Below are 161839 nucleotides of genomic sequence, written 5' to 3'. Positions count from 1 at the left end.
CTTTTGATCTTGTTTTAAACGCAAAGTCAAAAGATCGCAGCCTGCGGCAGCTCCTACAGGGGATGGTTATAGGCCCTGCAAGGTGTCGAGCAACACCTTCACCTTGGTAATCGATTCCTGATACTCGGCCTGCCACTCGGAGTCCGCGACGATTCCGCCGCCACCCCAGCAGCACACCTGCCCATCCTTTACCAGCAAACTGCGGATGGCGATGGAGCTGTCCATCTCCCCGCGCACGTCCAGGTACAGCAATGAACCGCAGTACAACCCACGACGGGTCGGTTCCAGCTCATCAATGATCTGCATCGCGCGAATCTTCGGTGCGCCGGTAATCGAGCCACCGGGGAAGCTGCCGGCGATCAGATCCAGTGCATCCTTGTCATCCGCCAGCTCACCGGTGACGCTGCTCACCAGGTGATGCACGTTCGGATAGCTTTCCAGGCTGAACAGCTCCGGCACCCGCACCGAGCCGATGCGGCAGGTGCGGCCGAGGTCATTGCGCAGCAGGTCGACGATCATCAGGTTCTCTGCGCGATCCTTGGGGCTGGCCAGCAGTTCGGCGGCGTTCGCGGCATCTTCGGCAGCGGTCAGGCCGCGGGGGCGAGTGCCTTTGATCGGGCGGGTTTCGACGTGTCGCTCGCTGACTTTGACGAAACGCTCCGGGGAAAGGCTCAACACGGCACCGCCGTCGGGCAGGCTCTGGAAGCCGGAAAACGGTGTCGGGCACGCCGCCCGCAGCGCGCAATACGCGGCCCATGGGTCGCCCTGGCATTGCGCGCGAAAGCGCTGGGCGAAGTTGACCTGATAGCAGTCGCCGGCCTGGATGTACTGCTGAATGCGTTCGAAAGCCTGCCGATACTCGTCGCAGCTCAAGTCGGCTCCCATCGGGCCGTCCAGTTTGAAAGGCTCGATTGTCTGAGGTGCAGGTTGCGTGAACAGTTCGATCAGCCGCTGTCGTTCGCTGTCGATCAGCGTCGGGTGAAACACCAATTGACTGGTATTCAACTGGTGGTCGGTGATCAGCGCCCAGCCATACAGCCCGAAACGTGCATCGGGCAATTGCAGATCGTCCCGCGCCTGGCTCGGCAGGTTTTCCAGATGCCGGCCGAAGTCATAGCTCAGATAACCGATCAGGCCACCGGCGAAAGGCAGGTCGACAGGAACAGTGGCTTCTCCGAGTCGCGTCAGGTTGTCGCGAAGACGTTGCAGGAAGTGGCTGCCGCTTTCATCCGGTAATACGGCCAATTGTTCAAGCGGCCAGGCGCTGAGCAGGTCATAACGCCCACGCCCGGCGCTCGGCCGGCCGCTGTCGAGCAGCACGGCGCCGGGGGCATGACGAATCGCCGCGAAGTATTCGGCGGGGTTGGCGCGATAGGGCAGCGGGTGTACGGAACAGGTCAACATGGGCGGGGCAGATCAGCCATCGAGGCGGGGGAGCGATTGTAGTCCTCTGCAGGATTTGCTCCTAGAGGGGATGTCGGGGATTGAACCGTTGGTGCCAGGGTTGAAAGCTTTTGTGACTGTGAGTCAGCCTTCGCGGGCAAGCCTCGGTCCCGGATCAACCCTCAACCGTTGGAATATGCCCAAACATTTCCTGAACGAACTCCACGCGTTCCTGCGCCGTTTCGGTCATCCCGCGTGCCTTCAATTCTTCCAGGCGCGCTTCGACCGCGTGGGTGCGCAAGGTCAATCCGCAATCGTTGGCAATCTGAATGTTCAACCCGGGCCGGGCGTTAAGCTCAAGAATCAGCGGCCCTTTTTCCTGGTCGAGCACCATGTCGACACCGATATAACCCAGCCCGCACAGCTCATAACAGCCGGCCGCGAGTTTCATGAAACCGTCCCAGTAGGGCAGTTGCACGCCGTCCACCGCGTTGGTGGTGTCAGGGTGTTTGTTGATGATGTTGTTCAGCCAGGTGCCTCGCAACGTCAGGCCGGTCGCCAGGTCTACGCCGACGCCGATGGCGCCCTGGTGCAGGTTGGCCTTGCCGCCGGACTGGCGGGTCGGCAGGCGCAACATGGCCATCACCGGATAGCCCATCAGCACGATGATGCGAATGTCCGGCACGCCTTCATAGCTGATGCTTTTGAAAATCTGGTCCGGGGTCACGCGGTATTCGATCAGTGCGCGGTCACGGTGACCGCCCAGGGAATACAGGCCGGTGAGGATGCTGGAAATATGGTGCTCGATTTCCTCATGGCTGATGATCTTGCCCGACACCGTGCGATAGCGGCCCTCGAAGCGGTCGGCAATCACAATGATGCCGTCACCGCCGGCGCCCTGGGCCGGCTTGATCACGAAGTCGGTACGCCCGCCGATGATCTCGCTGAGGTTGTCGATTTCCTTCTCGGTGGAGATCACGCCGTACAGCTCCGGCACGTGAATGCCGGCGGCGATGGCGCGTTCCTTGGTGATGATCTTGTCATCGACAATCGGGTACAGGCTGCGCTTGTTGTACTTGAGCACGTAGTCCGCGTTGCGCCGATTGATCCCCATGATGCCCCGGGCCTCCAGGGCTTTCCAGGTCTTCCAGAAACCGAACATCAGGCGTCAACCTTTTTCAGGAACGCCTTGAAACGCATCAGTTCGGTCAGGCGGTAACCGCGATAGCGACCCATGGCCAGCATGAAACCCACCAGGATCAGCAGGACCGCCGGGAAGGTGAACACGAAGTACACCAGCTCCGGCACGCTCATGATCAGGTGTGCCAGGGAGGCTGCGAACAGTGTGCCGATCGCGACTTTCATCGCGTGGCCGCCACCGCGCTCTTCCCAGGTGATCGACAGGCGTTCGATGGTCATGGTCAGAATCACCATCGGGAACAGCGCCACCGACAACCCGCGTTCCAGGCCGAGTTTGTGGCTGAACAGGCTGATAGCCGCGATCAGCACCACCACGAAGGTCAGCACCACCGAGAGCCTGGGCAACATTTGCAGCTTCAAATGTTCAAGGTAGGAGCGCAGCGACAGCCCCAGCGCCGTGATGATCGTAAACAGCACGATGCCGAAACCGAGTTGGGTTTCCCGGAAGGCGAGGGCGATCAGCACCGGGGTAAAGGTGCCGAGTGTCTGAATGCCGATCAGGTTGCGCAGGATCAGGATCACCAGCACGCCGATCGGGATCATCACCATGATCATGAAGGTTTGCTGGGTTTGCAGCGGCAGGCCGTACAACGAGTAGTCGAGGAAGTTGGCGTCGGAGTTTTCGTCGGTCAGCTTGGCCAGGCGAATGGCGTTCATTTCGCTGTTGTTCAGGCTGAAAGTGACGTTGGCTTTTTTGCCGCCATCGACGGTGATCAGGTTTTCGTCACCGGTCCACCACAACAAGCGGTCGGTGGGCAGGCCTTGTTCACCGGTTTCCGGGTTGAAGTACAGCCAGTCGGTGCCGTTGAAGCTGCGCAACCAGAGTTCAGGCATTTGCGGCTGATCGGCCACCAGACGAATGGTGTGGACCTTTTCCACCGGCACATGGGCGATGGACAGTACCAGTTCGACGATTCTGGCTTTGTTCGCGGTGGACGGATCGCCGCCCAGCAGCAGTTTGACGTTGTCGTCGTTGAGGTTGTTGACGCGCTTGATGGCTTCGCCGATGAACGTTTCGACGTCGGCAGAATGCTGGCGAATCGGCGCAAGCAGGGCTTCTGCGGCGATTTTTTCCGGGCCTTCGACGGCGATGCTGTCGCGGAAGGTCGGGCCTTTGACCTTGGATTTTTCGCCGCTGTAGCGCTTGGTCAGCACCAGACGGTAATAAAGGGTCTGGTTGCCCTTGGCCCGACGCGCCGACCAGGTGACTTTGCGGTTGCCGTCGACCCGGTTCACCGCCACGCCGTAATTGTTGGAAATGAAACTCTCGTTGAGGCTCACGTAATCGCGGCTCAGCGGTGGCACGAACATCTGGATCTTGATTGGGTCTTTGGCGTTGGCGACGAACTCGACCTTGGCGTCGATGTTCCACAAGTCGTCGGTGGCGTCTTCGGTCACCGGTATACCGAGTACGAAAATCTGATAGGCCGTAACTGAAATGCCCAGCACCACCAGGATGGCGATCAGCAATTTCAGATGGAGGGTAAGAGAGCGCATTGGAATTACTCTGCGGTATGTGCGTCGGTGGCGCAGGCGGGTTTGCCAGCAGCGTATTTAAGACTGGGGTCGACCAGCGCATCGAAACGTTTGAGTGCCTCGGAGCCGATCAAGAGCGGGTATTGGAAGGCACTGCGGTCGGTCAGGTTCACTTCGATGCCGCGTAACGCCGAACCCATGCAGATATCCAGCTCGATGACCGGACGGGCGGTGTACTTCTTGCCTTCTTCCGGGTCGTAGTCGCCGGCCCGGCGCTTGATCTTGCTGACGCGGGCCAGCGGTCGTTCGATCGGGTGCGAATGCGCGGCGTCGATGGCCAGATAGAAGCGCACCCAGGATTCGCCATTGCGTTTGAAACGTTTGATGTCGCGGGCACTCAGCGAAGCGGTTTTCGCCCCGGTGTCGAGTTTGGCGGCGACTTCCAGATTGATGCCATCCAGCGAAGCGTACTCATTGAGGCCGTACACAGTCTTTTCCCCTGCCGCGGCGAAACCTGGCAAACCAAAAAGACAGAGGAGCGTGGTGAAGGGCTTGAGTCTCATAAATCCTGATGCGCAGCGGTCCGTTCTTCAATTCAAGGCCCTGGCATTGCTGCACAAGCTCCCTCGGATGCCTATCTGCTTTGTATGACAGGCAATGCAGATGACAAGCAAATGCGGGCGGCATTCTAGCACGGTGGGTTGATGGCGCCAGCGCTGGCCGACGGCTATAACTTGAGGTGCTGCTTCCTAATGGTGCAGTCGGGTTATTAGACGATTGTCGACAATATCGATTTATCCTTTGACGTAACCGGCCTTATTCGCTAGTTTTTGCGGCATTGGTTTTCAAGGTGTCGACAATATGCTGGATCAACTCGATCCCCCGGTCACGGTTCAGGACGATTCGGAAACACTTTCCGAAAACGTCTTCCGACGTATTCAGGCGGCCATCGTCAAGGGCGAGATCGCCCCGGGCAGCAAGATCTCCGAGCCGGAGCTGGCGCGCACCTATGGCATCAGCCGCGGGCCGTTGCGTGAGGCAATTCACCGTCTGGAAGGCCAGCGCCTGCTGGTTCGCGTGCCGCACGTCGGGGCGCGAGTGGTGTCGCTGAGCCACGCCGAGCTGCTGGAACTCTACGAAATTCGCGAATCCCTGGAAGGCATGGCGTGCCGTCTGGCGGCCGAGCGCATGACGGTCGAAGAAATCGACGAACTGCGCCGCGTGCTCGAAACCCACGAGCGCGATGCGGCGTTTCAGGCAGGTAAAGGTTACTACCAGCAGGAAGGCGATTTCGACTTTCATTACCGGATCATCCAGGGCAGCGGCAACCGCACCCTGACCCAGATGCTCTGTGGCGAGCTCTATCAGCTGGTGCGCATGTACCGCATCCAGTTTTCCACCACGCCCAATCGGCCGCGCCAGGCGTTTGCCGAGCATCACCGGATTCTCGACGCCATCGCCGACCGTGACGGTGAATTGGCCGAGTTGTTGATGCGCCGTCACATCGGCGCCTCCAAACGCAATATCGCCCGTCACTACCAGGACGGCGCTAACCCGACAGCCACTGAACGAGGTGAGTCATGAGTTCCAACAAGAGCACTCCAGGCCAGCGTTTCCGCGATGCGGTCGCCAGCGAGCATCCGCTGCAAGTGGTCGGCGCGATCAACGCCAACCACGCACTGCTGGCCAAGCGCGCCGGTTTCAAGGCGATCTATCTGTCTGGTGGCGGGGTGGCTGCCGGCTCCCTTGGTGTACCGGACCTGGGGATTACCGGCCTGGATGACGTGCTGACCGACGTGCGCCGTATCACTGATGTCTGCGACCTGCCGCTGCTGGTGGACGTGGACACCGGTTTCGGCTCTTCGGCGTTCAACGTCGCCCGTACCGTCAAGTCGATGATCAAGTTCGGCGCGGCGGCGATTCACATTGAAGACCAGGTCGGCGCCAAGCGTTGCGGTCACCGTCCTAATAAGGAAATCGTTTCCCTGCAGGAAATGGTCGACCGCATCAAAGCGGCCGTCGATGCCCGCACCGACGACAGCTTTGTGATCATGGCCCGCACCGACGCCCTGGCGGTGGAAGGTCTGGAGTCTGCACTGGATCGCGCCGCCGCGTGCATCGAGGCTGGCGCCGACATGATCTTCCCGGAAGCCATCACCGAACTTGAGATGTACAAGCTGTTCGCCAGCCGCGTGAAAGCGCCGATCCTGGCCAACATCACCGAATTCGGCGCGACGCCGCTGTACACCACCGAGCAGCTCGCCGCCGCTGACGTGTCGCTGGTGCTGTACCCGCTGTCGGCCTTCCGCGCGATGAACAAGGCCGCGGAAAACGTCTACACCGCGATCCGTCGCGACGGCACGCAACAGAACGTTATCGACACCATGCAAACGCGCATGGAGCTTTACGATCGCATCGACTACCACACCTTCGAGCAGAAGCTCGATGCGTTGTTTGCGGCGAAGAAATAATGAAAGCCCTGTAGGAGCGAAGCTTGCTCGCGAAGACGGACTGACATTCAACATCAATGTCGTCTGAGACACCGCGTTCGCGAGCAAGCTTCGCTCCTACAAGTTTCCCTGACAAATTCAAGAAAACTGGAGACAGCAATGGCCGAAGCAAAAGTACTCAGTGGCGCCGGGCTCCGTGGCCAGGTTGCCGGGCAAACCGCACTGTCCACCGTGGGTCAGTCGGGCGCAGGCCTGACCTATCGCGGCTATGACGTTCGCGAACTGGCGGCTGACGCACAATTCGAAGAAGTGGCTTACCTGCTGCTGTACGGCGAGCTACCGACCAAGGCGCAACTGGCGGCCTACACCCAGAAACTGAGCAAGCTGCGCGACCTGCCGCAAGCGCTCAAAGAAGTGCTGGAGCGCATCCCCGCCGACGCCCATCCGATGGACGTGATGCGCACCGGTTGCTCGTTCCTGGGCAACATCGAGCCGGAGAAGGACTTCTCCGAGCAACACGACAAAACCGACCGCCTGCTGGCCGCGTTCCCGGCGATCATGTGCTACTGGTATCGCTTCAGCCACGACGGCAAACGCATCAATTGCGTGACCGACGAAGCCTGCATCGGCGGCCATTTCCTGCACCTGTTGCACGACAAGAAACCGAGCGAATTGCACGTCAAGGTGATGAACGTTTCGCTGATCCTCTATGCGGAACACGAGTTCAACGCGTCGACCTTCACCGCCCGGGTGTGTGCATCGACCTTGTCCGATCTGTTTTCCTGCATCACGGCGGCCATCGGCTCCTTGCGCGGCCCGCTGCACGGCGGCGCCAACGAAGCAGCGATGGAAATGATCGAGCGCTTTTCATCGCCGCAAGAGGCGGTCGAGGGCACCCTCGGCATGCTGGCGCGCAAGGACAAGATCATGGGCTTCGGCCACGCGATCTATAAAGACAACGATCCGCGCAACGAGGTGATCAAGGCCTGGTCGAAAAAACTCTCTGACGAGGTAGGTGACACCGTGCTGTTCCCGGTTTCCGAAGCCATCGACGCAACCATGTGGGAACAGAAGAAACTGTTCCCGAACGCCGACTTCTACCACGCGTCGACGTACCACTTCATGGGCATTCCGACCAAGTTGTTCACACCGATCTTCGTCTGCTCGCGCCTGACCGGCTGGGCGGCGCATGTGTTCGAACAACGCGCCAACAACCGCATCATCCGCCCGAGCGCCGAGTACGTCGGCGTCGAACAGCGCAAGTTCGTGCCAATCGAACAACGCTGACCGGGGAAGGGCACTGGCGCGAGGTACTGAAGGAACCGGAAACCCTGTGGGAGCGAGCCTGCTCGCGATGACGGACTGACATTCAACATCTATGTCGACTGATATATCGCTATCGCGAGCAAGCCCGCTCCCACATTTGTCCGTGTTCACTTCGGGAGCTGCGCCAGGCACCCACCCTTTGAAACCACCGTGACCGAGTCCTGACGATGAACACAGAATTCCGCAAACCGCTGCCCGGCAGCCACCTGGATTATTTCGACGTCCGTGCGGCGGTCGAGGCCATTGCGCCCGGCGCCTACGACACCCTACCGTACACCTCCCGCGTGCTGGCGGAAAACCTCGTGCGTCGCTGCGATCCGGCCACGCTCACCGAATCGCTCAAGCAATTCATCGAGCGCAAACGCGACCTCGACTTTCCATGGTTCCCGGCCCGCGTGGTGTGCCACGACATCCTCGGCCAGACCGCCCTGGTGGACCTCGCCGGCCTGCGCGATGCCATCGCCCTGCAAGGCGGTGACCCGGCGCAAGTGAACCCGGTGGTGCCGACGCAACTGATCGTCGACCACTCGCTGGCCGTTGAGCGCGGCGGCTTCGATCCCGAGGCGTTCGAGAAAAACCGCGCCATTGAAGACCGTCGCAACGAAGACCGTTTCCACTTCATCAACTGGACCAAAAAGGCGTTCAAGAACGTCGACGTGATTCCGCCGGGCAACGGGATCATGCACCAGATCAACCTGGAGAAAATGTCGCCGGTGATTCAGGTGCGCGACGGCGTGGCCTTCCCCGATACCTGCGTCGGTACCGACAGCCACACCCCGCACGTCGATGCGCTGGGTGTGATCGCCATTGGCGTCGGTGGCCTGGAAGCCGAGAGCGTGATGCTCGGCCGCGCCTCGTGGATGCGCCTGCCGGAAAGCGTCGGCGTCGAGCTCACTGGCAAGCTGCAACCGGGCATCACCGCCACCGACATGGTGTTGGCGCTGACCGAGTTCCTGCGCAAACAAAAAGTCGTCGGCGCATGGCTGGAATTTTTCGGTGAAGGGGCTTCCGCACTGACCCTGGGCGACCGTGCGACCATCTCCAACATGGCCCCGGAATACGGTGCCACGGCGGCGATGTTCTACATCGACCAACAAACCATCGACTACCTGAAACTCACCGGCCGTGAAGACGAGCAAGTGCAGCTTGTGGAGAATTACGCCAAGCAGACCGGCCTTTGGGCCGACAGTCTGAAAGGTGCGCAATACGAGCGTGGGCTGAGCTTCGACCTGTCTTCGGTGGTGCGCAACATGGCAGGGCCGAGCAACCCGCACGCCCGTGTCGCCACGTCCGATCTCGCGGCCCAAGGCATCTCTGGTCAGTGGGACGACGTGCCCGGCCAGATGCCGGACGGCGCGGTGATCATCGCCGCCATCACCAGTTGCACCAACACCAGCAACCCGCGCAACGTCATTGCCGCAGGCCTGCTGGCGCGCAACGCCAACAAGCTCGGGCTGACCCGCAAGCCGTGGGTCAAATCCTCGCTGGCGCCGGGTTCGAAAACCGTGGCGCTGTATCTGGATGAAGCCGGGCTGACCAAAGAGCTGGAGCAACTCGGCTTCGGCGTCGTGGCCTTCGCCTGCACCACGTGCAACGGCATGTCCGGCGCGCTGGACCCGGTGATCCAGCAGGAAATCATCGACCGCGATCTGTATGCCACTGCGGTGTTGTCCGGTAACCGTAACTTCGACGGGCGGATTCACCCGTACGCCAAAAACGCGTTCCTCGCTTCGCCGCCATTGGTGGTGGCTTACGCCATCGCCGGGACCATCCGTTTCGACATCGAAAAAGATGTGCTGGGCCTGGACGCGAACGGCAAGGAAATCCGCCTGAAAGACATCTGGCCGAGCGACGAAGAAATCGACGCAGTGGTGAAAGCGTCGGTCAAACCGGAGCAGTTCCGCCAGGTGTACATCCCGATGTTCGCCATTCACGAAGACACCGGCCCGAAGGTCACGCCGCTGTACGACTGGCGCGAGATGAGCACCTACATCCGCCGTCCGCCGTACTGGGAAGGCGCGCTGGCTGGCGCTCGTCCGCTCAAGGGCATGCGTCCGCTCGCGGTGCTGCCGGACAACATCACCACCGATCACCTGTCGCCTTCCAACGCGATCATGCTCGACAGCGCTGCTGGCGAATACCTGGCGAAAATGGGCCTGCCGGAAGAAGACTTCAACTCCTACGCGACTCATAGGGGTGACCATCTCACCGCGCAGCGCGCGACCTTCGCCAACCCGAAACTGTTCAACGAAATGGTTCAGGAAAACGGCAAGGTCAAGCAGGGCTCTCTGGCGCGGGTCGAGCCGGAAGGCCAGGTCATGCGCATGTGGGAAGCCATCGAAACCTATATGGACCGCAAGCAGCCGCTGATCATCATCGCCGGCGCCGACTACGGTCAGGGTTCCTCCCGCGACTGGGCAGCCAAAGGCGTGCGTCTGGCGGGTGTGGAAGCGATTGCCGCCGAAGGTTTCGAGCGCATCCACCGCACCAACCTGGTGGGCATGGGCGTGTTGCCGCTGGAATTCAAACCGGGCACCGATCGCCACACCCTGGCCATCGACGGTAGCGAAACCTACGACGTGATTGGCGACCGCACCCCGCGTGCGACGTTGACGCTGGTGATCAACCGCAAAAATGGCGAACGCGTCGAAGTGCCGGTGACCTGCCGCCTCGACACCGCTGAAGAAGTGTCGATCTACGAGGCCGGCGGCGTGTTGCAGCGTTTCGCTCAGGACTTCCTCGAAGAATCGGCGGTTGCCGTTTAACACGACGAGCCGCGCGGGATCTTGAGTCCCGCGCTGGCCGATAAGGATCAATATGGCTCACGCATCTCAAATTGCACCGCAGATCAAGATCCCCGCCACCTACATGCGTGGCGGCACCAGCAAAGGCGTGTTCTTCAGCCTGCAAGACTTGCCCGAAGCGGCACAAATTCCAGGGCCGGCTCGCGATGCGTTATTGCTGCGAGTGATCGGCAGCCCCGACCCGTACGAGAAGCAAATCGACGGCATGGGCGGTGCGACGTCCAGCACCAGCAAAACCGTGATTCTGTCAAAAAGCATCAAGGCCGATCACGATGTCGATTACCTGTTCGGTCAGGTCTCCATCGACAAGCCTTTCGTCGACTGGAGTGGCAACTGCGGCAACCTGTCGGCGGCGGTCGGCTCGTTTGCCATCAGCAATGGCCTGGTGGACGCCAGCCGCATTCCGCACAACGGCGTGGCGGTGGTACGCGTGTGGCAGGCCAACATCGGCAAGACCATCATCGCCCATGTGCCGATCACGAATGGTGAGGTGCAGGAAACCGGCGATTTCGAACTCGATGGCGTGACCTTCCCGGCGGCCGAAGTGCAGCTCGAATTCATGGACCCGGCGGCGGAAGAAGAGGGCGCCGGTGGTTCGATGTTCCCCACCGGCAATCTGGTAGATGACCTCGAAGTGCCGGGCGTCGGTACGCTCAAGGCAACCCTGATCAACGCCGGCATTCCGACCATTTTCATCAACGCCGAAGACATCGGCTACACCGGCACCGAGTTGCAGGGCGCGATCAACGGCGACCTGGAGGCCCTGGCGATGTTCGAAACCATTCGCGCATACGGCGCGCTGCGCATGGGGCTGATTGAGCATCTGGACGAGGCCGCCAAGCGTCAGCACACGCCGAAGGTGGCGTTCGTCGCCAAACCGGCGGATTACATTGCGTCCAGCGGCAAGGCGATTGCGGCGACCGACGTCGATTTGCTGGTGCGCGCGCTGTCCATGGGCAAGCTGCACCACGCGATGATGGGCACGGCAGCAGTGGCCATCGGCACGGCGGCGGCGATTTCCGGCACGTTGGTCAACCTGGCGGCGGGCGGCATCGAGCGCAACGCGGTACGCTTCGGTCATCCGTCCGGCACCTTGCGCGTGGGCGCAGAGGCCAGCCAGGTGAACGGTGAATGGACCGTGAAAAAAGCCATCATGAGCCGCAGTGCGCGGGTGTTGATGGAAGGTTACGTCCGTGTGCCGGGGGATTCTTTCTAACCCCAATCCAGACATATACACAAAACCCTGTGGGAGCGAGCCTGCTCGCGATGAGGCCATAACATTCAACATCTATGTTGCCAGTCACACCGCCATCGCGAGCAGGCTCTCTCCCACAGTTAATTGCATTTCAATAACAAGAATGGCGTCACCAACTAAGATTGATCCTGAACCGAGGTCCCATCAACGAACCACTGACCGAGTGAATCGAACATGAGCGCCAACGTCGACCTGAACAACCGCCCCGACTACGACACGGTCCTGCAGGACATCGCCGACTACGTCCTCAATTTCAAAATCGAATCTTCAGAAGCGCTGGATACCGCGCGCAACTGCCTGATGGACACCCTCGGCTGCGGTCTGCTGGCCCTGCGTTTTCCTGAATGCACCAAACACCTGGGGCCCATCGTCGAAGGCACGGTCGTTCCCTTCGGTGCCCGCGTGCCTGGAACCAGTTATCGTCTCGATCCGGTCAAGGCCGCATGGGACATCGGTTGCATCGTCCGCTGGCTCGATTACAACGACACCTGGCTCGCCGCTGAATGGGGTCATCCATCCGATAACCTCGGCGCCATTCTCGCGGTGGCCGACCACCGGTCGCAAAAACGCCTGGCCAATGGCGACGCACCGCTGACCATTCGCGCGGTGCTGGACGCCATGATCATGGCGCATGAGATTCAGGGCGTGATTGCGCTGGAAAATTCCTTCAATCGCGTCGGCCTCGATCACGTCATCCTGGTCAAAGTCGCCTCGACCGCCGTCACCGCCAAGCTGATGGGCGCCAATCGCGAGCAACTGCTGTCGGCGTTATCCCATGCCTTTGCCGACGGCCAGTCGTTGCGCACGTACCGGCATGCGCCGAATGCCGGGTCACGCAAATCCTGGGCGGCAGGGGATGCGTCCAGCCGAGGTGTGCGTCTGGCGGACATTGCGATGCGCGGTGAAATGGGCATCCCCGGCGTACTGACGGCCAAACAGTGGGGGTTCTACGACGTACTGTTCAGCCACACCAACAATGACCTGGCGCTCAAGCCTGAAGACAAACGCGCCTTCAGCTTCTCTCGCCCGTTCGGCAGCTACGTGATGGAAAACGTGCTGTTCAAGATCAGCTTTCCCGCCGAGTTTCACGCGCAAACGGCCTGCGAAGCGGCCGTTACCCTGCATCCATTGATCAGGAATCGTCTGCATGAGATCGACAGGATTGTCATCACCACCCACGAATCGGCGATCCGCATCATTTCCAAGGTCGGTCCATTGGCCAATGCCGCTGACCGCGATCACTGCATTCAGTACATGACGGCCGTACCACTGGCGTTCGGCAATCTGGTGGCGGAGCAATACGAAGACGACTTCCACGCCGCCCATCCGATTATCGATGTGCTGCGCGAAAAAATGGTCATCGTCGAAGAGCCGCGCTATACCCGTGAATACCTGGAAGCCGACAAGCGTTCCATCGCCAATGCGGTGCAAGTGTTCTTCAAGGACGGCTCCAGCACCGAGAACGTGGTGGTGGAGTACCCGATCGGCCACCGCCGTCGTCGCGCCGATGGCATTCCGTTGTTGGAGGACAAGTTCAAGGCGAACCTGGCGACACGCTTCACGGCTCAGCGCAGTGCCGAGATTATTGCGTTGTGCAAGGATCAGGCAGCGCTTGAAGCGACCGCAGTGAACCGGTTTGTGGATTTGTTTGTGATCTAGGAGACCGCGTCATCGTTCAATCGCGAGCAGGCTCGCTCCCACATTGGATCTCAGCGGACACATTATCTGTGTGCGACACCATTCAAAATGTGGGAGCGAGCCTGCTCGCGATGGCGGTGGAGCTGGCGCCGGAGATCTACTTGAACCGTCGCTCCACACCTTTCTCCACTAAAATCTTCGCAGAGATCTCTTCCACGGAGAAATGCGTGGAATTGATGTGGGCAATGTTCTCGCGGCGAAACAGATTCTCCACCTCGCGCACTTCGAATTCGCACTGCGCGTAGCTCGAATAGCGGCTGTTGGGCTTGCGTTCATTGCGGATCGCGGTGAGGCGGTCCGGGTCGATGGTCAGGCCGAACAGCTTGTGGTGATGGGCGCGCAGGGCGGTCGGCAGTTGCAGGCGTTCCATGTCGTCTTCGGTCAGCGGGTAATTGGCGGCGCGGATGCCGAATTGCATGGCCATGTACAGGCACGTCGGCGTCTTACCACAACGCGACACGCCCACTAGGATCAGGTCGGCCTTGTCGTAATAATGCGTGCGGGCGCCATCGTCGTTGTCGAGGGCGAAGTTCACCGCCTCGATGCGCTCCATGTAATTGGAGTTGCCACCGATGGAGTGGGATTTGCCGACGGTGTAGGAAGAATGCTCGGTCAGTTCCTGTTCCAGTGGGGCCAGGAAGGTCGAGAAAATGTCGATCATGAAACCATTTGACGTTGCGAGAATCTCACGAATGTCCTGATTGACAATGGTGTCGAAAATAATCGGACGAAAACCATCGTTTTCGGCGGCTTTGTTGATTTGTTGTACCATGGCCCGCGCTTTATCCGCGTTGTCGATGTACGGCCGCGTGAGTTTGCTGAAGGTAATGTTTTCGAACTGCGCCAGCAGGCTCTGACCGAGCGTTTCGGCGGTAATGCCGGTGCCATCGGAGATAAAGAAAGCAGATCGTTTCATTTGCACCTTGGGCCTTAAGCTAGTGACGATTCTTGGATATGATAGGCGCGATTTGCCGGCCGCCAGTGGCCCGCATTCTCACTTATTTTCCAGGTCCAGGCCATACAGCCGGCAAATGCTCCCCTGAGTCGCCGGCTTCTGAGCTTTTCCAACACAGTTAGTGGAGAGATCACCTTGGTAGAGTACGTAGTTTCCCTCGATAAGCTCGGCGTCCATGATGTAGAGCATGTGGGGGGCAAGAACGCATCCCTGGGCGAGATGATCAGTAACCTTGCAGGTGCCGGTGTATCGGTGCCCGGTGGCTTCGCCACGACGGCTCAGGCATATCGTGATTTCCTGGAACTGAGCGGTCTGAACGACCAGATCCACGCCGCGCTCGACGCGCTGGATGTCGATGATGTCAACGCCCTGGCCAAAACCGGTGCCCAGATCCGCCAATGGATCATGGAAGCCGAATTCCCCGAAAAACTTAACGCCGAGATCCGTACCGCGTTCGCCACACTGTCGGCCGGCAACCCTGACATGGCCGTGGCCGTGCGCTCTTCCGCCACCGCCGAAGACTTGCCGGACGCTTCCTTCGCCGGCCAGCAGGAAACCTTCCTGAACATCCGTGGTGTCGAAAACGTTATTCGCGCCGCCAAAGAGGTGTTCGCTTCCCTGTTCAACGACCGCGCCATTTCCTACCGCGTCCACCAGGGCTTCGACCACAAGCTGGTAGCCCTGTCGGCCGGCGTGCAGCGCATGGTTCGCTCCGAAACCGGCACTGCGGGGGTAATGTTCACCCTCGATACCGAATCGGGCTTCCGTGACGTGGTGTTCATCACCGGCGCCTATGGCCTGGGTGAAACCGTCGTACAAGGCGCGGTGAACCCGGATGAATTCTATGTCCACAAGGGCACACTGGAAGCCGGTCGTCCGGCCATCCTGCGTCGCAACCTGGGCAGCAAAGCCATCAAGATGATTTACGGCGAAGTGGCCACGGCCGGTAAATCGGTCAAAACCATCGACGTGGACAAGGCCGATCGTGCACGTTTCTGTCTGAGCGACGCCGAAGTCAGCGAGCTGGCCAAGCAAGCGATGATCATCGAGAAGCATTACAAGTGCCCGATGGACATCGAATGGGCCAAAGACGGCGACGACGGCAAGCTGTACATCGTGCAGGCCCGTCCGGAAACCGTGAAAAGCCGCACCCAGGCCAACGTGATGGAACGTTACCTGCTGAAGGAAACCGGCACCGTGCTGGTGGAAGGTCGTGCCATCGGCCAGCGCATCGGCGCGGGCAAGGTGCGGATCATCAAGGACGTGTCCGAGATGGACAAAGTCCAGCCGGGCGACGTTCTGGTTTCCGACATGACCGACCCGGATTGGGAACCGGTCATGAAGCGCGCGAGCGCCATCGTCACCAACCGTGGCGGGCGTACCTGCCACGCGGCGATCATCGCCCGCGAACTGGGTATTCCGGCCGTGGTCGGTTGCGGCAACGCCACTCAGCTGTTGCAAGACGGCCAGGGCGTGACCGTGTCCTGCGCTGAAGGCGACACCGGTTACATCTTCGAAGGCGAACTGGGCTTCGACATCAAGAAAAACTCCGTGGATGCCATGCCGGATCTGCCGTTCAAGATCATGATGAACGTTGGCAACCCGGACCGTGCCTTCGACTTCGCGCAATTGCCGAACGCCGGTGTGGGCCTGGCCCGTCTGGAATTCATCATCAACCGCATGATCGGTGTTCACCCTAAAGCGCTGTTGAACTACGACGGCCTGCCGCAAGAAATCAAGGACAGCGTCGACAAGCGTATTGCCGGTTACAACGACCCGGTCGGCTTCTATGTCGAGAAACTGGTCGAAGGCATCAGCACCCTGGCCGCAGCGTTCTGGCCGAAAAAGGTCATCGTGCGTCTGTCGGACTTCAAGTCCAACGAATACGCGAACCTGATCGGCGGCAAACTCTACGAGCCGGAAGAAGAAAACCCGATGCTGGGCTTCCGCGGCGCTTCGCGTTACATCAGCGAATCGTTCCGTGACTGCTTCGAACTCGAATGCCGCGCCCTCAAGCGCGTGCGCAACGAGATGGGCCTGACCAACGTTGAAATCATGGTGCCGTTCGTCCGTACCCTGGGCGAAGCGAGCCAGGTGGTCGATTTGCTGGCCGAAAACGGTCTGGCCCGTGGCGACAACGGTCTGCGCGTGATCATGATGTGCGAACTGCCGTCCAACGCGATCCTGGCTGAAGAATTCCTCGAGTTCTTCGACGGCTTCTCCATCGGCTCCAACGACCTGACCCAGCTCACCCTGGGCCTGGACCGTGACTCCGGGATCATCGCGCACCTGTTCGACGAGCGAAATCCTGCGGTCAAGAAGCTGCTGGCCAATGCTATTCAGGCGTGCAACAAAGCTGGCAAGTACATCGGCATCTGCGGTCAGGGCCCTTCGGACCACCCGGATCTGGCCAAGTGGCTGATGGAGCAGGGCATCGAAAGCGTTTCGCTGAACCCCGATTCCGTACTGGAAACCTGGTTCTTCCTGGCTGAAGGTCAGGCTTCGGCCTGATGTGTTGAGTGAAGAGGCCTGTCGGTGACCGGCCTCTTTAGGATTCTGTGTCCCATCTCGGTAATGCGTTCAAATTTGATGTGTGGATTTTGTTGGCAGGCAAGGCGCAGCGACGAGTCATAGCCAGCTATGGCGAGGAGCTGCAACGCAGCATGCCGGCAAAATTGAACAGTCATTGCCGAGATGGGACACTTGGGCGGGCTCCATCTGGATGCCGCCCTTTTTTGTGCAAGAGCATTATGCAAAGCAGCAGCAACCTATTTCCTGTCGCCCTGATCAGCGCCGAGCGGCGCGGTGATCTGAGCGAAGACGTCTATCGTTTAAAACCCGGCAACAGCCCCGACGGCACCGTCGAACTGGCTGTGACGCGTTTGGGCCTGGCCGATGAGCCGGCGGTGCGTGGCGTGCCGGTGATTCTGTTGCATGGCAGCTTTTCCAATCGGCGTTTCTGGTTCTCTCCCAAAGGTTTGGGCCTGGGCGCTTATCTGACGCGCCTGGGGTTCGATGTGTGGATTCCGGAAATGCGCGGTCACGGCCTGTCCCAACGCAACCAGGATTATCGCAAGAACCGCGTCGCCGACTATGCGCGCTACGATTTGCCAGCCATTGGTGCATTCGCGCGCGAGCAAAGCGGCCAGATTCCGCACTGGATCGGCCATTCGCTGGGCGGCATTACCCTGGCCGCGGCATTGGGCGGTCAGTACCTGGGTGAGCCCGCCGTGGCTTCTGCGGCGTTTTTCGGCACACAGGTCAGCCGCACCTACTGGCCGTTGAAGTTTCCACCGGTGGAGTGGAGCGGGCGCTTCATTCTCAAGCGTTTTGCCCAGCTGTCGGGTTCACGGCTCAAACGTGGCCCGGAGGACGAGCCGATTGGTCTGGCCCTGGAAAGCATGCGCTGGTATGGACTGTTCGGCCGTTTTGGCGATGCCGACAAGGACTGGTGGGCGGGTTTGGCCGAGGTTCAGTTGCCAGTGTTGGCGGTGAGTGCCGCGGGCGATCATCAGGACCCGACCTGGGCCTGCCGCAAGCTGTTCGATCAGGTCGGCTCCGAGCACAAACAATTCATTACCCTTGGCCGCGAGCAGGGCTTTGGCGATAATTTCGGTCATGTGGAAATGCTTGTCAGCAAGGCTGCACAGACGGAAGTCTGGCCGTTGGTGGCGCGTTGGCTGGCGGATCAACAGACGCCTTTGCTGGGTGGAAAGCCGGATTTGGCCGCGGCAGTTTGAGTCTGATGCTCTGACAAGGGCATTTCGCTCTGATTGGCTTGCGGCTAAGATATGACGCATTGAACTGTTCTGGTCACTTTTGGTGGCAGATTCGATCGGTGCGTTTGCAGTCGTTCAGTCTTGGCCCGCGTATGCTGCCAACTCGATTGTCTTCCTCTTCACAGGAGTTTCTCGATGAACCATTACCTCACGCCTGATCTGTGCGACGCCTACCCGGAGCTGGTGCAGGTGCTGGAACCGATGTTCAGTAATTTCGGTGGCCGTGATTCTTTCGGCGGCGAAATCGTGACCGTCAAATGTTTCGAAGACAACTCGCGGGTCAAGGAGCAAGTCGAGCTCAAGGGCAACGGTAAAGTGCTGGTGGTCGACGGTGGCGGTTCCCTGCGTCGCGCGCTGTTGGGCGACCTGCTGGCCGAAAAAGCCGCGAACAACGGTTGGGAAGGGCTGGTGATTTACGGTTGCATCCGCGACGTCGACGTCATTGCGCAAACCGATCTGGGGGTTCAAGCCCTGGCCAGTCATCCGATGAAAACCGACAGGCGCGGCCTCGGCGACCTCAACGTTGCCGTGACCTTTGCAGGCGTGACCTTCCACCCGGGTCACTACGTTTATGCGGACAACAATGGCGTGATCATCTCGCCTAGCCCGCTGAAGATGCCTGAATAAAGCGTGTTTCATTAAAGGGGTGAGGATGTTCGAGGAAGAAAACGCGCAGTGGGGGCTGGTGCATGCCCTGGTGCTGGACGGTAAAGGCGGCGCGCGTTCGATAGCCCGGACTGAACTCGATGATTTGCAGCTGCAGGCCCATGAAAGCCTGTGGCTGCATTGGGATCGCAGTCACCCGCAAACCCAGACATGGCTGCGCAAATCCAGCGGTTTGAGTGAATTCAGTTGCGACTTGTTGCTGGAAGAGAACACCCGACCGCGTCTTCTACCGCTGCCAGACTTCGAGCTGTTGCTGTTTCTGCGCGGGATCAACCTCAATCCAGGTGCCGAGCCGGAAGACATGGTCTCGGTGCGAATCTTCGGTTCGGCCCAGCGGGTGATTTCCTTGCGCCTGCGACCGTTGCGCGCCACCGATGAGTTGCTGGTGCAGCTGGCCGAAGGCAAAGGGCCGAGATCCGCTTCCGAACTGATCCTTTATATGGCGCAATACCTCACCCACAAGGTGCAGGATCTGGTCAGCTGCCTCTCGGAAATCGTTGATGAGGAAGAAGAAAGGCTGGATTCCGACGAACGGTACACACCGGAGCATGGAGCCGTTTTGCAGATCCGTCGCAGGGCGGCCGCACTCAAGCGTTTTCTGGCGCCGCAACGGGATATTTTTGGTCAGCTGACGCGGATAAAACTGCCATGGTTCGTGGAAGACGATGGCGACTATTGGAACGAATTGAACAACAGCCTGACCCGTTATCTCGAGGAACTGGAATTGACCCGGGAGCGCGTGGGGCTGGTCCTGGAGGCCGAAGACCGACGTCTGACCGTGCGCATGAACCGCACGATGTATCGCTTCGGGATCATCACCGGGATCTTTTTGCCGATGAGTTTTCTGACCGGTCTTTTGGGTATCAACGTCGGCGGCATTCCGTTCTCCACCAACCCTTATGGCTTCCTGATCGCCTGCTTGCTGGCAAGCTCGGTAGCGTTGGCGCAGTGGTGGCTATTCCGACGTTTGCGCTGGTTCTGATGATGAGTCATGTGACCCGACCAAATTTGATCGCGTCTTTCACAGATATCACGAGAGGTGCGTATGCACGATCCGTTTGAACAGTCTTTGCGTGACATGCTCAAAGCTTCGCCGTCCAGCCGTGACGACGATGCCTGCCTGGGTCGCGTGCTGAAAACCGCCAACCGCCAGGTGGGTGCCGGCGACCTGTTCAGCCTGCTGGGCCGTTGGCTGCCCGCGCTGATGATCGCTCTGAATAATGGATCGGCCCATGTCTCGCCGGTTTCCCGTCTGCGTAAACCTACCGCTCGCACTGCTGATAAGGCTGATTGAATATGGAACTTGATCTCTGGACTCAGAGCCTCGTCACTGCAATGACTGCGTTATGGACCAAGGTTGCGAACTTCATTCCGAACCTGTTCGGCGCACTGGTTGTGCTGCTGCTGGGGTTTGTCGTGGCCAAGCTGCTGGACACATTGCTCTCCAAGTTGCTCGCCAAACTGGGCCTCGATCGCTTGATGGGGGGGACCGGGCTGACCAAAATACTGTCCCGCGCCGGTCTTCAGGTGCCTATCTCGACGTTGATCGGCAAGATCGTCTATTGGTTCGTGCTGCTGATTTTCCTGGTTTCGGCGGCAGAATCACTTGGACTTGAACGAGTTTCAGCTACGCTGGACATGCTGGCGTTGTATTTGCCGAAAGTATTTGGCGCTGCGCTGGTGCTGCTGGTGGGTGTCTTGCTGGCGCAACTGGCCAATGGGCTGGTGCGTGGCGCGGCAGAAGGCGTAGGGCTTGACTACGCCGCCGGCCTGGGGCGAATTGCCCAAGGCCTGGTGATCATCATCAGTATTTCGGTTGCGATCAGCCAGTTGGAGGTCAAGACAGACCTGCTCAACCATGTGATCGTGATCGTGTTGATTACCGTTGGTCTGGCGGTAGCGCTGGCCATGGGGTTGGGAAGCCGGGAAATTGCCGGTCAGATTCTTGCGGGAATCTATGTGCGTGAGTTGTATCAGGTTGGGCAACAAGTACGAGTTGGCGAGGTCGAAGGTCAGATCGAAGAGATCGGCACGGTGAAAACCACCGTGCTGACCGACGAGGGTGAGCTAGTCTCTCTCTCGAATCGGATTCTCCTGGAGCAGCATGTGAGTAGCCGCTAACCCGGCAAATCCTGCTAATGTATGCCGCCGCAAAATGCCCTGAGGGGCTGCGGCGGACATTGACCTGACTGTCGGCCCGACTTGTTTTGAATAAAGCTCAATCGCTCTCCACGCGCTACGACCCCCGCGAGCTCTCTGATGAGGAGTTGGTCGCGCGCTCGCATACCGAGCTGTTTCACGTAACCCGCGCCTATGAAGAACTGATGCGGCGTTACCAGCGAACATTATTTAACGTTTGTGCGCGGTATCTTGGGAACGATCGCGATGCAGACGATGTCTGTCAGGAAGTGATGTTGAAGGTGCTGTACGGCCTGAAGAACTTCGAGGGGAAATCGAAGTTCAAGACGTGGCTGTACAGCATCACCTACAACGAATGCATCACGCAGTATCGGAAAGAACGGCGAAAGCGTCGCTTGATGGACGCTTTGAGTCTGGACCCCCTCGAGGAAGCGTCTGAAGAAAAGGCGCCTAAACCCGAGGAAAAGGGTGGACTTGATCGCTGGCTGGTGTATGTGAACCCGATCGACCGTGAAATTCTGGTGCTACGATTTGTCGCAGAGCTGGAATTTCAGGAGATCGCAGACATAATGCACATGGGTTTGAGTGCGACAAAAATGCGGTATAAACGCGCTCTAGACAAATTGCGTGAGAAATTTGCAGGCATTGCCGAAACTTAGTTCGGCGCAAATATCTCTTACGTGTAGGCAAGTTCTGATAGACTTGCCGCCGAGTTGTCCCCCGGTTTGCGGGACTGCTTCACAATCACCAGATGGGGATTTAACGGATGAAACTGAAAAACACCTTGGGCTTTGCCATTGGTTCTCTTATTGCCGCTACTTCGTTCGGCGCGCTGGCACAAGGCCAAGGCGCAGTTGAAATCGAAGGCTTCGCCAAGAAAGAACAGTACGACAGCGATCGTAACTTCAAGAACAACGGCAATCTGTTCGGCGGTTCGGTTGGTTACTTCCTGACCGACGACGTGGAACTGCGTCTGGCCTACGACGAAGTACACAACGTACGTGCAGATGATGGTCGTAACGTAAAGGGCGCTGATACCGCTCTGGACGCTCTGTACCACTTCAACAACCCAGGCGACATGATCCGTCCATACGTTTCTGCCGGTTTCTCGGACCAGAGCATTGGCCAGAACGGTTCGGGTCGTAACCGCTCCACTTTCGCCAACGTTGGCGGTGGTGCCAAGCTGTACTTCACTGAAAACTTCTACGCCCGTGCCGGCGTTGAAGCTCAGTACAACATCGACCAGGGTGACACCGAGTGGGCACCAAGCGTCGGTATCGGTGTGAACTTCGGTGGCGGCTCCAAGCCTGCTGCTGCTCCAGTTCCAGCACCAGCTGAAGTTTGCTCCGACAGCGACAACGATGGCGTTTGCGACAACGTTGACAAGTGCCCGGACACCGCAGCCAACGTAACTGTTGACGCTGATGGCTGCCCAGCAGTTGCTGAAGTTGTTCGTGTTGAGCTGGACGTGAAATTCGACTTCAACAAGTCGGTAGTCAAGCCTAACAGCTACGGCGACATCAAAAACCTGGCTGACTTCATGAAGCAGTACCCGTCCACTACTACTGTAGTTGAAGGTCACACTGACTCCGTCGGTCCTGACGCTTACAACCAGAAACTGTCCGAGCGTCGTGCAAACGCCGTTAAGCAAGTTCTGACCAACCAGTACGGTGTTCAGTCGTCCCGCGTTCAGTCTGTTGGCTACGGCGAATCCCGCCCAGTTGCTGACAACGCCACTGAAGCTGGTCGCGCTGTTAACCGTCGCGTAGAAGCGAAGGTTGAAACTCAAGCTAAGTAATTAGCTCGCAGCTCTGGAAAAGCCCGGCTTAGGCCGGGCTTTTCTTTGTCTGCGATTTGGGTTTCAGCGAGGGTTTGGCGGTGCTCCGAAAAGATCGCAGCCTGCGGCAGCTCCTACCGGAACGCGCCGATGCATCGATCTACTGTAGGCGCTGCCGAAGGCTGCGATCTTTTGACTTTTTCTTCACAAGCCGCCACCGCGCCAATCACCAGAATCGCCGGACTTTTGAGCTGGAAGTCGCAGGCATCTTCTTCCATTGCTGCCAAGTCACTCCGACATTCCCGTTGGTGCGGCAGGGAAGCATTTTCGATCATCGCCACAGGCGTATCGGCTGCCATTCCACCGGCCAGCAGTTGCTCGCGAATTTCACTCAGCTTTGCCACGCCCATGTAGATCACTAGCGTGGTGCCCCCTTGAGCCAAGGCCTGCCAGTTCAGGCTGCTGTCATCCTGAGTGTGCGCCGTAACCAGTGTCACGCCACGCGCGACGCCTCTGAGCGTCAGCGAAATATCGCATTGGGTCGCGCCGGCAAGGCCAGCGGTGATGCCGTTGACCAGCTCAACCTCGACGCCGCGCTCACGCAACCACTGCGCTTCTTCACCGCCGCGCCCGAAGATGCACGGATCGCCACCCTTGAGCCGCACCACGCATTTGCCTTGGCGGGTATAACGCAGCATAAGGCGATGAATGAACGCTTGAGGCGTGGAGCGACAGCCGCCGCGCTTACCCACAGGAATAATTCGTGCGCTCGGGCAATGCTCCAGCACCGCGTCATTGACCAGATCGTCGATCAGCACCACGTCCGCTTCGCGCAACGCTCGAACCGCCTTGAGGGTCATCAATTCAGGATCGCCAGGACCCGCACCCACCAGCCAGACTTTTGCGCTCATAGTGTTTTCCTCACGAGATGACGGCGACTGGCTGCGCAGTGGCGGCCAGCAAACGCTTGATTTCCGGGACGCAGGAGCCGCATTGCGTGCCGCAACCCAATTCTTGTTTCAAACCCTGCAAGTCCAGGCCACGGCCGATACCGGCACAGACCGCGTTCTGGCTGACGTTCATGCAGTTGCACAGGGTTTTGGTGCCGGATGCGGGAGTGCCAGCGCTGCCCGGTGGCGCACTCAACGGTGCCAGCAGCCAGCGGCGCAGTTGTTCATCGGCGCGGCCTTCGAGCCACAGGCTTTGCAGCCAGTGTTGGGCGAGGGTTTCACCGGCCAGGCGAATTGCGGTGATCCGGCCGTTCTCGATCCGTACCCGTTTGCCGATCGAACGCCGAGGATCGTCGTAGGCCAATACCGGGCCGTCGTTGAGCCCCAGGCATTGGTCGATATCACGCAATAGCTGCGGCTCTGGCGCGGTGGCGCTGGCAGCGCGTATCAGCAGCGCAGGACGCTCACGACCGGTAAGGCTGAGGCTTGCGTAGGAAAACGCCTCACAGAGTGGTCGCAGTGTCTCTAAATGCTGTTGAACATCACCCTCTATCAGCGCGAAAAGCTGCCAGGGCAATTGCACAGGCTCGAGTCGCACACCGCTGTGTTTGAGTTCCGGTTGTTTCGACAGCGGATCGAAGGCAGGAAGTGTGAGGGTATTCACGCCGCCCTTGAGAAAGCGGTCGCCCCAATGCATCGGCAGAAAGGCCTGGCCCGGACGTACGCTGTCGTCGCTGCTGACCGGCACGATCACCGAGCCCCGGCGACTTTTCAGATTGATCAGGTCGCCAGGTTGCAGGCGATGCCGGCGCAGTTCATCCGGGTGCAGGCTCAACACGGCTTCGCTGACATGGCCGAATAGCTGCGCGGCGGTGCCGGTGCGGCTCATGCCGTGCCATTGATCGCGCAGGCGGCCGGTGATCAGGGTCAGCGGGAAGCGCGCATCGCGTTGCTCCTTGGCAGCGCGATACGGGTCGGTCACGAACTGTGCACGCCCGCTGGCAGTAGGGAAAACTCCGTCGAGGTAGAGCCGCGCCGTGCCTTCGCGGGCGCCGGCGGGGAAGGGCCATTGCTGTGGGCCGAGCTGGTCGATCAACTCATGACTGATCCCGGACAGGTCGAGGTCGCGGCCGTGAGTCAGGTGTTTGTATTCGTCGAAGACCTGTGCCGGGGTTTCAAAGGCAAACAGGCTGGTTGCTCCGGGGCGCAGACGTTTCTCCAGGCGCTGTGCGAAATCCACCGTGATCGCCCAGTCGGACCGTGCTTCACCGGGTGCGCCAATGGCCCGACGGACGTGGGAAATGCGCCGTTCGGAGTTGGTGACCGTGCCGTCCTTTTCACCCCAACTGGCGGCGGGCAGCAGCAGGTCGGCGAACGCGGCGGTTTCGGTGGTGCGAAAGGCTTCCTGCAACACCACGAACGGGCAGGCTTGCAGTGCCGCGCGCACAGCGGTTTGATCCGGCAGCGACTGTGCAGGGTTGGTGCAGGCGATCCACAGGGCTTTGATCTTGCCGCTACTCATCTGCTCGAACAGTTCGATGGCGGTTAGCCCGGTGTTCGCGGGCAGTTGATCAACGCCCCAGTAGGCAGCCACTTGCGCGCGGTGTTCAGCATTGGCCGCTTCACGATGGCCTGGTAGCAGGTTTGACAAACTGCCGGTTTCCCGGCCGCCCATGGCATTCGGCTGACCGGTCAGCGAGAAAGGTCCTGCACCGGGCCGACCGATTTGCCCGGTGGCCAGGTGCAGGTTGATCAGTGCGCTGTTCTTCGCGCTGCCAGCGGTGGACTGATTCAGCCCCATGCACCACAGCGACAGAAAACTCGGTGAAGTGCCGACCCATTCGGCGCATTGATGCAGTTGCTCGACGCTGATGCCACAGAGCTGAGAAACCATTGACGGGGTGTAATCGCGCACCAGGTTTTTCAGCTCGGCCAGGCCTTCGGTGTGGGCCTTGATGAAGTCGCGGTCGACCCAGTCTTCCCACAGCAACAGGTGCAAAATTCCGTGGAACAAGGCGACGTCAGTGCCGGGCAGAATCGCCAGGTGCAAGTCGGCCAAATCGCAGGTGTCGGTGCGCCGTGGGTCGATGACGATGACTTTCATCTGCGGTCGGCGGGATTTGGCTTCTTCCAGGCGACGAAACAGTACCGGGTGGGCGTAGGCCATGTTGCTGCCGACGATCATCACGCAGTCGCTCAATTCCAGGTCTTCGTAATTGCAAGGGGGAGCATCGGCGCCGAGGCTGCGCTTGTAGCCGACTACCGCGGAAGACATGCACAGTCGCGAATTGCTGTCGATGTTGTTGGTGCCCACCAGAGCCCGCGCCAGTTTGTTGAAGGCGTAGTAATCCTCGGTCAGCAATTGCCCGGAGATGTAGAACGCGACGCTGTCCGGGCCGTGCTCGGCGATGGTCTCGGCAAAGACGCTGGCGGCATGATCAAGGGCAGTGTCCCAATCGGTGCGGCTGCGGGCCAGGCCTTTGCCCAGGCGCAGTTCCGGGTATAACGCCCGTGCCGTCAGGTCGCCGGTCAGGTGCAGGGTCGAACCTTTACTGCACAATTTGCCGAAGTTGGCCGGGTGTGCCGGATCGCCGCTGACGCCGAGGATGCGCTCGCCGTCGTGTTCGATCAGCACGCCGCAGCCGACCCCGCAGTAGCAGCAGGTGGAGGCGGTGATTTGACGGTCCATCAGCTTGCTTCCCGCAGGGCCAGCAGCACCCGGCCGTTCTCGACCCGTGCCGAGTGATGGTGGGCGCAGCCGACATCCGGGGCCTGGGCTTCGCCGGTTTCCAGATCGATCTGCCAGTTGTGCAGCGGGCAGGCCACCCGCTTGCCGTAGATCAAACCCTGAGACAGCGGCCCGCCCTTGTGCGGACAGCGGTCGTCGAGGGCGAAAACCTCATCGTCGCTTGTACGAAAAATCGCGATGTCGCCTTTCGGGCCGGCGATGATCCGCGAGCCAAGGGTGTTGATCTCTTCCAGTGCGCAGATATCCAGCCAGTTCATACCGACACCTCCAGGTTCTTCACGGGAATGACCTCAAATTCTTTTTTCAGCAGCGGCTGTTCGAGGCGTTCCTTCCAGGGGTCCTGTTCGAACGACAGGGAAAATTGCAGGCGATCGTTTAATGCCTTGCGCCGTTCCGGGTCTTCCAGCACGGCTTTCTTGATGTGTTCCATGCCGACCCGTTGCAGGTAGTGCACGGTGCGCTCAAGGTAGAAGGCTTCTTCGCGATACAGCTGCAGGAACGCGCCGTTGTATTCGCGTACTTCTTCGGCGGTTTTCAGTTTGACGAAGAACTCTGCGACTTCAGTTTTGATCCCGCCGTTGCCGCCGATGTACATCTCCCAGCCGGAATCCACGCCGATAATGCCGACATCCTTGATTCCCGCTTCCGAGCAGTTGCGTGGGCAACCGGAGACGGCCAGTTTCACTTTGTGCGGCGACCACATGTTGAACAGGTCGTGTTCGAGCTCGATGCCCAGTTGCGTGGAGTTCTGGGTGCCGAAGCGGCAGAACTCGCTGCCGACGCAGGTTTTCACCGTGCGGATGGATTTGCCGTAGGCGTGGCCGGATGGCATATCCAGATCCTTCCAGACGCCAGGCAGGTCCTGTTTTTTGATCCCCAGCAAGTCGATGCGCTGGCCGCCGGTGACCTTGACCATCGGCACGTTGTATTTGTCGGCCACGTCGGCGATGCGCCGCAGCTCCGAAGGATTGGTCACACCGCCCCACATCCGCGGGACTACAGAGTAAGTGCCGTCTTTCTGAATGTTGGCGTGGGCACGTTCGTTGATCAGGCGCGATTGCGGATCATCCTTGGCTTCGCCCGGCCAGGTGGAGATCAGGTAATAGTTGAGCGCCGGGCGGCAGGTGGCACAACCGTTCGGGGTGCGCCAGTTCAGGTAGCTCATGGTGCCGGCGATGGTCAGCAGGTGCTGGTCGCGGATGGCTTGGCGAATTTGCCCGTGGTTGAGGTCGCTGCAACCGCAGATGGCTTTTTCGCTCTTCGGTTTGACGTCCGCCGCGCCGCCCACAGTGTTGATCAGAATCTGCTCGACGAGGCCGGCGCAAGAGCCACAAGAACTGGCGGCCTTGGTGTGTTTCTTCACGTCATCGACGCTGAACAGACCGTGTTCCTGAATGGCTTTGACGATGGTGCCTTTGCACACGCCATTGCAGCCGCAGACTTCGGCGGTGTCGGCCATGCTCATGGCTTTGTCCTGACCTTGATGTCCTACGTCGCCGAGGGCGTTTTCGCCGAACATCAGGTGATCGCGGATCTCGCCGATGCCATGGTTCTCACGGATCTGCCGGAAATACCAACCACCATCTGCCGTATCGCCGTACAGACAGGCCCCGACCAGCACGTCATCCTTGATCACCAGTTTTTTGTAGACCCCACCGATCGGGTCGGAAAGGGTGATGGTTTCGGTGCCTTCGCCACCCATGAAGTCGCCGGCGGAAAACAGGTCGATACCGGTGACTTTCAATTTGGTCGACGTCACCGAGCCCTTGTAGGTGGCGAAGCCCAATTGAGCGAGGTGGTTGGCGCACACCTTGGCTTGTTCGAACAGTGGCGCGACCAGGCCGTAGGCAATGCCACGGTGGCTGGCGCATTCGCCGATGGCGTAGACCCGAGGGTCGTAGGTTTGCATCGTGTCGTTGACCAGAATCCCGCGGTTGCAAGGGATGCCGGATTTCTCCGCGAGTTCGGTGTTGGGGCGAATGCCAGCGGCCATCACCACCAGGTCGGCGGGGATGATGTCGCCGTTCTTGAACTGCACTGAGCCGACCCGGCCATTGCCGGCGTCGTGCAGGGCCTGGGTCTGTTCGCACAGGCGGAAATGCAGGCCGCGGGCTTCCAGGGCGGTTTGCAGGAGTTGGCCGCTGGTTTTATCCAGTTGCCGTTCCAGCAGCCATTCGCCGATGTGCACCACGGTGACGTGCATGCCGCGCAGCATCAGGCCGTTGGCGGCTTCAAGACCCAGCAGGCCGCCGCCGATGACCACGGCGTGCTTGTGGGTCTTGGCGGTGTCGATCATCGCCTGGGTGTCGGCAATGTCGCGGTAGCCGATCACGCCCTGCAGGGTATTGCCGGGGATCGGCAGGATGAACGGGGTCGAGCCGGTAGCGATCAGCAGGCGGTCGTATTCGGCCTCGGTGCCGTCTTCGGCGATGACCCGGCGTTTGACCCGGTCGATCTCCACCACTTTGCGGTTGAGCAGCAGCTTGATGTTGTTTTCCAGGTACCAGTCCAGATCGTTGAGCACGATCTCTTCGAACGTCTGTTCGCCGGCCAATACAGGCGACAGCAGGATGCGGTTGTAGTTGGTATGGGGTTCGGCGCCGAAGACCGTGATGTCGTACAGCTCATTACTCAGTTTGAGCAGTTCTTCCAGGGTGCGAACCCCGGCCATGCCGTTGCCGATCATCACCAGTTTTAGTTTTTTCATCAGGTTCTCCGGGGAGCTCGGGCTGGCCTCATCAGGGCATTCAGGCCTTGCTCGACAAAATTTTGCGCAAACAAAAAAAGGCGTCCCGCTAGCTAACTAGCGAGGACGCCTTTGTCCTTGTCCCGTTCTCTCGGGCAGCGCAGCCTTCTACGTTGAAGGCCGGGCTTTATGTATGTTGGGAAAGGTAATGCAGTGGTTGTGCCAAGTCGCACAAATGCCGGATTTATGGGCTCTCAGCGTGGGAGGAGGGTGTTTGCATGCACCGGTTCAATGCGCCATGCACGGTTTTGAAGCAGAAAAGTCAAAAGATCGCAGCCTGCGGCAGCTCCTGCGGGAGATCGTGGGCACCTGTAGGCGCTTTCGCAGGCTGCGATCTTTTGATCTTTTGGGGGCAGTGAAAAACTCAACCATGAAACAGCAAAAACAGCAGCACCAGATTCACCAGCAACGACACCAGCGCCAACGTCCGCCAGACTTTCAACGGTTCGCGCTCCAGCAACGGTCTGGGGCGCACGCTCAAACTGCGTCGTTCTCCCTGTTCCAGTAGCAGCAACCATTCTTCCGCCGTTTCAAAGCGCTGATCCGGAGCTGCCGCCACTGCGCGCTCCAGGCTTTGCGCGATCCACTCCGGCAAGTCGGGTCGGTAGCGACTGGCGCTGACAGGCACACCAAACCGTGGGCGCTGGAACGCTTCGATTTCGCCGTAGGGATAATGCCCGGTCAGCAGGTAATACAAGGTCACGCCGACCGCATACAAATCCTGTTGCGGTGTTGGCGGGTCACCTCGAAAGGCTTCCGGCGCGATATAGCTGGGCGTTCCGGGCAGGGCGAAAGCTTGATCTTCAGACAGGCCGGGGCAGTAGGCGAGGCCGAAATCCAGCAGGCGCAGCTCGCCGTCGTCCCCCAGCAGCAGGTTCTCCGGTTTGATATCGCGATGCAGAATCTGCCGTCGATGCAGTATGCCGACGGCCCGCAGCAGGCGTTCAGCCAGATCCTGCCATTGAGCCAAGGGCAGCGTTGCGACACGCTCATGCAGCTCCGCCAGGGTAGACCCGGAATATTCACGCATCACGTAGTACAAATGCTGACGCTGACTGGCGGCATGGACTTCGGGAAAATGCCGCCCGGCCACACGCTTGAGAAACCATTCCTCCGACAACAATGCCTGCCCGGCCAGGTGATCGTCATGGAGTGCAGCAGGTAAGGTTTTCAGCAGCCAGGGCTGTTGTTGGGCGTCGCGTACTCGATAAAGCAGCGATTGCTGGCTCTGGCCGAGGATCCCCTCGACCTGCCAGCCTTCGAAGGCCTGGCCCGGTTTCAACGCTGGCGGGAGTGGCCATTGCTGCAGATGAATCAGGGCATCGCCGATGCTGGTTTCACCGAGGGCATCGACCCGCACCAGCAGGGCGCTGGCGTTGTCCTGACTGCCGGCCAGGTGCGCGGCGCTGACCAAGGTCTGCGCGGCACTGTCCAGGTCAGGCTGATCACGCAAAATGCCCGCAATGGCCGTGTCGCCCAGCACGGCCCAGATGCCATCGCTGAGCAGCACGAAACTCTCATTCAGGCGCAGTTCGCCATCGAGAAAGTCCAGCACCAGATGTTGATCCAGCCCCAAGGCCCGCTTGAGCACATGCTGCATGCCCGGCTGGTCCCAGACGTGATCCTCGCTCACCCGTTGCAGCGTGTCGGCGTGCCAGCGGTAAACCCGGCAATCACCGACATGCGCCAGGGTGAAACGCCTGCCGCGCATCACCAAGGCACTGACGGTGGTCAGCAGCGGTTGCCCGCCACCGTTAGCCTGTAACCAACGATTTTGCGCCAGTAGCAGACGGTCCAATGCCTGGGCGACGCCCCAGGTTTCCGGGGTGGCGTAATAGTCCAGCGCCAAGGCCTGCAAGGTCGAACGGGCCGCAAGACCGCCATCGGCGCATTGGCTGACGCCGTCGGCGATGGCGAACAGGTAACCCTTGCTCGCCGCCAGCGCCGGGGCCGGAGTGACCAGGCGCAGAGCGTCCTGGTTCTCTTCGCGAGGCCCGATGGCGCTGTGTTCGGCAAAACTCAGTTGCAGGCTCATTCAGCCCTCACACTCGAGCAGCGGTGACGGCTGCCGAACCCCAAGTGGTTCTCCAGCGACGTTTCACACCGTGCAGACCGAACCAGGCGAGCACGCCGAGGCTGGCAAACAACCACAAGGCCATTTGATAGCTGCCAGTGCTTTGCTTGATCGCGCCCATGCCGGCCGCCAGTGCAAAGCCACCGATGCCACCGGCCATGCCGATCAACCCGGTCATCACACCGATCTCCCGACGAAAACGCTGCGGGACCAACTGGAATACGGCACCGTTGCCTGCACCCAAACCGAGCATGGAGCAGACGAAAAGCGCCAACGCTGCGTAGGAGTTAGGCAGATTGAAACCCACTACCGCAATGCAGGTCGCTGCCACGGTGTACATCGCCAGCAAGGTGCGAATCCCGCCGAAGCGATCCGCCAGCGCGCCGCCCAACGGACGCATCAGGCTGCCACCAAATACGCATGCTGCAGTGTAGTAGCCGGCGGTCACCGGGCTCAGGCCGTATTGGTCGTTGAAGTAGCCGGGCAGGGCGCTGGCCAGGCCGATGAAGCCACCGAAGGTCACGCTGTAGAAAAACATGAACCACCAGCTGTCGCGGTCACCCAGGGCCTTGAAGTAGTCAGTCATGGACTTGGCTTTCGGGCGTTCAGGTGCATTCTTGGCCAGCCAGGCGAAGACGATCAGGGTCAGGATCAGCGGGATCAGGGCGAAGCCGAACACGTTGCTCCAGCCAAACATGGCGGCCAGCACCGGGGCAATCAGCGCGGCGAGCACGGTGCCCGAGTTGCCGGCACCGGCGATGCCCATGGCTTTACCTTGGTGCTGAGGCGGATACCATTGCGAGGCCAGCGGCAGGGCGACGGCGAAGGACGCACCGGCCATGCCGAGGAACAGGCCCAGCAACAACGCCTGCTCGTAACTGTGGATGCCGACTTTCCAGGCGACGAACAGGGCGCAGATAACGATCACCTGGCCGATGATCCCGGCGGTTTTTGGCGACAGACGATCAGCCAGCATGCCCATCGCAAAGCGTAATACGGCCCCGGCCAGAATTGGCGTGGCCACCACCAGCCCGCGCTGTTGAGTGGTCAGGTGCAAGTCAGCGGCGATCTGCACCGCCAAAGGGCCGAGCAGGTACCAGACCATGAAGCTCAGATCGAAATAGAGGAAGGCTGCGAACAGTGTCGGGGTATGGCCGGATTTCCAGAAGCTTGAATTCATCGCGCACCTCAGCTGTCAGGCGTATCAAGAAGGAGTCATGAGCTTGCAGGTGGGGCGCCGCAACGGCCGCACCACCAGCCCCGGTCTCTGGGGCCAAAACGGAAAAACGCCGCTACCCGATCCGCCAGGAGGCGAATGAGGTGAGCGACGTCTTTGTCGTAGGTGGGGCAACCGCCGTTGGTTACCTTGTAGTGATTTACTTAGCGAGATTTGTGCCAACACGTGAGATCGCGGTGTGGCCATTCGCGGGCAAGCCTCGCTCCTACAGGTTTTGTGTCGTTTACAACATCTGAACTCGCCACCAAACCCGTAGGAGCGAGGCTTGCCCGCGAAGGCGTCTGCACAGGCTCCGCAAGGCTTCAGCCCAACAACTCACTCATGGCAATAATCTGCTCAGCCACCTGTATCAGCTTCTGCTGGCGGCTCATGGCTTGGCGGCGCATCAGGGTGTAGGCCTCTTCTTCGTTGCAGTCCTTCATCTTCATCAGCAGTCCCTTGGCCAGCTCGATGCGCTTGCGCTCGGCCAGTTGCTGGTCGCGGGCATGCAGTTGCGCGCGCAGCGCCTGGTCGCTTTCAAAGCGCGCCATGGCTACATCGAGAATCGGCTGCAAGCGTTGTGCGTGAATGCCTTCGACGATGTAGGCACTGACGCCGGACTTGATCGCCCGGCGCATCACATCGGGGTCATGCTCGTCGGTGAACATCACGATTGGCCGTGGTTGGTCACGGGTCACCAGCACCACTTGCTCCATCACATCGCGGCTCGGTGACTCGGTATCGATCAGGATTACATCCGGACGCACCGTTTCGACGCGCGCGGGCAGGTCGATGGTCAGGCCGGATTCATCGATAACCTCGAACCCGGCTTCGGTCAGGGCCGCCTTCAGACGCCCGACCTTTTTCGCGGTGTCATTGATCAGCAGGATACGCAACATATTCGTAGGCTCCTGTCAGCGGCTGGCGAGAAGGGGAGCGCTGTCGCTCAAGGCGTGCAGCGTGAAGCTGCGGGCATAGCCGGCCGGGTCCGAGCCGTCCCAGACTTTGCCGTCGATCAGTTGACTGCTGCGCATTTCCTGGCTCCGGGCGGGCACACCGGCAGCGGCTGCGGCCTCACGGTATAAGTCTAGTTGCTGGACCTGACGGGCCACGCCGAGGTAATCCGGGTCGTCGCGCAGTAAACCCCAGCGCCGGAACTGGGTCATGAACCACATGCCGTCGGACAAATACGGCAGATTGACCTCGCCATCGCCGTGGAAACGCATGGCGTGCGGGTCTTGCCAGCGATTGCCCAGGCCGTCGGCGTAGTCACCGAGCAAGCGCGGCTCGATGCAATCGAGCGGTGCATCCAGGTATTGAGGGGCGCTCAACAGTTGTGCGGTGCTGCGGCGATTTTCGCGGCTGGCTTCTATGAATCGGCTGGCTTCGAGGATCGCCATCACCAATGCCCGGGCGGTGTTGGGGTATTGCTCGACGAAGGCGCGGGTGCAGCCGAGGACTTTTTCCGGATGATCGGGCCAGATCGTCTGGGTGGTGGCCATCGTAAACCCGAGATTCTGCTGCACCGCACTTGCAGCCCACGGCTCGCCAACGCAGAAACCGTCAATGCGCCCGGCTTGCAGGTGCGCGACCATTTGTGGCGGCGGCACCACTACGCTGTCGACATCCTGCAACGGATGAATGCCCTGACTTGCTAGCCAGTAATACAGCCACATGGCGTGGGTGCCTGTGGGAAATGTCTGAGCAAAGGTCAGTTTTGGGCGACTTTGGTGCACATGCCGGTCCAATGCTTCAGGACTGGTCACGCCCAGGGCCTGCAAACCGTGGGAGAGGTTGATGCTCTGGCCGTTCTGGTTCAGGCCCATGAGCACGGCCATGTCGGTGGACGCTACGCCGCCGATGCCCAGGTGCACGGCGTAAATCAGGCCGTACAGGCTGTGGGCGGCGTCGAGTTCGCCGCTGACCAGTTTGTCGCGCAGGTTGGCCCACGACGACTGGCGCTTGAGATTCAGGGTCAGCCCGTAGGGTTGGGCGAAGCCCTGGGTGGCGGCGACCACCACTGAGGCGCAGTCACTCAGGGCCATGAAGCCGAGGTTGATTTCGGTTTTTTCCGGGGCATCGCTGCCATTGACCCAGGCCAGCGGGCCGGCTGATGGTTCGTTCATCGATTTCGCACCTTCCAAAAAAAAGCGTCGTCCCAAGGCCCTTGCGTGGGCAAAGCCGAGTGACGACGCCATTGTCCTTCCACTCATTCCGCCGTTGGCATGAGTGCTGATGCCTGTGATGGTGCAAGGCATATGCCATCGCGGGTTGATTTTGCCGCGCGCCTCGCCTGTGGGGCCGATGCGCGGCTATAATCGCCGCCTCTCATCGCCAACCGAGTCAAGCCTGCCCATGTACACCCTGGCCCGTCAGCTGTTGTTCAAACTTTCCCCGGAAACCTCCCACGATCTGTCTCTGGATCTGATCGGCGCGGGCGGGCGTTTGGGCCTCAACGGCTTGCTGTGCAAGGCGCCGGCAAAAATGCCGGTGACGGTCATGGGCCTGGAGTTCCCGAACCCGGTTGGCCTGGCGGCCGGTCTGGACAAGAATGGCGCGGCGATCGACGGTTTTGCCCAACTGGGTTTCGGTTTCGTCGAAATCGGCACCATTACCCCGCGTCCGCAACCGGGCAACCCGAAACCACGGATTTTCCGTTTGCCGGAAGCCGAGGCCATTATCAACCGCATGGGTTTCAACAACCTCGGCGTCGATCACTTGCTCGCTCGCGTCGCGGCGGCCAAGTACAAGGGCGTGCTGGGCATCAACATTGGCAAGAACTTCGACACCCCGGTTGAGCGTGCGGTCGACGATTACCTGATCTGCCTGGACAAGGTCTATGCCCACGCCAGCTATGTGACGGTCAACGTCAGCTCGCCGAACACCCCGGGCCTGCGCAGCCTGCAATTTGGCGACTCGCTCAAGCAATTGCTCGCCGACCTGGCCACCCGTCGGGCGGAACTGGCCCTGCGCCACGGCAAACATGTACCGCTGGCGATCAAGATCGCGCCGGACATGACCGACGAAGAAACCGTGCAAGTGGCCCAGGCCCTGATCGAAACCGGGATGGACGCGGTGATCGCCACCAACACTACCCTGAGCCGCGTCGGTGTCGAAGGCATGGAGCATGGTGACGAGGCGGGCGGGCTGTCCGGCGCGCCGGTTCGCGAAAAGAGCACCCATACCGTGAAGGTACTGGCGGCGGAGCTGGCTGGTCGTTTGCCGATCATCGCCGTGGGCGGCATCACTGAAGGCAAGCATGCGGCTGAGAAAATCGCCGCGGGTGCGAGCCTGGTGCAGCTCTACTCCGGCTTCATCTATAAAGGCCCGGCGCTGATTCGTGAATCGGTGGATGCCATTGCCGCGTTGCGCTAACTGACATCTGGGGTGCGGTGTACACGATCGGTGTAGGAGCTGCCGAAGGCTGCGATCTTTTGATCTTGCTTTTTACAATCAAGGGCAAGATCAAAAGATCGCAGCCTTCGGCAGCTCCTACAGGGAGATCGTGTTTAGTCTACAGGCGTGTTTAGCCAGAGATCAGACATAAAAAAGGGCTCCCCGAAGGAGCCCCTGGGCCGAAGCCCGCCGTCCGGATGGGACGTGCGTGGTTAAGTCGTTGCGTAATCAGATTGTCGTGTCGGAGTGTGTGCCCTGTATTAGCCGACGGCGTGAAGTTCGTTGAGTCTATGGATTCCCGCAGTGCCGGTCATACCGTCCCAGTTGTCGCCGCGTCCTTCGCGCCAGCCATTGATCCAGGCTTGGCGTACCGACGGTAGAGTAAATGGGCAAAGCTCACGGGATTTACCACCAACGCCATATTGATATCCGCGCAAAAATGCTCTTTCCAACGGATCACGCTTAAGTCTTCTCATAGGGTGTTGCCCTCACTTGTTGACTGTATTTATCGCGTCGACCTCAATCGAGGTCAGGCAGAAAAACTCTGCCGTTGGTGGCTCGCTGCCGGCGTCGCGAGCCAAGGTGTTGACGCCGTTGCGACGTCAACCTGAGTTGAGTTCTAACCAATGCGTCACATCGTGGGAATGATCGTTTTGTCATAAGAACGTAACCATAAAGATGCTATGGCCATAAGTAACACGATATTTGTCCCGTGTTTATTGGCCAAACCCCGGTATGATCGGCCCTGCGCTGGAGGATGAGCCGGGCCTTTAACGAAAATGACCCGCGTTGCACTGGGGGACTATTCGACGAAGGGTCGACTTATGACATTTTGTTGCATAACTTTTTTATCTGCCCTGGCATCTAAGCTCTTTTAACCCGAGCAGTCAGGGTGGGACGGCACACCTTCGTGCCACGCGGGCGCTCTTTTAGAAAAGCGCCTGATTGAAAACCGGATCGGCAATGCGTTGTCGGTTCACTTAGCTAAAGGCTCTGGAATTACCATGTCCGATCGTTTCGAACTCTTCCTCACTTGCCCAAAAGGCCTCGAAGGCCTGCTCATCGAGGAAGCCGTCGGGCTTGGCCTTGAGGAAGCGCGTGAGCACACCTCGGCTGTGCGCGGCATGGCCACCATGGAAACCGCCTATCGCCTGTGCTTGTGGTCGCGTCTGGCAAACCGCGTGCTGCTGGTGCTCAAGCGCTTCCCGATGAAGGACGCCGAAGACCTCTACCACGGCGTGCTGGATATCGAGTGGCAAGATCACATGCTCAACGATGGCACCCTGGCCGTCGAATTCAGCGGTCACGGTTCGGGCATTGATAACACCCATTTCGGCGCCTTGAAGGTCAAGGACGCCATCGTCGACAAACTGCGCACTCCACAAGGTGATCGTCCGTCCATCGACAAGCTCAACCCGGACCTGCGCATTCACCTGCGCCTGGACCGTGGCGAAGCGATTCTGTCCCTCGACCTTTCCGGCCACAGCCTGCACCAACGCGGTTATCGCTTGCAGCAGGGCGCGGCGCCGCTGAAGGAAAACCTCGCGGCGGCGATTCTGATCCGTTCCGGCTGGCCACGGATTGCCGCCGATGGCGGCGCGCTGGCCGACCCGATGTGCGGTGTCGGTACGTTCCTGGTGGAAGCCGCGATGATCGCCGCCGACATGGCGCCGAACCTGCGTCGCGAGCAATGGGGCTTTACCGCCTGGCTCGGCCACGTGCCGGCGCTGTGGAAAAAGCTCCACGAAGAAGCCACCGAACGCGCCGCGGCCGGTCTGGCCAAGCCGCCGCTGTGGATCCGCGGTTACGAAGCTGACCCGCGCCTGATTCAACCGGGCCGCAATAACGTCGAACGTGCCGGCCTGAGCGAATGGATCAAAATCTACCAGGGCGAAGTCGCGACGTTCGAGCCGCGCCCGGACCAGAACCAGAAAGGCCTGGTGATCTGCAACCCTCCGTACGGCGAGCGTCTGGGCGATGAGGCGAGCCTGCTCTATCTCTACCAGAACCTCGGCGAGCGTCTGCGTCAGGCGTGCCTGAACTGGGAAGCGGCGGTGTTCACCGGCGCCCCGGACCTGGGCAAGCGCATGGGCATCCGCAGCCACAAGCAGTACTCGTTCTGGAACGGCGCCTTGCCGTGCAAATTGCTGCTGATCAAGGTCACGCCGGACCAGTTCGTCACCGGTGAGCGTCGCACGCCGGAACAGCGTCAGGTCGAGCGCGAGCAAGCTGAAGTCGAAGTCGCCGACAACGATGTGGCACCGGGCAAGTACGAGAAGTACAACAAGAACGGCAACCCGATCAAACCGGCCCCGGTGGTGATCGAGCAACCGCGCTTGAGCGAAGGCGGGCAGATGTTTGCCAACCGCCTGCAAAAGAACCTCAAGGCCCTCGGCAAGTGGGTCAAGCGTGAAGGCATCGACTGCTACCGCGTTTACGATGCCGATATGCCGGAATACTCCATGGCCATCGACCTGTATCAGGATTGGGTCCACGTCCAGGAATACGCCGCGCCGAAATCCATCGATCCGGAAAAAGCCTCGGCGCGTATGTTCGATGCCCTGGCCGCCATTCCGCAGGCCCTGAACATCGACAAGAGCCGCGTGGTGGTCAAACGTCGCGAGCGTCAGAGCGGCACCAAGCAGTACGAACGCCAAGCGGCACAGGGCAAATTTGTCGAGGTCAACGAAGGTGGCGTGAAGCTGCTGGTGAACCTCACCGACTACCTCGACACCGGGTTGTTCCTCGACCACCGGCCGATGCGCATGCGGATCCAGAAAGAGGCGGCCGGCAAGCGCTTCCTCAACCTGTATTGCTACACCGCGACCGCCAGCGTTCATGCGGCCAAGGGCGGCGCGCGCAGCACCACCAGCGTGGACCTGTCGAAAACCTATCTGGATTGGGCGCGTCGCAACCTGTCGCTGAACGGTTTCTCCGACAAGAACCGTCTGGAGCAGGGTGATGTGATGGCTTGGCTCGATGCCTGCCGTGACGAATACGACCTGATTTTCATCGACCCGCCGACCTTCTCCAACTCCAAGCGCATGGAAGGGATCTTCGACGTGCAGCGTGATCAAGTGCAGTTGATCGACTTGGCCATGGCACGTCTGGCGCCGGGCGGGGTGTTGTACTTCTCCAACAACTTCCGCAAGTTCCAGCTCGAGGAAAACCTCACCGAGCGTTATGCCGTTGAAGAAATCACCGCCCAGACCATCGATCCGGATTTCGCCCGTAATGGCAAGATTCACCGTGCCTGGAAAATCACCGCTCGCTGACACCTGAGCACGATTGGATCCACAGGGTCTTGATTTTTAAAGGCTCTTGGGTCCTTTCAGTGCTGGTCAAATTGGTGGCTAATGGCTATAACTCAATGCATGGCCAATGGGCTTTTCCGGCACCTGGCGTTTTGAGTTGCCTCTATGTCGTTGCACGCCGTGCGCCCCAAGATCCTGGGTTTTATCAGCGAAGATGTTTCGGCCTGGCTGGTCGCGCTGCTGGTATTGCTCGTCGGCGGGATTCTCACGGGATTGCTGGCCTGGGCAACCCTCAATCAGTTTCAACAGCAATTGCGGCAACGTTTCCAACTGCTCGCCAGTGAACGTTACAGCCGTATCGAAGAACGTTTTGAAGATCAGGAGCAGCGCCTCGACGGCCTGCGCCGGTTCTTCGTCAATTCCGGATCGGTGTCCCGCGAGGAATTCGACGGTTACGCCAAACCTCTTTTGCGTCGTACCCAGGCCTACTCCTGGGCGCCACGGGTTTCCCGCGCCGAACGACCTCTGCTTGAACGCGCGGTGCGTGAAGAAGGCTTGAGCGATTTCACCTTTCGTGAACTCAACGCCGATGGCCAGTTGCAAGTGGCCGGCGAGCGGGACGAGTACGTACCGGTGCTCTATACCCAAACCCAGAGCCGATTGCCCACGCCGCTGGGCTACGACTTGTTGGCCCAACCCCTGCGTCGTGCAACCCTGGAACGTGCCAATCGCAATGGCCGCATGGTCGTGTCGCAACCGCTGCATTTGGTCGGCATCGAGCCCGCCTATTCGCGGGGCGTATTGCTGGTGGCCCCGGTCAGCCGTCAGCAAATCCCGAGCGCCGCGCCCGACGGTTATGTCATGGCGGTGATCAGCATGCGCCAACTGCTGGCGGATGGACTGCCGGAAGAGAATCACGACTCTCTCTCGGTGCGTATTCTCGACTTATCCACCGATGATCAGCATGAAGTGTTGTACGAGTCGAACAACACGGCGGGGGCCAGCGATCTTTCGGCCACGCGATTGCTGCGTCTGGCCGACCACGACTATCAAGTGGACATGCGCCCAAGCGCCGCGTTTCTGCAAGCCAACCATTCCTCGGTAGCCAGCCTGGTGGTGCTCGGCGGTTTGCTCAGCCTGCTGCTCAGTGTGCTGCTCTATGTGTTGGTCAATCAGCGCCAACGAGCGCTGAAACTGGTGGAACAGCGGACCCAGGAACTGCATGCCCGTGAGCAAGAGTTGCGGGGTACTCATGGCCAGTTGCGCGGTGTGCTGGATGCCGCGACTCAGGTGGCGATCATCGCCACCGACCTGCGCGGAATCATCAGCACCTTCAACGCCGGGGCAGAGCAGATGCTCGGTTACTCCAATGGGCAGGTCGTGGGTCACATGACCCTGGAAAACCTGCACCTGCCCCGGGAGCTCGAGGCGCGGTCGGCAGAGTTGAGCGCGCGCTACGGCAAACCGATCCCGACCTGTCAGGCGATGTTGGTCGAAGGCGGGGAAGAGGGCGGTCATGAAGCTCGGGAGTGGACGCTGATCCGCCGCGACAGCAGCCATTTGCTGGTAAACATGCTGGCGACCCCGGTACTCGACGAGCAGGGTTTGTGGGTCGGCCACCTGGCAATCTGTATCGATATCACCGAACGCAAGCGCGTCCATGAGGCTCTGGCGGCACGGGACCTGTTATTGAAGAAGCTCAGCGCCCATGTGCCCGGTGGCATTTACCAGTTCAAGATGGAGTTCGATGGCCGCTTCAGCGTGATCTACGCCAGTGACGGTATGCGCGAGATCTACGAGCTCGAGCCGGACGTGCTGTTGCTCAATGCCGAAGCGATATTCGCGCGGATTCATCCTCAGGATACGAGCCGGGTCCGCGCCTCGATCCGGGCCTCGGCAGACACCCTCAGCCCCTGGCGCGAGGAATACCGCGTGCAATTGCCCGCGCGTGGTCTGCGCTGGGTCCGCGGTGAAGCGACCCCGGAGGAACTGCCCGGTGGCGGCGTGCTGTGGCATGGTTACATCTCGGACATCTCCGACCTCAAGCGCGTGGAAGAAGAGTTGCGGGCACTGTCGGTGACCGACTCGTTGACCGGGATCCACAACCGCCGCTACTTCCAGGAGCGCCTGACCACCGAAATGGCCCGGGTCGAGCGCGGCGGTGGCGAATTGTCGGTGATCATGCTCGACATCGATCACTTCAAGCGCATCAATGACCAGCATGGTCATGCCGTGGGTGATCGGGTATTGCAGGCCGTGTGCGAGCGCATTGGCGGTCGCCTGCGGCGCACTGATGTGTTCTGTCGCCTGGGGGGCGAAGAGTTCATGGTGCTGTGTCCGGATATCGACGGTGTACAGGCCCAGGTGCTGGCCGTGGAATTGTGGCAAGGGTTGCGCAGTTCGCCGATCGACGAGGTCGGGACCATCACCGCGAGTTTCGGGATTGCCAGTTGGAAGGCCGGAGAGGGCGCGGATGCGCTGCTGTTGCGGGCTGACTCAGGGGTCTATGCGGCGAAGCAGGCGGGAAGGGATCGGGTTGAGGGGCAGATGAGCTAAGGCCGCGTGCCGGCCCCTGTGGGAGCGAGCCTGCTCGCGATGAGGTTCTAACATTCAACTTGGATGTCGACTGTTATACCGCTATCGCGAGCAGGCTCGCTCCCACATTGGACCTAAGGTGTTCTATAGATCCGGTTACAACACCGACGCCGTGGTTGGCAGTTTTGGCTGGCGGTACAGGTCCAGCAGCACCTGATCCAGCACCGAGGAGGCGCCAAACGGTGCCTTGTCGTTGAGGATCGCCACGACCGCCCAGGTATTGCCATTGATGTCGCGGCTGAAGCCGGAGATGGCGCGCACGGTGTTCAGGGTGCCAGTCTTGACGTGGGCCTCACCGGCCATGGCCGTCTGTTTCAGGCGCTTGCGCATGGTGCCGTCGGTGCCGGCAATCGGCATCGAACTGATGAACTCGGCGGCGTATGGGCTATGCCACGCCGCTTGCAGCATCGCCGCCATTTCCCGCGCACTTACCCGCTCGGCACGAGACAGACCGGAGCCGTTCTCCATCACCAGGTGCGGCGCGGTGATGCCTTTTCTTGCCAGCCACTGACGCACCACACGCTGGGCCGCCTTGGCGTCGTCACCGTCGGCGTCGGTGCGGAACTTCTGGCCCAGGCTCAGGAACAATTGCTGAGCCATGGTGTTGTTACTGTATTTGTTGATGTCGCGAATGATTTCCGCCAGGTCTGGCGAGTAGGCCCGGGCCAGCACCTTGGCGCTGCTCGGCGTCGGTGCCAGACGATCCTGGCCCTGGATGCTGCCGCCCAATTCCTTCCAGATCGCCCGCACGGCACCGGCGGTGTAGGTCGCGTGGTCGAGCAGCGACAGGTAGGTCTGGGAGCTGCAACCTTCGCCCAACTGGCCGCCGACGGTCACGGTGATGCTGCCATCAGTCTGGGTCACCGGGTTGTAACGCACGCCACCGGTGCATTGCTTGGAGTTGAGCGCCTTGACCTGATTGTCGATGCGGATGCTGGCAATCGGTGGCTCGACCGACACCAGGACCTTGCCCGAGTCGTTACGGGCCACGAAGCGCAGGGCCTTGAGATTGACCAGCAGCGCGTCGGGTTTGACCAGGAACGGTTTGTTCTCGTCATTGCCATCGTCGTTGAATTCGGGCAGTTGCGGTTGCACGAAGAAGCCACGGTCCAATACCAGATCGCCGGTGACCTGGGTGACGCCGTTGGCACGCAAATCGCGCATCAGCAGCCAGAGTTTTTCCATGTTCAGCTTCGGATCGCCGCCACCCTTGAGGTAGAGATTACCGTTGAGGATGCCACCACTAAGGGTGCCGTCGGTGTAGAACTCGGTTTTCCATTGATGGTTCGGGCCAAGCATTTCCAGCGCGGCATACGTGGTCACCAGCTTCATGGTCGAGGCCGGGTTGACCGAAACGTCAGCGTTATGAATGGTAGGGGTGCCCGGGCCGTTGAGCGGGATCATCACCAATGACAGGGCACTGTCCTGCAACTTGCTGGCCTTGAGGGCCTTTTCGACATTGGGCGACAGGGCGGTGTTGATCGGAGCGGCGGAAACCGGGAGGGCCAGAGGCAGAAGAAGGCTGGCCAGCAACAATGGACGCAAAGATTTGATCATCTGAAATAAAACCCTACAGCCGAGGGGGGAAAAAACGAGGGCATGGAAATAAATTCCCTCAGTGGTCATGAAAGTGTCGGCATTATGCCCCAAGGTGTAGCGGCTTGTGCCGTACCTTGGCCCTCTAATCCGCTATTTTTTACCGACGGTAGGCGTAGCGCCGTTCTGAGGCGGGCAATCGGCGCCTTAAACTGCTAAAGTGCCGCCCGTTATTACTTATGAGGATTGTTCCAATGGCGACTAACCGTTCCCAGCGTCTGCGCAAAAAACTGTGCGTCGATGAATTTCAAGAGCTGGGTTTCGAACTGAACCTGGATTTCAAAGAAGATTTGGCTGATGAAGCCATTGATGCTTTCCTCGACGCGTTCCTGAAAGAAGCCATGGAAGCCAACGGTCTGGGCTATGTGGGCGGCGACGACTTCGGTCTGGTGTGCCTGCAGAAGCGTGGCTCGGTTTCCGAAGAGCAGCGTGCCGCTGTTGAAGCTTGGCTCAAAGGCCGCAGCGAACTGACCGAAGCAACCGTCAGCCCGCTGATCGACGTCTGGTACCCGGAAAAGCCGATCAATCCGGTAGCTTGATGTTGAAAAAAACGGCGACCCAAGGGTCGCCGTTTTTTTATGCCTGCTTTTTGTAGGAGCGAGGCTTGCCCGCGAAGACGGAGTTTCATTCAACATTAGACATCGACTGACACGACGCCTTCGCGGGCAAGCCTCGCTCCTACACCTTGCGCCAGTTCAAGATAACCAGCGTCAACACCCCCGCCACAATCCCCCAGAACGCCGAGCCAATGGAAAACAGCGTCAGCCCCGATGCCGTCACCATAAAGGTAATCAGCGCCGCTTCCCGTTCCTGCACTTGCGCCATGGCAATGCTCAATCCATTGATGATCGAGCCGAATAGCGCCAGCGCGGCAATCGACAGCACCAGTTCTTTAGGCAATGCGGCAAACAGCGCTGCCAGCGTCGCGCCGAACACCCCGGCAATCCCGTAGAAAATCCCGCACCAGACGGCTGCCGTGTAGCGCTTGTTGCGATCTTCATGGGCATGCGGTCCGGTGCAGATCGCTGCGCTGATGGCCGCCAGGTTGATGCCGTGTGAACCGAACGGCGCCAACAGCAACGAGGCAATGCCGGTGGTGGTGATCAGCGGCGAGGCCGGCACGTTGTAGCCGTCGGCGCGCAATACGGCGATGCCCGGCATGTTCTGCGACGTCATCGCCACCACGAACAGCGGGATGCCGATGCTGATAGTCGCAGCCAGGGAAAAATGCGGTGTGGTCCAGACCGGTGTCGCGACTTCCAGGTGGAAGCCACTGAAATCCAGCAGCCCCATGAACCCCGACAGCGCGGTGCCGATCAACAGCGCGGCGAGCACGGCGTAGCGCGGTGACAGGCGCTTGACCAGCAGATACGTGAAGAACATCCCCAGGACCAGTGCGGTCCGGTGCTGGGTGGCGACGAAAATCTCGCTGCCGATCTTGAACAGAATCCCCGCCAGCAACGCCGCCGCCAATGAGGCCGGAATCTTTTTCACCAGCCGTTCGAAGCTGCCGGTCAAACCACAAATGGTCACCAGCACCGCGCAAGTAATATAGGCACCAATGGCCTCGCCGTAGCTGACACCGCCCAGGCTGGAGATCAGCAGTGCCGCGCCGGGGGTCGACCAGGCAATGGTGATCGGGGTGCGGTAGCGCAGGGACAGGCCGATCGAGCACACCGCCATGCCGATGGAGATCGCCCAGATCCACGACGAAATCTGCCCGCTGCTAAGGCCCGCTGCTTGCCCGGCCTGGAACATCAGCACCAGTGAACTGGTGTAGCCGGTCATCATGGCGATGAAGCCTGCGACGATGGCCGAGGGCGACGTGTCAGTCAGGGGGCGAAGCTGCGTGTGCGTGGCATCGGTCATGACAGCGGTGTTCCTTGTTCTGATAAAGATGTCCGTAGCCGCTGAACCCTGTAGGAGCGAGGCTTGCCCGCGAAGGCGTCGTGTCAGTCGATATCAATGTTGAATGACACGACGCCTTCGCGGGCAAGCCTCGCTCCTACAGGGATAGCGTTCAGGCAGCGGATTCTGCGTTCAAGCCTAAACTGAAAAGTAACCGGTCGTTGCAATACAGCGAGGGCGACAAACAGCCGTACAGTCGTGTTGCCACCTTCCATTGTGTACAATCGCGGTGTTTTTTACGCGATACTTGCCAGCGACCCACTGTGCCGTATTACAGTCACGGTCAATTCGCCGCAGTTCTCCCGACTCGAGTGCCCATGAACGAACAGTTGCAACCCCTCAAGAAACAACCGCGAGCAGGCAAAGCCGGCCGCACCGGTACCCAGGACGATATTGTCTATGCGCATATCTTCGAGGCCATCCTCGAACAGCGTCTGGCGCCCGGCACCAAGTTGAGCGAAGAAGCGCTGGGGGAAATTTTCGGGGTCAGCCGCACCATCATTCGCCGCGCGCTGTCGCGTCTGGCCCATGAAGGCGTGGTGTTACTGCGACCGAATCGCGGCGCTGTCGTTGCCAGCCCGAGTGTCGAAGAGGCCCGTCAGGTGTTTATGGCGCGGCGTCTGGTGGAGCGGGCGATCACTGAGCTGGCGGTTCAGCACGCCACTGCCGAGGAGATTGCCGACTTGCGGCAGATGGTCAACGACGAGCGCGACAGTTTCTCCCGTGGCGATCGTGGCGCCGGAATCCGTTTGTCGGGCGAGTTCCACTTGAAGCTGGCCGAAGCGGCGAAAAACGCGCCGCTGATCAGCTTCCAGCGCAGCCTGGTGTCCCAGACTTCGTTGATCATCGCCCAGTACGAGAGCGGCAACCGTTCCCACTGTTCTTACGATGAACACACCCAGTTGATCAACGCCATCGAAGCGCGGGACGCGACGCTGGCGGTGGACCTGATGATGCATCACATGGACCACATCGACAGCAAACTCAACCTCGACGAAGAAAGTGCGTCGGATGATTTGCATGCGGTGTTTTCGCATTTGTTGCAGACCAAGAAGCCGGGGCGGCCGGTCGCCAAACTCTGATAGACCGAGGCGAGCCCATCGCGAGCAGGCTCGCTCCCACAGGGGAATGCCATTCAAATGTGGGAGCGAGCCTGCTCGCGATAGCGATCTGACAGGCAATAAAAATCCCCCGGGCTGTTCGGCTACGGGGGATTTTTTATGCTTGGAGAAAACTAGCGCTGATGCACCAGATTCCCCGCCGCATACGTCTGCAACACCGTCCGGTCATCCCCCAGCGTCATCAATACAAACAACGTCTCGGCAATGTTATTGGCCTGCTTCAGGCGATAGCTGAGCAGTGGCGTGGCGTTGTAATCCAGCACCAGGAAGTCCGCGTCGGTGCCCGGTTGCAAGGTGCCGATCTTGTCTTCCAGGCGCAGGGCGCGGGCGCCGCCGAGGGTGGCCAGGTACAGCGACTTGAACGGGCTCAGCCGTGCGCCTTGCAGTTGCATGACTTTGTAGGCTTCGTTCAGGGTTTGCAGCAGCGAGAAACTGGTGCCGCCACCGACGTCGGTACCGAGGCCGACATTGAGTTTGTGCTTCTCGGCCATCGGCAGATTGAACAAGCCGCTGCCGAGGAAGAAGTTGGAGGTCGGGCAGAAGGCGATGGCCGAACCGGTTTGCGCCAGGCGCGCGCATTCGTCGTCGCACAGGTGTACGCCGTGGGCGAACACCGAACGCTCACCGAGCAATTGGTAGTGATCGTAGACGTCCAGGTAGCCCTTGCGCTCCGGGAACAGTTCCTTGACCCACGCGACTTCCTTGAGGTTCTCGCTGATGTGGGTCTGCATGTACAGATCCGGGTATTCGCTCAGCAACTGGCCAGCGAGGGTCAGTTGTTCCGGGGTGCTGGTCGGGGCAAAACGCGGTGTGACGGCGTAATGCAGGCGACCCTTGCCGTGCCAGCGTTCGATCAGCGCCTTGCTTTCGACGTAGCTCGATTCGGCGGTGTCGGTCAGGTAGTCCGGCGCGTTGCGGTCCATCATCACCTTGCCGGCGATCATCCGCAGGTCCAGCTGTTCGGCGGCCTCGAAGAACGAGTTCACCGATTGCGGATGCACACTGCCGAACACCAGCGCGGTGGTGGTGCCGTTGCGCAGCAGTTCCTTGATGAAAATACCCGCGACTTCGTCAGCGTGGCCCTTGTCGGCGAACTGGCTTTCACACGGAAAGGTGTAGGTGTTGAGCCAGTCCAGCAGCTGTTCGCCATAGGCGCCGACCATGCCGGTTTGTGGCAAGTGGATGTGGGTGTCGATGAGGCCGGGGGTGATCAGTGCGTCCTGATAATGGGTGATCTCGATGTCCGCGGGCAGGGTCGGCAGCAATTCGCTGGCGTGGCCGATGGCGCTGATCTGGCCGTTCTCGACCACCAGCAGGCCGTCTTCGAAATACTCATAAGAAGCTTCGATGCCCACTTCGGCGGGGTCGGCGATGCTGTGCAGGAGGGCGGCGCGGTAGGCTTTGCGAGTTGCAGGCATGGGAGTTCTCAATTCGTGGCTTCTTATTGTTCGAAGCTTTTTAGTTCAAAGCCTGGCTGCGGCGTGAAGCAGGCAGCAGTTTGGCGATCGATGATCCGGCGCTGGCGGTGTGCTGGCCGAAATTCGCGTTATAGGTGGCGATGATTTCGCCGGCGATGGAGATGGCGATTTCCACAGGCAACTTGCCTTTGACTTCGCCAATGCCCATCGGGCAGCGCATGCGTTGCAGCACGGAGTTGTCGAAACCACGATCACGCAGACGGTGTTCGAACTTCACCCGTTTGGTCTTCGAACCGATCAGGCCGAAGTAGGCGAAGTCGTTGCGTTTGAGGATCGCGGCGGTGAGTTCGAGATCGAGTTGATGGTTGTGGGTCATGACGATGCAGTAGCTGCCGGTGGGCAGGTCATCGACTTCATCCAGCGGTTCTTCGGTGACGATTTTGCGCACGCCGTGGGGGATCTGCTCGGGGAATTCCGCTTCCCGCGAGTCGATCCAGCGCACCCGGCACGGCAGGCTGGCGAGCAGTGGCACCAGGGCCCGACCGACGTGGCCGGCGCCGAATACCGCAATCTGCGCCTGGACCTGGCCCATCGGTTCGAACAGCAACACGGTCACGCCGCCGCAGCACTGGCCCAGGCTGGCGCCGAGGCTGAAGCGCTCCAGGTGGGTGTCCTGCCGGCCGCTGGCCAGCATCTCGCGGCCGATCTGCATGGCCTTGTATTCCAGATGCCCGCCACCGATGGTGTCGAACGTTTGCGTGGCGCTGATGACCATCTTCGAGCCAGCATTACGCGGCGTCGAGCCGAGCTCTTCGATGATGGTCACCAACACACAGGGTTCACCCCGGGTTTGCAGGTCGGCGAGGGCGTCGATCCAGTTGTACATGTTTCACCTCAACATCTCTGTTGTCTGTTCGGCCGTCTTCGCGAGCAAGCCCGCTCCCACATTTGGAATGCATTCCCCTGTGGGAGCGAGCCTGCTCGCGATGGCCGCGCCTCGGTCTAGAGCGAAGCCAGTTCGGTTTCAGCTTCCACGGCTTTCACCGCCGTCAACTGCCGCATCTGCTCACAACCCCACAACACCCGCTCCGGGGTCGCCGGTGCGTCGATTTTTGGTTGATGCTGGTAGTCGCCCAAACTGGCCACGGCGTCCTTGATCGCGCACCACGCGGCGATGCCGAGCATGAACGGCGGCTCGCCCACGGCCTTGGAATGGAACACCGTGTCTTCCGGGTTCTTGCGGTTTTCCACCAGCTTCACCCGCAGGTCCAGTGGCATGTCGGCCACCGCCGGGATCTTGTAGCTGGCCGGGCCATTGGTCATCAGTTTGCCTTTGTTGTTCCACACCAGTTCTTCCATGGTCAGCCAACCCATGCCCTGGATGAAACCACCCTCGACCTGACCGATATCGATCGCCGGGTTCAGCGAGTCGCCGACGTCGTGAAGGATGTCGGTGCGCAGCATCTTGTACTCGCCGGTCAGGGTGTCGACGATCACCTCGGCGCAGGCTGCACCAAAGGCGTAGTAGTAGAACGGCCGACCACGGGCCTGACTGCGGTCGTAGTAGATTTTCGGGGTCTTGTAGAAGCCGGTGCTCGACAGCGACACCTGAGCGAAATACGCCTGCTGGATCAGCGATTCAAACGTCAGGATGTGATCGCGAACCCGCACGTGACCGTTGTGGAACTCCACATCTTCTTCGCTGACCTTGTATTGCCGCGCGGCGAATTCCACCAGGCGTTTCTTGATGATTTCAGCTGCGTTTTGCGCCGCTTTACCATTGAGGTCGGCGCCACTCGACGCAGCGGTTGGCGAAGTGTTCGGAACCTTGTCGGTGTTGGTCGCGGTGATCTGCACGCGATCCATTTCTACCTGGAATACTTCAGCCACGACTTGCGCAACCTTGGTGTTCAGGCCCTGGCCCATCTCGGTGCCACCGTGGTTCAGGTGGATGCTGCCGTCGGTGTAGATGTGGATCAGTGCACCGGCCTGATTGAGGAAGCTGGCGGTGAAGGAAATACCAAATTTCACCGGGGTCAGCGCCAGGCCTTTTTTCAGGATCGGGCTGTTGGCGTTGTAGCGACGAATCGCTTCGCGACGTTCTGCGTACTGGCTGCTTTCTTCCAGTTCCGCGGTCATTTCCTCGAGCATGTTGTGCTCGACGGTCTGGTAATAATGCGTGACGTTGCGCTCGGTCTTGCCGTAGTAGTTGGCCTTGCGCACCGCCAGTGGATCGAGGCCCAGATGGCGGGCAATCGCATCCATCACTTCTTCGATGGCGACCATCCCTTGCGGGCCGCCGAAGCCACGGTAAGCGGTGTTCGACGCGGTGTTGGTCTTGCAGCGGTGACCGTTGATGGTCGCGTCGCCCAGGTAGTACGAGTTGTCGGCATGGAACATCGCGCGGTCGACAATCGATGCCGACAAATCCGGGGAGCAACCGCAGTTACCGGCCAGTTCCAGGGCGATGCCGTGCAGGCGGCCGGTGCTGTCGAAGCCCACGTCGTACTCGACGTAAAACGGGTGACGCTTGCCGGTCATCAGCATGTCTTCGACACGCGGCAGGCGCATTTTGGTCGGCTGACCGGTCAGGTGTGCGATCACCGCGCACAGGCACGCCGGGCTTGCCGCCTGGGTTTCCTTGCCGCCGAAACCACCGCCCATGCGGCGCATGTCGACGACGATTTTGTTCATCGACACGTCCAGCACTTCGGCCACCAGTTTCTGTACTTCGGTGGGGTTCTGGGTCGAGCAGTAAACGATCATCCCGCCGTCTTCCGTCGGCATCACCGATGAGATCTGGGTTTCGAGATAAAAGTGTTCCTGACCGCCGATGTGCAGCGTGCCCTGGATGCGATGTTCGGCAGTGGCCAACGCAGTCGCCGAATCACCACGGTGATGCGTATGGCTGTCGAGCACAAAATGGCGTTTGCGCAAGGCTTCGACCACGTCCAGAACCGGTTCGAGGTCTTCGTATTCGATGATCGCGGCCATGGCCGCCTTGCGCGCGGTTTCCAGGTCTTTCGCCGCGACGGCCAGTACCGGTTGACCGACAAACTGCACGTCATCGATGGCCAGCAACGGGTCGCCCGGCAACAGTGGACCGATGTCTTTCAGGCCCGGCACATCTTCGTGAGTGATGGCAATGCGCACACCTTCGAAGGCGTAACAAGGCTTGGTGTCGATGCTGATGATTTTCGCGTGGGCGCGGTCCGACAGCCGTGCGTAAACGTGCAGCTGATTGGGGAATTCCAATCGATCGTCGATGTACTGCGCTTCACCGGATACATGCTTGTCGGCGCTGTCGTGCTTGACGCTGCGACCGACACCGGTGGTCAGGTCCTTGGCGAACAATTCAGCCAGTTCGGCTTGGGTCTTCTCTACAGCGTGATGATTAGACATAAGCGGTCACCCGAGTCTCGATGTGCGGTGTTTGCAGTTCGATGAAGTATTTACGCAGCAGATTCTGCGCGCTGAGCAGGCGGTATTCCTTGCTGGCGCGGAAGTCCGAGAGCGGTGTGAAATCTTCGGCCAGCGCAGCGCAGGCGCGTTCGATAGTGGCGTTGTTGAACGGTGCACCCAGCAGGGCGGCTTCGCAGTTCTTGGCACGTTTTGGAATGGCCGCCATACCGCCGAAAGCAACGCGGGCGTCGGCGATCACACCGGTGTCGATGCGCAGGTTGAATGCGGCGCAGACCGCGGAAATGTCATCGTCCAGACGCTTGGATACCTTGTAGGCGCGGAACAGTTGTTCGGCGCTGGCGCGTGGCACGATGATCTTTTCGATGAACTCGCTTTCCTGACGCGCGGTGACCCGGTAATCGATGAAGTAATCTTCCAGGGCCATGGTGCGGCGGGTTTCGCCTTTGCACAGGACGATCTGCGCGCCGAGGGCGATCAGCAGCGGTGGCGAGTCGCCGATTGGCGAGGCGTTGCCGATGTTGCCACCCAGGGTGCCCTGGTTGCGGATCTGCAGAGAGGCAAAGCGTTGCAGCAATTCACCGAAGTCCGGGTACTCGGCCTTCAGGGCGTCGTAACAGTCGGAGAGGGCGGTGGCGGCACCGATTTCCAGGCGATCGTCGAAGCGTTCGATGCGTTTCATTTCGGCGACGTTGCCGACGTAGATCATCACCGGCAAGGTGCGGTGGAACTGGGTCACTTCCAGCGCCAGATCGGTGCCGCCAGCCAGCAGGCGGGCCTGTGGATAAGCGTCGTACAGGTCGGCCAGATCGGCCACGGTCAACGGCACCAGGCAGCGTTTGTCGCCACTGTTGAGTTCGCCGATGTCGGTGGGGGTGATGGCTTTCAGGCGAGCGATGGTGTCTGCTTCTCGCGCATCGAATTGGTCGGGTTGTTTGCCGCAGCAGGATTGTTCGGCAGCGGCGAGGATCGGCCGATAACCGGTGCAACGGCAGAGGTTGCCGGCCAGGGCTTCGTGGGCCTTGTGAGCATCCGGTTGATCACTGTTCTTTTGCAGGGCGAACAACGACATCACGAAGCCCGGGGTGCAGAAACCGCATTGCGAGCCATGGCACTCGACCATGGCTTTTTGCACGCTGTGCAGCTCGCCCTTGTGCTTGAGGTCTTCGACGCTGATCAGTTGCTTGCCATGCAGCGACGAAACAAAGGTCAGGCACGAGTTGAGGCTGCGATAGCGAATGTGTTCGCGGCCGTCGTCGTCCGTCTGCAGCTCGCCGACCACTACGGTGCAGGCGCCACAGTCACCGCTGGCGCAGCCTTCTTTGGTGCCGGGTTTGCCCACATGTTCGCGCAGGTAATTGAGCACGGTCAGGTTCGGGTCCAGGGCGTGCTCGCTACGGAGTTCCTGGTTGAGTAAAAACTGGATCACGGAAGGCCTCGCAAACTCATTATTGTTGTTAACCGACATGAGCCGAATTTATCAGGTCTGACTTTTCGGTCAATGATTTTCTGACTTAAAGGTCAGGAAATGGCATTTTGTCGATCAACGACTCGTTCCTTCATTATTGACCCTCACGGGATAGCTTGCCTTTTGCTTGAATCGTGCCAAAAACCGCTGGGTGGGCACTCCGCCATGACCCATCAATTGCGCTACACTGCGCCGCTTGTGCAGATCGAAGAGTTTGAAGGACAACCATGACGTTCAAGGCGCCGGACAGCCTCGCCGAGCAAATCGCTCACCACCTCGCCGAACGTATCATTCGCGGCGAAATGAAGCCGGGGGAGCGCATCCAGGAACAGAAGGTCACGCTGGCCCTCAATGTCAGCCGCGGTTCAGTCCGTGAGGCCTTGCTGATCCTCGAACGCCGCCACTTGATCGCGATTTTGCCGCGACGTGGCGCCCATGTGACCGAATTGACGGCGCACAAGGTGCAGAGCCTATGCACGCTGATGAGCGAGTTGTACATTCTGCTCGGCAACGCGGTGGCCAGCGGCTGGCAAGTCCAGGCCGACATGGCGCCGTTCGTGCAGATCCAGCAGCGCCTGACCGACAGCTACGAGCGCCAGGACATCCGCACGTTCGTCGACGACAGCTTCAGTGTGATGCGCGCCGCCTATCCGTTCGCCAACAATCCGTACTTGCAGGAAACCGTCGAGAATCTGCAGCCAGCCATGAGCCGCGCGTATTTCCTCGCCCTGGACCAGCGCAAGGCCTCGATGAGCGAGTTTCTGGAATTGTTCGAACGCTTGCTCGCTGCCGTGCTGGCCCGTGACGTCCCGCAGATCCGCGAGGTGCTGACGGCGTATGCCCAGCGCAGCTGCGATCTGGTGGTTTCTGCCCTGACGGTCGCTTAAGCGTGCGGCTCAAGTGCATCAAGCTGGCGGGGTTCAAATCCTTCGTCGACCCGACCACGGTAAATTTCCCCAGTAACATGGCGGCCGTGGTCGGGCCCAATGGCTGCGGCAAGTCGAACATCATCGACGCCGTGCGTTGGGTGATGGGCGAGAGCTCGGCCAAGAACTTGCGCGGCGAGTCGATGACCGACGTCATCTTCAACGGCTCGACCAGCCGTAAACCGGTGAGTCAGGCCAGCATTGAGCTGGTGTTCGATAACTCCGACGGGACGCTGCTCGGCGAATGGGCTGCCTATGCGGAGATTTCCATTCGCCGCAAAGTGACCCGCGACAGCCAGACCACCTACTACCTCAACGGCACCAAATGCCGCCGTCGCGATATCACCGACATCTTTCTGGGGACCGGCCTCGGCCCGCGCAGCTATTCGATTATCGAGCAGGGGATGATCTCCAAGCTGATCGAGTCCAAGCCCGAAGACCTGCGCAATTTCATCGAAGAAGCGGCCGGCATTTCCAAGTACAAGGAGCGTCGGCGCGAGACCGAAAACCGTATCCGCCGCACCCATGAAAACCTTGCCCGCCTGACCGACCTGCGCGAAGAGCTCGAGCGTCAGCTTGAACGCTTGCACCGCCAGGCCGAGGCCGCCAAGAAGTATCAGGAATACAAGGGCGAAGAACGTCAGCTCAAGGCCCAGTTGTCAGCCCTGCGCTGGCAGGCATTGAACGAACAGGTCGGCCAGCGCGAGTCGATCATCGGCACTCAGGAAGTCACCTTCGAAGCCCTGGTCGCCGAGCAACGCAATGCCGACGCGGCCATCGAACGCTTGCGTGACGGTCATCACGACCTCTCCGAACGCTTCAATCTGGTGCAGGGGCGTTTCTATTCGGTCGGCGGCGACATCGCCCGGGTCGAGCAGAGTATCCAGCACGGTCAGCAGCGCTTGCGTCAATTGCAGGACGACCTGAAAGAAGCCGAGCGCGCGCGGCTGGAAACCGAGTCTCACTTGGGTCACGACCGCACCTTGCTGCTGACCTTGGGCGAAGAGCTGGACATGCTCACACCGGAACAGGAAGTCACCAGCGCCGCCGCCGAAGAAGCGGCTGCCGCGCTCGAAGAATCCGAAACCACCATGCACGGCTGGCAGGAGCAGTGGGACACCTTCAACCTCACCGCCGCCGAGCCGCGCCGCCAGGCCGAAGTTCAGCAGTCGCGTATCCAGCAGCTGGAAACCAGCATGGAGCGTTTGGCCGATCGCCAGAAGCGCCTTGGCGAAGAGCGCGCGTTGCTCTCGGCGGATCCGGAAGACGCGGCGATCATGGAACTCAGCGAGCAGTTGGCCGCGTCCGAGGCCACGCTCGAAGACTTGCAGGCCAGTGAAGAAGCGCAAGTCGAGCGCCTTGAACAACTGCGTCAGGAATTGCAGCAAGCGCTGTCGGCGCAGCAGCAGGCGCAGGGTGATTTGCAGCGGCTCAACGGCCGCCTGGCGTCGTTGGAAGCCTTGCAGCAAGCCGCACTCGATCCTGGCACCGGTACTGCCGAATGGCTGCGTGAACAGCATTTGGCGGATCGTCCGCGTCTGGCCGAAGGCCTGAAGGTTGAAGCCGGTTGGGAGCTGGCGGTGGAAACCGTGCTCGGTGCCGACCTGCAAGCGGTGCTGGTGGACGACTTCGGTGATTTCGATCTGGCCGGGTTTGCCCAAGGCGATTTGCGCCTGCTCAGCCCGGCCAGCGATGGCGTACGCATACCCGGCAGTTTGCTCGACAAGGTTGAGGCGCAGATCGATCTGTCGCCCTGGCTGGGGCAGGTCAAGCCGGTCGACAGCCTTGAACAGGCCCTGGCCTTGCGCGGGCAATTGGCGGCCGGGCAAAGCCTGATCAGCCGTGACGGTTACTGGGTCGGCCGACACTTTTTGCGCGTGCGCCGGGCCAGCGAAGCGGAAAGCGGCGTGCTCGCCCGTGGCCAGGAAATTCAGCGGTTGGGCGAAGAGCGCGAAGAGCGCGAAGCCACGGTCGAAACCCTCGAAACCCAACTTCAGAATCTCAGGGCGCAACAGCGTCAGCAGGAAAACGGCCGCGAACATTTGCGTCGTCTGCTGCAAGACGAAGCCCGTCAGCAAGGCGAGTTGAAAGCCCAGTTGTCCGCCGGCAAAGCCAAGGTCGAACAGTTGACCCTGCGTCGCACCCGACTCGATGAAGAACTCATCGAGCTGAGCGAACAGCGTGACCTGGAACACGAAAACATCGGTGAAGCGCGCCTGCAATTGCAGGAAGCCCTCGACAGCATGGCGCTGGACACCGAGCAGCGCGAGCTGCTGCTGGCCCAGCGTGACAGCCTGCGCGAGCGACTGGATCGGGTGCGTCAGGAAGCCCGGCAGCACAAAGATCATGCGCATCAGTTGGCGGTGCGCCTTGGTTCGCTGAAAGCGCAACATGATTCCACTCGTCAGGCCCTTGAGCGGCTGGAAATGCAGTCCGAGCGCCTGACCGAGAAGCGCGAACAACTGAGCCTCAATCTGGAAGAGGGCGAGGCGCCGCTGGAAGAGTTGCGGCTGAAACTCGAAGAGTTGCTCGACAAGCGCATGACCGTCGACGAAGAGCTCAAGACCGCGCAAATCGCCATGGAAGACGCCGACCGCGAACTGCGTGACGCTGAAAAGCGCCGCACTCAGGCCGAGCAGCAATCCCAATTGATCCGCAGCCAGCTCGAGCACCAGCGCATGGAATGGCAAGCGCTGACGGTGCGCCGCAAGACCTTGCAGGATCAATTGCTCGAGGACGGCTACGATCTCAATGGGGTGCTCGCCACGCTGGTCGCCGGGGCCAACGAGAAAGACGCCGAGGAAGAAATCGAGCGCATTGCCGCGCGGATTCAGCGCCTCGGCGCGATCAACCTCGCGGCCATCGACGAATACCAACAGCAATCCGAGCGTAAACGTTATCTGGATGCTCAGAACGACGATTTGGTGGAAGCGCTGGACACGCTCGAGAACGTGATTCGCAAGATCGACAAGGAAACCCGAAACCGCTTCAAAGATACCTTTGATCAGATCAATGGCGGTTTACAGGCCCTTTTCCCAAAAGTTTTCGGTGGAGGACGCGCGTATTTGGAACTGACGGGCGAAGATCTACTCGATACAGGGGTAACGATCATGGCGCAGCCGCCAGGAAAGAAGAACAGCACCATCCATTTGCTCTCCGGTGGCGAAAAAGCCCTGACCGCATTGGCCCTGGTATTTGCCATCTTCAAATTGAATCCGGCGCCGTTCTGCATGCTCGATGAGGTTGACGCACCATTGGATGACGCTAACGTTGGACGCTACGCACGGCTGGTCAAAGAAATGTCGCAGACGGTGCAGTTCATCTACATCACCCACAACAAGATCGCCATGGAAATGGCCGATCAATTGATGGGGGTGACGATGCACGAACCGGGTTGCTCGCGTCTGGTGGCAGTGGATGTGGAGGAGGCGATGGCGATGGTGGACGCCTGAGTCATTGTATGTAGGGCAAGTAATTTTGAGCTGTAGGGCTTTTTGCCTGCCTTGACTTGCTGGCCAATCGACATAATTCGCGCAAGCCACTGTGACAGACGGTGTAAAGTTATCTTTGGTCGTGCTAGTTTAATGTCAATTTTTCGTATACGTGGGCAAAACGCCTGTCAGAACATAGAGTTGGCGCCACGTTTTAAAGCGGTTTACACAATGTAAACCCCTTATTTTTCAGCATTTTTTATAGAGGCACGGGATTACATGGAAATCGGTCTGCGCGAGTGGCTGATCGTCATCGGCATTATTGTCATTGCCGGTATTCTTTTCGATGGCTGGCGTCGCATGCGCGGCGGCAAGGGAAAACTGAAGTTTCGTCTTGACCGAAATCTGTCCAACCTGCCGGACGAGGACACCAGCGCCGAGCTGTTGGGCCCGCCCCGTGTGCTGGACACGCATAAGGAACCGCAACTGGACGAGCACGACCTGCCGTCGGTGAGCATGCCAGCGCGCGAGCCCCGCGAGTCCCGCGAATCGGGTTCCAAACGCGGCAAGCGTGGTCATGGCGAGCCATCGCAAGGTGACTTGAACCTCAACCTGGACCTGGACGGCGGCCCGAGCTTCAACAGCCGTGACGACTTCCCGGATGACACCAAACCCGCCAGCTCGGCCGATAAAGATCAGCCGCAAGCCGAAGAAGTGCTGGTGATCAGCGTGATTTGCCGCGACCCGGCCGGCTTCAAGGGCCCGGCGCTGTTGCAGAACATTCTGGAAAGCGGTCTGCGCTTCGGCGAGATGGATATTTTCCACCGTCACGAAAGCATGGCCGGTAACGGCGAAGTCCTGTTCTCCATGGCCAATGCGGTCAAGCCGGGTGTCTTCGATCTGGATGACATCGATCATTTCAGCACCCCGGCGGTGAGCTTCTTCCTCGGTCTGCCAGGCCCGCGTCATCCGAAGCAGGCCTTCGACGTGATGGTGGCTGCGGCGCGTAAATTGTCCCAGGAGCTGAACGGCGAACTGAAAGACGACCAGCGCAGCGTGCTGACCGCCCAAACGATTGAGCACTACCGTCAGCGCATCGTCGAATTCGAGCGTCGCGCCCTGACCCAGAAGCGTTAAAGGCAAAAGATCGCAGCCTCGTTTCACTCGACAGCTCCTACAGGGTTTGCGATTTTCTGTAGGAGCTGTCGAGTGAAACGAGGCTGCGATCTCTTGATCTTGATGAGATGAGATAGAGCAGCCTCGGCTGCTCTTTTGCTTTATGAGAGAACACCCATGACTGCCGCCAAAACCCGCATCCTAGAGCTGCGTGCCGAGCTCGATCAGCACAACTATCGCTACCACGTGTTGGACGAGCCGAGCATTCCGGACGCCGAATACGATCGCTTGTTTCACGAGCTCAAGGCCCTCGAAGCGGCCCATCCCGAACTGATCACCAGCGACTCGCCGACCCAGCGTGTCGGCAGCACGGCGTTGTCGGCGTTCACTCAGGTGCGTCATGAAGTGCCGATGCTCAGCCTGGGCAACGCCTTCGAAGAAACCGACATGCACGAATTCGATCGCCGGGTGACGGAAGGGCTGGACCTGCCGGTCGGTGACTTGTTTGGCGGTGGCGCGGCGGTGGAGTACAGCTGCGAACCCAAGCTCGATGGCCTGGCAGTCAGCTTGTTGTATCAGAATGGCCTGCTGGTGCGTGGCGCTACTCGCGGCGATGGCACCACCGGCGAAGACATCAGTGTCAATGTGCGTACCGTGCGCAATATTCCGCTCAAGCTACATGGCACCGGTTGGCCGGCGACCCTGGAAGTGCGTGGCGAAGTGTTCATGTCCAAGGCCGGTTTCGAGCGACTCAACGCCACGCAGCTGGAAGTGGGTGGCAAGACCTTCGCCAACCCGCGTAACGCGGCGGCGGGCAGCTTGCGCCAGCTGGATTCGAAAATCACTGCCAACCGTCCGCTGGAATTCTGCTGCTACGGCATCGGCCAGATTTCGGCCGACATCGCCGACACGCACATTGGCAATCTGACGCAGCTCAAAGCCTGGGGCCTGCCGATCAGTCATGAGCTGAAACTGGCGCACGGCATCGAAGAATGCCTGGATTACTACCGCGACATCGGCGAGCGTCGTAACGCATTGCCCTATGAAATTGATGGCGTGGTGTTCAAGGTCAACAGCATTGCGTCCCAGCGCGAGTTGGGCTTTCGTGCTCGCGAACCGCGCTGGGCGATTGCCCACAAATTCCCGGCCATGGAAGAACTCACCGAACTGCTCGATGTGGAATTCCAGGTAGGCCGCACCGGTGCCGTGACGCCGGTGGCACGCTTGAAACCGGTCAGGGTCGCGGGTGTCACCGTAGCCAATGCGACCTTGCACAACATGGATGAAGTCGCGCGGCTGGGTCTGATGATCGGCGATACGGTGATCATCCGCCGCGCCGGTGATGTGATTCCGCAAGTGGTGCAAGTGGTCGCCGAACGCCGCCCGGAGAATGCCCGGCCGGTGCAGATTCCAGAGCGGTGCCCGGTCTGCGGCTCTCATGTCGAACGTACGCAACTGGTCAAGCGCAGCAAGGGCCGTGAGACCATCAGCGAAGGCGCGGTGTATCGCTGTGTCGGTCGCCTGGCCTGCGGTGCACAACTCAAGCAAGCGATCATTCACTTCGTTTCGCGTCGCGCCATGGACATCGAAGGCCTGGGTGAGAAGAGCGTCGAGCAGCTGGTGGACGAAGGCCTGGTGAGTTCGCCGGCTGATCTTTATGCCCTGACGTTCGAGCAGATCGTCGACCTGGAAGGCTTTGCCGAACTGTCGAGCAAGAACCTGCTTGGCGCCATCGAAGACAGCAAACAGCCGAGTCTGGCGCGGTTCATCTACGCTTTGGGCATTCCCGATGTCGGTGAAGAGACAGCCAAGGTCCTTGCGCGCTCTCTCGGCTCGCTGGAGCGGGTTCAGCAGGCATTGCCACAGGTACTCACATATTTGCCGGATGTCGGGCTGGAAGTGGCTCACGAGATTCACAGCTTCTTTGAAGATGCGCATAACCGGCAGGTGATCAAGGATCTGCTCAAGCACGGTTTGCAGATCCAGGATCAGGGCGAGCTGGGCGCCGAGTTCGCCGCCAGTACCACGCTGGGCGGCTTCCTCGACAAGTTGCACATTCCTTCGGTCGGCCCCGGCGGCGCGCAGAAGCTAGCCGACAAGTTCGGCTCGCTCGATGCGGTGATGAGTGCTGATTGGCTGGACATGCGTCAGGCGCTGCCAGAGAAACAGGCCGCTTCGGTTCGGGAGTTCTTTGCGGGGACGGAAAATCGTCAGCTCGCCGAGGCCGCCGAAAAGCAGCTGCGCGATTTCGGCATGCATTGGCAAAGCGAGAAAAAAGTCGTCGAAGGGTTGCCGCTGGCCGGACAGACCTGGGTGCTGACCGGTTCGCTGGAGCTGATGAGTCGCGATGTCGCCAAGGACAAACTTGAAAGCCTCGGTGCCAAGGTGGCCGGCTCCGTATCGGCCAAGACCCATTGCGTGGTCGCCGGCCCGGGCGCGGGCTCCAAATTGGCCAAGGCCAATGAGTTGGGGTTGAAGGTGCTGGATGAAGAAGCGTTTGTCGAGTTTCTGAAGAAACACGGTATCGACATTTAAGATCGCCAAGATCGCAGTCTTCGGCAGCTCTAGGGATTGGCGCTCAGCGTATGTTGGGCGGAAACGACACCGATCCCATAGATGTAGGAGCTGCCGAAGGCTGCGATCTTTTGATCTTGCTTACACAGAACGCAGGAACGATCACGGTACAAGAATGATCTAGTCTTGGCAGGCCCCAGGGAGAGATCGCCATGTACCGCTTCTTCGAACAGCTCAGCTCACGCATCGCCGCGCCCTTCATGGGCGAGCGTTCGCGCAACAGCAAGGTCTGGCATTGTCGCTGCGGGCAGTCACTGTTCTTTCGCAACAGCCAGTGCCTGGCGTGTTCGGCGGCGCTGGGTTATCAGCCGCAGCAGAGTCGCTTGTCTTCGCTGCAGCCCGGCCCGCAAGCGGATACCTGGTTGCTCGACGCCGATCCCGGCGCCGGTGTGTTCCGCTGCTGCGCCAATCTCGATTCCCCGGCCGCGTGCAATTGGCTGCTGCCGGCCAATGATCACGATGGGTTGTGCATCGCCTGTAGCCTGAATCGCACCATTCCCGACCTGTCGATCCCCGAGAATCACGAGCGCTGGCGCAAAGTGGAAACCGCCAAGCGTCGTCTGGTGGCACAGCTGTTCAGCCTGGGTTTGCAGGTCATTCCGAAAACCGTGGACGAAGAGGTCGGTCTGGCCTTCGATTTCATCGGTATCGACCTCGAAGGCAAACCACCGACCACCGGGCACGCGAACGGTCTGATCACCCTCGATATCAAAGAGGCCGACGACGCCCATCGCGAACAGGTTCGCGTGCAGATGCACGAACCTTATCGCACGCTGCTCGGGCACTTTCGTCACGAGGCAGGGCATTACTATTGGGACCGCCTGGTCGCCAACCGTCATTGGCTGGAAGCGTTTCGCGGTCTGTTCGGCGACGAGCGTGAAAGCTACGCCGAAGCCCTTGAGCGGCATTATAAGCAAGGCGTGCCGCTCGACTGGCAGCAACATTACGTCAGCGCCTACGCCACCATGCACCCCTGGGAAGACTGGGCAGAAACCTGGGCTCACTACCTGCACATGATGGATGCGGTAGACACCGCGCTGGGTTTTGGCATGAGTGCGCAGGAAATGGATTTCGATTACCAGCCGTTTCCACCCAGCACGCTCTTCGATCCGCAGCACCCTGGCGGCCCGGCGTTCCTGTCGTTCGTCAATGCATGGATCGAACTGGCCGGTATGCTCAATGAACTGTCACGCAGCATGGGGCAGCCGGATTTCTATCCGTTCGTGCTGCCGCCTGCGGTGATTGCCAAGCTGCACTTCATTCACCTGGTGATCCAGCAGGAGGGTGGCAGGGCGGATGAGGTGTTGGCGCAGTAGGATCAAAAGATCGCAGCCTTCGGGTGTGCGCCAATCCATGTAGGAGCTGCCGAAGGCTGCGATCTTTTTGGGTCAGCGCATGTCCTTGAAGCGGCTCATATTTTTTAATCCGCCGGAACGGTTGTAACTTCGTCTCAGATAGGTACAATGGCGCGGCTCGCCGTCAGGTGAGCGTCGTTATGGTGACCCCATCGGTCCCCCCGCAACGATTACCCGTGAACCTGGTCAGATCCGGAAGGAAGCAGCCACAGCGGGAACATTGTGTGCCGGGGTGTGGCTGGTGGGGTTGCCTCCATAACGCAGCACGAACCCTCTTTCGTGTTTTCTATCTAAAAATACTGTTTTTGTTTTCGCTGCCATGGCGCTTATCCAGGGCGGTGTTTCGTCGTTTCCGAATTAAAGAGCGGGATATAAAAAAGGAGGCCGACTTGTCGATTCGACAGGTCGGCCTCCTTTTTTCATTTACTGGCACTAAGGCTTGGACAAGGCCTGGTCAACCGCTGCGATCAGCTTTCCCAGATCCTTCGGGGTGGCTTTGTGTATGACGCTAAACAGGTACGCCCGCTGTTCATCTTCGTCGCCCAGATCTGCGAAAAAGACTTTCAGCTTCACACCCAGCACATCGGCAAGCAGGAACAATGCTTCCACGCTGGGGGTATAGGTGCCGGTTTCGAAGCGGCTGATGGTTTTGGGGTCAAAACCGGTTTTTTCGCCGAGTTCAGCCTGAGTAAGCCCTGCGACCTTGCGGTAGCGTCGGATGGCCGGACCCAAACTTGAAATTTGCATCGCTCAATTCCCATTTAGAATCAAGAACTTAACGATAGATTTTTGCATTAGGCAACTGCATGATCCATCACCTTGCTTTGCAAAATGTGATGCATTTCGTAGAATCGCCGCATTGAAGGGTTTTTTGGTGAGCTGCTTTCTTTAGTTTAGGCGATATGAAAAAGCCAGCATTGCGTTGCCTGCCGGGTATGCGCAGAGGCCCTCAGCGGTCTGAAATCTCGCGACGAAATGTTACCAGAGTCGAAGTTACTGCCTTGCCCGTGGCCTTTGAGACTAGTTGATCTTCGGCTGTCCGGGGGCCGTCAAACGCTGTTCATGGAGTGATAACGTGTCTCTGCGCTGTACTTCTCAAAACATCTCTTCCGGGCATCCTGCGCTGGTCGAGCGGTGCCACCGCTAGCGACATCGAGCCTGACTCATGGATGAGAAATACCGCAGGGCCGTGGATGCCGCCGCCATTTTTTCCGAGACTGATCTGGACGGCCGGATTACGTACGTCAACGATCAATTCTGCGCCGTGTCCGGCTACAGTCGCGAGGAACTGCTAGGGCAGAACCATCGCCTGTTGAATTCCGGCCTGCATTCGGCCGATTTCTTCGCCGCCATGTGGCGCACCATCGCCCTGGGCAATATATGGAAGGGCGAGATTTGTAATCGCGCCAAGGATGGCAGCCTGTATTGGGTCGACAGCACCATGGTGCCGGTGCTCGATGACGCCACCGGGCGCATTCATCGATACTTGTCGATTCGTTTCGACATCAGCGAAAAACGTCAACTGCTGCAAACCCTGCAATGGCGAGTCGGGCATGACGTGCTGACCGGGCTGCCCAATCGTGCGTTCCTGTCGGATTTGCTGGATCAGGCGCTGGAGTTCTCCCGGCATGAGCACATTCCGCTGGCGGTGTGCATGCTTGATCTTGACGGATTCAAGGCGGTCAACGACGGCTATGGTCACGCCAGTGGCGATATGTTGCTGGTGGAAGTGGCCAAGCGTCTGCGCGACATTGTCCGCGGCGAAGACGTGGTGGCGCGACTGGCCGGTGACGAATTCGTGCTGGTGTTGCGTTACGTGCGTGATTTGCCGGAGTTGCGCGCGGCGCTGAACCGCGTGCTGGGGGCGATATCGGCGCCTTATACGCTGCACGGCAAGGACATCAATGTGTTCGCCAGTATCGGCGCCACTCTGTTTCCCGATGACAACGAAGATGCCGAAACCCTGCTGCGTCATGCCGATCAGGCGATGTACGTGGCCAAGCAGCGCGGGCGAAACCGCTTTCATCTATTCGATGTCTCGCGGGATCAGGAGGTCAAGGCCACTCACCAGACCGTCGAGCGGGTGCGTCAGGCGCTGGTCGCCGGTGAATTGCGCCTGCATTTTCAGCCCAAGGTGAACATGCGCCGTGGCGTGGTCGTCGGTTTCGAGGCGCTGTTACGTTGGGAGCACCCGCAAAACGGCATGGTGCCGCCTCGGGAGTTTTTGCCGCTGGTGGAAGACACCGATCTGATCATCGATATCGGTGAATGGGTGATGGACCAGGTGCTGTCGCAGTTGCACCGTTGGCAGCAAGCAGGGCAGGGCTGGCCGGTCAGTATCAATATCGCGGCGCGACATTTTCAGCGCGCCGATTTCGTCGACCGACTCCGGCAGGTACTCGCTCGACATGCCCAGGTCGCTCCGCAGATGCTCGATCTGGAAATCGTCGAGTCGGTGGCGATCGAGAATATCCAGCATGTCAGTGCCTGCTTGAAAGCCTGTCAGGCGTTGGGGGTGCAGTTTTCGCTGGGTGACTTCGGCACGGGTTACTCGTCCCTGAGCTACCTCAAGCGTCTACGCACCCAAACCATCAAGATCGATAAGTCGTTCGTGCGCGACATTCTGATTGATCATGACGATCTGGCACTGACCACGGCGGTGATTGGCCTGGCCCGCGCGTTCGGTCGGCAGGTGATCGCCGAGGGGCTGGAAAGCCTTGAGCACGGCGAATTACTGTTGCGGCTGGGGTGTGAAGTCGCCCAAGGTTATTTCATCGGTCGCCCGATGCCGCCCGGTGAGGTGCCGGCCTGGGTGGCGGGGTTTACCGCTCCGTCGCAATGGCAGGCGCTTGACCGGACAGCTTGAGCCATCGGTGCCCTCCTGTAGCAGCTGGCGAAGCCTGCATTCGGTAGCTGCTACGGGTTAGCAGCAGGATTGCCGGTATAGAGGCGGATGATGTCATCGATTTCCCCGGACATTTTCATGTGCAGCAAGGTGCCCAGAATGCGTTGTACGGGCACCTTGGGGTCGTTGCGCACGTAGCAGCCGACGGTTTGCTCGTGTACCAGCGCTACGCTTTGCAGTTGTCGGTCGGGCAACAGGCGCTGGTTGAACCAGTCCAGCGTCCACTGATTGCTCACGGCGTAGCGGTAGCGCCCAGCCAGCAGTTTATCCAGCACGAGCTCCTGATTGCGCGCGTCTTCACGATGCAAGCGGTCGGCATCGAACAGCGGTTGCAGGGTCGGGTAACTATAGCCGAGCACGGTGCCGATCGACTGTTGCGGCAGGTCTGCCAGATTGACCGATAGGGGCGAACCGCGCCGACCAATCAGCAAGTCGCGCTGAACCAGCAGCGTGACGCTCCAGATAGAGTCGCCAGACGGGTTCGGCAGCCAGGAGGGTGAGATATAGCAGCGGATATCGACTTCACCGTGGTCCATGGCGTTTTGCACACGTGCTCGAGGCAATACGTGAAATTCCGCCGGCATGCCGACCTGAGTCGCCAGGCTGAGCATGATGTCGTGCAGAATGCCCTGGGTCGGTCGGCCGTTCTCGATCTGCACCATTGGCATGGCCCAGCTGTCGGAGACAACAAAGCGCAATGGCGCTTCGGCGGCAATGACATTCAGGCTGAGCAACAGCAGCGCCCCCAAGGCAAAACGCATAATCACTCCGTTACGTCCGACGCCGAGCCAATAAAAGCCCCCTCAAAGTGCAGCTTAGCCAGATTAGACGAGCGCACCGGATGCAATTTTGGCCTTGCTCCGCTAGCATTAGCCGCTTCTGTTCCTTCGTTGCGACGGTTTTCGATGAGTTATCAGGTTCTTGCACGTAAATGGCGTCCGCGCTCGTTCGGCGAAATGGTCGGCCAGACCCATGTGCTCAAGGCTCTGATCAATGCCTTGGACAGCCAGCGGCTGCACCACGCGTACCTTTTTACCGGTACGCGCGGGGTCGGCAAGACCACCATCGCGCGGATTATCGCCAAATGCCTGAACTGTGAAACAGGTATCACTTCGACCCCCTGTGGCGAGTGCTCGGTGTGCCGCGAGATCGATGAGGGCCGCTTCGTCGACCTGATCGAGATCGACGCCGCGAGCCGGACCAAGGTCGAAGACACCCGCGAGCTGCTCGACAACGTGCAGTACGCACCGAGCCGCGGGCGCTTCAAGGTCTACCTGATCGACGAAGTGCACATGCTCTCCAGCCATTCCTTCAATGCGCTGTTGAAAACCCTCGAAGAGCCGCCGCCCTACGTCAAGTTCATCCTGGCCACCACCGATCCGCAGAAACTTCCTGCAACGATTCTTTCGCGGTGCCTGCAGTTCTCCCTGAAGAACATGACCCCGGAACGGGTGGTCGAGCATTTGACCCACGTGCTGAGTGTCGAGAACGTGCCGTTCGAAGACGACGCGCTGTGGCTGCTGGGCCGCGCCGCCGACGGTTCGATGCGCGATGCCATGAGTCTGACCGACCAGGCCATCGCCTTCGGTGAAGGCAAGGTCATGGCCGCTGACGTGCGGGCCATGCTGGGTACGCTTGATCATGGTCAGGTCTACGACGTCCTGCATGCGCTGATCGAAGGCGACGCCAAGGCGTTGCTCGAAGCGGTGCGCCATCTGGCCGAACAAGGTCCGGACTGGAACGGCGTGCTCTCGGAAATTCTCAATGTGCTGCACCGTGTCGCCATCGCCCAGGCCCTGCCTGAAGGCGTCGACAACGGCCACGGCGACCGTGACCGCGTATTGGCTTTGGCCCAGGCGTTGCCGGCCGAAGATGTGCAGTTCTATTACCAGATGGGCCTGATCGGTCGCCGGGATTTGCCGCTGGCGCCGGATCCGCGCGGCGGTTTTGAAATGGTCTTGCTGCGAATGCTCGCGTTCCGACCGGCAGACACCGCGGATGCGCCGAGGCAACCGCTAAAGCCAGTGGGGATCAGCCAGGCCACAGTTGATTCCGCAAACTCAGTGGCTGCCGCGCCGGTTGTTGCGCCGGTAGTCGCCACGGCTGTTGCACCGGCTCCGGTTGCGCCCGTGGTTGCGCCGGCCCCGGTAGCCGAGCCTGAGCCGGTCGCGCCCGTGTCTGCGCCTGAGCCTGTTGTCGAGCCCGTAGCGGTTGAAGAAGTCGTCGACCTGCCCTGGAACGACCCGGTAGAGCCCGAAGTTGTCCAGCAGCCGGCTGTCGAGCCCGTGCTGGAAACGGCCGGCGAACAACCCGAATTGCCACCAATGCCCATGCCGACGCCGGACAGCGTGGTACCGGACGCGCCGGAATGGGCCGCCGCGCCGATCCCGGAGCCGTCCGTGGCCGAAGTCGATGCCGCCACGCCGGGCATTGACCTGGACGACGAGCCGCCGCTGGACGAAGACTACATCGAGCCGGACATGGATTCGGCTTACAGCTACCTCGACGAACTGGCCAGCGAGCATACTGCCGAGCCAGCGCCGGAACCCGAGCCTGAACCGGCCGCGATGCCAGCCACCGGTCTGGCCCTGCAATGGCTGGAGTTGTTTCCGAAATTGCCGGTATCCGGCATGACCGGCAGTATTGCCGCCAACTGCACGCTGATCGCCGTCGATGGCGACAACTGGCTGTTGCACCTCGACCCGGCCCACAGCGCCTTGTTCAACGCGACGCAACAACGTCGCCTCAACGATGCGCTGAACCAGTTTCACGGGCGTACGCTGACCCTGAGCATGGAGCTGATCAAGCCCGAGCAGGAAACCCCGGCCCAGGCCGCATCCCGCCGCCGTGCCAATCGTCAGCGCGAGGCCGAGGAATCGATCCATGGTGATCCGTTCATCCAGCAAATGATGCAGCAGTTCGGGGCGGTGGTCCGTCACGATACTATTGAACCTGTCGAGGCCCTGGCCAGTCAGGGCTAGTAACTGAAGGCGCTTGGCTGCAGTCGCCGGGCGCTGTTTTTATCCAAGTACTTTTGAGGTGATTCCCATGATGAAAGGTGGCATGGCCGGCCTGATGAAGCAGGCGCAGCAGATGCAGGAAAAAATGGCCAAGATGCAGGAAGAACTGGCCAACGCCGAAGTCACCGGTAAAGCCGGCGGTGATATGGTCACCGTGGTGATGACCGGTCGTCACGACGTCAAGCGCGTGACCATCGACCCAAGCCTGGTCGAAGGCCTGAGTGAAGACGACAAAGAAATGCTGGAAGCGGTATTTGCCGCTGCCGTCAACGACGCCGTGCGCAAGATCGAAGCCAACAGCCAGGACAAAATGTCCGGCGTGACCGCTGGCATGCAACTGCCACCGGGTATGAAACTGCCGTTCTGATTCGCCAACGCGCGTCGGATGGGTTACAAAAAAATGCCAGGCATCGCGCCTGGCATTTTTGTTTCTGCCCGCGGTTTACCCTGTGGCGAGGGGGCTTGCCCCCGTTGGCTCGCGAAGCGGGCCCAGCATCGAAAGCTGTATTGACTGATTTACGACTGCTGCGCAGCCGAACGGGGGGCAAGCCCCCTCGCCACAGGGCAATTGACGCTGCTATTTGACGCTAAACAGAGGCGCGGGTATAAACCGCGTCTCGTTGTTATGTCGGACTTTTTCCCCATGAGCTTCAGCCCTTTGATTCGCCAACTGATCGACGCTCTGCGAATTTTGCCGGGTGTGGGTCAGAAAACTGCCCAGCGCATGGCGTTGCAACTGCTTGAGCGTGATCGCAGCGGCGGTTTGCGACTGGCCCAGGCGTTGAGTCAGGCCATGGAAGGTGTGGGCCACTGCCGCTTGTGTCGCACGCTGACCGAAGACGATCTGTGCCCGCAGTGCGCCGATACACGCCGCGACGATACCTTGCTGTGTGTAGTGGAAGGCCCGATGGACGTTTATGCGGTGGAGCAGACCGGTTTTCGCGGTCGCTACTTCGTACTCAAGGGGCACTTGTCGCCCCTCGACGGGCTAGGCCCGGAAGCCATCGGCATTCCACAACTGCTGACGCGGATCGAAGAGGCGGGCACGTTCACTGAAGTCATCCTCGCCACCAACCCCACGGTGGAAGGTGAGGCCACGGCGCATTACATCGCCCAGTTGTTGAGCAACAAAGGTCTGATCGCCTCGCGCATCGCCCACGGCGTGCCATTGGGTGGCGAACTGGAACTGGTGGATGGCGGGACGTTGGCGCATTCGTTTGCGGGGCGTAAACCGATCTCGCTGTAACCGCATCAAAATCAAAAGATCGCAGCCTTCGGCAGCTCCTACAGGGTGTACGACATCCAAACGTAGGAGCTGCCGAAGGCTGCGATCTTTTGATCTTCCACCACTCCTTCTATTGAAAACCAAGCAAGCGCTCGGTTAACTTCGCTGAACCTTCAGTGGAGTTCGCCGATGCCTGCCTTCCAGGAATACTTCGACCCCAGCCACCAATTGGTCCGCGACAGCGTCAGACGTTTCGTCGAGCGCGAGATTCTTCCGGATATTGATCAGTGGGAAGAAGCTGAAAGCTTCCCCCGTGAACTCTACCTAAAGGCCGGCGCGGCGGGGATTCTGGGTATCGGTTACCCAGAGGCCTTGGGCGGCAGCCACGAAGGTGACGTATTCGCCAAGATCGCCGCCAGTGAAGAGCTGATGCGTTGCGGTTCCGGTGGTCTGGTCGCGGGGTTGGGCTCGCTGGACATCGGTCTGCCGCCGATCCTCAAGTGGGCCAGGCCTGAAATCCGCGATCGCGTTGTGCCTCAGGTGCTGGCGGGCGAGAAGATCAGCGCCCTGGCCGTCACTGAGCCCAGTGGTGGCTCCGATGTGGCCAACCTGCAAACCCGCGCCGTGCGTGATGGCGACTTTTATCGAGTCAGCGGCAGCAAAACCTTCATTACTAGCGGCGTTCGTGCGGATTTCTACACCGTTGCGGTGCGTACCGGCGAACCGGGGTTCGGCGGCATCAGTTTGTTGCTGATCGAGAAGGGCACGCCCGGTTTCTCCGTCGGTCGTCAATTGAAGAAAATGGGCTGGTGGGCGTCGGACACTGCCGAGCTGTTTTTCGATGATTGCCGGGTGCCGGTGGGCCATCTGCTCGGTGCAGAGAACATGGGCTTCGCCTGCATCATGGGCAACTTCCAGAGCGAACGTCTGGCCCTGGCGCTGATGGCCAACATGACCGCGCAGTTGGCGCTGGAGGAGAGCCTGAACTGGGCTCGTCAGCGTGAAGCCTTTGGCAAACCCATCGGCAAGTTCCAGGTGCTCAAGCACCGTCTCGCGGAAATGGCCACGGCGCTGGAGGTGTCACGGGAGTTCACCTACCGCCAGGCGGCGAAAATGGCCGCTGGGCGGAGTGTGGTCAAAGAGATTTCCATGGCCAAGAATTTTGCTACCGACACGGCTGACCGCATTACGACCGATGCGGTGCAGATTCTCGGTGGCCTCGGTTATATGCGCGAGAGCCTGGTGGAGCGGCTCTATCGCGATAACCGGATTCTGTCGATCGGCGGCGGGACGCGGGAAGTGATGAACGAGATCATCAGCAAGCAGATGGGGCTCTAATCTGCGGTGTGGCGACTGACGCCATCGCGAGCAGGCTCGCTCCCACAGGGGGTTTTCTGTGCACACAAGTTTTGTATACGACAGAGATTAACTGTGGGAGCGAGCCTGCTCGCGAAGGCGGCGGTGCAGACGCCGCCTTATTTATCGGTTAGGGCAAACTGCGTCAGACAGAAAGTCGGAATCCCCATGTCTTCCAGCCGCTGCGAACCACCCAGCTCCGGCAGGTCAATGATTGCCGCCGCTTCATGAACGCGGGCGCCCATGCGCCGAATCAGGTTCGCCGCCGCGATCAGCGTGCCGCCAGTGGCGATCAGGTCATCGAACATCACCACCGAGTCACCCTCGCACAGGCTGTCGGCATGGACTTCGAGAAAGGCTTCGCCGTATTCGGTCTGATAACCCTCGGCCAACACGTCGGCCGGCAATTTGCCCTGCTTGCGGAACAGTACCAGCGGTTTGTTCAACTGATAGGCCAGGATCGAGCCGATCAGGAAGCCACGGGCATCCATGGCGCCGATGTGGGTGAAGTCGGCTTCGACGTAACGATGGGCAAAGCTGTCCATCACCAGGCGCAGTGCCGTGGGTGACTGGAACAGCGGAGTGATGTCGCGAAAGATCACACCCGGCTTGGGGAAGTCGATCACGGGGCGGATCAGGGATTTGATGTCGAAGGAGTCGAAGACCATCGTCGAAGTGTCCTGGCGGGCTGCAAACGTCGCAGTATAACGGCGGCTGAACCGTTTCGCTCAGCCGCCATCGCCAGGGTCAGCCCTCGATCGAGCCGCCAGCCAGAGCGCAGAGCTGGATCGGGTCGAGGATATGTATTTCCTTGCCCTCGGCGGCAATCAGTTCGTTTTGCTGGAAACGGGTGAACACCCGGGACACGGTTTCCACCGCCAGGCCCAGGTAATTGCCGATTTCGTTGCGCGACATGCTCAGCCGGAACTGGTTGGCCGAGAAGCCTCGGGCGCGGAAACGTGCCGACAGGTTGACCAGAAAGGTGGCGATGCGCTCGTCGGCGGTTTTCTTCGACAGCAGCAACATCATTTGCTGATCGTCACGAATCTCGCGGCTCATTACCCGCATCAACTGACGGCGCAGTTGTGGCAGCTGCAGGGCCAGTTCATCGAGACGTTCGAAAGGAATTTCGCACACCGAGGTGGTTTCCAGGGCTTGGGCCGTGACCGGGTGTTTCTCGGTGTCCATGCCTGACAGGCCGACCAATTCACTTGGCAAATGGAAGCCGGTGAGCTGTTCTTCGCCGCCATCGCTCAGGCTGAAGGTTTTCAGGGCGCCGGAGCGTACTGCATAAACGGAATCGAACGTGTCGCCCTGGCGAAACAGGAACTCGCCCTTTTTCAGCGGGCGGCCACGTTTGACGATTTCGTCCAGCGCATCCATGTCTTCCAGATTCAAAGAAAGTGGCAGGCAGAGAGGGGCCAGGCTGCAATCCTTGCAATGGGCCTGGCTATGAGCGCGCAGCTTTACTGGCTCGGACATTTCTTTAATCCTTGTGGGAAAACACACATAAGCCGTAAGGGTAACCCACGGGAGGACATTCGGGCCAGCCTGCGACAATTTATCCACAGGGGCCCGGGGGCCGGGAACGTCATCAAACGTCAACAGACCCTAGATCACTCGTGAAAATCGTTGGCGATTAGTGTGTTCCAGGTAGGCATCGAAGACCATGCACACCGAGCGCACCAGCAAACGCCCGGCGGGCAGTACGGTGATTCGTTGGTTGTCCAGTTCTATCAACCCGTCCTCGGCCATGTCCTGCAACTGAGGCCAGAGTTCGCCGAAGTAGCCACGAAAATCGATGTTGAAGGCTTGTTCGATCGTTGCGAATTCCAGGTTGAAATGGCAAATCAGTTGCTGAATCACCGCTCTGCGCAAGCGATCGTCAGCGTTGCATATCAAGCCACGGCTGGTGGCGAGTTGAGCGGACGCCAATGCGTTCTGGTACTGGTTCAGGTCGCTGCTGTTCTGGCAGTACAAATCGCCGACCTGGCTGATGGCCGATACCCCCAACCCGATCAAATCGCAATGACCGTGGGTGGTGTAGCCCTGGAAGTTACGTTGCAGGGTCGATTCTTCCTGGGCAATCGCCAGGTCATCGTCGGGCAGGGCGAAATGGTCCATGCCGATGTAGCGGTAACCGGCGGCCGTCAGCTGTTCGATGGTGCGCTGGAGCATTTCCAGCTTTTGTGCTGGCGTCGGTAGGTCATTACTGTTGATCCGCCGTTGCGGCATGAAGCGTTCAGGCAGATGGGCATAGTTGAACACCGAGAGCCGGTCCGGTTGCAGATTGATGACCTCGTCGACGGTGCGGGCGAAGTTTTCAGGTGTCTGCTTTGGCAGGCCGTAGATCAGGTCGATGTTGATCGAACGAAATTGCAAGGTTCGGGCAGCATCGATCACGGCGCGGGTTTCTTCCAGGCTTTGCAAGCGATTGACCGCCCGCTGTACCGTCGGATCGAGGTCTTGCAGGCCGATGCTGACCCGGTTGAAGCCCAGTTCCCGAAGCAGGCCCATGGTCGACCAATCGGCCTCGCGTGGGTCGATCTCGATGCCGTAGTCGCCGGAATCATCGTCCAGCAGATTGAAATGCTTGCGCAGTTGAGCCATCAACTGACGCAGTTCATCGTGGCTGAGAAAGGTCGGGGTGCCGCCGCCGAAATGCAGTTGTTCGACTTTCTGCGCAGGGTCGAGGTGGCAGGCAATCAGCTGGATTTCCTGTTCCAGACGCTGCAAATAGGGCAGGGCGCGGCCGCGGTCCTTGGTGATGACTTTGTTGCAGGCGCAGTAGTAGCAGATGTTCGCGCAGAACGGCACGTGCACATACAGCGACAGCGGTCGCAGGGCCTTGCGGCTGTCGCGCAGGGCGTGGAACAGGTCGAAGGTGCCGACCTGGCTGTCGAATTGCACGGCGGTCGGGTACGAGGTGTAGCGCGGTCCCGCCAGGTCATAACGGCGGATCAGATCTGTGTCCCAACGAATGGCGTCGAGCATGCGGGCATTCCCCCGAGATAGGCTGGCATGCGGGCGAGTCTAAGGGCTGCGGCGTTGAGGCATCTTGATTTGCATCAACGGTCGGGATTTGTGTTGTCAGTGAGGGCCTCTTCGCGGGCAAGCCTCGCTCCTACAAGGGATCGCGAACTCTTGTAGGAGCGAGGCTTGCCCGCGAAGGGCGCGCCGCCGATCTAATGCCCCATTAACCAATGCTGATGCGGCCCCGGCAAGGTCCAGATGCCGAACACCATCACCAGCAAACCACCGGTCATGCGCACGCTGCGTTTGCGCAATAACGCCGTGACGCGCTCGGCCGCCAGCCCTGTGGCGAGCAGCACCGGCCAGGTGCCCAGCCCGAATGCCAGCATCAGCAATGCACTGTCCAGCGCATTGCCCTGACTCGCCGACCACAGCAATGTGCTGTAAACCAGCCCGCACGGCAGCCAGCCCCACAGTGCGCCCAACAGCAGCGCCCGGGGCAGGTTCGATACGGGCAGCAATCTGTTGGCAATCGGCTGGATATGCCGCCACAGGCCGCGACCGAGGCTTTCGATGCGGGTCAGGCCGCTCCACCAGCCGGCCAGGTACAGGCCCATGACGATCAGTAGCAATCCGGCGAGGATGCGCATGAACATCGCCGCCGGGCTATTGGCCACGGCCCAGCCGGCCAGGCCGATCAGCAGGCCGGCAGCGGCGTAGCTGAGAATTCGCCCCAGGTTGTAGGCCAGTAACAGTCGAAAGCGTCGGCTGCGTTGTTCCTTGGGGATCGCCAGGGTCAGCGCGCCCATCAATCCGCCGCACATCCCCAGGCAATGCCCGCCACCGAGCAGGCCGAGGATCACCGCAGACACCAGCAGTGGCGCCAACTCAAGCATGGGGCGGCGCCTTGTCGTCCGGTTTGGCCGGATGGCCGCTGGCCTCGTCGACCGCTGCCTTGTGGTTCGGGTCCTGATCGTCGAACAGAATGCTATGGGCCGGACCGTCGAGGTCGTCGTACTGACCGCTGTCGACCGCCCAGAAGAAGATATAGATAGCGATGGCCACGATCAGCAGCGCGGCCGGGATCATCACGTAGAGAGCTGGCATCTGGACTCCATGCTCGCGCGGCTCAGGCCGGCAGCGGGCGGGTTTCTGGCAGGGTGCTGGCAGGCTGCGAGCTCGGCAGGCGAGTCAGGCGCAGGGCATTGAGCACCACGGTCAACGAACTGATCGACATGCCGACCGCAGCCCATACCGGAGTGATCCAGCCGAGGGCGGCGAACGGCAACATGAGGCCATTGTACAGCGCCGCCCACAGCAAGTTCTCAATGATGACCCGGCGGGTGCGACGGGCCAGGCTGAAGGCTTGCACCAGCGCGTCGAGGCGGTTCGACAGCAGCACCGCATCAGCACTGGTTTTCGCCAGGTCGGTGGCCGAGCCCATCGCCACGCTGATGTCGGCGGCGGCCAGCACCGGCACGTCATTGACCCCGTCACCGAGCATCAACACCTTGCGACCTTCTTTGTGCAGCTGTTGCAGCACCTGCAATTTATCGTCCGGACGCAAACCGCCACGGGCCTCGTCGATGCCCAATTCGGCAGCGACGCTGGCGACCATCGGCGAGCTGTCGCCGGACAGCAGCAGCGTGCGCCAGCCGCGAGCCTTGCATGCCGCCAGCAGGGCGGGCGCGTCGGCGCGTAAACGGTCATCGAGAACGAACCATGCCAGTGGTCCCTGGCTGTCGCCGAGCAGCAGCCATTGGCCGGGCTCATCGGGCATTACCGGCACTTGAGCGCCGCTGAGTTCCCCGACAAACCCCGGTTGGCCGATGCGCAGGCGTTGTGTGCCGACCAACCCCTCCAGACCCAGCCCCGGCATGCTGTGAACCTCCTCGGCGGCTAGCGGCGCGCGGCCAAAAGCCCGGGCAATCGGGTGTTCGGAGCGGTTCTCCAGAGCAGCGGCGAGGCTCAGGCATTGATCGCTGGTCAGGGCCCCAAGCGGCCGGATCGAACGCAAGGCCAGGCGACCTTCGGTGAGGGTGCCGGTCTTGTCGAAAATCACTGTGTCGATTTGATTCAGGCCTTCCAGCACATGGCCGCGCGTCAACAAAAGACCGAGCTTGTGCAGCGTGCCGGTAGCAGCGGTGAGGGCGGTTGGCGTGGCCAGAGACAAGGCGCACGGGCACGTCGCAACCAGCATCGCCAGGACAATCCAGAAGGCTCGTGAAGAATCCAGTTCCCACCACAGCAGGCCGATGGCGGCCACCGCGATAAGTGACAACAGCAAAAACCATTGCGCGGCGCGATCGGCGATTTCCGCCAGTCGCGGCTTTTCGGCCTGGGCGCGATCCAGCAAGCGGACGATGGCCGACAGGCGCGTGTCCTGACCCAGCGCCAGGACTTCGACGGTCAGCGCGCCCTCAACGTTCAAGGTGCCGGCGGTGACGGCATCGCCCAAGGTCCGTGGTTGTGGCAGGTATTCGCCGGTAAGCAGGGATTCATCGATGCTCGACTGACCGTCGAGGATCTTGCCGTCGGCCGGCAGAATCGCGCCGGGATGCACCAGCACCTGATCACCAACGCGCAACTCACTGAGCAGAATCCGTTCGCTCTGACCGTCAGCACTCAGCCGCAGGCACGAGGCGGGCAACAGATTGACCAACTGTGCGGTCGCAGCGGCGGTGCGTTCCCGGGCGCGACGTTCCAGATAACGCCCGGCCAGCAGGAACAGCGCGAACATCCCTACCGCATCGAAATACAGCTCGCCGACCCCGGTGATCGAGGTCCAGATCCCGGCGATATAAGCACTGCCGATCGCCAGCGACACCGAGACGTCCATGGTCAGGTGGCGGGTGCGCAGATCGCGCATCGCCCCTTTGAAGAACGGCGCGCAGCTGTAAAACACGATCGGGGTGGTCAGAAACAGCGCGACCCAGCGCAGGATGGTATGCAGCTCTGGGCTGAGGTCGATGTTGAATTCCGGCCAGGTGGCCATGGTCGCCATCATCGCCTGGAACCACAGCAGCCCGGCCACACCGAGCTGGCGCAGGGCCAGGCGGTTTTCGCTGGCCAGTTGTTCACTGGCGCGGTCGGCCTGGTAGGGGTGGGCGGCGTAACCGATGTGGCGCAATTCGCTGAGCACCTGGCTCAATGGCAGTTGCGCGTCGGCCCAGCGCACGTGAAGGCGATGGTTGGACAGGTTCAGGCGTGCTTCGGCCACCGCAGGCAAGGCGCGCAGGTGTTTCTCGATCAACCAGCCGCAGGCGGCGCAACTGATGCCTTCCATCAACAGAGTGGTTTCGGCGAGTTCGCCTTCATGGCGGACAAAGGGTTGTTGCACATCGGCGCGATCGTAAAGCTCCAGCTCATCCACCAACTGCACCGGCAGGGCTTCGGGATTGGCCGAGGCTTCGCTGCGATGCTGGTAATAACTTTCCAGCCCACCGGCCACGATGGCCTCGGCCACCGCCTGGCAACCCGGGCAGCAGAACTCACGGGTATCCCCGAGGACGGCGGCGGTGAAGCGGCTGCCGGCCGGGACGGGCAGGGCGCAGTGGTAGCAGGGGGTTGGAGTGCTCATGAGCTGGAATCTATATCGTCCGGGAGGGCCTCATCGCGAGCAGGCTCGCTCCCACATTTGATCGATGTCGTGTACAAAATTCATGCACACCGCAGATCCACTGTGGGAGCGAGCCTGCTCGCGATGCGCGAAGCGCGACTTTATTTTTTCAGGTCTTCCGCGCCTTGCAGCGGCTCATCCCCGAGCAGCAGGTCCTTGTCATGGCTGACCTGTTCTTCTTCGAACATGCGCCAGGTCTTGTCATCCTGCGTGCCCAGCAATTCGACGAAGCGCCGGCCTTCGATCTTGTCGCTCAACTGGCCAATGTAGCGGCCCTGTTCGGTTTCGCTGCGGGCCAGGGTGATCTTGCGGTCCTTCTCTGGCTGGGTCGGCGAAATCAGGTTCAGCTCAAGGGTTTTCGGCTGGCTGTTGCCGCTCAGGCGCAGGTCGACTTCGCCGGTCACCTCATCCAGATGTACGCTGGCACGCAGTTGCAGGGTCTGGGCCAGCAGTTCGCGGTCCAGCGAACGGTTAATGCCCTTGCCGGCCTCGTAATAGTTGTCGTTGACCAGGTTGTCCGGGTTGTTCACCGCGATGGTCACCATCGACAGGGTCAAAGTCACCGAGCAGGCCAGGATGGCGATGATGATCCACGGCCAAAGGTGCTTGTACCAGGGACTTGCGGCAGTTGCTGCGGGCATGATCACTTCTCTCAACGAATTTGTGGGCCGATGAATCGGCTCTTGGCTTCAACATGGACGCTGGCGTCATCGGCATCCTTGAGGATGAATTTCACCTCGTTGGTGCTTGATGGCAGTTGTTCCGGTGCGCTGGACAACTCGACGGGCTGGCTGAAAATCTCCCCGGCGGCGACTTTGATTTCGCGCGTGCCTTGCAGCTTGAGGTCCGGCAGGCCTGAGGCCTCCAACACATACGTATGGTCGCGCTGGTCCTTGTTCATGATCTTCAGGCTGTAGACGTTTTCGATCCGGCCTTCGGCGTTCTCGCGGTACAACACGCGGTCTTTACTGACATCGAAGCCGACCAGCGAACGCATGAAGAACGCAGTCATCAGCAACGCGATCATTGTCAGCAACACCAGGGCATAACCGATCAGGCGTGGGCGCAGTTTATGGGTTTTTTGCCCGGACAAGTTGTGCTCGGTGGTGTAGCTGATCAGGCCGCGCGGGTAATCCATCTTGTCCATGATGTTGTCGCAGGCGTCGATGCACGCCGCGCAGCCGATGCATTCGATTTGCAGGCCATCGCGGATGTCGATACCGGTCGGGCAGACCTGGACGCACATGGTGCAATCGATGCAGTCGCCCAGGCCTTGAGCCTTGTAGTCGATGCCTTTCTTGCGCGGGCCACGGCTTTCGCCACGGCGCGGATCGTAGGAGACGATCAACGTGTCCTTGTCGAACATCACGCTCTGGAAGCGTGCGTACGGGCACATGTAAATACACACCTGCTCGCGCAACCAGCCGGCGTTGCCGTAGGTGGCGAGGGTGAAGAAGCCGACCCAGAAATACGACCAGCCATCGGCCTGGCCGGTGAAGAAGTCGATCACCAGTTCGCGAATGGGCGAGAAGTAGCCGACGAAGGTCATGCCGGTCACGAAGCCGATCAGCAGCCACATCGTGTGTTTGCTGAATTTACGCAGGAACTTGTTGGCGCTCATCGACGCCTTGTCGAGCTTTATGCGTTGGTTGCGGTCGCCTTCGGTGACTTTTTCGCACCACATGAAGATCCAGGTCCAGACGCTTTGCGGGCAGGTGTAACCGCACCAGACCCGACCGGCATACACGGTAATGAAGAACAGGCCGAAGGCACTGACGATCAAAATGCCCGAGAGCAGGATGAAATCCTGTGGCCAGAAGGTCGCGCCAAAAATGAAGAATTTACGTTCCGGCAGGTTCCACCAGACGGCCTGATGGCCGCCCCAGCTCAGCCACACCGTGCCGAAATACAGCAGAAACAACCCGGCACCACCGATCATCCGCAGGTTGCGGAACAGTCCGGTGAAGGCGCGCGTGTAGATTTTTTCTCGAGAGGCGTAGAGGTCGACGCTGTTGTTCGCGTTCTTGGCAGGCGGAGTAACGTCGTGTACCGGAATCTGATTGCTCATCATTGCATCCCACGGCAGTGGAAAAATGCCCCGGTCAGTACGTGCCGACCGCGGTCAAAAAGAGGTGTTGCAGTGGCGCAATGATACGCCTGTAGCTTTGGCGCAAGGGTGCGACCTTTGGTCGCGTTGGGCAAAATCAATTGATGGTGTAGTGATTTGAATCAATTGACTTGTGGATTATGGTCGGTTTTGTCGGTGCGGAGAACTCATTCGTCCCATGGATTGATCAGTGCAACACCGCCGGACTGAAAATCGCTCAACCCTGGTTGCCTGATCACCCGCTTCGGAGATCACGACCTTTAACGCTGTCGGCTTGCACGAAAACGGCCCCATCAGATGAGGGGCTGTTTTTTGTGGCTTCAGCCATTGTTGGGTGGGCCGTATCGGGGATCAGGGCAGCCTGCCGCCTCCCAGGCTATCCAGACCACTGCCGTTACCACGTTTTTTATCTACGCCATTGACGTCATCAATGTCAGTTATGTGGGTGAAAGACCTGATTCGAGCATTTTGCGCGCTCGCACCTGTCGTTGAATCTTCAGGTTTAACGTCCACAGCGTCTTGAAGCGCTGGTTCAATGTTGTCATGCATCGTGTTGTCGTCATTCTTTGACATGTAGTTCTTCCCTGTAAGTTGGCCCTGACGTTGGTCATCAGGGTGGGAATGAACGCTACAGGGCACCGAAATTCGAGTCTATTGAGCATTTGTCTCAAGTTATGAGCACATTGCCGAAACAAAAAAAGCCCCGCCAATTTTCATGGGCGGGGCCGTTTTATTGCATCAAGTGCGCGTCTTACTGGGCATCCGCCACCGGAGCCTTCTCACCGTGAGACAGGCTGTAAACGTAAGCGGCCAGCAGGTGAACCTTGTCGTTGCCTTGCAGCTGTTCTTGCGCAGGCATCTGGCCCTGACGGCCGTAACGGATGGTCTGCTGCAGTTGAGCGAAGCTCGAACCGTAGATGAACGCTGCCGGGTGGGTCAGGTTAGGTGCGCCCATCGCGGGAGTCCCTTTGCCTTCCGGGCCGTGGCACGCCACGCAGTTGGCGGCGAACAGTTTCTGGCCCGCAACCGGGTCAGCCTTGGTGCCTTCCGGCAGCTTGCGGCCATCGAGGTTGGTCAGCACGAACGAGGCAACGTCCGCAACGCCTTGCTCACCGATCACTTCAGCCCAGGCCGGCATCACGGCGTGACGACCGCCCATGATGGTGGTCTTGATGGTTTGCGCTTCGCCGCCCCAGCGCCAGTCGGCGTCGGTCAGGTTAGGGAAGCCATAGGCGCCTTTGGCGTCGGAACCGTGGCAGACCGAGCAGTTGGAGGCGAACAGGCGGCCACCCATCTTCAGGGCTTGCGGGTCTTTGGCGACTTCTTCGATCGGCATGGAAGCGAACTTGGCGAAGATCGGGCCGAACTTGGCATCCGACCTGAGCATTTCCTTTTCCCATTCGTGAACGCCGGTCCAGCCGGTCTGGCCGTTGGCGAACGCGGTCTGCTTCTCGTTATCGAGGTAGTTGTAACCCGGCAACAGGCCTTTCCAGTTACCCAGGCCCGGGTACAGCACCAGATAGCCGAGGGCGAAGATGATGGTGCCCACGAACAGCATGAACCACCATTTCGGCAACGGGTTGTCATACTCCTCGATCCCGTCGAAGGAGTGGCCGACCGTTTCATCGGTGGATTCGCTGCGCTGGCCCTTGCGGGTGGACAGCAGCAGCCAGGTCAGGGCGAAGATGGTGCCGAGACTGAGGACTGTGACGTACAGACTCCAGAACGTAGTCATTCTTTGTTACTCCTAGAAGCTTGCTCGACGTGCTTGATGGCTTCGGGATCATCCGCGAAAGGCAGCAAGGTCGCGTCTTCAAACTCCGACTTGCGCTTGGGGCTGAACACCCACAACGCCAGACCGATGAAGGCCACCATCACAACAACGGTGCCCAGGCCACGAATCATCCCGATATCCATCTAAATCACCGTTTGCTTTTGATGATGGTGCCCAGGCCTTGCAGATAGGCCACCAGCGCGTCCATTTCGGTTTTGCCCTTCACAGCATCCTTGGCGCCGGCGATGTCTTCGTCGGTGTAAGGGACGCCGAGCGTGCGCAAGACTTCCATTTTCTTGGCGGTGTCTTTGCCGTCGAGCTTGTTTTCCACGAGGAACGGGTAGGCCGGCATTTTCGACTCAGGCACCACGTTGCGCGGGTTGTACAAATGCGCACGCTGCCAGTCATCGGAGTAACGACCGCCAACACGGGCCAGGTCCGGACCGGTACGCTTGGAACCCCACAGGAACGGGTGGTCCCAGACGCTTTCACCGGCAACCGAGTAGTGGCCGTAGCGTTCGGTTTCAGCACGGAACGGACGGATCATCTGCGAGTGGCAGCCGACACAACCGTTGGCGATGTAGATGTCGCGGCCTTCCAGTTCAAGGGCGGTACGCGGCTTCATGCCTTCGACCGGCTTGTTGGTGACGTCCTGGAAAAACAGCGGAACGATTTGAGTCAGGCCGCCGATGCTGACGGCGATAACCATGAAGAAGGCCAGCAGGCCAATATTCTTCTCGACTGCTTCATGCTTCATCAGTGAGCTCCAACTACAGCAATCTGTTCAGCAGCTTTGGCTTCAGCCGGGTTCGAGGCACGTACGGTACGCCATACGTTGTAGGCCATGAACAGCATGCCGCTGGCGAAGAACGCACCGCCCAGGGCGCGAACGATGAAACCAGGGTGACTGGCTTGCAGCGCTTCCACGAACGAGTAGGTGAGGGTGCCGTCGTCGTTGATTGCACGCCACATCAGGCCTTGGGTGATGCCGTTGACCCACATCGAAGCGATGTACAAAACGGTGCCGATGGTCGCGAGCCAGAAGTGCGTGTTGATCAGGCCGATGCTGTGCATCTGCGTGCGACCGAACAGTTTCGGGATCATGTGGTAGATCGCGCCGATCGAAATCATCGCTACCCAGCCAAGAGCGCCGGCGTGTACGTGGCCGATGGTCCAGTCGGTGTAGTGCGACAGCGAGTTGACGGTCTTGATGGCCATCATCGGGCCTTCGAAAGTCGACATGCCGTAGAACGCCAGCGATACCACGAGGAAACGCAGGATCGGGTCGGTGCGCAGCTTATGCCAGGCGCCCGACAGGGTCATCATGCCGTTGATCATGCCGCCCCAGCTCGGCGCCAGCAGAATGATCGACATCGCCATGCCCAGCGACTGTGCCCAGTCCGGCAGTGCGGTGTAGTGCAGGTGGTGCGGACCGGCCCAGATGTACAGGGTGATCAGCGCCCAGAAGTGCACGATCGACAGACGATAGGAGTAGATCGGACGCTCGGCCTGCTTCGGAACGAAGTAGTACATCATCCCCAGGAAGCCGGTGGTCAGGAAGAAACCGACCGCGTTGTGGCCGTACCACCACTGGATCATTGCGTCAGTCGCACCGGCGTAGGCCGAGTAGGACTTGAAGAAACTGACCGGCAGGGAGGCGTGGTTGACGATGTGCAGCATCGCCGTCACGACGATGAAGGCACCGTAGAACCAGTTACCGACATAGATGTGCTTGGTCTTGCGTTTGGTGATGGTGCCGAAGAACACCAGACCGTAGGTGACCCAGACAATGGCCAGCAGAATAGCCAGGGGCCATTCCAGTTCCGCGTATTCCTTGGTGGTGGTGTAACCCAGCGGCAAGGTAACGATCGCGCCGACGATCACCGCTTGCCAACCCCAGAAGGTGAAGGCCGCGAGGCTGTCGGAAATCAGTCGCGTTTGGCAGGTTCGCTGCACGACGTAATAGGAAGTGGCAAACAGTGCACAACCACCGAAGGCGAAAATCACCAGGTTGGTGTGCAGCGGGCGTAAGCGTCCAAAAGTCGTCCACGGCAGACCGAAATTCAATTCCGGCCATACAAGCTGTGAGGCGATGAAGACACCAAGCCCCATGCCAAGGATCCCCCAGACCACCGTCATGATGGCGAACTGGCGGACTACCTTATAGTTATAAGCAGTCGGACTGATTGCTGTGCTCATTCTAAGGTTCCACGGTTTGGGTGTTTTATTAGGAGTAAAAATCGGCCGCAAGTATGGAGAAAGCGGGGGGTCATTGCAACGCGCCATGACCTGGGTCAATGCTTTCAAAAGCTGATTCTGCGGCCTTTCCATGCGCCGCGTAAGGACAAAATTGCCCAAGGACAAAATGCCGCAGCGGACGAAAATGGTGAGGGGGTCAGGTCGGATGTAACGGGGTGTGTTCAAACACAACGATCGGGCGACAGATGGCAATTGGCACGACAGCCGGTATCTACCAGCCTTTGCGGCCTGTCATCGAGCCTGTTCGTCGAACACATCGGGTTGGGTCGACCTGGAACCGGTGCTGGCCAGTCCGCATCGCAGGGAAGCTTAGACCCGAATTCGGCGAACCGAAAGGAAGACCAAGGGAGGGTGCGACAATGAGTCGCAAAGGAGCAGGGAACTGCCGCATCCGGGTGGATGCGGCAGCAGAACGGTCGGGATTTATTTGCTTTTGCCTTCAGCCTGTAAACGCTCGGTGTTCAGGCCATGAGACAGGCTGTACACGTAAGCGGCCAGCAATTGCACCTTGTCGTTGCCGAGCAGTTCGTTCTGCGCCGGCATATGGCCCTGGCGGCCATGACGTATGGTCTGTTGCAGCTGCGCCAGGCTTGTACCGTAGATGAATCCGGCCGGTTGCGTCAGATTCGGCGCCCCCATGGCTTCAGTGCCCTGGCCGTTTGCCCCATGACAGGCTACGCAGGTGGTGCTGAACGTTTGCTGTCCGGCGTGCAGATCGGCGCCGCTGTCGGCTGGCAAGGGCAGGCCGGCCAGTTCATGACGCACATAGGCGGCAACGTTCTTCACACCGGCATCGCCAAGGATTTCACCCCAGGCCGGCATCGCCGCCATGCGACCGCCCATGATGGTGGTTTTGATGGTGTCGGCATTGCCGCCCCAGCGCCAGTTGCTGTCGGCCAGGTTCGGGAAGCCAAACGCGCCCTTGGCATCCGAGCCGTGGCACACCGAGCAATTGGATGCAAACAGGCGACCGCCCATCTTCAGCGCTTGCGGGTCCTTGGCCACTTCTTCGACTGGCATGGCAGCAAATTTGGCGAAGATCGGCCCGAACTTCGCGTCAGCCTTGTTCATCTCCTTTTCCCATTCGTGGACGCCGGTCCAGCCGTCCTCATAACCGGGCAATATGCCTTTCCAGTTGCCCAGGCCCGGGTAAAGGATCAGGTAGCCGACAGCGAACACCAACGTGCCGGCGAACAGCATGAACCACCACTGTGGCAGCGGGTTGTCGTACTCCTCGATGCCATCGAAGCTGTGGCCCATGGTCTGGTCGGTGCTGCCCTTGGTTTCCCCTCGGCGCGTACCGATCAGCAGCCAGGTCAGGCCGATCAGGCTGCCGATGGTCAGTACGCAGATCCACGTACTCCAGAAGGTGGTCATGGCCGGGTACTCCTAGTGGCGGATTCTTGTTGGGTGCTGTTTTCGGGTTGCGGCTCGTCGGCGAACGGCAGCAGGCGCGCTTCGGCGAATTCCGGATTGCGCTTGCTGTTGAACACCCACAGCGTCAGGCCGACGAAGGCCACGAACACCACGACCGTGCCTAAGCCTCGGATCATTCCACTGCTCATTTCGCTGACTATTTCAAAGGGCATGGCCATGGCTCACCTCTTGCTCTTGATGGCAGTGCCGAGCACTTGCAGGTAGGCGACCAGCGCGTCCATTTCGGTCTTGCCCTGAAGCGAAGTCTTTGCACCGGAGATGTCTTCGTCGGTGTATGGCACGCCCAGGGTGCGCATGGCGCGGATCTTGGTTTCGGTGTGGCTGCTGTCGAGCTGATTGGCCACCAGCCATGGATATGCGGGCATCTTCGATTCCGGCACCACGTTGCGCGGGTTGTACAAATGCGCCCGGTGCCAGTCTTCGGAGTAACGACCGCCCACGCGCGCCAGGTCCGGCCCGGTACGCTTGGAACCCCAGAGGAACGGGTGATCCCAAACGCTTTCTCCGGCCACCGAATAGTGCCCGTAGCGTTCGGTTTCGGCGCGGAACGGGCGGATCATCTGCGAGTGGCAACCGACGCAGCCTTCGCGGATGTAGATGTCACGACCTTCCAGTTGCAACGCGGTATAGGGCTTCATGCCTTCCACCGGTTTATTGGTCACGTCCTGAAAGAACAGCGGGACGATCTGGGTCAGCCCGCCGATGCTCACGGCGAGCACCATCAGCAACATCAGCAGGCCGACGTTTTTCTCGATTGTTTCGTGTTTCATGGCGGACTCCTCAGGCGATCTGCGCGGCAGCGGCGGCTTCGGCAGGCTGCGAGGCCCGCACGGTGCGCCAGGTGTTGTAAGCCATCAGGAACATGCCACTGAGGAAGATCGCGCCGCCCACCAGTCGCACGACGAAGCCTGGGTGGCTGGCCACCAGGGTTTCGACGAAGGAATAGGTCAGCGTGCCGTCCTCGTTGATCGCGCGCCACATCAGGCCCTGGGCGATGCCGTTGACCCACATCGAGGCGATGTACAGCACGGTGCCGATGGTCGCGAGCCAGAAGTGCGCGTTGATCAGGCCGATGCTGTGCATCTGCGTGCGGCCGAAGATTTTCGGAATCATGTGGTACAGCGCACCGATGGAAATCATCGCCACCCAGCCGAGCGCGCCGGCGTGTACGTGGCCGATGGTCCAGTCGGTGTAGTGGGAGAGGGCGTTGACCGTTTTGATCGCCATCATCGGCCCTTCGAAGGTCGACATGCCGTAGAACGCCAGCGACACCACGAGGAAGCGCAGGATCGGGTCGCTGCGCAACTTATGCCAGGCGCCCGACAGGGTCATCATGCCGTTGATCATCCCGCCCCAGCTTGGCGCCAGCAGGATCAGCGACATCACCATGCCCAGCGACTGTGCCCAGTCCGGCAGCGCGGTGTAGTGCAAGTGGTGAGGGCCGGCCCAGATGTACAAGGTGATCAGCGCCCAGAAGTGCACGATCGACAAGCGATAGGAATACACCGGACGCTCGGCCTGTTTCGGCACGAAGTAGTACATCATCCCGAGGAAACCGGCGGTGAGGAAAAAGCCTACGGCGTTGTGTCCGTACCACCACTGCACCATCGCGTCGGTGGCGCCCGAGTACAGGGAGTAGGACTTGGTGAAACTCACCGGCAGCTCAAGGTTGTTGACGATGTGCAGGATCGCCACGGTGATGATGAACCCACCGAAGAACCAGTTGCCGACATAGATGTGTTTGGTCTTGCGCTGCATGATCGTGCCAAAGAACACCACGGCGTAGGCCACCCAGACGATGGTGATCAGGATATCGATCGGCCATTCCAGTTCGGCGTATTCCTTGGAGCTGGTGTAACCCAATGGCAGGCTGATGGCCGCCAGCAGGATCACCAGTTGCCAGCCCCAGAAGCAGAACGCGGCGATTTTCGGCGCGAACAGTCGGGTCTGGCAGGTGCGTTGTACCGAATAGAACGAACTGGCGAACAGGGCGCAACCGCCGAAAGCGAAGATCACCGCGTTGGTGTGCAGCGGGCGCAGACGGCCGAAGCTGGTCCATGGCAGATTGAAGTTGAGTTCAGGCCAGACCAATTGGGCGGCGAGAAAAACCCCGAGCCCCATGCCGACGATGCCCCACACCACCGTCATAATGGCGAATTGGCGGACCACCTTGTAGTTGTAGGCGGTACTGATAGAAGTGTTCATGGTTCCCCATCCACGGTTCAGCCGAAGTGAGGGCGTTTGCGCAAGGCAACGCTCCCTTCGCCTGGAGTTATAGGCAGACTAAAAGCGAGGCAAGCATGGACAAAGAGCACAAGGCCAGTATTGACGGGGATCAATGGGCGCAGTGCGTGCGGGATCATGGATGGTTGTGGAATGCCGCTGCTTCGGCACCGTCGGCAACGCCTGTAACGCTGATTCTCGCTCACGGCGCCGGCGCGCCGATGGACAGTGGCTGGATGAACGACATGGCCGCGCGCCTTGCTGCGCATGGGGTCAACGTGCTGCGCTTCGAGTTTCCCTACATGGCGCAGCGGCGTATCGATGGCGGTAAACGTCCCCCGAACCCGGCGCCCAAATTGCTGGAGTGCTGGCGTGAGGTGTACGCCGTGGTGCGACGCCATGTCGCTGGGCGTCTGGCCATTGGTGGCAAGTCCATGGGCGGGCGGATGGCCAGTCTTTTAGCTGATGAGTTGGGGGCGGATGCGCTGGTGTGCCTGGGGTATCCGTTTTATGCGGTGGGCAAACCGGAGAAACCTCGGGTCGAGCATCTGGCGGCTCTGAAAACCCGGACGTTGATCGTGCAGGGGGAGAGGGATGCGTTGGGTCATCGTGAAGCCGTGGAGGCTTACGCATTGGCCCCGGGTATCGAGGTGTTCTGGCTGGCGGCAGGGGACCATGATTTGAAGCCGTTGAAGGCTTCGGGGTTTACCCATGAGCAGCATTTGGCGGCTGCGGCGAGGAAGGTTGCGGGATTTCTGTGAGAAACAAGATCAAAAGATCGCAGCCTTCGGCAGCTCCTACAGGGTGTACGCCGTTCAAATGTAGGAGCTGGCGCAGCCTGCGATCTTTTGACGTTGTTGTCAGCGGTTAAACCGCTCCACCAACGAATACTGGGTATTTGCCGTCTTGGTCAGCTCTTCACTCAACAGCGCCGAGTTCTGTGCCTGTTCCGAAGTCTGGTCAGCCAGTTGCGAGATGTTGCTGATGTTGCGGCTGATCTCTTCGGCCACAGCGCTTTGCTCTTCGGTAGCGGCAGCGATCTGCGTGGTCATGTCGGTGATGTTGGCCACCGCTTCACTGATGCCCACCAGTGCCTGATCCGCTTCCAATACCCGCGCCACGCCTTGTTCAGCCTGGCGATGGCCAGCCTCCATGGTTTGCACCGCCGAGCTGGCGGTTTGTTGCAGCTTGGCGATCAGGGCATGGATCTGGCCGGTCGATTCGCTGGTACGTTGCGCCAGTTGACGCACTTCGTCGGCCACCACCGCAAAACCACGACCCATTTCACCGGCACGAGCCGCTTCAATGGCCGCGTTGAGCGCCAGCAGGTTGGTCTGGTCGGCGATGCCTTTGATCACATCGACCACGCCGCCGATTTCATCGCTGTCCTTGGCCAGTTGCGTGACCGTCAGGCCGGTTTCACCGACCACCACCGACAAGCGCTGAATGGCTTCGCGGGTTTCCCCGGCGATGTCGCGACCGCGACCGGTCAGGCGATTGGCTTCCTGAGTGGCGTCGGCGGTGCGCTGCACGTGGCTGGCGACTTCCTGAGTGGTGGCGGCCATCTGGTTGACGGCGGTGGCCACTTGCTCGGTTTCGACGCGCTGACGTTCCAGGCCGGTGGAGCTGTTGTGCGCCAGAGTGTCGGACTGTTTCGCTTGTTCGGTCAGGTGCTCGGCGGTGTCCTGCAGGCGGGTCAGGCAGGTTTTCAGGCGTGCTTCCTGACTGAGGATCGACATTTCCAGGCGCGCCTGAGCACCGCGGCTGTCGGTGTACATCTGCGCGATCAGCGGGTCGGACGTGGTCTGCTCGGCCAGGCGCAGCAAGCGCTTGAGGCCGCGCTGTTGCCAGCTCAAACCCATCAAGCCCAACGGCACCGAGAGGCCGGCGGCGAGGGCGAAACCCCATTGGGACGTCAAGGTGGCGCCGATCATGAAGCTCAGCTGGCTGACCAGAATGAACGGTAACCAGTCCTGAAGCACCGGCAACCATTTATCGGTCTGTGGAATGGCGGACTTGCCCTGGTTGATGCGTTGATAGAGCGCTTCGGCACGGCGGATCTGCTCGGCGGTGGGTTTGACCCGCACCGACTCGTAACCGACCAGCTGATTGCCGTCGAACACCGGTGTGACATAGGCGTTAACCCAGTAGTGGTCACCGGTCTTGCAGCGATTCTTGACAATGCCCATCCATGGCAAGCCTTGTTTCAGTGTGCCCCACATGTGCGCGAACACCGCAGCCGGGACGTCGGGGTGACGAACCAGGTTGTGCGGCGCACGGATCAGTTCCTCACGAGAAAACCCACTGATTTCGACGAAAGCATCGTTGCAGTAGGTGATCACGCCCTTGGCATCGGTGGTGGAAATCAACCGTTGCTGAGCCGGGAAGGTCCGTTCGCGTTGTGTAATGGGCTGGTTGTTACGCATGGCTTTTTTCAATCCGCAAGGCTTTGAGAGGTTGTCGGCGACATCAGGCATTTATTGAAATGTTTTTTTCAATAATCAGTAACGCGTCGCAAAACGACCGTAGCGTCATCCAGCCAGCATCGGATAAGTGAACAGCCCGAAATGCAGCAGATTCAAACCAAAATGGGTGGCGATGGCCGCGCCCAACCCGCCGAAACGGTAGGCCAGGCCATAGCCGATACCCGCCAGACTCGCCAGTAACACCCATTGCCAGCCAGCGCCCAGATGAACGAGGCCGAACAGCACCGATGCGAGCACCAAGGCAAGATGTTCGCCATAAGCCAGGTGTTTGAACTGCCGGCTCAGACCGCCCTGGATATAGCCGCGAAATAACGCTTCCTCCACCAGCGTTACCAGCAACAGATTGTTCAGCACCCACAACCAGGCCTGATCCGGCCATTTCGGTGCCCAACTGATCACGCCCAGTAACAGCGCGCCACCCAGGGCCAGCACGGCGCTCACGGTCAGGGCGAGGGCGGTGGCATAAATGGACAATCGCAGCGAGCGCCGGCCGACGATCCATGGACAAGCCAGCAACAGCCAGAAGCCGATCAGCGGTTTGTCCTGATTCAGGTACATGGCAAACGACACGGCATCGTCGGTGAACCGTTGGGGATTGATGGCGCGACCGTTGTAAAAACCGGGAAGCCAGTGCAATGCCAGCGCCACCGCCAGGATGATGAACACGCCGTGGCCGAGGTAGCGGCCAATGGGAACGTGTTGTTGGCGAACGGCGAAACCGGCGATCAGCAGCAACGCGAAAGAAATGGCGGCGAGCCAGCCGAGATGGCCGTAGAACAGAGCAAGGCTGTAGCCAGCGCAGAGAAGTGCCAGATAGGTCCATGGCAGAGCGATCATTTGAAGTCCTTGTTCAGAGATTCTGCGGATTGCCTCAGTCCCCTGTGGGAGCGAGCCTGCTCGCGATAGGGCATCATGCGCAACATCCGTGTTGCCTGACCCTCCGCTTCGCGAGCAGGCTCGCTCCCACATGGGTTATGTGTCGTACACAACATTTATGCGATTTAGCGCGCGATTATAGAGGCGTACACCGCGCAAACAAAAACACCGCCCGAAGGCGGTGTCGTTGTCAGCAGGTCGTTACGAGGCAATCAGCTGGCGCAACACATAATGCAAAATCCCGCCAGCCTTGAAGTACTCCACCTCGTTGAGGGTGTCGATCCGGCACAACACCTCGATCTTTTCCTTGCTGCCGTCTTCGCGGGTGATGACCAGTGTCAGGTTCATCCGCGGGGTCAGCTCGACGCCGGTCAGGCCAAGGATATCCAGGGTTTCCTTGCCGGTGAGGTTCAGGCTCTTGCGGTTCTGATCCAGCTTGAACTGCAGGGGCAACACGCCCATGCCCACCAGGTTGGAGCGGTGAATCCGCTCGAAGCTTTCGGCGATGACCGCTTTGACTCCCAGCAAATTAGTGCCCTTGGCTGCCCAGTCGCGGCTTGAGCCGGTGCCATATTCTTGCCCGGCGATCACCACCAGCGGCGTACCCGATGCCTGGTAACGCATGGCCGCGTCGTAGATCGGCAGCTTCTCCCCGGTCGGAATGTAAATCGTGTTGCCGCCTTCTTCGCCGCCGAGCATTTCGTTGCGAATACGGATGTTGGCGAAGGTGCCGCGCATCATCACTTCATGGTTACCGCGACGGGAGCCGTAGGAGTTGAAGTCTCGCGGTTCCACCCCTTGCTCGCGCAGGTAACGGCCGGCAGGGCTGTCAGCCTTGATATTGCCGGCCGGGGAAATGTGGTCGGTGGTCACTGAATCACCGAGCAGCGCGAGGACTTTCGCCCCTTCGACGTTTTTGATCACCGGCGCAGGGCCGCCAATGTCATCGAAGTACGGCGGATGCTGGATGTAAGTCGAATCGTTCTTCCAGACATAAGTCGCCGCTTGCGGCACTTCGATCGCCTGCCACTGCTCGTCGCCGGCAAACACTTCGGCGTACTCCTTGTGGAACATGGCGGTGTTCACCTGAGTCACCGCGTCGGCGATTTCTTTGGTGCTCGGCCAAATGTCTCGCAGATAAACCGGGTGGCCGTCCTTGTCCTGCCCCAATGGCTCGCTGCTGATGTCGATGCGCACCGTACCGGCCAATGCATAGGCGACGACCAAGGGCGGGGAGGCCAGCCAGTTGGTTTTCACCAGCGGATGCACGCGACCTTCGAAGTTGCGATTGCCCGACAGTACCGAGGCGACGGTCAGGTCGGCTTGCTGAATGGCTTTTTCGATCGGCTCCGGCAACGGTCCGGAGTTGCCGATGCAGGTGGTGCAGCCATAACCGACTAGCGCAAAACCGAGTTCATCAAGGTATTGGGTCAGGCCCGCTGCCTTGTAGTAGTCGGTGACCACTTTCGAGCCGGGGGCCAGTGAACTCTTGACCCAGGGTTTGCGTTTGAGGCCTTTTTCCACGGCTTTTTTCGCCACCAGCCCGGCCGCCATCATCACGCTGGGGTTGGAGGTGTTGGTGCAGGAGGTGATCGCGGCGATGACCACCGCGCCGTTTTTCAGGCGATAGGTCTGGCCGTCGTACTCGTAGTCCGCTTCGCCCACCAGATCGGCGTTGCCCACCGCGACGCCACCGCCGCCCTCGCTTTCGAGGCGACCTTCTTCTTTGCTGGTGGGTTTGAATTGCAAACCGAGAAAGTCCGTGAACGCTTGCGCGACATTCGGCAGCGAGACGCGGTCCTGTGGACGTTTCGGCCCGGCGAGGCTGGCTTCGACGCTGGCCATGTCCAGGGCCAGGCTGTCGGTGAACGCCGGCTCCTTGCCAGGCAGGCGCCACAGGCCTTGAATCTTGCTGTAAGCCTCCACCAGTTTCACGGTTTCCGGGGTGCGGCCGGACAGGCGCAAGTACTCCAGTGTCACCTCATCCACCGGGAAGAAGCCGCAGGTGGCGCCGTATTCCGGGGCCATGTTGGCGATGGTCGCGCGGTCGGCCAGTGGCAGATCGGCGAGGCCGTCGCCGTAGAACTCGACGAATTTCCCGACTACGCCTTTCTTGCGCAGCATTTGGGTGACGGTCAGCACCAGGTCGGTGGCGGTGATGCCTTCCTTGAGCTTGCCGGTGAGTTTGAAACCGATCACTTCCGGAATCAGCATCGACACCGGCTGGCCGAGCATCGCCGCTTCCGCTTCAATCCCGCCGACACCCCAACCGAGTATGCCGAGGCCATTGATCATGGTGGTGTGAGAATCGGTGCCGACCAGGGTGTCGGGGAAGGCGTAGGTGCGGCCGTCCTCATCCTTGGTCCAGACAGTGCGCCCCAGGTACTCGAGGTTGACCTGATGGCAGATACCGGTGCCCGGTGGCACCACGCTGAAATTGTCGAAGGCGCTCTGGCCCCAACGCAGAAAGGCGTAACGCTCGTGGTTGCGCTGCATTTCGATGTCGACGTTCTGTTCGAAGGCGCTTGAGCTGGCGAATTTGTCGACCATCACCGAGTGGTCGATCACCAGATCCACCGGCGACAGCGGATTGATTCGCTGCGGGTCGCCGCCGGCCTTGGCCATGGCGGCGCGCATGGCGGCCAGGTCGACCACGGCGGGGACGCCGGTAAAGTCCTGCATCAATACCCGCGCCGGACGGTACTGGATTTCGCGGTCGGAGCGCCGCTCCTTGAGCCAGGCGGCAAGCGCCTTGAGGTCGGCGCCAGTGACGGTTTTCTCGTCCTCCCAACGCAGCAGGTTTTCCAGCAGCACTTTCAACGACATCGGCAGCGTGTCGAGGTCGCCCAGGCTCTTGGCGGCTTCCGGCAAACTGAAGTAGTGATAAGTCTTGTCATCGACTTGTAAGGTTTTAAGGGTTTTCAGGCTATCGAGGGACGGCATTGAAATGACTCCTTTAGATCCGCACGGCTACGGACTGAGGAACAGACAGAGGTTTAAACCTAGCCCTGTTTAGACGTTAAGGCTAATCACTGGACCCTAAGGACAAGTCCAAGGTTCCGATCTCGGCTATCATGCGCCGGTTTTCGTGACAGGCTTTGCTTCAACGCAAGTCTGGGCATCGCGCAGTGGCTGAATTCTTCGCCAACTGCCCAGGAGTAAGAATGAACACCCTCTTTATGCATTGCCGGCCGGGCTTCGAAAGCGAAGTCTGTTCCGAGATTTCCGAACATGCCGCGCGGCTGAACGTGGCCGGTTATGCCAAGGCCAAAACGGCCAGCGCCTGCGCCGAATTTATCTGCACCGAAGAAGACGGCGCCGAGCGCCTGATGCGCGGTCAGCGTTTCGCCGAATTGATCTTTCCGCGCCAGTGGGCTCGCGGAATCTTTATTGATCTGCCGGAAACCGACCGCATCAGCGTAATCCTTGCGCACATGGCGGATTTCCCGGTGTGCGGCAGCCTGTGGCTGGAAATGGTCGACACCAATGATGGCAAAGAGCTGTCGAACTTTTGCAAAAAATTCGAAGGCCACCTGCGCAAGGCGCTGATGGCGGCCGGCAAACTGGTAGAAGACGCCCACAAGCCGCGGCTGCTGCTGACCTTCAAGAGCGGCCGCGAAGTGTTCATGGGCCTGGCGGAGTCGAACAATTCGGCGATGTGGCCGATGGGCATTCCACGCTTGAAGTTTCCGCGTGAAGCGCCGAGCCGTTCGACCCTCAAGCTGGAAGAAGCCTGGCACCATTTCATCCCTCGGGATCAATGGGACGAGCGCCTGCACAGCGACATGACCGGCGTCGACCTGGGGGCCGCGCCGGGCGGCTGGACCTGGCAACTGGTCAACCGTGGCATGCTGGTAACCGCCATCGACAACGGTCCGATGGCCGAAAGCCTGATGGACACCGGATTAGTGCAGCACCTGATGGCCGACGGTTTCACCTTCAAGCCCAAGCAGCCGGTGGACTGGATGGTCTGCGACATCGTCGAGAAACCGGCGCGCAACGCGGCGATGCTGGAAGAATGGATCGGCGAGGGGCATTGCCGGGAAGCAGTGGTCAACCTCAAGCTGCCGATGAAGCAGCGTTATGCCGAAGTGAAGCGCTTGCTGGAGCGCATCGCCGACGGGTTCAAGGCGCGGGGTATTCGGGTCGAGATCGGCTGCAAGCAGCTGTATCACGACCGCGAAGAAGTGACCTGCCATTTGCGCCGATTGGACGTGAAAAAACCGAAAACCCGCTGATTGGCCGGATGCACACGGTTCCCGTAGGAGCTGCCGAAGGCTGCGATCTTTTGATTTTGCTTTTAGGGCAAGATCAAAAGATCGCAGCCTTCGGCAGCTCCTACACAGATTCGGTGTTATGCCATAGATGACCGAACACCCGGCAATGCGCGACAATGCCGGCAAGTTTCAGGAGTAAACCATGAGTGAAATGATCGATACGCCGGTCGACGGCACCCTCGACGCCACCGGCCTCAATTGCCCGGAACCGGTGATGATGCTGCACCAGCACATCCGTGACCTGGTGCCCGGCGGACTGCTGAAGGTGATCGCCACCGACCCGTCGACCCGTCGCGACATCCCCAAGTTTTGCGTGTTTCTCGACCATGAACTGGTCGCCCAGCACGAAGAGGCAGGCACCTACCTCTACTGGATTCGCAAAAAACTCGCTTAACCGGCCGAACGACTGAGGCGGATCCGCTTGCGTGCGCTGCGCGTCAGGCGGATCGACAGCATCAGCGCCGCGCAACTCAAGCCCACGATCAAACCCTGCCACAGCCCGCTCGGGCCGCTCGGCGCGCCGAACCTGTCGGTCAGGCCCAAGGCGTAACCCACCGGCAAACCGATTCCCCAATAAGCGAATAGCGTCAGGATCATCGTTACTCGGGTGTCCTGATAGCCGCGCAGTGCGCCGGCCGCCGTCACCTGGATGGCATCGGAAAACTGGAACAGCGCCGAATACACAATCAGCATTGCAGCCACTCGAATCACCGTCGGATCAGCCGTGTAGATGGTTGCGATGTGTTCGCGCAACAACAGCATCATGCTGGCGGAAATACACGCATAAGCCAGTGCTGTGCCCATGCCGACGCCAGCGGCGAAGCGGGCTTCGCGTGGTTCCTCACGGCCCAGTGCCTGGCCGACGCGCACGGTCACGGCCATGCCCAAGGAGTAGGGGATCATGAACACCAGCGAGCTGAAGTTCAGCGCGATCTGGTGTCCGGCGACCACGGTGGCGCCGAGGCTGCCGATCAGCAACGCGATCACGGCGAAGATGCTCGACTCGGCAAATACCGCGATGCCAATCGGCAAGCCGATGCCCAGCAAACGCTTGATCACCGACCACTGGGGCCAGTCAAAACGGCTGAACAACTCACTCGACTGATAGGCCGGTGCCCAGCGCTCCCAGCCGGCCATGCCCAACGCCATTACCCACATCACGATGGCCGTGGCCCAGCCGCAGCCGACTCCGCCCATGGCCGGCACACCCAAGTGGCCATAGATGAAGATGTAATTGAGCGGAATATTCAGCGCCAGCCCGCACAGGCCAAGGACCATGGCCGGGCGGGTGCGACCCAGGCCATCACTGAAGCAGCGCAGCACGTGATAGAACGCGACGGCTGGCAGGCCGCTGGCGATGCCGTGCAGATACTGCATGCACGGGCCGATCAGCTCGGGATCGACCTTCATGATGTGCAGGATCGGTTCCGCGCTGAGCAGCATGCCGGTCGCCATCAAACCCACCACCAGTGCCAGCCATAACGCCTGACGCACGATCGGGCCGATCTCGCTGTGCGTGCCGGCGCCGAAGCGCTGGGCGACTTTCGGGGTGGTGGCCAGCAGTGTGCCGGTCATCAGCAGAAACACCGGCACCCAGATCGAGTTGCCCAGCGCTACGGCGGCCAAATCCCGAGGCCCGACACGACCGGCCATCACCGCATCGACGAAGCCCATGGCGGTGGTCGCCAGTTGGGCGATCATGATCGGCAGCGCCAGACCGAGCAGGTTTTTCAGCTCCAGGCGAACCCGGGCCGGGCGGGTGAGGGAAATAGCGGCAGGGCGGTCAGTCACGGAGTTCAAGGCGAAACGTCCAAAAGGTTTTGATGCACGACGCGGCGCATTCTACGCCTTGACGCAGTGGTCAGGAAAAGTCCTGTGTTAGGGATTTGTAATCCCTATGCACACCCTCCGCAGGCTGCGATTTTTTGATCTTCGCTTTGGCTTGAAAGGTTTGTTGATCGGCCATTTAAAAACAAGATCAAAAGATCGCAGCCTTCGGCAGCTCCTACGGGGATGCGTGCTAGGCGCAGAGTGTCATCTGCGCCTACACTGCCGGTCCGCCAAAGGAGCCTGCCATGTTGATTGTTGCCGACGAAAATATCCCGCTGCTCGATGCCTTCTTCGCTGGGTTCGGTGAAATCCACCGGGTGCCGGGGCGTGCCATCGACCGCGCCACCGTCGAGCAGGCCGATGTGCTGCTGGTGCGCTCGGTGACTAACGTCAACCGCGCGTTGCTCGAAGGCAGCAAGGTGCGCTTTGTCGGCACGTGTACCATCGGCACCGATCACCTGGATCTGGATTACTTTCAGCAGGCCGGTATTACATGGTCCAGCGCGCCAGGCTGTAATGCCCGGGGTGTGGTCGATTACGTGCTGGGTAGCCTGCTGACCCTGGCCGAAATCGAAGGCGCCGACCTGACTCAGCGCACTTACGGCGTGGTCGGCGCTGGCGAAGTGGGCGGGCGGCTGGTCAAGGTTCTGCAAGGTCTGGGCTGGAACGTACGGGTCTGCGATCCCCCGCGGCAAGCCGCTGAAGGGGGCGATTACGTCAGCCTCGAGCAGGTCATCGAGCAATGCGACGTCATCAGTCTGCACACTCCGCTGAATAAGCAAGGCCCTCAGTCGACCCGGCATCTGTTCGATAAAAACCGTTTGAACCAACTCAAGCCTGGCACCTGGCTGATCAACGCCAGTCGTGGCCCGGTGGTGGACAACGCCGCCCTGCGCCAAGTGCTGTTGCAACGCGAAGACCTGCAAGCGGTGCTGGATGTCTGGGAGGGCGAGCCTGAGGTCGATGTGGCACTGGCCGAGTTGTGTGTGCTGGCGACGCCGCACATTGCCGGTTACAGCCTTGACGGCAGGCAGCGCGGGACGGCGCAGATCTATCAGGCGCTGTGCCAATTCCTTGGGCAGCCGGAACAGATCAACCTGAACGACTTGCTGCCGGCGCCATGGTTGTCGGCAGTGACGTTGAGCGCCGACAGCGATCCCGCCTGGGCACTGGCGATGTTGTGCCGTGGCGTGTACGACCCGCGCCGTGACGACGCGGATTTCCGTCGCAGCCTTGTCGGTAATGTGGGCGAGCAGCGCGCGGCGTTCGATGCGCTGCGCAAGCATTACCCGCTGCGGCGTGAGATCGATGGGTTGAAGGTGCGGATCGAGGGGGATTCGCCTGCGTTGCAGCAGATCGTGGCGGCCTTAGGCGCAACCTCGGTCTAACGTACGGACCGGATCCCTGTAGGAGCTGCCGAAGGCTGCGATCTTTTGACCTGGCTTTTGCTTGTCGAGGATCACAAGCAAGATCAAAAGATCGCAGCCTGCGGCAGCTCCTACAAAGGCCACACAAAACAAGCACCCATAAAAAACCCGGCCAACAGTGCCGGGTCAAGAAGACGGTGGCTATATCACTCTTGTTCGGCAGGCTTGACCAATCGCTTCTCCAGTTCGCGGCAAGCGTCCTGGATCATGTTTTCAGTGATCGGTACTTCGCGTCCATTCTCATCAATAATCGAGCAACCCAGAGACTGGTCTGGCTGCGTGCGGATCACTGGAATCTTGTCATCGCTGCTGTTTTGCAAGGACATGGCCTGTCTCCTCATCAGGTTGTGTGCTTACTGTAGTACCGCCAGGTGACCGGGCTGTGACAACTCCCTGCGATCTTCAAGTCGGCATCCTCAGTCCATCAGAAATATCCTGACGTTTCCACCCGGACTTTAGACCAATAATCTCTAGCCACTAGTCTTGGCGGTCATAATTAACCCGACTCATTGTGATTTACAGCGTTCAATCCCATCGGTCAGTGTAGGCTTAAGCGGGTCAAAGCTATTGGTTGCTCCTACGGATGGTCCTCATGCTCTCTTCCCGTCACCGCCGCGCCATTCGTCTGGCCAGCCGTTTTCTTGCGCCTTATCGTTGGCCAGCCTTGGGGGCTTTGCTGGCTTTGATCGTCACGGCGGGCATCACCTTGTCCATGGGGCAGGGGATTCGGCTGCTGGTGGATCAGGGTTTCATGACCCAGTCGCCGCATTTGCTCAACCGATCCATCGGCGTGTTCATGCTGTTGGTGATGGGGCTGGCGATTGGCACCTTTGCACGTTTTTACCTGGTGTCGTGGATCGGCGAGCGCGTGGTCGCCGATATCCGCCGTCAGGTGTTCAACCATCTGGTCTACCTGCATCCGGGATTCTATGAAGACAACCGCAGCTCCGAGATCCAGTCACGGCTGACCGCCGATACCACGCTGTTGCAATCGGTGATTGGCTCTTCGCTGTCGTTGTTCCTGCGTAATGGGTTAATGGTGATCGGCGGGATTGTCTTGCTGTTTATCACCAACCCCAAACTCACCAGCATCGTGGTAGTCGCATTGCCGCTGGTGGTCGCGCCGATCCTGATTTTTGGTCGCCGGGTGCGCACCCTGTCGCGGCAGAGCCAGGACCGGATTGCCGATATCGGCAGCTATGTCTCCGAAACCCTGAGCCAGATCAAAACCGTGCAGGCCTACAACCATCAGGTCCAGGATGAACAGCGTTTTGCCATAACCGTGGAAGAGGCTTTCGACACCGCCCGCAAGCGCATCTTCCAGCGGGCCTGGTTGATTACCCTGGTGATCGTGCTGGTGTTGGGCGCGGTCGGGGTGATGCTCTGGGTGGGCGGCATGGATGTCATCGCCGGGCGAATCTCCGCGGGTGAACTGGCAGCGTTTGTCTTTTACAGCCTGATCGTCGGCGGTGCCTTCGGCACGTTGAGTGAAGTGATCGGCGAACTGCAGCGAGCAGCGGGCGCGGCAGAGCGGATTGCCGAGTTGTTGCGTTCGGAAAACATCATCCAGCCACCGACTCAAGGTCTGGTGACCTTGCCTGAACGGGTAAAGGGCGACCTGGTGCTGCAAGATGTGCGCTTTTCCTACCCGTCGCGTCCGCAAAGCTATGCTGTGGATGGTCTGAACCTGACAATCAATGCTGGCGAAACCCTTGCATTGGTCGGGCCGTCGGGTGCCGGCAAGTCAACGGTGTATGACCTGCTGTTGCGCTTTTACGACCCTGTCGAAGGACGCATCCTGCTGGACGGTGTGCCGCTGACTCAACTCGATCCTCTGGACTTGCGCCGCTGCTTCGCCCTCGTCTCGCAAACTCCGGCGCTGTTCTTCGGCAGCATCGAAGAAAACATTCGTTATGGTCACCCGACGGCGACGCTGGCCCAGGTTCAGGAAGCCGCGAAAATCGCCTACGCCCACGACTTCATCGAGCAAATGCCCAACGGCTACCAGACTCACCTCGGCGATGCGGGTCTCGGTTTGTCCGGAGGCCAACGCCAACGCCTGGCCATCGCCCGGGCGCTGCTGGTGGACGCGCCGATTCTGCTGCTGGACGAAGCCACCAGCGCCCTCGACGCCCAGAGCGAGCACCTGATCCAGCAAGCCTTGCCCAGCCTGATGAAAAACCGCACCACGCTGGTCATCGCCCACCGCCTGGCCACCGTGAAAAACGCCGACAGGATCGCGGTGATGGACCAAGGGAAACTCGTGGCGGTGGGGACGCATCAGGAGCTGATTGCAAGCAATGCACTGTATGCACGGCTGGCGGCGTTGCAGTTCAATGACGGCAAGGCCGAAGCCGATCTTCACCTGTAGGGGGGGTGTAGGGGTTGTGTAGGAGCTGTGTAGGAGCTGTCGAGTGAAACGAGGCTGCGATCTTTTGATCTTTTTCGGCACAGATCAAGATCAAAAGATCGCAGCCTCGCTTCACTCGACAGCTCCTACATGTCCGGCATCACGGCATCACCGGCATCCCCCGTCATTGATCGTCGAAATACCGCTCATGCCAATCCACCAACGGCTGTGGTGAGTTGAGCTTCTGGCCGTAGATCACCGAGTACGACAGCACGTTTTGCACGTACTGCCGGGTTTCGTCGAACGGGATACTTTCTACCCACACATCGAAGCTCAGGTGATCGGCGCCGCGCAGCCACTGACGTACGCGGGCGGGGCCTGCGTTGTAGGCGGCGGAGGCGAGCACGCGGTTGCCGTTGAACTGGCTGTGGACCTGGCTCAGGTAAGCAGCGCCGAGCTGAATGTTCTTGTCCGGATCGAGCACCTGCTGCGGCGAGGCCAGTGGAATGCTGAACTTGCGCGCGGTTTCCTTGGCGGTGCCAGGCATCAGTTGCATCAGGCCGCTGGCGCCGACACCAGAGCGGGCGTCGTCCATGAAGGCGCTTTCCTGGCGGGTGATGGCGAATACCCAACTCGAGTGCAGGCCACGGACCTTGGCTTCGCGCACCAGGGTTTCGCGGTGGGCCATCGGGAAGCGGATGTCCAGATCGTCCCAGTACTGCGCCTGACTGATGGTACGGATCGCCGGGAAATACCATTTCAGGTCGTAAGCCAGTTTCGCCTGGGCAACCATTTCGTCACGGCTGAAATGCCGGCTGACGTGATACCACTCGCGGCGACCGTCGACGATCTGGCCGCGGGCATGGAATTCCAGGGCGCGACGCACCCCCGGGGTATTGCGAACCTTGTTGATCAGCGCCTGGCTGAGCACCAGCGGTTTGTTGTTCAGCGAATAGGATGATTGCGAGCGATCGGCCGCCAGGAAACCGTAGAAGTCGCGCTCGTGAGCCAGATTCTTGTAAAGCGTCTGCGCTTGCGGATTCTGCGGCTGCGCCAGCTCCAGGCTGCGAGCCTGCCAGTAACGCCAGCGATTGGTAGTGGCCAGGTCCTGAGGCAGGCGGCGGGTCAGCTGATAGGCATCGTCCCAGCGGGCCAGACGCAATAGCAGGCGCAAGCGCCATTCGGACACGGTGTTGTCGCGCAGTTCCGGGTCGTATTTGGTCATCACATCCAGCGCGCGGCTGTCGAAACGTCGTGCGAGGGTCAGGCCGATTTCCCGGGCAATCGCGACTTTTTCATCACTGGAAAAATGCATGCTTCTGGCATAACCGTCGAGCAGGTCCATCGCTTTGTCCGGGTCCTGACGGGCCAGACGGCGCAGGCCCAGGCTGACGATGTCGGACATGGGTTCATCGGCTGGAGTGAAGCGTGACGGCTGATTGAGCAGCTCGGGTTTCTGCGCCACATCCACCAGCAGACGACCGCGCGGGGCGAGGGTAGCCAGCCCGTTGATCAGGCTGTTGGCCAGCTCATAGTTGCGCGCATGAGCGGCGAGCTTGACGCGTTCCCAGCGTTTTTGTTCAGTCAGTTGACCGTCGGCGGCCCACATGCCGAATAAGCCATCGCAAGCATCGGGCTGGGTTTTGCCGCTCAGCCAGAGCTTGTCGGCGTTGGCGTAGCCTTCGACCTTGCGGTTATGGCTGATCTGATACTGCGCGTTCAGGCAATCAAGTTCGGTGAAATTGAGCTTGGGATCGTAATACTTGACGAAAGTCGCCCAATCGCCGCGTTCGGCCAACCAGCGCAACCAGCGCAATTTCATCCAGTTGGCTTGGGGCAGGTCGCCGTGTTCAGCGAGGAATTTCTCGATTTCGGCGTTGCTCGCGGTTTTCAGGCGCGCGGTCAGTTCGTCATAGGCCAGGTAGGGTTCAAGCGGATAGTCGCTAAGTGCCTGGCTGTAACGGAAATAAGGGCCGGTATCGCCCTTGGCCAGGGCGCGCTTGGCTTCATCGTAATATTGGCGTTGGGTAGACAGGTCCACCGCCTGAGCGGATTGAGCGGCAGCGGCGGTAAGAAGCAAACATGAAAAAAGATTGAAAAGGCGACTGCGCATGGTACGTCCGGGCAGAGAAATCGTGACATGTGCCGGCAACGCCGGCACTTGATATCTGTAGCTTAGCCTTTTGCCAGCACCCGGTGAAAGCTTTGCCGGGCTAGCGGCACAAGTTCGCAACAATTATTAGTCAGAGTGTTGTCACAGCGAAATTGCCGGCCTTCTGAAGCCTCAAGTCAGGTAGAATGCGCGCCCGGTTTTTGGAGAAGCTCATGACCCTGCTCAAATTCAGCGATGTGTCCCTTGCTTTCGGCGCTATGCCGTTGTTGGACAAGGTGTCCTGGCAGATCGCCCGTGGTGAGCGGGTGTGCATCATCGGCCGCAACGGCACTGGCAAGTCCAGCATGATGAAGCTCGTCAAAGGCGACCAGAAGCCTGATGACGGCTCCGTTTGGCGTGCACCTGGTCTCAAGATCGGCGAATTGCCGCAAGAATTGCCGGTAGCCGACGAGCGGACCGTGTTCGACGTGGTTGCCGAAGGTCTGGACGGTGTCGGCGAACTGCTCGCGCAGTATCACCACCTGAGCCAGAACATCGTCACCGACGCCGACCTGGACAAGCTGATGCACGTCCAGCACGACCTCGAAGCCCGTGACGGCTGGCGTTTGCAGCAACTGGTCGACAGCACCTTGAGCCGCTTGCAACTGCCGGCCGACAAGACCCTCGCCGAATTGTCCGGCGGCTGGCGTCGCCGCGTGCTGCTGGCTCAGGCTCTGGTTTCCGAACCGGACCTGCTGCTGCTCGACGAGCCGACCAACCACCTGGACATCGGTGCAATTGCCTGGCTTGAAGAAGCGCTGAAAGATTTCCAGGGTGCCGTGCTGTTCATCACGCACGACCGTTCATTCCTGCAGAATCTCGCGACCCGCATTTTGGAGCTGGATCGTGGCGGCCTGATCGACTGGAACGGCGACTACGCGAGTTTCCTCGTGCACAAAGAGGCGACTCTGGCGGCTGAAGAAACGGCCAACGCGCTGTTCGACAAGAAGCTGGCCCAGGAAGAAGTCTGGATCCGCCAGGGCATCAAGGCTCGCCGCACCCGTAACGAAGGCCGCGTCCGCGCCCTGAAAGCCTTGCGCGTTGAGCGTAGCGAGCGTCGTGAGCGCACCGGCAAGGCCAACATTCAGCTGGATACCGCCGACAAGTCCGGCAAGCAGGTGATGGTCCTCGAGAACGTGAGCTTTGCTCACCCGGGCGGCCCGTTCCTGATCAAGGACTTCTCGATGGTCCTGCAACGCGGCGACCGTATCGGTCTGCTCGGCGCCAACGGTACCGGCAAGACCACGCTGCTGAAGCTGATGCTCAGCGGCCTGCAGCCGACCAGCGGCACAGTTGAAGAGGGGACGCGCATCGACGTGGCTTACTTCGACCAGTTGCGCCATCAGCTGGATCTGGAAAAGACCGTGATCGACAACGTGGCCGAAGGTCGCGACTTCATCGATATCGATGGTCAGAGCCGCCATGTGCTGAGCTACCTCGGCGACTTCCTGTTCAGCCCGCAGCGTGCCCGCACGCCGGTCAAGGCGCTGTCCGGTGGTGAGCGTGCCCGTCTGTTGCTGGCCAAACTGTTCAGCAAGCCGGCGAACCTGCTGGTGCTCGACGAGCCGACCAACGACCTGGACGTGGAAACCCTCGAGCTGCTGGAAGAGGTCTTGCTGACTTTCAACGGCACCGTATTGATGGTCAGTCACGACCGGGCATTCCTCGACAACGTGGTCACCAGCACCTTGGTCTTCGAAGGTGAAGGCAAGGTTCGCGAATATGTCGGTGGTTATCAGGACTGGCTGCGTCAGGGCGGCTCGCCGCGCCTGCTGGGCGTGACCGAGAGCAAGTCCGGCAAGGCCGACTTGAACTCTGCCGTTGTGACCGCCGAAGTTGCGCCAGTTGCTGCGGCAGTCGAAGCGCCAGTGGCGAAGAAAAAGCTCAGCTACAAGTTGCAGCGTGAGCTGGAAATGTTGCCGGGTCAGATTGAAGTCATGGAGCAGCAGATCGCAGTCGTTGAAGCGCAGATGGCGGATGCCGGCTTCTATCAGCGTCCTGCCGTCGAGACCGCTGCGGTGATCGCTCAGCTGGAGCAGCTACAGGCTGAGCTGGACGTGATGGTCGAGCGTTGGGCCGAGCTGGATGCCTGATTGATCCGGCTATAAAAAAGCCCGGCTTCACTCGTGTGAATGCCGGGCTTTTTGTATGAAATGCGATCTACTGGATGACATGAATTCACTGTGGGAGCGGGCTTGCTCGCGAAGAGGGGCTTACATTCAACATCAATGCTGACTGAATGTCCGCCTTCGCGAGCAAGCCCGCTCCCACATTAGTGTTGTCAGCTTTTGATCAGGCGCACTGCGAGCACATCACAAGGCGCGCCGTGCAGCACGTCATTGGCGGTGGAGCCGAGCAACAGCGCCAGACCATGCCGACCATGACTGCCCACCACAATCAAATCGCAAGTTTGTTCCTTGGCGAGGTGGTGAATCTCCTGGCGCGGTTGGCCGTAGGTCAAGTGGCTGTATTCCTTGGAGAGTTCCGGGTATTTCACAATCAACCGCTCAAGGCGTTCCTTGGCCTGATCGAATTGTTGCTGTTGCAACTGGGAAAGATCCATGGGTACGTCGCCACCAAAGGCCATGGCCATCGGCTCGACAATGTGCACCAGGGACAATTTCGCCCCGTTGCTCACCGACAGCTCCCGAGCGCGGTGAATTACAGGATCGCACTCTTCGGTTAGATCTACAGCGACCAGAATGTGGTGGTAGGGCATGAGGTGCTCCTCCTGAGGATTGCAACATTGGTAAGTATGGCTGCTTTCAAGCGCATTGGTTTCAAAGTGAATCAATGGGCTCATCAAGAATCGGGAGTACAGATATGACGGTCTGGATAGTGGTGTCAATCCTGCTGGTGGTGCTGAGCCCGCTGGCCTGGTTGCGTCCGTCTCGTGGCCAGAGCGGGCGCATGGCGCTGCGCATGGAGGCGCGACGCATAGGTCTTGCCATGCAATTAGCGCCCCAGGAGTGGCCGCACTGGCTGAGCCAGGAGCCGCCGAGCCCTTGCGCGCAGTACCATCGGCCGCGCCGTGGCACTCAGCCGACTTGCTGGAGCTATTGGCAGAAGACGCCGGGCGTGTGGGTCAATCAGTGGCAGGAAGTCTGCGAGGATGAAGCGCTGTTGAATCATTTCGAAAAATTGCCTGCCAACGTCTACAAGATCGAGGCGGACAAGCAAATGATTGCCCTGTATTGGGGCGAGAAGGGCGAGGCCGAGGTTCTGCAACAGATCGATGCCACGCTCAAAGCACTCGCCTGAAATCCGATTCCCCGGTAGGCGCAACCTGCGGCAGCTCCTGCACAGTCGTGCGTTGCCGCCCGGCAGACAGGCAATAAAAAGCCCGACATCATCATCGGGCTGGAGTTGGCCAGGCAGGCCGGTAATTCTTTGTGGCGCTGATCTTACGCTGGGCATTCGTCAAAGCGTTCAAATTTTTTCTTCAAGGTCCCGCCAGCGTAGCTTGTTAAACACGGGCTGCCGGTAATTAGGGCGACTTTTCTAACTATTGATTCTATGAATGGCCCCACATGCATGAGCATGTTGCAAGGCTTCGTGGTACGGAAGTGACCGGAAAGTCGCGTTTCAACCAGTATTTCGGGCGATTGACAATTGCCGGAAATTCCGTGAAGGTGACATACCCAAATCAAACGGGCGTATGAATTGAGCGTTTGTATTACACATCGCTCCTACAGAATCCCGACTATCGCGTTGGCGGGTGTGCCGGGTGAGTTGGCGTTAGCATCGACGATAAGCGTCCTTGCCGAGCCAGTCGCCTGCGTCCGACGTGTACTGTTCAGCTTCCATATCGTGGAGATCAGTTGATGATTTACGAAGGTAAAGCCATCACGGTTAAGGCTCTTGAAAGTGGCATCGTCGAATTGAAATTCGACCTCAAGGGTGAGTCCGTCAACAAGTTCAACCGTCTTACCCTGAACGAACTGCGTCAGGCCGTAGACACCATCAAGGCAGATGCTTCGATCAAGGGTGTGATCGTCAGCAGTGGCAAGGACGTGTTCATCGTCGGCGCCGACATCACCGAATTCGTCGACAACTTCAAGCTGCCGGATGCAGAGCTTGTCGCTGGTAACCTCGAAGCCAACAAGATTTTCAGTGATTTCGAAGACCTCAACGTCCCGACTGTCGCCGCGATCAATGGCATCGCGCTGGGTGGCGGTCTGGAAATGTGCCTGGCGGCAGATTTCCGTGTCATGGCCAACACCGCTAAGATCGGTCTGCCGGAAGTCAAGCTGGGCATCTACCCGGGCTTCGGCGGTACTGTGCGTTTGCCGCGCATCATCGGTGCCGACAACGCCATCGAGTGGATTGCCGCCGGTAAGGAAAACCGCGCTGAAGACGCGTTGAAAGTCGGTGCTGTCGACGCCGTGGTCGCCCCGGAAAAATTGCAGGAAGCGGCTCTGAACCTGCTCAAGGGCGCCATCTCCGGCGAATTTGACTACAAGGCCAAGCGTCAGCCGAAGCTCGAAAAGCTCAAGCTCAACGCCATCGAACAAATGATGTCGTTCGAAACCGCCAAAGGTTTCGTGGCCGGTCAAGCGGGTCCGAACTACCCGGCGCCGGTCGAAGCGATCAAGACCATCCAGAAAGCCGCGAACTTCGGTCGTGACAAGGCGCTGGAAGTCGAAGCCAATGGCTTCGTCAAACTGGCCAAGACTTCAGCCGCGCAGAGCTTGATCGGTCTGTTCCTGAACGATCAGGAATTGAAGAAAAAGGCCAAGGCCTACGACGAAATCGCCAAAGACGTGAAGCAGGCCGCCGTATTGGGCGCCGGCATCATGGGGGGCGGTATCGCTTATCAGTCGGCCTCCAAAGGCACGCCGATCCTGATGAAGGACATCAACGAGCACGGCATCGAGCAAGGTCTGGCCGAAGCCGCCAAACTGCTGGTGGGCCGCGTTGATAAAGGTCGCATGACCCCGGCGAAGATGGCCGAAGTGCTCAATGGCATTCGTCCGACCCTGTCCTACGGTGATTTCGGTCACGTCGACCTGGTCGTCGAAGCCGTTGTCGAGAACCCGAAGGTCAAGCAAGCCGTTCTCGCTGAAGTCGAAGACAAGGTCAAAGAGGACACCATCCTCGCGTCCAACACCTCGACCATTTCCATCACCTTGCTGGCCAAAGCCCTCAAGCGTCCGGAAAACTTTGTCGGCATGCACTTCTTCAACCCGGTGCACATGATGCCGCTGGTTGAAGTGATTCGTGGCGAGAAGTCCAGCGAAGTGGCCGTTGCCACCACCGTTGCCTACGCCAAGAAAATGGGCAAGAACCCGATCGTCGTCAACGACTGCCCGGGCTTCCTGGTCAACCGCGTACTGTTCCCGTACTTCGGTGGTTTCGCCAAACTGGTCAGCGCCGGTGTGGACTTCGTCCGTATCGACAAGGTCATGGAAAAATTCGGCTGGCCGATGGGCCCGGCGTACCTGATGGACGTGGTCGGCATCGACACCGGTCACCACGGTCGTGATGTCATGGCTGAAGGCTTCCCGGACCGCATGAAGGACGACCGTCGTTCGGCCGTCGACGTGCTCTACGAAGCCAAGCGCCTGGGCCAGAAGAATGGCAAAGGCTTCTATGCCTACGAGACCGACAAGCGCGGCAAGCAGAAGAAAGTCGCCGATCCTTCGGTGCTGGAAGTGCTCAAGCCAATCGTGTTCGAACAGCGCGAAGTCACTGACGAAGACATCATCAACTGGATGATGATCCCGCTGTGCCTGGAAACCGTGCGTTGCCTGGAAGACGGCATCGTCGAAACCGCCGCCGAAGCCGACATGGGCCTGGTCTACGGTATTGGTTTCCCTCCATTTCGTGGCGGTGCGCTGCGCTACATCGATTCGATCGGTGTTGCAGAGTTCGTTGCCCTGGCTGACCAGTACGCTGATTTGGGCGCGCTGTACCACCCGACCGCGAAGCTGCGTGAAATGGCCAAAAACGGTCAGAGCTTCTTCGGTTAAGCGCCCACACTAGAGCGAGAGTGAAAGTATATGAGCTTGAATCCTAGAGACGTCGTGATTGTCGACTTCGGTCGTACGCCGATGGGCCGCTCCAAGGGCGGCATGCACCGCAACACCCGCGCTGAAGACATGTCGGCGCACCTGATCAGCAAATTGCTGGAACGCAACGTCAAGGTCGACCCGAGCGAAGTCGAAGACGTGATCTGGGGCTGTGTAAACCAGACCCTGGAACAGGGCTGGAACATCGCCCGCATGGCGTCCCTGATGACGCAGATCCCGCACACCGCAGCCGGCCAGACCGTCAGCCGTCTGTGTGGCTCGTCCATGAGCGCACTGCACACTGCCGCGCAAGCGATCATGACCGGTAACGGTGACGTGTTCGTCGTTGGCGGCGTCGAGCATATGGGTCACGTGAGCATGATGCACGGTGTCGATCCGAACCCGCACATGTCCCTGTACGCAGCGAAAGCCTCGGGCATGATGGGCTTGACTGCTGAAATGCTGGGCAAAATGCACGGCATCACTCGTGAGCAACAGGACGCTTTCGGCGTGCGCTCCCACCAGCTTGCCCACAAGGCGACCCTGGAAGGCAAGTTCAAGGATGAAATCATCCCGATGCAGGGCTACGACGAGAACGGTTTCCTGAAGCTGTTCGACTACGACGAAACCATTCGTCCGGAAACCACCCTGGAAAGCCTGGCGGCGTTGAAGCCAGCGTTTAACCCGAAGGGCGGCACCGTGACAGCCGGTACTTCGTCGCAGATCACCGACGGTGCTTCGTGCATGATCGTGATGTCGGCGCAGCGTGCCCAGGACTTGGGTATTCAGCCGATGGCGGTAATTCGTTCGATGGCAGTGGCGGGTGTGGATCCGGCAATCATGGGCTATGGTCCAGTACCGGCAACGCAGAAAGCATTGAAGCGCGCGGGCCTTGGCATCAACGATATCGACTTCTTCGAGCTCAACGAAGCTTTCGCCGCACAGGCCCTGCCAGTGCTGAAAGATTTGAAAGTGCTCGACAAGATGAACGAGAAGGTTAACCTGCACGGCGGCGCGATCGCCCTGGGTCACCCGTTCGGTTGCTCCGGTGCCCGTATCTCCGGCACTTTGCTGAACGTGATGAAGCAGAATGGCGGCACCTTCGGGGTAGCTACCATGTGCATTGGTCTCGGCCAAGGCATCTCCACCGTCTTCGAACGCGTTTAAGCGTTTCGTTGATGGAAGCCGGGGCCAAGTGCCCCGGTTTTTGTTTTTCCGGATTTATTTTGTTTTTATTTTGAAAAAATTTCAGTGAGGGCCAAAGCATGCCGATACAACCTGGGCTCTACGAACATTACAAAGGTCCGCAGTACCGCGTATTCGCTGTTGCGCGGCATTCGGAAACCGAAGAGGAAGTGGTCTTTTACCAAGCCCTGTATGGCGATTACGGCTTTTGGGTGCGCCCCTTGAGCATGTTCCTGGAGTCGGTCGAGGTTGACGGCGAACAGGTGCCACGCTTTGCTTTGGTGCAAGCCGAACCGAGCGTTTTTCCGCAGCCATAAGGGGGGTGCGCGCAGAACCCTGCGCTTGACCTCACCTTGTAGCCACTATATATAGCGGTGCCGCGTCAGGCGCCAACCGCCTTTCACTTCTAGAATTCAGGAATTTTCTGATCCATGGGCAAATCGCTGGTCATTGTGGAATCCCCGGCTAAGGCCAAGACCATCAACAAGTATCTGGGTAACCAATACGTGGTGAAGTCGAGTATCGGCCATATCCGAGACCTGCCCACCAGCGGTTCGGCTAGCGCCAGCAAAGAGCCTGCCGCCAAGCGCGGCAAGGCCGCCGCAGGTGAAGGTCCGGTGCTCACGCCGAAAGAGAAAGCGCGCAAGCAGCTGGTCTCGCGCATGGGTGTCGATCCCGATCATGGCTGGAAAGCCAAATACGAGATCCTCCCGGGCAAGGAAAAAGTCATCGAAGAGCTGCGCCGGCTCGCCAAAGATGCTGACACCATCTATCTCGCAACCGACTTGGACCGCGAGGGGGAAGCCATTGCCTGGCACCTGCGCGAAGCCATCGGTGGTGACGACAGCCGCTACAAGCGTGTGGTGTTCAACGAAATCACCAAGAAAGCGATCCAGGAAGCCTTCTCCAAACCGGGCGAGCTGGACATCGACCGTGTCAACGCCCAGCAGGCGCGTCGCTTCCTCGATCGCGTGGTGGGTTACATGGTTTCGCCGCTGCTGTGGGCCAAGGTCGCCCGTGGCCTGTCTGCCGGTCGCGTGCAATCGGTTGCCGTGAAGCTGGTGGTCGAGCGTGAGCGCGAAATCCGCGCGTTCAACCCGGAAGAGTACTGGGAAGTCCATGCCGACCTCGGCACCGCCAAGGGCGCGACCGTGCGTTTCGACGTGGCCCGCGAGAAAGGCGAAGCCTTCAAGCCGCTCAACGAAGCCCAGGCCATGGCCGCGCTGGAGAAGCTCAAGGCTTCCAGCTACAGCATCGTCAAGCGCGAAGACAAACCGACCAGCAGCAAGCCGTCGGCACCGTTCATCACCTCCACCCTGCAACAGGCCGCGAGTAACCGCCTGGGCTTCGGTGTGAAGAAAACCATGATGATGGCCCAGCGTCTGTACGAAGCCGGCTACATCACCTATATGCGTACTGACTCCACCAACCTCTCGGCCGATGCCGTGACGATGGCGCGTACTTATATCGAAGGCGAGTTCGGCAAGAAGTACCTGCCGGAAAACCCGAACGTTTACAGCAGCAAGGAAGGCGCACAAGAGGCTCACGAAGCGATTCGTCCGTCTGATGCCAATACCGAGCCAAGCAAGCTGTCGGGCATGGAGCGTGACGCAGAGCGGCTTTACGAGCTGATCTGGCGCCAGTTCCTGGCCTGCCAGATGCTGCCGGCGCAATACCTGTCGACCACGGTCACCGTCGGTGCCGGTGATTTCGAGTTGCGCGCCAAGGGCCGCATCCTGAAGTTCGACGGTTATACTCGGGTCATGCCGCAAATCGCCAAGCCTGGTGATGACGACGTGCTGCCGGACATGGCCCAAGGCGACGCGATGAAGCTGATCAAGCTTGATCCGACCCAGCACTTCACCAAGCCACCGGCGCGTTATTCGGAAGCCAGCCTGGTTAAAGAAATGGAAAAACGCGGCATCGGTCGTCCTTCGACCTACGCCGCGATCATTTCGACCATCCAGGACCGCGGCTACGTGGCGCTGCACAACCGTCGTTTCTACTCGGAAAAGATGGGCGACATCGTCACCGAACGTCTGGCCGAGAGCTTCTCCAATCTCATGGACTACGGCTTCACCGCCGGCATGGAAGAGAACCTCGATGACGTGGCCCAGGGCGAACGCGACTGGAAAAACGTGCTCGACGAGTTCTACGGCGACTTCAAGAAAAAACTCGAAGTAGCCGAAAGTGCTGAAGGCGGCATGCGCGCCAACCAGCCAGTGATGACTGACATTCCGTGCGTGGTGTGTGGTCGTCCGATGCAGATTCGTACGGCCTCGACGGGCGTGTTCCTTGGTTGCTCGGGCTACAGCCTTCCGCCGAAAGAGCGCTGCAAAGCCACCGTCAACCTGGTGCCTGGCGATGAAATCGCTGCGGACGACGAGGGTGAGTCCGAGTCGCTGGTCCTGCGTGGCAAGCATCGCTGCCCGATCTGCAGCACGGCCATGGATGCTTACCTGCTCGACGAGAAGCGCAAACTGCACATCTGCGGTAACAACCCGGATTGCTCTGGCTACGAAATCGAAGAGGGCACCTACCGCATCAAGGGCTACGAAGGCCCGAGTCTGGAATGCGATAAGTGCGGTAGCGAGATGCAGCTCAAGACCGGTCGTTTCGGCAAGTTCTTCGGTTGCACCAACGCGACCTGCAAGAACACCCGCAAGCTGCTGAAAAGCGGTGACGCGGCACCGCCGAAGATGGACCCGGTGAAGATGCCTGAGCTCAAATGCGAAAAGGTCAACGACACCTACATCCTGCGCGACGGTGCTTCCGGCCTGTTCCTGGCGGCCAGCCAGTTCCCGAAAAACCGCGAGACCCGTGCTCCGCTGGTGATGGAAATCGTGCCGCACAAGGATGAGATCGATCCGAAGTACCATTTCCTTTGTGAAGCACCGAAGAAAGACCCGGACGGCCTTCCTTCAGTGATCCGTTACAGTCGCAAGACCAAAGAGCAGTACGTGCAGACTGAGGTCGACGGTAAGCCGACTGGCTGGAAGGCGTACTACGACGGCGGCAAGTGGACGGTTGAAGACAAGCGTCCATCAGCCAAGGCGTAAAAGGCTGTACACAAAAGGCCGCATGACAACCCTCGGGTTTTCATGCGGCCTTTTGTTTTGGGCTTGCGGGAAGCTCAGGTGATCCACGACACTGTCTGACCTGCGTGAAGCAATTATTTTCGTTGTGGAGGCTGCCGTCATGGCCCACGAACTCTATACCCGTACCAACCAGAAGATTTATTTCGCCGGCCTGTCGCTGGAAGCGCTCGCCAAAGCCGAAGAGGGGCGGGCGATGAACTCCCTGGCGCTGATTCAGGCCGGGCGCGAATCGGCGTTGTTTCACCTGTACGGTGCGCTGTTGGGGCTGTGCCATGAAATCGCCGGTTTCTATCGCTTGCCTCAGGCGAATGCGCCGCGGGCAGAGATGCTCTTGACCCGCGAAGTGCTCGAAACCATCGCTATTCCAGAAATGGCCGAGATGGTCGAACTGGCGCAAAACCCTGAAACCTGGCTGGCCAAACTGCTGTCGGCCCATGCCGCACTGTTTCAGCCGCCTCGCGCTCCGCACAAACCCAAGGGCGATGTGACTCAGCCGCTTATTCTTGCCGTTAATCTGGATGAGGAAGAGGCACCTGAGGAGCTGAGCCGGGAAGAGCTGGAGGGCTGGCGCCAGAACCTGAAAAGCTTGGCAATTCGGTTTCGCGAAGGGTTGAACGAGTGCTGAAAGATTAAGTGTTTAAGGGCGAGTTCGGTCAAGGAAGAGTGATGTCAGAAATTTCTTTTCGTGATGGCATTTGGTCAAGATCCCGAGCGAAGCTTGGCCGATGCCTATATAATCCCCGCCTTTCGTGGAGAACAGACCTTTATGCCAACGTCCTTTCTAGAAATTGTCGAGTTACCAGACGGCCGAATCGAGCTGCGCAGGGCTGAGGACGAGGGTTCTCTGGTTACTTTGGATTTCTCCGAGGATGCCAAGGTTTTCCTGCAAGGCCAGCATGTGGAAGTCGCCAAGGCGATGTTGAGCGTCGGCGTTCAGATGGCAGGACGCTTGGTTGAAGGCGAATTTGACAAGGAAGAGGGGCCTCGGGTTCTTCATTGATCCCGCCCGTCGGATTTTGCGGATACCGCTACAGATCGGCTTCTCTATCCCTGGAGAAGCCCCCGCATTGTTCAGTGCGCACGGTGTTCTTCAGTTAGCCCAATCGAATATTCAGACTTTGCGCATCCCCTGTCCGGGCGGCGCTGATTAGCTGTTGCCGCGATGTCGTGCTCAACGGGTTAAGCCAGCTGACGACCGTATGGCTGCGGCCAAGTCGCAAGGCTTCGCAGGTCAACTGCTGAGCACTTTGTGAGCCGCGCGGTTGCAGGAGCAGAATGCGCTCACGGTTCAGGCCGGCATCTCGCAACCAGGCTTGGGTCAGGCTGGCGGGCGGGGCGATCAGTGTCAGCCAGCGTGCATCCTGATCCTGGCTCAGTTCCCTGAGAATGGGTGCCAGAAGATTCAGGCAGTTCCCGGCCGCGCCGCGCAGTGACAGCTCACTGAAGACTTCGGGATCGGCGCTCCAGGGCGATTCGACCACGTCTTTCAGGATCGGCGCCAGCGGCTGCGCCATGAACGCCTCGAACAACGGCAGTTGGGCTTGCTGTGAGGTGTGTGGGAACTGCATAAAGCCTCCTTTAGCGACGAATCACGCCGACACTCAAGCCTTCGATGACCAGTTCCTGATCTTTCAGGTTGACTTCGATAGGGGCGAATTCAGGGTTTTCAGCAATCAACCAGACCTTGCTGCCGTCGCGCTTGAAGCGCTTGACGGTCACTTCGTCGCCGATCCGCGCCACCACGATCTGGCCGTTGCGGGCTTCACGGGTGGTATGGACAGCCAGCAGGTCGCCATCGAAAATGCCGACGTCCTTCATGCTCATGCCATGGACGCGCAGCAAATAATCGGCGCGAGGATGGAAGAACGAAGGGTTGATGTTGCAGGATTCTTCGATGTGCTGTTGAGCAAGAATCGGAGCGCCAGCCGCCACTCGACCGATGATCGGCAAGCTGGACTCGTCAGCCTTGGCTTCGAAACCAGGGATACGAATGCCGCGGGAAGCACCCGGGGTCATCTCGATCGCTCCCTTGCGGGCCAGTGCCTTGAGGTGTTCTTCCGCCGCGTTGGGCGACTTGAAACCCAGTTCCTGAGCGATTTCCGCGCGGGTAGGCGGGTAGCCGTTGTCTTCGAGGCAACGTTTGATGAAGGCCAGAATCTCTGCTTGGCGTGGCGTCAGCTTTAGCATATTGATCGCTCTGTCTTTTTATACAGTGACTGGGATTATATACAGTGAACCGGTCTTGGCAATGCCCCTTTTTTTGCCGGCCGCTGGACGGTCACTCTGCTCGCTGATTGAAGCGCCGCCGATGTGTGGTTAAATACCTGACCGGCCATTCCCAAAACGAACCGTCAGACCTTGACAAGGCCTGGGCTGAAACGTATGTTTCAAACAAGTGTTTGTCAGGCGGAGTAGCCATGGCCCAGTCGGAAACCGTTGAACGCATTCTCGATGCTGCCGAGCAGTTGTTCGCGGAAAAAGGTTTCGCTGAAACCTCATTGCGTCTGATCACCAGCAAGGCCGGTGTCAATCTGGCGGCGGTGAACTATCACTTCGGGTCGAAGAAGGCGCTGATTCAGGCGGTCTTCTCGCGTTTTCTCGGGCCGTTCTGCCTCAGCCTCGATAAAGAGCTGGAGCGCCGTCAGGCCAAGCCCGAAAACAAACCGACCCTTGAAGAGTTGCTGGAGATCCTCGTCGAGCAAGCCCTGGTGGTGCAGCCACGCAGCGGCAATGACCTGTCCATTTTCATGCGTTTGCTGGGGCTGGCCTTCAGTCAGAGCCAAGGGCACTTGCGTCGCTATCTGGAGGACATGTACGGCAAGGTGTTCCGCCGCTACATGATGCTGGTCAACGAGGCCGCTCCGCGCATTCCACCGATCGAATTGTTCTGGCGCGTGCACTTCATGCTCGGTGCCGCAGCGTTCAGCATGTCCGGGATCAAGGCCTTGCGCGCGATTGCCGAGACCGATTTCGGCGTCAATACCTCCATCGAGCAAGTCATGCGTCTGATGGTGCCGTTCCTGGCCGCTGGTATGCGTGCCGAAACCGGTGTCACCGACACTGCGATGGCCACCGCACAATTGCGCCCGCGCAGCAAGTCTGCCCCGGTGGCTGCCAAGGTTTAACCGCACACGGGTGGGCGCGGCAGCTGACATCCGCTAAGCTAGCCGCCCATGCCGACTCTCGTTCTGAACCCGCTCCTCATTGATATCGCCGACCTGCCGGACACAGTCCATGGCGGCGAATTCGTGCGAGCCGCGTTTATCGTAATCAAGGAATCTCTATGACTGCTGGCCTGCAAGGCTCGTTGATGGTGGACGTCGCCGGTACTTGGCTGACGTCTGAAGATCGCCAATTGTTGCGCCAGCCCGAAGTGGGCGGCCTGATCATTTTTGCCCGCAATATCGAACACCCGCGCCAGGTGCGCGAGCTGAGCGCTGCTATCCGCGCCATTCGTCCTGATCTGCTGCTGGCGGTCGATCAAGAGGGCGGTCGGGTTCAGCGGCTACGTCAGGGCTTCGTGCGACTGCCTGCCATGCGCGCCATTGCCGACAACCCGAATGCCGAATACCTGGCCGAGCAATGTGGCTGGATCATGGCGACTGAAGTGCTGGCGGTCGGTCTCGACCTGAGCTTCGCCCCGGTGCTTGACCTGGATTACCAGCGCAGCGCCGTTGTCGGCACCCGTTCGTTCGAAGGCGATCCCGAGCGCGCCGCCTTGCTCGCCGGAGCTTTCATTCGCGGCATGAACAGCGCCGGAATGGCAGCCACAGGCAAGCATTTCCCCGGTCATGGCTGGGCCGAGGCCGATTCCCACGTCGCGATTCCCAACGATGAGCGTAGCCTCGACGAGATCCGCGCCAATGACCTGGTGCCGTTTGCGCGACTGAGCAAACAACTGGCCGCCGTCATGCCGGCCCACGTGATTTATCCACAAGTCGATTCACAACCCGCCGGCTTCTCCCGTCGCTGGTTGCAGGGCATCCTGCGCGGCGAACTGCAGTTCGATGGCGTGATCTTCAGTGACGATCTGTCCATGGCGGGTGCCCATGTGGTTGGCGATGCCGCCAGTCGCATCGAAGCAGCATTGACTGCCGGTTGCGACATGGGCTTGGTGTGCAACGATCGCGCGGCTGCCGAGCTGGCCTTGAGCGCCGCCCAGCGCTTGAAGGTAAAACCTTCGGCGCGTATTGCGCGGATGCGTGGGCAGGCGTATGCCAGCACCGAATACCGTCAAGACCCGCGCTGGCTGACGGCCATTGGCGCGCTCAAAGAAGCTCAATTGATTGATTAGGGATTTTTCGTCATGACGGTTTACGCGATTATCGGTGGCACTGGCCTGACTCAGCTCGAAGGCTTGAGCATTCGTCAGTCATTGGCGGTGGACACGCCCTACGGCGCGCCATCGGCCGAGGTGCAAATCGGTGAGTACGCCGGCAGGGAAGTGCTGTTTCTCGCGCGTCACGGGCACCCACACCGTTTCCCGCCGCATCAGGTGAACTACCGCGCCAACCTGTGGGCGTTGAAGCAGGCCGGTGCCGAAGCGATTCTTGCAGTCAATGCCGTGGGCGGGATTCATGCCGCGATGGGCACCGGACATTTTTGTGTGCCGCATCAATTGATCGACTACACCAGCGGTCGCGAACACACCTATTTCGCCGATGACCTGGAACAGGTGACGCACGTCGACTTCAGCTATCCCTACAGCGAAGCCCTGCGTCAGCAGTTGATCATCGCATTGGCGGCTGAAGGGGGTGGTTACAGTAGCCATGGCGTGTACGCCTGCACCCAGGGCCCGCGTCTGGAAACCGTCGCTGAAATTGCGCGGCTGGAACGTGATGGCTGCGACATCGTTGGCATGACCGGCATGCCGGAAGCCGCGTTGGCGCGAGAGCTGGAACTGGATTACGCCTGTCTGGCGCTGGTGGTGAACCCGGCGGCGGGCAAGTCGACAGCGGTGATCACCATGGCCGAGATCGAGCAGGCATTGCGTGACGGGATGGGCAAGGTGAAGTCGACGTTGGCGCGGGTTTTGAAGGGTTGATAGATCGTTAAACCGAGCCGACCCCATCGCGGGCAAGCCACGCTCCCACAGGTACAGTGATTTCCTGTAGGAGCGAGGCTTGCCCGCGAAGGCGATCTACCTATCGCCGCTACTTATCAATTTTTTCCGGCAACGGCGCAAACAACGCCTCAATGTCATCGCTCTGCAACTTCCAGTCCCCGGTTTTGCGTCCATCCAGCACCCCGGCGGCCAGATCGGATTTTTCCTTCTGCAGATGCTGAATCTTCTCTTCCACCGTGCCCCTGGCAATCATCTTGTAGACGAACACCGGTTTCTCCTGACCAATGCGATACGCACGATCCGTCGCCTGGTTTTCCGTCGCCGGGTTCCACCAGGGATCGTAGTGAATCACCGTATCCGCTTCGGTGAGGTTCAGTCCTACGCCGCCGGCTTTCAGGCTGATCAGAAAGATCTGACGCTTGCCGCTCTGAAACTCCTTCACCGGTGTGCGTCGGTCGCGGGTCTGTCCGGTCAGGATCGCATACGCCACGCCGCGTTTTTTCAGCTCGTCCTCGATCAGTGACAGCATTGAGGTGAACTGCGAAAACAGCAGAATCCGCCGACCTTCCTCGAACAACTCTTCCAGCATTTCCATCAGGCTATCGAGCTTGCCGGAGGTGCTGCCGCGCGCGGGCAGGGCGGCATCGTTGACCAGGCGCAAATCGCAGCACACCTGACGCAGCTTCAGCAGTGCCTCAAGAATGATGATCTGGCTGCGCGCCACGCCCTTGCGGGTGATTTCGTCGCGGACTTTCTTGTCCATGGCCAGACGCATGGTTTCGTACACGTCGCGCTGGGCTTCGTTGAGTTCGACCCAATGGATGATCTCGGTTTTCGGCGGCAGTTCGGTAGCCACCTGTTCCTTGGTCCTGCGCAGCAGGAACGGTTTGATTCGACCGTTCAGGTGCTGAAGCCTGACTTCGCTGGCGCGCTTTTCAATCGGTACGCGGTAATCGCGGTTGAAGCTTTTCACGTCGCCGAGCCAGCCGGGCAGCAGGAAGTGGAACAGCGACCACAACTCACCCAAGTGGTTTTCCAGCGGCGTGCCGCTCAGGCACAGGCGTTGGCGAGCATTCAGCTCGCGGGCCGCATGGGCGGCTTTGCTGTTGGGGTTCTTGATGTACTGCGCTTCATCCAGCACCAGTACGTGCAACGGCTGTGCAGCCAGGCGTTCGACGTCCTTGGGCAGCAGTGCATAGGTGGTCAGAATCAGGTCGTAATCGGCCAGGTTCTCGAAATGTTTTTTGCGACTGGCACCGTACAGCGCGAGCACTTTGAGCTGCGGCGTGAAATGCGCTGCTTCGTCGAGCCAGTTGGGGATCAGGCTGGTGGGCATGACCACCATGCACGGCCGATCGAGGCGCCCGGCGTTTTTCTCGCTGAGAATGTGCGCCAGTGTCTGTAGGGTTTTGCCCAGCCCCATGTCGTCCGCGAGTATCCCGCCGACTTCCAGTTGCCGCAACGACTGCATCCAGCTCAGGCCTTCCAGCTGATACGGGCGCAAAATGGCATTCAACCCTTCGGGGGCCACCGCGGTATGGTCCTTGATGTCGCGCAGGCGCTGGGCCAAGGTGCGGATCTGCTCGCCACCTTCCCAGAGCAGCGGCAGGCCTTCCAGCGGATTCAGTCGTGTGGCGTCGGCCTTGCTCAGGCGCAGCGTGGTTTCGCCGGGCTCTTGCAGATAAAACTCACCGAGGGTGGCCAATACCGGTTTCAAGCGGCCGAAGGGCAGGGCGACCTGCAGCGGGCCTTGGTCGGTGCTGCGGCGTTGCGGAATGTTCACCAGGATCAGTTCGTCGTCGCGACGTCGTGCGAGGCGTTCCGGGTTGAGGATCTCGGTGTGAGAGCGCATCAGGTTCAACAGGATCGGCAGCAGGCTGAGCCGTTCGCCGTTGACGATGATCCCCAGTTCCAGATCGAACCAGTCGCGCTCCGGTGCCTGCTCGACAGTGGCATACCAATCGTCCACGGGGGTGAGGTCGAAACCGAAATCCTCGTCGATCTGCAACTCCCAACCCTGGGTGCGCAACTTCGGCAATTCGTTGAGGGTGAAGGTCAGCCAGGCGCTGTCATTGACCATCTCGTAGAGTTCGCCGGCACTTTCCGGCAAGGCCTTGCTTTGTCGGGTGGCGACTTTGAAGCCGAGGATTCGCAACTGTTCCCTGTAGGCCTGTTCGACTTCCGGGTGACGTTTTATCCGCAACGTCTGCGTCTCCTGACGAATCAGGATGTCAGCGTTCTTTTGTCCGCTGACGTATTCGTCCAGGTAACTGAAGGACAGCGCCGCGCGATGCTGGATGTAGCGCTGCATCTTGCCGTTGCGCGGTTCGAAGGCGCTGAACTCGATGCTCGCCAGCCACAGGCGCGGCACTGGTTGCACGTTGTCCACCAACACTTGCGGCGGCGCTTTCGGGCTACGGTTTTCCAGTACGGCTTGCAGTTTTTCCAGTAGCTCAGCGTCTTTTGCGGCCGCCGGGTACGCGAGGGTTTCCTGCACTTGCAGCAGCACCGCCGCGCAATGTTTGCAGTTGCTGCGGACCGGGCAAGAGCAGGTGGCGTCGATCATCAGCAAGGTGCCTTTGGCCGACTCACGCAGACGAATGGTCTGACGGTAAACGTTACCGCCAGAGCCTTCGCAACTGGCGATGATGGTGGCGTCGCCGACTTCGACAAACCTGACACGATTTTCCAGCGCGTAGCGGCGGCCACGCTCCAGGCTCTGTTCCTTGAATCGGCTGACCCAGGATGTTGCCAGGGGTTTGCTCAGGGTCGGGGGCATCAATCAGTCCGGAATTTCATCGGGGACTGGCCGAGGCGCAGGGGCGGTCAGCGAAGTGATCTTGATCAGCAGGCCCAGGTGGCCGTTATCGAGGAAGTTCAGCAAGCCGTTCTTGGTATGGCTTTCCTGCTTCAGGCGTTCGCTGGCGGTGACCAGGCCATTGGCATCAATCTGGTTGACCCAAAAGTCGGCGTCGACATCGGTGAAGCGCCCCAGTTTCAGGTTCAGCGTGCCCTCGATCGGGAATTGGCCAAATTGTTCCTTGCCCTCGCTGATCGCAACTTTGCTGGCTGCTTCGCCCAGGTTCTGCTGCCAGGCCTTGTGCAGCAACACTGTGTATTCATTGCTGGCGGTGAGCTTTTGCACTTCAGCATTCAGGCTCGGCGTGCGAAAACTGTCCGGGTTGATGCGTTGGGCGCCAGCAGCCCAGTCTTCTGGCGCTGCGCGGCTGACGATGGCGGGCACAGCGTTTTGCCGTACCAGAATCATTTCAACCTGATACAGGTCATCGGCAAATGCCGTCGAGGCGAGCAGTGACATCAACAGCGTCATCAACAAGGTCAGTGAGCGAAACAGGCGCATGCGGCGTCCTTCAAGCAGTGGTCGGAATGAGGCGCTCGAACAGCGCCTCTACAGTATTAAAGCGTTCTTCCGGGCGCTCCATTGGCACCAGGAATTTGAACATTGTCGCGCCTTCGAATTTGTAGCGTTTGGGCTGGCTCTGGATCAGTTTGATCAGTGTCAGCGGGTCGACCGGTGTCTGTGCCGCGAACTCGATACGACCGCCTTGCGGGCCGCCGTCGACTTTTTTGATGCCGAGCTGTTCGGCTTGCAATTTCAGCGCCGTGATCCGCACCAGATTCTTGGTCGGCTCCGGCAGCAGGCCGAAACGGTCGATCATCTCCACTTGCAGGTCCTTGAGACCTTCCTCGTCGGTGGCCGAGGCAATGCGTTTATAGAGAATCAGTCGAGCGTGAACGTCTGGCAGATAGTCCTCTGGAATCAGTGCCGGTACACGCAGATTGACTTCCGGACCGCCACCCAGCGGTTGGTCGAGGTTCGGTTGTTCGCCCTTGCGGATCGACTTTACCGCGCGCTCGAGCATTTCCATGTACAGCGTGAAACCGACGGCCTGGATTTGGCCGCTCTGCCCATCGCCCAACAGTTCACCGGCACCACGGATTTCCAGGTCGTTGGTCGCGAGCACGAAGCCCGCGCCGAGGTCCTGGGTATTGGCGATCGCTTCGAGGCGCTTTTCCGCGTCGGGAGTGATTTGCTGGCGCGGCGGTGTCAGCAGGTAGGCATAGGCCTGGTGGTGGCTGCGGCCGACCCGGCCACGCAACTGGTGCAACTGCGCCAGACCGAACTTGTCGGCGCGTTCGATGATGATGGTGTTGGCGCTCGGCACGTCGATGCCGGTCTCGATGATGGTCGAGGCGATCAGCACGTTGAAGCGCTTGTGGTAGAAGTCGCTCATCACTTGTTCGAGATCGCGTTCACGCATCTGCCCGTGGCCGATACCGATCCGCGCTTCCGGCACCAGTTCGGCGAGGTCGGCGGCGCATTTCTCGATGGTCTTTACATCGTTGTGCAAGTAGTAGACCTGACCGCCACGCAGCAACTCACGCAGCAGGGCTTCTTTGACCGTGCTCTTGTTCTGCTCCATGACGAAGGTGCGCACCGACAGACGACGGGCCGGCGGCGTGGCGATGATCGACAGGTCGCGCATGCCCGACACTGCCATGTTCAGCGTGCGCGGAATCGGCGTGGCAGTCAGCGTCAGAATGTCGACTTCACTGCGCAGCGCCTTGAGCTGTTCTTTCTGGCGGACACCGAAACGGTGCTCTTCGTCGATGATCACCAGCCCGAGGTTTTTGATTTTGACGTCGTCTTGCAGCAGCTTGTGCGTGCCGATGACGATGTCGATCTTGCCTTCGGCCAGGTCCGCGACCGCGGCGTTCACTTCCTTGGCCGATTTGAAGCGGCTCATCACTTCCACGGTCACGGGCCAGTCGGCGAAGCGGTCGCGAAAGCTGTTGTAGTGCTGCTGGGCGAGCAGGGTGGTCGGCACCAGAATCGCCACCTGACGGCCGCCATGCACCGCGATGAACGCCGCGCGCATCGCCACTTCGGTCTTGCCGAAACCGACGTCGCCGCAGACCAGTCGATCCATCGGTTTCGGCGCGAGCATGTCGGCGCGCACCGCTTCGATGGTGGTTTGCTGGTCCGGGGTTTCTTCGAACGGGAAACCGGCACTGAAGGTTGCGTAATCGGCTTTCGGGTCGGCGAAGGCATAACCCTCGCGAGCGGCGCGACGGGCATAAATGTCGAGCAACTCGGCGGCCACATCGCGCACCTGTTCGGCAGCCTTGCGTTTGGCTTTCTGCCAGGTCTCGGAGCCGAGGCGGTGCAGCGGCGCCAGGGCGTCGTCGCTGCCAGTGTAACGGGCGATCAGGTGCAGGTTGGCTACCGGGACGTACAGCTTGGCGTTCTCGGCATATTCAAGGGTCAGGAACTCGGCGGCCTGGTTGTCGATTTCGAGAATCGTCAGCCCCAGATAGCGGCCGACACCATGATCGATGTGCACCACCGGCGCGCCTTCGCGCAGTTCGGTGAGGTTCTTGATCACTGCATCGTTATTGGCATCGGTGCGTTTTTCGCGACGACGGCGCTGCATCACGCGCTGGCCGAACAACGGGCTTTCGGCTACCAGGGCCAAGGCCGGGTCGTCCAGCACCAGGCCTTCGTCGAGCGGTGCGATGGTGATCGCCAGGCGCTCCTTGCTCCCGACAAAGTCCGGCCAGCTGTCGACGGTTTTCGGCCGCAACTTCAAGCGTTCAAGCAGTTCCAGCAGCACTTCACGACGACCTGCGGACTCGGCGGTAAACAGCACGCGACCGGGGAATTCGTCGAGGAAACCGGCCAGCGCCGCTAATGGCTGGGTGGCCTTGGCTTCGATCGCCAGGTTCGGCAGTTCCCGAGCGAGAAAGCGCTCGCGGCCGACGCCGGTTTCCACGTCCTGTTGACTGGCGACTACACGTGGCCAGTTCTTCAGGCGAGCAAAGCAATCTTCCACCGGCAAGAACAACTCGGACGGTGGCAATAAAGGACGGGATGGATCGACGCGACGTTCTTCGTAACGATTGCGCACGTCGTTCCAGAAATTCTCTGCCGCCTGTTCGATGCCCGGTAAAGAGAACACTTGCGTGTCCTGGGGCAGATAGTCGAACAGGGTGGAGGTTTCGTCGAAGAACAGCGGCAAGTAGTACTCGATACCCGCCGGTGTAATCCCGCTGCTCAAGTCTTGAAAGATCGGGCAACGACGGAAGTCGACGTCGAAACGCTCGCGAAAGCGCGCCTTGAAACGGGTGACCGCGTCCTTTTGCAGCGGAAATTCCCGCGCCGGCAGCAGGCGAACGGTGTCCACCTTGTCGATGGAGCGCTGGTTTTCCGGATCGAAGGTGCGCAGGGTCTCGATTTCGTCATCGAACAGGTCGATGCGGAAGGGCAGTTTGCTGCCCATCGGGAACAGATCGATCAGCGAGCCGCGCACGGTGAATTCGCCGTGCTCATAGACGGTATCGACGTAACGATAGCCACTGGCTTCAAGCCGGCTGCGCATTTGCTCGACATCGAGCTTCTGGCCGACGTCCAGCACCAGGCTGCTGCCGAGCAGGAACTTGGTCGGCGCCAGGCGATGCAAAGCCGTGGTGATCGGCACGACCAGAACGCCATGAGCCAGTTCCGGCAACCGATACAGGCTGGCGATACGCTGGGAGATGATGTCCTGGTGTGGCGAGAACAGGTCGTAGGGCAGGGTTTCCCAGTCGGGGAAATGCAGAACAGGCAAATCCGGGGCGAAGAAACTCAGCTCCTGTTCCAGCCGTTCGGCACTCTGGCTGTCGGCGGTCAGTAGCAGGGTAAAGCGCTTGGCAGCGCTGGCGGCCTCGGCGATGGCCAGGCTCAGGGCGGCACCGGGCAGGTTGCCCCAGTGCTGTTTACCTGCCGCGGCAGGGAGAAGCGGTAGACGCAGAACGGGCACGGAAGGTTGAGCTCCAAGCGTTGCGACAAAGTCGACAATTGTAACGGCCTCAGGTGCCGGCTGTCAGTTGCAGACTGTGTCTATGTACACAGGTTGGGCAAAATGTAGTGGTTATGACAAAAAATGGCGGTTTATTACTGAATATGTAGTGCCGAAACGGCTCAGTGTTACGGAGGGTTACGGACACGGTAGCGTTATCGTCGAAAAATTGACTGTGCTGGAAGCCCCGGTTTTACTGGGCTGGAGCGGGGCGTGATTTTTTTGAACGGAATTTTGTTACCGCCAGTGCGACAGGTGCGCATTGCTAGGGGAGGGACTCGGCGGCATAATGTAGCCCCTTTTTTCTGTCCCTACATGTGGAAGGTTCCCGTGACTCAGAAGCCCGACCAGTGTCTTGGTGAATGGATCGACCGTGAAGCACTCGCAGAAGCGATGATTCCGCTTATCGGTCAGCTCTACCGCAATAACAGCGTGGTGAGCTCGATCTATGGCCGCAGTCTGATCAATCGTTCAGTCATCGCGATTCTCAAAGCTCACCGCTTTGCTCGCCATCGCCAGTCCGATGACAGTGAATTGTCCGTCCACGAAACATTCCCGCTGCTCAAAGCAATGAGCGAGCTCAAGCTCGGCGCCGCTTCGGTAGACCTGGGCAAGATGGCCGTCAAGTTCAAGGCCGAAGGCAATGGCCGTACCGCCGAAGAGTTCGTCCGCGACGAACTGGCCGATGTGGTCGGCAAGCAAAATGGTTCCGGCCGTAAAGGCACCGACGTTGTGTTGTACGGCTTCGGTCGTATCGGCCGTCTGCTGGCGCGCATCCTGATTGAAAAAACCGGTGGTGGCGACGGCCTGCGTCTGCGCGCCATCGTTGTCCGCAAGGGCGCCGAGAACGATCTGGTCAAGCGTGCCAGCCTGTTGCGTCGTGACTCGGTACATGGTCCGTTCGACGGCACCATCACCATTGATGAAGCCAACAACACCATCACCGCCAACGGCAACCTGATCCAGGTTATCTACGCGAAGAATCCGACCGAAGTGGACTACACCCAGTACGGCATCAAAGATGCGCTGCTGGTGGACAACACCGGTGTATGGCGTGACGCCGACGGCCTGGGCCAGCATCTGTCCTGCCCGGGTATCGACCGCGTTGTTCTGACCGCGCCTGGCAAAGGCAAGCTGAAGAACATCGTTCACGGCATCAACCACGGTGAAATCACCGCTGACGACAAGATCGTGTCCGCCGCTTCCTGCACCACCAACGCCATCGTGCCGGTGCTGAAGGCTGTGAATGACAAGTTCGGCATCATCAATGGTCACGTCGAAACCGTTCACTCGTACACCAACGACCAGAACCTGATCGACAACTTCCACAAAGGCGATCGTCGTGGCCGTAGCGCCGCGCTGAACATGGTCATCACCGAGACCGGTGCTGCCACCGCTGCCGCCAAGGCGCTGCCTGAACTGGCCGGCAAGCTGACCGGTAACGCGATCCGTGTTCCGACGCCGAACGTGTCGATGGCCATTCTCAACCTGAACCTTGAGAAAGCCGCCACCCGTGAAGAGATGAACGAGTACCTGCGCTACATGGCGCTGCACTCCGATCTGCACAAGCAAATCGACTACGTCAATTCGCAGGAAGTGGTTTCCACCGACTTCGTTGGCTCGCGCCACGCAGGCGTTGTGGACGCTGAAGCGACCATCGTTCAGGACAACCGCGTTGTTCTGTACGTCTGGTATGACAACGAGTTCGGTTACAGCTGCCAGGTAGTCCGCGTGATGGAAGACATGGCCGGTGTAAACCCGCCAGCGTTCCCGCGCTAAGCCTTAGCCGCACATGAAAACGCCCCGACTTTGGTCGGGGCGTTTTTGTTTGTGCAGTTTGGTCAGTTGCAGGTGTGTTGAATGTGCAGGCCTCTTCGCGGGCAAGCCTCGCTCCTACAGGTCGCACACAACCTGTGGGAGCGGGCTTGCTCGCGAAGGCGATGGATCAGGCGCCGCCGATTACAGCAGCTTGCGCTGTCCGCAACTCATGCCGGTTACCACGGAACAGCACCAGCGTCGCAATCAACCCCAATACCGCCGCGCCACTGAGCCAGATCCCCGGTGCCGCCTTGTTGTCCAGCACATGGATCAGATACGTACAGGCCGCCGGTGTGAAACCACCAAAGGTCGCGGTCGCCAGGCTGTAGGCAAGGGAGAAACCTGTCGTGCGAACTTCCACCGGCATGATCTCGGTCAGGGCCACCACCATGGCGCCGTTGTACGAGCCATACAGGAACGACAGCCACAACTCGACGATCAGCAGATGGCTGAAGCTCGGGTTCGCTACCAGCCATGACAGCGCTGGATAAGCCGTGAGGATCGCCAGAATCGTCGCCGCCAACAGCAGGGGTTTGCGCCCGATTCTGTCAGACACGGAACCCATCACCGGCAGCCAGAAGAAGTTCGACAGACCAATACACACCGTCACCAGCAACGCATCCAGATCTGACAGATGCAGTTCGGCTTTGCCGAAGGTCGGGGTGTAGGCGGTGATCAGGTAGAACGACACCGTGGTCATCACCACCAACGCCATGCCGGCGAGGACGATGCCGAAGTTCTGACCAATCGAGCGGATAATCTCTTGCAGGGTAGGGCGGTGCTTACGCGCCTGGAATTCCGGGGTTTCTTCCAGTGAGCGGCGGATCACGAAGATCGCCGGCACGATCATGCAGCCGATCAGGAACGGCACGCGCCAGCCCCATTCACCCATTTGTTCCGGGCTGAGCCAATGGTTCAGACCCACGCCGAGCAGGCCAGCGAAGACCACTGCGGCTTGCTGACTGGCGGACTGCCAACTGACGAAGAAGCCTTTGCGGCCGGGTGTGGAGATCTCGGCGAGGTACACCGACACGCCGCCCAGTTCCACGCCTGCCGAGAAGCCTTGCAACAGGCGACCGAACAATACGATCAGCGGCGCTGCGACACCCAGCGTCGCGTAACCCGGCACGCAGGCAATTAAAATTGTGCCGGCGGCCATCATTGCCAGTGTGATGATCAGGCCTTTGCGGCGGCCGTGACGGTCGATGTAAGCCCCGAGGAAAATCGCCCCCAGTGGACGCATCAGGAAGCCGGCCCCGAAAGTGGCCAAAGACAGCATCAGGGAGGCGAAAGCGCTGTCGGCAGGGAAGAAGGTTTTAGCGATGGCCGTGGCGTAAAAGCCGTAGACCATGAAGTCGAACATCTCCAGGAAGTTTCCGCTGACGACGCGAAAAATTGCTTTGCCGTTGCTCGTATTGGAAGACATGTGCAGGTACTCACGCTGGTAGATCTTGTTTGAAAACGCAGCACCTGTGGGAGCGAGCCTGCTCGCGATGGCGTGGGGTCAATCAGCATTGATGTTGGCTGACACACCGCTATCGCGAGCAGGCTCGCTCCCACAGGTTTTTGCGTTTGACTGACGGGCGCTGGCAGACCTCGCTCTCATGCGCTCTGAGGTCCATAATGGCGGGCGCGGTTTTGAGGGGAGATGAAGAATTGTTAACTGGACGGTGGAGTGGACTTGTGGTGCTGCTCGGCGTTTTGTCCGGTTGTGGCAACGGCGACAGCCTGGAACGCTTCGACGGCCCGACCATGGGCAGTCGCTATTCCATCCAATACGTCAGACATTCCTCCACGCCCGGGCCGAAAGCGGTGCAGGCCGAAGTGGAAAATATCCTCGCCGAAGTGGATCGACAATTCTCGACCTATCGCAGTGACTCCGACATCGAACGCTTCAACGCACTGCCGGCCGGTCGCTGTCAGGTCATGCCTGGCCCTGTGCTCGAATTGATCCGTGTGGGCGAGCAGTTGTCATCCCAAAGTGAAGGCTCCTTCGACCTGACGGTGGAACCGCTGCTCAACCTTTGGGGGTTTGGCCCGCAGGCGCGTGAGGAAAAAGTCCCGAGCGCCGAAGCGCTCGCCCAGGTGCAGCAACGTGTCGGCTACACCCACTTGCGTATCGACGGCGATCAGTTGTGCAAGGACGCCGCAGTCGAGGTCGATTTCAATAGCATCGCTGCCGGCTACGCGGTCGACACGATTGCCGCAAGACTCGAAGCGCTGGGTATTCACAGTTATCTCGCTGAAGCCACCGGCGAACTCAAGGCCTCCGGGAAAAAACTCGACGGCTCACCTTGGCGCATCGCCCTGGAAGAGCCCCGGGACGATCAGCAAGTCGCGCAAAAAATCATCGCTGTCGACGGCTACGGCGTGTCCACCTCTGGCGACTACCGCAATTATTTTCAGCAGGACGGCCGGCGATATTCCCACACCTTCGATGCCCGTACCGGAGCACCGGTCCTACACACCCTGGCGTCCGTCACGGTCATTCATCCTTCTGCGTTAATGGCCGATGGCCTATCGACGCTGTTGCTGATTCTGGGACCTGAACGGGGTTGGGACTATGCCGAAACCCATGACATTGGTGCATTCTTTGTGATTCGTGCCGATACAGGTTTCGTTACACGTACCAATCACGCTTTTGAACGCCTGGCGGGTGAGAAAACCAAGTGATTGCGGCATCAAAAGCATTTTTCGATGGCGTTGTAGTGCAGGCAAAACTAGCCTACGACGCGACCAAGGGTTAATGTGCGCGGCGTTGACGCTTCTATAGACTGTGTCCGGGTTCTGCACTGGCCCCAAATTGTTCCTTCACGCCGCAAATCGGCGTGATTTAGCCGCAGGTGCCGAGGGCGCCGCGGCCTGTTCTGAGGAGTATGCATGGCTGTCTACAACTACGACGTGGTGGTGTTGGGTTCCGGCCCGGCGGGAGAAGGCGCGGCAATGAATGCCGCCAAAGCAGGGCGCAAGGTGGCGATGGTCGATAGTCGTCGCCAGGTCGGCGGCAACTGCACCCACCTGGGTACCATCCCGTCCAAGGCCTTGCGTCACTCGGTCCGGCAGATCATGCAGTTCAACACCAACCCGATGTTCCGGGCCATTGGTGAGCCGCGCTGGTTTTCCTTCCCGGACGTTTTGAAAAGCGCCGAAAAAGTCATCTCCAAACAAGTCGCCTCGCGCACCGGCTACTACGCCCGTAACCGCGTCGACGTGTTCTTCGGCACCGGCAGTTTCGCCGACGAGCAAACCATCGAAGTGGTCTGCGCCAACGGCGTGGTCGAAAAACTGGTGGCCAAGCACATCATCATCGCCACCGGCTCGCGCCCATATCGCCCGGCAGACATCGATTTCCATCACCCGCGTATCTACGATAGCGACACCATCCTCAGCCTCGGCCACACCCCGCGCAAACTCATCGTTTACGGCGCTGGCGTGATCGGTTGCGAATATGCCTCGATCTTCAGTGGTCTGGGTGTGCTGGTTGAGTTGGTCGATAACCGCGGTCAGTTGCTGAGCTTCCTCGACTCGGAAATTTCCCAGGCCCTGAGTTACCACTTCAGCAACAACAACATCACGGTTCGCCACAACGAAGACTACGACCGCGTCGAAGGCGTGGACAACGGTGTGATCCTGCACCTGAAGTCTGGCAAGAAGATCAAGGCCGACGCCTTGCTCTGGTGCAACGGTCGTACCGGCAACACCGACGCGCTCGGTCTGGAAAACATCGGCGTGAAGGTCAACAGTCGTGGCCAGATCGAAGTCGACGAAAACTACCGCACCTGTGTGCCGAATATTTATGGCGCCGGTGACGTGATCGGCTGGCCGAGCCTGGCCAGTGCCGCCCACGACCAGGGTCGTTCGGCCGCTGGCAGCATTGTCGACAATGGCAGCTGGCGCTTCGTCAACGACGTGCCAACCGGCATCTACACCATTCCGGAGATCAGCTCGATCGGCAAGAACGAGCAGGAGCTGACTCAGGCCAAGGTGCCGTACGAAGTGGGCAAGGCGTTCTTCAAGGGCATGGCGCGTGCGCAGATCGCGGGCGAGCCGCAAGGCATGCTGAAGATCCTGTTCCACCGCGATACGCTGGAAGTACTGGGCGTTCACTGCTTCGGTTATCAGGCGTCGGAGATCGTGCACATCGGTCAGGCGATCATGAACCAGCCGGGCGAACAGAACACCCTGAAGTATTTCGTCAACACGACGTTCAACTACCCGACCATGGCAGAAGCTTATCGGGTAGCGGCGTACGATGGCCTCAACCGGCTTTTTTGAGCGGCTCCGGCCGGTGGCCTGAGCCGGCCGGGGAGACCGATTTCAGCAATTCTCGAGCGTGGCGATGGCCAAACCGGGAAAGTCTGTAATCAGGCTGTCAACGCCGAAGTCGGCGAGTCTGCGCATCAGCGCGGGCTCGTTGACTGTCCATACCGACACATGCAGCCCCTGACGCTGCGCCTTCTGCAGGCGTTCCGGCGTACACAGGGTCCAGTTCAGCGCCAGAATCTCGCAGCCATAGTTTTGCGCGACCTTCAGCGGGTCGAGCCAGGCGTACTCGGCCACCAAACCGCGAGACACGTCCGGCACCAGGTCCAGCGCGGCTTTCAACACTTCGCGTGAGCTCGACGTAATCGTGATCTTGTCCCGTATGCCGAAACGCTGAGCCATTTCACGAATCGCCAGCACGGTGGTCGCGGCACGGGTGCGTGAAGCGCTTTTGACTTCCAGTTGCCAGTGCTCGAAATCACATTTCTCGAACAGTTCTTCCAGCGTTGGAATCGGGCAGGGTTTGATCCAGCCCGGGCCACCCTTGCGCGCGTCGTAAGTCACCAGTTCAGCGGCGGTATGCTCGACGACTTTGCCGCGACGGTCGGTGGTGCGTTTGAGGGTCGGGTCGTGGATCACCATCAACTCGCCGTCCTTGGACAGGTGAAGGTCCAGTTCACAGCGCCGTACGCCGTGCTTGAGGCATTCCTGAAAACTGGTCAGGGTATTTTCCGGTGCTTCGCCCTTGGCGCCGCGATGGCCGTAGATGAGGGTCACGGTTTTTCCTTAAATTAAATGCCTGATTCGTTTTGTTCGCGGGCCAGGCGTCGTTCTTGTGCCTGTCGCTGCAAGATGTAACGGGCCAGCAACTGCCGCTGGGCATCGGACAGGTATTCAAACTCGGTGCCGATGGCATAGCCGTCGCCCTTGCGGTCGCAATGGGTGACGCGGGCCCGCAACAGCAGGCCAAGGGCTTGCGGCATCAGCACCAGTTTGACCGACAGGTGCGCGCCGGTGGCGAGAGGCGTCGGATGCTGAAAGTCGATGCCTCCTTCGGAGATGATCACCGGCTGCGGCTCGCCGATCTGTCCGAGCACGGTCAGGGCGACCACCTGGCTCAGCAAATCGATGCGTTTGTTCTGGGATTTCAGGAACGCGGCGATGTTTCGGTCGCGTTCGCTGATCTGGCGCAGCAGGTGTTGCGACTCGAATTCGCTCAGGTGCAGTTCGCTGAGCAGGTTGAACAGAGGGGAAGCATCCTGCAACACTTCCTGGCCTGCGGCTTCGGGAGCAGACAGGGGCCGAATTTCCAGTGCGATCGTGTCCTCGATACGGTAGTATTCGCGGCGATCTTCTTCATCTAATGTCGACATGGCGAACCCATGGTAGCGGCGGTGGTCTGAGTGTAAAGCTGGTTATCGACCCCCGCCACAAGGACGTTCCTTTTCCCTCCGAACAAGCCCCGACATGTTCAGACCTCTCTTCGTATTTATTGGCACGCGTTATACCCGTGCAAAGCGTCGCAATCATTTTGTGTCGTTCATTTCCCTGACCTCGATGATCGGACTCGCCCTCGGCGTGGTCGTGATGATTGTCGTGCTGTCGGTCATGAACGGCTTCGATCATGAGATGCGCACCCGTGTGCTGGGCATGGTGCCCCACGCGACCATCGAGTCCGGTGAGCCGATCAGCGACTGGCAAAGCCTGGCCGCCAAGGTCAAGCAGAACCCGCAGGTGACGGCGGTTGCGCCCTTCGTCCAGATGCAGGGCCTGCTGACCAACAACGGCAAGGTCTCCAAGGTGCTGCTCAATGCCATCGATCCTGTGCAGGAACGGCAGGTGTCGATCATTGATAACTTCATGCAGCAGGGCAAACTCGACGACCTCGCGCCCGGCAGTTTCGGCATCGTCATCGGTGACAAGGCGGCGGCCAAGCTCGGCGCGGCGGTTGGCGACAAGCTGACGTTTGTCGCGCCGGAAGTCACTGTGACCCCGGCCGGGATGTTCCCGCGCATGAAACGCTTTACCGTGGTCGGCATCTTCCATGTCGGCGCCGGTGAGCTGGACGGTTATCTGGGCATCACCAATCTGCAGGATCTGGCGAAGCTGCATCGCTGGAAGCCGGATCAGGTGCAGGGCATCCGCCTGAAGTTCGACGATCTGTTCCAGGCACCACGCGTGGCGTGGACCATTGCCCAGCAGCTTGGCGAAGACAAGTATTACGCCCGCGACTGGACCCGCACCCATGGCAATCTGTATCAGGCGATCCGCATGGAAAAAGCCATGATCGGCCTGCTGCTGTTGCTGATCGTCGCCGTGGCGGCGTTCAACATCATTTCCACGCTGGTGATGGTGGTGAACGACAAGAAGGGCGACATCGCGATTCTGCGCACCCTCGGCTCCACGCCGGGGCAGATCATGGCGATCTTCATGGTTCAGGGCACGGTCATTGGTGTGGTCGGTACGCTGATCGGCGCCGTGGTCGGGATCTTCGCCGCACTGAACGTCAGTGCCGCGATCTCGGCTCTTGAAGGGCTGATCGGCCACAAGTTCCTGAACGCCGACGTGTATTTCATCGATTACCTGCCGTCGCAAGTGCAGAGCCAGGACGTGTTGATGGTCTGCGCCGCCGCGTTGGTCCTGAGTTTCCTCGCCACCCTGTATCCAGCCTGGCGTGCTGCGCGCACCCAGCCTGCGGAGGCGCTACGTTATGAGTGAGTCGGGCATGAGTGATAAAGCAATCTTGAGCTGCCGCAACCTGGGCAAATCCTACGTGGAAGGCCCGGAATCGGTAGAGGTTCTGGCCGGTCTGCAACTGGAGCTGCATCCGGGCGAGCGCGTGGCAATTGTCGGTACGTCGGGTTCGGGCAAAAGTACCTTGCTCAACCTGCTGGGCGGCCTTGATACGCCGACCAAGGGCAGTGTCTGGCTGGCCGGTGAAGAACTGTCGGCGTTGAACGAAAAGGCCCGTGGCCTGCTGCGCAATCGGTCGCTGGGTTTCGTTTACCAGTTCCACCATTTGCTGCCTGAGTTCACCGCGCTGGAAAACGTCTGCATGCCGCTGCTGATCGGTAAAACCGCGATCCCGGAGGCGCGTCAGCGTGCGACGGCCTTGCTGGAGCGGGTAGGGCTGGGTCATCGTCTGGAGCACAAGCCGGCGGAATTGTCCGGTGGCGAACGCCAGCGTGTGGCCATCGCCCGTGCCCTGGTGAACAAGCCAGGCCTGGTGATGCTCGACGAGCCGACCGGCAACCTCGACTCCCACACTGCCCAGGGCATTCAGGATTTGATGCTGGAACTCAGCACCTCGATGCGCACGGCGTTCCTGGTGGTGACCCACGACATGAACCTGGCTCGCCAGATGGATCGCGTCCTGCATTTGCAGGAAGGTTACCTGACACCCATCTGATTGGCCGAAACCTGGCGCACTGAACAGTGCGTCGGGTCTTTTATTTTTATACGGTGCCCCAGCGAATGTTCAGACCGTTATCGATCTTTATCGGCATGCGCTATACCCGCGCCAAGCGCCGCAATCGCTTTGTTTCCTTCATCTCGATGACCTCGATGATCGGCCTCGCCCTGGGCGTGCTGGCGATGATCGTAGTGCTGTCGGTGATGAACGGCTTCCAGCGCGAAATGAGCTCGCGCATCCTTGGCATGGTGCCCCACGCGACCATCGTCGGTGTGAATCCTATCGACGATTGGCAGCCGGTGGCCGCCGCAGCGATGAAAAATCCTGAAGTCACCGCCGCCGTGCCGTTTACCGAGATGGAAGGCATGCTGTCCTACAAGGGCTCGATGCAGCCGATCCAGGTCAGCGGTGTCGACCCGGCGCTGGAAGGCAAGGTCTCGATCGTTGCCAAGCACATTGTTCAGGGGCGTCTCGATGCCTTGAAGCCGGGTGAGTTTGGCGTGGTGGTCGGTGAGATCACCGCGCGGCGTTTCCGCTTGAACGTCGGCGACAAGATCACCCTGATTGTGCCGGAAGTCAGCTCTGCACCGGGCGGCATCACCCCGCGCATGCAGCGGCTGAACGTGGTGGGCGTGTTCAAGGTCGGCGCCGAGCTGGACGGCTCGATGGCGCTGATCCACGTCGCCGATGCCGCGCAGATGCAGCACTGGCAGCCGAATCAGGTGCAGAGCGTGCGTCTGGCGGTGAAAGATCTGTACGCCGCGCCGCAAGTGTCGAGCGACATCGCGACGGGCCTGGGTGCCGCGTACAAGGCTGACGACTGGACCCACACCCAAGGCAGTCTGTTCAGCGCGATGAAAATGGAAAAAACCATGATCGGCCTGCTGTTGCTGATGATCGTCGCCGTGGCGGCGTTCAACATCATCGCCACTCTGATCATGGTGGTGAACGATAAGGGCGCGGACATCGCGATCCTGCGCACCATCGGCGCGACGCCTCGGCAGATCATGGCGATCTTCATGGTGCAGGGTACGGTGATCGGGATTGTCGGCACCTTGATCGGCGGCGTGCTGGGCGTGATCGCGGCGTTGAACGTCAGTGAGCTGGTGGGCTGGATGGAGCGGGTCAGTGGGCAGCATATCTTCAGTTCTGACGTGTATTTCGTCAGTAACCTGCCGTCTGAACTGCAGGGTGGGGATGTGTTGTTGATTTGTTCCGCCGGTTTCATCATGAGCTTTTTGGCGACGGTGTATCCGGCGTGGCGGGCGGCGAAAGTCGAGCCGGCTACTGCGTTGCGGTATTCGTAACCTTTTACACCGCCATCGCGAGCAGGCTCGCTCCCACATTTTCCGAGTCGACTCAGGTCCAATGTGGGAGCGAGCCTGCTCGCGATAGGGCCGGCCCTGCTGTCCTCAATCCCCCTTCGGCAACTCAATCACAAACCGCGTCCATCCGTTATCCGATTCGCAACGAATCTGCCCGCCATGGGCGCGGATGATTGACTGGGTGATCGCCAATCCCAACCCCGCATGTTCACTGCTGCCTTCCCGGCGCGCCGGGTCTGCCCGGTAGAAACGGTCAAACAGGCGCGGCAGCAAATCCTCGGAAATCCCGTCTCCACTGTTTTCAACGGTCAGGCTCAAGCCTGTCGATTGCTCGACAATCTTCACCCGCACCTCGCCGTTGGCGGGGGTAAACCGCAATGCATTGTCCAGCAAATTGGACAGCGCCCGGCGCAACATGCTGCGGTCGCCCTGCATGCTCGCGCTGCCGTCACGACTCAACTTCACCTGAGCGTCCTCGGCCAGCGGGGCAAAAAACTCCAGCAGCACATCCGCTTCCTCCGCCAGTTCCAGCGGTTCGCGCTTGGGCATCAGCAAACCGTGGTCGGCCTTGGCCAGGTACAACATGTCGTTGACCAATTGCGCCATCCATTGCAGTTCTTCGAGGTTGCTGTGCAGCGCTTCGCGGTAATCCTCGATGGGGCGAGGGCGGGTGAGGGTGACCTGGGTGTGGGTCAGCAGGTTCGAGAGCGGCGTGCGCAACTCATGGGCGATGTCGGCAGAGAAGGCCGAGAGTCGCTGAAACGAGTCATCGAGGCGTCCGAGCATGGCGTTGAAGCTGTGGGCCATTTCCGCGAGTTCCGGTGGCATGTTGGCTTCTGGCAGGCGGGCGTTGAGCGATTGTGCCGAAACGCCGCTGGCGACCGCACTCATGCGGCGCAACGGGCGCAAGCCACTGCGCGCCGCCCAGGCACCGAGCAGGGCGGTGGCCAGGGCCGAGAGGCCGACGGTCAGCCAGATCAGGTGCTGCATGCGCTGCAGAAAGTGCTGGTGATGAGTGATGTCCAGCAACAAGGTCAGTTGCGGTGAGTCGGGTTTGCCGGGATACAGCGGCGCGTTCAAAACCCGATAGTCGGTGCCATCGTCGCTCATCGTCGACAGGCCCGGTTGGCGCGGCAAGTTCTTGGGTAAGCGGTCCGAACTGTCGTACAACCGTTGGCCGTCACTGCCAATGATTCGCAGCGAAAGATCGGCTTGTCGGCTCAATTCATCGGCCAGTCTGATCTGGCTTTCGCTGGACTGAATGTCATCCAGCGCCCGGCGCAAGCCTATCAATTTCCCGTCCAGCAATTGCTGGTCCAGCTCGACAAAGTGCCCCTCGCTGGCGCGGCTGAATAACACCCCGGCGAACAACGACACCACCGCGGTGCAGGCGGCAAACAGCAGCGCCAGACGGCTGCTTAATGAAAGTCGACGCATCAAGCGAGGCGCTCTTCAAGGACGTAGCCCATGCCGCGCACGGTGTGAATCAACTTGTTCGGGAAGTCGTCGTCGATCTTCAGGCGCAAACGGCGGATTGCCACTTCGATGACGTTGGTGTCGCTGTCGAAATTCATGTCCCACACTTGAGACGCGATCAGCGACTTGGGCAGAACTTCGCCCTGACGCCGCAGGAGCATTTCCAGCAAGGCAAATTCCTTGGCGGTGAGGTCGATGCGTTGACCATTGCGCTCGACCCGGCGGCGGATCAGGTCCAGGCGCAAGTCGGCCAGTTGCAGGCTGGTTTCCTGAGGCGTGGCGCTGCCGCGACGCAGCAGGCTACGAACCCGGGCCAGCAATTCGGAGAAGGCGAACGGTTTGACCAGGTAGTCGTCGGCGCCCAGTTCGAGGCCGTGAACCCTGTCCTCCACTGCGTCTCGCGCTGTAAGAAACAGTACCGGCGTGTCCAGGCCAGCACCGCGCACCGCTTGCAGAATCTGCCAGCCATCGCGGCCGGGCAGCATCACATCAAGGATCAACAAGGCATAATCGCCGCTCAACGCCAGTTGCTGGCCGGTGGTGCCATCGGCCACCAGTTCGGTGGTGAAACCGGCCTCGGTCAAGCCTTGGCGCAGGTAGTGGCCGGTTTTCGGCTGGTCTTCGACAATCAACAGTTTCATGGGCGACTCGGGCAGTTGGAACAGGTGCGTTATACCGTGGGCGACGCCGATGCAGGCCAACCTGACAAAGTTGTAATCTGCCTGTCAGGTAGGTGGCAGTAGCTGCGGGTTAGAGTTTCCCACAAGCTGAACCTCATCTTGTTGGAGTACGACTATGTTTTTGCGAAATCGTCTGGTACTGGCCGCTTGCTTGCTGACACTGAGTGTAGGGCTAGAGGCCTCGCCGGCGCAGACCTACGACTTCGGCCAACCGGCCCCGGCCGCCCAGGCTACCCGTAGCGTTGAAGTGGTAATGGGCGATATGTCGTTCGATCCGAAAGCCATCGAGATCAAGGCTGGTGAGACCATTCACTTTGTACTGGTGAATAAAGGCCAATTGCTGCATGAATTCAACCTCGGCGATGCGGCGATGCATGCCAGTCATCAGCAGGAAATGCTCCAGATGCAGCAAAGCGGGATGCTGATGCCTACAGGCATGAAGGCCATGGACCACGGCTCCATGGCTGGAATGAGCCATTCTTCTGAAGGGCATGGGATGAAACACGATGACCCGAACAGTGTGCTGGTGGAGCCTGGCAAAACCGTCGAGCTGACCTGGACCTTCACCAAAGCCACCAACCTGGAATTTGCCTGCAATGTCCCTGGTCACTATCAGGCCGGTATGGTCGGCAAACTGACAGTCAGTCAGTAAGCACTCAAAGGCGGGAGCAAAGGCTGGTAGAATCCGCTGATTCTTCAGTCAGGTTTCCGCCATGCATCCCGCAGCCGAACATTCGCCGCTGGGCAAATCCAGCGAATACATCGCCACTTATACGCCGTCCTTGCTGTTCCCGATCCCGCGCACCGCGAAATGGGCCGAGTTGGGCCTGACGGCTGAAACCCTGCCGTACAAGGGTGTGGATTTCTGGAACTGCTTCGAACTGTCGTGGTTGTTGCCTTCGGGTAAGCCCGTAGTGGCGATTGGCGAATTCAGCATTCCGGCGGATTCGCCGAACATCATTGAGTCGAAGTCGTTCAAGCTGTACCTCAACTCGCTGAACCAGACAGCGTTTGCCGACACCGCAAGCCTTGAAGCGACGCTGGCGAAGGACCTCTCGGCCGCGGCTGGCAAACCGGTGGGCGTGCGGATTCGCAGCCTGAAAGAGGTTGAGGCAGAAGGCGTCGTGGCGTTGCCGGGTGTGTGCATCGATGACCTGGACATCAGCGTCAGCAACTATGAGCATCCGCGCCCGGAACTGCTGCGGTGCGATGAGTCGCAGATCGTTGAAGAGTGTGTGCACAGCCATTTGCTCAAATCCAACTGCCCGGTCACCAGCCAGCCGGATTGGGGCAGCGTGGCGGTGGAGTATCGCGGCGCGGCGCTGGATCATGCGAGTTTGCTGGAATACATCGTGAGCTTCCGTCAGCACTCGGACTTCCATGAGCAATGCGTGGAGCGGATTTTCCTCGACCTGCAACGGTTGCTGAAGCCAGAGAAACTGACGGTGTATGCGCGGTATGTGCGTCGCGGCGGGTTGGACATCAACCCGTATCGCAGCACCGAAGACGTGCAACTGCCGAACCATCGTCTGGTTCGTCAATGAAGATCTAATGTGGGAGCGAGCCTGCTCGCGATGAGTCCGGCACATTCAACATTGATGTTGACTGATACTCCGCCATCGCGAGCAGGCTCGCTCCCACAAGGGATTGCATTTCAAGTCGCAGAAATCAAAAAGCCCCGCTATCAATAGCGGGGCTTTTTTGCATCTGGCGGGTTCAGATCCCCATGTTGCCCAAGGTTTGCGCAATGTTTCGCAAGGTGCCGGCAATGACGGGGTGTTCAAGTTCGAAGCGTTCGACAGCCAGGTTAACGCCGTCGGCCAGGCTGGAGTCCTTGGTTTTGGTTTCGAGTTCTAGCTCAAGCTCGATCTGTTGCATCAGCGCGTGCAGGTTTTCGCGCTCGGCTTCGGACAGCGGTGGATTCTGTTCCAATTGCTCGCGCAGAGTATTGAGCTGTTCTTGCAGTTCGCGGGCAGACATGGCGTTCTTCCTTTTATCGATAGGCACTGGCATAGACCGCAGCAGCGCGCCAAAGGTCTATGGCTGACCTTTAGATTAATCCACTCCCGGGCAAACTGCATGATCTCGATCAGGGCTTCTCGCCCTTGACTCGACGCAGGCTGATATCGGCCAGGCAAGTGTCGAGTTCGCCCAGATGATCGATCACCGAATGCACGCCCAGGCCAAACAACTGCATCGTCGCCTTGCCGCGCAGGTGTTCCCGTTCCTTTTGACTCAAGGCCTGCCATTCGCTTGGAGCCAGCCCGCACAACGAGCCGCAGGACGCCAGGCCAATGGTCCACAACCCGGCATTCAGGCCCGATTGCAGCAGCCGCGGTTCGCCACTGACCAGCACGCAGCCGTCCAGACGTTCGACATTCAACGCCATCAAGGCTTGCCAGCAGGCATTCGGCGCGGGCCATGGATTAATTGTTGCCGGGTATTGCGAAGGTTTGATCCAGTCGGGGAGTGCGGCAGCCAAAGCGTGGCTGAGGGCAGGGGGGAGTTCGTCGAGCCAGGCGCAAGGGATTTGCTGGCGTTGCAAGCTGGACAGGCTATCCAAAGCGCCGAGCGTGACCTCGGCATGCTCGGCAGTCAATGTACCGGGTTGGCGGGTGCGTGCGCCGAAATCCACCAGACATCCGCTGAGGCCGAACAATACAGCGGTCAGGCGGGGAGCGATGAGTGGCGAGGCTTCAGTGCGTGGCATATCAACATCCTTGAAATAGCGACAAGGCTATTCGTGGACGGTGACAGTTGAGTGACATCGATATGAATGGCGCGCAGTCAAACGAATCATCTGTAGGCCATCGCGCACGGTGCTGCCTAAACAGGGTTTTCCGTCATATACTAGCGATCTTTGCGACTGGGCCAAGCGCCCGCGCCAGTACGAATCCAAGGAGTTTTCTATGCGCTGGAGCAATCATCTCGCTCAGCTTTGTATGTGTGCCAGTGTATTGCTGGTTCCGTTCGCGGCCCAGGCTGCCACGGAAGAAGACCCTTGGGAAAGCGTCAACCGCCCGATCTACAAGTTCAACGACTTTATCGACACCTACGCATTGAAGCCGTTGGCTCAAGGCTATCAATTCGTTACGCCGCAATTTCTGGAAGATGGCATCCACAACATGTTCCGCAACGTCGGCGACGTGACCAACCTCGCCAACGATGTATTGCAGGCCAAGCCCGCCGCGGCTGGTGTCGACACCGCGCGTTTGATCTTCAACACCACCTTCGGCCTGCTGGGCTTCTTCGACGTGGGCACCCGGATGGGCCTGCATCGCAATGATGAAGACTTCGGCCAGACCCTCGGCTACTGGGGCGTGGGCAGCGGCCCCTACGTGATGCTGCCGTTCCTGGGCCCAAGCACCTTGCGTGATACGCCTTCCAGGTATGTCGACGGCTATACCGGCCCGTACCCTTACATCAACGATATACCGGTGCGTAACTCGATCTTCGGCCTGAACATCGTCGACACCCGCGCCAGCCTGCTGTCGGCCGAGAAACTGATCACTGGCGACAAATACACCTTCATTCGCAATGCATACCTGCAAAACCGCGAATTCAAGGTCAAGGACGGCAAGGTCGAAGACGATTTTTAATCTCGACCAGTAAACCAGGAAGGCGGCCATTTTGGCCGCCTTCTTTCGTTTGGTCTGGGGATAAATCGGTGGTTATTTCATCTTCAGGATTGTAAGCCCGAGTTTCTGACTGCCACCGTCCTGTGCTTTCACCCACACTACCTCGGTGTCGGCCTCAAGGCCTTTGAGCGCCGCGTGATCGGAATCGATCCGCACGCTGAGCCGGTCACCGACATTGAATACACGGGGCGCTTCAACCTGCATGCCACTGCTGGAAAGGTCGATGCAGACGGCTGGTACCTCGTCGCCTTCATGAATCAGCGACACATCGGCATCGACTCGCATGCGGATGAAATCGCGCTTTTCGCTGTAGTCCCGATCAGTTTGGCTCATGGGCTCGATCCTTCCATTGGGTTACGGTTTTGCCTGTTCTTATAACTCTCGGTGATTTGACAAGTAAAGACGTCAAGCGACCATCGGCGTGAGCTTGAAACGCCTCGCGGATGGGAGTACCGTCTGCGCCTTAGAAGGGCACCTTTGGTGTACCTGTGAGTAGGGCAAACGCTCGAAAACGGTGCAGTCAGAGAGGCTAGAAAGCGAATCCAGTAGTGTGTGCAGGGCCGAATGCCCAGCCTGCTACGCCAACCTAATTCTGGCGCCGTTTGCCCACATGCCAAAAACCAGTGCCACGCTGCTGATAATCGATGATGACGAAGTAGTGCGCGCGAGCCTCGCGGCCTACTTGGAAGACAGTGGTTTCAGTGTCCTGCAGGCCAGCAATGGCCAGCAGGGTCTTCAGATATTCGAGCAAGACAAGCCCGACTTGGTCATCTGCGATCTGCGCATGCCGCAGATGGGCGGACTCGAACTCATTCGCCAGACCACCGAGCTGTCGCCGCAAACCCCGGTGATCGTGGTGTCGGGTGCGGGCGTGATGAACGACGCGGTCGAGGCCCTGCGCCTGGGCGCGGCGGACTACCTGATCAAGCCTCTCGAAGATCTGGCCGTGCTCGAGCACTCCGTGCGTCGGGCCCTGGATCGTGCGCGCCTGCTGCTGGAAAACCAGCGCTATCGCGAGAAGCTGGAAAAGGCCAACCGCCAGCTCGAAGCCAGCCTGAACCTGCTCCAGGAAGACCAGAACGCCGGTCGCCAGGTGCAGATGAACATGCTGCCGGTCAGCCCCTGGAGCATCAACGAGTTCCAGTTTGCGCACCAGATCATCCCGTCGCTGTACCTGTCGGGCGATTTCGTCGATTACTTTCGGGTCGATGAGCGTCGGGTAGCGTTTTACCTGGCGGACGTTTCCGGTCATGGCGCTTCTTCAGCCTTCGTCACCGTGTTGCTGAAGTTCATGACTACGCGCTTGCTGTTCGAATCCAAGCGCAACGGCACATTGCCGGAGTTCAAGCCTTCAGAGGTCCTTGGTCATATCAACCGGGGCCTGATCAGTTGTAAGCTGGGTAAACACGTCACAATGGTCGGTGGAGTCATCGACGAGGAGACCGGTTTGTTGACCTATAGCATCGGCGGTCATCTGCCGTTGCCTGTGTTGTACACGCCAGACAGTGTTCGTTACCTGGAAGGGCGCGGTTTGCCGGTGGGCCTCTTCAATGAAGCCACCTACGAAGACCACGTACTGGAATTGCCGCCAGTGTTCAGCTTGACGCTGATGTCTGATGGCATTTTGGACCTTTTGCCAGAACCCACACTCAAAGATAAAGAAGCTGCCTTGCCTCAACGGGTGAAGGCAGCGGGCGGCAGCCTGGATGGTCTGCGCCAGGTTTTTGGATTGGCCACGCTAGGGGAGATGCCGGATGATATCGCCCTGTTGGTGTTGAGCAGGAATCTTTAATGAGTACCGGTAGAATCCAGTTCGCCGAGCAGGACGGCACCTTCGTCCTGAAGTTCGTCGGTGAAGTTCGCCTGACCCTGTGTTCGGCGTTGGATGCGACTATTGAGCGGATCTTCACTGCGTTGAATTTCAACGCCATCGTGATCGACCTGACCGAAACCCGCAGCATCGACAGCACCACCCTGGGCCTGCTGGCCAAACTGTCGATCCTGTCGCGGCAAAAGGTCGGCTTGCTGCCGACCGTCGTCACCACCCACGAAGACATTACCCGTCTGCTGCAGTCCATGGGCTTCGAGCAGGTGTTCAACATCGTTGATCGCCCGATCCCATGCCCTGAATGCCTGACCGACCTGCCAGACCAGGATCAGTCCGAAGAAGTGGTACGCGTCAAAGTCCTCGAAGCGCACAAAATCCTCATGGGCCTGAACGACTCCAACCGTGAGGCGTTCCATGACCTGGTGAATGCGCTGGAGCGGCATTGATCCTTTGAAGTGATGGAGGGCTGCTCTGCCCCCGTCGCGAGCAGGCTCGCTTCCACACCAATCTCAGCCATACCATAAATCCTGTGGGAACGGGCTTGCCCGCGAAGGCGTCCGCCCACCCACCACGGCCACCAGCGCGAAGCCAACCCAATCCCCACTACCAAACGCGCACAAAAAAGGGCGAACCCGCTAAGGTTCGCCCTTTTTGACACTACAAACTAGATCACAGCTTGGCCTGCAACAACGCCTCAAGCTTCTCCTGATCCCGAGCAAACTGACGAATCCCCTCAGCCAGTTTCTCGGTGGCCATGGCATCTTCGTTGGACAACCAACGGAACTGTGCTTCATTCAAGCTCAGACGCGCTTCACCAGCATGCCCCGGCGCCAATTTGCGCTCCAGCTTGCCAGTATCCGCTGCCAGCTTCTCCAGCAGCTCCGGGCTAACGGTCAGACGATCACAACCGGCCAACTGCTCGATCTGATTCAGATTACGGAAGCTCGCGCCCATCACCACAGTCTTGTAGTCATTGGCTTTGTAGTAGTTGTAGATACGCGTCACCGACTGCACGCCCGGATCATCCGCGCCGGTGTAGTCGTTGCCGGTGGCTTTCTTGTACCAGTCGTAGATGCGGCCCACGAACGGCGAAATCAGAAACACTCCGGCATCGGCACATGCGGCCGCCTGAGCGAAGGAAAACAGCAGCGTCAGGTTGCACTGAATGCCTTCCTTTTCCAGCGTCTCGGCAGCGCGAATGCCTTCCCAGGTCGAAGCGATCTTGATCAGCACACGGTCACGGCCAACGCCTGCCTTGTCGTACAGGTCGATCAGACGGTGCGCACGCTTCAATACGGCGTCAGTGTCGAACGACAGGCGCGCATCCACTTCAGTGGAAATGCGACCGGGTACAACCTTCAGAATTTCTTGCCCTACCGCAACGCCAAAACGGTCGCTGGCCAGGCCCACATCGCCCTTGCAGTCGTGAACGCAAGCGTTCAGCAACTCGGCATAAGCGGGAATGGCCGCCGCTTTGAGCAGCAGGGAAGGGTTGGTGGTAGCGTCCACGGGTTTAACGCGAGCGATTGCTTCGAAGTCGCCGGTGTCGGCAACCACGGTAGTCATTTGTTTGAGTTGTTCCAGCTTGGAAGTCATGAGCGTGCTCTGTCCTATGGGTCTAATGACATTACCCGAGCGCTTGCAGCCACTCAAGGGCGCGTACGTGTATCGATGGCCCCAGCGGCACCATCCTGAAAACGGATGTTTGAAAGGCGGGGCGTGGTATCGGTAGATACGATGCTGAAATGGGGGACAGGTTCAACGCAGGTGACGGTTAGCGTGCTGGGCAGGCCTGGGCCATATCCTGATGCTTATCGATTCGACGGTTTACGGATTAAACCTTTGAACGCTCGGGCCGAACAAGTGACGGCCACGATTTCAAAGCTGCCATTTTCTAACGAGACAAACTGAACGCGGTCACCGGCGCGAAGCCCTAGTGAGGCGCGCAGCTCGGCTGGAAGGGGCCATCCGTCCTTTAGAGGTCAGCGTGGCCATTGCCATAGCGGCAGGCGAATCAACGCCCCTCCAACAACTCCGCCGCCTGATCCAGCAACGCCAACGGCTCTTTGGCCTTATGAATATCCACCGACAACAACTGACGAAACTTCCGCGCCCCCGGAAACCCGGTGCCCAGCCCCAACACATGCCGAGTGATGTGATGCATGGCCCCACCCGCCAGCAAATGCTCGGCGATATAAGGCCGCAACTGCGCCAGCGCCTCGGCCCGGCTGATCACCGGCGCTGTGCTGCCGAACAGCTGCTGATCCACCTCAGCCATCACATAAGGGTTGTGATAGGCCTCACGGCCCAGCATTACGCCATCGAACGTCTGCAGATGCTCGTGACAAGCCTCCAGCGTCTTGATCCCGCCGTTGAGAATAATCTCCAACTCCGGAAAATCCGCCTTCAACCTCGCCGCCACGTCATAGCGCAGAGGCGGAATGTCGCGGTTCTCCTTCGGCGACAACCCCTCCAGAATCGCAATCCGCGCATGCACCGTAAAACTCGTGCACCCGGCATCCCGAACCGTGCCGACGAAATCACACAACTGCTCGTAACTGTCCCGCCCATTAATCCCGATCCGATGCTTCACCGTCACCGGAATCGACACCGCATCGCGCATCGCCTTCACACAATCAGCCACCAACTGCGGATGCCCCATCAGGCACGCGCCGATCATATTGTTCTGCACCCGATCACTCGGGCAGCCGACATTCAGATTCACCTCGTCGTAACCGTGCTCCTGGGCCATGCGTGCGCAGGCGGCCAGGTCCAGCGGGACACTGCCGCCGAGTTGCAACGCGAGCGGGTGTTCGGCTTCGTTGTGACGCAGGAAGCGGTCGTGATCGCCGTTGAGGAGCGCGCCGGTGGTGACCATTTCGGTGTAGAGGAGGGCGTGTTTGGAGAGCAGGCGTAGGAAGAAGCGGCAGTGACGGTCGGTCCAATCCATCATCGGGGCGACGGAGAAGCGGCGGGAGAGCGGAGCGGGTGTGGCAGTGATTGGGGGCATTGGCGTTTCTGGAATGGGTGAGGCTGGGAGGTGGGGAGTTTATCAGGAATGGGCTTGCGGGGCTCAGGCGAGTCTGGCTGAGGTAGTTGAGAGAGTGAGCACAGGAACGGGAGGGATTGAGCGACTTGGCACGAGACCGGCTAACTGTGTGTCCCGATTTTTCTTTCCATTCCTCTTTCCCTGTATGGCTAAATAGCCTTGGATCTTTGTGTCGTTGGTACAGGCGCCAAAGCGAAGGGACTTGCAACGAGGAGCCGTCGATATACGGACACCCCCTGTAAGTTAATACATGGTGTCCGCGTAATTACTTAGTTAGATCAGTACTAAGTAGCAGCTAAATTTTGAAGGTGTGCGGCGAGCTCCAATTAATGCCATTGACGTTTGATTTCCTGCCACTGGTCGTCTGATAGCCACTTATCTGCCGCCGGAAAGAAAATATTTTCCTCAGCGTCCATATGGTCGTAATATTTTTTGATGAAGTCATCGATAGTGTCAGCAATTACTCTCGTTTCCTGGGTTGTGTCCTCCAACATCTTCAGCTGTCCAGCAATGCGCCCAAATGCCTGATGATCTCGCTCGATATCCTTGACCCGTTGGTGGATCGGCGCCTCAGTCTCTAGCAAAGCCAGCCGAATAAGTTCTTCATTTTCATGGTGGTGTCGTTCTGCATCACCATGCAAGGCTTCCAGCATCTTGAACAACAGCTTGCAGTCATCAGCCCCATCGGATTCATGTCTCATCTTTCTCAGCAACTCTTTGATCTGAGTAATTTTCATAGCCACTTCATGGTGATAGGCCTGAAGCTCTTTCAACAAGACGTTCATATCAAATCCTCGTCACGACACCAAACCATCCCAGAAAAAAGCCAGCAACCTCCAAGGGTGCCTGCACCTTTAAATTTCAATATTTTCAATGCCTTGCCAAACGCACTCGTCAGCACTATTTAACTTTTTTAGTATAGGCGAGCACAAAGCGCTCACCTCAGGAGATTTTCCGCCCTTGGAAGAAATTGAAATATCAAGTGTATGTTTATATGCACTATTTGATCTGCCGGATATCCGCCAGCGAAAACGGAAGGAAAAAGCAGTACCCAAATCGACGCGATTCATACTTGGATGATCGCACAGAGGCAACCTGTACCTGAGGGATCGGCTATCGCCAAGGCGTTGGATTACAGCCTAAAGCGCTGGATAGTGCTGACGCGCTATCCAGATGATGGTGCTGTGTCCATCGACAACAACTGGGTGGAAAATCAAATTCGGAGAAAAGGGGTCCCCTTCTACCTGCAGCACCATGCCTTCGCCATTTTTCGAGAGGATTTATCTTATCTTTTTTTGCATTCTTCAAGCTCGTTTTGGTTTTTTAATGTCGTAGTCATGCCTAACCGATATTTGCAGTACTGGATGACCAACTGTCGCTCCGTGTCACTTAGCTCACTCAACTTTTTGTCATCTGATTCGTACGCAAAAATATTTTCAAACTTAATCTGAAATGTCGGGACTTTCTTGATGAAAAATACTTTTTCCGGGTAGGCGTCTTCCATCCTTTCGTAAAAACCGATGTAGAGGAGGGCGACGAGTATGGTCGGAACAATGATAAGTAGCGATTTCATGATGAAGGTGGTCGTAACAGTTTGGTTTTAATTCGAAGGTTTCTCACCAGCTCCATTCCAATGTTGCCAGGACAAATCTTTCCTTCGCCGGCTTGCATGGGGAATTCCCGGTGTCCACCCAAAGTCGTCACCCTGAAAACGCTGGTCAGGGCTTGAATTAAGTTCAGTAGGGTGTCGAGTTGTATAGCTGGGATTTTCTGGTCCATATTGCCGTTGATGGCTTCAAGAGCCTGGCGGGCAAGGGCAACCACATCGCCGACTTCATCGGCGGTTGTCAAATTTTCTAGCAAAACGATGCCAATTACGCCCGTGTTGTAATTATGTACGCTTGAGCCTTTGAACCGGATGTCGCGTCCTTCGAATACTTTACCCGTACAGTCGATGCCGTAGTGATAACCGATGTCATCAAACTTCGCCTGATGCTCACTCTGAATCGCACGCATTTGTCCGGCACCGGCACCACAACCTACACTTCTACCAGCATGGTGAAGTGCGATCATCGAGTAGTCCCAGTCATCGACCATTTCGCCTTTTGCTTTATGCGCTCCCCAAGATGATCGTTCTATAAACTCACCATTTTTGCGGACGAGTCTGAGGATCGCTTCTCTGGTAGCAGCTCTATCGTTGACAGTGATGGTAGTGGGAACTGCTGGTTCTTTGGGTTTGACTTCGGTTGCTTTTGCTTCAGTAGTAAATTGTTCAGCCATGTTTGATCAATCCGTGAGTTCGCTAAGCGTCCGAGCTGGAGAGGTAAAGTCAATGCTCACAGAAATAGGGGTATCTTTGATGGGGGTTTTGACGTGCGCTATTCCTGCGTTATCTGTAGTACCAATGATCTTTTCACCATTAACGGTGGCAGTGAAACTTCTTCCGGCTAAAGGTTGACCGGTTTCGCTGTCAACGATGCTGAAGGTGTGTCCGTAGGTTTTTTGCAGTAAAAGCGGGAGTGGGGGTGTGAAAGGTGCTGGTGTATGCGAATCACCGATGATCACCGTACCCGAGCCACCAATCACGACGTCGCCATGGGTACCGACAGTGCCGACCAGTGCAGCATTCTTGCCATTGATGAGCACCGTAGCTGACACGGCCGAGGCTAAATTGCTGCCGCAGGTGCAGGTATCGCCTTTAGTCGCGGCTGCAAGCCCGTCGAAGAATACATCGGGAGATCCAGATACGATGGCTTTTGGGCCGTGCCCGGGCATGGGACAACTGGTGGGGTCGGTGATACGTGCGGCTGGCTTTGCCATGTTTGACTTCCTGTCAACGAATTTACCGGGGACGACTGTATCAGACTTGCTTTGAAAGGTGACTCACGGCTATGCACTCGCATTTGGAGTGGTGTTCTGTGGCGCGAGGGGCTTACGCCTCCCCACGCCGATGTGCAGCATTGATTACTTGGATGGCTCGACGTTATCCAGCGCCTGGTTCACCGCCAGCTCACCCAGCATGACGACTTGGGCGATGCCCAGCAGGGTTTTGCGGTGTGTCCCCTCCAGCAGCGCTGCAAAATCACTGAGCATAACCGTAGCCGATCCCAGTGACTCGCAGGCGTTGGCCAGCAGGGATTCGGTGTTGTATGCCGGGTTGGCTAGGAACATGCGCTCGGGTTCGTTGGTCGTCGCCATGATTTGAGCGGCCGGTTTGAGATGGTAGTCGAGGGCTCGTTCGGCGGCTTCGTTGAGTTTTTTGGAATCAAGTGATTCGTAGGGGGATGCCGGGTCTGTGATCGGCGGATTGGGTGTTGGTTTGAACATAGATAAAACTCCTCATGCCGTAAATAAAGGAGCCATCCAACCTCGCTACCAAACGAAGGTGGCGGCCATGCGCAGGTTGGTAGACCGGGACATGAGGAAGCCGGCGCACCCGAAGGTGCCCTGTGCATGACCACCATAAAGCCGAGACGAAAAACGCCGCGAATGGTGATGCTGTGCAAATCTCATGTACGGGCTACCAAACCCGATCGCTGTTTTTCAGCGACGGGAAAACGATAAAGCCCAGACCTTAAGCGCACAAGCCGGCGGATTCTGGCGCACTCGTAGGCGACGACGCAAGGCGTTGTAGCCTTTGTGACGTAACCGCGAGTGTCTTTAAACACCCATTTAAACGAGCGGGTTTCTTCGAAGAAAACAAGGAAATATCTGACAGCTTTTTATGGTTAGCCGTCGTGAATGTGGCGTTCATGTACCGAATGAGCTGCACCAGCTGAACCAACGCTGTCGCTCAACAATGTTTCATCAACTTCGTCAGGCTCGCAGCATAGGATGCTCACCTAAGATCGTGTCACCACGCTTCCACCCCACAGGAAACTGAAAAATGATCTCGAACCTCTTCAAAGTCGTGATGATCTCCAGTGCCGTGCTCCTGAGCGCCTGTTCGGGCATGAGCACCAGCACGTGTTTTTCAGAAGCCTGCCAACAGTTCGATGGCCATGGCGCCAACAAGGTGAACTTTGGCGGGAGCGCCATCGGCAACAGCTTCAATCAATACAGCTCAGGCTTGCTGCACGACTAAGGAGTTACGCAACGGCTGAAATGCTTCCGCCGTTGCGTGACTTGCCTGACGAATCGCGAGTTCTGATTTTGCGGCCGCTGCACAGCCGGACGCAGGCTTCGCCAACTGCTACATGGAATGAATAGCAGCGGGCTATTTCGCCTCTGGCACCGCGATCCACTGACCCAGAATTTTCTGGTAATTCCCCGTCACCTTGGCCAGGTGCAGCCACTGATCGACGTACAACTTCCAACTAATATCATCACGCGGCAACAGATAAGCCTTCTCCCCATATTGCATGTATTGCGTGGGATTAACCGCGCACAAACCCGGTTTGAGTTTCTGCTGGTACAGCGCTTCCGACGCATCGGTAATCATCACGTCAGCCTTCTTGTCCAGTAGCTCCTGGAAGATGGTCACGTTGTCGTGCAGTTGCAATTGCGCCTTAGGCAGGAAGGCGTGGACGAAGGCTTCGTTGGTGCCGCCGGCCGGTTCGACCAGGCGAACCGAAGGTTGGTTGATTTGTTCGATGCTCTGGTATTGCGTCTGGTTTTCGCAGCGCACCAGTGGGATTTTGCCGTCAACGTCCAGCGTGGTGCTGAAGAAGGCTTTTTTCTGGCGTTCCAGCGTGACGGAGATGCCGCCGACGCCGATGTCGCATTTGCCCGCGAGCATGTCGGGCATCAGGGTTTTCCAGGTGGTCTGGACCCATTCAACCTTCACGCCCAGGCTGTCGGCCAGTGAGCGTGCCATGGCAATGTCGATGCCCGAGTATTCGCCGTCCTCGGCTTTGTAGGTATAGGGTTTGTAGTCGCCTGTCGTACAAACCCGCAGTTGGCCTTGTTGCAGGACGGTGTCCAGGTGCGAAGGGCTTTCCTGTGCCTGAACGCCGTTGGCTAGCGCGAGCAGGCCGCAGAGCATCATTGTGCTTTTTATGGTTTTCATTGTTGTCGGGCTTTTGTGATGGAGTAGGGGCAAGGCGGGATCAGTGTAGTGAAACCGCTTCTTGGCTGTCAGCAATGAGCTCAGTCAATCGAGGCCTGGTGCAGGCGCAAGGCGTTAAACACCACTGAGACAGAGCTGACGCTCATGGCCAGTGCAGCCACCGTCGCCGGCCATTGCCACACGGTGCCCGCGTTCCTGCAATGCGGCGGCCAAGCGTTCCTTGTCCAGTGGTTTGACTTCGCCGTGGACTTCTTCGATGCCCAGTTGGCGGGCGACGGTGCGGGCGGTGGTGAGGCCGTCTCCGGTCGCCATAATCACCCGCACGCCATCGGCCTGCAGGCGTTCGACGGCGGGCCGGGTGGTGGGTTTGATCGGGTCGGCGAGGGCGAGTAGCCCTGCGAGCACGCCATCCACGGCCAGGTACATGATGATGGTTCCGTCGCTGCGCAGGTTCTCGATCGCCGCTGCATCCCGGAAGAGCACGCCGCTGCTGGCAGCCTTGCCGGTGGCGACCATCACCGACATCGGTGTGGCCAGGCCGAGGGCGCAGGGGCAGGCGATGATCAGCACGGCCACCGCATTGATGAGGCCGAACACCCAGCTCGGTTGCGGCCCCCACAGCCCCCAGCCGACAAAGGTCAGAACGGCGATGGCGATCACTACCATGACGAAGTAGCCGGCAATCACGTCTGCCAGCCGTTGCATCGGTGCCTTGGAGCGCTGAGCCTGGACCACCATCTGCACAATTTGCGCGAGCACGGTCGCTGAACCCACTTTCTGCGCCTGCATCACCAGGCTGCCGTGGGTATTGAGGGTGGCGCCGATCAGGCCGTCGCCTGGGCGTTTCATAACGGGCACCGGCTCGCCTGTGAGCATGGCCTCGTCCACCGCGCTTTCGCCCTGCAGCACCACGCCGTCGACCGGGACCTTCTCGCCGGGGCGCACGCGCAAGGTGTCGCCGCTGTGCACATGGCTCAGGGCAATGTCCGCTTCGCTGCCATCGGCGTTGATCCTGCGCGCGGTCTTGGGCGCCAGACCGAGCAGCGATTTGATCGCGGCCGAGGTTTGCGAGCGCGCCTTGAGTTCGAGCATTTGTCCGAGCAGTGTCAAGGAGATGATCACGGCCGCCGCTTCGTAGTACACGCCAACCCGGCCGTCCATCATGAAGGTGGCCGGAAACAGGCCGGGTGCCAGCGTAGCGGCAAGGCTGTAGAGGAAGGCTGCGGCGGTACCGAGGCCGATCAGCGTCCACATGTTGGGGCTGCGCTGGATGATCGAGCGCACGCCGCGCATATAGAACGGCCAGCCGGCCCACAGCACGACAGGCGCGGCGAGCACCAGTTCGACCCCGTTCTGTGTAGCGCCGTGAAACAGGCTCAAGGCATGACCACCCATGGCCAGCGCGGTGACGGCCAGGGTCAGCGGCAAGGTCCACCAGAAGCGCCGGGAAAAGTCGGCGAGTTCAGGATTGCTTGCTCCAGTTCGGGCAACACCGGTTCCAGGGGCATGCCGCACTTGGGGCATGTACCCGGGCCGCGATGGCGGATTTCCGGGTGCATGGGGCAGGCGTACTCTTTTTCGGTCGCCGCCGACTCCATTGCCTGCTGCGTCTGGGCAGGTGATTTGAGGTCATCCAGATGTTCGTTATGGCGATGCATGGGTCAGTGCCTGCCGCCGTGGTGATGCCCGAACAGGTGCATCAGCGGACACAGCAATAGAATCAGGTAGGGCAGAATCGGGTAGAGGTGGCCGTAATGCTCGCGGGCCAGGTAAAACAGACCGATCACCAGCAGCATGCCCAGCGCGATGCCGGGTTTGCTGCGCCAGAAGGAGGGGGTTGGAGGCGTCGAGGGAGATGAGTGGTTCATGTGGCACGCTCCGTTCTGACGAAAATGCCCTGAGGGTTTCGTCCTGCCAAACCGGCCAGTGCGAACCTCAGCGACGAGTGAGATTTATTGGCTCATCGGCATCTTCATCATTCTGGATTGCTGATCCATCATTTTCATCATCATGTCCATCATCGCCTTACCTTGGCCATCCTTGCCGCCGTACATGCCTTTGCCCATCCCCATGCCTGCGCAATTGTCGTGCATCATGCCAATGCCATTCCTCATCGTGGTCATGGCTTCCTGCATCGCGGCCTGGCGTTCGGCCGGGGTTTTGGCGGCGATCATTTTGTCGTGGGCTGCCTGCATTTTCTTCATCTGTTCGCTCATGGCGTTGTTTTGCGCGGGCGTGGGCGTGGTTTGGGTTGAGTCGTCCGTGGGGGTGGCGGGCGCCGTTTCGGGGTATTCGGTGGCCAGCACCAGCAATGGGCTGCTGATGAGCAGAGCGGCGACGAGGGATTTGATGTAGATGTGCATGGCGATCTCCACAGCGTTAGGGTGGATCGGCAGCGTCGGATGGCTGCGAACCAACGTATGTCGTGTTCCCGTTAGAGGGAGTGATCTTGAACGTACGCCACGGTCTGAGGGCGTTGTTGATCCATATCAAACGACGCCCACAGAGGCTTATTGTGCGGCGCAGGATAGAGCCAGCGGGCCACAGAGCATCATTATGCTTTTTAGGGTTTTCATTGTTGTCGGGCTTTTATGACGGAGTGGGGTTCAAGCGGGAGTCAGTGTGGTGAAAGCGCTTCTCGAGAATGCGTGATACGTGCCAGGCAAAGCCCGACACGTATCCCTTCACATTAGTTGTTTATCCACAAGCCACGGACTTCGAACTCTTAAGATGAGCTTCAATCGAGTTGCTGGCAGAGTGGACTCTTACTCCCTTGAGTTTATCGAGTGGCGGGTCTTTCCAAAGTTTTGATGCGTCGATGGGAAGAATGACCTGTATAGCAGCCCCTTGGGGCGGATCAGCAACAAAATCGAAGTCTTGAATGCCGTCTGGCGGGAACTGAATGTAAATCCGCGGCTCCAGTCTCGGGTTTGTCCATCCACCAGAATTCACCAGGCCAATTGCCGATATGTGTAGCTGCGGTGGGTTTGATTTAAGTATTTTTAAGTCGACATCCACCACTTTCATTACGTCAGCCATTTTCGAACTCCTTTCGATAATTGCGCCGCTTTTTTCACCTTGGCGCTTGGGTGTTGAACCCTTTGGCTTAAAATCTGGTGGTTAGACGCTAGTAAAGGCCCCTCACCCTGTCCACTGACTGCCCTGGCCGGTCATCGGATGTTTTCATTTCCCTACAGTGCGCCCATCTCCGGACTCAACGTCCCCAACCAAGCCACCAACCCCACAATCAACACCGCCGCCGCCAATTCCACCACCACGCTGCGGCGCAATGCATTCGCCGCCTCCCGATGCTGGCCGTCCCGCAACGACCGCTCCAAAAACGGCCCAAGGTGAAACCGGTTCAACGCGGCAAGCACGAGCATCCCGGCAAACAGCGCCACTTTGATGAACAGCAAAACTCCATAAGTACTGAGAAAAACTTCATCCAGTTTCGGCCCGACGATCAACAGATAATTCACCACCCCCGTCACCGTGATGACCACCACGATGACCGCGCCAATCACCTCAAATCGATTCACCGCGCGAACCAACAACCTGATGCGCGCTTCGGTTTGCAGAGCATTGATTTTCGCCATCAACGCAAACGCCACCAACGCTCCAACCCATGCCCCCGCCGCGAGCAGGTGCAGAATATCCACCACGAAATGCCAATAACGACGGCTGCCTTCATCCATCGCCCCATGCCCACTCCAGGCCAGGCTGGCGAGGGCCACACCACCGGCAAAAGCGGTGACCAACAAGCTGAAACCAGGCGCACGGAGCATCACTGCTAAACCAGCGACGACCAGCGCCACGATGCGAACCACCCAGGCCAGCCCGACGTCCGTTTCAAGCACCATCATTTCGATGTGCGGACGCAGCTCGGCGAAGTCCGATTCCCCGCTCATGGCGCTCACCATCATCACCATGCTGGCGACGGACAGCAGCGCACCCAGCGCCGCCGTCCCCGCCAACATCGACCTGAACGGCAACACCGCTCCCGACATCCGTTCCTGCCCTTTAAGGCTGTACAAGCCAAAAAGCGCCACCCCAAACAACAGCATCAAATCCACATACAACGCAAAGCGCAGGGCAATGCTGACCGAGTCGCTCATCAATCACTTCACTTTGAACGTAACGTTGCCGGTGATCGGGTGAGTGTCCGAAGACACGGCGCGCCATTCGACTTTGTAGCTGCCGGTGGGCAGCGGCGAGAGCGGGGTGATGAGCATGGTTTTCGGGTCGCTGCCGCCGGAGACTTTGGCCTTCATCGGCATGGGCGAGTGGGCCATACCAGGCATTTCGGTCATGACCAGTTTGGCGCCGGAGAATTGGGTCATGAGGTTTTCGGAGAAGCGCAGTTCGATGCTGCTCGGTGCTGCGCCGTCCGCGCCTTCGGCCGGGGTGGAGGAGAGCAGTTTCGGATGGGCTTGAGCCAGTGCGCTCATGAGCAGCCCGGTGGAAAGTGCGATGGCAACAGCGGTGGTTTTGATTGTGCGCATGCAAGGCCTCTTACCGCTTTAAGCGGTTGGTTTTTAGGTTTTTGAATTGAAGCGTTTAGAACCACAGCCGAACGCCGAGGACGAGGCGGGCTTCGCTGCGGTCCTCGCCTTCGTCCCTGGCGTAGTCGGCGGTTTTGCCGTAGGTGCGGTTCCAGGTCACGCCGACGTAGGGCGCGAATTCCCGGCGAATTTCATAACGCAATCGCAGGCCGGCTTCGGTGTTGGACAGTCCGGAGCCGATGCCCCGTTGCGGGTCGTTTTTGCCGTAGACGTTGAGTTCGGCGGTCGGCTGCAAAATCAGCCGGTTGGTGAGCAGGATGTCGTAGTCGCCTTCCAGCCGTGCGGCGGTCTGGCCACCTTCGCCGATGAAGGCGGTGGCCTCGGTTTCGAAGTTGTACAGCGCCATGCCTTGCAGGCCGAATGCGGCCCAGGTTTGCGGATCGCCGGGTTTGAAATCCTGGCGAACGCCGGTCACCACGTCCCACCATGGGCTGATCGCGTGACCCCACAGGGCCTGGACTTGCGCGTCTTCGGTTTTGCCATTGACGCGTTCGCCTTCGGAGCGCAGCCACAGGCGATCGATGTCGCCACCGATCCAGCCGGACAGATCCCACGCCAGGGCGCTGCCGTTGTCAGCGTCCTGCCATTCGAGTTTGTCGGCGAGGAAGTAATAGTTGAGCGCACTGTCGTGCATGTCATGGCCGGCGGGGCTGACGTACACGGCGGCGCGGTCGGCGTCGGTCAGCGCCGGGATCGGCGTGCGGCTTTGGGTCGGTGCGGCGGGCTGCATTTGCCCGTAATCCTCGCTCTGCATCTGGCTGTGATCCATGCCCGGCATCTGGCTATGGTCCATGCCCTGCATGTCGTCGGTAGCGGCCATGGCCGAAGAGAGCGTGAAGCCAGTGAGTGCCAAAGCGAGGCGGGTAGAACGTATCTGTCTGGTCATGGGTAGCGCCTCATTCTTCCACGCGAACTTCACGGAACATGCCCATTTCCATGTGGTACAGGAGATGGCAGTGATAGGCCCAGCGGCCGAGCGCGTCGGCGGTGACCCGATAGCTGCGCTTTGATCCCGGCGGCATGTCGATGGTGTGTTTGCGCACCATGAACTGGCCGTTCTCGTCTTCGAGGTCGCTCCACATGCCGTGCAAATGAATGGGGTGAGTCATCATCGTGTCGTTGACCAGCACCACCCGGATTCGCTCGCCGTATTTGAGGCGTACCGGTTCGGCGTCAGAGAATTTCACGCCATTGAACGACCAGGCGAACTTCTCCATGTGGCCGGTGAGGTGCAGTTCGATGGTGCGGCCGGGCTCTCGGCCGTCCGGGTCTTCGAAGGTGCTGCGCAGGTCGGCGTAGGTCAGCACGCGACGGCCGTTGTCGCGCAAGCCAAGGCCCGGGTCGTCGAGTTTCGGCGAGGTGCTCATGGCTTGCATGTCCACCAGCGGGTTGTCTTTTTCCGTGTCTGGATGGGATTGCATGCCGGCCATGCTGCTGTGATCCATCCCGGCCATGTTGTCCATGCCCTGGATGTCACCGCCGTCCATGCCTGTCATGCCTTGCGTGGCACTGTGATCCATCCCCGCCATGTCGCCGCCCATGCTGCCATGATCCATCCCGCCCATGCCCATGTCATCCATGGTCACCAGCGGTCGCGGATCCAGCGGTGGCACCGGCGCCGACAACCCGGCCTTCACCGCAAGGGTGCCGCGCGCAAACCCTGTCCGATCCATCGACTGGGCGAACAGGGTGTAGGCGTCCTGGGTCGGCTCGACGATAACATCGAACGTCTCCGCCACCGCGACACGGAATTCGTCGACGCTCACCGGTTTGACGTGTTGGCCATCCGCCGCGACCACGGTCATTTTCAGGCCGGGGATGCGCACGTCGAAGTAGGTCATCGACGAGCCGTTGATGAACCGCAGTCGCAGCTTTTCGCCGGGGCGGAATACGCCCGTCCAGTTCATGTTCGGCGCCTGGCCGTTCATCAAGTAGGTGTAAGTGGCGCCGCTGACGTCAGCCAGATCGGTGGGGTTCATTTTCATCTCGGCCCACATCTTGCGATCGGCAACCGTCGAGCCCCAGCCTTTCTCGCTGACATCGTGGATGAAGTCGCCCACGGTGCGCTTGTGGTAGTTGTAGTAGTCCGATTGCTTCTTGAGTTTGCTCATCAGGCCGACGGCGTCTTCGTCGGTCCAGTCGGTGAGCATCACTACATAGTCACGGTCGTACTGGAACGGCTCCGGTTCCCTGGCATCGATCACCAATGGCCCGTAAACCCCGGACTGTTCCTGAAAGCCCGAATGGCTGTGGTACCAGTAAGTGCCGTTCTGCCGGACCTTGAACTGATAGACGTACATGCCGTCCGGCTCGATGCCGTGAAAGCTCAGGCCCGGCACGCCGTCCATGTTGGCGGGCAGCAAAATGCCGTGCCAGTGAATGGAGGTGGTGTCCTTGAGTTTGTTCTTCACCCGCAGCGTGACGGTGTCGCCCTCACGCCAACGCAGCAGGGGGCCGGGAATGCCGCCGTTGATGGTCATCGCGGTGCGAGGGTTGCCGGTGAGGTTGACCGGGGTTTCGCCGATGAACAGCTCGAACTCGGTACCGGCCATAACATTGGGTTCGCCGGGGCTGGTGACCGCCCAGACCGGCGTGCGCCACAGCCCGAGGCCCGCCAGGGCTCCACCCGCGGCCAGGCCTTTGACGAAGGTGCGTCTTGAGGTGTTGGAATGCATGCCGTTTCGTTCCCGTCCGTCAACCTGATGAAGCCCTCACGTCCATCCTGAACGGAGGGAAGAGCACTTGATGAGGGGCAGGCTAACGAGCGGCGCCTTTCAGCAGACTGAGGCCAGGATTACATTTCTGACAGTTTCACTCTGTGTTCAATAACTTCCAGTCGGTTTGGCCGAGTCCGCCACGGTAGCGTTACCGCAGTTGATATACGAAGAAGACTTCAACCAACGCTGATCCGGATAGTAAGAAAACAACAACTGCCCATCCTTCATCGAGTCGATCAGCTGATGGGCAATCGCAGGCCTCACCGCCGGACAGCCCAAGCTTCTACCGATGCGCCCATTCGCCCGTGCCAGGTCGGGACTGACATACGGCGCGCCATGAATGACGATCGCCCGCTCCAGAGCGTTGTCGTTGAAACCCGGCTCCAGGCCTTCCATGCGCAACGAATAACCGTTGTGCCCGACATAGCTGGATTGGGTGCGATACAAGCCGAGGCTGGTGGCGTAGCTGGCATTCTGGTTGGAGAACTGGCGGGCCATGTTTTCGCCGCTGTTGCGTCCGTGGGCGACCAGTTCATGGAACAACAATTTGCGTTGTTTAAGGTCGAACACCCAAAGGCGTTGCGCAGTCGAGGGCAGGGAATAATCGATCACTGCTAGTCTTTGAATCGGGGTCGTACCCTGGGCCAGGCTGCATTGGGAGGCGCGTACGGCCAAGGCAATCACTTTGGCGTTAGCGTCCGGGGCCGCTTTGACCAGCGCGGCTTCAAGCGAATCGGCGTAGGCTGCTGGTAGTGTAAAAGCGGTCAGCAACAGGGCCGTCATTAAAAAGCCGAAGCGGTCCGGGGCCATATGCAGGTCTCATCATAATTATTTCGAGTCTAGCAGCGCGCACGACGCTGGCAGGTTGAAAACGGGAGATTAAGGATTATCCATGGGGCAGTTAACAAGGTTATTCGTCATAAGCCGCATCTTTTTTATGGGCTTTCTGATGAGCGGCGCGGCTATCGCACAAACTTCGCCGATTGCGCCGGCATCTCCCGTTGGCACCGTGGCTCAAGCCGCATCCGGTGATTATGTCGGCCAAGCGATTGAGGCGGCGCTGGCGCCATTGAGTTCGGCATTTCCGCCATTGCTCACGTCGCCGGGCCATCAGCGGGTCGATATCAACCGCGCGGTGATGGATTTTTATAGCCATCGTAGCTATCGCGCCGCCTGGACGGACGATGACGATGTCGTCCAATTGTTGAAAAGTCTGAGCGGCACCGAGGTGGATGGCCTGAACCCTGCGGATTTTCGAATTGCCGAACTGGTCACGGCCAGAAACTCGATGCAGAAAACCGCGCCCACCCCCGGGCAACGGGCAGCCTTTGATATCGCGGCGACCCAGACTTTCGTCACGGCGCTGCTGCAATTGCGGCGCGGCAAGGTCGACCCTTCGCGGCTGGACATCCATTGGAATTTCGACCCGGTCGGCATCGACCCTCGGGAGGACGTCAACAAATTCTTCGCCGCCCTCGACAGCCATGAGGTCGCGCGCGCGTTCGCCCAGGCGCCGCCACAAGAAGCGATTTATGGCACGTTGCGACAGGGCCTGGCGCAACTGCGCAGGGTTCGCGACAGTGGCGGCTGGCCGAAGATTGCCGAAGGGCAGACGCTCAGGCCCGGCATGGACGATGCCTCGGTCGCGCAGTTGCGGGTCCGTCTGGCGGCGGGTGGTTATCTCGCCTCGCCAATGACGGCTCGCACCGACTACGACGACGCCGTCACCGCGGCGGTGAAAAAGTATCAGGCCGAGCAATACCTTGGGGCGGATGGCGTGGCGGGGCCAGCGACACTCGCGGCGCTGAATGTGCCGGTCGAGGCGCGCATCGATCAGGTGCGGGTCAACATGGAACGGGCGCGGTGGCTGCTGTACAAACTTCAAGGCACCTTTGTCATTGTCGACATCGCCGGGTACAAGGTTGCGTTCTATCGCGATGGCAAGCCGATATGGCGCTCCCGGGTGCAGGTCGGTAAGCCGTTTCGCAGCACGCCAATTTTTCAATCCGAGATCACTTACGTCACGTTCAACCCGACGTGGACTGTGCCGCCGACGATTCTCGTCAAGGACATGCTGCCCAAGATTCGCAACAATCCCGGTTACCTTGATGCAAACCGGATTCGCGTGATCGATCGAGACGGCAACGTGCTCAATCCGGCGACCGTCGATTGGGCCAACCCGCGCGGCCTTACGCTGCGTCAGGATGCGGGGACGGACGGCTCGCTGGGCCAAGTGGCGATTCGCTTTCCCAATGAATATTCCATTTATCTGCACGACACGCCGCATCGCGAGTTGTTTGCGCAATCACGTCGCGCCACGAGTTCTGGCTGCATTCGGGTAGAGAACCCGCTGCAGCTAGTGGAGCTGTTGTTCAACGATCCGGTGCACTGGAACAGCGCAGGGATTCAGGCGCAGTTGGCGAACGGCAAGACCGAGAACATCAGGCTCCCCGTGAAAGTGCCGGTGCTGTTGGCCTACTGGACGGTGGACCTGAGTCTTGATGGACGGGTGACGTTCAAGCCTGATGTGTATGGGTACGACAACCCGGTATTGCGGGCGTTGAACCTGCCTTCGGAACGGCCCGCCCTGGACGGGAGGCGAACGGCGCCTCCCTCGATGGCGGTGGGGCAGAGCAAGCTGTAGACCCTTAGAGATCCAGCCCCTTTTGAACTACTGAGAGCAGATTGAGCTCCGTCAGCGCTACCGCATCCGGTTGTTGTATGGATTGCTCGATCGCCTGTAGCCACCACTGGGTCTTGCCGTGTTCGGTCACGGTTCGCAATAGGTGGGCGAGTTCCTTGTCTGCCGAGCATATTTCGATCCGCCCGGCACCGTCGACGGTGAAGCGGGCGACGGGATCGAAGATGATGCTGTGGTGGTTGCCTTCGATCAGCAGTTGGTCGATGGCGTAATCGTAACTCGCCTCGTCCGGCGCCTTCTCATGCACGTGAGTGGAATTGCGTCGCAGCTTCAGGCCCACTTCGATCAATGGCTGCAGCCAGGCTTCGATCTGGTGATACAGCTCGTAGACCTGGGCGGGCCAGCTGTCGATGGCCTGATCGGCGATGGTCGCGTCGGCACTGGTTGGCCGGGACTGTTTCAGCTTCGCGGCAAGTTCGTCTGCTTTACTCATTTCGATTTCCTGTCGTGATGTCAGTTAATCGTAGCTCCTTCAAGGTAACGCGGTTTTGCCTTGCGTCATGCGATTGGAACACCCGCGAAGAAATGGGCGTCTTTTCGAGGAGGGCGCCTATTTTTCGATTGCTATTAAATCGCTCAAAGGCATAACGTCGCGACCATTTATCCCCCGACCCCTCCGTTTATCC

Annotated in this window: 134 protein-coding genes, 1 other RNA gene and 2 pseudogenes; 60 read left to right on the top strand and 77 right to left on the bottom strand. The window is 59.5% G+C overall.

Features of this window, described 5'->3' with window-relative positions; translation table 11 throughout:
• Window positions 1–66 precede the first annotated feature (66 nt).
• The 4 genes from pabB to KGB14_RS06040 form a co-directional block, all read right to left on the bottom strand.
• Window positions 67–1404 (bottom strand): aminodeoxychorismate synthase component I, encoded by a 1338-nt coding sequence (gene pabB / locus KGB14_RS06055; RefSeq protein WP_223484741.1) that lies wholly within the window; start codon window positions 1402–1404, stop codon window positions 67–69.
• Window positions 1405–1558: 154 nt separating this feature from the next.
• Window positions 1559–2545, bottom strand: a complete 987-nt coding sequence (locus KGB14_RS06050) for an alpha-L-glutamate ligase-like protein (RefSeq protein ID WP_223484739.1) — start codon at window positions 2543–2545, stop codon at window positions 1559–1561.
• Window positions 2545–4080, bottom strand: coding sequence for an inactive transglutaminase family protein (locus KGB14_RS06045; protein ID WP_223484737.1), 1536 nt, complete (start codon window positions 4078–4080; stop codon window positions 2545–2547). The genes KGB14_RS06050 and KGB14_RS06045 overlap by 1 nt, the downstream gene beginning before the upstream one ends.
• A gap of 5 nt (window positions 4081–4085) precedes the next feature.
• Window positions 4086–4622 (bottom strand): ATP-dependent zinc protease, encoded by a 537-nt coding sequence (locus KGB14_RS06040; RefSeq protein ID WP_223484735.1) that lies wholly within the window; start codon window positions 4620–4622, stop codon window positions 4086–4088.
• 298 nt (window positions 4623–4920) lie between these two features.
• On the opposite strand from KGB14_RS06040, the gene KGB14_RS06035 reads away from it, so the two are divergent.
• The 6 genes from KGB14_RS06035 (at window position 4921) to prpD (ending at window position 13553) form a co-directional block, all read left to right on the top strand.
• Entirely contained in the window at window positions 4921–5643 is a 723-nt protein-coding gene (locus KGB14_RS06035; protein ID WP_411740774.1) for a GntR family transcriptional regulator, read from the top strand.
• On the top strand, window positions 5640–6530 hold the full coding sequence (gene prpB / locus KGB14_RS06030) for a methylisocitrate lyase (protein WP_223484733.1): 891 nt from the start codon (window positions 5640–5642) through the stop codon (window positions 6528–6530). Before KGB14_RS06035 ends, prpB begins: the two co-directional genes overlap by 4 nt.
• A gap of 138 nt (window positions 6531–6668) precedes the next feature.
• On the top strand, window positions 6669–7796 hold the full coding sequence (prpC, locus tag KGB14_RS06025; RefSeq protein ID WP_223484731.1) for a 2-methylcitrate synthase: 1128 nt from the start codon (window positions 6669–6671) through the stop codon (window positions 7794–7796).
• Between the two features lie 206 nt (window positions 7797–8002).
• Window positions 8003–10600, top strand: coding sequence for a Fe/S-dependent 2-methylisocitrate dehydratase AcnD (gene acnD, locus KGB14_RS06020; RefSeq protein WP_223484729.1), 2598 nt, complete (start codon window positions 8003–8005; stop codon window positions 10598–10600).
• 52 nt (window positions 10601–10652) lie between these two features.
• Complete coding sequence (gene prpF / locus KGB14_RS06015; RefSeq protein WP_223484727.1) at window positions 10653–11855, top strand: 2-methylaconitate cis-trans isomerase PrpF; 1203 nt, start codon at window positions 10653–10655, stop codon at window positions 11853–11855.
• 213 nt (window positions 11856–12068) lie between these two features.
• Entirely contained in the window at window positions 12069–13553 is a 1485-nt protein-coding gene (gene prpD, locus KGB14_RS06010; RefSeq protein WP_223484725.1) for a 2-methylcitrate dehydratase, read from the top strand.
• A 136-nt stretch (window positions 13554–13689) separates the two neighbouring features.
• Here prpD and KGB14_RS06005 read toward each other — a convergent pair whose 3' ends face one another.
• Window positions 13690–14508 carry a pyruvate, water dikinase regulatory protein gene (locus KGB14_RS06005; protein WP_223484715.1) on the bottom strand — a complete coding sequence of 273 codons (819 nt, stop codon included), beginning with the start codon at window positions 14506–14508 and terminating at the stop codon, window positions 13690–13692.
• 174 nt (window positions 14509–14682) lie between these two features.
• On the opposite strand from KGB14_RS06005, the gene ppsA reads away from it, so the two are divergent.
• From ppsA to KGB14_RS05965, 8 genes are all read left to right on the top strand, one after another.
• Window positions 14683–17058, top strand: a complete 2376-nt coding sequence (gene ppsA, locus KGB14_RS06000) for a phosphoenolpyruvate synthase (RefSeq protein ID WP_223484713.1) — start codon at window positions 14683–14685, stop codon at window positions 17056–17058.
• Window positions 17059–17297: 239 nt separating this feature from the next.
• Entirely contained in the window at window positions 17298–18287 is a 990-nt protein-coding gene (locus KGB14_RS05995) for an alpha/beta fold hydrolase (protein ID WP_223484711.1), read from the top strand.
• A gap of 174 nt (window positions 18288–18461) precedes the next feature.
• On the top strand, window positions 18462–18953 hold the full coding sequence (rraA, locus tag KGB14_RS05990; protein ID WP_223484709.1) for a ribonuclease E activity regulator RraA: 492 nt from the start codon (window positions 18462–18464) through the stop codon (window positions 18951–18953).
• 25 nt (window positions 18954–18978) lie between these two features.
• Complete coding sequence (locus KGB14_RS05985; RefSeq protein ID WP_223484707.1) at window positions 18979–19974, top strand: zinc transporter ZntB; 996 nt, start codon at window positions 18979–18981, stop codon at window positions 19972–19974.
• Window positions 19975–20037: 63 nt separating this feature from the next.
• On the top strand, window positions 20038–20286 hold the full coding sequence (locus tag KGB14_RS05980; RefSeq protein ID WP_008006975.1) for a hypothetical protein: 249 nt from the start codon (window positions 20038–20040) through the stop codon (window positions 20284–20286).
• A gap of 2 nt (window positions 20287–20288) precedes the next feature.
• A complete protein-coding gene (locus KGB14_RS05975) occupies window positions 20289–21113 on the top strand; it encodes a mechanosensitive ion channel family protein (protein ID WP_223484705.1) in 825 nt (274 codons plus the stop codon).
• A gap of 86 nt (window positions 21114–21199) precedes the next feature.
• On the top strand, window positions 21200–21790 hold the full coding sequence (gene sigX, locus KGB14_RS05970; protein WP_017337463.1) for an RNA polymerase sigma factor SigX: 591 nt from the start codon (window positions 21200–21202) through the stop codon (window positions 21788–21790).
• 107 nt (window positions 21791–21897) lie between these two features.
• A complete protein-coding gene (locus tag KGB14_RS05965; RefSeq protein ID WP_223484703.1) occupies window positions 21898–22929 on the top strand; it encodes an OmpA family protein in 1032 nt (343 codons plus the stop codon).
• A 113-nt stretch (window positions 22930–23042) separates the two neighbouring features.
• Here the strand turns inward: KGB14_RS05965 and cobA are convergent, their stop codons facing one another.
• The 8 genes from cobA to KGB14_RS05925 all read right to left on the bottom strand — a co-directional run bounded on the left by cobA (window position 23043) and on the right by KGB14_RS05925 (window position 34769).
• Window positions 23043–23819 (bottom strand): uroporphyrinogen-III C-methyltransferase, encoded by a 777-nt coding sequence (gene cobA / locus KGB14_RS05960; RefSeq protein WP_223484701.1) that lies wholly within the window; start codon window positions 23817–23819, stop codon window positions 23043–23045.
• 10 nt (window positions 23820–23829) lie between these two features.
• Window positions 23830–26547 (bottom strand): nitrate reductase, encoded by a 2718-nt coding sequence (locus tag KGB14_RS05955; RefSeq protein ID WP_223484699.1) that lies wholly within the window; start codon window positions 26545–26547, stop codon window positions 23830–23832.
• Window positions 26547–26864 (bottom strand): nitrite reductase small subunit NirD, encoded by a 318-nt coding sequence (gene nirD, locus KGB14_RS05950; protein ID WP_038979922.1) that lies wholly within the window; start codon window positions 26862–26864, stop codon window positions 26547–26549. The genes KGB14_RS05955 and nirD overlap by 1 nt, the downstream gene beginning before the upstream one ends.
• On the bottom strand, window positions 26861–29314 hold the full coding sequence (gene nirB / locus KGB14_RS05945; protein ID WP_052965412.1) for a nitrite reductase large subunit NirB: 2454 nt from the start codon (window positions 29312–29314) through the stop codon (window positions 26861–26863). Before nirB ends, nirD begins: the two co-directional genes overlap by 4 nt.
• 403 nt (window positions 29315–29717) lie before the next feature.
• The gene (locus KGB14_RS05940) at window positions 29718–31388 is read right to left on the bottom strand and encodes a bifunctional protein-serine/threonine kinase/phosphatase (protein ID WP_223484697.1); all 1671 of its coding nucleotides are present in this window, start codon (window positions 31386–31388) and stop codon (window positions 29718–29720) included.
• A 7-nt stretch (window positions 31389–31395) separates the two neighbouring features.
• Complete coding sequence (locus tag KGB14_RS05935; RefSeq protein ID WP_223484695.1) at window positions 31396–32607, bottom strand: nitrate/nitrite transporter; 1212 nt, start codon at window positions 32605–32607, stop codon at window positions 31396–31398.
• Between the two features lie 359 nt (window positions 32608–32966).
• Window positions 32967–33542 carry an ANTAR domain-containing response regulator gene (locus KGB14_RS05930; RefSeq protein ID WP_008006986.1) on the bottom strand — a complete coding sequence of 192 codons (576 nt, stop codon included), beginning with the start codon at window positions 33540–33542 and terminating at the stop codon, window positions 32967–32969.
• A gap of 15 nt (window positions 33543–33557) precedes the next feature.
• Window positions 33558–34769, bottom strand: coding sequence for a CmpA/NrtA family ABC transporter substrate-binding protein (locus KGB14_RS05925; protein ID WP_223484693.1), 1212 nt, complete (start codon window positions 34767–34769; stop codon window positions 33558–33560).
• Between the two features lie 229 nt (window positions 34770–34998).
• On the opposite strand from KGB14_RS05925, the gene KGB14_RS05920 reads away from it, so the two are divergent.
• Window positions 34999–36018: a quinone-dependent dihydroorotate dehydrogenase gene (locus tag KGB14_RS05920; RefSeq protein WP_223484691.1), complete on the top strand. Its 1020-nt coding sequence runs from the start codon at window positions 34999–35001 to the stop codon at window positions 36016–36018.
• A 281-nt stretch (window positions 36019–36299) separates the two neighbouring features.
• Here KGB14_RS05920 and rmf read toward each other — a convergent pair whose 3' ends face one another.
• Window positions 36300–36515 carry a ribosome modulation factor gene (gene rmf, locus KGB14_RS05915; protein WP_003223300.1) on the bottom strand — a complete coding sequence of 72 codons (216 nt, stop codon included), beginning with the start codon at window positions 36513–36515 and terminating at the stop codon, window positions 36300–36302.
• 528 nt (window positions 36516–37043) lie between these two features.
• Here rmf and rlmKL point away from each other — a divergent pair.
• Window positions 37044–39314, top strand: coding sequence for a bifunctional 23S rRNA (guanine(2069)-N(7))-methyltransferase RlmK/23S rRNA (guanine(2445)-N(2))-methyltransferase RlmL (rlmKL, locus tag KGB14_RS05910; protein WP_223484689.1), 2271 nt, complete (start codon window positions 37044–37046; stop codon window positions 39312–39314).
• Window positions 39315–39458: 144 nt separating this feature from the next.
• A complete protein-coding gene (locus tag KGB14_RS05905) occupies window positions 39459–41849 on the top strand; it encodes a diguanylate cyclase (protein ID WP_223484680.1) in 2391 nt (796 codons plus the stop codon).
• 135 nt (window positions 41850–41984) lie between these two features.
• On the opposite strand, the gene dacB is transcribed toward KGB14_RS05905, so the two are convergent.
• The gene (gene dacB / locus KGB14_RS05900; RefSeq protein WP_223484671.1) at window positions 41985–43445 is read right to left on the bottom strand and encodes a D-alanyl-D-alanine carboxypeptidase/D-alanyl-D-alanine-endopeptidase; all 1461 of its coding nucleotides are present in this window, start codon (window positions 43443–43445) and stop codon (window positions 41985–41987) included.
• A 233-nt stretch (window positions 43446–43678) separates the two neighbouring features.
• Between dacB and KGB14_RS05895 the strand changes: the two genes are divergently transcribed.
• On the top strand, window positions 43679–44023 hold the full coding sequence (locus tag KGB14_RS05895) for a YggL family protein (protein ID WP_007896965.1): 345 nt from the start codon (window positions 43679–43681) through the stop codon (window positions 44021–44023).
• 139 nt (window positions 44024–44162) lie between these two features.
• Here KGB14_RS05895 and KGB14_RS05890 read toward each other — a convergent pair whose 3' ends face one another.
• Complete coding sequence (locus KGB14_RS05890; RefSeq protein ID WP_223484663.1) at window positions 44163–45353, bottom strand: benzoate/H(+) symporter BenE family transporter; 1191 nt, start codon at window positions 45351–45353, stop codon at window positions 44163–44165.
• Window positions 45354–45709: 356 nt separating this feature from the next.
• Between KGB14_RS05890 and KGB14_RS05885 the strand changes: the two genes are divergently transcribed.
• The gene (locus tag KGB14_RS05885) at window positions 45710–46474 is read left to right on the top strand and encodes a GntR family transcriptional regulator (RefSeq protein ID WP_223484660.1); all 765 of its coding nucleotides are present in this window, start codon (window positions 45710–45712) and stop codon (window positions 46472–46474) included.
• Window positions 46475–46626: 152 nt separating this feature from the next.
• Here the strand turns inward: KGB14_RS05885 and guaD are convergent, their stop codons facing one another.
• The 4 genes from guaD to xdhA all read right to left on the bottom strand — a co-directional run bounded on the left by guaD (window position 46627) and on the right by xdhA (window position 52780).
• A complete protein-coding gene (guaD, locus tag KGB14_RS05880) occupies window positions 46627–47931 on the bottom strand; it encodes a guanine deaminase (protein WP_223484658.1) in 1305 nt (434 codons plus the stop codon).
• 40 nt (window positions 47932–47971) lie between these two features.
• A complete protein-coding gene (xdhC, locus tag KGB14_RS05875; RefSeq protein WP_223484656.1) occupies window positions 47972–48817 on the bottom strand; it encodes a xanthine dehydrogenase accessory protein XdhC in 846 nt (281 codons plus the stop codon).
• Window positions 48818–48933: 116 nt separating this feature from the next.
• Window positions 48934–51333: a xanthine dehydrogenase molybdopterin binding subunit gene (gene xdhB / locus KGB14_RS05870; RefSeq protein WP_223484654.1), complete on the bottom strand. Its 2400-nt coding sequence runs from the start codon at window positions 51331–51333 to the stop codon at window positions 48934–48936.
• A complete protein-coding gene (gene xdhA / locus KGB14_RS05865; protein WP_223484652.1) occupies window positions 51326–52780 on the bottom strand; it encodes a xanthine dehydrogenase small subunit in 1455 nt (484 codons plus the stop codon). The genes xdhB and xdhA overlap by 8 nt, the downstream gene beginning before the upstream one ends.
• Window positions 52781–53046: 266 nt before the next feature.
• Between xdhA and KGB14_RS05860 the strand changes: the two genes are divergently transcribed.
• The 6 genes from KGB14_RS05860 (at window position 53047) to ffs (ending at window position 62468) form a co-directional block, all read left to right on the top strand.
• Window positions 53047–53706 (top strand): GntR family transcriptional regulator, encoded by a 660-nt coding sequence (locus tag KGB14_RS05860; protein ID WP_223484649.1) that lies wholly within the window; start codon window positions 53047–53049, stop codon window positions 53704–53706.
• Between the two features lie 2 nt (window positions 53707–53708).
• Window positions 53709–57197: a chromosome segregation protein SMC gene (gene smc / locus KGB14_RS05855; protein ID WP_223484647.1), complete on the top strand. Its 3489-nt coding sequence runs from the start codon at window positions 53709–53711 to the stop codon at window positions 57195–57197.
• 258 nt (window positions 57198–57455) lie between these two features.
• Entirely contained in the window at window positions 57456–58313 is an 858-nt protein-coding gene (gene zipA / locus KGB14_RS05850; RefSeq protein WP_223484638.1) for a cell division protein ZipA, read from the top strand.
• 156 nt (window positions 58314–58469) lie between these two features.
• Complete coding sequence (gene ligA, locus KGB14_RS05845; protein ID WP_223484630.1) at window positions 58470–60827, top strand: NAD-dependent DNA ligase LigA; 2358 nt, start codon at window positions 58470–58472, stop codon at window positions 60825–60827.
• A 191-nt stretch (window positions 60828–61018) separates the two neighbouring features.
• A complete protein-coding gene (locus tag KGB14_RS05840; protein ID WP_223484628.1) occupies window positions 61019–62182 on the top strand; it encodes a putative zinc-binding metallopeptidase in 1164 nt (387 codons plus the stop codon).
• A 189-nt stretch (window positions 62183–62371) separates the two neighbouring features.
• An RNA gene (gene ffs / locus KGB14_RS05835) (signal recognition particle sRNA small type) lies at window positions 62372–62468 on the top strand.
• 185 nt (window positions 62469–62653) lie between these two features.
• Here the strand turns inward: ffs and KGB14_RS05830 are convergent.
• Window positions 62654–62968, bottom strand: coding sequence for a helix-turn-helix domain-containing protein (locus tag KGB14_RS05830; RefSeq protein WP_223484626.1), 315 nt, complete (start codon window positions 62966–62968; stop codon window positions 62654–62656).
• Between the two features lie 418 nt (window positions 62969–63386).
• On the opposite strand from KGB14_RS05830, the gene KGB14_RS05825 reads away from it, so the two are divergent.
• The gene (locus KGB14_RS05825) at window positions 63387–65087 is read left to right on the top strand and encodes a putative bifunctional diguanylate cyclase/phosphodiesterase (RefSeq protein WP_223484624.1); all 1701 of its coding nucleotides are present in this window, start codon (window positions 63387–63389) and stop codon (window positions 65085–65087) included.
• A gap of 50 nt (window positions 65088–65137) precedes the next feature.
• On the opposite strand, the gene KGB14_RS05820 is transcribed toward KGB14_RS05825, so the two are convergent.
• Window positions 65138–65887, bottom strand: a complete 750-nt coding sequence (locus tag KGB14_RS05820; RefSeq protein ID WP_223484622.1) for a substrate-binding periplasmic protein — start codon at window positions 65885–65887, stop codon at window positions 65138–65140.
• Window positions 65888–66031: 144 nt separating this feature from the next.
• Here KGB14_RS05820 and dnaX point away from each other — a divergent pair, with 144 nt between their 5' ends.
• From dnaX to KGB14_RS05800, 4 genes are all read left to right on the top strand, one after another.
• Entirely contained in the window at window positions 66032–68107 is a 2076-nt protein-coding gene (gene dnaX / locus KGB14_RS05815; RefSeq protein ID WP_223484620.1) for a DNA polymerase III subunit gamma/tau, read from the top strand.
• A 67-nt stretch (window positions 68108–68174) separates the two neighbouring features.
• Window positions 68175–68513: a YbaB/EbfC family nucleoid-associated protein gene (locus KGB14_RS05810; RefSeq protein WP_007905413.1), complete on the top strand. Its 339-nt coding sequence runs from the start codon at window positions 68175–68177 to the stop codon at window positions 68511–68513.
• Window positions 68514–68789: 276 nt separating this feature from the next.
• Window positions 68790–69392 carry a recombination mediator RecR gene (recR, locus tag KGB14_RS05805; protein WP_223484618.1) on the top strand — a complete coding sequence of 201 codons (603 nt, stop codon included), beginning with the start codon at window positions 68790–68792 and terminating at the stop codon, window positions 69390–69392.
• 168 nt (window positions 69393–69560) lie between these two features.
• The gene (locus KGB14_RS05800) at window positions 69561–70709 is read left to right on the top strand and encodes an acyl-CoA dehydrogenase family protein (protein ID WP_223484610.1); all 1149 of its coding nucleotides are present in this window, start codon (window positions 69561–69563) and stop codon (window positions 70707–70709) included.
• A gap of 137 nt (window positions 70710–70846) precedes the next feature.
• Here the strand turns inward: KGB14_RS05800 and KGB14_RS05795 are convergent, their stop codons facing one another.
• The 17 genes from KGB14_RS05795 to ccoN (KGB14_RS05715) form a co-directional block, all read right to left on the bottom strand.
• On the bottom strand, window positions 70847–71395 hold the full coding sequence (locus tag KGB14_RS05795) for an adenine phosphoribosyltransferase (protein ID WP_063343032.1): 549 nt from the start codon (window positions 71393–71395) through the stop codon (window positions 70847–70849).
• Window positions 71396–71474: 79 nt separating this feature from the next.
• Entirely contained in the window at window positions 71475–72209 is a 735-nt protein-coding gene (fnr, locus tag KGB14_RS05790; RefSeq protein ID WP_223484607.1) for a fumarate/nitrate reduction transcriptional regulator Fnr, read from the bottom strand.
• A gap of 129 nt (window positions 72210–72338) precedes the next feature.
• A complete protein-coding gene (hemN, locus tag KGB14_RS05785) occupies window positions 72339–73721 on the bottom strand; it encodes an oxygen-independent coproporphyrinogen III oxidase (RefSeq protein ID WP_223484605.1) in 1383 nt (460 codons plus the stop codon).
• 191 nt (window positions 73722–73912) lie between these two features.
• Window positions 73913–74596: a sulfite exporter TauE/SafE family protein gene (locus KGB14_RS05780; protein ID WP_223484603.1), complete on the bottom strand. Its 684-nt coding sequence runs from the start codon at window positions 74594–74596 to the stop codon at window positions 73913–73915.
• Window positions 74589–74807: a cbb3-type cytochrome oxidase assembly protein CcoS gene (ccoS, locus tag KGB14_RS05775; protein ID WP_007905420.1), complete on the bottom strand. Its 219-nt coding sequence runs from the start codon at window positions 74805–74807 to the stop codon at window positions 74589–74591. The genes KGB14_RS05780 and ccoS overlap by 8 nt, the downstream gene beginning before the upstream one ends.
• A gap of 22 nt (window positions 74808–74829) precedes the next feature.
• Window positions 74830–77280, bottom strand: coding sequence for a heavy metal translocating P-type ATPase (locus KGB14_RS05770; protein ID WP_223484601.1), 2451 nt, complete (start codon window positions 77278–77280; stop codon window positions 74830–74832).
• Between the two features lie 140 nt (window positions 77281–77420).
• Window positions 77421–77960 carry a FixH family protein gene (locus KGB14_RS05765; RefSeq protein WP_223484599.1) on the bottom strand — a complete coding sequence of 180 codons (540 nt, stop codon included), beginning with the start codon at window positions 77958–77960 and terminating at the stop codon, window positions 77421–77423.
• A gap of 11 nt (window positions 77961–77971) precedes the next feature.
• Window positions 77972–79387, bottom strand: coding sequence for a cytochrome c oxidase accessory protein CcoG (gene ccoG, locus KGB14_RS05760; RefSeq protein ID WP_223484597.1), 1416 nt, complete (start codon window positions 79385–79387; stop codon window positions 77972–77974).
• A 390-nt stretch (window positions 79388–79777) separates the two neighbouring features.
• On the bottom strand, window positions 79778–79999 hold the full coding sequence (locus tag KGB14_RS05755) for a hypothetical protein (protein WP_223484595.1): 222 nt from the start codon (window positions 79997–79999) through the stop codon (window positions 79778–79780).
• Window positions 80000–80177: 178 nt separating this feature from the next.
• Window positions 80178–81161 (bottom strand): cytochrome-c oxidase, cbb3-type subunit III, encoded by a 984-nt coding sequence (gene ccoP / locus KGB14_RS05750; RefSeq protein ID WP_223484593.1) that lies wholly within the window; start codon window positions 81159–81161, stop codon window positions 80178–80180.
• A complete protein-coding gene (locus KGB14_RS05745; protein ID WP_003175465.1) occupies window positions 81158–81343 on the bottom strand; it encodes a CcoQ/FixQ family Cbb3-type cytochrome c oxidase assembly chaperone in 186 nt (61 codons plus the stop codon). The genes ccoP (KGB14_RS05750) and KGB14_RS05745 overlap by 4 nt, the downstream gene beginning before the upstream one ends.
• A gap of 5 nt (window positions 81344–81348) precedes the next feature.
• Window positions 81349–81957, bottom strand: coding sequence for a cytochrome-c oxidase, cbb3-type subunit II (gene ccoO / locus KGB14_RS05740; protein ID WP_018925301.1), 609 nt, complete (start codon window positions 81955–81957; stop codon window positions 81349–81351).
• Window positions 81957–83399, bottom strand: a complete 1443-nt coding sequence (ccoN, locus tag KGB14_RS05735; RefSeq protein ID WP_223484585.1) for a cytochrome-c oxidase, cbb3-type subunit I — start codon at window positions 83397–83399, stop codon at window positions 81957–81959. The genes ccoO (KGB14_RS05740) and ccoN (KGB14_RS05735) overlap by 1 nt, the downstream gene beginning before the upstream one ends.
• A gap of 483 nt (window positions 83400–83882) precedes the next feature.
• Window positions 83883–84836 (bottom strand): cytochrome-c oxidase, cbb3-type subunit III, encoded by a 954-nt coding sequence (ccoP, locus tag KGB14_RS05730; RefSeq protein WP_223484577.1) that lies wholly within the window; start codon window positions 84834–84836, stop codon window positions 83883–83885.
• Window positions 84833–85036, bottom strand: a complete 204-nt coding sequence (locus KGB14_RS05725; RefSeq protein ID WP_223484745.1) for a cbb3-type cytochrome oxidase subunit 3 — start codon at window positions 85034–85036, stop codon at window positions 84833–84835. Before KGB14_RS05725 ends, ccoP (KGB14_RS05730) begins: the two co-directional genes overlap by 4 nt.
• A 21-nt stretch (window positions 85037–85057) precedes the next feature.
• A complete protein-coding gene (gene ccoO / locus KGB14_RS05720) occupies window positions 85058–85666 on the bottom strand; it encodes a cytochrome-c oxidase, cbb3-type subunit II (RefSeq protein WP_223484569.1) in 609 nt (202 codons plus the stop codon).
• A gap of 10 nt (window positions 85667–85676) precedes the next feature.
• Window positions 85677–87101 (bottom strand): cytochrome-c oxidase, cbb3-type subunit I, encoded by a 1425-nt coding sequence (ccoN, locus tag KGB14_RS05715; RefSeq protein WP_223484560.1) that lies wholly within the window; start codon window positions 87099–87101, stop codon window positions 85677–85679.
• A 95-nt stretch (window positions 87102–87196) separates the two neighbouring features.
• Here ccoN (KGB14_RS05715) and KGB14_RS05710 point away from each other — a divergent pair, with 95 nt between their 5' ends.
• The gene (locus KGB14_RS05710; RefSeq protein ID WP_223484549.1) at window positions 87197–87880 is read left to right on the top strand and encodes an alpha/beta family hydrolase; all 684 of its coding nucleotides are present in this window, start codon (window positions 87197–87199) and stop codon (window positions 87878–87880) included.
• Between the two features lie 99 nt (window positions 87881–87979).
• Here the strand turns inward: KGB14_RS05710 and KGB14_RS05705 are convergent, their stop codons facing one another.
• From KGB14_RS05705 to acnA, 3 genes are all read right to left on the bottom strand, one after another.
• Window positions 87980–89545 (bottom strand): methyl-accepting chemotaxis protein, encoded by a 1566-nt coding sequence (locus KGB14_RS05705; RefSeq protein ID WP_223484547.1) that lies wholly within the window; start codon window positions 89543–89545, stop codon window positions 87980–87982.
• Window positions 89546–89650: 105 nt separating this feature from the next.
• Window positions 89651–90442: a CPBP family intramembrane glutamic endopeptidase gene (locus KGB14_RS05700; protein WP_223484546.1), complete on the bottom strand. Its 792-nt coding sequence runs from the start codon at window positions 90440–90442 to the stop codon at window positions 89651–89653.
• Window positions 90443–90682: 240 nt separating this feature from the next.
• The gene (acnA, locus tag KGB14_RS05695) at window positions 90683–93424 is read right to left on the bottom strand and encodes an aconitate hydratase AcnA (protein ID WP_223484544.1); all 2742 of its coding nucleotides are present in this window, start codon (window positions 93422–93424) and stop codon (window positions 90683–90685) included.
• A gap of 221 nt (window positions 93425–93645) precedes the next feature.
• Here acnA and rlmM point away from each other — a divergent pair, with 221 nt between their 5' ends.
• Window positions 93646–94719, top strand: a complete 1074-nt coding sequence (gene rlmM, locus KGB14_RS05690; protein WP_223484542.1) for a 23S rRNA (cytidine(2498)-2'-O)-methyltransferase RlmM — start codon at window positions 93646–93648, stop codon at window positions 94717–94719.
• 181 nt (window positions 94720–94900) lie between these two features.
• A complete protein-coding gene (tusA, locus tag KGB14_RS05685; protein WP_007907805.1) occupies window positions 94901–95152 on the top strand; it encodes a sulfurtransferase TusA in 252 nt (83 codons plus the stop codon).
• On the opposite strand, the gene KGB14_RS05680 is transcribed toward tusA, so the two are convergent.
• On the bottom strand, window positions 95149–96558 hold the full coding sequence (locus tag KGB14_RS05680) for an MATE family efflux transporter (RefSeq protein ID WP_223484540.1): 1410 nt from the start codon (window positions 96556–96558) through the stop codon (window positions 95149–95151). The two genes, tusA and KGB14_RS05680, sit on opposite strands and share 4 nt — an antisense overlap.
• A 275-nt stretch (window positions 96559–96833) precedes the next feature.
• Here KGB14_RS05680 and pdxB point away from each other — a divergent pair, with 275 nt between their 5' ends.
• On the top strand, window positions 96834–97976 hold the full coding sequence (gene pdxB / locus KGB14_RS05675; protein WP_223484538.1) for a 4-phosphoerythronate dehydrogenase PdxB: 1143 nt from the start codon (window positions 96834–96836) through the stop codon (window positions 97974–97976).
• 185 nt (window positions 97977–98161) lie between these two features.
• Here pdxB and KGB14_RS05670 read toward each other — a convergent pair whose 3' ends face one another.
• Entirely contained in the window at window positions 98162–98341 is a 180-nt protein-coding gene (locus KGB14_RS05670; RefSeq protein WP_223484535.1) for a PA1571 family protein, read from the bottom strand.
• Window positions 98342–98598: 257 nt separating this feature from the next.
• Here KGB14_RS05670 and KGB14_RS05665 point away from each other — a divergent pair, with 257 nt between their 5' ends.
• Entirely contained in the window at window positions 98599–100386 is a 1788-nt protein-coding gene (locus KGB14_RS05665; RefSeq protein ID WP_223484533.1) for an ABC transporter transmembrane domain-containing protein, read from the top strand.
• A 163-nt stretch (window positions 100387–100549) separates the two neighbouring features.
• Here KGB14_RS05665 and KGB14_RS05660 read toward each other — a convergent pair whose 3' ends face one another.
• Complete coding sequence (locus KGB14_RS05660; protein WP_223484524.1) at window positions 100550–102478, bottom strand: transglycosylase SLT domain-containing protein; 1929 nt, start codon at window positions 102476–102478, stop codon at window positions 100550–100552.
• A gap of 212 nt (window positions 102479–102690) precedes the next feature.
• Here KGB14_RS05660 and KGB14_RS05655 point away from each other — a divergent pair, with 212 nt between their 5' ends.
• Window positions 102691–104610 carry an ATP-binding cassette domain-containing protein gene (locus tag KGB14_RS05655; RefSeq protein ID WP_223484515.1) on the top strand — a complete coding sequence of 640 codons (1920 nt, stop codon included), beginning with the start codon at window positions 102691–102693 and terminating at the stop codon, window positions 104608–104610.
• Window positions 104611–104798: 188 nt separating this feature from the next.
• On the opposite strand, the gene KGB14_RS05650 is transcribed toward KGB14_RS05655, so the two are convergent.
• Window positions 104799–105236 carry a universal stress protein gene (locus KGB14_RS05650; RefSeq protein ID WP_030128421.1) on the bottom strand — a complete coding sequence of 146 codons (438 nt, stop codon included), beginning with the start codon at window positions 105234–105236 and terminating at the stop codon, window positions 104799–104801.
• Window positions 105237–105340: 104 nt separating this feature from the next.
• Here KGB14_RS05650 and KGB14_RS05645 point away from each other — a divergent pair, with 104 nt between their 5' ends.
• The 7 genes from KGB14_RS05645 (at window position 105341) to KGB14_RS05615 (ending at window position 113811) form a co-directional block, all read left to right on the top strand.
• Window positions 105341–105778, top strand: a complete 438-nt coding sequence (locus KGB14_RS05645) for a hypothetical protein (RefSeq protein ID WP_223484504.1) — start codon at window positions 105341–105343, stop codon at window positions 105776–105778.
• A gap of 563 nt (window positions 105779–106341) precedes the next feature.
• Window positions 106342–108489: a fatty acid oxidation complex subunit alpha FadB gene (fadB, locus tag KGB14_RS05640; RefSeq protein WP_223484502.1), complete on the top strand. Its 2148-nt coding sequence runs from the start codon at window positions 106342–106344 to the stop codon at window positions 108487–108489.
• Window positions 108490–108519: 30 nt separating this feature from the next.
• Window positions 108520–109695: an acetyl-CoA C-acyltransferase FadA gene (gene fadA / locus KGB14_RS05635; RefSeq protein WP_008007076.1), complete on the top strand. Its 1176-nt coding sequence runs from the start codon at window positions 108520–108522 to the stop codon at window positions 109693–109695.
• A gap of 98 nt (window positions 109696–109793) precedes the next feature.
• On the top strand, window positions 109794–110030 hold the full coding sequence (locus KGB14_RS05630; protein ID WP_007907781.1) for a DUF1653 domain-containing protein: 237 nt from the start codon (window positions 109794–109796) through the stop codon (window positions 110028–110030).
• 114 nt (window positions 110031–110144) lie between these two features.
• On the top strand, window positions 110145–112772 hold the full coding sequence (topA, locus tag KGB14_RS05625) for a type I DNA topoisomerase (RefSeq protein WP_223484500.1): 2628 nt from the start codon (window positions 110145–110147) through the stop codon (window positions 112770–112772).
• A 139-nt stretch (window positions 112773–112911) separates the two neighbouring features.
• Entirely contained in the window at window positions 112912–113436 is a 525-nt protein-coding gene (locus KGB14_RS05620; protein ID WP_223484498.1) for a DUF6586 family protein, read from the top strand.
• A gap of 141 nt (window positions 113437–113577) precedes the next feature.
• Window positions 113578–113811, top strand: coding sequence for a hypothetical protein (locus KGB14_RS05615; protein WP_007907774.1), 234 nt, complete (start codon window positions 113578–113580; stop codon window positions 113809–113811).
• A gap of 94 nt (window positions 113812–113905) precedes the next feature.
• Here the strand turns inward: KGB14_RS05615 and sulA are convergent, their stop codons facing one another.
• Both sulA and lexA read right to left on the bottom strand, forming a co-directional pair.
• Window positions 113906–114379, bottom strand: coding sequence for an SOS-induced cell division inhibitor SulA (gene sulA, locus KGB14_RS05610; protein WP_223484496.1), 474 nt, complete (start codon window positions 114377–114379; stop codon window positions 113906–113908).
• Window positions 114380–114389: 10 nt separating this feature from the next.
• Window positions 114390–114998, bottom strand: coding sequence for a transcriptional repressor LexA (gene lexA / locus KGB14_RS05605; RefSeq protein WP_007907770.1), 609 nt, complete (start codon window positions 114996–114998; stop codon window positions 114390–114392).
• Between the two features lie 230 nt (window positions 114999–115228).
• Here lexA and KGB14_RS05600 point away from each other — a divergent pair, with 230 nt between their 5' ends.
• From KGB14_RS05600 to KGB14_RS05590, 3 genes are all read left to right on the top strand, one after another.
• Window positions 115229–115936 (top strand): TetR/AcrR family transcriptional regulator, encoded by a 708-nt coding sequence (locus KGB14_RS05600; RefSeq protein ID WP_007907768.1) that lies wholly within the window; start codon window positions 115229–115231, stop codon window positions 115934–115936.
• A gap of 158 nt (window positions 115937–116094) precedes the next feature.
• A complete protein-coding gene (gene nagZ, locus KGB14_RS05595; protein ID WP_223484494.1) occupies window positions 116095–117105 on the top strand; it encodes a beta-N-acetylhexosaminidase in 1011 nt (336 codons plus the stop codon).
• 12 nt (window positions 117106–117117) lie between these two features.
• Window positions 117118–117855, top strand: a complete 738-nt coding sequence (locus tag KGB14_RS05590; RefSeq protein ID WP_223484492.1) for an S-methyl-5'-thioinosine phosphorylase — start codon at window positions 117118–117120, stop codon at window positions 117853–117855.
• A gap of 109 nt (window positions 117856–117964) precedes the next feature.
• On the opposite strand, the gene KGB14_RS05585 is transcribed toward KGB14_RS05590, so the two are convergent.
• From KGB14_RS05585 to mfd, 3 genes are read right to left on the bottom strand one after another with little or no spacing between them, the layout of a single operon-like run.
• On the bottom strand, window positions 117965–120655 hold the full coding sequence (locus KGB14_RS05585) for a DEAD/DEAH box helicase (protein WP_223484490.1): 2691 nt from the start codon (window positions 120653–120655) through the stop codon (window positions 117965–117967).
• Between the two features lie 3 nt (window positions 120656–120658).
• On the bottom strand, window positions 120659–121237 hold the full coding sequence (locus KGB14_RS05580; protein ID WP_223484488.1) for a CsiV family protein: 579 nt from the start codon (window positions 121235–121237) through the stop codon (window positions 120659–120661).
• A gap of 10 nt (window positions 121238–121247) precedes the next feature.
• The gene (gene mfd, locus KGB14_RS05575) at window positions 121248–124697 is read right to left on the bottom strand and encodes a transcription-repair coupling factor (RefSeq protein WP_223484486.1); all 3450 of its coding nucleotides are present in this window, start codon (window positions 124695–124697) and stop codon (window positions 121248–121250) included.
• A 354-nt stretch (window positions 124698–125051) separates the two neighbouring features.
• On the opposite strand from mfd, the gene KGB14_RS05570 reads away from it, so the two are divergent.
• The gene (locus KGB14_RS05570; protein ID WP_223484483.1) at window positions 125052–126515 is read left to right on the top strand and encodes a glyceraldehyde-3-phosphate dehydrogenase; all 1464 of its coding nucleotides are present in this window, start codon (window positions 125052–125054) and stop codon (window positions 126513–126515) included.
• A 166-nt stretch (window positions 126516–126681) separates the two neighbouring features.
• Here the strand turns inward: KGB14_RS05570 and KGB14_RS05565 are convergent, their stop codons facing one another.
• Entirely contained in the window at window positions 126682–127980 is a 1299-nt protein-coding gene (locus KGB14_RS05565) for an MFS transporter (RefSeq protein WP_223484481.1), read from the bottom strand.
• Between the two features lie 197 nt (window positions 127981–128177).
• On the opposite strand from KGB14_RS05565, the gene KGB14_RS05560 reads away from it, so the two are divergent.
• A complete protein-coding gene (locus KGB14_RS05560; RefSeq protein WP_263294530.1) occupies window positions 128178–129227 on the top strand; it encodes an FAD:protein FMN transferase in 1050 nt (349 codons plus the stop codon).
• Window positions 129228–129434: 207 nt separating this feature from the next.
• Window positions 129435–130829 (top strand): Si-specific NAD(P)(+) transhydrogenase, encoded by a 1395-nt coding sequence (sthA, locus tag KGB14_RS05555; protein WP_105346766.1) that lies wholly within the window; start codon window positions 129435–129437, stop codon window positions 130827–130829.
• Window positions 130830–130871: 42 nt separating this feature from the next.
• Here sthA and KGB14_RS05550 read toward each other — a convergent pair whose 3' ends face one another.
• Together KGB14_RS05550 and KGB14_RS05545 are read right to left on the bottom strand one after the other, a co-directional pair.
• Window positions 130872–131594 carry a glycerophosphodiester phosphodiesterase gene (locus KGB14_RS05550; protein ID WP_223484478.1) on the bottom strand — a complete coding sequence of 241 codons (723 nt, stop codon included), beginning with the start codon at window positions 131592–131594 and terminating at the stop codon, window positions 130872–130874.
• 14 nt (window positions 131595–131608) lie between these two features.
• Window positions 131609–132190: a PilZ domain-containing protein gene (locus KGB14_RS05545; protein ID WP_223484475.1), complete on the bottom strand. Its 582-nt coding sequence runs from the start codon at window positions 132188–132190 to the stop codon at window positions 131609–131611.
• A 94-nt stretch (window positions 132191–132284) separates the two neighbouring features.
• Between KGB14_RS05545 and KGB14_RS05540 the strand changes: the two genes are divergently transcribed.
• From KGB14_RS05540 to KGB14_RS05530, 3 genes are all read left to right on the top strand, one after another.
• The gene (locus KGB14_RS05540) at window positions 132285–133535 is read left to right on the top strand and encodes a lipoprotein-releasing ABC transporter permease subunit (protein ID WP_223484472.1); all 1251 of its coding nucleotides are present in this window, start codon (window positions 132285–132287) and stop codon (window positions 133533–133535) included.
• A gap of 7 nt (window positions 133536–133542) precedes the next feature.
• On the top strand, window positions 133543–134226 hold the full coding sequence (gene lolD / locus KGB14_RS05535; RefSeq protein WP_020700644.1) for a lipoprotein-releasing ABC transporter ATP-binding protein LolD: 684 nt from the start codon (window positions 133543–133545) through the stop codon (window positions 134224–134226).
• Window positions 134227–134291: 65 nt separating this feature from the next.
• Window positions 134292–135536: a lipoprotein-releasing ABC transporter permease subunit gene (locus tag KGB14_RS05530; RefSeq protein WP_223484467.1), complete on the top strand. Its 1245-nt coding sequence runs from the start codon at window positions 134292–134294 to the stop codon at window positions 135534–135536.
• Between the two features lie 105 nt (window positions 135537–135641).
• On the opposite strand, the gene KGB14_RS05525 is transcribed toward KGB14_RS05530, so the two are convergent.
• Window positions 135642–136991 (bottom strand): heavy metal sensor histidine kinase, encoded by a 1350-nt coding sequence (locus tag KGB14_RS05525; RefSeq protein ID WP_223484466.1) that lies wholly within the window; start codon window positions 136989–136991, stop codon window positions 135642–135644.
• A complete protein-coding gene (locus KGB14_RS05520) occupies window positions 136991–137671 on the bottom strand; it encodes a heavy metal response regulator transcription factor (protein ID WP_223484465.1) in 681 nt (226 codons plus the stop codon). The genes KGB14_RS05525 and KGB14_RS05520 overlap by 1 nt, the downstream gene beginning before the upstream one ends.
• 154 nt (window positions 137672–137825) lie before the next feature.
• Here KGB14_RS05520 and KGB14_RS05515 point away from each other — a divergent pair, with 154 nt between their 5' ends.
• Together KGB14_RS05515 and queF are read left to right on the top strand one after the other, a co-directional pair.
• Complete coding sequence (locus tag KGB14_RS05515; protein WP_223484464.1) at window positions 137826–138362, top strand: plastocyanin/azurin family copper-binding protein; 537 nt, start codon at window positions 137826–137828, stop codon at window positions 138360–138362.
• Window positions 138363–138423: 61 nt separating this feature from the next.
• Window positions 138424–139254, top strand: a complete 831-nt coding sequence (gene queF / locus KGB14_RS05510; protein ID WP_223484463.1) for an NADPH-dependent 7-cyano-7-deazaguanine reductase QueF — start codon at window positions 138424–138426, stop codon at window positions 139252–139254.
• Window positions 139255–139426: 172 nt separating this feature from the next.
• On the opposite strand, the gene KGB14_RS05505 is transcribed toward queF, so the two are convergent.
• Together KGB14_RS05505 and KGB14_RS05500 are read right to left on the bottom strand one after the other, a co-directional pair.
• A complete protein-coding gene (locus tag KGB14_RS05505) occupies window positions 139427–139690 on the bottom strand; it encodes a DUF4404 family protein (RefSeq protein WP_223484462.1) in 264 nt (87 codons plus the stop codon).
• A gap of 109 nt (window positions 139691–139799) precedes the next feature.
• Window positions 139800–140420, bottom strand: coding sequence for an HAD family phosphatase (locus tag KGB14_RS05500; RefSeq protein ID WP_223484461.1), 621 nt, complete (start codon window positions 140418–140420; stop codon window positions 139800–139802).
• A 199-nt stretch (window positions 140421–140619) separates the two neighbouring features.
• On the opposite strand from KGB14_RS05500, the gene KGB14_RS05495 reads away from it, so the two are divergent.
• Window positions 140620–141309 (top strand): VacJ family lipoprotein, encoded by a 690-nt coding sequence (locus KGB14_RS05495; protein ID WP_223484460.1) that lies wholly within the window; start codon window positions 140620–140622, stop codon window positions 141307–141309.
• A gap of 72 nt (window positions 141310–141381) precedes the next feature.
• Here KGB14_RS05495 and KGB14_RS05490 read toward each other — a convergent pair whose 3' ends face one another.
• Complete coding sequence (locus KGB14_RS05490) at window positions 141382–141681, bottom strand: PilZ domain-containing protein (protein WP_223484459.1); 300 nt, start codon at window positions 141679–141681, stop codon at window positions 141382–141384.
• A gap of 277 nt (window positions 141682–141958) precedes the next feature.
• Between KGB14_RS05490 and rssB the strand changes: the two genes are divergently transcribed.
• Window positions 141959–143140, top strand: a complete 1182-nt coding sequence (gene rssB, locus KGB14_RS05485; RefSeq protein WP_223484458.1) for a two-component system response regulator RssB — start codon at window positions 141959–141961, stop codon at window positions 143138–143140.
• Complete coding sequence (gene rssC, locus KGB14_RS05480; protein ID WP_007897104.1) at window positions 143140–143622, top strand: anti-sigma factor antagonist RssC; 483 nt, start codon at window positions 143140–143142, stop codon at window positions 143620–143622. Before rssB ends, rssC begins: the two co-directional genes overlap by 1 nt.
• Window positions 143623–143845: 223 nt before the next feature.
• On the opposite strand, the gene tal is transcribed toward rssC, so the two are convergent.
• The 4 genes from tal to KGB14_RS05465 all read right to left on the bottom strand — a co-directional run bounded on the left by tal (window position 143846) and on the right by KGB14_RS05465 (window position 147010).
• Window positions 143846–144772 (bottom strand): transaldolase, encoded by a 927-nt coding sequence (gene tal, locus KGB14_RS05475; protein ID WP_223484457.1) that lies wholly within the window; start codon window positions 144770–144772, stop codon window positions 143846–143848.
• Window positions 144773–144987: 215 nt separating this feature from the next.
• Entirely contained in the window at window positions 144988–145125 is a 138-nt protein-coding gene (locus tag KGB14_RS28640) for a hypothetical protein (RefSeq protein WP_411740775.1), read from the bottom strand.
• 65 nt (window positions 145126–145190) lie between these two features.
• Complete coding sequence (gene dusA, locus KGB14_RS05470) at window positions 145191–146186, bottom strand: tRNA dihydrouridine(20/20a) synthase DusA (RefSeq protein WP_223484456.1); 996 nt, start codon at window positions 146184–146186, stop codon at window positions 145191–145193.
• 365 nt (window positions 146187–146551) lie between these two features.
• On the bottom strand, window positions 146552–147010 hold the full coding sequence (locus KGB14_RS05465) for a hemerythrin domain-containing protein (protein ID WP_223484455.1): 459 nt from the start codon (window positions 147008–147010) through the stop codon (window positions 146552–146554).
• A 235-nt stretch (window positions 147011–147245) separates the two neighbouring features.
• Between KGB14_RS05465 and KGB14_RS05460 the strand changes: the two are divergent.
• A pseudogene (locus KGB14_RS05460) lies at window positions 147246–147448 on the top strand (IS66 family transposase); the annotation flags it as partial.
• Window positions 147449–147794: 346 nt separating this feature from the next.
• On the opposite strand, the gene KGB14_RS05455 reads toward KGB14_RS05460, so the two are convergent.
• From KGB14_RS05455 to KGB14_RS05445, 3 genes are all read right to left on the bottom strand, one after another.
• Window positions 147795–148505 carry a peptidoglycan recognition family protein gene (locus KGB14_RS05455; protein ID WP_223484454.1) on the bottom strand — a complete coding sequence of 237 codons (711 nt, stop codon included), beginning with the start codon at window positions 148503–148505 and terminating at the stop codon, window positions 147795–147797.
• A gap of 6 nt (window positions 148506–148511) precedes the next feature.
• Window positions 148512–149045, bottom strand: a complete 534-nt coding sequence (locus KGB14_RS05450; RefSeq protein ID WP_223484453.1) for a PAAR domain-containing protein — start codon at window positions 149043–149045, stop codon at window positions 148512–148514.
• Window positions 149046–149189: 144 nt separating this feature from the next.
• The gene (locus KGB14_RS05445; protein ID WP_008076011.1) at window positions 149190–149552 is read right to left on the bottom strand and encodes a DUF6124 family protein; all 363 of its coding nucleotides are present in this window, start codon (window positions 149550–149552) and stop codon (window positions 149190–149192) included.
• Window positions 149553–150111: 559 nt separating this feature from the next.
• On the opposite strand from KGB14_RS05445, the gene KGB14_RS05440 reads away from it, so the two are divergent.
• A complete protein-coding gene (locus KGB14_RS05440) occupies window positions 150112–150309 on the top strand; it encodes a hypothetical protein (protein ID WP_223484452.1) in 198 nt (65 codons plus the stop codon).
• 132 nt (window positions 150310–150441) lie between these two features.
• Here KGB14_RS05440 and KGB14_RS05435 read toward each other — a convergent pair whose 3' ends face one another.
• From KGB14_RS05435 to KGB14_RS05390, 10 genes and pseudogenes are all read right to left on the bottom strand, one after another.
• On the bottom strand, window positions 150442–151233 hold the full coding sequence (locus tag KGB14_RS05435; RefSeq protein WP_223484451.1) for a transporter substrate-binding domain-containing protein: 792 nt from the start codon (window positions 151231–151233) through the stop codon (window positions 150442–150444).
• 159 nt (window positions 151234–151392) lie between these two features.
• A pseudogene (locus KGB14_RS05430) lies at window positions 151393–152891 on the bottom strand (HAD-IC family P-type ATPase); the annotation flags it as partial.
• A 3-nt stretch (window positions 152892–152894) separates the two neighbouring features.
• Window positions 152895–153101 carry a DUF2933 domain-containing protein gene (locus KGB14_RS05425; protein ID WP_223484450.1) on the bottom strand — a complete coding sequence of 69 codons (207 nt, stop codon included), beginning with the start codon at window positions 153099–153101 and terminating at the stop codon, window positions 152895–152897.
• Between the two features lie 84 nt (window positions 153102–153185).
• Window positions 153186–153596, bottom strand: coding sequence for a hypothetical protein (locus tag KGB14_RS05420; protein ID WP_223484449.1), 411 nt, complete (start codon window positions 153594–153596; stop codon window positions 153186–153188).
• A gap of 334 nt (window positions 153597–153930) precedes the next feature.
• Window positions 153931–154272, bottom strand: a complete 342-nt coding sequence (locus tag KGB14_RS05415) for a hypothetical protein (protein WP_223484448.1) — start codon at window positions 154270–154272, stop codon at window positions 153931–153933.
• Window positions 154273–154424: 152 nt separating this feature from the next.
• Entirely contained in the window at window positions 154425–155348 is a 924-nt protein-coding gene (gene copD, locus KGB14_RS05410; RefSeq protein ID WP_223484447.1) for a copper homeostasis membrane protein CopD, read from the bottom strand.
• A 3-nt stretch (window positions 155349–155351) separates the two neighbouring features.
• Complete coding sequence (gene copC, locus KGB14_RS05405; protein WP_223484446.1) at window positions 155352–155735, bottom strand: copper homeostasis periplasmic binding protein CopC; 384 nt, start codon at window positions 155733–155735, stop codon at window positions 155352–155354.
• 55 nt (window positions 155736–155790) lie between these two features.
• Window positions 155791–156681, bottom strand: a complete 891-nt coding sequence (locus tag KGB14_RS05400) for a copper resistance protein B (protein ID WP_223484445.1) — start codon at window positions 156679–156681, stop codon at window positions 155791–155793.
• Window positions 156682–156691: 10 nt separating this feature from the next.
• On the bottom strand, window positions 156692–158470 hold the full coding sequence (locus KGB14_RS05395; RefSeq protein WP_223484444.1) for a copper resistance system multicopper oxidase: 1779 nt from the start codon (window positions 158468–158470) through the stop codon (window positions 156692–156694).
• A gap of 147 nt (window positions 158471–158617) precedes the next feature.
• Window positions 158618–159322 (bottom strand): murein L,D-transpeptidase catalytic domain family protein, encoded by a 705-nt coding sequence (locus KGB14_RS05390; protein WP_223484443.1) that lies wholly within the window; start codon window positions 159320–159322, stop codon window positions 158618–158620.
• 82 nt (window positions 159323–159404) lie between these two features.
• Here KGB14_RS05390 and KGB14_RS05385 point away from each other — a divergent pair, with 82 nt between their 5' ends.
• Window positions 159405–161156, top strand: coding sequence for a murein L,D-transpeptidase (locus KGB14_RS05385; protein WP_223484442.1), 1752 nt, complete (start codon window positions 159405–159407; stop codon window positions 161154–161156).
• Window positions 161157–161160: 4 nt separating this feature from the next.
• Here the strand turns inward: KGB14_RS05385 and KGB14_RS05380 are convergent, their stop codons facing one another.
• Window positions 161161–161646: a hypothetical protein gene (locus tag KGB14_RS05380; RefSeq protein ID WP_223484441.1), complete on the bottom strand. Its 486-nt coding sequence runs from the start codon at window positions 161644–161646 to the stop codon at window positions 161161–161163.
• Window positions 161647–161839: the final 193 nt, after the last annotated feature.

Origin of the sequence: Pseudomonas sp. A-RE-19 (genome assembly GCF_019956555.1) — a bacterium.
Taxonomy (GTDB): domain Bacteria; phylum Pseudomonadota; class Gammaproteobacteria; order Pseudomonadales; family Pseudomonadaceae; genus Aquipseudomonas.
The sequence above is the reverse complement of the archived record's forward strand: the minus strand, read 5'-3'. Positions and strand labels throughout refer to the sequence as shown.

Bases quoted from the DNA above. Each gene is read 5' to 3' on its own strand.
- pabB (WP_223484741.1), bottom strand. From the start codon at position 1,404: ATGTTGACCTGTTCCGTACACCCGCTGCCCTATCGCGCCAACCCCGCC.
- KGB14_RS06050 (WP_223484739.1), bottom strand. From the start codon at position 2,545: ATGTTCGGTTTCTGGAAGACCTGGAAAGCCCTGGAGGCCCGGGGCATC.
- KGB14_RS06045 (WP_223484737.1), bottom strand. From the start codon at position 4,080: ATGCGCTCTCTTACCCTCCATCTGAAATTGCTGATCGCCATCCTGGTG.
- KGB14_RS06040 (WP_223484735.1), bottom strand. From the start codon at position 4,622: ATGAGACTCAAGCCCTTCACCACGCTCCTCTGTCTTTTTGGTTTGCCA.
- KGB14_RS06035 (WP_411740774.1), top strand. From the start codon at position 4,921: ATGCTGGATCAACTCGATCCCCCGGTCACGGTTCAGGACGATTCGGAA.
- prpB (WP_223484733.1), top strand. From the start codon at position 5,640: ATGAGTTCCAACAAGAGCACTCCAGGCCAGCGTTTCCGCGATGCGGTC.
- prpC (WP_223484731.1), top strand. From the start codon at position 6,669: ATGGCCGAAGCAAAAGTACTCAGTGGCGCCGGGCTCCGTGGCCAGGTT.
- acnD (WP_223484729.1), top strand. From the start codon at position 8,003: ATGAACACAGAATTCCGCAAACCGCTGCCCGGCAGCCACCTGGATTAT.
- prpF (WP_223484727.1), top strand. From the start codon at position 10,653: ATGGCTCACGCATCTCAAATTGCACCGCAGATCAAGATCCCCGCCACC.
- prpD (WP_223484725.1), top strand. From the start codon at position 12,069: ATGAGCGCCAACGTCGACCTGAACAACCGCCCCGACTACGACACGGTC.
- KGB14_RS06005 (WP_223484715.1), bottom strand. From the start codon at position 14,508: ATGAAACGATCTGCTTTCTTTATCTCCGATGGCACCGGCATTACCGCC.
- KGB14_RS05995 (WP_223484711.1), top strand. From the start codon at position 17,298: ATGCAAAGCAGCAGCAACCTATTTCCTGTCGCCCTGATCAGCGCCGAG.
- rraA (WP_223484709.1), top strand. From the start codon at position 18,462: ATGAACCATTACCTCACGCCTGATCTGTGCGACGCCTACCCGGAGCTG.
- KGB14_RS05985 (WP_223484707.1), top strand. From the start codon at position 18,979: ATGTTCGAGGAAGAAAACGCGCAGTGGGGGCTGGTGCATGCCCTGGTG.
- KGB14_RS05980 (WP_008006975.1), top strand. From the start codon at position 20,038: ATGCACGATCCGTTTGAACAGTCTTTGCGTGACATGCTCAAAGCTTCG.
- KGB14_RS05975 (WP_223484705.1), top strand. From the start codon at position 20,289: ATGGAACTTGATCTCTGGACTCAGAGCCTCGTCACTGCAATGACTGCG.
- KGB14_RS05965 (WP_223484703.1), top strand. From the start codon at position 21,898: ATGAAACTGAAAAACACCTTGGGCTTTGCCATTGGTTCTCTTATTGCC.
- cobA (WP_223484701.1), bottom strand. From the start codon at position 23,819: ATGAGCGCAAAAGTCTGGCTGGTGGGTGCGGGTCCTGGCGATCCTGAA.
- KGB14_RS05955 (WP_223484699.1), bottom strand. From the start codon at position 26,547: ATGGACCGTCAAATCACCGCCTCCACCTGCTGCTACTGCGGGGTCGGC.
- nirD (WP_038979922.1), bottom strand. From the start codon at position 26,864: ATGAACTGGCTGGATATCTGCGCACTGGAAGAGATCAACACCCTTGGC.
- nirB (WP_052965412.1), bottom strand. From the start codon at position 29,314: ATGAAAAAACTAAAACTGGTGATGATCGGCAACGGCATGGCCGGGGTT.
- KGB14_RS05940 (WP_223484697.1), bottom strand. From the start codon at position 31,388: ATGAGCCTGCAACTGAGTTTTGCCGAACACAGCGCCATCGGGCCTCGC.
- KGB14_RS05935 (WP_223484695.1), bottom strand. From the start codon at position 32,607: ATGAATTCAAGCTTCTGGAAATCCGGCCATACCCCGACACTGTTCGCA.
- KGB14_RS05930 (WP_008006986.1), bottom strand. From the start codon at position 33,542: ATGTTGCGTATCCTGCTGATCAATGACACCGCGAAAAAGGTCGGGCGT.
- KGB14_RS05925 (WP_223484693.1), bottom strand. From the start codon at position 34,769: ATGAACGAACCATCAGCCGGCCCGCTGGCCTGGGTCAATGGCAGCGAT.
- KGB14_RS05920 (WP_223484691.1), top strand. From the start codon at position 34,999: ATGTACACCCTGGCCCGTCAGCTGTTGTTCAAACTTTCCCCGGAAACC.
- rmf (WP_003223300.1), bottom strand. From the start codon at position 36,515: ATGAGAAGACTTAAGCGTGATCCGTTGGAAAGAGCATTTTTGCGCGGA.
- rlmKL (WP_223484689.1), top strand. From the start codon at position 37,044: ATGTCCGATCGTTTCGAACTCTTCCTCACTTGCCCAAAAGGCCTCGAA.
- KGB14_RS05905 (WP_223484680.1), top strand. From the start codon at position 39,459: ATGTCGTTGCACGCCGTGCGCCCCAAGATCCTGGGTTTTATCAGCGAA.
- dacB (WP_223484671.1), bottom strand. From the start codon at position 43,445: ATGATCAAATCTTTGCGTCCATTGTTGCTGGCCAGCCTTCTTCTGCCT.
- KGB14_RS05895 (WP_007896965.1), top strand. From the start codon at position 43,679: ATGGCGACTAACCGTTCCCAGCGTCTGCGCAAAAAACTGTGCGTCGAT.
- KGB14_RS05890 (WP_223484663.1), bottom strand. From the start codon at position 45,353: ATGACCGATGCCACGCACACGCAGCTTCGCCCCCTGACTGACACGTCG.
- KGB14_RS05885 (WP_223484660.1), top strand. From the start codon at position 45,710: ATGAACGAACAGTTGCAACCCCTCAAGAAACAACCGCGAGCAGGCAAA.
- guaD (WP_223484658.1), bottom strand. From the start codon at position 47,931: ATGCCTGCAACTCGCAAAGCCTACCGCGCCGCCCTCCTGCACAGCATC.
- xdhC (WP_223484656.1), bottom strand. From the start codon at position 48,817: ATGTACAACTGGATCGACGCCCTCGCCGACCTGCAAACCCGGGGTGAA.
- xdhB (WP_223484654.1), bottom strand. From the start codon at position 51,333: ATGTCTAATCATCACGCTGTAGAGAAGACCCAAGCCGAACTGGCTGAA.
- KGB14_RS05860 (WP_223484649.1), top strand. From the start codon at position 53,047: ATGACGTTCAAGGCGCCGGACAGCCTCGCCGAGCAAATCGCTCACCAC.
- zipA (WP_223484638.1), top strand. From the start codon at position 57,456: ATGGAAATCGGTCTGCGCGAGTGGCTGATCGTCATCGGCATTATTGTC.
- ligA (WP_223484630.1), top strand. From the start codon at position 58,470: ATGACTGCCGCCAAAACCCGCATCCTAGAGCTGCGTGCCGAGCTCGAT.
- KGB14_RS05840 (WP_223484628.1), top strand. From the start codon at position 61,019: ATGTACCGCTTCTTCGAACAGCTCAGCTCACGCATCGCCGCGCCCTTC.
- KGB14_RS05830 (WP_223484626.1), bottom strand. From the start codon at position 62,968: ATGCAAATTTCAAGTTTGGGTCCGGCCATCCGACGCTACCGCAAGGTC.
- KGB14_RS05825 (WP_223484624.1), top strand. From the start codon at position 63,387: ATGGATGAGAAATACCGCAGGGCCGTGGATGCCGCCGCCATTTTTTCC.
- KGB14_RS05820 (WP_223484622.1), bottom strand. From the start codon at position 65,887: ATGCGTTTTGCCTTGGGGGCGCTGCTGTTGCTCAGCCTGAATGTCATT.
- dnaX (WP_223484620.1), top strand. From the start codon at position 66,032: ATGAGTTATCAGGTTCTTGCACGTAAATGGCGTCCGCGCTCGTTCGGC.
- KGB14_RS05810 (WP_007905413.1), top strand. From the start codon at position 68,175: ATGATGAAAGGTGGCATGGCCGGCCTGATGAAGCAGGCGCAGCAGATG.
- recR (WP_223484618.1), top strand. From the start codon at position 68,790: ATGAGCTTCAGCCCTTTGATTCGCCAACTGATCGACGCTCTGCGAATT.
- KGB14_RS05800 (WP_223484610.1), top strand. From the start codon at position 69,561: ATGCCTGCCTTCCAGGAATACTTCGACCCCAGCCACCAATTGGTCCGC.
- KGB14_RS05795 (WP_063343032.1), bottom strand. From the start codon at position 71,395: ATGGTCTTCGACTCCTTCGACATCAAATCCCTGATCCGCCCCGTGATC.
- fnr (WP_223484607.1), bottom strand. From the start codon at position 72,209: ATGTCCGAGCCAGTAAAGCTGCGCGCTCATAGCCAGGCCCATTGCAAG.
- hemN (WP_223484605.1), bottom strand. From the start codon at position 73,721: ATGCTCGACGCCATTCGTTGGGACACAGATCTGATCCGCCGTTATGAC.
- KGB14_RS05780 (WP_223484603.1), bottom strand. From the start codon at position 74,596: ATGCTTGAGTTGGCGCCACTGCTGGTGTCTGCGGTGATCCTCGGCCTG.
- ccoS (WP_007905420.1), bottom strand. From the start codon at position 74,807: ATGCCAGCTCTCTACGTGATGATCCCGGCCGCGCTGCTGATCGTGGCC.
- KGB14_RS05770 (WP_223484601.1), bottom strand. From the start codon at position 77,280: ATGAGCACTCCAACCCCCTGCTACCACTGCGCCCTGCCCGTCCCGGCC.
- KGB14_RS05765 (WP_223484599.1), bottom strand. From the start codon at position 77,960: ATGCCCGCAGCAACTGCCGCAAGTCCCTGGTACAAGCACCTTTGGCCG.
- ccoG (WP_223484597.1), bottom strand. From the start codon at position 79,387: ATGAGCAATCAGATTCCGGTACACGACGTTACTCCGCCTGCCAAGAAC.
- KGB14_RS05755 (WP_223484595.1), bottom strand. From the start codon at position 79,999: ATGTCAAAGAATGACGACAACACGATGCATGACAACATTGAACCAGCG.
- ccoP (WP_223484593.1), bottom strand. From the start codon at position 81,161: ATGACTACGTTCTGGAGTCTGTACGTCACAGTCCTCAGTCTCGGCACC.
- KGB14_RS05745 (WP_003175465.1), bottom strand. From the start codon at position 81,343: ATGGATATCGGGATGATTCGTGGCCTGGGCACCGTTGTTGTGATGGTG.
- ccoO (WP_018925301.1), bottom strand. From the start codon at position 81,957: ATGAAGCATGAAGCAGTCGAGAAGAATATTGGCCTGCTGGCCTTCTTC.
- ccoN (WP_223484585.1), bottom strand. From the start codon at position 83,399: ATGAGCACAGCAATCAGTCCGACTGCTTATAACTATAAGGTAGTCCGC.
- ccoP (WP_223484577.1), bottom strand. From the start codon at position 84,836: ATGACCACCTTCTGGAGTACGTGGATCTGCGTACTGACCATCGGCAGC.
- ccoO (WP_223484569.1), bottom strand. From the start codon at position 85,666: ATGAAACACGAAACAATCGAGAAAAACGTCGGCCTGCTGATGTTGCTG.
- ccoN (WP_223484560.1), bottom strand. From the start codon at position 87,101: ATGAACACTTCTATCAGTACCGCCTACAACTACAAGGTGGTCCGCCAA.
- KGB14_RS05710 (WP_223484549.1), top strand. From the start codon at position 87,197: ATGGACAAAGAGCACAAGGCCAGTATTGACGGGGATCAATGGGCGCAG.
- KGB14_RS05705 (WP_223484547.1), bottom strand. From the start codon at position 89,545: ATGCGTAACAACCAGCCCATTACACAACGCGAACGGACCTTCCCGGCT.
- KGB14_RS05700 (WP_223484546.1), bottom strand. From the start codon at position 90,442: ATGATCGCTCTGCCATGGACCTATCTGGCACTTCTCTGCGCTGGCTAC.
- acnA (WP_223484544.1), bottom strand. From the start codon at position 93,424: ATGCCGTCCCTCGATAGCCTGAAAACCCTTAAAACCTTACAAGTCGAT.
- rlmM (WP_223484542.1), top strand. From the start codon at position 93,646: ATGAACACCCTCTTTATGCATTGCCGGCCGGGCTTCGAAAGCGAAGTC.
- tusA (WP_007907805.1), top strand. From the start codon at position 94,901: ATGAGTGAAATGATCGATACGCCGGTCGACGGCACCCTCGACGCCACC.
- pdxB (WP_223484538.1), top strand. From the start codon at position 96,834: ATGTTGATTGTTGCCGACGAAAATATCCCGCTGCTCGATGCCTTCTTC.
- KGB14_RS05670 (WP_223484535.1), bottom strand. From the start codon at position 98,341: ATGTCCTTGCAAAACAGCAGCGATGACAAGATTCCAGTGATCCGCACG.
- KGB14_RS05665 (WP_223484533.1), top strand. From the start codon at position 98,599: ATGGTCCTCATGCTCTCTTCCCGTCACCGCCGCGCCATTCGTCTGGCC.
- KGB14_RS05660 (WP_223484524.1), bottom strand. From the start codon at position 102,478: ATGCGCAGTCGCCTTTTCAATCTTTTTTCATGTTTGCTTCTTACCGCC.
- KGB14_RS05655 (WP_223484515.1), top strand. From the start codon at position 102,691: ATGACCCTGCTCAAATTCAGCGATGTGTCCCTTGCTTTCGGCGCTATG.
- KGB14_RS05650 (WP_030128421.1), bottom strand. From the start codon at position 105,236: ATGCCCTACCACCACATTCTGGTCGCTGTAGATCTAACCGAAGAGTGC.
- KGB14_RS05645 (WP_223484504.1), top strand. From the start codon at position 105,341: ATGACGGTCTGGATAGTGGTGTCAATCCTGCTGGTGGTGCTGAGCCCG.
- fadB (WP_223484502.1), top strand. From the start codon at position 106,342: ATGATTTACGAAGGTAAAGCCATCACGGTTAAGGCTCTTGAAAGTGGC.
- fadA (WP_008007076.1), top strand. From the start codon at position 108,520: ATGAGCTTGAATCCTAGAGACGTCGTGATTGTCGACTTCGGTCGTACG.
- KGB14_RS05630 (WP_007907781.1), top strand. From the start codon at position 109,794: ATGCCGATACAACCTGGGCTCTACGAACATTACAAAGGTCCGCAGTAC.
- topA (WP_223484500.1), top strand. From the start codon at position 110,145: ATGGGCAAATCGCTGGTCATTGTGGAATCCCCGGCTAAGGCCAAGACC.
- KGB14_RS05620 (WP_223484498.1), top strand. From the start codon at position 112,912: ATGGCCCACGAACTCTATACCCGTACCAACCAGAAGATTTATTTCGCC.
- KGB14_RS05615 (WP_007907774.1), top strand. From the start codon at position 113,578: ATGCCAACGTCCTTTCTAGAAATTGTCGAGTTACCAGACGGCCGAATC.
- sulA (WP_223484496.1), bottom strand. From the start codon at position 114,379: ATGCAGTTCCCACACACCTCACAGCAAGCCCAACTGCCGTTGTTCGAG.
- lexA (WP_007907770.1), bottom strand. From the start codon at position 114,998: ATGCTAAAGCTGACGCCACGCCAAGCAGAGATTCTGGCCTTCATCAAA.
- KGB14_RS05600 (WP_007907768.1), top strand. From the start codon at position 115,229: ATGGCCCAGTCGGAAACCGTTGAACGCATTCTCGATGCTGCCGAGCAG.
- nagZ (WP_223484494.1), top strand. From the start codon at position 116,095: ATGACTGCTGGCCTGCAAGGCTCGTTGATGGTGGACGTCGCCGGTACT.
- KGB14_RS05590 (WP_223484492.1), top strand. From the start codon at position 117,118: ATGACGGTTTACGCGATTATCGGTGGCACTGGCCTGACTCAGCTCGAA.
- KGB14_RS05585 (WP_223484490.1), bottom strand. From the start codon at position 120,655: ATGCCCCCGACCCTGAGCAAACCCCTGGCAACATCCTGGGTCAGCCGA.
- KGB14_RS05580 (WP_223484488.1), bottom strand. From the start codon at position 121,237: ATGCGCCTGTTTCGCTCACTGACCTTGTTGATGACGCTGTTGATGTCA.
- KGB14_RS05570 (WP_223484483.1), top strand. From the start codon at position 125,052: ATGTGGAAGGTTCCCGTGACTCAGAAGCCCGACCAGTGTCTTGGTGAA.
- KGB14_RS05565 (WP_223484481.1), bottom strand. From the start codon at position 127,980: ATGTCTTCCAATACGAGCAACGGCAAAGCAATTTTTCGCGTCGTCAGC.
- KGB14_RS05560 (WP_263294530.1), top strand. From the start codon at position 128,178: ATGGCGGGCGCGGTTTTGAGGGGAGATGAAGAATTGTTAACTGGACGG.
- sthA (WP_105346766.1), top strand. From the start codon at position 129,435: ATGGCTGTCTACAACTACGACGTGGTGGTGTTGGGTTCCGGCCCGGCG.
- KGB14_RS05545 (WP_223484475.1), bottom strand. From the start codon at position 132,190: ATGTCGACATTAGATGAAGAAGATCGCCGCGAATACTACCGTATCGAG.
- KGB14_RS05540 (WP_223484472.1), top strand. From the start codon at position 132,285: ATGTTCAGACCTCTCTTCGTATTTATTGGCACGCGTTATACCCGTGCA.
- lolD (WP_020700644.1), top strand. From the start codon at position 133,543: ATGAGTGATAAAGCAATCTTGAGCTGCCGCAACCTGGGCAAATCCTAC.
- KGB14_RS05530 (WP_223484467.1), top strand. From the start codon at position 134,292: ATGTTCAGACCGTTATCGATCTTTATCGGCATGCGCTATACCCGCGCC.
- KGB14_RS05525 (WP_223484466.1), bottom strand. From the start codon at position 136,991: ATGCGTCGACTTTCATTAAGCAGCCGTCTGGCGCTGCTGTTTGCCGCC.
- KGB14_RS05520 (WP_223484465.1), bottom strand. From the start codon at position 137,671: ATGAAACTGTTGATTGTCGAAGACCAGCCGAAAACCGGCCACTACCTG.
- KGB14_RS05515 (WP_223484464.1), top strand. From the start codon at position 137,826: ATGTTTTTGCGAAATCGTCTGGTACTGGCCGCTTGCTTGCTGACACTG.
- queF (WP_223484463.1), top strand. From the start codon at position 138,424: ATGCATCCCGCAGCCGAACATTCGCCGCTGGGCAAATCCAGCGAATAC.
- KGB14_RS05505 (WP_223484462.1), bottom strand. From the start codon at position 139,690: ATGTCTGCCCGCGAACTGCAAGAACAGCTCAATACTCTGCGCGAGCAA.
- KGB14_RS05500 (WP_223484461.1), bottom strand. From the start codon at position 140,420: ATGCCACGCACTGAAGCCTCGCCACTCATCGCTCCCCGCCTGACCGCT.
- KGB14_RS05495 (WP_223484460.1), top strand. From the start codon at position 140,620: ATGCGCTGGAGCAATCATCTCGCTCAGCTTTGTATGTGTGCCAGTGTA.
- KGB14_RS05490 (WP_223484459.1), bottom strand. From the start codon at position 141,681: ATGAGCCAAACTGATCGGGACTACAGCGAAAAGCGCGATTTCATCCGC.
- rssB (WP_223484458.1), top strand. From the start codon at position 141,959: ATGCCAAAAACCAGTGCCACGCTGCTGATAATCGATGATGACGAAGTA.
- rssC (WP_007897104.1), top strand. From the start codon at position 143,140: ATGAGTACCGGTAGAATCCAGTTCGCCGAGCAGGACGGCACCTTCGTC.
- tal (WP_223484457.1), bottom strand. From the start codon at position 144,772: ATGACTTCCAAGCTGGAACAACTCAAACAAATGACTACCGTGGTTGCC.
- dusA (WP_223484456.1), bottom strand. From the start codon at position 146,186: ATGCCCCCAATCACTGCCACACCCGCTCCGCTCTCCCGCCGCTTCTCC.
- KGB14_RS05465 (WP_223484455.1), bottom strand. From the start codon at position 147,010: ATGAACGTCTTGTTGAAAGAGCTTCAGGCCTATCACCATGAAGTGGCT.
- KGB14_RS05455 (WP_223484454.1), bottom strand. From the start codon at position 148,505: ATGGCTGAACAATTTACTACTGAAGCAAAAGCAACCGAAGTCAAACCC.
- KGB14_RS05450 (WP_223484453.1), bottom strand. From the start codon at position 149,045: ATGGCAAAGCCAGCCGCACGTATCACCGACCCCACCAGTTGTCCCATG.
- KGB14_RS05445 (WP_008076011.1), bottom strand. From the start codon at position 149,552: ATGTTCAAACCAACACCCAATCCGCCGATCACAGACCCGGCATCCCCC.
- KGB14_RS05440 (WP_223484452.1), top strand. From the start codon at position 150,112: ATGATCTCGAACCTCTTCAAAGTCGTGATGATCTCCAGTGCCGTGCTC.
- KGB14_RS05435 (WP_223484451.1), bottom strand. From the start codon at position 151,233: ATGAAAACCATAAAAAGCACAATGATGCTCTGCGGCCTGCTCGCGCTA.
- KGB14_RS05425 (WP_223484450.1), bottom strand. From the start codon at position 153,101: ATGAACCACTCATCTCCCTCGACGCCTCCAACCCCCTCCTTCTGGCGC.
- KGB14_RS05420 (WP_223484449.1), bottom strand. From the start codon at position 153,596: ATGCACATCTACATCAAATCCCTCGTCGCCGCTCTGCTCATCAGCAGC.
- KGB14_RS05415 (WP_223484448.1), bottom strand. From the start codon at position 154,272: ATGGCTGACGTAATGAAAGTGGTGGATGTCGACTTAAAAATACTTAAA.
- copD (WP_223484447.1), bottom strand. From the start codon at position 155,348: ATGAGCGACTCGGTCAGCATTGCCCTGCGCTTTGCGTTGTATGTGGAT.
- copC (WP_223484446.1), bottom strand. From the start codon at position 155,735: ATGCGCACAATCAAAACCACCGCTGTTGCCATCGCACTTTCCACCGGG.
- KGB14_RS05400 (WP_223484445.1), bottom strand. From the start codon at position 156,681: ATGACCAGACAGATACGTTCTACCCGCCTCGCTTTGGCACTCACTGGC.
- KGB14_RS05395 (WP_223484444.1), bottom strand. From the start codon at position 158,470: ATGCATTCCAACACCTCAAGACGCACCTTCGTCAAAGGCCTGGCCGCG.
- KGB14_RS05390 (WP_223484443.1), bottom strand. From the start codon at position 159,322: ATGGCCCCGGACCGCTTCGGCTTTTTAATGACGGCCCTGTTGCTGACC.
- KGB14_RS05385 (WP_223484442.1), top strand. From the start codon at position 159,405: ATGGGGCAGTTAACAAGGTTATTCGTCATAAGCCGCATCTTTTTTATG.
- KGB14_RS05380 (WP_223484441.1), bottom strand. From the start codon at position 161,646: ATGAGTAAAGCAGACGAACTTGCCGCGAAGCTGAAACAGTCCCGGCCA.